Raw genomic sequence first — 230,686 nt, 5'->3', positions numbered from 1 at the left:
ACCGTTGCGTACAGTTACAACGCTGATCCCTGAAGCTCAGCCAGAACCTTCCCGCTGGGAGAAAATGCCGTTCTGGAAAAAAGCGCGTCCGTGGGCTGCGCAACTGACCCAGGTCGGTGTCGCTGCCTGTGTTTCACTGGCCGTGATCGTAGGCGTTCAGCACTATAACCAGCCAGAGGGCAGCGCCACGCAGACCTCTGACTCTCCGGTGTTCAATACGATGCCGATGATGGGCAAAGCGTCTCCGGTGAGCCTGGGGGTGCCGTCTGATGCATTCGACACCAACAGTTCTAATCAGCAGGTTCAGGACCAGCGCCGTCGCGTGAATGCCATGCTGCAGGATTACGAACTGCAACGTCGCCTGCACGCTGACCAGCTGCAGTTTGAAACCGACGCGCCAAAACAGGCGCAGGTTGATGTTCCCGGAAACCAATCATTAGGACAGCAGCAGCAGTAATGAAGCCGCATTGGTATGCTGTTAGCCTGCTGACAGGCAGCCTGTTGTGGTCATCTGCCGCCCCGGCGCAACCTTCTGCGTCAGGGGCGCTATTGCAGCAGATGGAGCAGGCAAGTCAGAATCTCAATTACGAATTCGCCTATATCAACGTCTCCCGCATCGGCATCGAATCGCTGCGTTATCGTCATGCTGTAATCGATAACCGGATATTCGCGCAGCTGTTGCAGATGGACGGGCCACGTCGGGAAGTGATCCAGCGCGGCAACGATATCAGTTACTTCGAACCCGGCCTCGATCCCTTTTCGCTCCCCGGCAATCACATTATCGATGCGTTGCCGTCGGTGATTTTTGCTGATTTCACCAAGCTCGCCACAGCCTATGATTTTATTACCGTAGGCCGCTCACGCATTGCCGATCAGATGTGTGATGTGTTGCGCATCGTTTCACGCGATGGCACCCGTTACAGCTATGTGGTCTGGCTGGATGTGGACACCAGGCTGCCGCTGCGCATCGACCTGCTCGATCGTGATGGCGAAACGCTGGAGCAGTTCCGCGTCATCAGTTTTGCGGTGGACGAAGGGGTGCGCAATCTGATGCAGGGGCTGGAGAAAGCCAATCTGCCTCCGTCGCTTTCCGTGCCGAAAGGGGATGCGGTCACGCTCACCTGGCAGCCGGGCTGGATACCTGCCGGTATGTCGCTGGTGTCGCAGAATCGCCGCACGCTACCCGGGCTGAATAAAAATATGGAATCGAAGCTCTACAGCGATGGCCTGTTTAGTTTCGCGATCAACGTGACGCCGGCCGATAAAACCAGCACAACGCAGACATTGCGCACTGGGCGTCGTACGGTCCAGACCGTTGTGCGCAATAATAACGAAATAGCGGTGATCGGCGAATTACCGCCCTCTACCGCCAAACGTATTGCGGACAGCATCGACCTGGGGTCACAAAAATGATGAGAGAATGGGCCACCGTGGTGGCATGGCAGGATGGCATCGCCACGCTGCACACCGAAGCTAAAACCTCCTGCAACAGCTGTCAGGCGCGTAAAGGCTGTGGCAGCCACATGCTGAATAAGCTCGGTCCGAAGAATGCTCACGTGATGCAAATCGCCAGCAGCAAGCCGCTGCAGCCGGGGCAGCGGATCGAACTCGGTATCAAAGAGAGCAGCCTGCTGGGTTCAGCGCTGCTGGTCTACATGACGCCGCTGTTTGGCCTGTTCCTGGTTGCCGGGATGTTTCAGGCGCTGTTCAGCAGCGATCTGGCCGCCGCCTGCGGTGCGCTGCTTGGCGGCATCGGCGGCTTTATTGTCGCCAAAGGTGTTTCAATGAAATTCGGCGATCGTGAAGCCTTTCAGCCGGTCATTCTGAACATCGCCTTGCCTCCCGATGCGCTGCGTGTTGAAAGCGAAGCGTAACGCACGTCCAGGCCGCGCATCCCGCGGCCTTTGTCTGTTCTGCCTCGCGCAGATATCTGTTTCGCTTCCACCACGTTCCATTCTTTTATGCGCGGCGTTAACAGTGTAATATGCGTCGTCATTAATGAGGCTGACAGGATTGTGGGTAAAGAGCGATCTTCCTGAATGTGTCTGTGCTCAGGTTTTCAACTGAATTTTAAGCGAAGATATCCCAATAAATGAAGCACATAAGAAATTTCTCCATCATCGCTCATATCGACCATGGCAAATCTACGCTCTCTGACCGCCTGATTCAGATTTGTGGCGGCCTTACCGCTCGTGAAATGGCTGCTCAGGTTCTTGACTCTATGGATCTGGAGCGTGAGCGTGGCATCACCATCAAAGCACAGAGCGTCACACTCGATTACCATGCGAAAGACGGCCAAACTTACCAGCTCAATTTCATCGACACTCCAGGCCACGTAGACTTCTCTTATGAAGTTTCCCGCTCACTGGCCGCCTGCGAAGGCGCGCTGCTGGTGGTGGATGCTGGTCAGGGTGTTGAAGCGCAGACACTGGCGAACTGCTACACCGCGATGGAGATGGATCTGGAAGTGGTGCCGGTTCTGAACAAAATTGACCTGCCCGCCGCCGATCCCGATCGCGCTGCGCAGGAAATTGAAGATATCGTCGGCATTGATGCGACTGACGCAGTACGTTGCTCAGCCAAAACCGGCGTCGGCGTTCCGGAAGTGCTGGAACGCTTAGTGCGCGACATTCCGCCCCCACAAGGCGATCCGGAAGGCCCGCTGCAGGCACTGATTATTGACTCCTGGTTCGATAACTACCTGGGTGTCGTTTCGCTGGTGCGTGTGAAAAACGGCACTATGCGTAAAGGCGACAAAATCAAAGTCCTGAGCACCGGCCAGGTTTATAACGCTGACCGACTGGGTATCTTTACTCCGAAACGGGTTGATCGTAATGAGCTGAACTGCGGTGAAGTAGGCTGGCTGGTCTGCGCCATTAAAGATATCCTCGGCGCACCCGTGGGCGATACGCTGACTACCGCACGTAACCCGGCAGACAAAGCGCTGCCAGGCTTTAAAAAAGTGAAGCCGCAGGTTTACGCCGGGCTGTTCCCTATCAGCTCTGACGACTATGAAGCGTTCCGTGATGCGCTCGGTAAGCTGAGCCTGAACGACGCCTCGCTGTTCTATGAGCCAGAAAGCTCAACGGCGCTGGGCTTTGGTTTCCGCTGCGGCTTCCTTGGTCTGTTGCACATGGAGATCATCCAGGAGCGTCTGGAGCGCGAATACGATCTCGATCTGATCACTACCGCACCGACGGTGGTGTATGAAGTCGTGACGACCAGCGGCGAAATCGTTCATGTTGACAGCCCATCCAAGCTGCCGCCACTGAACAATATCGAAGAGCTGCGTGAACCTATTGCCGAATGTCACATGCTGCTGCCGCAGGAGTATCTGGGCAACGTTATCACGCTCTGTATTGAGAAGCGTGGCGTGCAGACCAACATGGTTTACCACGGCAACCAGGTTGCGCTGACTTACGAAATTCCGATGGCTGAAGTGGTACTCGACTTCTTTGACCGTCTGAAATCAACCTCGCGCGGCTATGCCTCGCTGGATTACAACTTTAAACGTTTCCAGCCTTCAGACATGGTACGCGTTGACGTACTGATTAACTCTGAGCGTGTGGATGCGCTGGCGCTGATTACCCACCGCGACAATGCGCCTTATCGCGGCCGCGATCTGGTTGAGAAAATGAAAGAACTCATTCCGCGTCAGCAGTTTGATATTGCAATTCAGGCCGCCATCGGTAACCACATTATCGCGCGTTCAACGGTCAAACAGCTGCGTAAAAACGTTCTCGCCAAGTGTTATGGTGGTGACGTCAGCCGTAAGAAGAAACTGTTGCAGAAACAGAAAGATGGTAAGAAGCGAATGAAGCAGGTTGGTAACGTTGAGCTGCCACAGGAAGCGTTCCTCGCCATTCTGCATGTCGGTAAGGACAGCAAATAAGGATTTCCAATGGCTAATATGTTCGCCCTGATTCTGGCGATAGCGACGCTGATTACTGGCATCGTCTGGGTAATTGATCGTTTTAAATGGGCACCTGCGCGTCGTGCGAAACAGGCTGCGGCACAGGCCCAGACTGGTAACTCGCTCGACAGCAAAACGCTGGCGAAGGTCTCTTCACAGCCTGGCTGGGTTGAAACTACTGCATCGGTATTCCCGGTGCTCGCCGTGGTTTTCATCGTCCGTTCGTTTATCTACGAACCGTTCCAGATTCCCTCTGGCTCGATGATGCCGACACTGCTGATTGGTGACTTTATCCTGGTGGAGAAGTTCGCCTACGGCATTAAGGATCCGATTACCCAGACGACGCTGATCCCAACCGGCCAGCCGAAGCGTGGAGATATCGCGGTATTTAAATATCCGAAAGATCCGAGCCTGGACTACATTAAGCGTGTTATCGGCCTGCCGGGCGACAAAGTCATCTATGATCCTTACAGCAAAACGCTGACGGTAAAACCGACCTGCGCCGATGATAAAGCCTGTGACACCGCGCTGGCGGTGACCTACACCGACATTGCGCCAAGTAACTTTATTCAGACCTTTAGTGGCTTTGATGGTAACGAAACCGGCAACGGTTTTTATCAGGTACCGCAGGGCGATACCATGCGTGGTGGCCTGCGTCTGGCAACCCGCAAAGAGACAATCGGTAACGTGACGCATGACATTCTGCTGGTAAACGAAGCGCAGAGTCAGGCTGGCATGTATTATCAGCAGCCGGGTCAGCCGCAGTCGAGCTGGATCGTGCCGAAAGGGCAATACTTCATGATGGGCGACAACCGTGATAACAGCGCCGACAGCCGCTACTGGGGCTTTGTCCCGGAGCGTAATCTGGTCGGTAAAGCGGTCGCTATCTGGATGAGCTTTGAGAAACAAGAAGGCCAGTGGCCAACCGGCGTGCGATTCAGTCGCATCGGTGGTATCCACTAACATTATTGTCTGATTAACAGGCAAATCGGGTGGCCTCCTCAGGGAGGCCACTGCACACCAAACGGAACGTGTTGGATTACCAGCCCCGTTTGGTATGCAGAGTCACAGACGCAACAAAGAACTGGAATCGCATGAACCCCATCCTGATTAACAAGCTTCAGCGTAAACTGGGCTACACTTTTACTCATTCGGAACTGTTACAGCAGGCCCTGACTCACCGCAGCGCCAGCAGTAAGCACAACGAACGCCTGGAATTTCTTGGCGATTCTATTCTTAGCTATGTGATTGCTAATGCCCTTTATCACCGCTTCCCGCGGGTTGATGAAGGTGACATGAGCCGCATGCGCGCCACGCTGGTGCGGGGCAACACGCTGGCTGAAATGGCACGCGAATTTGATCTTGGCGAGTGCCTGCGCCTGGGACCCGGTGAGCTGAAAAGCGGCGGTTTCCGTCGTGAATCGATCCTGGCGGATACGGTGGAAGCGCTGATTGGCGGTATCTTCCTCGACAGCAGTATTGAGCGGGTAGAGCAGCTGATCCTCGACTGGTATCAGAGCCGTCTGGACGAAATCAGCCCTGGCGACAAACAAAAAGATCCGAAAACGCGCCTGCAGGAGTATCTGCAGGGACGTCATCTGCCGCTGCCAAGTTATCTGGTGGTACAGGTACGTGGCGAAGCCCACGATCAGGAATTCACCATTCACTGTCAGGTGAGTGGCATGGCCGAGCCGGTTGTCGGCGTCGGCTCCAGCCGTCGTAAAGCCGAGCAGGCAGCGGCTGAACAGGCACTGATAAAATTAGGTCTTGAATAGATCTGTCGGGATGACAGTACCGGAACCGGCACTGAACCATTAACCCGACATTCTATCCCGGCGTCAGATGACGCTGAATGACACATGACTCAAATAGCACTCTTTCGGCGCCGCATCAGGCGCTGAACAATTCAGGACTCGAATGAGCGAAAACGTTACTTATTGCGGCTTTGTCGCGATTGTTGGCCGACCAAACGTCGGTAAATCCACCTTACTGAACCAGTTACTGGGGCAGAAGGTGTCGATCACCTCGCGTAAGCCGCAAACCACGCGCCACCGCATCATGGGCATTCATACCGAAGGCGAATATCAGGCGATCTACGTCGATACCCCCGGTCTGCACATGGAAGAGAAGCGCGCCATTAACCGTCTGATGAACCGCGCAGCCAGCAGTTCCATTGGCGACGTAGAACTGGTGATCTTCGTGGTTGAAGGCACTCGCTGGACGCCCGATGATGAGATGGTGTTGGGCAAACTGCGTGACAACAAAGTGCCGGTGGTGCTGGCGATCAATAAGGTCGATAACATCCAGGATAAAAGCATTCTGCTGCCGCATCTGCAGTTCCTGAGCCAGCAGATGAACTTCCTTGATATCGTGCCTATCTCTGCTGAGAGCGGCAAAAACGTCGATACCATTGCGGCAATTACCCGCAAGCATCTGCCGCAGGCCGATCATCACTTCCCGGAAGATTACATCACGGACCGTTCACAGCGTTTCATGGCGTCAGAGATGATCCGTGAAAAACTGATGCGCTTCCTGGGTGCTGAACTGCCTTACTCCGTTACGGTTGAGATCGAGCGCTTCGTGACCAACGAGCGTGGTGGTTACGATATCCACGGTCTGATTCTGGTTGAGCGCGAAGGGCAGAAGAAGATGGTAATTGGCAACAAAGGCGCCAAAATCAAAGTCATCGGAACTGAAGCGCGCAGGGACATGGAAGAGATGTTCGAAGCGAAAGTGCATCTCGAACTGTGGGTGAAAGTGAAATCCGGCTGGGCAGATGACGAACGTGCGCTGCGCAGCCTGGGTTATACAGACGATCTCTGATTCAATGGAAGGCTGGCAACGCGCCTTTGTGCTGCATAGTCGTCCCTTCAGCGAAACCAGTCTGCTGCTCGATCTGTTCAGCGAAAGCGAAGGGCGGGTACGGGTACTGGCTAAGGGCGCACGTTCGCGGCGCTCGCACCTGAAAGGCGCGTTACAACCTTTTACCCCGCTGCTGGTTCGCTGGAGCGGACGCGGAGAAGTCAAAACCCTGCGCAATGCCGAAGCGGTGTCGCTGGCTTTACCGCTCAGCGGCATCACGCTCTACTGCGGTCTCTACGTCAATGAGCTGGTCTCGCGCGTATTGCAGCAGGAATCTCCTTTCCCGGAACTCTTCTTCGACTATCTCAATTGTCTTCAGGCATTAGCTTCAACGCATGGCAAGCCCGAACCGGCACTGCGACGTTTTGAACTGGCGCTGCTTGGTCACCTGGGGTATGGCGTCGATTTCCTGCACTGCGCCGGCAGCGGCGAGCCAGTCAGCGACAACATGACGTACAGCTATCGTGAAGAGCGTGGTTTTATTGCCAGTCTGGTAGTTAATCAGCGCAGCTTTACCGGGCGCGAGTTGCATGCCCTGTGCGAGCGTGAGTTTCCCGATGCCGACACCCTGCGCGCCGCAAAGCGGTTTACCCGTATTGCCCTGAAGCCCTATCTCGGTGGCAAGCCACTGAAAAGTCATGAGCTGTTCCGCCAGTTTATCCCTAAGAAAAAGCCTGAACAGGCAGAAGAATAGCGCTGGTCGTACCGCCTGTTTCACTTTGCGCGGTACACTCAACATCACGATGAAAAAGAAGTGAGGATGGTCATGGCTGAGTTGCTGTTAGGCGTCAATATCGATCACATTGCCACGGTGCGTAACGCCCGTGGGACAAACTATCCCGATCCGGTGCAGGCGGCGTTTATCGCCGAGCAGGCGGGCGCAGACGGCATTACCGTGCACCTGCGTGAAGATCGCCGTCACATCACTGACCGCGACGTGCGTATCCTGCGTGATACCATCCAGACGCGTATGAATCTGGAGATGGCGGTCACCGATGAGATGATCGGCATCGCCTGTGATATCCAGCCCCATTTCTGCTGCCTGGTGCCGGAAAAGCGTCAGGAAGTGACCACGGAAGGCGGGCTGGATGTGGCAGGGCAGCAGGAGAAGATGAACGCGGCCGTAAGACTGCTGAGTGACGCGGGCATTCTGGTTTCGCTGTTTATCGATGCCGATCACCGTCAGATTGAAGCGGCCGTCGCCAGCGGCGCACCTTACATCGAAATCCATACCGGCGCTTACGCCGAGGCACCAGAGGGACTGGCGCGTGACGCTGAACTGGCGCGTATCCGTCACGCCGCGACTTTTGCCGCCAGCCTGGGACTGAAGGTCAATGCTGGTCACGGTCTGACCTACCACAACGTGCTGCCGATTGCGGCGCTGCCGGAAATGCATGAGCTGAATATCGGCCATGCGATTATTGGCCGTGCGGTGATGAGTGGCCTGCCGGATGCGGTCAAAGAGATGAAACAGCTGCTGCGTGAAGCCCGCCGCTGATGGCTATTCTGGGACTGGGGACAGACATCGTTGAGATTGAACGCATCGCCGGCGTGATAGAGCGCTCCGGCGACCGGCTGGCACGGCGGGTGCTGAGTGAAGCGGAATGGCAGCAATATCAGGCGCACAAGCAGCCGGTGCGCTTTCTCTCTAAACGCTTTGCGGTAAAAGAGGCAGCAGCAAAAGCCTTTGGCACCGGCATTCGCGGTGGTCTGGCATTTAATCAGTTTGAAGTTTACAACGATGCGCTGGGGAAACCGGGATTACGCTTCTTTCAGCATGCCGCTGACGTGGCGGAGAGGCTGGGCATCAAACACGTTCACGTGACGCTGGCTGATGAGCGTCACTACGCCTGCGCCACGGTAATTATTGAAAGCTAGCCGTACAGCAGCACGAACTTCTCCCACAGTGCATCACGTGATTCGGTGTACTGTGGGTCAATGATGATGGTGTTGTCGATGGGGCATACCTGCTGACAGGTTGGCACCTCATAATGCCCGACGCATTCCGTGCAGCGGCTGACATCAATCTCATAGATCGCATCGCCCAGTGAAATAGCCTGGTTCGGGCACTCCGGTTCACACATATCGCAGTTAATGCATCTGGACGTAATCAACAGCGCCATTTTACCCACCTGATAACAACAGAAAAAGCGCGGGTATTATACGCGCTGCCGCTGATCAGACCAGCTTTTTCACCAGCGCTTCGCTATGGCGGATATGACTGGACGCGCGTTCCGGATCGTTTTGTACCAGCGCCATAAACAGCAGATCGGTCAGTGCCAGCTGCGCCGTTGTCGAGGAGATGGCCGCGCTGCGGGTACTCTGCTCTTCGGCCACCGTATAGAGACAGTAGCTGGCGCTCTGTTGCAGTGTATTCGGCGTAAAGCCGGTAAAGGCCACGACATCGGCGCCCACCTGAACCGCCTCCTGCGCGGCCAGATTGATCTCCCGTCGTTCACCAGTGTAAGAGATGGCGAGCAGTACATCGCCTGGCCCCATCGCCTGCACGCTGGCCAGCAGGGCGTGCATATCCTGCTCCGCCACCGCATTAATACCGATCTTCATCAGTTTCCAGGAGAAGTCCTTCGCCACCAGACCCGAAGCGCCGATGCCCACCAGTAAAATACGCCGGGCATTTTTCAGCAGCTGCAACACATCGTTGAGCTTCTCTTCGCTGTTGATATCCAGCGTGGCGCGGATCGCCGAGAGTTTCTCCGTCAGCAGCTTTTCACCCACCATTTTAAGGGGGTCGTCGCTGAGGATATGGTTATGCACGGTAATGGCATCTTTGTCCGCCAGTGATTCACTCAGGGCCAGCTTAAGCGCCGGAAAACCTTTGTATCCCAGTTTCTGAGCAAACTTCACCACGCTCGACTGGCTGACGCCAGACTCTTCCGCCAGCTTTTGCGAACTCAGGTGGCGCGCCCGATCGGGTTGCGACAGTAAAAAATCAGCCAGCCGACGCTCGTTCAATGCCAGACGTGGATAAAGCTGGCGAATGCGCAGCAATGAACTCATGCCCAATCCTCGTAATTCAGGGATAATCTGTGAAGAATAAACTATTCATCAGGCATTGTAGTCATCGGAATTAAAAATGACAGTCATCGCCGTACCGCCTGATGATGGCTACACTACTCTTTATCGTCTTAGAATCAGCCTGAAGGAGAGATTTTTGACCAGGGGAACACAACGTCGCGTCGTATTTTTTGATCTGGATGGCACTTTGCACCAGCAGGATATGTTCGGCACTTTTATGCGCTATCTGCTGCGTCGCCGTCCGCTTAATCTGCTGCTGGTGGTGCCATTACTGCCGGTGGTAGGTATCGGCTTGCTGTTTAAAGGTCGGGCGGCACGCTGGCCCATGAGCCTGCTGCTCTGGTCGATTACTTTTGGCCGTTCTGAGCGGACGCTGCTACGACTCGAAGCTGAATTTGCACAGTGGTTCCGCCTGCGCGTCAAAGCCTTTCCGGTGGTGCAGCAGCGCCTGACGGATTACCTCGGCAGTGACGATGCTGACGTCTGGCTCATTACCGGATCGCCACAATCGCTGGTGGAGCAGGTCTATTTCGACTCCGCGTTTTTGCCACGTGTGAAGCTGATTGCCAGTCAGATGCAGCGCGGCTGGGGCGGGCGGGTACTGGCAATGCGCTGCCTCGGCCATGAGAAAGTGGCACAGCTTGAAGAGAAAATCGGCACGCCGCTACAGCTCTACAGCGGCTATAGCGACAGTAAACAGGACAACCCACTGCTGTTTTTCTGTCAGCATCGCTGGCGCGTAACACCCGCTGGTGAGCTGCAACAGCTGGAATAAGTTTCTAAAGGATCGGTGAGACCGCTATAATGCGCCGCTTTTCTGTCGCCCGGAGTGGTCAGCATGAAACAACAAGATGAATACTGGATGCGCCATGCGCTTGACCTGGCGCGCCGGGCGTGGGAGCAGGGCGAAGTGCCGGTGGGTGCGGTGCTGGTTCAGAATGACCGGGTGATCGGTGAAGGCTGGAACCGGCCCATCGGCCAGCACGATCCGACGGCGCATGCAGAAATTATGGCGTTGCGGCAGGGCGGTAAAGTACTGGAAAATTATCGTCTGCTGGACACCACGCTCTACGTGACGCTGGAGCCGTGTGTGATGTGCGCCGGCGCCATGGTTCACAGCCGCATCAGCCGACTGGTCTACGGTGCGCACGATATCAAAAGTGGGGCGGCAGGATCGCTGCTCGATGTGCTGGGGCACCCCGGTATGAATCATCAGGTTGAATTACACAGCGGCGTGCTGGCTGATGAGTGTGCCGCTATGCTGAGCGACTTCTTCCGTATGCGTCGCGAGCAGAAAAAAGCGCTGCGTCAGGCACAACGTCAGGATTAATTCATCGCAATCTTCGGTTCGACCGCCGGATAGCCCTTCGCCAGTTCGGCCTGGGCTTCCGCCTGCTGCGCCAGGCGTTTTTCCTGCTCCTGCAAATAGCCCACCAGGCTTATCTGATACTTGCGGATATTTTCCACATAGTTATAGGCTTCATGCCCACGGGCATAGCCATAAGCCGTCTGCGTGTAGTAACGCTTCTGGCTCAGCATGGGCAGACGCAGCTTTACATCCGCCCAGCTGTCCGGATTACCGCCCTGACGGGCTGTGAGTTTACGGACATCCAGCATATGGGCATAGCCCATGTTATAGGCCGCCAGCGCAAACCAGATGCGCTCATCTTCCGGGATGGTCTGCGGCACCTTCGCCATCATATCCTGCAGATACTGACTGCCGCCGCGAATGCTCTGTTCGGGATCGGTACGGTCGCCCACATCCAGGCTCTCAGCGGTGTTTCGGGTCAGCATCATCATGCCACGCACGCCGGTAGGGGAGGTGGCCTGCGGGTTCCAGTGCGACTCCTGATAGGAGATCGCCGCCAGTAGTCGCCAGTCAATGCTGGTGGCGTACTTCTCAAACAGCGGTTTGATGTCGGGCAGCGTGTTGTCGATGGCGCGCAGGAAAGTGCGGGTATCGACATAATCAAAGGTGCCGACGTGGCCGAGATATTTCTCCTCCAGCCGCGCCATCGCCCCTTCTTCACCCATACCGTTAAAGAAGTCGAGCATCGCGGCATTCAGGCTGTCGTCTTCGCTGTGCCGCACATACCAGGTGACCGGCTCTTCATCAGTAACGTCAAACGCCACCGCCAGCTGCGGATAGATGCGCTGCAGCAGAGCGATGGTCACGGAGTCGCCAATCGTATAGTCGAGCTTGCCGTCTGCCACCGCTTCCAGCAGGGCTTTAGGACTTTGATCGGTGGAGATCGCCCAGTCCAGATCGGGGAACTGATTAGAACGCGCGTTCTTCAGCGTTGACAGATAAGCCGATCCTGACGCAACCGTCAGCCGCCCCTTTAAGTCACCGAGGTTTTTAGGGCGCGGCTTATCCACGCGATAGACCAGCTGCTGCGAAACGTTGTAGTAGCCTGGACCGGTCTGATAGCGGGTCAGGCGTTCGCTGTTATAGTTCAGACCCGCGGCCAGCAAATCGGCTTTGCCATCATCTAAATCGTCAAACAGATCGCTCAGGTTGGGACGTACTGTCACCTTGAGTTTGACGCCCAGATAATCGGCGAAGCGTTTTGCCAGCTCGTAATCCATACCGGCCGGAGATTGGTTCACTGTGTAGTAAGTCAACGGGGAATTGATGGTACTGACACGCAGTACTCCCCGTGATTTAATCTGTGATATCTGGTCCTGCCCACCCCCATACCAGGGAATGGATGGCCATAGCGCTAACGCTAACAGCACGGCAACCAGACCGATAAACAGATAATTAAATTTTAGGCGTTTCAAATAGTTATCTCTCGCTGGCTCTAAGGCCTCTGTCTTTTAAAGGCAGTATTTGTCTTCTTTGAACTCCCAGAGCGAGGGGCATTTTGCGCAACAAAATCACGCTGAGCAACTTTTATAGCAGCTTTTGCGCAAAATTCAGGCAAATCCGGGTCGCCAAAAATTGTGCGCAAACGGTTTCGTCGCGAGGTCGCTTTCTCTATAATACGCCCCGTTTTCCCTGTTGCGCCCAATGAAGCGTCGCCCGGCGCCCTGACGAGAGATTTATTAATGGAAATTCTGCGTGGTTCGCCCGCCCTGTCGGCATTTCGTGTAAACAAACTGCTGACCCGCTTTCAGGACGCTCATCTGCCGGTGAGTGATATTTACGCTGAGTACATCCATTTTGCTGATGTCAGCACGCCCTTAAGCGCAGACGAACAGAGCCGTCTGCAGCGCCTGCTGAAATATGGTCCCTCTCTCGCTGAACATGCCCCACAGGGTCGTCTGCTGCTGGTGACGCCTCGTCCCGGCACCATTTCGCCCTGGTCATCCAAAGCGACTGACATTGCCCACAACTGCGGCCTGCCGCAGGTACGTCGTCTGGAGCGCGGCCTGGCCTTTTATGTGCAGGCCCCACAACTGACGGAAGCGCAGTGGCAAACGCTGGGCACACTGCTGCACGATCGGATGATGGAAACGGTCTTCGGCGATCTGGCGCAGGCTGAACAGCTGTTCGCGCATCACACGCCACAGCCGGTGAAAAGTGTCGATCTGCTGGGTGAGGGCCGTCAGGCGCTGGTTCAGGCGAATATCTCCCTGGGTCTGGCGCTGGCCGACGATGAAATCGACTACCTGGTGGCGGCGTTTACCGCACTGGGCCGCAATCCCAATGACATTGAACTCTATATGTTTGCGCAGGCGAACTCTGAGCACTGTCGTCACAAGATCTTCAACGCCGACTGGATTATCGACGGCGAGAAACAGCCAAAGTCGCTGTTTAAGATGATCAAAAACACCATGGAGCAGACGCCGGACTACGTGCTCTCTGCTTATAAAGATAACGCCGCCGTGATGGAAGGCTCAGAGGTTGGCCGCTTCTTTGCTGACGCCGGAGAGAGCGAATACCGCTGGCATCAGGAAGCCGCACACATCCTGATGAAGGTGGAAACCCATAATCACCCAACGGCCATCTCGCCGTGGCCTGGTGCTGCGACCGGTTCCGGTGGTGAAATCCGTGATGAAGGCGCAACCGGAAGGGGTTCGAAGCCAAAAGCGGGCCTTGTCGGTTTCTCCGTTTCGAACCTGCGTATCCCAGGCTTTGAACAGCCGTGGGAAGAGGACTTCGGCAAACCGGCCCGCATCGTCAGCGCGCTGGAAATTATGACCGATGGCCCGCTGGGCGGCGCTGCATTTAACAATGAATTTGGTCGTCCGGCTCTGAATGGTTACTTCCGTACCTATGAAGAGCAGGTCACCAGCCACAACGGCACTGAGCTGCGTGGCTACCATAAGCCGATTATGCTGGCGGGCGGCATCGGGAATATCCGTGCCGATCACGTGCAGAAAGGTGAAATCACCGTAGGCGCGAAGCTGGTGGTGCTGGGCGGTCCGGCAATGAACATCGGCCTTGGCGGCGGCGCGGCGTCATCGATGGCCTCGGGCCAGTCTGATGCCGATCTCGACTTTGCCTCGGTACAGCGTGACAACCCGGAGATGGAGCGCCGTTGTCAGGAAGTGATTGACCGCTGCTGGCAGCTGGGCGATGAGAACCCGATTCTGTTTATCCACGACGTGGGCGCGGGCGGCCTCTCCAATGCGATGCCGGAGCTGGTCAGCGATGGCGGTCGTGGCGGCCGGTTTAACCTGCGTGACATCCTGAGTGATGAGCCAGGCATGAGTCCGCTTGAAGTGTGGTGTAACGAGTCACAGGAACGTTATGTGATGGCCGTCGCGCCCGATCAGCTGGCGCAGTTTGAGGCGATCTGCCAGCGCGAACGCGCACCGTTCGCGGTGATTGGTGAAGCCACCGAAGAGCTGCACCTGAGCCTGGAAGATAGTCATTTCGGTAATAAGCCGATCGACATGCCACTTGATGTCCTGCTGGGCAAAACGCCGAAGATGACGCGCGATGTGGTGACGCAGCAGACACAGGGCACTGCCCTGCAGCGTGACGGCATTACGCTGGTCGATGCGGTGAACCGCGTGCTGCATCTGCCTGCCGTGGCGGAAAAAACCTTCCTGATTACTATCGGTGACCGCAGCGTGACCGGCATGGTGGCGCGCGACCAGATGGTGGGACCGTGGCAGATCCCGGTTGCCAACTGTGCGGTGACGACCGCCAGCCTCGACAGCTATCACGGCGAAGCGTTTGCCCTGGGCGAACGTTCACCGGTTGCGCTGCTGGACTTCGCAGCGTCGGGTCGTCTGGCGGTCGGTGAAGCCCTGACCAACCTGGCAGCTACCCACATTGGTTCGCTGAAGCGTGTGAAGCTTTCCGCAAACTGGATGTCTGCCGCCGGTCATCCGGGTGAAGATGCCGGTTTATATGCGGCGGTGAAAGCGGTCGGCGAGGAGCTTTGCCCGGCGCTGGGGATCACCATCCCGGTCGGTAAAGATTCGATGTCGATGAAAACACGCTGGCAGGAAGGCAGCGAACAGCGCGAAATGACCTCACCGCTGTCGCTGGTGATTACCGCTTTTGCCCGCGTTGAAGATGTCCGCCGCACCGTCACGCCACAGCTGCAGGCCGATCAGGATAACCTGCTGCTGCTGATCGATCTGGGCAACGGCGCGAATACGCTGGGCGCAACCGCGCTGTCACAGGTTTATCGTCAGCTTGGCGACAAACCTGCCGACGTGCGCGATGCCGCTCAGCTGGCGGGCTTCTTCAATGCCATCCAGGCGCTGGTGGCTGAGCAGAAACTGCTGGCTTACCACGATCGCTCCGACGGTGGTCTGCTGGTGACGCTGGCCGAGATGGCCTTTGCCGGTCACTGCGGTGTTGACGTTGACATCGCCTCGCTGGGTAACGATGCACTGGCCGCCCTGTTTACCGAGGAGCTGGGCGCGGTGATTCAGATCAACGCCGCCGATCGCGCCGTGGTTGAGCAGATCCTGGCGGATCACGGCCTTGCCGGCTCGACACATCTGCTGGGCAGCGCGCAGCCGGGCGATCGCTTTGTGATCCGTTCTGGTGACAGCGCGGTCTACAGTGAAAGCCGCAACACGTTACGTACCTGGTGGGCGGAAACCACCTGGCAGATGCAGCGACTGCGCGACAACCCGGCGTGTGCCGATCAGGAACATGAAGCGAAGAAAAACGACAGCGATCCTGGCCTGAACGTTAATCTGACCTTTAATCCGCAGGAAGATGTTGCTGCCCCGATGATCGCCACGGGCGCACGTCCAAGGGTGGCGGTGCTGCGTGAGCAGGGTGTGAACTCCCATGTAGAGATGGCCGCTGCCTTTGATCGGGCAGGCTTCACCGCCATTGACGTTCACATGAGCGATCTGCTGGCCGGACGTCGCGGTCTGGAAGAGTTCCAGGCGCTGGTCGCCTGTGGCGGCTTCTCTTACGGCGATGTGCTGGGTGCCGGAGAGGGCTGGGCGAAATCGATTCTGTTTAATCCGCGCGTGCGTGACGAGTTCGAAACCTTCTTCCACCGTCCGCAAACCCTGGCACTGGGCGTCTGCAACGGTTGCCAGATGATGTCTAATCTGCGTGAACTGATCCCAGGCAGCGATCTCTGGCCACGCTTTGTGCGTAACCAGTCTGAGCGCTTTGAAGCGCGCTTCAGTCTGGTAGAAGTGGCCGCCAGTCCCTCGCTGTTGCTGGACGGCATGGCCGGTTCGCGTATGCCAATCGCCGTTTCGCACGGTGAAGGCTTTGTTGAAGTGCGTGATGCTTCGCATCTGGCGGCGCTGGAGTCGAAAGGGCTGGTGGCACTGCGCTTTGTCGATAACTTCGGCAAGGTGACAGAAACCTATCCGGCTAACCCGAATGGCTCACCAAACGGCATCACTGCCGTGACCAATGAAAGTGGTCGCGTCACTATCATGATGCCGCATCCGGAGCGGGTGTTCCGCACCGTCAGCAACTCCTGGCATCCGGCAGAGTGGGGCGAAGACAGCCCGTGGATGCGTATTTTCCGCAATGCGCGTAAACAGCTGGGTTAATTTAATCCGCTGAAAAGAGCAGGAGGCCAGTGTGCCTCCTGCTCTTTTTTGTGGCTCTGTTGGCAAATGGCGACAATGAGCAGGTCGCACTGTCTCTTTTTGGCGACATCTATCTCGTTGATTTTAAATGAACGCTTATCAGGCGCGATTTCATGTCGCTCTGCGGAGACAGTTTTCACTTACTGTAATCAGATTTTGCGCCACAGCTGTCCGGTAAGCTTATTCAATCTGCTGAAAAATATAATAATTTATTTTCTGGCATGGAACTTGCTATACTCATGCAGCTGCTCATTCACCTGTTTATGATTGCCCCGCTTAGCGGATAAGAGCTCATAAAGCCCGAATGACGCACCAAACGGAGCCTGCCGTCCAACTGACCGATAATCGCTTGCGTTATCAAACACCGGACGTAACGTTGAGTAAGGCTCCACCCATTTTTACGCGATGCATTACGCGTCGTGCCAGCGGCAGGCCATTGAGCCTGCCGTTTTCTTTTGTTCCCCTTTATTCCGCCGACACCTTTCTTCCGCTGACAGAGTCCGTTAGCATCCAGACAGCTAATCTTAAGGAAGCGGCTGCGTGAAAAAATGGCGTTTATTTCCCCGTTCTCTGCGTCAGCTGGTGCTGATGGCGTTTGTACTGGTGCTGCTGCCGTTGCTGGTACTGGCCTGGCAGGCGTGGGAAAGTCTCTCTGCATTAAGCGAACAGGCAGCGGATACCAACCGCAATACCTTCACCGACGTTCGCAGAAGTGAGGCGATGGCGCGAACGGCCGTTGAGCTGGAGCGCAGCTATCGCCAGTACTGCGTGCTGGATGATGCCTCGCTGGCGCGCCTTTATCAGACCCAGCACACCCGCTACAGCCAGATGCTGAGTTCGCACAGCGCCAGCCTGCCCGAGCTGCCCGCATTCCAGACTTTACAGGCGACGTTGCCGCTGCTGACACCGTTAAAATGCGATAACGGCAATCCGGTTACGCCTGCCGCAGAGGCGCTGGATCGCTTTTCTGCCACCAATGCGCAGATGGTGCAGGACACGCGCGAAGTGGTGTTTTCGCGCGGCCTTCAGCTGCAGCGTGAGATTGCCGATCGCGGCCAGTTTTTTGGCTGGCAGGCGCTGATTCTGTTCATTATCAGTCTGGCGTTGATGACGCTGTTTACCGGCATGATTATCGGGCCGGTCAAGCGCATTGAGCGGATGATCAACCGGCTTGGCGAAGGCCGGGAACTGGGTAACAGCGTGACATTTCGCGGCCCGCGCGAGTTACGCTCGCTGGGACAGCGCATCGTCTGGCTCAGCGAACGGCTTCAGTGGCTGGAATCGCAGCGCCATGAATTCCTGCGCCATCTTTCTCACGAACTGAAAACGCCGCTGGCCAGCCTGCGTGAAGGCACCGAACTGCTGGCGGACGAGGTAGCCGGGTCGCTGAACGCCGATCAAAAAGAGGTGGTCACTATCCTCGACGGCAGCAGCCGTCATCTGCAGCGGCTGATTGAACAGCTGCTTGATTACAACCGCAAACTGGCCGATGGCCCGATCCAGCTGGAACCGGTCAGCGTGGCGGAAATTGTGGCGGGGGTGATGAATGCACATGCACTCTCTGCCCGCGCCAAACTCATGCAGACGGTTGTCAATCTGGAGATCAGTCACTGCCTTGCCGAACCGATGTTACTGATGCGGGTCATCGATAATCTCTATTCGAACGCCGTGAACTACGGCAGCGAATCCGGTACCATCTGGCTGCGCAGTCAGCAGCAGGGCGATCGGGTCTGGATTGATGTCGCGAACAGCGGTACGCCGATCCCGCCGGAAGAGCAGGCAATGATATTCGAACCTTTTTTCCAGGGTAGCCAGCAGCGCAAAGGGCCGGTGAAAGGCAGCGGGCTGGGATTGAGTATTGCCAAAGATTGCCTGCGCCGGATGCATGGCGACCTGACGCTGGTCTCCTGCGAGCAGGCTGACGTCTGTTTTCGAATTGAACTGAACACCACAGCCGGGAATGTCTGACTGATGAAATATTTACCCGCTTTGCTGTTGAGCACACTGACCACGCTGCTGCTCAGCGGATGTACGACCTCCCCGGCCACCTCATCCCTGCCGTCAGGCCATCAGGTGGCAGAACCCGAGGTCAGCGTGGCTGATTACCTGGCGACCCGCTGCAGTGACCTGTGGACGATAGAGAATAGTGCGGCACTCAGTAATCCTCTCTACTGGATGCGGGCGATCGATTGCGCTGAACGCCTTTCCCCCGCCGAGGCCCGAGCCGAAGCCCACCGCTGGCCGGTTGAGAGCTGGTCGCGCGCTTTCAAGCAGGGTGTGCTGATGTCGAACGGCAACGTGACGCCAGTGGAGCGTCGTCGCTATGTTGAAACCCTGGATCGTTACAGCAGCGATTTCCCGCAGTCGGTGCGTCCGCTGATCCAGTTGTGGCGCAGTAATCAGGCCGCGCAGCTTGATCTGAGTGAAGCGCGCACCCGTTATGTCCATCTGCAACAGAGCAGCGATACCCAACTGGAGGCGATACGCCAGCAGATGGTTAAACAGCAGCAGCAACTCAGCGACACGCAGCATAAGCTGGAGCGACTTACTGACATTGAGCGTCAGCTTTCATCGCGGAAAGCCCCGGATGTTTCTGACAGCGGCCACGGCACTGCGCTGCCGCAGGATGAGGAGCAATAATGGTCAGACAAGCGGCAAAACTGCTGCTGGTGGATGACGATCCCAGCCTGCTGAAGCTGCTGGGCATGCGTCTTCGCAGCGAAGGTTACCAGGTCACTACCGCGGCCAGCGGCCCCGAAGCGTTGCGTCTGCTGCAGAAAGAAAAAATCGAGCTGGTGATCAGCGATCTGCGGATGGATGAGATGGATGGTCTGGCGCTGTTTGGCGAGATCCAGAAACGCCACACCGGTCTGCCAGTGATTATCCTGACGGCGCACGGCTCAATTCCGGACGCGGTTTCCGCCACGCAGCAGGGCGTCTTCAGCTTCCTGACCAAACCGGTGGACAAAGATGCGCTTTACAAAGCGATCGATGAAGCACTGGCTCAGCAGGCGCCAGTCAGCGATGACCGCTGGCGTGAAGCGATCGTTACCCGCAGCCCGCTGATGCTCAAGCTGCTGGAGCAGGCGCACATGGTGGCGCAGTCGGACGTCAGCGTGCTGATTAATGGTCAGAGCGGTACCGGTAAAGAGATGCTGGCCCAGGCGATTCACGCCGCCAGCCCGCGAAACGGCAAGCCCTTTGTCGCCATTAACTGTGGCGCACTGCCGGAGCAGTTACTGGAGTCAGAGCTGTTCGGGCATGCCAAAGGGGCCTTTACCGGCGCAGTCAGTGCCCGGGACGGTCTGTTTAAAACTGCAGGTGGTGGCACGCTGTTCCTGGATGAGATTGGCGACATGCCGCAGCCGCTTCAGGTCAAGTTACTGCGGGTATTGCAGGAGCGTAAGGTCAGGCCGCTGGGCAGCGATCATGATATTGAGATCGACGTGCGCATCATTTCAGCCACGCATCGCGATCTGCCCAAGGCGATGGAGAAAAAAGAGTTTCGCGAGGATCTCTTCTATCGTCTTAATGTGGTGAACCTGAAGATTCCGGCGTTGCATCAGCGCACTGAAGATATTCCGCTGCTGGCTAATCATCTGCTGCGTCAGGCGGCGGAACGGCATAAACCGCAGATCCGCAGTTTTTCCGTTGATGCGATGAAGCGGTTGATGGCGGCCAGCTGGCCGGGCAATGTGCGCCAGCTGGTTAACGTGATTGAGCAGTGTGTGGCGCTGAGCTCATCGCCGGTCATCAGCGATGCGCTGGTGGAGCAGGCGTTGAGCGGTGAGAACAGCGCTTTGCCGACCTTTGCAGAGGCGCGCAATCAGTTTGAGCTGAACTATCTGCGTAAGCTGTTGCAGATGACTAAAGGCAATGTGACCAATGCCGCACGTCTGGCTGGACGCAACCGCACGGAGTTCTATAAGCTGCTGTCTCGTCATGAGCTGGATGCCAGTGATTTCAAAGAGTAGCGGAAGCTGCGGAGTGATACCGGCAGGTTGCCTGCTCAGGCCCGAATCCAAATGGGTGCGGTCAGCATAATCTGACAGCGCTTGCGGCAACCTGAAGAATCCCGGATATTACCGCCCGACAGCGCCAGCAACATTTATACTTGATAAACCCTCTGACCATGGAGGGAGTGAAAAAGGGTCTGACATGAAAAAGATTGATGCGATTATCAAACCATTCAAACTCGATGATGTCCGTGAAGCCTTAGCGGAAGTCGGCATCACCGGGATGACCGTGAGTGAAGTGAAGGGTTTTGGCCGCCAGAAAGGGCACACCGAGCTTTACCGCGGCGCAGAGTATATGGTCGACTTTTTGCCTAAGGTGAAAATCGAGATGGTGGTGGGCGACGATATCGTTGATACCTGCGTCGAGACCATTATGCGCACTGCGCAGACCGGCAAAATCGGTGACGGTAAAATCTTTGTCTTCGACGTGGCGCGCGTAGTGCGCATCCGTACTGGCGAAGAGGATGAAGAGGCGATCTGATTGTCTCTTTATCAGCTCTTTATCAGCATAAAGAAGCCCGCGCTGCGGGCTTTTTTTATGCCTGGGGAGCCTGGGACGAATAGCTTTGAGATCGAGCCAGCTCTGAGAACACGGTCAGATCGGAAAGACGCAAAATCCGCCATCCATGGCTTGCTCGGCCCGCGCCGTCCCTGGCGCGGGACGCTTTCCTCTTCTGTCCGTGTTCCCTGAGCTTTGAGCTTATGCGTTGCTGTCAGATTTAGATCGGGTTTGCCAGTAATCTAAGCCCGCGCTGCGGGCTTTTTTTATTGCTCAATTACATCCCTTTATGCGGGCCAAAGAGTTCGTAATGGATGTGTGTGTCTGCCACGCTGGCATCGCGCAGTTGCGCCACTACATGCTGCATAAAGGGCAGCGGACCGCAGAGGTAGAAGTGGGTGTTGGGTGAGGCGAGACGTGCGGAGATCGCGGTGATATCCATCAGACCCTGCGCGTCATAGCGACCGGCATCTTCAGCCGCGGGATCGCGATACCAGACCTGACTGACGAAATCGGTGAGCTGCGCGCCCGTGGCACTCACTTCCGGACCAAATGCATGCTGTTTGCCGTTCTCTGCTGCGTGCAGCCAACTGACCGGCGCGCGATGCTGACGGGCCGCCAGTGCATGCAGCATCGCCAGCATCGGCGTCTGACCCACGCCCGCGGAAATCAGCGCCACCGGGGTTGCAGCATCGATCTCAAGGAAGAAGTCGCCATGTGGTGCAGCCAGCATCAGCTCATCACCCACCTTGCCATTCTGATGCAGCCAGCCGGAGACGGTGCCCTGCGCTTCACGTTTCACCGCAATCCGATAATCTTTGCCATTACTGAGGTGAGTAAGCGAGTACTGACGAATCTGGTGATGTTCGAAACTGGCGGGCTGCAGATGCACCGTCAGATACTGACCCGGTTTGAAGGCCGCTACCGGGCCGCCATCTGCCGGACTGAAGGTAAAGCTTTTAATCACCTCGCTCTGTTGCTCAATAGCACTGATGCGAAACGCACGAGTGCCGCGCCAGCCACCGGTTTGCTGCTCCGTCGCCTGATAAATCTCCTCTTCGCGATTAATGAACACATCCGCCAGTACGCCATAGGCCTGGCCCCAGGCTGCCAGCGCCTCTTCGCCTGGATTCAGCAGTTCTTTAATGGTTGCCAGCAGATTTTCACCGACGATGGCGTACTGTGCAGGCTGAATGTTCAGGCTGGTATGTTTCTGCGCAATCTTTTCCACCGCAGGCAGCAGCACGGCCAGGTTCTCCAGATTCGCGCCATAGGCGCAGATGGCGTTGAACAGCGCTTCACGCTGATCGCCATTGCGCTGGTTGTTCATATTGAAAACATTTTTGAGTTCAGGATGGTGCGACAGCATGCGGTCATAGAAGTGTGCGGTAAGCGCAGGACCACAGGCGGCGATGGCAGGCAGGGTCGATTTAACCGTGGCGATAGTGTGTGCATCAAGCATAAAAACGGCCTCTCATTTAAAGTTGTATTTAAAATGCATCTTATAGCCCTCTCGCCAGTGGTGTAAATAACCCGATAAATTTTCTGGTTGTCAGAGTGGCAACTTTTTGGTGCATCCTGAGAAACCGCCGTCACATCCTGAAGAAAAATCGTGGCGTCCGAACAGGGTAAAAAGGTGTAAAAAAGCCCTGCCACTAGCCAGCCAATCGTTTGCGTAAAAAGAGGAGGTTCACCCTACCTTCACCTGTTAAAACGGTTTACACTGTGGGCCTTCGCCCCTGAAGGGGGATAAATACCGTCAGAAAGTTAGCTGAGTCAGGAGATCCGGATGTTAAAGCGTGATATGAACATTGCCGATTACGATGCCGAGTTGTGGCAGGCGATGGAGCAGGAGACAGTGCGTCAGGAAGAGCACATTGAACTGATTGCTTCTGAAAACTACACCAGCCCGCGTGTTATGCAGGCACAAGGTTCTCAGCTCACCAATAAATACGCTGAAGGGTATCCGGGCAAACGCTACTACGGCGGCTGTGAGTACGTTGATATCGTTGAGCAGCTGGCCATCGATCGCGCAAAAGAACTGTTTGGTGCCGATTACGCTAACGTGCAGCCACACTCCGGTTCACAGGCTAACTTCGCGGTTTACACCGCGCTGCTGCAGCCGGGCGATACCATCCTGGGGATGAACCTGGCGCACGGTGGGCACCTGACTCACGGCTCACCGGTTAACCTGTCGGGCAAACTCTATAACGTCGTGGCTTACGGTATCGATGAGACCGGTAAAATTGACTACGACGAACTGGCTGAACTGGCGAAAACCCACAAGCCAAAAATGATCGTTGGCGGATTCTCAGCTTACTCCGGCGTTTGCGACTGGGCGAAAATGCGTGAAATCGCAGATAGCGTAGGTGCATGGCTGTTTGTGGACATGGCACACGTTGCCGGCCTGATTGCTGCAGACGTTTACCCAAGCCCTATCCCACATGCGCACATCGTGACCTCCACCACCCACAAAACCCTGGCGGGTCCGCGCGGTGGTATCATTCTGGCGAAAAACGGCGACGAAGATTTCTATAAGAAACTGAACTCTGCTGTCTTCCCTGGCGGTCAGGGCGGTCCTCTGATGCACGTTATCGCTGGTAAAGCGGTTGCGTTCAAAGAGGCGATGGAGCCGGAATTCAAAACTTACCAGCAGCAGGTGGCAAAAAACGCCAAAGCGATGGTTGAGGTGCTGATTGAGCGTGGCTATGACATCGTTTCTGGCGGCACGTATAACCATCTGTTCCTGATCGATCTGGTAAGCAAAAACCTGACCGGTAAAGAAGCGGATGCGGCGCTGGGCCGTGCCAACATCACAGTTAACAAAAACAGCGTGCCTGACGATCCGAAAAGCCCGTTTGTGACTTCCGGTATCCGTATCGGTACGCCAGCTGTTACCCGTCGTGGCTTCAACGAAGCGGACGTTCGTGAGCTGGCTGGCTGGATCGCAGATGTGCTGGATAACATCAATGACGAAGCGACCATTGAGCGCACCAAAAAGAAAGTGCTGGAAATCTGCAGCCGTCTGCCGGTCTACGCTTAATCGTTAACCTGTTGTGAGACAGCATAAAAAGGATGGCATCAGCCATCCTTTTTTATTGTTAAAAAACGAGTGCGTGTTAGCTGTGATACCGGAGTTGCTCAGGAAACGCGGTCAGATCGGAAAGTCGCTAAAGCCAATCCCTGGCCGCTCGGCCCGCGCGATTACGCACCTCATCCCTGAGGTGCGCCCGTAACCGGGCCAACGCGTTGCGTTGTTCAAAAACGCTCCCGGCGTTTTTGTCCATGGCGCGGGACGCTTTCCTCCTCTGACCGTGTTTCCTGCGCGTGAAATTCAGATGTAGCGGCAAGAGGCGCTCTGATTTGGATTGGTTAGTGTTCTGAAAGGATGGCATCAGCCATCCTTTTTTATTGCCTGTCCTGCGGCGCTCTGCCAGAGTAGCGCCCACTTATGCTGCCAGGCAGCACTCTTGCTGGAGGGAATATGGCAATCGGCTCCGCCAGATGGCTCGGATTGGGCTACTTCACTTACTTCTTCTGTTACGGCATCTATCTGCCATTCTGGGGCGTGTGGCTGAAAGGCACTGGTCTTGATGCTGAAAAGATTGGCCTGCTGCTCGGCTGTGGCATGGTGGCACGCTTTGTCGGCAGTCTGCTTATCGCTTCTCAGGTCAAAAATCCTTCACGGTTGATTACGGCGCTGCGTTTGCTGGCGCTGATGACCTGCCTGTTCGCTGCTGGTTTTTGGGTGGGTGAGCAGTGGATGTGGCTGCTGACGGTCATGATCGGCTTTAACCTCTTTTTCTCACCGTTGGTCCCGCTCAGCGATGCGCTGGCTGCTACCTGGACACAGCAGATTGGGCTGGCGTACGGGCCGGTCAGGCTGTGGGGATCGCTGGCCTTTGTGATCAGCTCGGCATTAACCGGCGTGCTGGTCAGTGCTTACTCTTCAAACGCCATTTTGCTGCTGCTTTCCGTCGGCGTCATCTCTATGCTGGCAGGTATGATGCTGACACCCGCCTCCCAGCCACAGGGTAATGAACGGCAGGGCGCGGCGGGCGGCGGCTGGCAGGTGTGGCGTGCATTGCTGCGTGAGAATGCAGTATGGCGATTTATGCTCTGCGTGACGCTGCTGCAGGGTGCGCACGCCGCCTATTACGGCTTCAGTGCTATCTGGTGGCAGGAGAGTGGCTATTCCGCCTCCACGGTGGGTTATCTCTGGTCGCTGGGCGTGGTGGCCGAGATCGTCGTGTTTGCCCTGAGCAACCGGTTGTTCAGGCGCTGGAGCGCACGCGATCTGCTGCTGCTTTCGGGCATTTGTGCGTTGATCCGCTGGAGTCTGATGGGGGCCACTACCGCGCTGCCGTTGCTGATTGTGGCGCAAATTCTTCACTGTGGCAGCTTCACCGTCTGTCATCTGGCGGCGATGCGCTTTATCGCGGCGCGTCAGGGAGCGGAAGTGATCCGTCTGCAGTCACTCTATTCCGCGCTGGCAATGGGGGGTGGCATTGCGATAATGACCATGATCTGCGGCGTGCTGTTCGCTCATCTGCAGGGGCATCTGTTCTGGGTGATGGCGCTGGTGGCACTGCCCGCGCTGTTTCTGCGTCCCGGCTACGACTCCAGTAAATAACGAATTCGCTGCTGATGGTGCAGCGTTAGCGGCAGTTCCGCATGCACCAGTGGCGGAGAGAAGAGCGGGAGCGAGGTAGGGTAGGGCGAAATGATGATGTCCACATCCCGCGGCGCGCCATCCCGCTGAAACTGTTTCACGTCCTGATAGGTAATATTGATCGGCAGCAGCGTGATCTCCCTGATCTGCTGCTCCACATCCTGCTCCAGATCGGTATCGTCACCCGTCAGAATCAGCACCTGCTTCTCCTGCAACGCATTCTCCTGCATCAGCCAGGCACCAAAAATAACGGTGATTAAGCTCACCTCTTCCGGGCTGAACGCAATCCCGTATTGCTGCTCAAACGCCTGTAGCGCCTGCTGAGTGGTGCGCAACAGGCGGGGATAAAGGCGGCTGACATCCAGCGCCACGCTGTTGTCGATGCCGATAGTGAAGTGGGTACGATCCAGCGCCTGTGCCAGATGAGGATAGAGCTGGTTAAGCAGCTCGTCGCGATCAGCAAAAGTGATGTCGGCACACCGTTCAAAGTCATTAATCAACTGCTGCGTGGCAGCCATTAACTGCTGCTCAGCAGGATGGGCAATCGCATCCACGACAGGCGTATGTATCTGGCTGAACAGCAGTGTCCAGAAGTCGGTTTCACTGACGGGCGGCGCAAGGTGGCAGCGTTTGCGCCAGTGGTGAATCACATCCTCGGCGGCCTGCCGCTCAGCCTTCTGCTGCAGCCAGTGACACTGCGCCTCACTGAACAGCACCGGCTGGCGCTGGCACAAGCCATACTTCATGAAAATCTGCAGAAAGAGCCGGTCGCGTTCGCTGAAATCGCGCTTCAGACGCAGGCTACAGTGCTGGATCAGCGCCTGTAAATTGGTCTCATCCCAGAGCGCTTTCTCAATCTTCATTACCTTCAGGCGCTGACGCAGGGGAGCGGCAAAATGCTCGCAGACGAAATCCTGCGATAAACGCAAACTGCGTCGCAGGTTGTGCAGCAGACAGAGGCGCCGATCCAACTCTCTGCCATGAAGACGAAAGCTGCCATCCACCATCTGATGCAATTCCAGCTGGTGATATCGCTGTATCTCAAGGCCCACATCCGCGATATCCTGTCGGGCAACCGCAGGATCGACGCCATTCAGCTGGCAGACTTTTTCAAGCGTAAGCACGGGTGTCGGCAGAAACAGCAGTAATAAAAGATGGCACTGACGCTGTGAGCGGGTGAAGAGTGGTGCCAAAGGGGTAGCAGAACTCATCAATCAGATTTCCAGCAGGCTATTTTGAGCTAAGAATAGTCAACCCCGTCAGCGCCTGCGCGGTTTACGCGGTTTATTTGCCGGAGGTTTAAGGCGGGTCACAAAATTTTGTTACTTATAGATTCTTTTCATCGGGAACGTTACTTTATAACATTATGAAACGCACACTCTTTGCCCTGTTGATGGTATTAAGTCCGGCTGTAATGGCACATCCTCACAGCTTCATCGATATGAAAACCGAACTGGTGGCGCAGGATGACACCTTTACCGGATTAAAGATGACCTGGACCATGGATGAGATTACCTCCGCCGATCTGCTTTATGACGCGGGCGAGGCGAAGCCAGGCAGCGTGGTGTGGAAGAAACTGGCGGCAGGCGTGATGGCGAACGTGCTGGGCCAGCACTATTTTTCTGAAATCTGGCACAACCAACAGCGGGTAAAGTTTTTGAATCTGCCAACCGAATACAATCTGTCACGTAACGGCCATAAAGCGGTGCTGGAATTTATTCTGCCGCTGGCGGAACCCCCGAAGCTGACCGGGCAGCGCTTTGAGATCCTGACTTTTGATCCCACCTATTTCGTCGATATGTTCTATGACAATCCCGGTGCGCTAACGCTGCCGCCGGCGCTGCAGGCGCGCTGCAAGTTCGCGCTGAATACGCCAAAGCCCAATGATTCGCTGAAGCAGTATGCGCTGTCGCTGGATAAAGCCGACGCGCCTGCAGAGGAGATGGATTTAGGCCGCCAGTTTGCGCAGACGGTGGTACTGACATGTCAGTGATCTCCACACCTTTACGGGCTTCCCGTCTCTGGCCACTGTGGCTGATGGCGGGCGTGCTCTTTAGTGGCGCGTTGCTGGTCTGGCTCTACTGGTCGCAGATTCTGCTGCAGAGCGTGTTGTGGCAGAAAGATCTGCATCGTCAGATGACTCAGCTGTTACAACAGGTTGCAGAGCAACCCCACCAGGCAGGCATTTCGCTGGTGATCTTCAGCCTGATGTATGGCGTACTGCACGCGCTGGGGCCGGGCCATGGCAAAGTGGTGATCGCGACCTTTCTGGCGACCCATCCCACCAGAGTGAAAACCAGTATCAGGCTGACGTTACTCGCCTCACTGCTACAGGGCTCGGTGGCGATTATCCTGGTAACAGTGATGCTGGTGCTGCTGAAAACCTCGTCGCGCCAGCTGCATCTCAGTAGTTTCTGGCTGGAGAAGGGCAGTTATCTGCTGGTGATCGGGCTGGGCGTGATGATTGGTTATCGGGCGCTGCGTTCGCTGTGGCGGGCATTGCGTCCACGTCCGGCACCGGTATTTCGCGCCTTCAAACCTCACCATCAGCATGATGATCAGTGTGGATGCGGCCACGCGCATCTACCGACACCGCAGCAGATGAGCGGCAACCTTAGCGTTAAAACCCAACTGCTGGTGGTGGTGTCGATGGGATTACGTCCCTGCTCTGGCGCGATTATGATGCTGCTGTTTGCCAAAGTGATTGGCGTCTATGGCTGGGGTATTCTCTCTGCTGCGGTGATGGCGCTGGGCACGGCACTGACCATTTCGGCGATTGGCCTGCTGGTCCAGCAGGCCCGCACCGTGGCGCAACGGCTTGCACAGCCTGGCGTTGCCGCAGGCATGACGCGACTGCTGCTCCCCGCGCTGGCCTTAGCCGGCAGCCTGATTTTAATCGTGGCGGGTATCGCATTATGGCAGTCAGCGCAGATGACGTTGGGTGGCGGAATTCGACCTTTCTGAGTAAAAGCACAGCGGGAATAAAATTTCCGCTGTGATCCTTTCTTCGTTAATTATCTCTGAATTCATCTCTTTATTTTTTTCTCTGGGTAGTTTAGTGGTGAAATGACTATTCCCTGTCTACGCTGATAATATCAAAACGGCATTCCGCCGTCGGGATGATAAAAGATCAAGACCGCTTTCTGTTTATTGCGAGGAGTATATTTCATGGCTGATACCCGTATTAATAACGGCTACACCGAAACGCTGGCGACCGGGCCTGCTGGATTGCCGTTAAAACGTATTTCCTGGAGCGCCGTATTTGCCGGTGTCATTTGTGCGTTAATCGTTCACATCATTCTGACGCTGCTGGGAACCGCCATTGGTGCCACCACCATTGATCCGATGAAAGAACAGAATCCACTCGACGGCCTGGGCACTGGCGCGCTGGTCTGGACTGCTATTGAAATGCTGGTCGCGATGGCAGCAGGTAGTTATGTTGCAGGCCGACTGGCTCAGCGCGAAGGCGCACTGCACGGGTTACTGATGTTTGGCCTTAGTACAATTTTCACTATTTACCTGGCTATTGCGCTGGCGACCAGTGTATTAGGCGGCGCGATGAATATTGTGGGCTCAGGCTTCCAGGCGCTGGGTAGTGGTATTTCCGCCGCTGCGCCATCCGTTACCCAAATGGCAAAAGATAAACTGCAGGAGAGTAATATTAATTTAGATAACCTGCAGAACGAACTGGAAACGACTTTACGTCAGACCGGTAAACCAGAATTACAGCCAGAGAACTTAAAGCAGGATGCAAATAACGAAGCGCAGAATGCTGAGAACCAGGCTGACAACACCGCAAACCATCCACAGACAGCGGATACTGACCTGGCTAACTGGTTAAAAGGGGTGATGGATCGTCATTCAGATACCCTGCAGGCAGCCGATCGTGACGCGCTGAAAAATATTATCAAAGCGCGCACCGGCAAAAGCGATCAGGAAGTGGATCAGATCGTGGCCAAAACTGAACAGAGCTATCAGCAGGCCGTTCAGAAGTATCAGGAACTGAAACAGCAGGCTGAACAGAAAGCGCGTGAAGCCGGTGAAAAAGCCGCTGCCGCAACTGCGAAAGCAAGCTGGTATGCCCTGATTCTGCTGATCATCGAAGCCGTGCTGGCAGGCGTGATGGGCATGGTAGGTCGTCGTACTCAGCCTCGTCAGGTGCTGTCACACGAACGTCGTTAATCATCACTGAGTAACAGGCAATAAAAAAGGCGGCTGAGAAGCCGCCTTTTTCTTTACTGTACCTTAGCACCAGAACTTAACGTTTTAACGCTTCGCTCAGCTCATCACGCATGTTCGACAGCATCGATTTCACCACACGTGGGTTGCCCGCGACCAGATTACCTGACAGCAGATAACCGTGGTTGCCGGTGAAGTCGGTCACCAGACCGCCCGCTTCACGGACCAGCAGTTCACCTGCCGCAAAATCCCACGGCTTCAGGCCAATCTCAAAATAGCCATCTACGCGACCGGCAGCCACATAGGCCAGATCCAGCGCAGCAGAACCGGTGCGGCGGAAGTCAGCACACTGGGTAAAGAGTTTGGTCATGATATTCATGTAAGCCGGCGCGTGCTGCTTCATTTTGAACGGGAAGCCGGTCGCCAGAACGGTGCCATCCAGATCGCGTGCCGTGCTGCCACGCAGACGATAGCCATTCAGCTGAGCGCCCTGACCGCGTGAAGAGGTGAAGAGTTCATTGCGCATTGGATCGTAAACGACGGCGACTTCAGTGCGGCCTTTAATGCGCACAGCGATAGAAACAGCAAAGTGGGGTAAACGTTTGATGAAGTTTGAGGTGCCATCCAGCGGATCGATAACCCATTGAACATCCTGATCTTCGCCCGCCAGTTCACCGCTTTCTTCGGTGATGATGGTATGTTTTGGGTAAGATTTACGAATAATTTCGATAATCAGGCGTTCTGCTTCGCGGTCAACATTCGTTACGAAGTCGTTGCTGCCTTTCTGGCTGGCTTCGACGGCGTCCGGGGTTTCATAATATTTGGCAATTAAATTTCCGGCCTTGCGCGCTGCGCGCACGGCAATGTTGAGCATTGGATGCATCGGTATCTCTCGCTGGATGTTAAAGAACGGGGAAAACGGCGCGGAGTATAGCAGCGTGTTCGGTAAATGTCCTGCTTTATGTTAATATTCTCTCTACTGATTTTACTGACCCGTTTCTGAGTATCCCTAATCATGTTGCAAAATATTCGTATCGTGCTGGTCGAGACTTCTCACACCGGTAACATGGGCTCCGTTGCGCGCGCCATGAAAACCATGGGCTTAACCAACCTCTATCTGGTTAACCCGCTGGTCAAGCCTGACTCACAGGCTATCTCACTCGCGGCCGGTGCCAGCGACGTTATCGGCGATGCAAAAATTGTCGACTCGCTGGATGAGGCCATTGCCGGATGCAGTCTGGTGGTCGGCACCAGCGCACGTTCCCGCTCGCTGCCGTGGCCGATGCTGGATGCGCGCGAATGCGGCGTGAAAAGCGTGGAAGAGGGCCAGCAGGCACCGGTGGCGCTGGTATTTGGACGTGAACGTGTCGGCCTGACCAATGACGAGTTGCAGAAGTGCCACTATCATGTCGCGATTCAGGCAAACCCGGAATACAGCTCGCTGAACCTGGCGATGGCCGTACAGATTATCGCCTATGAAGTGCGTATGGCATGGTTACAGGCGCAGGAGCAGGCCAGCCCGCCGCCGCAGTATGAAGAGTCACCTTATCCACTGGTGGATGACCTGGAGCGCTTCTATCAGCATATGGAACAGATGATGCTGAACAGCGGCTTTATCCGTGAAGCCACTCCTGGCCAGGTGATGAGCAAACTGCGCCGTCTTTACACCCGCGCCCGCCCGGAACGCGATGAGCTGAACATCCTGCGCGGCATGCTTTCGTCGTTTGAAAAGCGAAAAAATGATAAAAAAGAAGCAGATAATAGTTGAGTAAATTACCAGGTTAAATACCTGACTAATTTACCAGGTTAAATAGTTGACCAATTTACTCGGGAATGGCAGACTTCAGAGCATCTGTTGCTAATCCTCCGATAACCGGACGCTATTGAGGTCGTACGCTATGAGACTGACATCCAAAGGACGTTATGCCGTTACTGCAATGCTGGACGTTGCCCTTCACTCCCATGAAGGCCCGGTCCCGCTGGCTGATATTTCAGAGCGTCAGGGCATTTCGCTCTCCTATCTGGAGCAGTTATTCTCCCGATTGCGTAAAAATGAGCTGGTGTCCAGCGTACGTGGTCCGGGCGGCGGTTATCTGTTGGGTAAAGCGTCTAATACCATCTCTGTCGGTGAAGTGATCACCGCCGTTGATGAGTCTGTTGATGCCACCAAATGTCAGGGCAAAGAAGGCTGCCAGGGCGGCGAGCGTTGCCTGACTCACGTGCTGTGGCGCGATCTGAGCGTGCGCATCAGTGACTTCCTGAACAATATTACACTGGCTGAGCTGGTGAATAATCAGGAGATCCTGGATGTAGCCGATCGTCAGAATGCGATTGATAATCGTCGCTTCCAGAGTCCGCGCACGCAGGAAATTAACGTCAATCAACGCGCCTCGTAATCCCCGCTGTTGCGGCCCTTACTGCTAACGCGGTCAGGGCCGAATCTGCTATAAAGACGTATGATTTTTTATACGGAGCTGTAGCGCAATGAAATTACCGATTTACCTGGATTACGCCGCCACCACGCCGGCCGATCCGCGTGTGGCCAGCAAAATGATGCAGTTTCTGACGCTGGATGGCACGTTCGGTAATCCGGCCTCGCGATCGCACCGTTTTGGCTGGCAGTCTGAAGAAGCGGTTGATGTTGCGCGTAATCAGATCGCCGAACTGGTCAATGCCGATCCGCGTGAAATCATCTTTACCTCAGGCGCCACTGAATCCGATAACCTCGCGATTAAAGGCGCAGCTCACGCCCATCAGGCGCGCGGCAAACATATCATCACCAGCCAGACAGAACACAAAGCGGTGCTTGATAGCTGCCAGCAGCTTGAGCGCGAAGGCTTTGCTGTCACTTATCTCACCCCGGCGGCTAACGGCATTATTTCGCCTGACCAGCTGCGTGCGGCGCTGCGCGACGACACGATTTTAGTCACCCTGATGCACGTTAATAATGAAACCGGGGTGATTCAGGATATCGCCGCCTTTGGCGAACTCTGCCGCGAACGTGAGATTCTGTTTCATGTGGATGCGACCCAGAGCGTCGGCAAGCTGCCGATTGATCTCAGCCAGTTACCGGTTGATTTGATGTCCTTTTCTGCCCACAAACTCTATGGCCCGAAAGGCATCGGCGCACTCTATGTCCGGCGCAAACCGCGTGTGCAGATTGCTGCGCAGATCCACGGCGGCGGACATGAGCGCGGTATGCGATCCGGGACATTGCCGGTGCATCAGATTGTCGGCATGGGCGAGGCGTATCGTATCGCAGCAGAAGCGCGCGAAACCGAGATGGCGCGGCTGCAGACTCTGCGCGATCGCCTGTGGCAGGGCATCAGCACACTGCCAGACGTCACCCTCAATGGCGATCTGCATCAGAGCGCACCGAACATTCTTAACCTCAGTTTTGCTGACGTTGAGGGTGAATCACTGATCATGGCGCTGAAAGATCTGGCGCTCTCTTCCGGCTCGGCCTGCACCTCCGCCAGCCTGGAGCCTTCCTATGTATTGCGGGCGCTGGGCCTGAGTGAAGAGCTGGCGCACAGTTCGCTGCGCTTCTCGCTGGGACGCTTCACAACCGAGGAAGAGATCGACTACGCCATTGCCCTGGTGCAGAAATCAGTGACCCGTCTGCGGGCCTTAATGAAATCCTGATACCCGGTCATAGTCCGGAAATTGCGCCTATATTTGCACTTCGCTGGCAACACCTGACGGAATCTGTTATCAGGTCTCTCTGCGAATTATATTTAACATCTTATTAAAGCCGTTATAACAATCAGGCTGGATGAAACAGATAACGATTATGGAGCTTTTCGATGACCACACAACCCATGAATATTACGCTTAGCAGCCAGCCCGCCGATGCGCGCTGGGGCGAAAAAGCGATTCTCAGCAGCAACGACAGCGGCATGACACTGCATCTGACCGGCGCGGATGCGCTGAATAGCATTCAGCGTGCGGCGCATAAAATCGACAGCCAGGGGATCCGCCATGTGGCGCTGACCGGCGAAGGCTGGCACCTTGAGCAGTGCTGGGCATTCTGGCAGGGCTTCCGTGGTCCGAAAGGCCAGCGTCAGGTTGAGTGGCCGGCGCTGGGCGAACATGAGCAGGCGGAGTTTGATCGCCGTCTGAAAATTATCGACTGGGTTCGCAACGTTATTAACCTGCCTGCGGAAGATCTTGGGCCAGAACAGCTGGCACACAATGCAGTCGATCTGATCAGTGAAGTGGGCGGCAGCGCCGTCAGCTATCGCATCACCAAAGGCGACGATCTGCGGGTACAGGGGTATATGGGCCTGCACACCGTTGGACGCGGTTCAAATCGTCCGCCGGTATTTCTGGCGCTCGATTACAACCCGACTGGCGACGACGATGCCCCGGTCTACGCCTGTCTGGTCGGTAAAGGCATCACCTTTGATACCGGTGGCTACAGCCTGAAGCAGAGCAGCTTCATGGACTCAATGAAATCTGACATGGGCGGGGCGGCGACCGTCACCGGCGCGCTGGCCATGGCAATTTCGCGCGGTCTTAACAAGCGCGTCAAACTTTACCTCTGCTGTGCCGATAACATGGTCAGCAGCAACGCCTTTAAACTGGGCGACATCATTCGCTATCGCAACGGTAAATCGGTGGAAGTGATGAACACCGATGCAGAAGGGCGTCTGGTCCTGGCCGACGGTTTAATCGACGCCAGCGAGCAGAACCCGACGATGATCATCGATGCTGCCACGCTGACCGGTGCGGCTAAGACGGCGCTGGGTAACGATTACCATGCGCTGTTTACCTTTGATGATGTGATGGCACAGTCGCTGATGGGCAGCGCGGTGAGTGAGAACGAACCTTTCTGGCGTCTGCCGCTGGCCGAATTCCATCGCAGCCATCTGCCGTCTAACTTCGCCGATCTCAATAACATCGCCAGCCCGTCACATGCGGCGGGTGCCAGCAGCGCGGCAGCGTTCCTGTCACACTTCGTCAGTAACTATCAGCAGGGCTGGCTGCATATCGACTGCTCCGCGACCTATCGCAAAGGCGCAGTTGACCAGTGGGCGGCGGGTGCAACAGGTCTTGGCGTGCGTACCCTCGCCAATCTGTTACTGAAATAAGCCGATCTCAGCGGTGGCTGATGCCGCCGCTGTTCAGAGGAAAACTATGAACCGTCTTGAAGAGGTGCTGAAGCTGGCGGCCACTGAGCCAGCTCACAGGCCCGAATTTTTTCAGCTGCTGCTGGAATCTGATGCGTGGGTGCCAGGTGAAAGCACCACGCAACAGCTGGATGCCAGCACGCCCGTTGATCTGCAGCACTGGGAAAAAGAGGATGGCAGCAGCATCATTCCTTTTTTCACGTCAGAAGAGGCGATGAGTGAAGCGGTGAGCGGTGAGCAGTCCTGGCTGCGTCTGCCGGTACGGACGCTGTTTGAGATTACGCGCGGCGAGACGCTGTTTCTCAATCCCAAACTGCCTTCCGGTAAAGAGTTTACTGCGGCCGAGATCACCCATCTGCTGGCTGAAGAGGGCAGTGCGCTAAGCCAGCAAACCGTGCTGGAAGGCGGACAGTCACTCTTGCTGTCTGAGGTGGCTGAACCCCCTGCGCAGATGATCGACTCACTGACTCAGCTCTTCACTAAGCATAAGCAGGTGCGTCGCGCGTTTATCGCCAGTATCCGTGAGCGGGCTGACGAAGCGCCCAATCTGCTGATTGGCATTGAAGCGGACAGCAACATTGAGACGATCATTCAGGCGGCGGGCAGCGTGGCAACCGATACGCTGCCGGACGATGCGCCGGTTGATATCTGTGAGGTGACGCTGAACGATCGCGGCATCAGCCACTTTTTTACCGCCCATATCACGCCATTCTACGAGCGTCGCTGGGGCAGTTTCCTGCGCGACTTCAAGGGCAGTGAACGGATTATCTGAGACAACAAAATAAACAGGCGGCTCACGGGCCGCCTGTTTTTTATTTCGCGATAGGTAAGTCGTCGCGACTGCCCCATTCGCCCCAGGATCCGTCATACAGCGTGACATCCCGTGCGCCCAGCGCCGTCAGCGCCAGAATCACCACCACCGCCGTCACGCCTGAGCCACAGCTGGCGACCACCGGTTGGGTAATATCGACGCCTGCGTCGGCAAACAGCGTCTGAAGTTCCGCCTCCGGCTTGAGTTTTCCCTGTTCAACCAGGCTGTTCCACGGCACGTTCAGGCTGTTGGGAATATGGCCACGATGCAATCCGGGACGCGGCTCATCTACTTCGGCGTTAAAGCGATTGGCAGGACGCGCATCAATAATTTGTGCGCCACCTTCATGGCTGATCAGCAGTACGTCCGTCAGGCGTTTCACCCGGCTTTCATCCGCGTGGGCCTCAAACTCACCTTCCGGCAGATTTACGTCGCCGGTTGCCAGCGCAAAACCGGCTTCTTTCCAGCCCTGCAAGCCCCCGGCCAGAATCGACACCTGAGCCACACCAAAGGTTTTCAGCATCCACCAGGCGCGTGGGGCAGAAAAGAGATTACCTTCGTCATACACCACCAGGTGCTTATCACTGCTGACACCCAGTTCACGCATCGCGACGGCAAAACTTTCGGCGCGGGGCAGCATATGGGGGTAAGGGCTGGTGTGATCGGAAAGCGCTTCAATATCGAAGTAAGGGGCGTCGGGTAAATGACCCGCCAGATATTCGGCCAGGACATCGCGGACCGCTTCCATCCCGGGTGGCAACAAACGTGCATCCAGCACCTGAAGCCGCTCATCGTTGTAGTGCTCTTGTAACCAGTCGGCGGACACAAACAGTGGCGTCGTCATAACAACCTCATATCAGCAATCTGTCATACCAGTGTCAGGGAATGTGCGCACCATCTCAAGAGAAGCGTTGATTAAATGCGAGCATTGATATGAAATTGCGCGGCGTCATCAAACGACACTCCCTGCGTCCCGGTGAAGGAACTACCATGAAGAAACGCAATACCCGGCTGCTGCTCAGCATGCTGATCGGTGGCTCGCTGCTGTCAGCGACCCTGTTACCTGTTTTGCCTCTCCAGGCGGCAGAAGCACCCGCAACCGCCCAGGTCAGCAAACCGCTGACAATTATCGATCTCTCGGAACTGCAGATCGATGGTGCCGCTGCGCTGGTCTTAACCTTCAGTCAGCCGCTGGATGATAAACAGGATATCGCGCAAAAAGTCAGGCTGACCGACGATAAACAGGGCCGGGTGGATGGCGGCTGGGAGCTTTCTGCTAACCGCAAAACGTTGCGCTTCCGCCATCCCGAGCCGTCGCGTCACTTCACCGTCGCGGTGGATGCGGGACTGCGCGCAGCCAGCGGTGAGACGCTTGCCGCCGATTACAGCCAGAAAATCGCCACCCGTGATATCCAGCCGATGGTGGGCTTTGCCAGTCGCGGTTCACTGCTGCCGCTGCGTATCACCCAGGGACTGCCGGTGCTGGCGCTGAATGTTGACCAGGTCGATGTCGATTTCTTTCGGATAAAGAATGCCGGCCTGGCGGAATTTCTCTCGCAGTGGAATTACGGCAACAACCTCTCAAGCTGGCAGTCGCAGGAGCTGCTGAAAAGCAGCCAGCTGGTCTATAGCGGACGCTTCGAGCTCAACCCGGCGCGTAACACGCGTGAAAAACTGCAGCTGCCGATGCGTGACATTACCGCACTTCAGCAGCCGGGTGTCTATCTGGCGGTGATGAAGCAGGCCGGTACTTATCGCTACAGCCAGCCCGCCACGCTTTTCACCCTGAGCGATATTGGCCTGTCACTGCATCGCTTCCCGACCCGGTTTGAACTGTTCGCCCAGAGTCTGGCAGACGGTCAGCCACTTTCCGGAGTCAGCGTCAGGTTACTGGATGATAAGGGGCAGGTGCTGCAAAGCGGCACCAGTGACAGCACCGGTCATCTGAGCCTCAAGGCGGATGAAAAAGGCAAGCTCCTGCTGGCAATTCAGGGAGAGCAGACCTCAATGATCGACCTGGCGCGTCCGGCGCTGGATCTCGCTGAATTCCCGGTCGCCGGGCCGCAGGGCTACGACAAACAGCTGTTTGTTTTTGGTCCACGCGATATCTATCGTCCTGGCGAAACGGTCATCGTGAATGCGCTGCTTCGCGATGCCGACGGACACCCGTTGCCTGCGCAGCCGATCAAAGCAGAGCTGGTGCAGCCGGATGGCCAGGTGATGCGGACTTTTGTCTGGCAGCCTGAAGCAGGATTCTACCAGCAGCGACTGGCGCTGCCCGCGTCGGCCATGACCGGCGACTGGCTGCTGCGGCTCAATACCGGCGATAACCTTAAGCGCGAGTGGAAGTTTCACGTCGAAGATTTTCTGCCGGAGCGTATGGCGTTAACCCTGAAAAACGACCCTCAGCCACAGGCCGCTGATGCCAGTGTTGAGTTCGGTATTGAGGGGCGCTATCTCTATGGCGCCCCAGCATCAGGTAACACGCTACAGGGTCAACTCTATCTGCGACCAGCACGCGAGGCGGTGACAGCACTGCCAGGCTACCAGTTTGGTGACATTACCGAAGAGGGGTTAAAGCGCACGCTGGATGAGGTGGATCTCAAGCTCGACGCCAGCGGTAAAGCACAACTCACGGTAGAGAATCAGTGGGATCAGCTTCACTCCCCGCTCAATCTGATCCTGCAGGCCAGCCTGCTGGAGACCGGCGGCCGGCCGGTCACCCGTCGTGCCACCCAGGCCATCTGGCCCGCTGAAGCGCTGCCAGGTATCCGGCCGCTGTTTGGTAACAAGGCGGTTTATGACTACCGCAGTGACAGCTATCACGATGAGCCGACCGTGCCGGAACAGAGCCTGGCCGAATTCGACATTGTCTATGCCAACAGTCAGGGCAAAAAACTGGCGGCAGAGAAGCTGGATGTTCGCCTGATCCGTGAACGCCATGATTACTACTGGAGCTTCTCTGACAGCGAAGGCTGGCAGTCGCAGTATAGCGACAAGGATCTGCAGGAAGATGAACGCGTCATCTCTGTCCCGGCTGATGGCAGCACCAAAGTCAGCTTCCCGGTCGAGTGGGGCCACTACCGGCTCGAAGTGCAGGCGGGCGAGAAGATCGTCAGCAGCGTGCGGTTCCAGTCCGGTTATGACTGGCAGGATAATACCAACGGCACGGGTGCATTGCGCCCGGATCAGGTCAGACTGAAGCTGGACAAAGCCGCTTATCAGCCGGGCGATACCGTGCATCTGCAGGTTGAGTCACCGGCGGCCGGTAAAGGTTACCTGATGGTGGAGTCGAGCAGTGGCACGCTCTGGTGGCAGCCACTGACCGTACCTGAGGGCGGTACAACGGTGGATGTCCCTGTTGCTGAGAGCTGGCAGCGTCACGATCTCTACTTCAGCGCCATCGTGGTGCGTGACGGCGATAAGGTCAGTGGCGCAACGCCAAAACGCGCGGTAGGGCTGTTGCATCTGCCGATGGCGACGGAGGCGCGCCGCTTAAATCTGACGCTGGATGCGCCCGATAAAATCCGTCCTGAGCAACTTCTGACGGTTAAAGTTCACGCCAGTCGTGACGGCGGTCCGCTGCCAGAAAAAGTGAATGTGCTGCTGTCAGCGGTGGACAGCGGCGTACTGAGCGTGACGGATTATAAAACGCCCGATCCGTGGCAGGCTTTCTTTGGCCGTAAACGCTACAACGTCGATCAGTACGACGTCTTTGGTCAACTGATCGAAGGCGGTGGCCGGCTCGCGGCGCTGCGTTTTGGTGGTGATGGCGAGGATGAATCGATGACGCGCGGCGGCAAAAAGCCGGTGACGCACGTCAATATCGTGGCGCAGCAGTTACAGGCGGTGACGCTGGATAAACAGGGCAACGGGTCGATTACGCTGCCGATCCCGGCCTTTAACGGTGAACTGCGGCTGATGACCCAGGCCTGGAGCGATGACAGCTTCGGCGCGGCCGAACGCAAACTGGTTGTTGCGGCGCCGCTGATCAGCGAACTGGCCACCCCACGCTTTCTTGCCAGCGGCGATACAGCCTCACTGGCGCTGGATCTCACTAACCTGACCGATCTGCCGCAAACCCTGAAGGTGGATCTGAGCAGCAGTGGCTTAGTGGCTCTGGCCGGGGCTGCCAGCCAGAGCGTGACGCTGGCCAAAGGCGCACGTACCACACTTCAGATTCCGGTCACGGCGAAAACCGGCTTTGGTGATGGCGAGGTCGCCGTGCAGATTTCCGGTCTGAACCTGCCGGGCGAGCAGGTGAAGCCCGGCAAACAGCAGTGGAAAATCGGCGTCAGGCCACCTTATCCGGCCCGGACGCTGAATTTCGATGCCGTCATCAATCCCGATCAGCCCTGGCAGGTCGCGGCAGCCGCGTTTACCGGGCTGGATGCTCAGACCCTGAGTGGACAGCTGACGCTGAGCAATCGTCCGCCGCTCAATATCGCCAGCTATATCAGTGCGCTTTATGCCTATCCCTACGGCTGTCTGGAACAGACCACCAGCGGCCTCTGGCCGTCGCTCTACACCAGCCATGCTGAGCTGACCGCGATGGGGATAAAAACCAGCAGTGATGAGGCGCGCCGGGCCGCCGTTGACACCGGCATTGCCCGTCTGGCGGGCATGCAGCGGGCCAACGGTAGCTTTGGGCTGTGGGACAAACAGAGTGAGGAGGCGTTCTGGCTGACCCCTTACGTGACCGATTTCCTGCTTCGCGCCAGCGAGGCGGGCTATGCGCTACCGGATAACGTAGTTGAGCGCGCTAACGCACGGCTGCTGCGCTATCTGCAGGATCCCGCGCAGATCAGCGGCGGCGGCAGTGATAACAACGCCGCGCTGCAGTTCAGCGTGCAGGCTTACGCCGGACTGGTGCTGGCACGTCAGCAACGTGCGCCGCTGGGTGCGCTGCGCGCCTTGTATGAAAAGCGTGAAAAGGCCCGCTCCGGCCTGGCGCTGATGCAGCTTGGCGTGGCGCTGAAGCTGATGGGTGATGGGCAGCGTGCATCGCTTGCGATCATGCAGGGTGCCAGTCTGACGCGCTCAGATAAAGAGTGGTATGGCGACTATGGCAGCACGGTGCGCGATCAGGGGATGATGATAGCCCTGTTAGCAGAGAATAAGCTGCAGCCTGATTTGCAGAATAGTCTGCTGCTGTCGCTGTCAAAAGAGGTCAACGGCAAGCGCTGGTTCTCGACTCAGGAGAATAACGCGCTCTATTTAGCGGCGCATACGCTGCAGCGTTCGCAGGGCGGAAGCTGGCAGGCGCAGCTGTCGGGCAATGCACAGCCTCTGCAGGGTGATGCGCCACTGAATAAAGGGCTGGGGGCTGATGGACTGTTGCAAGGCTTAGCCATCAGTAATCCGGGCAGTGCGCCGCTGTATGGTCGTCTGGATGTCACCGGTTATCCGCTGGCCGCGCCACAGCCGGAGAGCAATGTGCTCGGGATAAAACGTGAATACTTTACGCTGGATGGCAAAGCCGCCGATCTCAGCAATCTGCGCAGTGGCGAGTTGCTGGTGGTGCGTCTGACCGTTTCGTCGACGCGCAGCATCACCGATGCGCTGGTGGTAGATCTGCTGCCTGCCGGTCTGGAACTGGAAAACCAGAACCTGGCAGACAGCAGCGCCAGCCTCGGCGACAGTGCGGATGCGCTGAAGGAGAGCATGGGCGACATGCAGCAGGCTGACATCAGACACATTGAGTTCCGTGACGATCGCTTTGTGGCGGCACTGGCGGTGGATACTTATCGTCCCGCGACGCTGGTCTACCTGGCGCGGGCGGTCACACCGGGTCGCTATCTGATGCCACCACCGCAGGTCGAGTCGATGTATGTGCCGGAGTGGCGCGCCACCGGCAGCACGCCGTCGCAGCTGCATATTCAGTAAGTGACGCGACGCGTGGTAAACGTCAGCAGCATCAAAAAGTGGTGGCTCGCGCTGCCGCTTTTTTTTCTGGCGCTGTGGCTGGCGACATGGGGGCTGGATCGGCTTTTCCCGCTGCCGCTTAAACAGGTGCAGCCTGCGCGGGTGATTGTTGCCAGCGACGGTACACCATTATGGCGCTTTGCTGACAGCAAGGGGATCTGGCGCTATCCGGTCACGCCAGAGGAGGTGGCTCCGGCCTATCTGCAGGCGCTGCTGACCTACGAAGATCGCTGGTTCTGGTATCACCCCGGCATCAATCCCCTGGCGCTGCTGCGCGCCGCCTGGCAGGATTTGCGCCATCAGAGCGTGATTTCCGGCGGCAGCACGCTGACCATGCAGGTGGCACGCCTTATCGACCCGCAACCCCGGACGCTGCGCGGCAAGATGATTCAGGCGTGGCGGGCGCTGCAGCTGGAGTGGCATCTTTCCAAACGTGACATCCTGACGCTCTATCTTAACCGTGCGCCCTTTGGCGGCACGCTGGAAGGGGTGGGCGCGGCAAGCTGGAGCTGGCTGGGAAAAGCCCCGTCACAGCTGACGCCGGGCGAGGCGGCGCTGCTGGCGGTTTTGCCGCAGGCACCCAGCCGTCTGCGGCCCGATCGCTGGCCGGAGCGGGCAGAAGCCGCACGCAACAAAGTGCTGGATCGGCTGGCGGAATACCGCATCTGGTCCCCTGAACAGGTGGCGGAAATCCGTCAGGAACCAGTGTGGCTGCCGCCGCGCCAGATGCCACAGATGGCGCCGCTGCTGGCCCGGCGGCTGCTGTCGATCAGCCACAGCGATAAGATTGTCTCTACGCTTGACCCCTCCCTGCAGCGCGAAATGGAAAGCCTGGCGCTGAATGTTAAAAATCAGCTTCCTCCACGCACCTCGCTGGCGATGCTGGTGGTGGATCACACCACCATGGCGGTTCGCGGCTACGTCGGCTCGGCTGACTTTACCGATGACAGCCGTTTTGGCCATGTAGATATGATCGCCAGCGTGCGTTCGCCAGGCTCGGTGTTAAAACCCTTTATTTACGGCATGGCGCTGGATGAGGGGCTGATTCATGCCGAATCACTGCTGCAGGATGTGCCGCGTCGCTTTGGTGATTACCGGCCAGGCAACTTCGATACCGGCTTTCACGGGCCGGTCAGCGCCAGTGACGCGCTGGTGCGGTCGCTGAATCTGCCTGCTGTGCAGCTTCTGGAGGCGCTGGGACCGAAAAACGTCGCAGCGCGCCTGCGCAATGTCGGTCTCAACTTACGATTCCCCCCCGGCGCTGAACCTAATCTTTCCCTGATTCTCGGCGGCACCGGAGCGCGCATGGATGAGATCGTGGCAGCCTACAGCGCCTTTGCCCGCCACGGTAACGCCGGCCAGCTGCGCTGGATGCCCGATCAACCCTTACAGCAGCGGCCGCTGCTTTCACCTGAGTCGGCGTGGATCATCCGGCGTATCCTGGCCGGGGAAGCGCAGCCCGCGGGCAATGGCAGCGTACCCGATGTGGTGCCACTGGCCTGGAAAACCGGCACCAGCTATGGCTACCGCGACGCCTGGTCGGTGGGTATCAATCCCCGTTATCTGATTGGCGTCTGGGTCGGAAGACCGGATGCCACGCCGGTTGCCGGGCAGTTTGGTTTTGCCTCTGCCGTGCCCGTCATGAATCAGATCAACAGCCTGCTGATGAGTCGCCTCGGCAGACGTGACGTTCCGGGCGATCCGCGCCCGGCCTCGGTGACGGTGGCGAGCATTTGCTGGCCTGGCGGTCAGCCGTTGCCCGCCGGAGACGAAAACTGTCGCCAGCGGCGGCAAAGCTGGGTCGCCGCCGACACGCTGCCGCCGACACTGCTGGCTCCCGGCCAGGAGAGCCTCAGTGGATTACGTCAGGGCTACTGGCAGAATGCGCAGGGACTGCGCGTCGCAGCTGATTGCCCCGGTGCCACCCGCCATGAACGGCTGGTCTGGCCGCTGCCGCTGGAAGCCTGGCTGCCGCCACAGGAGCGGCGGGCGCAACGCCTGCCTCCTGTTGATGCCCGGTGTCCGCCATTACAGCAGGGCAGCAGCGCGCCGCTAATCGTTACCGGCGTGATTGAGGGGCAAATCGTCAGACCGCTGCCGGGCAGGAGCACGCTGACGATGCCGGTCGCGGTGCAGGGAGGACAGGGCGCACAGCGCTGGTGGTTCCTGAATGGTGAGCCTCTGATGACGCAGAACGCCGCAGACAGCCTGTCGCTGCAGCTCGATCATCCGGGCGAGTATCAGCTGGTGGTGATGGATGAAGAGGGGCAACTTGTCTCGGTCACTTTCAGCCGGGGGTGACGCTTTTCTGGGCTAAATCATAAAGGTGGCGCGTCTGCTTCGACTCAGATCAAGAATTTTCAATAAATTAGGGATCTCTGATAGGCAATGCCGGACTCAGCCCCTATAATCGGCGCCGTTTCTTAACCGGGGCGGACGCCACCGGTTTCTTCAGAACGTCAAGACAGAGGTCATCATGGCAATCGAACGTACTTTTTCTATCATCAAGCCAAACGCCGTCGCTAAAAATGTGATTGGTGCTATCTACAGCCGTTTTGAAAGCGCTGGCTTCAAAATCGTTGGCGCAAAAATGCTGCAGCTGAGCAAAGAGCAGGCTGAAGGTTTTTACGCTGAGCACCAGGGCAAGCCATTCTTCGATGGTCTGGTTGAATTCATGACCTCTGGCCCGGTTGTTGTTTCCGTGCTGGAAGGTGAAAATGCGGTTCAGCGTCACCGTGACCTGATGGGTGCAACTAACCCGGCAAACGCACTGGCTGGCACACTGCGTGCTGACTACGCTGACAGCTTCACCGAAAACGCCACGCACGGTTCAGATTCTGCTGAATCCGCTGCCCGCGAAATCGCTTATTTCTTTGGCGAAAACGAAATCTGCCCACGTACCCGTTAATCGCCTGGCGATAAACGTTACAGCGGCTTTACAAAAATCTGCGTAGGGGAGGTCACTCCCGCCTGTTATCAGGCTGCAGATGTTGTACAATATTGCGCCTTCATTGATTCAGCTTAATGAAGGCGCAATTTTTTATCTATCCCTGAACAGCGCCATAACGTGTAACAACGAGGCCAGAGAATATTATGTCCGAACAGATTATGACGTCCGCGTCAGCATCCCCCATTGTCGTCTCCCCCAAAAGCCAGAAAATAAACCTGCTGGACCTCAACCGTCAGCAGATGCGCGAATTCTTCCTGTCGCTGGGCGAAAAGCCTTTCCGCGCCGATCAGGTCATGAAGTGGATTTATCACTACTGCTGCGATGACTTCGAGCAGATGACCGACATCAACAAAAAGCTGCGTAACCGGCTGATGGAGCTGACGGAGATCCGCGCGCCAGAAGTGGCAGAAGAGATGCGCTCTACCGACGGCACCATCAAATGGGCCATTCGCGTGGGCGACCAGCTGGTGGAAACGGTCTATATCCCGGAAGGAGACCGTGCCACGCTCTGTGTCTCTTCACAGGTGGGTTGTGCGCTGGAGTGTAAATTCTGTTCGACCGCACAGCAGGGCTTTAACCGTAACCTGCGGGTGTCAGAAATTATTGGTCAGGTGTGGCGTGCGGCGAAAATTGTCGGCGCAGCGAAAATCACCGGCCAGCGTCCTATTACCAACGTGGTGATGATGGGCATGGGCGAGCCGCTGCTCAACCTTAATAACGTGGTCCCGGCGATGGAGATCATGCTGGACGACTTCGGTTTTGGTCTGTCGAAGCGTCGCGTAACCCTCTCCACCTCGGGTGTGGTGCCTGCGCTGGACAAACTGGGTGATATGATTGACGTCGCGCTGGCGATTTCCCTGCATGCAGCGAATGACAAGCTGCGTGATGACATCGTGCCGATCAACAAAAAGTACAATATCGAAACTTTTCTGGCAGCGGTGAAACGCTATATTAGCAAATCCAACGCCAACCAGGGACGCGTGACCATTGAGTACGTGTTGCTGGATCACGTCAATGACAGCACAGATGATGCGCATGAACTTGCCGCACTACTGAAAGAAACACCGTGTAAAATCAACCTGATCCCGTGGAACCCCTTCCCGGGCGCGCCTTATGGCCGTAGCTCAAACAGCCGCATCGATCGTTTCTCCAAGGTCCTGATGGACTACGGTTTTACCACCATCGTGCGTAAAACCCGTGGCGACGATATTGATGCCGCCTGCGGTCAGTTAGCCGGCGAAGTCATCGACCGCACCAAGCGGACAATGCGCATCAAAATGGCGGGTGAAGCCATATCTGTGAAGCCTCTCTAGAAGGCTGACACAGAGCGTTTCCTGAAGCGATGACGCGTGGCAGGCTGCAGCCTGTCAACGTCAACCGGATGGAAACGATTATGCGTAACGGATTACCTGCTGTTTTACTGGCGCTGTTTGTTGTAAGCGGGTGTGTCAGCCAGCATCACGAACCCGGAGCAGAAGAGGTGCGTCTGCAATTAGGGATGCACTATCTGGCGGGTGGCGACTATGCCGCGGCTGAGCGAAACTTTCTGCGGGCACAGGCCGCCGCGCCAGAGGATTACCGGGTCTCGCTTGCGCTGGCACGACTGGCGCAGAAGCAGGGTAATCAGACAGCGGCGCAGGCCCGGTTTATACTGGCACAGCAGCAGGCCCCGGATAATGGTTTTGTTGCTAACAATTACGGTGCGTTTCTCTGCGCTTTAAGGCAGTATGGCGAAGCGCATCAACAGTTTAGTCGGGCACGCGCAGCACCGCAGTTTGATGCACGCAATGACGCGCTTGAACTGGCAGGGTTTTGTTATCTGCAGGCTGGCGATACTGCCGCTTCCCGCAGGACGCTACGCCAGGCCATTGAGGCTGACAGACGCAAAGCTGATTCGCTGCTGTCGGAAGCTGAAAAGCAGATGGCAGATAACCATCTGGCGAAGGTGCAGATTTTGCTAGATGTTTACCAGCAACAGCTGCCTGAAACGGCACGAAGTCTGGCGTTACACTTACGTTTCGCCGCGCTACAGGGAAATGCCGTTGACGTTTCACGTTATGGCGACCAGTTAGCGCGACGTTTTCCGCAATCGATACAGTACCAGCGTTATTTAGCTAATGAATACTGAAGCCACTCAAGAAAACTCTGCATTACATTCCACAGGTGAACGCCTGCGTCTGGCTCGTGAGCAGATGGGGCTGACGCAGCAGAACGTCGCTGAACGCCTGTGCCTGAAACTTTCTACCGTGCGTGATATCGAGGAAGACAAATCGCCTGCCGATCTGGCCTCCACGTTCCTGCGCGGATACATTCGCTCTTACGCGCGTCTGGTGCACATTCCTGAAGAGGAACTGCTGCCGATGATGGCGAAACAGACACCGATTCGGGCTTCAAAGATCGAGCCGATGCAAAGTTTCTCACTGGGCAAACGCCGCAAGAAACGCGACGGCTGGTTGATGATTTTCACCTGGCTGGTGGTGTTTGTGGTGGTGGGTCTGACCGGTGCATGGTGGTGGCAGAATCATAAAGCGTCGCAGGATGATCTGGTGCCGATGACCGATCAGAACAGCAGCAGCGGTGATAGCGGCCAGTCGATTCCGCTGGGTGAATCCAGCGGTGACAGCGCGGCACCTGCCGCGCCTGACGAAAGCAATACCACCAGTGACAACAGCGCAGCCAGTGCGCCAGCGAGTGCGGCTCCGGCCGCCAGCGCCAGCAATAGCGCGATCACCGCACAGCCAGATACCACCAGCAATGCCGTGGTTTCGCCGAGCCAGGCGCCCGTAGACAACTCAGCGGCTGCACCTGCGGCCACGAATACCAATACCAGCACGGCACCTCAGATGCCAGTAGGTGCAGCGGCGGTCAGTGAACCGGCTGCTGACCCTAATGCGGTGGTGATGACCTTTAACGCCGACTGCTGGCTGGAAGTGAGCGATGCCACCGGCAAAAAACTGTTCAGCGGCATTCAGCGCAGTGGTGGTAAACTCAGCCTCGCAGGAACGCCTCCGTATCGTCTGAAAATTGGCGCGCCTTCCGCTGTTCAGGTGCAATATCAGAATCAGCCCGTTGATTTAAGTCGTTTTATCCGTAATAACCAGGTTGCTCGCCTGACGTTGGGTGCGCAATAACAGCGTATCGCGTACCGGGCAATTGTGGAGAAGAAATATGCATAACGAAGCACCCATTATCCGTCGTAAATCCAAACGCATTTACGTCGGCAAGGTGCCGGTCGGTGACGGCGCACCCATCGCTGTCCAGTCGATGACCAACACCCGCACCACTGACGTGGAGGCGACGGTAAATCAGATCAAAGCCCTTGAGCGAGTCGGTGTCGACATCGTTCGTATCTCGGTGCCTACCATGGATGCCGCAGAAGCATTCAGACTGATCAAACAGCAGGTAAACGTCCCGCTGGTTGCAGATATTCATTTTGACTACCGCATCGCCCTGAAAGTCGCCGAGTATGGCGTCGACTGCCTGCGCATCAATCCCGGTAATATCGGGAACAATGAGCGCATCCGTATGGTGGTCGACTGCGCACGCGACAACAATATTCCGATTCGAATTGGCGTAAACGCCGGTTCGCTGGAAAAAGATCTGCAGGAAAAGTATGGCGAGCCGACGCCGCAGGCGTTGCTGGAATCTGCTATGCGCCATGTCGATCATCTCGACCGTCTTAACTTCGATCAATTCAAAGTCAGCGTCAAAGCCTCTGACGTCTTTCTCGCGGTTGAATCTTATCGTCTGCTGGCGAAACAGATTGAACAGCCACTGCATCTCGGTATCACCGAAGCGGGCGGCGCGCGGGCAGGCGCAGTGAAATCGGCAATTGGACTGGGTCTGCTGCTGTCAGAAGGGATCGGCGATACGCTGCGTATCTCGCTGGCCGCCGATCCGATTGAAGAAGTTAAAGTCGGTTTCGATATCCTGAAGTCACTGCGCATCCGTTCTCGTGGCATCAACTTCATCGCCTGTCCGACCTGCTCACGTCAGGAGTTCGACGTTATCGGCACGGTCAACGCGCTGGAGCAGCGTCTGGAAGACCTGATCACCCCGATGGATGTCTCCATTATCGGCTGCGTGGTCAACGGACCCGGCGAGGCGACCCTCTCTACGCTGGGCGTAACCGGCGGCAGCAAGAAGAGTGGTTTCTACGAGGATGGTGTGCGTCAGCGCGATCGCCTCGACAACAATGACATGATCGATCAGCTGGAAGCGCGTATCCGTGCTAAAGCGTCGATGCTGGATGCCAGTCGCCGTATTGATGTGCAGCATCTGGAAAAATAATGGCGTACGCGGTCTGCGTGCGTGACTTTTTTGACTGAACCTGTGCGGTTTCATCCTCATAAGGTATGATGCCGGACAGGTTTTTTTGCATTAAGAGATTCTAACGTGGCGAAGAATATTCAGGCGATTCGCGGGATGAACGACTACCTGCCTGCGGATACCGCCCTCTGGCAACGGATTGAAGGCGTTCTCAAGCAGACGCTGGCGAGCTACGGTTACAGCGAAATTCGCTTACCGCTGGTGGAGCAAACCCCACTGTTTAAACGCGCCATCGGTGAAGTCACCGACGTGGTTGAAAAAGAGATGTATACCTTCGAAGACCGCAACGGTGAAAGCCTGACGCTGCGTCCGGAAGGCACGGCAGGGTGCGTGCGGGCCGGTATTGAACACGGTTTACTCTACAACCAGGAGCAGCGCCTGTGGTATATGGGCCCGATGTTCCGCTATGAGCGTCCGCAGAAAGGCCGCTATCGTCAGTTCTACCAGATTGGCGTGGAAGTGTTTGGTCTGCAGGGGCCGGACATCGATGCTGAACTGATCATGCTGAACGCCCGCTGGTGGAAAGCTCTGGGTATCTCTGAGCACGTTCGTCTGGAACTCAACTCTATCGGTTCGCTGGAAGCACGCGCGCATTATCGCGACGCGCTGGTCGCCTTCCTTGAACAGCACAAAGAGGCGCTGGATGAGAATTGCAAACGCCGCATGTACACCAATCCGATGCGCGTTCTCGACACTAAAAATCCCGATATTCAGCAGTTACTGAATGATGCGCCACAGCTTGGCGAGTATCTGGATGACGAATCACGCGAACATTTCAGCGGCCTGTGTGCTTTGCTGGATGACGCCGGGATCCGCTACACCGTCAATCAGCGTCTGGTGCGCGGTCTTGATTATTACAATCGCACCGTGATTGAGTGGGTCACCGATAGCCTGGGTTCACAGGGCACGGTATGTGGTGGCGGTCGCTATGATGGCCTGGTTGAGCAGCTCGGTGGCCGCGCAACACCTGGCGTTGGCTTTGCCATGGGCATGGAGCGTCTGGTGCTGCTGGTTCAGGCGGTTAATCCTGAATTTGAACCGACGAGCAATGTGGATGTCTATGTTATCGCTTCAGGTCAGGGCGTGCAGTCTGCAGCAATGCAGCTGGCTGAGAAATTGCGTGATGAAGCGCCAGAACTGAGGCTGATGACCAACTTTGGTGGCGGCAACTTCAAGAAACAGTTTGCCCGTGCTGACAAGTGGGGCGCTCGCGTCGCACTGGTGTTAGGCGAGGACGAGGTCAAAGCCGGTCAGGTCGTGATTAAAGATCTGCGCCGTGGCGAGCAGCAAACGCTGGATCAGGCAGAGGCTGCTGCTGTCTTACGCTCGCTGTTACAGTAAGCGTGACACAGCACCAACCATAGAAAGGAGAGGGATTGCGTGGAAGTGTATAGCAATGAGAACGAGCAGACCGACGCGCTGCGCAACTTTTTTGCCAACAATGGCAAAGCGTTAGCTATTGGCGTGGTGATCGGCATTGCTGCGCTGGGCGGCTGGCGTTACTGGAGCAGTCATCAGGACGATACGGCGAAGACAGTATCAGCGCAGTATCAGCAGCTCACCAGCGCCATGCAGGCCGGCAAACCGGAGACGCTGGAAGCGGTAAACCGTTTTGCCAGTGAAAACAGCAACACCTACGGTGCGCTGGCTGCGATGGATCTGGCGAAGCAGTATGTTGACGCCGGTCAGCTTGATAAAGCCGCGACGCTGCTGCAAAACGGACTAAAAGATACCAAAGATGCCAATCTGCAGGCGGTAATTAACCTGCGCCTGGCACGCATTCAACTGCAACAGAATCAAGCGGATGCGGCGCTTAAAACCCTTGACGGTGTGAAGGGTGATGGCTGGACAGCCATTGTGGCCGATATTCGCGGCGAAGCGCTGCTGACCAAAGGCGACAAGCAGGGCGCGCGCGATGCCTGGAGTAAAGGGGTTGAATCTGACGCCTCTCCGGCATTGAAGCAAATGATGCAGATGAAGATGAATAACTTAAGCTAAGCCAGTCAAGAGAGAGCGCATGGAATTACGTAAATACCTGCTGCCGGGACTGATTTCAGTCACTTTGCTCAGCGGTTGTTCGCTGTTTAGCGGCGAAGAAGATGTAGTAAAAATGGCCCCGTTGCCGAAGGTGGAAAATCAGTTCACGCCACAGAAAGTGTGGAGCACCTCGGTAGGTGATGGCGTCGGTGATTTCTACTCAAATCTGCATCCTGCCTGGCAGGATAATACGGTTTATGCTGCCGACCGCTTTGGTATCGTCAAAGCGCTCGATGCCGCAGACGGTAAAGAAAAATGGAAAGTCGATCTCTCTGAGAAAACCGGCTTCTTCTCGAAAAATCGCTCAGCCATGTTATCAGGTGGCCTGACGGCTGATGGCGATCGGGTCTATGTGGGCAGCGAGCGCGGCCAGGTTTATGCCCTTAACAGCAGTGATGGCAGCCTGGCGTGGCAGACTAAAGTCGCCGGTGAAGCCCTCTCACGTCCGGTAGTCAGCGATGGTCTGGTGCTGGTTCATACCAGCAACGGCATGTTGCAGGGTCTGGATCAGAGCAGCGGCGCCGTGAAGTGGAGCGTCAACCTGGATATGCCAGCGTTGTCTCTGCGCGGTGAATCTGCTCCGGCTGTCGCTTTTGGTGGCGCGATTGTCGGTGGCGACAATGGTCGTGTCAGTGCCGTGGTGCTGAACCAGGGCCAACTGATCTGGCAGCAGCGTATTTCCCAGGTCAGCGGTGCTACTGAGATCGATCGTCTTAACGATGTCGATACCACACCGGTTATCGTCAATGGCGTGGTTTACGCGCTGGCGTACAACGGCAATCTGACAGCACTGGATCTGCGTTCCGGCCAGATTTTGTGGAAACGCGAAATTGGCGGTGTGAAAGATCTGATTGTTGATGCCGGCCGCATCTATCTGGTCGATCAGGACGATCGTGTGATTGCGCTGAATGCTGACGGCGGTGTCGCCATCTGGCGTCAAAGCGATCTGCTGCATCGCAACCTGACTTCGCCGGTGCTCTACAACGGCTATCTGGTTGTTGGCGACAGCGAAGGTTATCTGCACTGGCTGAACACCACGGATGGTCGTTTTGTTGCGCAGCAGGAACTGGATAGCTCCGGCTTCCAGACCGAGCCGGTGGTCGCCAGCGATAAGCTGCTGATCCAGTCGAAAGATGGTGAGGTTTATGCGATTACCCGTTAACGGGTAAACGTCTGGCAGGTGAAATCCTCCGTTCCGACGGCTCCTGATTTAATCAGGGGCCGTTTCGTTTTTAGTCAGGCATGGTATTCTTTGCGCCTTAAGCCTGAATCTGACGGCCAGAGCCGTTATAATCACGCCATTCGGGCGATTAATTATTTATTGAGGCATTTTGTTATGGTACCTGTGGTCGCGCTGGTTGGGCGTCCCAATGTGGGAAAATCTACGCTATTTAACCGCTTAACCCGCACACGTGATGCGCTGGTAGCGGATTTTCCTGGACTGACTCGCGATCGCAAATATGGTCGCGCCGAAGTGGAAGGGCGCGAATTTATTGTTATTGATACCGGTGGTATCGACGGCACCGAAGAGGGTGTTGAAACGCGGATGGCCGAGCAGTCACTGCTGGCGATTGAAGAAGCGGATGTCGTGCTGTTTATGGTCGATGCGCGTGCGGGCATGATGGCCGCCGATCAGCAAATCGCTAAGCATCTCCGTTCCCGCCAGAAAGCAACTTTTCTGGTGGCCAACAAAACTGACGGGATGGATCCTGATCAGGCGGTTGTGGACTTCTATTCACTGGGCTTGGGCGAGATTCACGCCATTGCGGCATCGCATGGTCGTGGTGTCAGCAGCCTGATAGAAGAGGCACTGCTGCCATGGATAGACAAAGTTGAGACGGTCGAGCTCACGGAAGAAGAAGAGAATCAGGCGTACTGGGCTGCGCTTGAAGCTGACGAGATTGCTGAGCAGGAAGCCGCAGAGGAAGAAGAAAACTTCGACCCGACGGGCCTGCCGATCAAACTGGCGATTGTTGGCCGTCCTAACGTAGGTAAGTCAACGCTTACCAACCGTATTCTCGGTGAAGACCGCGTGGTGGTCTACGATATGCCGGGCACCACCCGCGACAGCATCTATATTCCTATGGAGCGTGATGGACGTGAATACGTTCTGATCGACACGGCGGGCGTGCGTAAGCGTGCCAAAATCTCTGACACCGTAGAGAAATTCTCGGTGATCAAGACGCTGCAGGCGATTGAAGATGCCAACGTGGTGATGCTGGTGATTGATGCTCATGCCGGTATTTCCGATCAGGATCTGTCGCTGCTTGGCTTCATTCTCAACAGTGGTCGTTCGCTGGTGATTGTGGTCAACAAATGGGATGGCCTGTCGCAGGAAGTTCGTGATGAAGTGAAAGAGACGCTGGACTACCGTCTGGGCTTTATCGATTTCGCCCGCATCCACTTTATCTCTGCGCTGCACGGCAGCGGCGTCGGCAATCTGTTTGAGTCGATCACTGAAGCCTATGACTGTTCGACGAAGCGTGTAAACACCTCGCTGCTGACCCGTATCATGAATATGGCGGCAGACGATCACCAGCCACCGCTGGTGCGCAGTCGTCGCGTTAAGCTTAAATACGCGCACGCGGGGGGTTATAACCCACCTATCGTGGTAATCCACGGTAATCAGGTTAAGGATCTGCCCGATTCTTACAAACGCTACCTGATGAACTATTTCCGTAAATCACTCAACGTGATGGGAACGCCAATTCGTATTCAGTTCAAAGAGGGTGATAACCCTTATGAAGGCAAACGTAACCTGCTGACGCCAACGCAGCAGCGTAAACGTAAGCGTCTGCTGGCGCATATGAAAAAGAACAAGCGTTAAGAAAATGAGGGCCATCTGGCCCTCTTTTTTTTGCTCTGAATAAACCGGAGCAGGGAGAAAATAGTGACTATTATTTGCGAAAAATGTCAGCAACCGCTGTCGCTCAGCGATGGTGAATTTATCTGTATTACCTGCGGTACGCATTACCCCGCACAACCCTGCTGTCCGGAGTGTCATCAGCCGCTTGAGGTGCTCAAAGCCTGCGGCGCGGTGGACTACTTTTGCCGGAACGGGCATGGCCTCATCTCCCGCAAGCGCGTCCTTTTCCAGCCGCCAGATCACTGACGTCGCTTACAGCTACGTTTAAAACGTCTGAGAATTCAGAGCGACGACTGGCTCATTTTGTAGCAAAAATGCTATTGCGCCGTAACAAATGGGTTGTAGATGTTCACTCTGTAATGTACCAGGTGGTACAATCCTGCCGCGTCGTGGGGGGGCCAGCCCTATCCGTGTTCTTCCGGCCCATCGATCTCACGGACGCGGGTCTGTTTATATTCGATTTGAAACCGAGCGGTACTCTGCGCGGATTGATTTGACGCGCTTGAGTCCGGACGGCATCTGTCCGGGCGCTCTGTTTATTCAGGAGAGTAAGTATTATGGCTGAAACATCCTCCCGCTCCGGAAAGGGGCTGGGAATAGCATCCGTGCTGCTCGGACTGGTGCTGCTTGCCACCGGTCTGTTTTTTGCAATTGGCGGCGGCAAACTGGTTGCACTTGGTGGCAGCGGGTACTTTTTAATTGCGGGTATTGTCACTGTACTCTCCGCAATTCAGTTCTTCCGCCGCAAATCCTCAGCAGTGATTCTGTTCCTGCTGGTCTTTGTCGGCACCCTGATCTGGTCGCTGTTTGACGCGGGCCTGGAGTTCTGGCCGCTGGTATCACGCCTGATGGTGCCTGCCGGACTGATGCTGCTTGCCTTCCTGATCTGGCCTTCACTGCGTAAGCATGAAGGTAAGCACTCACTGGCAAAACCCTCTTATGCATTCTCTGCACTGCTGGCCGCAGGCATGGTTGTTACGCTGGTGCAGATGTTCCAGCCACATCCTACCGTTGCAGGCACGGGCGAAGAGCTGCCGCTGATCCCGGTAGATAAAGCGAAACAACAGAAAGACTGGGATAACTACGGTAATACACCGCAGGGCAGCCGCTTTGTGGCGCTGGATCAAATCACCCGCGACAACGTAAAAGATCTGCAGGTGGCCTGGACCTTCCGCACCGGTGATACTCCTGTCAGCCCGACCGGTAACGGCGCAGAAGATCAGCAGACACCGTTGCAGATTGGTAATACCCTTTATCTTTGCACGCCGCACAACAACGTCATCGCCGTTGAAGCCAACAGCGGTAAGCAGATCTGGAAACGTGAAATCAATGCCAAAGCGGAAGTCTGGCCACGCTGCCGTGGTCTGGCTTACTTTGACGCCACGAAACCGCTGCAGCAGCCAGATAAGCCGGGGTCTTCACCTGTGACTGCCGCAGTGTTGCCAGCCGGTGACAGCTGTCAGCGTCGTATTCTGATGAACACCATCGATGCGCGTCTGATTGCGATCAATGCTGACAACGGTGAGTTCTGTGAAAACTTTGGCGATCACGGCATCGTTGATCTCAAAGCGGGCATGGGCAAGGCACCGGATCCGCAATATCAGCTGACCTCAGCGCCAACCCTGGCTGGCACCACTGTGGTGGTCGGCGGTCGCGTAGCGGATAACGTGCAGACGGATATGCCGGGTGGCGTGTTGCGTGGCTTTGACGTTATCACCGGCCAGATGCGCTGGGCGTTTGACCCAGGCAATGTTGACCCGAATGCGATATTGATGCCGGGTAAAGATTATACCCGCAGTACGCCGAACTCATGGGCACCAATGTCTTACGACCCGGCAATGAACACCGTGTTCATTCCAATGGGCAGTTCGTCGGTTGACCTCTGGGGTGCGAACCGTACTGAACTGGATCACAAATATGGCGCATCGGTTCTGGCGCTGGATGCCACGACCGGCAAAGAGAAGTGGGTCTATCAGACCGTGCATAACGATCTGTGGGACTTTGACCTGCCGATGCAGCCAAGCCTGATCGACTTCCCGCAAAAAGATGGCACGACCACACCAGCGGTAGTGATTGGCGGCAAAACCGGCATGATCTTCGTACTTGACCGTATGACCGGCAAGCCGCTGACTAAAGTCGAAGAACTGCCGATGCCGCAGGGCCATATCCCGAACGAGCAGTATACCAAAACGCAGCCACACTCAACCGGGATGCCGCAGATTGGCAACCAGACGCTGAAAGAATCTGACATGTGGGGTGCCACGCCGTTTGATCAGCTGGCCTGCCGCATTGGCTTCAAATCCATGCGCTATGATGGCCTGTTCACCGTGCCGGACACCGACAAGTCTCTGAGCTTCCCGGGTTCGCTGGGCGGTATGAACTGGGGCAGCATGTCGGTCGATCCGAATAACCACCTGTTGTTCGTCAATGATATGCGTCTGGGTCTGTGGGTTCAGATGATCCCGGCTGATACCGGCAATATCGCGCGTGGCAGTAACGGCGGCGAAGCGATCAACACCGGTATGGGTGCTGTTCCGCTGAAAGGCACACCATATGCTGTGAATAAAAATCGCTTTATGTCACCGCTGGGTATTCCATGTCAGAAACCACCATTTGGTACGCTGTCGGCGATTGACATGAAAACGCAGAAAATCGTCTGGCAGGTGCCGGTCGGCACGGTGCAGGATACCGGACCATTCGGCATCAAGATGCGCGTGAAAATGCCGGTTGGCATGCCAACGCTCGGCGGTACGCTGGCCACGCAGGGCGGCCTGGTGTTCATCGCAGGTACGCAGGATTACTATCTGCGCGCCTTTGACTCTTCAACCGGGAAAGAGGTGTGGAAAGCACGTCTGCCGGTGGGCAGTCAGGGTGGCCCGATGAGCTACGTCTCACCGAAAGATGGAAAGCAGTACATCCTGATCTCGGCAGGTGGCGCACGTCAGTCACCGGACCGTGGTGATTATGTGATTGCTTACGCGCTGCCAGACAGCAAGTAACAACGCTTAAGAAAAAGGGCCGACATTGTCGGCCCTTTTTTTACGGAAAAGTCTTGCCTGGTTCGCTGTAAGACCGAGAATGCTCAGGTAACACGGTCAGATCGGAAAGTCGCAAAATCGTCATCCATGACTGCTCGGCCCGCGCCGTCCATGGCGCGGGACGCTTTCCTCCTCTGAACGTGTTACCTTCGCTTTAAGCTCATTTGTCGCTAACAGATGCACATCGGATTATCAGCAGTCTGAGGGCCGACATAATAGTCGGCCCTTTTTTGCTTATTTGCCGTCGCGCCACAGCGCCTGCAATTCAGGCGGCGCCACCTGTTCCGGAATCAGCAACACAATGGTGCCAACCTCGCGGCGGGTGGCATACTGAATCTGGATGCGAAAATAGCGCTGATCGCCACTGCCCACCTGCGCGGCTTTCTCCTCGGGTTCACCCAGCGGCATCGCCTGCTGCAGCGCATGGCAGACGCGCTCTTTTTCTGGCGGCGGCAGATCGCCCAGCATAAAACGTCGTTCGGCGCGTAGCCCCGGAATAAAGGCCAGGCCGCCTTCACGCGCGACGATAATGGTGGCGTCATCGGTGAGTTCGGGCAGGTCACTCATAACACGCCAACCTCCTTCCACGCTTGTTCAATGGCACTGCCGACCGATTCGTTGAACCGTTTTTTACCATGCTGAACGGTGAAGCGGGCAAAGGTCTTAAAGTCAGCATCCTGTGGCAGTTCGTCGTCACACACCGTGTCATACCAGGCATATCCCGCCTGTTCCCACGCATAACCACCCAGCGCTGTTGCTGCCAGATAAAAAGCACGGTTCGGGATGCCGGAATTGATATGAACTCCGCCATTATCTTCGCGTGTCTTAACGTAGTGATCCATGTGCGCCGGTTGCGGATCTTTGCCCAGCATCGGGTCATCATAGGCGGAACCAGGTTCAGACATTGAGCGCAGACCGCGCCCATTGATGCCGCTTGCCAGCAGGCCTTCGCCGATAATCCAGTCCGCCTCATCGGCACGCTGTTTTTTACTGAACTGTTTCACCAGCGAACCAAACACATCTGACAGCGACTCATTTAGCGCACCAGCCTGCTCGAAGTAGATCAACCCAGCTTCATTTTCCGTCACGCCATGCGCCAGTTCGTGCGCCACAACGTCAATCGCAATGGTGAAGCGATTAAAGATTTCGCCGTCACCATCACCAAATACCATTTGCTGACCATTCCAGAAGGCGTTCTGGTATTTGTCACCGTAGTGTACGGTACCGAGCAATTTCAGCCCCTGATTATCCAGCGAGTTACGCTGATAAGCCTGCCAGAAGAAGTCATAGGTTACGCCAAGATAGTTCCAGGCTTCCTCAGCCGCCACGTCGTCATTGCCGGGCTGGCCCTCCTGACGAATCAACTTACCTGGCAGGGTCTGCTGACTTTGCGCATCATAAATTTCACGATCCACATGGCCGCCTGCCGCGGTTTTTGCCACCGGCTGCTTTTGCCAGTGTTCCGCCATCAGGTGCTGGACGTGTGTCAGGGTGCGACGCGCCTGCTCCTGCTGGTGGCCGGAACCGTGCGCGATGATTTTGCGAAGGATATAGGGAGGAATAACGCAATAAGCCATCTGAAACTCCTTGGCATTAGGAATGTGCCAGAAAGTATAGACCCGTCAGGCAGGTTAGACCTCATTAGTGAGGCCAGTGTTAAGTGTAAAAGTGTGAGCTGACAGACAGAGTCAGGAAGCGATTTTGCGGCGGCGCTTTTTCTCAGGCAGTAGCTGCGTCACCTGGCTTTCAACCCAGCCATCATCAAGACGGGTGCGCATAAGGTCGCCGCTCTGGAGCTGTGCGGTTTTTTTCACTACCTGTCCGGCGGTGTCGGTGGTCACGCTAAAACCACGCGCCAGCGTCGCCAGCGGGCTGACGCCTTCCAGTTGCGCCACCAACTGACCAAAGTGCTGTTTGCTGGTGCTCAGCTGTTTTGTCATGCTCTGCTGCAGACGGTAGTGCCAGCTTTGCAGCTGTTTTTGCGCCTCGAACAGCCGCTGCTGAGGCTGCTGGGCGTTGAGCCGGTGCGACAGGCGGTCCTGCTGACGCGTGGCCTGACGCAGGCGGGTTTCCATCGCGTCACCCAGACGCTGCTGCAGGCGGAACAGGGCGGTCTGCTGACGGGCCAGACGCAGCTGCGGATGCTGCTGTTGCAGACGATGTTCAAGGCGGGAATAGAGCCGCTGCTGACGTGCCAGGTAGTAATCCATCGCCATCTCCAGCCGCTGTTGCTGTGACTGCAACTGACGCAGCAACTCCAGCTGGTTACGGCTGACAATTTCAGCCGCGGCGGAAGGGGTGGGTGCGCGTAAATCGGCGACGAAGTCGGCAATGGTGACGTCGGTTTCATGACCCACCGCGCTGACAATGGGAATGCGGCTGGCAAAGATAGCGCGCGCCACGCGTTCGTCGTTAAAACTCCACAAATCTTCCAGCGAACCGCCGCCGCGTCCGACAATTAATACGTCGCACTCGTTGCGCAGGTTGGCGATTTCAATTGCCCGGACGATAGCCGCTGGCGCATCGACGCCCTGAACCACGGTCGGGTAGATGACCACGGGCAGGGAGGGATCACGGCGATGCAGCACGCGTAACACATCGTGCAGCGCCGCGCCGGTGGAAGAGGTGATGACCCCAACCTGACGCGCCGGTTCCGGCAGCGGTTGCTTATGCTGCGGATCAAACAGTCCTTCGGTGGCCAGTTTTGCTTTCAGCAATTCAAACTGTTGCTGCAGCAAGCCTTCGCCCGCCGGATGCATACTTTCGGCAATCAGCTGATAGTCACCGCGTGGCTCATAGAGAGTGATGTTGGCGCGCACCAGCACCTGCTGACCATGCTGCGGACGGAAGGTGACACGTCGGTTGCTGTTGCGGAACATGGCACAACGAACCTGAGCGCCATCATCTTTCAGCGTGAAGTACCAGTGACCGGATGCCGGTTGCGTGAAGTTGGAGATCTCGGCGCTGATCCAGACCAGGCCCATCTCTTTCTCCAGCAGCTGACGCACTGTCGTATTGAGACGGCTGACGGTAAAAATATTGGCGATGGGTGGCAGAGACATGTGACGAAGATCAAATTCCAAATCAGCAGGTTAATTCATCGATACTACAGGGCTGCCAGTGCGGATCAAGAGTTTTTCGTAAATAATGCTGGAGGCAATCGATTACGGCCTGTATAATGCCGCGGCAATATTTTATCTATTCTCAATCACCCGAGGTGGAGTATTGCCATGTTAAGAATCGCTAAAGAAGCACTCACTTTTGACGACGTTCTGCTCGTTCCTGCACACTCCACCGTCCTGCCGAATACGGCCGATCTCAGCACTCAGCTGACCAAAAATATCCGTTTAAACATTCCTATGCTCTCCGCTGCCATGGACACCGTCACCGAATCAGGTCTGGCGATTGCGCTGGCACAGGAAGGCGGCCTTGGCTTCATCCATAAAAATATGTCAATCGAACGCCAGGCGGATGAAGTGCGCAAGGTGAAGAAACATGAAAGCGGCGTGGTGACTGAACCACAGACCGTCCTGCCAACCACCCCACTGGCTGATGTTAAAGCGCTGACCGAGCGCAACGGTTTCGCCGGTTATCCGGTAGTGAACCGCGACAACGAACTGGTGGGTATCATTACCGGTCGTGACGTGCGCTTTGTCACTGACCTTTCACAGCCTGTCTCTGCAGTCATGACCCCGAAAGATCGTCTGGTGACGGTGAAAGAGGGCGAAGCGCGCGATGTCGTGCTGCACAAAATGCATGAAAAGCGCGTTGAGAAAGCGCTGGTGGTGGATGACAGCTTCCATCTTCTGGGCATGATCACCGTTAAAGATTTCCAGAAAGCCGAACGTAAACCTAACGCCTGTAAAGATGCGCAGGGTCGTCTGCGTGTCGGTGCGGCAGTTGGCGCAGGTGCAGGTAACGAAGAGCGTATCGATGCGCTGGTTGCAGCGGGCGTTGACGTGCTGCTGATTGACTCTTCACACGGCCATTCTGAAGGCGTGCTGTCACGTATCCGTGAAACCCGTGCCAAATACCCGGACCTTGAAATAGTCGGCGGCAACGTAGCCACCGGTGCCGGCGCACTGGCGCTGGTTGCGGCAGGTGTCAGCGCCGTTAAAGTGGGTATCGGCCCGGGCTCTATCTGTACTACCCGTATCGTGACCGGCGTGGGCGTTCCGCAGATCACTGCTGTCTCTGACGCAGTGACCGCGCTGGAAGGCACCGGTATTCCGGTGATTGCCGATGGCGGTATCCGTTTCTCCGGTGACATCGCGAAAGCGATCGCTGCCGGTGCGTCCTGTGTCATGGTCGGTTCGATGCTGGCGGGGACCGAAGAGTCACCGGGCGAAATCGAACTTTATCAGGGCCGTTCGTTCAAATCTTATCGCGGTATGGGTTCACTGGGCGCGATGTCTAAAGGCTCTTCTGACCGCTACTTCCAGACCGATAACGCCGCTGACAAACTGGTACCGGAAGGTATCGAAGGTCGCGTGGCCTATAAAGGCCGTCTGAAAGAGATCGTGCATCAGCAGATGGGCGGCCTGCGCTCGTGCATGGGCCTGACCGGTTGCCCGACCATTGATGACCTGCGCACTAAGGCGGAGTTTGTCCGCATCAGCGGTGCCGGCATCAATGAGAGCCACGTGCATGATGTGACCATCACCAAAGAGTCACCGAACTACCGCATGGGTTCATAATCCCGATTTCCCGCCCGGCTTCAGCCGGGCGCTTTTATTGATTAAGTCACCGTTCTGGAAAACCCTCAATGACGACGGAAAATATCCATAAGCATCGCATTCTGATTCTCGATTTCGGCTCACAATATACTCAGCTTGTTGCACGTCGCGTGCGCGAGCTGGGCGTTTACTGTGAACTCTGGGCATGGGATGTCACCGAAGAGCAGATTCGCCAGTTCAATCCAAGCGGCATTATCCTTTCCGGTGGCCCGGAAAGCACCACCGAACTGAACAGCCCGCGTGCGCCTGAATATGTCTTCAGTGCTGGCGTGCCGGTGCTGGGTGTCTGCTACGGTATGCAGACGATGGCGATGCAGCTGGGCGGCACCGTTGCTGGCTCAACCGAGCGCGAGTTTGGTTATGCGCAGGTCGAAGTGACGACCCCAAGCGCCCTGGTTCGTGATATCGAAGATGCGATCAGCGCAGCCGGTAAACCGCTGCTGGATGTCTGGATGAGCCACGGTGACAAAGTCACGGCAATCCCGGCTGACTTCGTGACCGTTGCCAGCACAGAAACCTGTCCGTTCGCCATCATGGCTAACGAAGAGAAGCGTTTCTACGGCGTGCAGTTCCACCCGGAAGTGACCCATACCCGCCAGGGCCTGCGGATGCTTGAACGCTTCGTTATCGACATCTGTGAATGTGAAGCCCTGTGGACGCCAGCTAAAATCATTGAAGATGCGGTTGAACGCCTGCGTGTGCAGGTCGGCAACGACAAAGTGATCCTCGGCCTGTCAGGCGGTGTTGACTCCTCCGTGACGGCAATGCTGCTGCATCGCGCCATTGGCGACCGTCTGACCTGCGTGTTCGTGGATAACGGCCTGCTGCGCCTGAACGAAGCACAACAGGTTATGGATATGTTTGGCGACCATTTCGGTCTCAACATTATTCACGTTGAAGGCGAAGCGCGCTTCCTCGATGCGCTGGCGGGTGAGAATGAGCCGGAAGCGAAACGTAAAATTATCGGTCGCGTCTTTGTGGAAGTCTTCGATGAAGAAGCGCTGAAGCTGCAGGACGTTAAGTGGCTGGCACAGGGCACCATCTATCCGGATGTCATTGAGTCGGCGGCCTCTGCAACCGGTAAGGCGCACGTCATCAAATCGCATCACAACGTCGGTGGCCTGCCGAAAGAGATGAAGATGGGCCTGGTTGAGCCGCTGCGTGAGCTGTTCAAAGATGAAGTGCGTAAGATTGGTCTGGAGCTGGGCCTGCCTTACGACATGCTCTATCGCCATCCGTTCCCGGGCCCAGGTCTGGGCGTGCGCGTGCTGGGCGAAGTGAAGAAAGAGTATTGCGACCTGCTGCGCCGTGCCGATGCCATCTTCATCGAAGAGCTGCATAAAGCGGATCTCTACAACAAAGTCAGCCAGGCCTTCACCGTCTTCCTGCCGGTACGTTCAGTCGGCGTGATGGGCGATGGCCGTAAATATGACTGGGTTGTCTCGCTGCGTGCGGTGGAAACCATCGACTTTATGACCGCACACTGGGCGCACCTGCCGTATGAGTTCCTGGGTCGTGTCTCTAACCGCATCATCAATGAAGTCGACGGCATCTCCCGCGTGGTGTATGACATCAGCGGCAAGCCACCAGCGACGATTGAGTGGGAATAACCTGGCCTCAGCCAGTTAATCCCTGATAATTCTGAAGCCCGCTCTCCAGCGGGCTTTTTTATTGCTTTGACCGTGCGCAGACTCGCTGTTTTAACTTTTCAGCGCAACCCGCCTCGCCGCTGGCGTTTTATTGTTCATTTTGCCGGAAATTGCGCTATTCTCCTCTGCAGTAAAAGCTCATGTGCCAGAGTTGATGTTAGTGTCCCGCTTTTACCCGCCGCTTTCACCGATCATCCGTATCCCAAAGCCGCCGCTTACTGAAACCGCCTGCTGATCAGGCGTTTCGCGATTCTTACGTCACCAGGAATGTTGTCATGCTCTCACTTAAAGTGTTCAGCCTGTTTTTTGTTGCCGTACTGCTGCTATCGCTGGGAGCCAGCATTGCGCAGGCGACGCGTCACAGCGAAACCGCAGAGCCGGGCGGCTGGGCGACCGCCCGACGTGATTCGTCCGGGATAGCGCCCGACCCGCGCGCTTTATATAGCCTGGCTATTGTACAGGTCTATGCTGCGCCGACCTATGGCTGGAAAGGGGCGGTGGCGGTGCATCCGTGGATCATCTTCAAGCGCGCAGGTGAAACGCGCTTCACTCGCTACGAAGTGATTAGCTGGGGCAGCGGCGATAAAGTCCGGCGCAACACCAACCTGCCTGATGGCTACTGGTATGGCGCAAAACCGCGGCTGCTGGTGGAACATCGCGGACCGGAAGCAGAAGCGATGATCCCGCAGATTGAAGCCGCCATTAAATCCTATCCGTGGCCGACAACCTACCGCGCCTGGCCAGGACCGAACAGCAACACCTTCCTGGCGCATATTGGCCGCGAAGTACCCGCTTTAAGGCTTGATCTGCCCGCTAATGCGCTGGGTAAAGATTACCGGCCACTGTGGCGTCCGGTCGGGCTGCCGCCATCCGGGCGCGGCCTGCAGGTGTCGATTCTGGGCGTGGCGGGAGTGACGCTGGGTGCAGAAGAGGGATTTGAAGTAAATCTGCTGGGCCTGAATATGGGACTCGATTTCACACCGTTCCGGCTGCGTCTGCCGTTTATTGGCGGCCTGGGAAATGACAACCTTCAGCATGATAAGCCCTGACAGTCTGGCCCCGTCAGGGGCCGTTTCACCTCAGCACACGCCAAAGTCACCCTCTTCGTGATAGAGATTGACGCTTTCTGCTTTCACTTCGATCTCTTTTTTCGCTGCATCATCAACGCGTGCACACCATAAGGTGTCGCCTTCTACGCGCAGCACCTGCATTTTTGGGCCGCCGGTTTTCGACTGAACAAAATCCTCTGCTTTAAACATATTGCCTCCGTTGTTAATCGTTTCTGCTGCCAGATGACTTCTGGCGCTGATCGTTTTTTGTGTGACGTTTTCCAGTTTATACCCTGACTGTTTTACTGCGAGAAAAAGTCTGCGCATGCTGAGCCGCACTAAGATAATTTCATCAGGTTGTCAGTTGACAACTTATCAATTCAGCGTCAGGATAGGGAAAAACATGGCAAGGAAGCGGCATCCCAACAAAGAGATCGAAACAGCGTTACGTTACGCCGAATCCCATGGCTGGCTGGTCGTCACGGGAGGCTATCACGCCTGGGGCAAAATGTACTGTCCGAAAAATCTGTTGATGTGCCGATGTGGGGAGTTTTGTCTGACCTGTATCTGGAGCACACCAAAAAACGCACATCAGCATGCCCGTGCGCTGCGGCGCGTGGTCGACAACTGTCACTATCTGAAGTCCTGATGCAGCACAAGGAGAAGCATATGGAATATTGTTTCACATTACGGTTCAGCCTGCCGGAAGGGCACGCGCCGGTGGATGAACTGCTGGAAACTCTGGTAGCGGCAGGCTGTGATGATGCGCTAATCGGCCTGGGCATGCCGGGCAGAATTGCACTGGAGTTCACCCGCGAGTCTGACTCCGCAATGGATGTATTGAAACAGGCAGAAGAGGATGTGCTGCGTGCGATACCGGGTGCCACGCTGGTGGAAGCCGCACCCGATTTTGTGGGATTGACGGATGTGGCGGAGATCATCGGCATGACGCGTCAGAATATGCGTAAGCTGATGCTCAGCCACCGCCCGCCGTTTCCGCTGCCGGTGCATGACGGTAAAACCGCCATCTGGCACTTAGCGGATGTGCTGGAGTGGCTGAGTCAGCGTGGTAACTATACGCTGCCTGCGGCGACCCGAGAGCTGGCACAGGTAACGCGGCAGCGCAATCTTAACGGGTCGCTGCAACGTTACGGCCTGCAAGCCTGACGATTAGTGCGGCAGCAGGAAGATCGTCGCCAGCCCCAGGAAAATAAAGAAGCCGCCAGTGTCAGTAAGGGCGGTGATCAATACGCTGGAGCCGACGGCGGGATCGCGATTCATTTTAGTCATGACCAGCGGCACCAGCACGCCCATCAGCGCGGCCAGCAGCAGGTTAAGCGCCATGGCCAGCATCATAACGCCGCCCAGCGCCATATTGTCATACATCAGCCAGGTGATGCCGCCCATGATGCCGCCCCAGAACAGGCCATTGATCAGCGCCACGCCAAGTTCACGAACAATCAGAAACGAGAAGTTGCCCGGTTCAACCTGATGTAAGGCCAGCGCCCGCACAATCATGGTGATGGTCTGATTACCGGTATTGCCGCCGATACCTGCGACGATCGGCATAAGCGTCGCCAGGGCCACAATTTGCGAAATCGTCCCTTCAAACAGCCCGATAACCCGGGAGGCGACAAAGGCGGTACAAAGGTTAATCGCCAGCCAGGCCCAGCGTTTACGGACCGATTTTCGCACCGGCGCGAACACATCCTCTTCCTGACTGATACCCCCCATTTTACGAATGTTGCTTTCGTTTTCGGCATTCACCAGGTCGATGATGTCTTCAATGGTCACACGGCCAATCAGCTTGCCCTTCGCGTCGGTAACGGCGGCTGAAATGAGGTTATAACGTTCAAAGGCGCTGGCAGCGTCTTCGGCCTTATCGTTAAGCTGGAAGGTGGTAGGGCGCGCGTTCATCACGTCGCTCACCAGGGTTTTGGGTTTGTTAAGCAGGATGTCCGTCAGCAGCAGCTCGCCCAGCAGCTGATTATCTTTATTGGTGATAAAGAGTTTATCGGTACCGCCCGGCATGCTTTTGCGCTTGCGCAGAAAGCGTTGCACTGTTGCAAGCGTGACATCTTCACGCACCGTCAGGATATTGAAATCCATCACCCGGCCCACGCGGTCACGGTCAAGCTGCACCATATCGAGCATGCGGGCGCGCAGGGCGGGCTCCACAGTTGCCAGCAGGCGCCCGGTCAGGTCACGTGGCAGATAACGCGCCAGCCAGACCTGATCGTCGATATCCAGCGGCTGGATAGCACGCAGGATATCACGGTCGCTCATCTCTTCGGTGAGGCTGGCCCAGACCGTTTCAGACGCTTCAACCAGCACATGGCCGCGCCGCTCGTTCGGCACCAGCCGCCACAGCGCCTGACGTTCTTCTTCGGGCAGGGCTTCGAGAATATCCGCGAGGTCAGCGGCATGCAGTTGCAGGATGTCCTGTTCCAGCGCGTCACGCTGGGCCGCATTTTCACGTTGCTGTTCAGGATTGAGATCGCCGGATTTCTCCAGCAGGGCATCAACCAGATCGTGCTCGCTGAGCAGCAGCGTCAGAATGCGATGACGTATTTCACTTAAACGTTGAGAGTGAGAGGCAGACACATTGAATCCCTTAAGTCTGAAAGCACCAGCACGAAGTGTAGCGTTTCGCCTGAAAAAGGGATGCAAAAAAGAGTCCAGTTATCTGGATAACATTTACGTATCAGATGCGTTTCAGGCGAAAAGTCAGTATTCGTTAGCGCGTATCGCCTGATGTTATGGCAACCGGTTCAGGAATAGCTTTCTGTTGCTGATGATGCTCGAAAGCAGCAGGCAGGATAAAAATCAGGCGACTAAAAAGAATGATAAAACTAATCAGCAGCACAATGCGGGTCATGGTGCCGGTTTTTTGACGTCTTCGGGGAGAAATAGCGCTGTTCACGCGGGGTGGTTCCTGTAATGAGCCCATTATGGGCGACTGCAATATTTAGTCACAGTCGCCTGATGAAATCAATCGCTGTTGAAAAAAACAGCAGATAAAAATCAGCAACTCGCTTTTTGCGCCAGCAGTGTAGCAAAGCGACAGGTGATACGGTTGCCATGTTCATCTGTGCGATGCAACTGACCGGGGTGCTCGTTGTACTTCAGGATGTGCCAGTTACGGTAGTAGTGGCTAAGCTCACCTGACTTAAACGCAAAGGCGAAATCAGCCGGGCAGGGCATATCTTCCGTGTTCATCGCCGCCACAATCAGGTTAAAACCGTCTCTCACCGTACAGGCCTGCATGTCGGCAATCAGCTGTGGAATGGTTTGCGGCTGCAGGAACATCATCACCACGGTCGACAGCACAAAGTTGAAGCCGCCATTAAAGCGTGTGTTGTTCAGGTCGCGCTGCTCGGTATGAATGCCGCTGAGATTTTCCTGCGCAATAATCTCCTGCAGGCGCGCCAGGCTTTGCGGATTGTGATCCCACGCCGTGACGTCAAAACCGTGCTGATTCAGAAACAGCGTATTGCGTCCCACGCCACAGCCAAGGTCAAGCGCCTTGCCGACGTTAAGCTGGGGCAGCGCCGCAACCACTTCGGAGTGGGGCGGCGTCAGGCCATAGGTTTCGGCAAAATAGTTTTCGCCTGAAAGTGTTGCGGTTGGTTGTGTCATATTCATCAATTCAGTTAAATGTGGGCGCCAGGCGCCCAGGTTGTCAGACTTCTTCTTCGAGGATCAGTTTCCATCCCGTGACGTCGTTCCAGTAAACCTGCTCCCGTTCAAGATCGAGCTGAACCAGGTTGTTCTGCGTGAAATAGCCCGCCGGGAAGGTCAGCGTCCAGTGGCCGTCATCGCATTTCAGGGTTAACGCCTCCGGGCGCGTGGTGGCCTGCCGCTGATTATTCAGCAGAGTACCCAGGCGCAGCAGGAAAATCAGCGGCACAAACTGCTTTTTCTTGAACAGCGTCACGCGCGGCAGTTCATCAAGCTTTATCGCTTTACGATGGAATCTGACCAGCGCCGCCAGCAGCATTTGCTGATCCTGATTGAAGCCCGGCAGGTTAGTGTTTTGCAGGATATAAGCCGAATGACGTTGCAGGCCGCTGTGATTGATGGTCAGGCCCACTTCGTGCAGCATCGCCGCCCATTTCAGCAGTGCGGCCAGTTGCGGATTTGCCAGTTTCTGATTCTGCTCGCGCCACTGCAGATAAAGCTGCTCGGTGGTGTCCAGCACGCGTCGTGCCTGATCGCTGTCGATAGCGTAATGGTTCGCCAGACTCTGCGCGGTGCGGCTGCGAATATCCTGATGGCGGAAACGACCCTCCATCTCATAGAGCACGCCTTCACGCAGCGCACCGTCGGAGAGGCGTAACTCGCGAATCGCCAGCGCATCAAAGACGCCACAGAGAATCGCCAGCCCGGGTACAAATACCCCTTTGCGCTCTTCCGACAGACCCGGCAGGCTGAGTGCAGCGAAAGATTTGTGTTTCATCACCTCGTCATAGAGCTTTTCGAGGCGCTCAGGCGTAATCAGCTTCTCTTTTTCATCCATCGCCAGCAGCACTTCGCAGGCGGCTTTAATGGTGCCGGACGCGCCCAGCGCATATTGCCAGCCATGCAGACGATATTGCCACGCCAGCGTTTCCAGCTTCTGCGCGGCCGCTAAACGGGCGCGACGGAAGTTTTCACGGCTGATTTCACCTTTCGGGAAATAGAGCTGGGCGAAACTGACGCAACCCATGCGTCGGCTCTCAACCAGTTGCGGTTCAAAATCCTCGCCAATGACCAGCTCGGTGGAGCCGCCGCCGATATCGATTACCAGCTTGCGGCCTTTCTCCGGCTGGGTATGTTCAACGCCCATAAAGATCAGACGCGCTTCTTCATGGCCCGAAATCACCTCGATCGGATAGGGGATCACTTCGGCAGCGCGTTGCAGGAAGGTTTCAGCGTTGACCGCCTCGCGCAGCGTATGGGTACCGACAATCGTCACGTTGCTGGGACTGAACCCCTGCAAGCGCTCGGCGAACAGGGCCAGGCAGGCTAACCCCCGCTCCATCGCTTCCTCGCTGAGGTTGTGCCGGGCATCCAGCCCGTCAGCCAGATGGACGCGCTGCTTAAGGCGGCCCAGTACCTGCATCGCACCATCGACAACCCGCGCAATCACCATATGGAAACTGTTCGAGCCCAGGTCAATCGCCGCAAACTCCTGGGGTTTTGGCGTACTTTTATGAGAAATTGGCATAGGATTTATTCAGGTTGTTCCAGTTTCTTGATGTAATCATAGATGGCCAGCTGCGAGCGCACTTTACGACGATTGCCGCGCTGGACGTAATGGTTACTCAACTCTTTATCGACGATGCGGGCTTTCACCGTATCACTCAACTGAATAGCAATAATGTCGAGTATGCGCTGCCGGATGTGGGGATCGAGGATCGCCACTGCCACTTCGATGCGGTAATCAATGTTACGTGTCATCCAGTCAGCGGAGGAGAGGAACACCTTCTTATCGCCGCCATTCTCAAAAATATAGACGCGATCGTGTTCCAGATAACGGTCAACAATACTGATGACACGAATATTTTCACTGATCCCGGGCAAGTCAGGGATTAATGAGCACATTCCGCGCACCAGAAGATTGACCTTCACCCCTACGCTGGAGGCTGTATAAAGCCGATCAACCAGACCTTTGTCCACCAGATTGTTGATTTTCAGAGTAATGCCGCAGGGCTTATTCTGTTGCGCATTAGCAATTTCGGTGTCGATTAGCTCATACAGCATCCGGCGCGAGTTCTGCGGCGAAACCATCAGATGATCGAACGTCACGGGCCGATAGGGATTCTCAATAAAGTTGAACACCCGACGCACTTCATTGGTGATGCGCGCATCCGCGGTCAGCAACGAGTAGTCCGTATAGAGGCGCGCGGTTTTCTCGTTAAAGTTGCCGGTACCGATATGCGCGTAGCGCACAATCTCATCGCCTTCACGGCGTGAGATCAGGAACAGCTTGGCGTGGATCTTCAGGCCTGGTGCGGAGAAAATGACATGCACGCCCGCTTCGGTCAGGCGTTTCGCCCAGTAAATATTGGCTTCTTCATCAAAGCGCGCCTGCAGTTCCACCACCACCGTGACTTTTTTACCGTTATAGGCGGCATGGATCATCGCATCCATGATGCGGGAATGTTTAGCAACGCGGTAGATGTTGATTTTTATCGCCAGCACGCTGGGGTCGAACGACGCCTGACGCAGCAGCTCCAGCACATGCTCAAAGGTGTGGTACGGGTAGTAGAGCAGCACGTCGCGATTGCGAATCGCATCGAAGCCATTGCGGAAACCATCAAAGCCGATGTGGCGAATCTGCGGCAGCGGGCGGTTCACCAGGTTGTTTTTGCCGACGTTCGGGAAGCCGATAAAGTCTTTGAAGTTGTGGTAGCGGCCGCCTGGCAGGATGGAGTCAAGGTTAGAGATGGAAAGCTTGTGGCACAGCAGCGACACCATTGTGTCGGGCATATCGCGCTGGTAGACGAAACGCACCGGTTCCGCCGTCAGTCGCTGCTTCAGGCTGGAGGACATCAGTTCCAGCAGGCTCGACTCCATCTCTGTGACCAGGTCGTACTCGGCATCACGCGTCATTTTCATTGAATAGGCGTTGAGCGCGTCGTAATCGTAGAAGCCTTTAAAAATGTCATCCAGGCAGTAACGTAAGATATTATCCAGCAGGATCATCGGTTTACGGCGGCGTGGTGGCTCTGCCGGTAAATTGATGAAACGCGGGACTTTGTCGGACGGAATTTCCAGCAGCGCATACTGAATATTGTCACCGCGGATAATCTCTACCGCCAGATAGGTGTAGTCATCTTTAAGGAATTCGGTCAGATCCGTTTCATGGGTGATCAGAATCGGGGAGATATGCTGACGCAGTTCGTGCTTGAAGTAGTGGCGCAGCCATGCCTGCTGATTGGATGAGAGCTGACGTTCGTTGATCAGGAAGATCTGGTTACGTGCCATCTCCAGCAGCAGATCGTTATACAGCGCATCAAACTCCTGATCGGACTTCATCACCCGCTGCTGTATTTTCTTAAACAGATGACGTGGCGTACTGGCGGAACCCTGCTCTTCACCAATCAGAATGCGGCGTTTGAGGTCGGCGAAACGCACTTTATAGAATTCGTCGAGATTGTTGGAGTAGATACCCAGAAAGCGCATCCGCTCAATCAGTGGATTGCTTTTGTCTGCTGCTTCCTGCAAAACCCGTTCATTAAAGGATAACCAGCTTAATTCTTTTTCAATATAAAGCTTTACCTGACCCATTCTCACTCCATTTAGCGGTTGCAGGACTGAAGATCCAGTATCCACCCGCATTATGGCGAGAGTATGGCAGCGTTGTCCAACGCCAGCAGTTGTCTTATCAATCGGCTACGGGCAACATAGCGGCTTATTTTGGCCTGCTAGCGGAACCGCATGAGCGCAAACCACATTCCTGTCCAATTCAGCGATCGTAAGCGTCGTGCCGTTGACCGTCTGACACGGCGACTGGTCACCTGCTGTGGCGTGGCGATCCTGCTATTGATGCTGCTGCTCTTCTGCTGGCTGATTGGCGTGGTATTACCGCTGTTTAATGCGCCGGGCCTGCAGATTGCGGCCAGCCAGCAACTCTGGGATCGTGCGCCAGCCTTAGCGATTGGCAATCAGGGGAAGGTCGGCTGGCGCATCAGCGAGCGCGGTGCGGCGCGTTTTATTCCGCTGGATGGTCAGCCTGCGGAACCGGCACTGGCGCTGACTCCGCCGCCCGGGGAGATAGTGCGGAGTGCCGATGAGCAGACGCTACTGCTGAATATGCAGGGCGCGCTGACACTGATGCAGCCCATGGCCGACCAGCAGTGGCGTTTTCCGCTGGGCGACAAACCGTTTCATCTGCCCGATGGCGCAGTGACGAAGATGGCGCTGGCAACGCGCCATGCGGGTCAGTGGCGTATAGCCGCACTCACTGAGGCCGGACTCCGGGTGCTGACGCTCGGCACCGATCGTCAGGCCTCGGTTATCCCGCTGCCACAACACCAGCTGGATCTGCTGGCGCTCTCTCCGGCCGGCGATCTGCTCTACACCACCGAAGGCAATCTGCTGCGGGTCTGGCAACTTGATGATGACCGGGCACTATTGCGCGAAACACACACTCTGCCACAGCGGCCAAAAAGTCTGCATCTGCTGGTGGGCGGCAGAAGCCTGCTGATTCAGGATCGCAGCGGGGTCACGCAGTGGTTTGCTATCGCCAGCGAACAGGGGCCGCGCCTGCAGCGCATTCGTACATTTGCTGACAGCGACGGCGAGACCATTCTGGTGACGGAATCACAGCGCCGCGTGTTTGCGACACTCAGCAAACAGGGGCTGTTACGGTTGTTCGCCAGCAAGCAGAATGGCCCGATACTGCAGCGTCAGCTGGAACCTGGCATCGTGCACGCTCAGTTTTCGCCACGAGGCGACAGCCTGCTGATTGAACGGGCGGGAAGCTGGCAGACCCTGCGGCTTGATAATCCGTGGCCGGACGTCACCTGGCGCAATTTCTGGCAAAAAATCTGGTATGAAAATTATCCCGGACCGGACTGGATCTGGCAATCGACCGCGGCGGGTGACAATTATCAGGCTAAGTTCAGCCTGATGCCAATGGTGACAGGTACGCTGAAAGCGGCGAGTTTAGCGCTGCTGTTTGCCACACCGCTGGCGCTGGCCGCGGCGATGTACACCGCCTGGTTCATGGCACCCGGCCTGCGTCGCTGGGTTAAACCGGCGATTGAGATGATGGGGGCGCTGCCGAGCGTGGTCGTAGGGCTGATTGCCGGCATCTGGCTTGCGCCACATATTGGTCAGGCGCTGGTGGGTGTGCTGCTGCTGCCGCTGACGCTGGCAGGCACGCTGCTGCTGTGTGGCGTATTCAGCGCACGTTTACCGCCGCGCTGGCGTCAGCCGGGCCGTGAGGTGCTGATTCTGCTGCCGCTGTTGCTGCTGGTCACGCTACTGACGCTGTGGCTGCCCACGCTGTTGATACCGGATGCGGGCGACTGGCTGCCGCATTACGAACAGCGCAATCTGCTGGTGGCCGCGCTGGCAATGGGCTTTGCGCTGGTGCCGCTGATCTTTACCCTCTCTGAAGATGCGCTGTTCAGCGTGCCCGCAGCGTTAGGGCAGGGCTCGCTGGCATTGGGCGCGACGCCGTGGCAAACCCTGACCCGTGTCGTGCTGCCGGGTGCGTCCGCCGGTATTTTTGCCGCCCTGATGATTGGTCTGGGGCGTGCCGTAGGAGAAACCATGATTTTGCTGATGGCGACCGGCAACACGCCGCAAAATGAAGGTGGCTTGTTCAGCGGCCTGCGCGCGCTGTCCGCGAATATCGCCATTGAGATGCCGGAAGCGGCAGCGGGCAGTGCCCACTATCGCGTGCTGTTTCTCAGCGCCCTGATGCTGCTGCTGTTTACGCTGGTGATCAACACGGTTGCCGAGTTGATTCGTCAGCGACTGCGCCAGCGCTACAGCCAGCACGAGGAGCAGGCATGAAGGCGATGCGACAGAACGATCGCTGGCGCTGGCTAACCGCCGGTGCGGTCGCCGTCTGCCTGTTGGCGTTTACGCTGCTGATTGGGCTACTGGCGTGGCAGGGCGTGCGCGCTTTCTGGCCGCAGCGCGTCGATCTCTACACGTTTAGTCAGCCTGAAGGAGGCGAAACGCGCTTGCTGGGTGAAACACTGGAGCATCAGCGGCGCTTTCCGGCTCCGGCAGATGAGCAGGGCAACAGTGGCGGACAAGTAAATCGCTATCTGATTAAAACCGGTAATCGTGAATGGGACGCGCCTGATTTCCGGGTGGTCTACAGTCGTGCGGCGGCGAAGGTCAGCCAGCCCTCGGACATCATGGTGCTGCAACGCCGCAGCCACGGCCAGGCTTATGGCTGGTTTGTCGGCCTGCGTGAAGATAATGAAGAGTTAACCGCGCAGGATCCCGATGCACTACTGCATCAGCGGCTCGGACAGGTGCAGATGCTGGTGCGGCAGGCCAGCCAGATTCGCCGGGTCGACATGGCGCGCCTCAACAGCCAGCGTGAGCAGCTTGATGAGCAGGCGGCCACAAACCGTGCTGCCGGGCGCTTTGATCTGCAGGCCGAGTCAGAATATCAGGCCAATCAGGCCGCGTTGCAGCGCCGCTTTAATCAGCTGAGTGAGACACTGGCTTCGCTGCAACTGCAGAGTCAGCGCGACCTGTTAATCCTGCGGGATGTGCATGGCACCGAACATGCGATCCCGCTGACCGAAATCGTTGATAGCTGGAAGCCGAACGCAATGACGCTGACCGGCAAAACGTTGCATTTTCTGCATCAGCTGTGGCGTTTTGTCAGTGACTCACCCGCTGAAGGCGAGAGTGAATCCGGGGCGTTCCCGGCGATCTTTGGCACCGTGCTGATGGTGCTGCTGATGTCGGTGGTTGTGATGCCGCTGGGCGTCATCGCCGCCGTCTGGCTGCATGAATATGCCGGACGCAATGCGCTGACACGACTGGTCCGCATTGCGGTGGTCAATCTGGCAGGCGTCCCTTCAATCGTCTATGGCGTATTTGGTCTGGGCTTCTTTGTCTGGCTGGTGGGCGGCACGATAGACCAGCTCTTCTTCGCCAGCGCGTTGCCCAATCCCACCTTCGGGACACCGGGTTTGCTGTGGGCGTCGCTGACGCTGGCGTTACTGACGCTGCCGGTGGTGATTGTGGCGACCGAAGAGGGATTATCCCGCATTCCCAACAGTCTGAGGCAGGGTTCGCTGGCGCTGGGCGCGACTCAGGCGGAAACGCTGTGGAACGTGGTGCTGCCGATGGCGGTGCCCGCCATGCTGACCGGCCTGATTCTGGCGGTGGCGCGTGCCGCCGGTGAAACCGCGCCGCTGATGCTGGTTGGCGTGGTAAAAATGGTGCCGGAACTGCCCGTCGACGCGGTGTTTCCTTATCTGCATCTGGATCGCAAGTTTATGCATCTGGGCTTCCAGATTTACGATCTGGCGTTTCAGAGCCCGAATATTGAAGCTGACCGGCCGCTGGTGTTCGCCACCGCGCTGCTGCTGGTGCTGATTATTCTGTCGCTTAATCTGCTGGCGATGGGCCTGCGTCACCGTCTGCGTGAACGCTATCGCCTTATGACTCAATAACAGGCTATGACTATGACGTCCGACACGGATATCGCGCTGACCGTTAACCAGCTGTCGCTGTGGTATGGCGAGCGCCAGGCGCTGCAGGCTATTTCGCTGCAGGTGCCGAAAAACAAGATTACCGCGCTGATTGGCCCCTCCGGCTGCGGTAAATCGACCCTGCTGCGCTGTTTTAATCGCATGAATGATGTGATTGATCATTGCCGGGTCGAGGGTGAGGTGTTGCTGGGATCGCAGCCGATCCTGCGACCTGAGCAGGATCTCTCGGCGCTGCGCCGTCGGGTTGGCATGGTGTTTCAGCGCCCCAATCCGTTTCCAAAATCGATCTATGAAAATGTGGTTTACGGGCTGCGTTTACAGGGGGTACGCGATCGGCGGGTGCTGAACGAAGCCTGTGAACGAGCGCTACGCGCGGCGGCGCTGTGGAGTGAGGTCAAAGATCAGCTGTCACAGAATGCGCTGACGCTCTCGACCGGACAGCAGCAGCGGCTGGTGATTGCCCGCGCCATTGCGATTGAACCGGAAGTTCTGCTGCTGGATGAGCCGACCTCCGCGCTCGATCCCATCTCCACGCTGGTGATTGAAGAGCTGATGACCACGCTCAAGCAGCATTTCACGCTGGTGCTGGTGACGCACAACATGCAGCAGGCTTCTCGCGTGTCAGATTACACCGCCTTTATGCATCAGGGTGCGTTAGTGGAGTTTGATGAGACTGATCGTATCTTTACTGCGCCAAAACAGCGACGGACCGAAGATTACATTACGGGGCGTTACGGCTGAGGAAGGGGAAAAGCAGGCTTTCGTGAGGTGGGGATGAAGCACCGGCTCAGGAAGCCTGTACCCTTCGTAAAGATGCAAAAAACGCCATCCCTGGCGGCTCAACGGGGGCGCTTACGCACCTTATCCCTGAGGTATGCCCGTAGCCGGGCCAACGCTTTGCGTTGTTCAAAACGCTCCCGACGTTTTTGTCCCTGGCCCGCGATGCTTTACTACGGGTACAGGCTCCCATCACTTTGATTTTTTCAGCCGTCTGTGGGAAAACCCGCAACGGCTTCTGAAGCGTCAGTCGTTAGCATAACCCTGCGGCGGCAGCGGTTCGCCATCCAGCCAGGCCTTGCCGTCACGCATCGCCAGACGATCCTCCACAAACCAGCCGATTACCAGCGGATAGATGGCATGTTCCTGATGCTGCACCCGCTCCGTAATCTCCGCTTCACTGTCGCCAGGAAAGACCGGAACTTTGGCCTGCAGGATCACCGGACCGCCATCCAGCTCGTCCGTCACGAAATGCACGGAAGTGCCATGTTCGCTGTCGCCATTTTCCAGTGCCTGACGGTGCGTATGCAGGCCCGGATATTTCGGCAACAGGGAAGGGTGGATATTCAGCAGGCGATCGTGAAAATGGGCCACGAATGCGCTGCTGAGAATGCGCATATAACCTGCCAGTACAATCAGGTCTGGTGTGTAGGCTTCGATTTCAGCGATGAGCTGGCGATCGAAGGCTTCGCGGTCAGCGAAGTCGCTGGCGGCAAGCGCATGGGCAGGGATCCCTGCCTCCTGCGCCCGCGTCAGCCCATAAGCGGCGGCACGGTTGCTGAACACGGCAGCCACGCTGCCGTGAATCCGCCCGCTTGCACAGGCGTCAAGGATGGACTGAAGGTTACTTCCGTTGCCGGAAATCAGTACAACCAGCTTTTTCATCCGTTGATGACCACACGCTCTTCGGCATCAGACGCTTTAATCACGCCGAGCTTCCAGGCTTTCTCGCCCGCAGCCTGCATCAGCGCAATCGCGTTGTCTGCGTCTGCCGGACTCAGGGCGATGATCATGCCGACACCGCAGTTAAAGGTACGGTACATCTCGAAACGGCTGACGTTGCCCGCCTGCTGTAACCAGCTGAAGACAGCCGGCCACTGCCAGCTCTTCTCGTCGATTACGGCCTGCGTGTTGTCGGGCAGCACGCGCGGAATATTCTCCCAGAAGCCGCCGCCGGTCAGGTGTGCGATAGCGTGCACATCGACCTGCTCAATCAGGCTCAGAATATTCTTCACGTAGATGCGGGTTGGTTCCAGCAGATGATCGGCCAGCGGTTTGCCTTCCAGCTGTTCAGTCTGTGGATCGGTATTGCTGACTTCCAGAATCTTACGCACCAGCGAATAGCCGTTGGAGTGCGGGCCACTGGAGCCGAGTGCGATGAGTACGTCGCCATCCTGCACTTTGCTGCCATCAATGATCTCTGACTTTTCCACCACGCCAACACAGAAACCGGCCACATCGTAATCTTCGCCGTGATACATGCCTGGCATCTCAGCGGTTTCACCGCCGACCAGCGCACAACCCGACTGCAGGCAACCTTCGGCGATGCCGGTGATCACCGCAGAGGCGGTATCCACATCCAGTTTGCCGGTGGCGTAGTAGTCGAGGAAGAAGAGGGGCTCAGCGCCCTGTACCACCAGGTCGTTGACGCACATCGCGACCAGGTCAATACCAATGGCATCGTGGCGTTTGAGATCCATCGCCAGACGCAGCTTGGTACCAACGCCATCGGTGCCGGAGACCAGCACCGGCTCACGGTATTTTTGCGGCAGCGCGCAAAGCGCACCAAAACCGCCCAGTCCACCCATCACTTCCGGGCGACGCGTCTTTTTCACTACGCCTTTAATACGGTCAACCAGAGCGTTACCAGCATCAATATCAACACCGGCGTCTTTGTAACTGAGAGAGGTTTTGTCGGTCACTGCGAGGTCCCCACGCGAGTTGCGGTTGGTGGTTTAAAATAAAGCGCGGCAATTCTATCAGTGCAGGCAAACGTTTGCGAGTCCGGGATTGCGCATTGGGCGTTTTTCATTAATCCTCTATTTGTCCCGGTAAAACCCGCGGCTTTGCGCAAGAGCAGGTGGCGCGGAGCGCAAAAGGCGGTATAATCCCGCGATTTTTTTTAGCTCAACTCATTCCGGGAGAACACCAATGAAGATCGTGGAAGTCAGACACCCGCTGGTCAAACATAAACTGGGCTTGATGCGTGAGCATGATATCAGTACAAAGCGTTTTCGCGAGCTGGCGTCTGAAGTGGGCAGCCTGCTGACCTACGAAGCGACCGCCGATCTGGAAACAGAGCGCGTAACCATTGAGGGCTGGAACGGCCCGGTAGAGATCGATCAGATCAAAGGCAAAAAAATCACGGTGGTGCCGATTCTGCGTGCCGGCCTGGGCATGATGGAAGGGGTGCTGGAGCACGTTCCCAGCGCCCGTATCAGCGTGGTGGGTGTTTACCGTGATGAAGAGACACTGGAGCCGGTTCCCTATTTCCAGAAGCTGGTCTCTAACATCGAAGAGCGTCTGGCGCTGGTCGTCGATCCTATGCTGGCGACCGGCGGTTCCATGATCGCCACCATCGACCTGCTGAAGAAAGCGGGCTGCACCAGCATTAAAGTGCTGGTACTGGTTGCCGCACCAGAAGGGATTGCCGCGCTGGAGAAAGCGCATCCTGACGTTGAGCTTTATACCGCGTCAGTGGATCAGGGACTGAATGAGAAGGGTTACATCATTCCCGGGCTCGGCGATGCCGGGGACAAGATTTTCGGAACCAAATAAATCGCACAGCCGACCAGAGAGTCGGCTTTTTTTTGGCAAAAAAAAGATCCCCGAACGGGTTTGGTGTGGCTGCAAGGCTCACCGGCGTGCCTGCTGCTGTGCCAGCGGCGCGCGCCCAGGGGGATAAATAACACAAGGGGATAAATGATGACTCGTCGCGCCATTGGCGTCAGTGAACGACCGCCGTTACTGCAAACCATTCCACTCAGCCTGCAACACCTGTTCGCCATGTTTGGTGCCACGGTACTGGTACCGATTCTGTTCCACATCAACCCGGCGACGGTGCTGTTGTTTAACGGCGTTGGCACGCTGATCTACCTCTTTATCTGTAAAGGCAAAATTCCCGCTTACCTCGGTTCTAGTTTTGCCTTTATCTCGCCGGTGCTGCTGTTGCTGCCGCTGGGTTATGAGGTCGCGCTGGGCGGATTTATCCTCTGCGGCGTGCTGTTCTGTCTCGTGGCGCTGATTGTCAAACGCGCGGGCACCGGCTGGCTCGATGTGATGTTTCCCCCGGCAGCGATGGGCGCGATTGTCGCCGTCATCGGTCTGGAGCTGGCAGGGGTAGCCGCCAATATGGCTGGGCTGCTGCCGGCTGAAGGCAGTGCGCCCGATAGTACAACCGTGCTGATTTCGCTGGTCACGCTGGCAGTGACGGTATTCGGTTCCGTGCTGTTTCGTGGCTTCCTGGCGATCATCCCGATTCTGGTCGGGGTGGTGGCGGGTTATCTGCTCTCTGCATTTATGGGCATCGTTGACTGGAGCGGCGTGGTCAAAGCCCCCTGGTTTGCGCTGCCAACCTTCTATACGCCGCGCTTTGAGTGGGTGGCGATGCTGACGATCCTGCCCGCGGCGCTGGTAGTGATTGCCGAGCATATCGGTCATCTGGTGGTCACCGCCAACATCGTAAAGAAAGATCTGATTCGCGACCCTGGCCTGCATCGTTCGATGTTCGCCAACGGCTTATCAACGGTCATCTCCGGCTTCTTTGGCTCAACGCCTAACACTACCTACGGTGAAAACATCGGGGTGATGGCGATTACCCGCGTCTACAGTACCTGGGTTATTGGCGGCGCGGCGATTCTGGCGATCCTGCTCTCCTGTGTCGGCAAACTGGCGGCGGTGATCCAGGCGATCCCGGTACCGGTCATGGGCGGCGTGTCGCTGCTGCTGTATGGCGTGATTGGCGCATCCGGTATCCGGGTGTTGATCGAATCCAAAGTCGATTACAACAAGGCGCAAAATCTGATCCTGACCTCGGTGATCCTGATCATCGGCGTCAGCGGTGCGAAGGTGCATATTGGCGCTGCGGAGCTGAAAGGCATGGCGCTGGCGACGATCGTGGGGGTGGGATTAGCGCTGATCTTCCGTGTGATCTCGCTGTTGCGTCCGGAAGAAGTGGTGCTGGAGGCTGAAGAATCGCGCGAGCCGTGATCGCAGCAAGCCTGACAGGATCGGGGCAGGGACGCCCCATTCATCTCTTTCTGAAAACTGTGTTAGACTTCCCCCGATTTTTTGCTTGTTCTCTTGCTGAGGTGCTTCTGAACACGCCGGCACAATTGTCATTGCCACTCTATTTACCTGACGATGAAACCTTCTCCAGCTTCTGGCCGGGGGAAAACCCGTCGCTGATTGCCGCGCTGAAAGGTGCTCTCAACCAACAACATGGCAGCTATCTCTACTTCTGGTCACGCGAAGGCGGAGGGCGGAGCCATTTGCTGCACGCCGCGTGCGCCGAGATGTCAGCGCGCAGCGAAGCGGTCGGTTACGTTCCGCTGGATAAACGCACCTGGTTTGTACCGGAAGTACTGGAAGGGATGGAGCAGCTGTCACTGGTCTGCATCGATAACATCGAGTGCATTGCAGGTGAGCCTGAATGGGAAATGGCGATCTTCGATCTCTATAACCGTATTCTTGAAACCGGTAATACGCGCCTGTTTATTACCGGCGATCGTCCGCCACGCCAGCTCAATCTGCAATTGCCCGATCTCGCCTCACGGCTGGACTGGGGGCAGATCTATCGCCTGCAGCCTCTCTCCGACGAAGACAAATTACAGGCGCTGCAACTGCGCGCCGGGTTACGCGGATTTGAGCTGCCGGAAGATGTGGGACGCTTCCTGCTGAAACGTCTGGATCGTGAGATGCGCACCCTGTTTGATACGCTGGATCGGCTTGATCGTGCCTCGATCAGCGCCCAGCGTAAACTCACCATTCCATTTGTGAAAGAGACTCTCGGCCTTTAAAACAGGTCGAGCACCGCTTCGGGCGGACGTCCGATCCGCGCCTTGTCGCCATTGATCACTATCGGCCTTTCAATCAGCACCGGATGTTCCACCAGCGCATCCAGCAGCGCACTTTCGCTTTTGTCGCTGAGTGCCAGTTCGCTATAGATCGCCTCTTTAGTCCGCATCAACTGCTGTGCGCTCTGCATTCCCAGTTTTTTTAACAGGATTTGCAGCGTCTCGCGATCGGGCGGCGTGTGCAGATAGAGCACCACTTCTGGCTCTATCCCGCGGGCGTTCAGCAGCGCCAGCGTCTCGCGGCTCTTGCTGCAGCGCGGGTTGTGGTAAATCGTCACCATCTCAGACTCTCCTTTTAATCGCGGCGTGAATGCTCAGCCTTTCTGATATTGCTTAAAGCGCTGTTGTAACTGGCGCAGCTGATCGATACGGGCATCGTAGCGCGCCTGTTTCAGGCTGCCGAGCGGCACCTGTGCGCTGGCGCTGCCAAGCGCAGTGATCGCCTGATCGAGCTGGCCATTCAGCGCCAGACTCTCTGCCCGCGCCGATAACTCTTCATCGTTCAGCCCCTGCTGTGCAGACGCCTGGGCCAGTAAATCCCAGCCGTTGGGATCATCTTTATTGGCCCAGGTGTAGCGATTCAGAATGCGGCTGGCGTTGGCATACTGTTTCGCTTCAACGTAGGCATTGGCCAGGTTGAGCTGTACCACCGGGCTGTTTTTGGCGCCGGTGGCGGCGCTGAGCAGGGCGATCGCCTGCTGTGGCTGATTCAGGCCGATATCGATGTCCGACATGATGTCGAGGAACCAGACATTATTGGGTTTTTTCGCCAGCAGCGGCGTCATAATCCGCTTCGCATCGGCATAACTCTTCGCCTGCAAAAACTGTATGGCTTTGCCATATTGTGACGCCAGCTGCTCACGAGAATTGCCGCTGGCATACTGACTCAGCAGTTCGTCGGTAAGCTGATTACGCCCGGTAGAGTACATGCCCAGCGAACGGACCTTTGCCAGATAGAAATCTTCTGTAGATTGCACCACTACCGGCCGCATCTGGTTAGCGCGGTTGCGGGCATCCGCCAGACGGCTGTCGGGCAGGGGGTGCGTCAGCAGAATTTCAGGTGGCTTCGAGGAGAAGCGGCTCTGATCGGCCAGCTTCTGCAGAAAGTTCGGCATCGCCTGGGGATCAAACCCGGCGCGCTGCAGTACCTGAATCCCGATACGGTCGGCTTCCTGCTCATTACCCTGGGTAAAACTGATAATCCCCTGCTGAGTTCCCGCCAGTGTGCCGGTCAGTGCTGCCATGCCCGCCTGCGGATTGGCCATCGCCAGCAGAATAGAGCCCAGCGCACCGACCCATGTCAGCGGCGCATTGCGCTTCTGATCTTCCATTGCGCGCGCCAGATGGCGCTGGGTAACGTGTGAGATCTCATGCGCCATCACTGACGCCAGCTGGCTTTCATTTTCGGTATAGCGGAACAGCGCTGAGTGCAGCACCACGTGGCCTCCAAAAAAGGCAAAGGCATTGAGCTCATCGTTCTGAATCAGAAAGAAGTGGAACGGAGTTTTCACTGAGTCGGCGTGTGAAACCAGTCGCTGACCCAGCTGATTAATATACTGATTAAGCAGCGGATCGTTGATCAGCGGTGCACTGGCACGCAGCTGGCGCACATAAAAGTCGCCCATCTGCAGTTCCTGATTAATCGACAGCGTCGAACCGGCCGTAGTGCCAATATCGGGCAGTGAATCACTGACATCGGCGTAAGCAGGTGACAGAGTAGTGAAAATGAGCGTCGGAAGGAGCGCGGCGATCAGCGTTTTCTTTAACCGGTTCAACATGCCTTAATCCTGTAGAGAAGCCCTGAAAATGGACACGTGCACAGCGGGAATTTTCCATTTTTCGCAGATAACGACGGTTCATGACCATCTTAACCAGAGCATCTGAAGAATGAAATGTCGTTTTCTGGCAAGCGACCGGCGTGATTTGTGTAAGATCGCCCATTTTGACGAAAAAAATTGAACATCCTTCCAACGTAAACCGCAGCTAAACGAACAGAAACTGGCGGCGTATCGCCGGGTTTGTGAGCGTTTAAGTGACGCCTTATTCATTTATTCCCAATGCGCTTCGGCAGAATAAAGCAGAATCTGCTGCCACGCAGATTTAGCCAGTGAGCGTATTTTTTTAAAGTTATGTAAATTCACTCAAAAAAACTGACTATGGCATGAGTTTTTCCAGGTCTACTCTGAAAAAATAGTCCTCTCTGAGCCGCTAATCTCCTCTTCGCCATTGATAAATTAAATCGTAGCCCTCGCCTTTATCCTGCTTATTCCAGCTACGCCTGGCTGTTATTTATTTCTGTTAATGTCACAGGAAGCGAAAAGAGCTAAAAAAGTCAGGTCCATTCTGATTAAGACCTTTTTTGTCCGCATAATGAAACTTTTTGATTAATACGGAAGGTGAATAATTTCAGGGTTTATCAACCGCGCGCTGACCTGAATTTACACACGCGAGAATTATGCCTGCGCTGTGATATAGATAGCCGACCTGATTCTGTCCTGAATCTGCCAGAGATTATTTGCCGGAGAGAAGTGTTATGCGTTCAGTTGTTTCATACGCGTTAATCGCCATTATTGGCGGCGTCGTTGGCGCGGCTGTCACACAGGGTGGCGAGATTTATGACAAAGTGACACGCCATTTTGCATCCGAGCCTCAGGAAGCCCCAGGATTCTGGAGCACACCGGCGATTGAAGGTTACGGCAAAATTCATTATGAACCCGACGCCGCGTTTAAACCGGTGGCGGGCCTGAGCAATAAAATTGTTTTCCAGATTACCCGAAGCGATGGCGCGATGACCGCGCCCAATCTGGGACTAGAGCGTGTGGCGCGCGTGGTGAATTTATATATCGCCTCCGGCATTCCGGCCGATCAGCTGAAGTTTGTTGTTTCGGTCACCGGCGACGCGACCCCCGCCATGCTGGATAACGCCCATTTTAAAAAGTTTTATGGCATCGAAAATCCAAACCTGAAGCTGATTAATGAGCTGAATCAGGCGGGAGTGAAAGTCTCGGTCTGCGATCAGTCCGTGGCATTCCATCACTATCCCAATAACTGGATTGATAAATCTGTAGTCCATGCGCTTTCCAGTCCAACCACCGTATCAACCCTGCAAAACCAGGGATACGCGTGGCTGGCAATGTAATTAATGTTTTAAACGATCGGGAGAAGAGTTAATGCGTCCAGCAGCTTTAGTGGTGATGGCAGCCGTAGCGGGATTTATCGGCGGCAATGTTTTACAGTTGCCGGAATTATTCGATAAGGTCAGCGGAAAAATGGCGGATAATAAATCCGAACCTGCTGATTTCTGGAGTACGCCAGCGATTGAAGGCTACGGCAAAATACATTATGTCGATACGCCTGCATTTAAACCCGGCACGACAGCGGGCCTGAGTAATAAAATAGTATTCCAGATCAACCGCAGTGAAGGGGATATTCGTAAGCCGAATCTCGGTCTGGAGCGCGTAGCGCGCGTCACCAACCTCTATTATGCGGCAGGTGTGCCCCTCGACCAGCTGAAATTTGTGGTGTCAATTAACGGCGACGCGGTTTCATCAGCGCTGAATAATGACCAGTTCAGCAAAGCCTACGGCGTCGATAACCCGAACCTGAAGCTGATCAGCGAGCTGAAAAAAGCGGGCGTTCAGGTCACTATCTGCGATCAGTCAGTGGCGTTTCATCAGCTTGAGCGCAACTGGATCGACCCGATGGTCACTCACACCATCTCCAGCGGCACTACCGTTGCGACCCTGGAAAACAGCGGTTACGCCTTCCTGATGCTTTAATTCCCCCACAGCGGCGTCACTGCCGCTGTCATCTGCCCGTCAAATTGCTGTGATGCCCCTGTCATATAACGCTGCTGGTGTCGGCGCAATGAGATCGATCTCATCGACAATAAACGACCTTTTGCCTCTGGCATTGCGCATATGGAGCAGCAACGGTTTCGCCATCCAGAGGCACTTGAGGCGATCATTGCCCGCCATCCGCAGGTTGAGCGGGTGCTCTGTGGTCATCTGCATCGCAGCCTGCAGACCCGCTTTGCCGGAACCCTGTCCTGTGTCGCGCCAGGCGTGTCGCATCAGGTGGCTCTGGATCTGCATCGGGAGGGGCCGGCTCACTTTATTCTGGAGCCGCCTGGCTTTTTGCTCCATTGCTGGCAGCCTGTGCAGGGAATGGTCACGCATCAGTGCGCGATAGGCCACTTTTCGGGACCCTGGCCATTTTACGATAGTCAGGGGTTAATCGATTAGTGCCAGCTAAATCTGTATTAAGCGGGGTGATATTTGTCTTAATGCTGCTCAAAAATGCCGACACAGTGTAGACTTAAGCCCGGCTATCAGGGCTTCTGGCACACATTAAAAAAATAATCAGGCATTCACGACATGACACTCTTCTCCAGGGCGGCGACGCCATGCTAAAGCTCTTTCGGCCCAAGGCCGACTTGCGCAATCTGATCGCCCTGCTGGTGATTGTCAGCATTGTTATCACGCTCGCGAATACGCTCTACGCCACCTGGCGGGTGCAGCGCCAGGTGCTGATTGACACCACGCTTGAGGCTAACCGGGCCTATGCCGCCAAGCTGGCCTCAACCAGTGAAATCTTTTTTCAGCTGGCGCAGTCACAGTTGCACTACAGCGCCAATCAGCTAAGCCGTGACTTTAATAATGAAGGGCTGCTGAATAGCGAAGTCAATCGTCTGCGTGAGCAGACCACCAGTTTCAACTCGGTGGCCGTGGTGGATGAGCAGGGCGCGATCAAAGCGATCTCGCCCGAATCCCTGACGCTGAAAGGGATGCGTGTCACCAGTGATGCCTCCCGCGAAGCGCTGACGCTGCGGCAGCCGATCATCAGTAAACCGACCCTTTCTGCAGCCAATAATCTGCTGGTGTTTGTCTCCTGGCCAATCTGGAGTCCCGATGGCGACTATCTGGGCTACATCGGCGGCACAATCTATCTGAAGAAAAAAAGCATTCTGAATGCGTTACTGGGTGAACAATTCTACCGTGATGGCACCACGGTCTATGTGCTCGACAGTAATAATGAGGTGTTGTATCACCAGAATCGTCAGCTGATTGGTAAAGTTCTGCCCGCCATCGTCAGTCCGCGTGACGAGAAGACCAATGGCTCGCTGATGCTTGCGGGTGCAGGTGAGTCCACGCAGCTGGCGGGCTATGCCGTCGTGCCGACCACCGGCTGGACGGTGGTGGCGCTGAAGCCGATTAACGTCACGCTGAACCCGCTCTCAGGCCTGTTAATGAAAGTCCTGAAAAACTCGGTGCCGTTCGCGCTGCTGACCCTGCTGGTTGCGTTAGGGCTGGCACGGCTGATTGCCCGACCACTGTTCCAGCTGGCCCGCAAAGCCAGCCGGATGGATGCGCAGGGCGTATCAAAAGAGATTGGCGGCATCAGTGCCTGGTATTTTGAGGCGGCGCAGGTCAAGCGCGCGCTGCTCACCGGCATCGGACTGGTGCAGGACAAAATCGGTCGTCTGAGTTCGGAAGCCCAGACCGACCCCCTGACTCAGTTGCTGAATAGGCGTGGTCTTAATGCGGTACTGGAGTATTACCGTACGCTACGTCAGCCTTTCTCGGTGCTGGCGCTGGATATCGATCACTTTAAAAACGTCAACGATAGCTGGGGCCACGATGTGGGTGACCGGGTGATTCAGCAGGTCGCTAGCACGCTGCGTGCCAGCGCCCGTCAGTCTGACGTGGTGTGCCGCAACGGCGGAGAGGAGTTTCTGATGCTGCTGCCGGGAACGGCGCTGGATGAGGCGCAGATTATCGCCGAGCGCGTGCGACTGGGTATTGCAGAAGCCTGGCTCACCGACGTGGGACGCATTACCTTGTCTATCGGCGTCGCGGCCTGGAATGGTTCGCAGGATGCCGGGCTTGAAGGCAGTTTAAAACAGGCGGATGCGGCGCTCTATGAAGCGAAAAAAGCCGGGCGCAACTGCGTTATCGTGGCCGACGCGTAATCGCGTGAACTCAGAGTATTTCGCAACGGCAGGATAAAAACGGGCGGGGAAGAGGCCGCTAAGCAGGGCGCGGCGTTAAGGCTACCGCGCCCCTCAACATCAGGCTGACTTGACGTAATCCAGCACCATGTCGTGGTGATTCGAGGTCTTAAAGTTATCAAACACTTTTTCGATCCTGCCCTCAGCATCTATCAGGAAGCTGATGCGATGAATGCCGTCATAGGTTTTCCCCATAAACGTTTTTTCACCCCAGACGCCAAACGCCTGGCAGACTTCATGGTTTTCATCGGAGAGCAGGGTAAAGTTCAGCAGCTCTTTTTCGACAAACTTTGACAGTTTTTCCGGTTTGTCGGTGCTGATGCCCAGCACTTCCACGCCCGCTTTTTTCAACTCATCCATGTTGTCACGCAGACCGCACGCCTGCACGGTGCAGCCTGGCGTCATCGCTTTCGGGTAAAAGTACACCAGAACGCGCTGTCCCTGGAAGTCGGTCAGATTCACGTGTTCGCCGTCCTGATCGGGCAGGCTAAATGCGGGTGCAGTATCTCCGGCTTTCAGTGGATTCATCACATCTCTCCATTTTCTTATTCAGGCTGTGGGTAATACACCATCCGGTCAGAAACGGCCAGAGGGAAAATTACCATCAGGGGGTATTTCACCACATAGCCGGTCACCTTTCAGTGGCAGTAATGTGGAGAAATAACTCCGGTTAATTGACCAAAGCTTAGCGTACCGCGCTGACAGATTCGCTGCTGTCGGCATCTGACACACTGTAAAGACGCAGCGTTCCCTGAGCATTCAGCTCCTGACACAGGGTATTAAACGCCTGCTCAAACGGGGTGCCACTGGTTCGCGTCGGACTGTGAGCGGTCATTTGAATATAGAGCGTAGGTGGCAAATTGTGTTGCGCTGGCGTGATACGCGACACCAGTTCGGCCACATTCATCTGATGCTTATCGATAAGATCGGTAAAGCGTTCAATAATGTGCGGCGAATCAGCCACCTCAACCTGAATGAACGCGGTGTCGGGCATCGGCGGACGGAGCCGGGCATTGGTGCGCTTCATGACGATCAGCAGTTCCAGTTCTGCCCCTTTCAGTGGCAGGGTCGATTCAATCAGCGTGATTGCGTTCCAGCTGCCCGACAGCAACATGATAAAGGTGAACTCATCCCCAAGCATGGCAAGACGGCTATCTTCAATATTGCAACCGCAGCTGCTGACGTGTCGGGTAATGGTGTTGACGATACCCGGACGGTCAACACCGAGCGCGGTAATGACCAGATGATGGGGCTGAGATTGCGGCAAAATGGCTTTTCCTCTGCTTTCGCTAATAACCATAAGGTAAACATAAAAAAAACTGCTGACAAGCGCGGGAATGGCGTGGCTGGCTTGCTTTTCCCTAAGTGTAAAACGTACCATGAAGCACTTGTTTGTCGAGGGGATCGCCAATGTTTACGGGAAGTATTGTTGCACTCGTTACGCCAATGGATGACAGCGGTAATGTCTGCCGGTCGAGTCTGAAAAAACTGATTGATTATCACGTCGCCAGCGGCACCGCGGCGATCGTTTCCGTCGGCACCACAGGCGAATCTGCTACCCTGAGCCATGAAGAACATGGTGATGTGGTGATGCTGACCCTGGAGCTGGCCGATGGCCGTATTCCGGTGATTGCCGGAACCGGGGCAAACGCCACCGCTGAAGGCATCTCTCTGACTAAGCGTTTTGAAAATTCCGGCGTTGTGGGTTGCCTGACCGTGACCCCGTATTACAACCGTCCGACGCAGGAAGGGCTGTTCCAGCACTTTAAAGCGATTGCGAATAGCACCAGCCTGCCACAGATGCTGTATAACGTTCCCTCGCGTACCGGTTGTGACATGCTGCCGGAAACCGTTGCCCGCCTGGCCGAAATCAAAAATATTATCGGAATCAAAGAGGCAACCGGGAACTTATCGCGGGTTAGTCAGATCCAAGAGCTGGTTAATGAAGATTTCATTCTGGTGAGTGGCGATGACGCGACGGCGCTGGACTTTATGCAACTGGGCGGCAAAGGCGTTATTTCGGTGACGGCCAATGTGGCTGCGCGCGAAATGGTCGAACTGTGTCAACTCGCACAGCAGGGCAATTTCGTCGAGGCACGCCGCCTGAATCAGCGTCTGATGCATCTGCACCAGACGCTTTTCTGTGAACCCAATCCTATCCCGGTGAAATGGGCTGCGAAACAGCTAGGATTAATCGCTAACGACACGCTGCGTCTGCCAATGACGCCACTGACTGCAGCCGGCCAGCCGAAAGTGGAGCAGGCGCTGGTGAAAGCGGGTTTGCGATAATTTAGGGAGTTTGAATGAATTACTCAGTAAAGCGGTCAACAGTAGCCACAGTGGTGGGGCTTTCTACCCTGATGCTGTTGTCGGCCTGTTCAAGCGATCAGCGTTATAAGCGCCAGGTCAGCGGTGACGAATCTTATCTTGAAGCCAGTCAGTTAAATGAACTGAAAGCGCCTGCCGGAATGATCCTGCCGGTGCAGCGTGGTGATTTCGACGTGCCGCGCACCACCAGTCAGGCCCCCACCGGCAAGCAGCTCGACATCCGTCCGCCAGCCCAGCCGTTGGCGCTGATGAACGGCACCCGCGCACAGTTCAGCAACAATACCGGCGCGCTGATGCTTGATAACAGCCGGGGTTCAGTCTGGCCGCAGGTCGTCAACGTGGTGCAGTCATACAAATTCCCGATTGCTTCCCGTAATGACGCAGGCCAGCAGCTGACGACGGACTGGGTTCAGTGGAACCGTGCTGATGAAGATCAGCAGTATCGTGGCCGCTACCAGATCAGCGTACAGTCGCAGAGTTATCAGCAGCAGTTAACCGTTCGTCTGCTGGAGCTGCAGCAGGATGGTAAAACCATTACCTCGCCTGTGCAGATCCAGCGTTACACCGCGCAGATGCTGAATGATATCAGCACCGGTATGGACAAGATTGAAACGGCGAGTGAAAACGCGGCCTCGGGTCGGGTGAATGGCGCCATTGATGTGCAGAGCGGTGCAGATGATACCGGTCTGCCACTGCTGATCCTGCGTACGCCATATAACGTGGCATGGCAGCGTCTGCCTGATGCGATGAAACGCGTCGGGATGGAAGTGACCGACACGACCCGCTCAACCGGCAGCATGAAGGTGACCTACAAGTCACTGAGCAGCAGCGACTGGGATTCAGTCGGTGCGAAAGATCCGGAATTACCAAACGGTGATTACAAAGTGCAGGTCGGCGATCTCGACAACCGAACCAGTCTGCAGTTCATCGACCCGAAAGGGCATGTGCTGACCCAGTCGCAGAACGATGCGCTGGTGGCCGTGTTCCAGGCGGCGCTGAACAAATAAAGTTGCCCCAGGCCGGAGATTCTCCGGCCTTTTTATTTTGTTTTTGGCATAATAGCGCGCGGCGAAGTAAACGATTGCGTCAAGGCAATCGCCGCAGCGGCACTGGCCGCTGAACACCCGTTATTTCAAGTCTGGAGTGAACAAGATGCAAAAGCGAGCTGAGTTGTATCGCGGTAAAGCGAAAACCGTATACAGCACCGATAACCCGGATCTGCTGATACTCGAATTCCGCAACGATACGTCAGCAGGTGATGGCGCCCGAATCGAGCAATTTGATCGCAAGGGAATGGTTAACAACAAGTTTAACCACTTCATCATGACCAAATTGCAGGAAGCAGGTATCCCGACCCAGATGGAAGCGCTGCTGTCAGATACTGAAGCGCTGGTGAAGAAGCTGGAGATGGTGCCGGTAGAGTGCGTGGTACGTAACCGCGCCGCAGGCTCGCTGGTAAAACGTCTGGGCGTGGAAGAGGGCATTGTGCTCAATCCGCCGCTGTTTGATCTTTTCCTGAAAGATGATGCAAAGCATGACCCGATGGTCAATGAATCCTACTGCGAAACCTTTGGCTGGGTCAGCAAACAGAACCTGGCGCGGATGCAGGAGCTGACTTTTAAAGCCAACGAGGTGCTGAGCAAACTGTTCGACGATGCGGGTCTGATTCTGGTCGACTTCAAACTGGAGTTTGGTCTGTTTAACGGCGAAGTGACGCTGGGCGATGAGTTTTCGCCAGACGGTGCGCGCCTGTGGGACAAAGAGACGCTGGATAAAATGGATAAAGACCGTTTCCGTCAGAGCCTTGGCGGCGTGGTGGAAGCCTATGAAGCCGTTGCTCAGCGGCTGGGCGTGAAGCTCGACTAAGCCACACCGCACAGCAGAGAAAGGAGAGCCCCGGCTCTCCTTTTTTCATTTCAGGGTAAAGCTGGTGATTGCTGCCTCACACAACTAAAATCATGCCATCTGAAAAAATGACTGAGGGAACACAGCATGCGCTGGCAAGGGCGTCGCGAAAGCGACAATGTAGAGGACCGTCGCGATCAATCGTCCGGTTTAGGCGGCGGAGGCCGCCAGATTCGTCTGCCGCGCGGTAAAGGCGGTATTGTGCTGCTGATTGTCGTGGCCATCGCGGGTTATTACGGTTACGACCTGACCGCACTGCTGACAGGTGGCGATGTTGCACCGACCAGCCAGCAGCAACAGCGCAGCGTCAGCGCCAATGATGATGAGGCTGCGAAATTCACGAAGGTGATCCTGGCTACCACGGAAGACACCTGGGGCAAACTGTTCAAGCAGATGAACAAACAGTATGTGGCACCGAAGCTGGTGATGTATCGCGGCGCAACCCGCACCGGCTGTGGTACCGGACAGTCAGTCATGGGGCCGTTCTATTGTCCTGCCGATCAGACTGTCTACATCGACCTCTCTTTTTATGACGAGATGAAAACCAAACTCGGCGCGGACGGTGACTTCGCCCAGGGCTACGTTGTCGCGCATGAAGTGGGCCACCATGTCCAGAAACTACTGGGTATTGAACCCAAAGTGCGTGAGATGCAGCAGGGCGCGAGCCAGACGCAGGTCAATCAGCTCTCCGTCAAAATGGAACTGCAGGCAGACTGTTTTGCCGGTGTCTGGGGACACTATATGCAGCAGGAAAATATCCTTGAAGCGGGCGATCTGCAGGAAGCGCTGAATGCCGCCGAGGCAATTGGCGATGACCGCCTGCAGCAGAAAGGTCAGGGCCGCGTGGTGCCGGACAGCTTCACCCACGGCACGTCTGAGCAGCGCTACACCTGGTTCAAGCGCGGGTTTGATGGTGGCAATCCAGGACAGTGCAACACCTTCGCCAGCAACTGATGCGTCTGCAGCATCTTACGCAGCTTATGCAGCAGGCCGGTGTGCGTCGTCTGGCGGTGATCAGCGGCGACCCGGCCTGGTGTTTAGTACGGGCTGCGGCGTGGCGTGAAACGCTGACCGGCGACTGGCTGGAGTTGAGCCCGGAACCGCTGTTCTCTGCTTCAGATAACGGGCCAGGTCAGTATAAAACGCCAGTCCTGCACAAACAGCCTGCTGCGGTGCGCACGCTGCTTGGCCGTGAATTTCGTCATGCCCTGTTTGACGCCCGTCAGGGCTTTCATGCCGACGCTTTCGCTGCGCTGGCTGGCACGCTCACCGCCGGTAGCTGGCTGTTACTGCTGGTGCCGCCCTGGGAACAGTGGGCGCAGCAGCCTGACAGCGACAGCCTGCGCTGGGCAGATGTCGCTGAACCCATCGCCACTCCTTATTTTGTTCACCACCTGCAACAGCTGATATTAGCGGATGACCAGGTACTGCTGGAGCGGCAGCATCAGCCATGCCGGTTTCCGGCGCAGCCGGACTGGCCGCAGTGGCACTGTCAGGCACCGCAGCAGCAGCAGGCGATACTCGATCAGCTGAGGAGGCTGCCATCGGGGGTTGCCGTGCTGACCGCGCCGCGCGGACGCGGTAAATCGGCGCTGGCGGGTATGCTGGCACGATTGAACGGCCATTGTCTGGTGACGGCTCCGGCCAAAGCCTCAACGGAGGTGCTGAGCACCTTCGCCGCTGACACTTTTCACTTTATGGCACCCGATGCGCTGCTGGCGCTGGAGACACCGCCGCAGGCGGAATGGCTGATTGTGGATGAAGCAGCGGCGATCCCGGCACCGCTGCTGCAGGCGCTGGTCAGTCGATATCCCCGCGTATTGCTCACCACCACCGTTCAGGGCTACGAAGGAAGCGGGCGCGGGTTTATCCTTAAATTCTGCGCCGGGCTTCCTGATGTACACTATTTCACGCTTGATGAGCCGCTGCGCTGGTCGCGTTTCGATCCGCTGGAGCAGTGGCTGAACCAGGCGTTGCTGTTTGACGATGCCGCCACGCCCGCGCCCGATTCGCCTGTAACACCACATCGTGTTGAACGCCACGATTTCAGCGCGCTGGAGGCCGCGTATCGTCTGCTGACCAGTGCGCACTATCGTACCTCGCCGCTTGATTTGCGCCGCCTGCTGGACGCACCCGGTATGCAACTGTGGCAGGCCGGCGATGCGGCGGCGTTACAGGGCGCGCTCTGGCTGGTGGAGGAGGGCGGTCTTGAAGCTGCACTGGCACAGGCGGTCTGGGCGGGCACCCGGCGACCCCGCGGAAATCTGGTGGCGCAGTCGCTGGCAGCCCACGCCGGTCTGGCTGAGGCGGCGACATTGCGCTCGCTGCGCATCAGCCGTATTGCCGTGGCGGCAGAGCGACGTCGTCTGGGAACCGGACAGCAGCTGGTTGCGGCAGCGGCCAGTGCGGCCGCCGGATATGACTACCTCTCCGTCAGCTTCGGCTACACTGAATCTCTCTGGGCGTTCTGGCGCGCCTGTGGCTTTACCCTGGTGCGGATTGGCAGTCAGCGCGAAGCCAGCAGCGGCTGCTACGCGGCGATGGCCATGTTGCCCTGTACTGCTGCAGGTGGGGCATTGCAGCACCGCGCGGCAGAACAGCTGGCGCGTGACTGGCCGCTGTTGCGCCAGCATATCGCGCTGGAACTCCAGTTTGATCAGGTCCCTGACGACGGATTGACCGCACAGGATATCCATCTGGCGGCGGGTTTTGCCTGGGCGCAGCGGCCACTGGAAGCGAGCCTGCCGGTGTTGCAGCGTCTGGTGGAGGCCAGTTCAGCTTCTGTACCGCTGCTGTCCGCGGCGGTTGCAGCACCCAATGCCCTAAGCGAACTGGCACAGCAGGCGGGAGTGAGCGGGCGCAAAGCGCTGATAGCTAAGCTGCGTCAGCAGGCAGCAGCGGCCCTCCAGACACTGGGCATTGATGCGGCCTTGCTGCATCTGCCGTTGAAATAATTCGACCAGCTGGTTCAAATTATCCTCATATCATTTTGTGTCAGGCGGCGTAGAGTGAACACAGGAGGTCATCATGACACTGAAATATGTAATCGTTCAACAACCTGCCACTACAGCACAGCTGTTTCTGCTCTACCATGGCGTAGGTGATAACCCGGATTCAATGGGTGAAATTGGCAACTGGTTTGCCCGAACGTTTCCCGACGCGCTGGTGGTCTCCGTCGGCTCGCCTGGTGCGGGGCGTCAGTGGTTCGGCGAAGCCGACCTGCACGATCAGACCGTGCAGCAGCGGGTTGATGCGGCGATGCCGCAGTTTGTTGAGTCTGTGCGCCACTGGCAAAAAAAGAGTGGCGTGCGGCCGGAAGCGACAGCCTTAATTGGCTTTTCGCAGGGCGGCAGTATGGTGCTGGAAGGGGTCAAAGCTCATGCCGATCTGGCGAGCCGCGCGGTGGTATTTAACGGCCGGTTTATTACCCTGCCGGAGAAGGCCAGCACCCGCACTACCATTCATCTGATCCACGGTGATTATGATGAGCAGATCCCGCTGCACCATGCGCAGCAGGCGGAGCAGCGGCTGACCGCCTGCGGTGGCGACGTTACCCTGGATATTGTTGACGATCTGGCGCACGCCATCGATCACCGCAGCATGGAGCTGGCGCTGAATCATCTGCGCTATACAGTGCCGAAACGCTACTTTGATGAGGCGTTAAGCGGCGCAAAACCGGGTGATGATGATGTCATCGTAATGATGTAAAAAGCATCTGCTGAGCGGCAATGCCGATCGTTCAAGAGGACCTGAATGATCCTGCCAGTGAGAGATAATCCGGAGTCAGCCCCCTGACTCCGGATTTTTTATGTCTGAACACGATACAGATTTCGTTGTTGATGCTTTCTCTCCTGAGCCTGATGCTGTTTCCCGCTCGCATGACCCTGCGTGGATCTACCTATCCGTTCTGTTTCAAATCACGAAAGACTTAAGTGAACGGTATTATCCCTTAGCGGCTGCTTCTTTATTGGCTGCAATATGCGGCGAGGCGATGTAAGGCCAGGCACGTAATCATGCCTGCACGACCTTGAGGCCTTCAGCGGGTTCCCAGACATTCCACATTTCCCAAAACACGCCGGAAACGGCGTCCTTCAGCATTTCAGGGCGGAACTGTACTCCGCGATAGACATCGCCGATCTTCGCATCTATGCGCGCGTCGCGCTCATTCGTGCCCATGTTCATCGCGAAGAAGTCGCAGTGCCTGGACAGCCAGACGATGCGCCCGCAAGTGCAGGATGAGGGGTTGTGAAGGGGGGTTTTCGAATCGGAGAAGGTATCAATAGCGTTCATGGCTGGTTTACCTCTGAAGAGAGAAAAGGAATTCAGGCCAGCGGTCTACTGGCCTGTTTGTATCTGCGTTAACGTGCTGCGGGCAGTCTGATATCTTTCAGCATCGGGAAAGCCATTTTCATATGATCTTCGCTGACCACGAAGGCGTGAAGCTCGCCCTGATCATCACAGCCTTTCGCTATAACACCAGCTGGAGAAAACACCATATTCCAGGTTAGCGCCGGGTTAGCGGGATCACCCGCAAGGTACAGCGGCATGTCCGGGGTTTTCACTTTGACCAGCATCGTCGGCAGCGTGAGTTTCGCGGCGTCGCCGGTGAGGTTTTTAGCCAGCGTCATAGCAGCCAGCGTAGCAGGCTGGAGATACGGCATCAGTTTTCCCTGGATTTCGGCGCAATCGCCCAGCGCGTAAACGTCTTCGGCAGACGTTGCGAGCGTGTCGCTTACGACGATACCGCGCCGGACTTCGATACCCGCTTCGCGTGCCAGCGCTACAGCAGGACACAGGCCGATCGCGCATACGACCGCATCAAAGCTCTGCCGGTGTCCATCGCTGAACGTCGCTATCAGCGAATCGTGATGCCGGGAAATTTCGATAATCTCTTTTTTGAACATGAAGTTAACGCCGTTATCCATCAGTCGTCGCTGTAGCCGCGCGCTGATCTCGGGTGGCAGCAGCGAGGCGAGTAAGCCCGCACTGCGGTCTGTTACCGTCACATCTTTACCCGCGCGGTTAAAGTCCATCGTGATTTCTGTACCGATTAACCCACCGCCGATCAGCAGTACGCGCTTAGCGTTCGCGAGTTCGGCTTCGCAGCGTTTGTACTCCTGCTGACTGTTCAGCGTGTACAGGAGTTCGCTACCCGGTACGGGCGGCAGGGTGGCCTCCGCTCCCGTTGCCAGGACCAGTTTTGCGTAGCCGAAATCCCCAGCGGTCGTGCGGACGATGCGCGCCGATGTATCTATGTTTTCGACCCGCGTATGGGGATGCAGCACAACATTATTACTTTCCGCCCACGCGGCGGCACTCTGGCGCGTTAAATCGTCTGCACGTTGCCCGAGGCTGAAAACGTGACTGAGTTCCGGCTTGTTGTATTCGTCGCAGCTATCCGCCGCAATGAGCCGCACAGGCACGCTTTTATCCTGGTGGCGAATGTTCTTCACCAGCTGGCGAGCGGCGAAGCCCGAACCAATTATTACGATTTCAGATGCCATCGAGTTAGCCCTCGAACGGATCAAATACGTCTTTACCTAATGCACAGCCCGGGCAAAGGAAGTCATCCGGCACATCGTCCCATTTGGTGCCCGGCGCAACGTCCTGATCCGGCTCGCCGACAGCAGGATCGTAAACCCACTGGCACACGGTGCAGATCATCTTCTGCGAGACGTCTTCGCCCGCTTCCACGACGCCCACACCCTCCGCGTTTACGGGCGCGGCAGGCTCGATAGTGGCGGCGGTATTGACGACGGGCGCAGCCGCAGGGATAGGGGAAAGCGCCCATTCACGTGCAATTTTACGCCCGTGCTCGCGGCATTCTTCCAGCGCGGACAGGTTGGGACGCCATTTCGCTTTAAGCGCGATAGTCATATCAAAACCGGCATCCTGAAGACGGGTCGCAACCCGGTCAACCGCGCCACCTGTCCAGCCGTAGGAACCGAACGCCGACGCGCGCTTATTGCGGAACTTCAGCCCGGTGATCTCTTCCAGCATCCCCGCAACTTTCGGCATCATCACGTTATTCATGGTTGAGGAACCGACCAGAATGCCTTTTGAGCGGAAACAGGAAGTAATGATTTCGTTTTTGTCGTGTCTGGATACGTTGTAAACCTTCACGGCCACACGCGGATCGGTTTCGCGGATACCTTCGGCGATGGCATCTGCCATCATTCGCGTATTGTTGGACATGGCATCGTAGAAGAGGGTGATCCGGTCTTCCTGGTAATCCGCCGCCCATTTCAGATACAGCTCTACAATCTGCGTAGGGTTATCACGCCAGACCACACCGTGCGAGGTGGCGATCATGCTGACCGGGAGGTTGAAGCCCAGGATTTCATTAATTTTCGGCGTCACCAGACGGGCGAACGGCGTAAGGATGTTTGAAAAGTAGCGCTGGCACTGGTCGAAGAGTTCATGCTGATCCACTTCATCATTAAACAGATGTTCATCGCAGTAATGCTGACCGAACGCGTCGTTACTGAACAGCACGGCATCTTCGGTCATGTAGGTCATCATGCTATCAGGCCAGTGCAGCATAGGCGTTTCAACAAATATCAGCTTTTTACCGTTGCCGATATCCAGTGAATCACCGGTTTTCACGACGTTGAAATTCCATTCAGGGTGGTGATGATGGCCGTTGATGGAGTCCACGCCGTTCGCGGTACAGTAAATCGGGGTGTTGGGGATGAGCGCCAGCAGTTCAGCGAGCGCGCCGCTGTGATCTTCTTCTGCGTGGTTGATGATAATGGCATCAATCTTTTTCAGGTCGATTTCTTCCGCCAGGTTTTTCACAAAATCGCTGCGGAATTTCAGATCGACGGTATCGATCAGGATGTTCTTTTCTTCGCGGATCAGATAGCTGTTGTAGCTGGTGCCGCGTTGCATTTTATATTCCTTACCGTGGAAGTGTTCTACCTCCCAGTCGCGTTTACCTACCCAGAAAATATTATTCTTAACGTGGATATTCATGTATCGCCCCTTAGCGTTCGTAAAATTCTTTCTCAGTCATTGCAAGGAGCATGCCAGTTTTTAACTCATTGATTTAAAACTTATTTTTTATTTATGGTGTTAAATATACAATGTCTGTTAATTGTGCTTATTACACTTAAATGTTAAAATGACAATGGCAGTAGCACTAAAAAACCCACCGAAGCGGGTTTGTTTGTGCCAGTAGATTACCTGACCGCGGATAGATGGATGACCTGCCCGATGCCGCTGCCTTCCAGCTCTTCATTCGGATTCGCGAAGAAGTCGATATTAAAATAGGTGTCGTCGGTAAGTAGCTCAATGTGGTGCCAGTATTGCGGCGGACTGATGCCGAACTGTCCGGCATTAATGACTACTTCAGCCTCCGGCGTTTTCTCCGTCTCGCTGGCGAAGCCATAGTATTTAACCGCGCCGCGCATGACGGAGAGACGACCAAACACGCCTTTTTTGGTGTTGTGGTGATTGAGCAGCGCTTTCGGCACGCTCTCTTTATCCCAGAACGGGGTAGAGCGGGTATGAACAAAGTTTGCGGGGATGGTATGGGCCATTGTGGGCCTCCTGTCAGCAGATGATGCCGCCTTGTGTAAGCCATTTGCGGCGTTGTTCAGCGAGTTCTTTTTTCTCGGTGCTATGGCGAAAAACCGCCAGGCGTAAACGATGCTGCTGTTCAAACCGGAATTGCCGCGTCAGGTTCGCGTCTTCGCTGAGTTCGTAAAGAAGAATATTCATTTCGCGGATGATGTTGCGCGCCAGGGCGTTCTCTACCGCTTCGATCACTTCATCTGTGTGCGCCATAAAATCACCTGTGATTATGAAAAAGAGTTCAGCTGTTGCAGAAGCAGCGCACCGGCAACGATTAACTCAACCGGCGTGTAGGGGATATTGAGGTCCACCCAGGCTTTCCGTCCGTTGTACTCGGTTTCGAACTGAACACGATCAGCGGAAACCTGTTTGTAAGTAACGCCCAGGCCGCGTCGTGCTCCGCCAAATGCCGCCCAGCGAAGAGCATCGGCGGCGGCGTCCATCTGGCCGGGGGATAAAGCATGGGCAGATTGATATGTGTCTGACATGATTTTGCACCTTTGCGAGAGTATGTAACTAACAAGGCATAATCCGTGCCACTTTGCAGGCCGTTGATTTTAGTCATATCGTTCTTTTATCGTTGTGATTACAACAATTGCTGACATTGTGATTTAAACAATAATTGTGGAAATGACGACATGACAATTTCAGTTGAATCTTTAGCAGCGCTCGCCGTGGATATTCAGAACGGGCTAAGAGGGCGAGACCGCTTTACTCGCCTGATTAAATCGATTCACAGCGCGCTTAAGTGCGACGCAACCGCGCTGCTGCGGTATGAAAATCAGCAGTTCCGCCCGCTGGCCACCGCAGGGCTTGCGCCTGATGTGATGGGACGCCGTTTCAGCCTGGACGCGCACCCCCGCCTTGAGGCCATCGCGCGCGCGGGCGACGTAGTGCGCTTTCCCGCAGACAGCGATTTGCCCGATCCTTATGACGGGCTGATCTCGGATCAGAAAGAACTTCATGTACACGCGTGCGTCGGAATGCCACTCTTCTCCGGGCAGACGCTAATCGGCGCGCTGACTCTGGACGGCATGAATGCGACACAGTTCGATGAATACAGTGATGAAGAGCTGCGCTTGCTGGCAAGCCTTACGGGCGGAGCGTTGAATAATGCACTGCTGCTTGAACAGCTGGAAAAGCCCGCCGCCACATTTACGCCACCCGCGCGCCGGCCGGATGAAAATGAAGAGGTCGAAATAATTGGCGAGTCTGCGCCAATGCTGCACCTGAAAAAAGAAATCAGCATGGTAGCCCCGTCCGACCTTAGTGTGCTGATTATGGGCGAAACCGGTACGGGTAAAGAGCTGGTCGCACAGGCGCTTCATCGCCAGTCGGCGCGCGCGGCAAAACCGCTTATCTATCTGAACTGCGCAGCGCTGCCGGAGGCCGTAGCGGAAAGCGAGCTATTCGGACACGTTAAAGGTGCGTTCACGGGCGCTATCCATGACCGTCCCGGTAAGTTTGAACTTGCGGATAAAGGTACGCTGTTTCTTGATGAGATCGGCGAGCTGCCGCTATCGCTTCAGGCGAAGTTACTGCGCGTCCTGCAATACGGTGATCTTCAGCGCGTGGGCGAAGATAAGGCGCTTACCGTTGACGTGCGGATAATCGCCGCGACTAATCTGGATATGCGGCAGGCGGTTACTGAAGGGAAGTTCAGAGCAGATCTGTATCACCGGCTAAGCGTGTTTCCGCTCTTTGTTCCGGCGCTGCGTGAACGGGGCGATGATGTCGTGCTGCTTGCCGGATACTTCTGCGAAAAATGCCGCGTTAAGTTTAGCCTGCAAAGCGTAGCGCTTAGCCCTGCGGCCAGAGCATTGCTTGAAGCTGCTACCTGGCCGGGTAACGTGCGCGAGCTGGAGCACGCGATCCACCGGGCGGCAATCGTTGCCCAGGCGGATAACCGTTCCGGCGATGTGCTGCTGTTACCGCAGCATTTCAGCTTTGGCGGTGTGCAGGCGGTTAAGAGCGAACCATCTTCTGTGGCGGCGGCAGAAATCCCGGATATGAGTCTGCACAATGCGACCCGACAGTTTCAGCGCGAATACATCCAGCGGGTGTATGAGGCGAGCGGCAGGGTTTGGGCGGAGACAGCGCGGCGGCTAGAAGTCGATCCCGGCAACCTGCATCGCCAGGCGCAGAAACTCAGGCTGAAGTGATACTGCTGAAAAAGAAAACCCCCGCCGAAGCGGCTATGCCGATCGTTTAAGAGTACCTGACCGATCCTGCCAGTGAGAGACAACCCGGAATCAGTTCCCTGATTCCGGTTTTTTATGTCTGAACACGATAGGGATTTCATTGTTGATGCTTTCTCCACTGAGCGGTCATCGGCAAAGGTGCGCCAGGAAACATACCTGACCATCTGAGAGGAATCAGAGAAAAGGTGAGGGCTTTTATTCTGTCGGAAAAAAGAGAGCACCGAAGATATGATCGTTCGGTGCTGTATATCCCGCCGGAATGTCCGTTCTGTTTAAAGTCACGAAAGGCTTAAGTGAACGGCATTACCCGCACAGCAGGTTTTTTTCGTTTACTTCTTCTTCGGCCAGTTGTCGTCGTCATCCCATTTATCGTTGAAATCACGATGCGGCGGCAGGTCAGGTTTGTTATCCATAAATTTTTTATGATCGATGCGTTTCAGATCTTTATAAACGTTCATCAGCACGCCAACCATCAGCAGGATCACCAGGATCCACCAGTAATCTTTAATAAATTCCATTTGCTGCTCCTTAAAACCGCCGTCAGGCGATCAGTTGTTCCATGATGCGTTGGTACATCCGGCTCAGCATCTGCAGGTCGGAGGCTTTCACACACTCATTGATTTTATGAATGGTGGCATTTACTGGCCCCAGTTCCACCACCTGTGCACCCATCCGGGCAATAAAGCGGCCATCGGAAGTTCCGCCCGTGGTCAGCAGCTGCGGCTTAATTTCATTATAGTGCGCTACAGCTTTCACGACGGCATCAACCAGCTTGCCGCGCGTGGTCAGGAAGGGCTGCCCGGAGAGTTTCCACTCAAGGGTGTAACGCAGCTGGTGGCGATCCAGCAGCTCTGCGACCCGCTGGCGAATCATCTCATCGGTCAGTTCGGTGCTGAAGCGGAAGTTAAACTGCACAAACAGCTCGCCGGGGATCACATTGTTACTGCCGGTACCCGCCTGGACGTTGGCAATCTGCATGCTGGTGGCCGGGAAGAACTCATTCCCCTGATCCCACTCGGTTGCGACCAGCTCGTTCAGTGCCGGCATCGCCCGGTGAACAGGATTATCCGCCAGATGCGGATAGGCGACGTGGCCCTGCACACCATGCACCATCAGGTTAGCGGTGATCGAACCGCGTCGGCCATTTTTCACCACATCACCCACCACTTCCGTGCTGGAGGGCTCGCCGACCAGGCAATAGTCGAGCCGTTCGCGGCGCGCCATCAGCCGTTCAACCACTTTCACCGTGCCGTTGGCCCCGCTGGCCTCTTCATCAGAGGTAATCATAAAGGCGAGTCGCCCTCGGTGATTGGGGCGCACCGCAACAAAACGTTCGGCAGCGACCACCATTGCCGCCAGCGAGCCTTTCATGTCGGCCGCGCCACGGCCAAACAGCATGCCGTCGCGGATGGTGGGTTCAAATGGCGGATTAATCCAGCGGCTGGCATCGCCAGGCGGTACCACATCGGTGTGACCGGCAAACGCCAGCGTTTCACCTTCGCCACGGGTGGCCCAGAAATTCAGGGTGTCGTCGATGTTCATCGTTTCAATCTTAAAGCCAATGGCTTCAAGACGGGCGATCAGCAGAGCCTGACATCCGGCATCATCGGGGCTGAGAGAGGGGCGACGAATAAGCTGCTGCGTCAGCTCAATGACCGGGCAAAACATATTATGACTTCTCCTGGATAGCATTCTGATAGGTGGCTTCGCTGAAACCGGCGAGCAGGGAGCCATCCGGGGCGCGCAACAGCGGACGCTTAATCATGGCGGGATGCGCCAGCATCAGCATTTTGGCGCTGGTGGCATCGGTAACCACTTCACGCTCAGACTCGGGCAATTTACGCCAGGTCGTGCCGCGGGTGTTAAGCAGGGCCTGATAGCCTAGTGCATCGATAAATTCCTGCAGCAGGGAATCGCTCAGGCCATCGGCACGGTAGTCGTGAAAGTGATAATCAACGCCAGCGTCTGTTAAAAAGCGCCGGGCTTTTTTTATGGTGTCGCAATTTTTAATTCCGAACATCACCCACTGCGTGCTCATTGCCCGATCCTTATTGTCCTGTGAGAAGAAAGCTGAAAAAAGCAGCCAAAGCGTAAGTTTACCATAGTGTGATCCGTTGCGGCATCTGCACGGGCGCGGGAACCGGTCCAGATAACCCTTACGCCTTGCCTTCGTTTCTCATGGGGTAAACGCTATCAATTTCGCAGGCAATCATTACCCTGCTCATCATTGGGTCGTTAAGAATTTCGCCATGTTGATAAAATAGTCTACCGCTGGGCTTAAAATAAATTATCTTCAATCGCGTTAAGGGTTTGCTGAAGTGTGCGTCAGCTTCCAGAATCAGCAACATTCATGTTTTTATGACGCTTGCCGATAGATATAACAGGTGTAAACGTATTCACCTGTATAAAAAAAACGCGTAATATTGCCAGCACAATAAGAGAGGGCATTATGATTGACACTGAAATGGGAACCTGGAAAGAATTTATCGAAGCGATGTTACGCAACAAGTAACGCGCGAAGAAAAAAGCAGGTTAATCCCGCTTGCTGGAATTCTTACCACACACAGAAATAAGGCGGCCACTGGTATCAGTGACCGCTTTTTATTTGTCCCCGCTTCTTAGTCGTGCGGCTTCTCTTTGAGCGGGAAGCGACGGCGAACCAGCACAAAGAACAGTGGCACAAAAAAGATCGCCAGCAGCGTGGCGGAGATCATTCCGCCCATTACACCGGTTCCCACGGCATGCTGACTGCCGGAGCCCGCGCCGCTGCTGATCGCCATCGGCAGCACCCCAAAGATAAAGGCCAGCGAGGTCATCAGAATCGGCCGCAGACGCTGACGTGACGCCTCCAGCGTGGACTCCACCAGCTCGCGTCCACGGCTGTTAATCTCATTAGCAAACTCTACAATCAGGATGGCATTTTTGGCGGATAAACCCACCACCGTCAGCAGGCCAACCTGGAAATAGACATCATTCTCCAGCCCGCGCATCCAGGTGGCGATCAACGCCCCGACCACGCCCAGCGGCACCACCAGCATCACCGAGAACGGGATCGACCAGCTTTCATACAGCGCGGCCAGGCAGAGGAACACCACCAGCAGGGAAATGGCATAAAGTGCCGGTGCCTGCGAACCGGAGAGCCGCTCCTGATAAGAGGCACCGGTCCACTGGAACCCGACGCCCAGCGGCAGGGCGTTTACCAGCTTTTCCATCTCATCCATTGCCGTGCCGCTGCTCACGCCATTGGCCGCTTCGCCAACAATCTCCAGCGACGAATAGCCGTTGTAGCGTTCAAGGCGCGGCGATCCGGTCTCCCAGCGGCTGGTGGCAAAGGCGGAGAAGGGCACCATTTTGCCGCTGCTGTTGCGCACATACCATTTGTTGATGTCGTCCGGCAGCATGCGGAATTCGGCGGCGGCCTGCACATAGACCTTTTTCACCCGGCCACGATCCAGGAAGTCATTCACGTAGCTGGAGCCCCACGCAGTGGTCAGGGTGTCGTTGATGGTATCCAGCGACACGCCCAGCGCCTGCGCTTTACGTGCATCAACATCGATCTGCAGCTGCGGACTGTCATCCAGTCCATTGTGTCGTACCCGTGACAGCGCGTTGTCATTGCCCGCCATCTCCAGCAGTTTGTCACGCATCGCCATCAGTTGAGAATGACCGACGCCCGCGTGATCCTGCAGTTGCAGGTCGAAGCCGGAGCTGCTGCCCATGCCGGTGATGGCTGGCGGACTGCTGGCAATCACCCGACCCTCTTTAATCTTCTGAAATGCCTTCGTCGCGCGATCGATAATCGCGAACGAGGTGCGATCGGCACCGGGCCGCGCTTCCCAGTCTTTCAGCCGCACAAACAGACGCGCCACGTTTTGTCCATTGCCGCCCGGGCCGGCGCCGATGGTGGAGAAGACCGACAGCACGTTGGCCTTCTCCTCGGTGAGATAATAGTGTTCGACTTTGGCGACGACGCTGGCCGTTTGCGCAAGCGTCGCGCCTGCCGGAAGCTGAACCTGCGTCAGGAATACGCCGCGATCTTCCAGCGGCAGAAACGACGTCGGCAGACGCAGAAACAGAAAGGCCATCAGGGCGATGATGCCGAGATAGAGCAGCAGCCAGCGACCGCCCTTGCGCAGGATACCCGCGACCCCGCGCTCGTAGCGGTCAGCATTGCGATTAAAGTGACGATTGAACCAGCCGAAGAAGCCGCGACGCTCAGGCTGCTCGCCCTGCGCCACAGGTTTGAGCAGCGTGGCACAAAGCGCCGGTGTCAGGATCATCGCCACCAGTACCGACAGCACCATCGCCGACACAATGGTAATTGAGAACTGACGATAAATGGCACCGACGGTGCCGCCGAAAAACGCCATCGGCACAAACACCGCAGAGAGCACCAGCGCGATACCCACCAGCGCGCCCTGAATCTGGCCCATCGATTTTCGGGTGGCGGCACGCGGCGAGAGTCCCTCTTCATGCATGATACGTTCAACGTTTTCCACCACCACGATGGCATCATCTACCAGCAGCCCGATCGCCAGCACCATGGCAAACATGGTCAGGGTATTAATGCTGAACCCGCAGGCATAGAGCACGCTGAAGGTGCCGAACAGCACCACCGGCACTGCAATAGTCGGAATTAAGGTGGCGCGGAAGTTCTGCATAAACAGGTACATCACGCCAAACACCAGCACAATCGCCTCCAGCAGCGTCTTCACTACATCGGTGATTGACGCTTTAACGAACGGGGAGGTTTCATAGGCGATTTTTGCTTCCAGACCGTGCGGGAAGTAGTGGGACAGCTCCTCAATGCGCGCCCGCACCAGCTTATCGGTGTTCATCTCGTTGGCACCGGACGCAAGCTTCACCCCCAGGCCTGACGCGGGCTGGCCGTTGTAACGGCTCAGATAATCATACTTCTCTGCGCCCAGCGCCACGCTGGCGACATCGCCCAGCGTCACCACCGAACCATCGGGATTGTTCTTCAGGGTAATCGCCCGGAACTGCTCGGGAGTCTGCAGCATCGACTGGGCGTTAACCGTAGCGTTGAGCGCCTGTTTATCCACCGACGGCAGGCCACCCACCTGACCCACAGCAACCTGGGTGTTCTGCGACTGGATCGCACTGACCACATCTTCCGTGGTCAGCGAGTAGGCGATCAGTTTATTGGGATCGAGCCAGATACGCATCGCATATTGCGAGCCGTACGCATCAACCTGGCCGACGCCATCAATACGGCTTAGCGGATCCTGAATGTTACTGGCGACATAGTCTGAAATATCCTGCTTATCCATGCTGCCGTCGGTTGAAACGAATGCCACCATCAGAATATTACTGTCACCGGTTTTATTGACCGTCACACCCTGCGACTGCACTGCCTGCGGCAATTTGCGCAGCGCGGATTGCAGCTGGTTCTGTACCTGCTGACGGGCTTCATCGGGATTGGTCCCGGCGGTAAAGGTGAGGGTGATTTGCGCCTGGCCGGTGTTGCTGCTGTTGGAGGACATGTACATCAGATTATCGATGCCGGTCATGTTCTGCTCGATCACCTGGGTCACGGTGTTTTCCAGCGTCTGGGCTGATGCGCCCGGATAGTTGGCGGTAATACGCACATTAGGCGGCGCCAGATCGGGGTACTGTTCAATAGGCAGCGAAATAATCGAAAGCGTGCCACACAGGCACAGCAGAATCGCCAGAACCCAGGCAAAGATAGGGCGGTCGATAAAGAAATTCGACATTAAATCGACACTCCTCACTACTTTTATCGTTGGTCAGGCCCACCAGCAGCGGGCGTTCTGGCAGGAAACTCGGCGGGTCTTTGCCACGATTCTCCGCCGCCGTTTACTCTACGTGCGGCAGCGGGGGAAATCGTGGAGAAATTGAGGAGAAAATGTAAATTCGTTGGCTATTTGCGGCTTTCAAGCCACATCACCGTGGCGGCGACGCGTGAGCGGACATCCAGTTTGCGCAGCAGGTTACGAATATGCACTTTTACGGTCTCTTCAGAGATATGCAGAATAGCGGCAATCTCTTTATTCGACAGGCCACGCGCCACCTCCTGCAGCACATCCCTTTCGCGCTCGGTGAGCTGACGCAGAGGATCGGCACTGTGCTGGCGATTAGCCAGATAGCGGGTGACGCCCTCGCTGAAGACCTTTTCACCCCTCGATGCCTGCAGGATATGCGCCAGCAGGACCTCCGGCTCGCTGTCCTTAAGCAGATAACCATCAGCACCGGCATCCACCATGGCAAAAATATCGCTGCGGGCGTCAGAAACGGTCAGCACCAGAATGCGCGAGCTGATCCCTTCATGGCGCAATGCCTTCAGCGTATCCAGTCCGGACATGCCTTTCATATTCAGGTCGAGCAGAATGATGTCCGGTTCCTGATGGCGGGCCTCAGCCAGCGCTTCAGTGCCGTTGCTGGCTTCGGCGATCACCTCCAGCCGGGGATCGAGCGCCAGCAGCTGACGGACACCGCGGCGCATCAGCGGGTGGTCATCCACAATCATCAATGTTAATACGGGCTGTTGCATATTTTCTCCGTTTTATCGGTTTCAGACGGCGGCAGATCAGACTGTATTGTTCACGGACAACACCCTGTTCTGTATCGAATAGCTCGCGGTCGAATACCGATAGATTATTTTAATGAATTAAGACCCGCTCTGACCTGCTATTCCAGCGGGCGCGCCGGTTGCGGTGGAAAGCGCAACTCCACCCGTGTACCTCCTGGCTGAGCATGGAGGGTCAGATGGCCGCTCAGGCGCTGCGCGCGCTCCGCCATAATCGTCAGACCGTAATGGCCCGGCGGTTCGTCAGTGCTGTTCATTCCTACGCCATCGTCCGTAATCGTCAGTAAGTGCTCACCTTTTTCACTGTGCTGATAATCCACCCGGATAACCTGCGCACTGGCGTGACGAATCGCATTCAGCAGCGCCTCACGGACGATCTGCAACACATGCACCTGCTGTTGTGCTTCCAGACTCTGCAGGCCGGTCTGATAGTTAAAGTGTATCTCTGCGCTGCTCTTCTCCTGCAGCGAGGCGATCATCGCCTGCATCGCCGCCACCAGATCCGCCTGCTCAATGGTCAGACGGAAGGTGGTCAGCAGCTCACGCAGCTGGCGATAGGCCTCGGCCAGCGCCTGATCGAAGTCAGCGATAATGGTATGGGCGGCGCTATCGTCTTTATCAACGGCGCGGCGCAGCAGGGTCAGCTGAATGCGTAAAAACGAGAGCGACTGCGCCAGCGAGTCATGTAATTCCCGGGCAATGGTTGTGCGCTCTTCAATCAGCAGCATCTGTTGATACTGCTGCTGTGCCTGCCAGATCCAGATAGCCCGTCCCAGCATCGCCGCCAGGCTGCGCATCAGTTCATCCGGAGGCGAGGCGCCCGCTGTCTGCCAGCGCAGCTCACCAATCTGCTGCTCGCCCTGCTGTAACGGCAGACGTTGCCACTGACCGTCTGCCTGATCATCTCCGGCGCGAAACTGAAACTGGTCACTGTCGAGCCGGATCGCCGTCAGTTTCTCGCGCGTCAGTACATTGGTTAACACGGTTTCAAACAGTGCCGGATGCAGCGGGCTGGCGGTCAGCATTTGTGAGCTGTCATAGAGTAGCGACAGCGTGCGATTCGCCTGGGTTAAATCTTCCGTTTTGGCGCGCACTGTGCTTTCCAGCAACTGGTAGTGCGAATGCAGACGTGCCGCCATGCCGCTGAAGGCATGTGACAGCACCCGCAGTTCATTCTGCTGCTCAACGTGCAGCGGCGGAAAAGCAAAGTTGCCGCTCTCAACATAGCGACTGGCGGTGACCAGCGCATTAAGCGGGCGCACCACCTGCAGTCGGGTAAAGCGAATCGTCATCAGAGCCAGCGCCACAATCGCAATAACCCCCACCAGGCTGCTGGCGGCCACCAGATGCATTTTCAACTCGGTATAGCGTTGCAGACCCAGCACAAAGCGATCGATTTCACCGACGTAGATCGGCACCTGCTGCTGATAGGCCACGGTATCACCCTGTTGCAACTGCTGCTGCAGCGAGGGCCATGTGGCACGCAGCCGTTGATAGCGAACACTTACTTCACGGGGTACCCAGGGACGATCAAGTTTTTGCAGCACCGGGGCATCCAGCGTTTGCTGATAGCGCGCCAGATGATGAGCCAGGTTTTGCGGCTGACGGCTGGCATCCCAGGCCATACGATAGCTCTGCATGCGCAGTGAACCTGCCAGATTGATCGCCTCCGCATCGCGCTGGCTACTCAGGAGCGTGACTAATGCCAGACCGGTGGTGAGCAGCGACAGCAGGACAATGGCGCTGAGCGCCTGAGCGATGCTTTGAGTTATGGAACGTTTAACAATCACATGAATGGCCCTGTTGAGAGTGCGGGAATTATAAGAGCGCATTAACGTAACGCAAATGATCCATCCCCTGTTTATCGCACAGGACGTTACACATCGCACATAAAATGACCGCAACTGACAGTTCCCAGGACGTGCTGCTGTTCCACGCTTAAAAAAGGAACAGGTTTACATCGTCCCGATGTTGCTTTTCATTGCAGCGCTAATAATTCATCCAGTCATCAACTCAACCTCGATCACAGATCAAGGAGCATCCAATGAAAAAGCTGAATGCTGTCCTGGCGGGCGCATTACTGGCTTCCGCCTCATTTGCCACTTTCGCCGCCGCGCCGGTCGATCAGTCGCAGGCGCAGCGTATGCAGAGCATCGGTAGCGTTTCGGTCTCTGGCGTTCGCGGCTCACTGGACGATGCGAATCGCCAGCTGTCGCAAAAAGCGGAAGAGATGGGCGCCAGTCATTACCGCGTTATCGGGGTCGATAACCCAGGCGACTCCAGCCTGTGGAGCGGCACCGCAGAGATTTATCGCTAACCCAACCCTCCTGTTCCATCCCTGTAGCTTTTACCGGCCTGAAAATGGCCGGTTTTTTTGTTTTTGTGCATCAGGATGGATTCTTACAAATCAGCCTGTGCATCTGCCCGGTATATTTTGCTTCGTTCTTGCAGAACGGGTAGGATTCATCGCCGTAAATTCCCGCGCTGCCTGGCACTCACTCACGGGCAAACGCACAGAGGAAAATACCCCATTTCACAGGGCATTACGCCTGAAATGGGGATGCGACGACTGATGGTCAGGACAAACAGGAATGCTATGAAATCTAAAAACAAAACCCCAGGCGAGATGCGCGCTGCGAAACGACGCTGGCTCAACTCTCATGACGCCGGCTACCAGAAGGCGATGGGTAACCGTCACGTACAGATGATTGCGATCGGCGGTGCCATTGGTACCGGTTTGTTCCTGGGCGCAGGTGGCCGTTTGCAGGCTGCTGGCCCCGCCTTAGCCATCATCTATCTGGTGTGTGGCATCTTCTCCTTCTTTATTCTGCGCGCGCTGGGCGAACTGGTGTTACACCGTCCCAGCAGCGGCAGCTTCGTCTCCTATGCCCGAGAATTCCTGGGTGAAAAAGCCTCCTACGTGGCGGGCTGGATGTACTTCGTCAACTGGGCGATGACCGGCATCGTCGATATCACCGCCGTCGCGCTCTACATGCACTACTGGGGCGCGTTTGGTGATGTGCCACAATGGGTGTTCGCTCTGGGCGCGCTGGCTATTGTCGGCACCATGAACATGATCGGCGTAAAGTGGTTTGCCGAGATGGAGTTCTGGTTCGCGCTGGTGAAAGTACTGGCGATTGTGATCTTCCTGGTGGTGGGCGTGGTGTTCCTTGGCACCGGCAAACCGCTGGATGGCAACAGCACCGGCTTCCATCTGATCACCGATAACGGTGGCATGTTCCCGCACGGCTTACTGCCTGCGCTGGTGCTGATTCAGGGTGTAGTGTTTGCCTTTGCCTCTATCGAGCTGGTAGGTACGGCAGCCGGCGAATGTAAAGACCCGAAAACCATGCTGCCGAAAGCGATCAACAGCGTGATCTGGCGTATTGGCCTGTTCTACGTTGGCTCTGTGGTTCTGCTGGTGCTGCTGCTGCCGTGGAACGCCTATCAGGCGGGTCAGAGTCCGTTTGTTACCTTCTTCTCGAAGCTGGGCGTGCCTTACGTTGGCAGCATCATGAATATCGTAGTGCTGAGTGCGGCGCTCTCCAGCCTGAACTCGGGCCTCTACTCAACCGGGCGTATTCTGCGCTCCATGTCGATGGGTGGCTCTGCACCGAAATTCATGTCCAGGATGAACGGTCAGCAGGTGCCTTATGCCGGTATTCTGGTGACCATCGCCGTCTATGTGATTGGTGTGGTGCTTAACTACTATGTGCCTTCTCAGGTGTTTGAGATCGTCCTGAACGTCGCCTCGCTGGGTATTATCTCCTCCTGGGCCTTTATCGTGGTTTGTCAGCTGCGTCTGCGCAAAGCGATTAAAGAGGGCAAGGCGGATGATGTCAGCTTCAAGCTGCCAGGCGCGCCGTTTACCTCATGGCTGACGCTGCTGTTCCTGTTCAGCGTGCTGGTGCTGATGGCGTTTGACTACCCGAACGGGACTTACACCATCGCCTCCATTCCGCTGATCGCGTTATTGCTGGTGCTGGGATGGTTTGGCGTGCGTAAGCGTGTTCACGCCATAGCTGAGACCGAACAGGATCATCACGAAGAGGAGCCTCAGCCGACCCGACTGGCTGACGACACCTCACGCTGATAAGCTCTGCAGCAATCAGGCCAGCCTCCGGGCTGGCTTTTTTTGTCCGCCAACCGCCCCTGTCACACCGCGAATTAAGATAGTTTTCCCGCAAGCTTGCCCCTATGATGAAAGGCTCCCTTTATGCGGTAGCGGAGTGCTCATGTCGTTTAAGATCAACATCATCAAAGATAAGCTTCTGTCTGAAAACTGGTTTGTGCTGCGTAACTACACCTATGAGATCACCGATCGTCGTGGCGAGGTTATCCGCCATAAACGCGAAGTCTACGATCGTGGAAACGGGGCGACCATCCTGCTCTATAACCGTGAAAAGAATAGCGTGGTCCTGACGCGCCAGTTCCGTATCGCCACTTACGTCAACGGTAACGAAGGCGGCATGTTAATCGAAGCCTGCGCTGGCTTGCTGGACGACGACTCCCCGGAAGATTGCATTCGCAAAGAGGCGATTGAAGAGACCGGGTATGCGGTGGGCGAGGTAGAGAAACTCTATGCCTGCTATATGTCGCCGGGCGGCGTCACTGAATTGATCCACTTTTTCGCGGCAGAATATAATGAATCGCTGCGTGACAATGCGGGTGGCGGCGTTGAAGATGAGTCGATCGACGTGCTGGAACTGCCTTTCCCTGATGCGCTGGCGATGGTCGCCGATGGCCGCATTCGCGACGGCAAAACCGTCATGCTGTTGCAGCATGCACAGATTGCTGGCTGGCTGATACCATAAAAAATCATGCAGTTAGCCTGTTGCGGCGTGACAGGGTTGATCGTGGAAAGTGAAGCATTACCCACTTCACATGCATGCTTTTTAAGCAGTTGACTGCGCTTTTTGCACAGGTTCACAGAATGGGAACCCTGGCAGGCCTGTTGATGCGCTATCCTCTCCACTCTGGGTATTCGGGGATCGATTTACTTAATGTCGTATTGGATGAAATCGCTGTGGCTGTTGCCGTCTCTGTGGGTTGCCTGTGTTCAGGCGGAACCGTTGCAAAAGTCATTCAACGACTGGCAAATCACCTGCAACAATGAAGCCTTTTGCGTAGCGCGCAATATTCCGGGCGACAAAGGACTAGTGATGACGATTTCGCGGCATGCGGGCGTCAACGATCGCCCCTTGCTGCGAATCGACTACGGCAGTGCCTACAGTGGCGCGCTGCCGGGCGGTTCGCTTCAGGATAACCTGCTACTGGATCAGCGCCGTCTGAAACCCGACCTCAAACACTGGACGGTTGAACCGCACCATCTCGCCACCAGCAATGCCATCGCAATCAATGAGTTTCTTGATCTGGTGATGGAGGCGAAAGCCCTTCAGCTCACTTTTGATCCCAACGCGCTGATCTCACTGCGCGGTATGAAGGCCGCGCTGTTGCTGATGGATGACACTCAGGGCCGCGTTAACAGCATGAGCGCGTGGATCAAACGTGGCGATCGCGCCAGCTGGGATGTTCCGCCGCCGCCTGCGCTGCCGCCATTGCCGCCTGCTGTCGAGCCTCCCCCCGCATTAACGCGCGACGAGACCAGCGGATTAATTGATTACGGCACCTGGCGGGTCAATACCGACTCCTGTTCACTCGATCCGTTGCGCCGTGAAGTCAGCGTGGCGCCACTCACCGATCAGCGTGCGCTGCTGCTGGTGAGTTGTGAAATGGGGGCTTATAACGTGATCGATCTGGCGTTTGAAGTGACGCGCAACCAGCCCTACGTGGCGCGCGGCATCACTTTAACTCTGCCGTTTACCCCACCCGGTGCCAGCGATCGGCAGCTTGAGCTGATTAACGCCGAATATGATGCGGCCAGCGGCCAGCTCTATACCTTTGGTAAAGGACGTGGATTGGGTGACTGCGGCAGTGCCACACGCTGGCAGTTTGATGGCACGCGTTTTGTGTTAGCGGAGTATGCGGAAGAGTCGACCTGTGACGCCTGGCACAGCAGTGATGACTGGCCAACCCTGTGGGTCAGCCAGTCTGACGGTGGCGTACAGCAGCGTTAACGAATCGCCTGCACCATCATCGGTGAGCCAAGCTGATTGCCGACCAGTTCGGCCAGCATATTATTCACGCCGTCGCTCATTGGCGTAAAGCGGGTCAGCGGCGAGCGTGTCACCACCACAAATACTCCCACGTTATGCTGCGGCACCATCGCCATATAGGTGATGAAACCGCCGCCGCCGCCGGTTTTCTGAATAATGCCAGGGCGACCATTTTTCGGCCCCATAAAGACCCAGCCCATCCCCAGCGCATCCGCTTTGCCCGGCACATCCATGCCTTCTACTTTGCTCAGCTGATCGCGACGATAGATCAACGTTTGCAGTCGATCGATCTGCGGCGTGCGGTGGTTAACCGAAGAGTTAAGGAACTGCTGCATCCAGCGGCCCATATCATCCGGCGTTGAGTAAACGCCGCCGCTGCCAATCGCCGCCAGGGTGTTATTGCACGGACTGGCCCCTTTTTCCGCCACCATCAGGCGTCCACACTGCTCAGGTGACGGCGTAAACGTCGTGTCCTTCATGCCGAGCGGGCGGGTAATCAGCTGCTGAAACAGCGCCGGATAGGGTTTGCCGGTGGCACGCGACAGCGCATCACCCAGCAGATCGTAGCCCAGGTTGGAGTAGGCGGCACTGCTGCCCGGTGCCGCTTTAAGGTTCGCGCGCGACAGCCACGCCCAGCGTTCACCCCGGGTCGGCCAGACAAATACCGGACGCTGCGCTTTGCCGCCAGGCTGTTCGCGCGGCAGTCCGCTGGTGTGGGTCGAGAGGTTGATCAGGCGAATGGGCTGACCATTGTAGGTGGGCACGCGTGAACCCGGTGGCGCATATTTACTCAGGGGATCGTCAAGGCGAATCTGTCCGCGCTCAGCCAGTTTCACCATCACTTCACTGGTCATCAGCTTACTCAGCGAGGCGATGCGAATCAGCGAATCTTTCTGCGGACGGACATTGTTGCCAGGACGGGTTTCCCCAAAGCTGGCGAACACCCGCTGATTGCCATCAATCGCCACCAGTGCCATGCCGGTTGCACCGCTGCCGTAAAAGATATGTTCCGCATAGCGATCAACAATCTGAGAGGCCAGCAGCGGATCGGGCGCGACCTGCGCCATGCTTTTTAATGGAAGCAGTGAAACCATCAGGGCCAGTAAATAGGGTGTGCGCATGTTCAACGGAAGTGGCTTCGCTATAAAATCGGAGGAAATCTGCCTTCATTCATCGGGATGCATCAGGTCAGAACCGCATTATCCCGACAGAACGACAGCAGGAAAAGACGGACAGCCAGCGCACAGGCAGCATTAAGTATGACGGCTCTATAGTAATGAGTTTGCGCAGGGCGGGAAGAGGGGAATGGAGTTTTTTTTATGTAGCAGGCTATAAGTGGAAATGGCCCTTCCCGGTGAGCCGGGAAGGGCATAAGCATTAAACTGGCTTGAGTAATGCTTCAGCATGGCTGACGATATTCTCAACCGTGAAGCCAAACTCCGGGAACAGCTGACTGGCCGGGGCCGATTCACCAAAGGTGGTCATACCGACAATCGCACCGTCCAGACCGACATACTTGAACCAGTAGTCAGCAATACCCGCTTCTACCGCCACACGCGCCTTCACGCCGCTCGGCAGTACGGATTCGCGGTAAGCGGCATCCTGCGCATCAAACAGGTCAGTAGAAGGCAGTGAAACCACCCGCACCTTGTGACCGCCTGAAGTGAGCTTGTCCGCTGCACCCAGGGTGATCTCAATCTCTGAACCGGTTGCGATCAGAATCACTTCTGGTGTGCCGTCGCAATCTTTCAGCACATAGCCGCCGCGTTTGATGTTTTCGATCTGCTCCGGAGTACGTTCCGGCTGCAGCAGATTCTGACGAGAGAGGATCAGCGCAGTCGGGCCGTGATGACGTTCGACGGCGGCTTTCCACGCTACAGCGGTTTCGACCTGATCGCACGGACGCCATACGCTCATATTTGGTGTCAGACGCAGGCTGGCGATCTGCTCAACCGGCTGGTGCGTCGGACCATCTTCGCCCAGACCGATGGAGTCATGGGTGTAGACCAGAATCTGTCGTGCCTTCATCAGTGCAGCCATGCGCGCGGCGTTTCGCGCATATTCGACAAACATCAGGAAGGTTGCGGTGTAGGGAACAAAACCGCCATGGTGCGCGATACCGTTACCAATCGCCGTCATACCAAATTCACGTACGCCGTAGTGAATGTAGTTACCGGCCGGATCTTCTTTGATCGATTTAGAACCAGACCAGATGGTGAGGTTACTCGGTGCCAGGTCAGCAGACCCCCCCAGGAACTCCGGCAGCATTTTGCCGTAGGCTTCCAGCGAGTTTTGTGACGCTTTACGGCTGGCGATTTTCTGCGGGTTAGCCTGCAACTCCTGAATGAACCGGGTCGCTTCGGTTTCCCAGTTCGCGGGCATTTCGCCATTCATCCGGCGCTCATACTCTTTCGCCAGCTCAGGATGGGCTTCTTTATAAGCCGCAAATTTTGCATCCCAGGCTTTTTCGCGTTCAGCACCCGCCGCTTTGGCATCCCACTGCTGGTAGATTTCAGCCGGGATCTCAAACGCCGGATAGTTCCAGCCGAGCTGTTTGCGGGTCAGGGCAACTTCTGCCTCACCCAGCGCCGCGCCGTGCGACTCCTCTTTACCGGCTTTGTTCGGCGAACCGAAACCGATAATGGTGCGGCAGATAATCAGTGAAGGCTTATCGGTGACGCTCTGCGCTTCTTTGATCGCCTCACGAATGGCATCAGCGTCATGGCCGTCAATGTCGCCAATCACATGCCAGTTGTAGGACTCAAAGCGTTTGTGGGTGTCGTCAGTAAACCAGCCTTCGGTCTCGCCATCGATCGAGATGCCGTTATGGTCATAGAAGCCAATCAGTTTGCCGAGACCCAGAGTCCCCGCCAGTGAACAGACTTCGTGCGAGATGCCTTCCATCAGACAGCCATCGCCCATAAACACATAGGTGTGGTGATCGACAATCTCATGATCCGGACGGTTAAACTGCGCGGCCAGCGTGCGTTCTGCAATCGCTAAGCCCACGGCGTTAGCCAGTCCCTGACCCAGCGGGCCGGTGGTGGTTTCAACGCCAGGGGTGTAGCCGATTTCCGGGTGACCTGGCGTTTTAGAGTGCAGCTGACGGAAATTTTTCAGCTCTTCAATCGGCAGGTCATAACCGCTCAGGTGCAGCAGGCTATAAAGCAGCATTGAGCCGTGGCCGTTGGAGAGGATAAAGCGGTCGCGATCAAGCCAGGCGGGATTGGTCGGATTATGCTGGAGGAAGTCGCGCCACAACACTTCGGCGATATCGGCCATTCCCATTGGCGCACCGGGGTGGCCTGAGTTTGCCTTCTGTACCGCATCCATGCTCAGTGCACGAATCGCGTTTGCCAACTCTCTGCGTGAGGACATAAAGTTCTCCCTTGTTATGCATCAGGGCGGGAAAGTCCCGCCCGACTAAAATAAAGACTACAGGCGTGCGGCGAGCACATCTTCCAGCTTCTGCTGGTCAACCGCGAACTGGCGGATGCCGTCAGAGAGTTTTTCAACTGCCATCGGATCCTGATTATGTTCCCAGCGGAACTCCGCTTCAGAGAGCGGCGACGGCTGGTGGAAACCTTCAGTTGAAGGCTCCAGTTTGCGCTCAAGCGGCGCATCACTGTTCTGCAACTCTTCCAGCAGGTTAGGTGACAGGGTCAGGCGGTCGCAGCCTGCCAGCGCGATAATCTGCTCCACTTTACGGAAGCTGGCGCCCATGATGATGGTGCTGTAACGGTGCTTTTTGTAGTAATCGTAGATGCGACGCACGGATTTCACGCCCGGATCTTCATCCGCCACGTAGGGGTCCATGGGTTTGCGCGAGTTATACCAGTCGTAGATGCGGCCAACGAACGGGGAGATCAGGAACACGCCCGCTTCGGCACAGGCACGCGCCTGAGCAAAGGAGAAGAGCAGTGTCAGGTTGCACTGAATGCCGTTTTTCTCCAGCTCTTCCGCAGCGCGGATGCCTTCCCAGGTCGAGGCCAGCTTAATCAGTACGCGTGAGCGATCGATACCGTGCTCTTCATACATCCGAATCAGTTTTTCTGCTTTGGTCACACACATGCCACGATCGAAGGAGAGGCGCGCATCCACTTCGGTCGAAACACGGCCCGGTATGCTTTTCAGGATTTCCATACCAAGGTTGATCGCCACTTTGTCGCTGGCGTTAATAATCTGCGTCTCTTTGCTGCCGCCCTGTTTTTTGGCGTACTCAATCGCGTCATCCATCAGGTGCTTATACCCTTCGAGACCGGACGCTTTCAGAATGAGTGAGGGGTTGGTGGTGGCGTCTTCCGGATGGTAATTACGAATCGATTCGATATCACCACTGTCCGCCACCACGGTGGTGAACTGTTTTAGGGCTTCTAGCTGGTTCATCTCTAAACTCCTTGAAAAGAAAAATGAAAGCGAACAGGGGGCACCTCAGGCCTCGCAGCCGGTCTGTGGCATGTTCTGCTACCGGGAACGCGAACCCATAACATTGCAACAGAGAGTTTCTGATGAACATGCGGTTTCTCTGATTGTTGCGCTGCGAGGCGGTGCGAAGGAGCCGTCATGCGGTGTTAACCGTGGGGTGCGCCATATTCCACCCATAAGCATAGCAGTCAGGAGGAATGACGCAGGCCACACTGTAGCAATCTTTGCCCTGTAAAAAAGAAGAGGCCGATCAGGCGAGAGGTAAGCGCAGCGCGGGTTGAGACCCGCGCTGCAGCGGCAGAAACGATCAGACTGGCAGGTTCAGCCAGTTCTTTACCGGCAGGAAATCGCGATAGAGGGCGGCTTCAGGTGAGTCGGCATCGGGCTGATAATCATATTCCCAGCGCACCAGCGGGGGCATCGACATCAGGATCGACTCAGTGCGACCGCCGGTCTGCAGACCAAACAGCGTGCCGCGGTCCCACACCAGATTAAACTCCACATAGCGACCACGGCGGTAGAGCTGGAACTGGCGCTCACGATCGCCCCACGGGTGATCTTTACGGCGCGCCACAATCGGCCGATAGGCATCCATAAAGCCGCGGCCAACCGCCTGCATAAAGCTGAAGCTTTGCTCAAAGTCGGGCGTGTTGAGATCGTCAAAAAACAGGCCGCCAATGCCGCGCTGCTCATCACGATGCTTCAGGTAGAAATAGTCATCACACCACTTTTTATAGCGCGGATAGACATCCTCGCCAAAAGGCTGGCAGAGGTCAGCGGCGGTCTGGTGCCAGTGCAGCGCATCTTCTTCGAAGCCATAAAAAGGGGTCAGGTCAAATCCGCCACCAAACCACCAGACGGGATCGGCACCCGGTTTCTCGGCGATAAAAAAGCGCACGTTGGCGTGGCTGGTGGGCACATAGGGATTGTTCGGATGGATCACCAGTGACACGCCCATCGCTTCAAAGCTCCGGCCCGCCAGTTCCGGCCGGTGTGCTGTGGCGGATGCCGGCATCTGATCGCCATGCACGTGCGAGAAGTTGACGCCCGCCTGCTCAAACACCGCGCCGTTGCGAAGGACGCGGCTCTGACCGCCGCCGCCGCCGGGACGCTGCCAGCTATCTTCGGCAAACGCTGCGCCGCCATCTTCAGCCGCCAGCTGGTTACAAATCTCATCCTGCAATGCGAGCAGGAACGCTTTTACGCGGGAAATATCAGCCATCTTTTCGCTTACCGTAGGTTTAGTCTGACGCGATTATACGCAAAACCGCGCCGCTTGCATGAGTGCGGCGAGTCGCACGGCGTAAACCGGCGACACGTATCAGGCGTTGCGGCGATCAAACTCATCAAAGTAATTGACGATGCCACTGGCAATAGCCGAGGCAATTTTCTGGCGAAACGCGGTGGTGCCGAGCAGCTGCTCTTCACGCGGATTGGTAATAAAGGAAGTCTCAACCAGCACCGAGGGTATCGACGGTGACTTGAGTACCGCGAAGGCCGCCTGCTCGGTGTGCTGGCTGTGAAGATGATGCACAGGGCGGATCTGATCCAGTACATGTTTGCCCAGCGTCAGGCTGTTCTTAATAGTGTCCGTCTGCACCAGATCGAACAGGATCTGCTGCAGATAGTGATCCTGCTGCTGCGCTTTCACGCCACCCAGCTTGTCCGCATCGTTCTCACGCTGTGACAGATAACGCGCCATCGAGCTGCTGGCACCGCGATTAGAAAGCGCAAACACCGAGGCACCGCTTGCATCGGGACTGGTAAAACCGTCGGCATGAATCGACATAAAGAGATCTGCGCCGTGCTGGTGGGCGATCTCCACCCGCTGATAGAGCGGAATAAAGTGGTCGCTGTCGCGGGTCAGACGCACTTCTATGCGCGGATGGCTCTGTAGCTGACGCTGCACGTTACCGGCAATCTCCAGCACGATGTGTTTCTCTTCGGAACCCTCTTCGCCAACGGCACCAGAGTCGATGCCGCCGTGACCGGGGTCGATCATCACGATACGTTTCCCGTTCTTTGCGGGCGGGGCAGGGCGCGAGTGACGATTTGCACCAGTAAGTGCAGACTGCTCTTTAGCCTGAACCGCGCGCGGCGATAAAATGGCCAGAGCCAGCCCGGAAAGCAGTAACTGACGGCGATGAATCAAACGTTTAAGCAGGTGCATGTGCGGGTCCGGTAACAGGAATCTTGCCGGTGTTATAGCCTAAGGGGCTGCTGCCTGCGATCACAGAAGCATTTCAGGGCATTACTTTGTATTGCAGGTCGCGAACAGTAAATTTGCGCTTTTTTATTTGTCGCCCGTCATGGAGGGTTGCGTGCGGCAGAGAATGCGTGATAATCAGCAAATTGTGCTTATTTGCAGGTAAAGAAGATGGAAATCCGCGCCTTCCGCCAGGAAGATTTTGAAGAAGTGATCACCTTATGGGAACGTTGCGATTTGTTACGGCCATGGAACGATCCGGAGCTGGATATCGAACGCAAAATGAATCACGACCCCGATCTCTTTATGGTCGCTGAAGTGGGCGGCGTGGTCGTTGGCACACTGATGGGCGGCTATGATGGCCATCGCGGCGCGGCTTACTATCTGGCCGTGCATCCCGACTATCAGGGACGCGGCTTTGCGAATGCGCTGATGAACCGTCTGGAGAAGAAGCTTATCGCGCGCGGCTGTCCGAAATTGCATCTGATGATCCGTGAAGAGAATGATCAGGTGGTGGCGTTCTATGAGAAGCTTGATTATGAGCCGGTCGATGCGCTGCTGTTTGGTAAACGTCTGATCGAAGATCGTGAATACTAAGCCGTCACCGGGCTATCTGCCGGACGAGTATGACGCCAGAGGGCAGCTACGGCTGCCGTTTCTTTTTTGGCTGATCCTGTTACTCCAGGCGCGGACCTGGCTGCTGCTGGTGATGGCCGGTGCGTCACGGCAGCAGGGCAACGATCTGCTGGCGCTGTTCTATCCCGATCGTCAGGCGTTCTGGATCGGTCTTGCGCTGGGTTTACCGGCGCTGGCGGGCCTGCTGTTGACCGGGTATCGCACGCGCCTGCCGCGACTCTGGCAGCACTGGCGCAGCGTGCTGGCGCTGTCACTGCTGGTGAATCTGCTCTGGCAGGGAATGCAGTTTGTGCAGGGCGATCTGCTCACCTCACCGCTGCCATTGCTGCTGACGCTCTTTGACCTGCTGGCGCTGATCTGGCTGCAATCCAGCCGCCGCTGTCGCGACTGCTTTCTGCCCGAACATCATCTTCACTAAACTTTTTGTCGCTTTGCGACTCCAATCAGTTCCGCCTTTCCGGCATCGCATTTACAGGAGTTCTCATGAAAGCTGTTCGTTCCACGCTACTGATCGCCGCTGTTGTACTGAGCGGCTGTGCCAGTTCGGGTTCCGGCGCTGACAGCAGCCAGCAGGCAAGCTGGTGGAATCCGCTGACGTATCACTGGTCTTCGGCGCTGCCGTGGAACTGGTTCGGTTCCTCGCTGAGCGCGACTGAACAGGGTGTGGGCGGGTTAACTGCCTCGACCGCCATGAAAGAGGACGCGATTAATGCCGGACTCAACGGTGACTATAGCCTGCGTCAGGGCATGCGCAGCCAGAATGGTCAGGTAGTCTCTTTCTGGCAGGCGCTGGATGATGGCAACGTTAAGCTGGTGATTTACGGGCAGTCGCAGGTCGAACGTATTGAGGTCATGGACAGCGCAATCGCCAGCAGCGATGGAAGCAAAGTGGGCGATGCCTTCAGTAATAAGTTCAGCAAAGCCTTCGACAACTGCACCTTAGCCAGCGGCACCGATGCGCGTGACGTGGCGTGCCGTGCGCCTGGCAGTCAGCATCTGACCTATGTTTATCAGGGTGACTGGCATGGACCGGAGGGATTAATGCCCTCTGACGATACGCTGAAAAGCTGGAAAATCAGCAAGATTGTCTGGCAGCGTTAATCCCTCGTCTTCAGCGCGCCGCCCGTCAGGCGGCCGCTGAGCCTTCCAGACCCTTGCCGCCGCCCGTGGCACGGGATTTCTCCTCCCCATCGGCTTTTGCTGATTTCTGCATAAATACTGCCGTTGTCTTATGCTTTTTTCGACTTTGAAATCATCAAACGATATATAAAACCGTTACTGGTTTTCACTGAGTTATAAATAAACTGGTGCCTCAGCGGGTGAGATCCGCATCAAACTTTTTCAGGGTGCCAAATGACATTACAAGCGATGAAAAAAATCGTGAGCGGTATCGCGTTGTCGCTGAGCCTGGCCGGCGCAGCCAATGCCACTGAACTTCTTAATAGCTCTTACGATGTTTCGCGGGAGCTGTTTGTCGCCCTGAATGCTCCCTTCGTTAAACAGTGGGATGCCAGCCATCCCGGCGATCCCCTGACCATTAAGATGTCGCACGCCGGTTCATCGAAGCAGGCGCTGGCTATCCTGCAGGGACTGCGCGCGGATGTCGTCACGTACAATCAGGTTACGGATGTGCAGGTGCTGCACGATAAAGGCAACCTGATTGCCGCAGACTGGAAAAGCCGTCTGCCGAATAACAGCTCGCCTTTCTACTCCACCATGGCGTTTCTGGTGCGCAAAGGGAATCCAAAACAGATTCACGACTGGTCAGATTTGACCCGCAGTGATGTGAAGCTGATTTTCCCGAATCCGAAAACCTCCGGTAATGGCCGCTATACCTATCTGGCCGCCTGGGGCGCAGCGGATAAAGCGGACGGGGGCGATCAGGCCAAAACCCGTGCCTTTATGACGCAATTCCTGAAAAACGTTGAAGTGTTCGACACCGGCGGTCGCGGTGCGACCACGACCTTTGCTGAGCGTGGCCTGGGCGACGTATTAATTAGCTTTGAGTCCGAAGTGAATAACATCCGCAACCAGTACGGCAAAGATGAGTATGAAGTGGTGGTGCCGAAAACCAATATTCTGGCGGAGTTTCCGGTGGCATGGGTGGATAAAAACGTCGCCACCAATAAAACCGCTGATGCGGCCAGCGCTTATCTGAACTATCTCTACACGCCTGAAGCGCAGAATATTATTACTCACTACTACTATCGCGTGAACAATCCACAGCTGATGGCGGAGCAGAAAGATCGCTTCCCGCAGACCAGTCTGTTCCGGGTGGAAGAGGCGTTTGGCGGCTGGGATAAAGTAATGAAGACGCACTTCGTCAGCGGCGGTGAGCTCGATAAGTTATTAGCGGCGGGGCGCGGATAATGTTTGCAGCCAGCCAGAAACGTGTGTTGCCCGGCTTTGGTCTCAGCCTCGGCACCAGCCTGCTCTTTACCTGTCTGATCCTGCTGCTGCCTATCAGCGCAGTGATCATGCAGCTGTCACAGATGACGCTGCAACAGTACTGGGATGTGGTGACCAATCCGCAGCTGATTGCCGCCTATAAAGTCACGCTGCTCTCTGCAGGCGTCGCCTCGCTGTTTAATGCGGTGTTCGGCATGCTGATGGCATGGATCCTGACCCGTTACCGTTTTCCGGGCCGGACGCTGCTGGATGGCCTGATGGATCTGCCATTTGCCCTGCCTACGGCGGTGGCAGGTCTGACCCTGGCCGGACTCTTTTCGGTCAACGGCTGGTATGGACAGTGGTTTGCTCAGTTCGACATCAAAATCTCTTACACCTGGCTTGGTATCGCCATCGCCATGGCCTTTACCAGCATTCCGTTTGTGGTGCGTACCGTACAGCCGGTGCTGGAAGAGTTAGGTCCGGAGTATGAAGAGGCGGCCGAAACGCTGGGTGCCACGCCGTGGCAGAGCTTCCGACGCGTCGTGTTGCCGGAAGTGGCACCGGCGCTGCTCGCCGGAACGGCGCTCTCCTTTACCCGCAGCCTGGGTGAATTTGGTGCGGTGATCTTTATTGCCGGTAACATCGCCTGGAAAACGGAAGTCACCTCGCTGATGATTTTTGTCCGGCTGCAGGAGTTTGACTATCCGGCGGCCAGCGCCATCGCCTCGGTGATCCTGGCGGCATCGCTGATTCTGTTATTTGCGATTAACACATTACAGAGCCGCTTTGGCCGTCGTCTGGGAGGTCACTAATGGCTGAGGTTTCACAAATTAATCACGTTGCCCGTCAGCCAGTGAACTGGGGCAAGTGGCTGCTGATTGGCATCGGCGCGCTGATCTCGATTCTGCTGCTGGTGGTGCCGATGGCCTCCATCTTCTGGGAAGCGCTGAATCAGGGGCTGATTGTCGCTCTCAGCAATCTGGCGGATCCGGACATGCTGCACGCCATCTGGCTGACCGTAATGGTGGCGCTGATCACCGTACCGGTTAACCTGGTGTTCGGCACGCTGCTCGCCTGGCTGGTGACGCGCTTTACCTTTCCGGGGCGTCAGTTGCTGCTGACCCTGTTTGATATTCCTTTTGCCGTGTCACCGGTCGTGGCCGGTCTGATGTATCTGCTGTTCTGGGGGGTTAATGGCCCGGCAGGCGGCTGGCTGGATGCGCATAACATCCAGATTATGTTTGCCTGGCCTGGCATGGTGCTGGCGACGGTGTTTGTGACCTGTCCGTTTGTGGTGCGCGAACTGGTCCCGGTGATGCTGAGTCAGGGCAGTCACGAAGATGAAGCGGCGGTGTTGCTGGGCGCCTCTGGCTGGCAGATGTTCCGCCGCGTTACGCTGCCGAACATTCGCTGGGCGCTGCTGTATGGCATCGTGCTGACCAACGCCCGTGCGATTGGTGAATTTGGTGCGGTCTCGGTGGTATCGGGATCGATTCGCGGTGAGACCTACACGTTACCGCTTCAGGTTGAATTATTGCATCAGGACTACAACACCGTTGGCGCGTTTACCGCGGCCGCCCTGTTAACCCTGATGGCAATTGTGACGCTGTTTCTGAAAAGTATTGTGCAGTGGCGTTTAGAGCAACAGCACAAACGCCTGCAACAGGAGGGAAATCATGAGCATTGAGATTAACAAGATCAACAAATCCTTTGGTCGCACATCGGTGCTGAACGATATCTCTCTGGATATTGCCTCGGGTGAAATGGTGGCGCTGCTTGGCCCATCAGGCTCGGGTAAAACCACGCTGCTGCGCATCATTGCCGGGCTGGAGCATCAGAACAGCGGTCAAATCCGTTTTCATGGTAACGATGTCAGCCGCCTGCATGCGCGCGATCGCCAGGTCGGTTTTGTCTTCCAGCACTACGCGCTGTTCCGTCATATGACGGTATTCGACAACATCGCCTTTGGCCTGACCGTGCTGCCACGTCGTGAGCGTCCTTCCACGGCGGAGATCAAACAGCGTGTTACCCGCCTGCTGGAGATGGTGCAGCTGGCCCATCTGGCGAATCGCTTCCCGGCACAGCTGTCGGGCGGCCAGAAACAGCGTGTGGCGCTGGCGCGTGCGTTAGCGGTTGAACCACAAATTCTGCTGCTGGATGAACCCTTTGGCGCGCTGGATGCTCAGGTGCGTAAAGAGCTGCGCCGCTGGCTGCGTCAGCTGCATGAAGAGCTGAAATTTACCAGCGTGTTCGTGACTCACGACCAGGAAGAGGCGATGGAAGTGGCGGATCGCGTGGTGGTGATGAGCCAGGGCAACATTGAACAGGTCGGCACGCCAGATGATGTGTGGCGCGATCCGGCGACCCGTTTTGTGCTGGAATTCCTGGGTGAAGTGAACCGCTTTGATGGCGAGATTCAGGGATCGCAGTTCCACGTCGGCGCGCACCACTGGCCGCTGGGCTATACCTCGGCCCACCAGGGCGCGGTTGAGTTGTTCCTGCGTCCTTGGGAAATCGACGTGTCACGCCGTAGCAGCCTCGAAACCCCGCTGCCGGTACAGGTACTGGAAGTCAGTCCACGCGGACACTTCTGGCAGCTTGTTGTCCAGCCTACTGGCTGGCAGAGCGAGCCGGTCTCAGTGGTGTTTGAAGGTGAGCAGACAGCGCCGATTCGCGGCGAGCGTCTGTTTGTTGGCTTGCAGCAGGCGCGTCTCTATAAGGGCGATACGCCACTGCGCGCAGTTGCCTTTGCACAAAGCGCCTGATATTTTCTCATCAACACCGGGCGGGAGTGTCACTTCCGCCTTTTTTTCGCATCTGGTTTTGTAAGATGCCAGGAATTGCACCGTGACAACTCTCGAAAATACCATCGGCAATACCCCGCTGATTAAGTTGCAGCGCCTGACGCCCGCCAACGGCAGTGAGGTCTGGCTCAAACTGGAAGGCAATAATCCGGCCGGTTCGGTAAAAGATCGCGCAGCCTGGTCGATGATCAATCAGGCGGAGCTGCGTGGTGATATTGCACCCGGCGATCAGCTGATTGAAGCCACCAGCGGCAACACCGGGATTGCGCTGGCGATGATCGCGGCGATGAAAGGCTACCGACTTCGCCTGCTGATGCCCGACAACATGAGTCAGGAGCGGCAGGACGCGATGCGCGCTTACGGCGCAGAGTTAATACTGGTGCCACGTGAACAGGGCATGGAGGGTGCACGCGATCTGGCGCAGGCGATGGCGGCGCGCGGTGAAGGCCGGGTGCTGGATCAGTTCAATAATCCCGACAACCCGCTGGGCCACTATCAGACCACCGGCCCGGAGCTGTGGCAGCAGTCGAATCAGCGCATGACCCATTTTGTCTCCAGCATGGGCACCACCGGCACCATTACCGGTGTGGGACGTTATCTGAAAGAGCACAACACGGGCGTTCAGGTGATCGGTTTACAGCCGAGTGAAGGCAGCAGCATTCCGGGCATTCGTCGCTGGCCGCTGGCTTATCTGCCGGGGATCTACCGTCCCGATCTGGTGGATGATGTGATAGATATGACGCAAAAGGAAGCGGAAGAGACGATGCGGGCGCTGGCACGCCGCGAAGGCATTTTCTGTGGCGTTAGCTCAGGCGGCGCAGTGGCGGGTGCGCTGCGTATTGCGCAGGCTCATCCGGGCAGCGTGGTGGTAGCGATCGCCTGCGATCGCGGCGATCGTTATCTCTCTACCGGACTCTATCATCAGTAATCTCTGCTGATGCTGACACCAGGCCTGTGCGCGCATTTGCTGCCCACAGGCCTTTTTTTCAGCCAGGATTTCCCGTGCCAGATAGACTGAATCTGTAAGGATCGCGTAAATCAGGCTGCGCGAATGCCCGGCACAGGCCAAAATAGCGCCAATTCTGTCGAGAGATAACCATGAAAATTTTGCTTGTTGATGATGATGTTGAATTAGGCACGATGTTAAGTCAGTACCTGATCGGGGAAGGGTTTGACGCCCAGCTGGTTCTGACCGGCAGCGCCGGCGTGCAGGGCGCGTTATCGGGAGAGTTCACCGCCATGATTCTGGACATTATGCTGCCCGACATGAGCGGCATTGATGTGTTGCGTCAGGTGCGCCAGAACAGCCGGATACCGGTGATTATGCTGACCGCCAAAGGCGATAATATTGATCGCGTGATCGGTCTGGAGATGGGCGCGGATGACTATATGCCCAAGCCCTGCTATCCCCGCGAACTGGTGGCGCGGCTGCGCGCCGTATTGCGGCGTTTTGAAGAGCAGGCGCCACAGCCAGATGCCAGAGAGCCGCTGCGCTGGGGGGAGCTGATGCTTAATCCCGCCACCCGCATCAGCGAATGGCAGGGTAGAACCTTCGATCTCACGGCATCAGAATTTAATCTTTTGGATCTGCTGCTGCGTGCGCCGGACCGGGTGGTATCAAAAGATGAACTCTCCGAAAAGGGACTTGGTCGCCCGCGTGAAGCCTATGACCGCAGCGTCGATGTGCATATCAGTAACATTCGTCAGAAGCTCAGTGCCTTAACCGCTGACAGCATTAACATCGAAACCGTTCGCAGCATCGGTTACCGTATTCGATGAAGCAGAGTTACCGTGGACGCATGTTCTGGAAGATCTTTATCGGCTTCTGGATCGTTTTTGTCATCATGAGCCAGCTGATCTGGCTCGGCTTTACGCTCTCCGGTAAACGGCATGAACCGCCTGAACTCGTGGCTATTCGTCGTATTGTGGATCTGCAGATGACCTCCGCCGCGTCAGTGCTGGAGCGGGGCGGGCCTGATGCGCTGAATGCGATGCTGTCGGACTGGGATAACAGCGACCGGCAGTTCTTCCACGTCACCCAACAGACAAAACCGTCACAATCAGAAAATAGCGGCAACCTGGATATCAAAGGGCGCTTTCCTGAAGAGGTGGTGCGCTGGGTTCGCGGTGCGGATGGCAAAGCCTATCAGCTGCGCTACGACCTGGATGGCATGCGTAAAGACAGCACGCTGAACATGATGCCGCGCAAATTTCTGAATATTCCTGAACCGATGTTTGTCTTCGCCGGCTCGGTGGGGTTGCTGTTCAGTCTGCTGCTGGCCTGGAATCTGACGCGACCTATGCGTCAGCTGCGGGAAGGATTTTCCCGCGTGGCTGAGGGTGATTTAAGCGTGCGGCTGTTTCCGATCATGCGTAAGCGCCACGACGAGATCTCAAACGTCGCTGAAGCCTTTGACGCCATGGTCGAGCGGCTCGACACCCTGGTGCGCGCCCGTGAAGAACTGTTGCATGATATCTCACATGAACTTCGTTCACCGCTGGCCCGACTGCAACTGGCGACCGGGCTGGCCAGACAGACGCCAGAAAGTGTGAACAGTTCGCTTGATCGCATTGATGAAGAGGCGCGTCGGCTGGACAAGATGATCGGTGAACTGCTCACCCTGTCGCGGGCTGAGCATGAAAGCATCCCGGATGAACAATATTTTGATCTGACCGGCTTGCTGCAGGCGGTCATCACTGATGTCCGTTATGAAGCGCAGATCCCTGGCGTGCAGGTAGAGTTGCAGGTCGACGATCGGGCCGATTACACCGTGCGGGGCAATGCAGAGCTGATACGGCGCGGAGTCGAGAATGTGTTACGCAACGCGCTGCGCTTCTCTCTGCCAGGGCAGCGGATTGAGGTTCATCTGTGCGCAGAACAGCAGTGGCTGGCGATTCAGGTGCGCGATCAGGGGCCGGGTGTCGATGAGGAGAAACTCTCCAGCATCTTTGACCCGTTTGTGCGGGTTAATTCGCCGCTGATGGGCAAAGGCTATGGTCTGGGACTGGCTATCGTGCGAAAGGTAGTGCTGGCGCATCATGGTGAGGTCGAGGCCCGGAACCGGCCAGAAGGCGGACTGGAACTGACGCTGCGTCTGCCGCACTGGCAGCCCTGACACGGCGCGCAACAGAAACGATAACGGCACCCGTGGGTGCCGTTATGTTATGAACGAATGCTTACTTTCTGATGCGAATCACCGGCGTTTCGCCGACGGTGACCTGGCCTGACAGCTTAATCAATTCCTTGATTTCATCCATGTTGGAGATGACAACCGGTGTCAGGGTTGATTTCGCTTTCTCTTCCAGCAACGGCAGGTCGAACTCGATAACCACGTCGCCTTTTTTGACCTTCTGGCCTTCTTCAGCGATGCGTTTGAAGCCTTCACCTTTCAGTTCAACCGTATCGATACCGAAGTGAACGAACAGTTCAATGCCATTGTCTGATTCGATCGAAAAAGCGTGATTGGTTTCAAAAATCTTGCCGATAGTGCCATCAACAGGGGCAACCATTTTGTTGCCGCTGGGCTTGATCGCAATACCGTCGCCCACGATTTTTTCTGCAAACACCACATCTGGTACGTCTTCAATGTTCACGATTTCGCCTGACAGAGGCGCTACGATGTCAATTGTCCCAGCGCTATCCGTTTTTTCGCCAAAAAGTTTAGAAAACAAACCCATGATCTTCTCCTAAGCAGTAATTTGGGGCCAGCATCATGCAGATTAGCAGAGCGTTTTTTCTTTAATGAACTTGTTAACCAGGTTCATTAAGTCTTCCGCTGTCGGTTGAGCCAGTGCCTGCTCTGCCAATGCCTTCGCATCTTCAAAATTAGTATTACGAATGATTTTCTTGATGCCAGGGATAGAAATGGCACTCATGCTGAACTCGTCCAGCCCCATTCCCAGTAACAGTAGTGTAGCACGTTCATCACCTGCCAGCTCACCACACATGCCGGTCCATTTACCTTCAGCGTGAGATGCATCAATGACTTGCTTGATTAAGTTAAGCACAGACGGCGTCATTGGGTTGTACAGGTGCGAGATCAAATCATTACCACGATCGACCGCCAGAGTATACTGCGTCAGATCGTTTGTCCCAATACTGAAGAAGTCGACTTCCTTCGCCAGATGATGAGCAATCACGGCTGAAGCCGGGGTTTCCACCATGATGCCGACTTCGATGCTCTCATCAAAGGCTTTACCTTCTTCACGCAACTGCGCTTTCAGCAGCTCCAGTTCCGCTTTCAGGCTGCGTACTTCTTCAACCGAAATAATCATCGGGAACATGATGCGCAGTTTACCGAAAGAGGAGGCGCGCAGGATGGCACGCAGCTGCGCATGCAGAATCTCTTTGCGGTCCATGGCGATACGGATAGCGCGCCAGCCGAGGAACGGGTTCTCTTCTTTTGGCAGGTTCATGTAAGGCAGATCTTTATCGCCGCCGATGTCCATGGTACGCACGATAACCGCCTGTGAACCCATGGCTTCAGCGACGGCTTTGTACGCCTGGAACTGCTCTTCTTCGCTTGGCAGGGAGTCACGATCCATGAACAGGAATTCGGTGCGGTAGAGACCCACGCCTTCAGCGCCGTTACGCTCAGCACCAGCGATATCGCGCACGGTACCGATGTTGGCGCAGACTTCAACCTGATGACCATCCAGCGTGACGGCTGGCAGATCTTTCAGCTTGGCTAATTCATGTTTTTCCGACAGATACTGGTTCTGTACGGCTTTCAGCTCTTCCTGAATCGCTTCTGAAGGATTGACGTGAATCGCATTGTTAACGCCATCCAGAATCAGGAAATCGCCATTTTTAACCGTGACGGTCACATTGCCGGTACCGACAATGGCTGGGATCTCCAGCGAGCGCGCCATAATTGAGGTATGTGAGGTACGGCCACCCAGATCGGTGATAAAGCCCAGCACCTTCTTCAGGTTCAGCTGTGCAGTTTCTGACGGCGTTAAATCTTTTGCCACCAGGATGGATTCGTCCGGAATAGCGCTCAGGTCAACGATATGCAGACCGAGGATGTTTTGCAGCAGACGCTTACCGATGTCGCGTACGTCAGCTGCACGCTCTTTCAGATATTCGTCATCTAACTCCTCCAGTGCTTTCGCCTGGCCATCAATGACCGAGTAGGCAGCAGCATCGGCAGAAGCGTGATCTTTTTTGATCAGGTCGATGATTTCCTGCTCCAGCTCTTCATCTTCCAGCAACATAATGTGGCCTTCGAAGATCGCTGCTTTCTCTTCACCGAGGGTTTCACCCGCTTTGACGCGAATCGCTTCCAGTTGTAATGCCGCTTTGCTGCGGCCATCGAGGAAGCGCTGGACTTCCTGCTCAACCTGGTCATCAGAAATTTTCTTGCGGTTGATGACGATCTCGTCTTCTTTCAGCAGCAGTGCTTTGCCGAAAGCGATACCTGGTGATGCTAAAATGCCTGAAATCATAACGCTACCTTTTAATCACGATGGCTGATGGGACTCTGTGCGGTGCCATTGTCGCGGGACACGTACTCTACGAAAGCAATAACGCGGACAGGTTGTCCGCGATCAAGATGTTTGCACTCAATGGCGCAGAGGAGTCGATTGGCTGGCGAACTGAGCGGAGATTACTCCAGTTCAGCCATCAGTTTGACCAGATGCTCAACTGCTTTCTGCTCGTCTTCACCTTCCGCGGAAAGGGTCACAACCGTTCCCTGGGTCAAACCCAGTGTCTGCAGCTTGAACAGGCTTTTCGCGCTTGCTGATTTACCGTTAGAGGTCACGGTAATTTCTGACTGGAAAGCTTTGGCTTCTTTAACGAATTGCGCAGCTGGGCGAGTATGCAGACCGTTTGGTGCAGTAATGGTAACTTCTTGCTGGAACATTCTATTTCCCCAACGTTATCAGGATGAGTGTTATGAATCTAAAGTCTAGCCTGGAGCCTTTACTTTAGCCTGTGTAGGTGCGCGGGTATAGCTTCATGCTGACCAAAGACGCGCATGCGTCAAATCTACAGTCCGTTGCGTCTCAAAACCGATTCTACACGTCACCGGTTAATTATGCCGTGATTCGCCGTTTCACTGAATCTGTAAATCGATTCAGCTTGATCCACTTCAAACGCGGATTAATTTCAGGCATCGAAATAATTGGCAGTCTAAATACCAGAGCGGCGTCACTGAAATCAATCTGCGGGGTAATGAAAGTGAGATCTGCACCACAAAAAAGCACCCGATTGGGTGCTTTTTTCTCCATTTTCGGACTATCGGCCTCTGCTACTGCAGCTCTTTTTCAGTGAAGAGATCGGCAAACAAGGCGGTGCTCAGATAGCGTTCGCCGGAAGAGGGGAGGATCACCACAATATTTTTGTTGGCGAAGGCTTCATCTTCCTGCAGCTTCAGCGCCGCAGCAACGGCAGCACCGGATGAGATCCCGGCCAGAATACCTTCCTCTTCCATCAGCTGACGCGCCGTACTGATCGCTTCTTCGTTGGAGATGGCTACAACGCGGTCAACCAGATTCAGCTCAAGGTTCCCCGGAATAAAGCCTGCGCCGATACCCTGAATTTTATGTGGGCCGGGCTTGATCTCCTCGCCCGCCAGCGCCTGAGCAATCACTGGCGAATCGGTCGGTTCAACCGCGACGGTAATCAGATCTTTCTTGCCTTTGGTATTTTTGATGTAGCGGCTCACGCCGGTCAGCGTACCGCCGGTGCCGACACCGGCAATAAAGACATCCACTTCGCCGTCCGTGTCTTCCCAGATTTCCGGGCCGGTGGTCTTTTCATGGATTTCCGGGTTGGCCGGGTTGCTGAACTGCTGCAGCAGCACATATTTATCCGGATTGCTGGCAACAACCTCTTCAGCTTTGCTGATGGCACCTTTCATGCCTTTGCTGCCTTCGGTCAGTATCAGCGTCGCGCCCAGCGCCTTCAGCAGCTTACGGCGTTCCACTGACATGGTTTCTGGCATCGTCAGCGTTAATTTATAACCGCGCGCTGCGGCGACATAGGCCAGAGCAATACCGGTATTGCCGCTGGTCGGTTCAACCAGTTCAACACCCGGTTTCAGAATACCGCGTTTTTCTGCGTCCCAAATCATATTGGCACCGATACGGCATTTTACGCTGAAGCTCGGGTTACGGGATTCAACTTTCGCAAGGATGCGGCCGTTACCGATGCGGTTCAGTCGAACCAATGGCGTATGACCAATTGTCAAAGAGTTGTCTTCATAGATCTTACTCATAGCCTGCCCTTAACTGTATGAATTATTGGGAACCCTATGAGCATACCTGTTCTGCCTGGGGGCGGAAGGAAAGAAATCGCATATCTATATGTCGCCCGGCAATAAGCCCTGCTGAAAAGAGCATAAGGCGCACTGATCATTCTAGCGCACTTCACTGCGTGCCAGCTGTGGCCGGTAGCGATCGACCCACATGGCGGTGGCACCGCAGACGGCAACCGGCATGATCACGAGGTTCAGAACCGGAATCATGGTGAACAGACTGATTAGTGCGCCAAACTGCATATTGGCCGTTTTGTGCTGACGCAGGGCGTTGCGCATCTGCTGAAAAGGCACTTTATGGTTATCGAACGGGTAGTCGCAATACTGGATGGACAACATCCAGGCGCTGAACAGAAACCACAGCACCGGCGCAACGGTCTGGCCAAAGCCAGGAATAAAATAGAGCAGCAGCAGACCCAGCGCGCGGGGCAGGTAATAACCCAGTTTTTGCAACTCTCGCTTCATGATGCGTGGCACATCTTTAATCATCCCAGCCCAGCCGCTGTCCGGCAGGGGCTTGCCTGTCAGACGGCCTTCGAGCTGTTCTGCCAGCAGGCCGCAAAACGGGGCGGCAATCAGGTTAGCCAGTGTCGAGAAGAAGTAGCTAAACACCAGTACAATCGCAATTACCGACAGCGGCCATAACAGATAGCTCAGCCACTGCAGCCAGTCTGGAATATGGGCCATCAGGCGCGGGATCCAGTCACCGAGACGATAGAAAAGCCAGATAAATGCGCCACCCAGCATCACGATATTAATCAGCAGCGGCATCACCACGAAGCGGCGAATGCCAGGCAGACGCACCAGTTTCCAGCCCTGGCTAAAGTAGTGCATGCCGTTAAAATTTGAGACGGAATTCTCAAGGGCCATAGAGCCAGTTCTCCTGAAGGTGTTAAGGCGCGCCCACTATAACCTGGCTTTTTCTCCAGGCCAGGTGCCGTTTGGGTAAAAAAACAGCGAAAAAGCGTGGGTTGCCTATCTTATTTGTCAGAAAATAGTGCACAGACTTGCACTTGTGTAGCAGGGCAAATACAGTTAGGGGATAAAGTTTGCCGCGGTGGCAAGGTATTGGAACAACAGAGAATACAATGATGCAGGATTTGCGTCTGATATTAATCGTTGTTGGCGCGATCGCCATTATAGCGCTCCTTCTTCACGGGCTGTGGACCAGCCGTAAAGAGCGTTCGTCAGTGTTCCGCGATCGCCCGCACAAACGTCTAAAACAACGTGATGAAAATGATGAGCAGGACCTGATTGACGACGAAGATGATGGCGTCGGCGAGGTTCGCGTTCGTTCTGATCGCAACGTACATCAGGAACCGCGTTTCGATGAGATTCGCGAGCCACAGCCAGAAGCGCCGCGTAAGCCAGCGCCCGCTGAGCCTGTGCGTCAGCCTGCGCCACGACCCGCACCGCAACCTGAAACTGAAAGCGATCCGCTTTTTAACACGGCACCGCAGCCTGCGCCGCAGCCACGCCCTGAACCGGTTCGTCAGCAGCCCGCACCCACTTTTGTTGCGCCGCCTGTTCAGGCTGACCCGTTGCTGGATCTCGATCCGCTGGAATCTGTACAGCCCGCACCGCAGTACCAGGCAGAACCTGAGCCGCAGCCTGAAGTGACATCCGCGCCGGCACAGCCTGCTGCTAAAGCGCCAGCGGAAAAACCGAAAGAAGCGGTACTGGTGCTGCATGTTGCCGCCCATTCTGGCGGTGAACTGAATGGTGAGGCACTACTGCAGGGTATTCTCCAGGCGGGCTTCCAGTTTGGTGAAATGAACATTTTCCATCGTCATCTCAGTCCGGCTGGCAGCGGCCCGGTATTGTTCAGTCTGGCCAATATGGTTAAGCCGGGCTCGTTCAATCCTGATCTGATGACCGATTTCAGCACGCCTGGCATCTCTATCTTTATGATGGTGCCTTCCTATGGCGATGCGAATCAGAACTTCAAGCTGATGCTGCAGTCGGCACAGCGTATCGCTGATGATGTGGGCGGCGTGGTGCTGGACGATGAGCGTCGCATGATGACGCCACAGAAGCTGGAAACTTACAAAGCGCGTATCCGCGATGTGGTTGGCGTCTGAGACCTGCGCTAACCGCTATCTGAATTGTTAAAACAAACCCCCGCCTGTCGGGGGTTTTTTATCTGATGGGGCTTTATGAAATCCGTCCAGGATCACATCACCGAACTGCGCACCACGTTGCGCCATCATGAATATCTCTATCACGTTATGGATGCGCCGGAAGTGCCGGATGCTGAATACGATCGTCTGATGCGTGAGCTGCGTCAGCTGGAAGAAGAACATCCCGATCTCATTACGCCGGACTCGCCCACACAACGCGTGGGTGCCGCGCCGCTGACGGTCTTCGAGCAGGTACGCCATGAAGTCCCGATGTTGTCGCTGGATAATGCCTTTGATGAAGCCACGTTTATGGCCTTCAACAAGCGGGTACAGGATCGGCTGAAAAGTAGTGAAGACATAACCTACTGCTGCGAACTCAAGCTTGATGGCGCTGCGGTCAGCCTGATGTATGAAAATGGCTTGCTGGTTCAGGCGGCAACGCGCGGTGACGGCACCACCGGCGAGAACATTACCGCCAATGTCCGCACCATTCGCGCTATCCCGCTGCGGCTTAAAGGCGACAACATTCCGGCACGGCTGGAAGTGCGTGGCGAAATATTTATGACGCAGCGCGGCTTTGAAAAGCTGAATGAAGAAGCTCGCCGGACTGATGGCAAAGTCTTTGCTAATCCGCGCAATGCAGCAGCAGGCTCTCTGCGTCAGCTGGATCCGCGCATTACCGCCAAACGTCCGCTGACCTTCTTCTGCTACGGTTTTGGTTTGCTGGAAGGCGGTGAGATGCCGCACAGTCACATGGGGCGTCTGCAACAGTTTAAAGCCTGGGGCCTGCCGGTCAGTGACCGTATCAAGCTGGTGCACAACGCAGAAGAAGCCCTGGCTTTCTATCGTGATATCGAACAACAGCGTCCGAATCTGGGTTTTGATATTGATGGCGTCGTGATCAAAGTCGATTCACAGGAACTGCAGGAAAAGCTGGGCTTTGTGGCGCGCGCGCCGCGCTGGGCGATTGCCTTTAAATTCCCGGCACAGGAACAACTGACCTGGGTGCGGGACGTCGAATTTCAGGTTGGTCGCACCGGGGCTATCACACCGGTGGCTCGCCTGGAGCCGGTGCAGGTCGCCGGCGTGATCGTCAGCAATGCCACGCTGCATAACGCGGATGAAATCGAGCGGCTGGGATTACGCATCGGCGATCGGGTGGTCATTCGCCGCGCCGGTGATGTGATCCCGCAGGTGGTCAACGTGGTGATGGCCGAGCGACCTGAACAGACGCGTGAAGTCCTGTTTCCGGCACACTGTCCGGTCTGTGGTTCCGAGGTAGAACGGGTCGAAGGGGAATCGGTCACGCGCTGCACAGGCGGTTTAATCTGCGGTGCTCAGCGCAAAGAGGCGCTGAAGCATTTTGTCTCGCGCCGGGCGCTGGATGTTGATGGCATGGGCGATAAGATTATCGACCAGCTGGTAGAGAAAGAGTACGTCAACACACCAGCGGATCTGTTCCGTCTCACGGCGGGCAAACTGACCGGACTGGATCGCATGGGGCCGAAATCGGCGCAAAACGTTGTCGACGCGCTGGAGAAAGCGAAATCGACTACGCTGGCGCGTTTCCTCTATGCGCTGGGTATCCGTGAAGTGGGTGAAGCCACCGCTGCCAATCTGGCTAACCATTTTGGTGAGTTGCAGAAGGTCATGGATGCCGATCTTGAGGCGCTGATTGCGGTGCCGGATGTCGGCAAAGTCGTTGCGGCTCACGTGCGCAACTTCATGGAAGAGGAGAGCAACCGTGAGGTTATCCGCCAGCTGGTCGAAGATATCGGCATTCACTGGCCGCAGGTGGTGGTGGTAAGAGCCGAAGAGATCGACAGTCCGTTCGCCGGTAAAACGGTGGTGCTGACCGGCTCACTGTCGCAGATGAACCGCGATGATGCCAAAGCGCAGCTGATCGCGCTGGGTGCAAAAGTCAGCGGAAGCGTCTCGAAGAAAACCGATTTGCTGATTGCCGGTGAAGCGGCCGGTTCAAAACTGGCGAAAGCAGAAGAGCTTGGCATTGAAGTGATTGATGAAGCGGAAATGATCCGCCTGCTGGGAGCCTCAGATGGATGAACATCAGCTGGTAGCGATAGCCAATACGCCTATGCCGTTTGGTAAATATAAGGGGCGGATGCTGATCGATCTGCCTGAGCCTTATCTGCTGTGGTTTGCCCGCAGTGGGGACTTTCCGTCTGGTCTGCTGGGTGATCTCATGCAACTCACCCTGACAATAAAAATTGAGGGTCTGGAAGGGTTAGTTAAACCGCTTCAGACCCGCAAGTAACGCTGCCCGCACTGGCGGGCAGCCGATCTATTTCTGAGACTCCATCACCGAATCTTTAACCTGCACAGCCTGCTGCTTCTCATTGGTCTTCTTATAACGCCCGGCAATAAATGAGCAGACCATTAGCTGTACCTGATGGAAAATCATCAGCGGCAGCACAATAATCCCCACGGTACTGGCCGGGAACAGAATATTCGCCATCGGTACGCCATTCGCCAGACTCTTCTTCGAACCACAAAACAGCACCACAATCTCATCGGCGCGTTTAAAGCGGAACAGGCGCGAGGCCAGCAGGTTGATAATCAGCACGGCGGTCAGCAGAATAATTGAGCCTGCCACAATCCACAGCAGCGTAATTAACCCAACGCGATGCCAGATGCCATTAACCACCGCTTCACTGAAGGCGGAGTAGACCACCAGCAGAATGGAGGTCTGGTCAGTTTTGCCAATCAGGCTGCGATGCTTCTCAACCCAGCCACCGATCCAGCGCCGTGAGAGATGTCCCAGCACAAAAGGTACCATCAGTTGCAGCATAATTTTACCGATCTGCTCCAGTCCATCGCTGGGTGCGGCGCTGCTGTGAATATCCATCACCAGGTTCACCAGCAACGGCGAAATAAACACACCCAGCAGGCTAGATGCAGAGGCGCTGCATACCGCTGCCGCAACGTTACCGCCCGCCATGGAGGTAAACGCGATAGCGGATTGCACGGTCGCAGGCAGGATACAGAGGTAGATAAAGCCGGTATAAATTTCCGGGCCGACATTAACCGGATGCCACCAGACCAGCAGCAGACCCAGCGCCGGAAACAGCACAAAGGTGCTGAACATAATCCACAGATGTAACTGCCAGTGACTGCTGCCTGAGATGATCTTTTCACGCGACAGTTTGGCACCATGCATAAAGAACAGCAGCGCTATCGCTGCCGTCGCGAGATAGCTGAAGATATCAACGTAGATCCCTCTGGCTGGCAGGAAAGAGGCCAGCAGCACGGTGATGATGAGTTTAATCATCATCGGATCGAGTTTTAAAAATCCCATTGTTAAATTCCGGTAAATTTTTCAATAGCGCGATTGTGCGTGAAACCTGTTTAGAAATAAAATTGATTTATTGAATTAATCTATGAGCAGAATCGATGAATTATACCCTGCGTCAGCTACGAACCTTTATTGCGGTGGCACACTATGGCGGATTCAGCCAGGCGGGGCAGGCGATAGGTCTGAGTCAGTCGGCGGTCAGCCACAGTATTAAAGAGCTGGAAGCGGAAACCGGCGTGCGGTTGCTGGATCGAACCACCCGTGAGGTGATGCTGACTGAAGCGGGAAAACAGCTGGCGTCACGCATGGAGCGACTGCTGGAGGAGATTCATACCACGCTGCTGGATATCCGCAGTTTTGGCGAACAGCGCAGTGGTACCGTCAGAGTGGCAGCCAGCCAGACCATTTCCGCTCATCTGATGCCGCAATGTCTGGCCGCCAGCCAGCAGCACTTTCCTGATATCAAAGTGATACTGCACGATCGCGCCCAGCAGTGGGTGCTGCAAAGTGTGCGTAACGCCGAAGTCGATTTCGGGATTGTCATTGGGCCACTCAGCGACAGCGATTTTGACAGCATCGCGATTCTGGATGAGCCTTTCCTGCTGCTATGCCGTGATGATGATCCGCTGGCGCAGGTGGAAAGGGCAGAATGGTCAATGCTGGATGGCCGCACCATGGTGCTTCAGGACTATGCTTCCGGCAGTCGGGTCCTCATTGATGCGGCGATGCAGCAGCAGAATATCAGGGCTGAAGTCGTTCAGGAGATTGGTCATCCCGCTACGCTATTTCCGATGGTACAGGTGGGGATCGGCATCAGTATTCTGCCCGCGCTGGCGTTACCGTTGCCGGCTGATCGCGCATTAACGGTGCGGCGTCTCTATCCGGAAATCAATCGCAGCCTGACGCTGATCAAGCGTAAAAACCGCTCGCTGACGCCTGCTGCCGAAGCAATCTGGCAGGAGGTGCGCCAGCAGGCGACGCTGCTGGCGCAACAACGCGAGGCCAGGCCCGCATTTTAGATGTAGACATCAATTTTGTTGGTGTCGGTAGGGCGGTTAATCCCGTCCGCTTTGCTCTCACTGACAGGCGAGCTGTCACTCTTTGGCTGATCCTGCTCGGCCTGCTTCTGTTCCAGCTGAGCAATCTGTGCCTGCAGCATGGTGATTTGTGACTGATACATCTGCTGCATTTCAGACTTCTGTTCGTCAGTCAGTTCTTTGTTGTCCGCCAGCTCCTTGACCTGCGTTAAGACATTCTGAATCTGTTTATTTAGTGCCGCGACCTGCGAGGCAACGCTGCCGCCACCGCTGTCACCGCCACTGACTGCACTGCTTAAAATTCCGGAAATTGAAGACATCATTTTCTCCCTGTAAGTTGTCAGATACGTTATCGGCACGCTGTGAAACGACTTGAGAGCTGAAATTGTTAAGGTTGCGAAACGGCGGGATTTTATCTTTTACGTCACTGTCAGTGCAGCAGGAACAAAACAGGCACCAAAAAGGACTAACAGACAACAGATAAGTTTAAAGCGAGGGGAGCACAGGCTTGTAGCAAAGCATCGTGGGACAGGGACAAAAACGCAAAGTGTTCGCCCGTCTGCGGGCGCACCTCAGGGATGAGGTACGTAATCGCCCACGCTGAGCCTGCCATGGATGGCGTTTTTGCGTCTTTGCGAAAGGCCTGTGCTCCCTGAGCCAGCACACTTTTTAAAGCCTGAAGTCGCAGAAAAGGTCAGTTCAGCAGAAACGAAAAAAGCGCCATAAAGGCGCTTTTTTCTGAATTGGTGGGTCGTGCAGGATAGCCTCGGCCCGTCGTGGGCCTCGCCCTGCGGGTGATGCTGTCGCATCAGCCTGAATCGCTCCTGGCGATTCAGTCGAACCTGCAGCAGGTTCTCACCCTGCACGGTAAAGTCCGTGCCCCGGAAACGAAAAAAGCGCCATAAAGGCGCTTTTTTCTGAATTGGTGGGTCGTGCAGGATTCGAACCTGCGACCAATTGATTAAAAGTCAACTGCTCTACCAACTGAGCTAACGACCCGAAGTGGTGGGTGATGACGGGTTCGAACCGCCGACCCCCTCCTTGTAAGGGAGATGCTCTACCAACTGAGCTAATCACCCACTTCGTACTTCAATACTACTAACAGGCAAGATATGGTGGGTGATGACGGGTTCGAACCGCCGACCCCCTCCTTGTAAGGGAGATGCTCTACCAACTGAGCTAATCACCCATATCTTCATACCTGTTCACTGCGGGCCACGCTGTTAAGAGTGGTGGGTGATGACGGGTTCGAACCGCCGACCCCCTCCTTGTAAGGGAGATGCTCTACCAACTGAGCTAATCACCCCCGCTGTGTGGAGTCGCATTATAGGGATAGTTGATTTTGAGTCAACGCTTTTTAAAACATAAATGTGCGTTCGGTTTATTTTTAAACACCCTGTCGCGCTTTTAGTCAATGTGCTGGTTTTACTGGCAGAAAAGCCGCTTTTCCCGGACGGCAACCGCCGGGCATGCATTGAGGATTCACCGTCAGATGCTAGAATATGCCCACTGTTTTTCGCGTCTAACCTGTTTTTTGTCATCCAGACAGAGAACCCGCGCATCTAAGGCAATACTCAATGAAAATCAAAACACGCTTCGCGCCCAGCCCGACTGGCTATCTGCATGTAGGTGGCGCCCGTACCGCACTTTACTCCTGGCTCTTTGCCCGTCACAACCAGGGCGAGTTTGTGCTGCGCATTGAAGATACCGATCTGGAGCGCTCCACGCCGGAAGCTATTGAAGCCATCATGGATGGCATGAACTGGCTCAGCCTTGACTGGAATGAAGGCCCTTACTACCAGACAAAACGTTTTGATCGCTACAATGCGGTCATTGATGAAATGCTGGCAGCGGGCACAGCCTATAAATGCTACTGCTCAAAAGAGCGTCTGGAAGCCCTGCGTGAAGAGCAGATGGCTAACAACGAAAAGCCGCGTTATGACGGCCGCTGCCGTGACAGCCATGAACACCATGCAGACGATGAGCCATGCGTTGTGCGTTTCCGTAATCCGCAGGAAGGTTCGGTCATCTTTGACGACCAGATCCGTGGCCCGATTGAGTTCAGCAACCAGGAACTGGATGATCTGATTATCCGCCGTACCGATGGTTCGCCAACCTACAACTTCTGCGTTGTTGTGGATGACTGGGATATGGGCATCACCCATGTGATTCGCGGCGAAGACCATATCAACAATACGCCACGTCAGATCAATATCCTCAAAGCGATTGGTGCGCAGGTTCCGGTCTATGCCCACGTTTCAATGATCCTGGGCGATGATGGCAAAAAGCTTTCCAAACGTCATGGCGCAGTCGGGGTGATGCAGTATCGTGATGATGGCTACCTGCCAGAAGCGCTGCTCAACTACCTGGTTCGTCTGGGCTGGTCACATGGCGATCAGGAAATCTTCAGCGTGGCCGAAATGGTTGAGCTGTTTACCCTGGATGCGGTCAGTAAGTCTGCCAGTGCGTTCAACACTGAGAAATTGCAGTGGCTGAACCATCACTATATCAATACGCTGCCGCCAGAATATGTGGCGACACATCTGCAGTGGCATATTGAAGAGCAGAAAATTGATACCCGCACGGGCCCGGAACTGGCGAAGCTGGTTGGTCTTTTAGGCGAGCGCTGCAAAACGCTGAAAGAGATGGCTGCATCCTGCCGCTACTTTTATGAAGACTTTGCAGAGTTTGATGCCGATGCCGCGAAGAAACATCTTCATCCGGTAGCGCGTCAGCCGCTGGAAGTGGTGCGCGATAAGCTGGCCGCCATTAACGAGTGGACAGCTGAAAATGTGCATCAGGCTATTCAGAGCACCGCAGATGAGCTGGAAGTCGGGATGGGTAAAGTGGGCATGCCGCTGCGTGTGGCCGTGACCGGTGCCGGTCAGTCACCCGGACTGGATGTCACCGTGGAAGCGATAGGCCGCAGCCGCAGCGTTGCCCGTATTGAGCAGGCGCTGGCCTTTATCAGTGAGCGTGAAGCGCAGGCTTAATAAACAGAGCCGGAAGCTTAACGCTTCCGGTTTTTACTCTTCAGTAATATTCAGACGCTGCAGAATGCCTTTAATACCTATCCGTAATATCAGCGCTGAAAGCTGCGCCTGTTCAGCCTGACTCATTTGCGGAACCGCATTCACCAATAGTGCCGTCAATGAATCTGCCGAAACCGTGTACATAGCAGTAGGTTCCTGCAGGCTACGCGTCGAATGGATAAATGTTTCTACGCGATCATCAACATGGATCAATCGCGCCTTGCCGCCCTGAATGCCGGGTCTGGGCTGGGTGGTCCAGTTTTCGCGCTTAATCCATTTGTTCACTGTCTGTCTGCTCAGGCCGGTCTCTGAGGCAAGCTCTTCGGGCGTTAGCCATTCCTTTTTCACAATACCTTCCCTGATAAATACACCTTACTCTTCGCTGATGCCCAGTCGCTGCAAAACGCCTTTTATCCCTTCGCGTAAGATTAGTGCAGTGAATTGATCCTGCTCGTCCTGAGTCATTTGCTGAATGGAACTTATTAATAATGCAGGTAATGAATTGGACGGAGTGCCGTAAGTTGCCGTCGGCTCGTTAAGGTTACGGGTCGACTGAATAAAACTTTTTACGCGCTCATCAATGTGAATCAGTCGGGCTTTACCGCCTTGCACACCGGGCTTCGGCGTGGTCGTCCAGTTTTCCCGCTTGATCCATTTATTCACCGTTTGCCGACTGTAACCCGTCTCTGCAGCCAACTCTTCGGGGGTAAGCCATTCCTTTTTCACGATGCAGTCCCTGATTAATACATTAGCAGGACATATTACAGCAAAACGTAACGGGGGAAAGTAACTGAAGCTGAAATTGCCTTTTGTCTCTCGACAAAAGGCAAAACATCATTACTGAGGATTACTGGCGGGTTCAGCGGCAGGACGGAATGCAAGGAAATAGGCCAGACCAACGAACACGGCACCACCGACGGCATTACCTGAGAAGACGGCAACAAAGTTAGGGAAGTACTCTGCCCAGCTCATCTGACCGGCAAAAATGGCGGCCGGAATAATAAACATGTTGGCGACGACGTGCTGGAAGCCAATGGCCACAAATGCCATCACCGGGAACCACATGCCGAAGATCTTGCCGACCACATCTTTACTGGCAAAGGCCAGCCATACCGCCAGGCAAACCAGCCAGTTACAGCCGATGCCGGAAATAAAGGCGTGCAGAAAATCAGCGTGGACTTTTGCAGAAGCGATAGCCACAGTCTTCTTCAGGTAATCGCCCTCGGTCATACCCAGCATATGACCAAAGAACCAGGCGACAGCCACGCTGCCGATAAAGTTAGCCAGGGTAACCCAGAACCAGTTGCGCGCCACGCTCATAAAGCTGATGCGACGGGCGAACCAGGCCACCGGTAAGGTCATCATATTGCCGGTCAGCAGCTCACCACCCGCCAGTACGGTCATGATGATCCCCACCGGGAAGACCGCGGCACCCAGAAGGCCGCCAAAAGAGCCCCATTCAGCGGGCAGGGTGTTGATCACGTGAAGATCCAGCAGGAAGCCGGTCGCAATAAATGCGCCCGCCATAAAGCCGAGAATCAGAAGGATGCTGACAGGTGCACGGCTTTTAGCCACGCCTGACTGGATCGCCAGTTGTGCGATTTCTTTAGGTGTATGCAGCGACATAGTATCTCAGTAGTTTTTTTATGATTAATGGGACGATAACGCCTGGTGGACGCGTGGTACGCGGGAGAGGGTCCCGGCGACCACTTAATTAGCGGGCTAAGTTTTGCATGCGAAAAAGACGATGACAAGAAAATTCCTATAACATATTTAACCGTGAATTAACCTGACGTCAGGCTGAATAACAGTTAAAAAACGGTCCTGTGTGAACAGACACGATTTTCCCCTGCAGCATGCTGCTGAAACTTCGCAGGTTGCCGCCTTTTTCAGCGATCAAACAGAGAATGTCATTTTGCCGTTGACACCCCGGAGGGGGTTTCATATTATGCCGTCCGTCGCTTAACGCGACAGTTTTTCGGTTCGGGGCTATAGCTCAGCTGGGAGAGCGCCTGCATGGCATGCAGGAGGTCAGCGGTTCGATCCCGCTTAGCTCCACCAAACTTCCTCCCAGAAGTTTGGCACTGAAAAACGATTCCAGATGTGGGGGTATAGCTCAGCTGGGAGAGCGCTTGCATGGCATGCAAGAGGTCAGCGGTTCGATCCCGCTTATCTCCACCATTTTCTGACACGCCGTTGTCAAAATCCTTTCTGATTAATCTCTTATTCGCCAGTTGCTGCGGATCCCAACGCTATTGCTTTGCCATTCACGCTGCTGCGCACGCTTAAATACGTTATTACCGGCATGACCCGCCATAACATCCGATGCTGTTTGCGGGACGCTGTGCCGCCTGTCGTGCACGGTCTGAAGGCAGATGTGACATGTGCCATGAAAGAGTTAACGCGGGAAAGGGAATTCAGCGGGAAGCAGAGCAGGAAGAGAAGGGCGAGACCTGCTCGCCCTTTGATGCTTAGAATCGTGCTTAGAACGCCAGAACCAGACCGGCGATAGCGGCGGAAAGCACGCTGACCAGCGTAGAGCCGTACAGCAGCTTCAGACCAAAGCGGGAAACTACGTTGCCCTGTTCTTCGTTCAGACCTTTAATCGCACCGGCCACGATGCCGATAGAAGAGAAGTTGGCGAACGAGACCAGGAACACAGACAGAATACCTTCTGAATGTGGCGACAACTGACCCGCGATTTTCTGCAGATCCATCATGGCAACAAACTCATTCGACACCAGCTTGGTCGCCATAATACTGCCGACCTGCAACGCTTCGCCAGCAGGCACGCCCATCACCCAGGCAAACGGATAGAAGACAAAGCCGAGAACGCCCTGGAAGGAGATGCCGAAGATCAAATCAAACAGCGCATTCAGACCTGAAATCAGCGCGATAAAACCAATCAGCATGGCGGCAACGATAATCGCGACGCGGAAACCGGCCAGGATATATTCGCCCAGCATCTCAAAGAAGCTCTGGCCTTTGTGCAGATCCTGCAACTGCAAATCTTCTTCGTTCTCTACACGATAAGGGTTGATCAGCGACAGCACGATAAAGGTGCTGAACATGTTAAGCACCAGCGCGGCGACCACATACTTTGGCTGCAGCATGGTCATGTAGGCCCCGACGATCGACATCGATACGGTCGACATCGCGGTCGCGGCCATGGTGTACATGCGGCGCTGTGACATTTTGCCCAGGATATCTTTATAGGCGATGAAGTTTTCTGATTGTCCCAGTATCAGAGAACTCACGGCGTTGAAAGATTCCAGTTTTCCCATGCCATTCACTTTCGACAGTACGGTACCGATGCCGCGAATTACCCATGGCAGGATACGGAAATGCTGCAGAATACCGATCAATGCAGAGATAAAGACGATAGGGCACAATACGTTAAGGAAGAAGAAGGCCAGGCCTTTGTCGCTCATGTTGCCGAAGACGAAGTTGGTACCCTCTGCGGCATACTTCAGCAGATGGTCAAAGAAGCCCGCGAATCCTTTGACGAAACCGAGTCCCGCTTCTGAGTTGAGGAAGAACCAGGCGAGCACAATTTCAATCACCAGTAGCTGTATAATGTAGCGAATGCGAATACTTTTACGATCGTGACTGACCAGCAAGGCGAGTATCCCGACCACCACCAGTGCTAAAAGAAATTGCAAAATATGGGACATGGTTGCTCCAAATTTGAGGAGGGTTGTATTTTGTTGCGTATTCTATGTAACGCGTTACTTAAAAACGAGATCTGAACCACAATATAAGTATTCGCTATCGCTATATTTTCCAGAAAAGTTCCAGAGATCACGTCCTGTTTACAAATCCTTCACTCCAGATAACCACATAATTATTGTCTGAATTTTACACCGGGCGTAAAGTGACACTATCGCTCACATTTTTAGCAATCACATCCTTTACTGTAATGTATAGCAATGGCTATACTTTATAGCAGCATCTATTACACCGATAACAATAAACGAATTTCACTTGCACCTGCTAACCCCTAAGCTGCCGGGGCAGGCAAATGTTCAGACAGGGTACCGGATATGTTTGAAAGTCGTACCGCCGAGCGCGCCGCTCGCGGAGTCAGAAAAGTTAAACTCGCACTGCTCGGGCCCGCTTTTATCGCCGCTATCGGCTATATCGATCCGGGCAACTTTGCGACCAACATCCAGGCTGGCGCTGCTTACGGCTACAAATTGCTGTGGGTGGTGGTATGGGCCAACATTATGGCTATGCTGATTCAGCTGATGTCAGCCAAGCTGGGTATCGCTACCGGCAAAAACCTCGCTGAGCACATTCGCGATCGTTTTCCCCGGCCCGCCGTCTGGTTTTACTGGGTGCAGGCGGAAATTATCGCGATGGCCACTGACCTGGCGGAATTTATCGGTGCCGCGCTGGGGTTCAAACTGCTGCTCGGCATTTCATTGATGCAGGGCGCAGTGCTGACCGGCATCGCCACGTTCCTGATATTGATGTTACAGAGCCGGGGGCAAAAGCCGCTGGAGCTGGTGATTGGCGGACTGCTGCTGTTTGTGGCAGCGGCCTATATCGTCGAACTGTTCTTCTCCCAGCCCAATGTCAAAGAGCTGGTGATCGGCATGGCGCTGCCTGCGTTACCGACGTCGGATGCTGTATTCCTGGCGGCGGGTGTGCTGGGTGCGACCATTATGCCGCATGTCATTTATCTGCACTCGGCACTGACGCAGGGCAAAAGTGAGGACAGCAAAGGTCAGCGTTACTCCTCAACCAAACTGGATGTGGCGATTGCCATGACCATCGCCGGATTTGTTAACCTGGCAATGATGGCGACTGCCGCAGCGGCGTTTCACTTCAGCGGCCACAGTAAAATCGCTGAACTCGATCAAGCCTATCTGACGCTGCAACCGCTGTTAGGCCAGGCGGCGGCAATAGTGTTTGGTCTGAGCCTGGTGGCCGCCGGATTATCCTCAACGGTAGTCGGTACGCTGGCGGGGCAGGTGGTGATGCAGGGCTTTATCCACTTCCATATTCCCCTCTGGGTGCGCCGAACCGTCACCATGCTGCCCTCCTTTATTGTCATCTGGGCAGGCTGGGACCCGACAAGGGTTCTGGTAATGAGTCAGGTGCTGCTGAGTTTCGGTATTGCGCTGGCGTTGATTCCGCTGCTCTCCTTTACCGGCAACCGCGAGCTGATGGGCGATGATATGGTTAACTCGCGTCTGATGCAGAACACCGGACGACTGATCGTACTGCTGGTGATTGCGCTGAATCTTTACCTGCTGGTGGGTGAAGCGCTGGGGCTGTAACGGTTGTGGTAAACAAGAAAACGCCCGGTTCTGCCGGGCATTTTCTCGTTGGCAACGTCTGGCCAGGTTCGCTGTGATACCGAGCCAGCGCAGGAAACACGGTCAGATCGGAAAGACGCAAAATCCGTCATCCATGACATGCTCGGCCCGCGCCGTCCTGGCGCGGGACGCTTTCCTCTTCTGACCGTGTTCCCTGCGCGTTGAGTTTATGCGTTGCGGCCAGAATCACACTGATTGAAGTCTTTGTGTTGTCTGAAACGCCCGGTTCTGCCGGGCGTTTTTTATTAATGGCGATCGTGTCCGTGATGGTCTGGGCCGCGATGGTCAGGACCACGACGGTCATGATGATCCCAGCCACGATCACGATCGCGGCGATACTGATGTTCCCAGCGACGCTCGCGGTCGCGCTCATGCCAGCGGCGTTCGCGCTCCCACTGCTGCTGACGACGCCACTCTTCGTGTCGCCACCAGCGGCGTTCATTGTAAGAATAGCGGTCGTTCCACCAGCGCGGTTCACGCCAGCGACCACCATCCCAGTAATAGCCACGGCGATCGCGATCGCCAAGATTCAGAGTGACGCCGGGGGCCAGAGTAATAGAGGCACTGGAGGCCTGGGCTGTGTGGTGTGCCAGCGGCGACAACAGGGCCAGCAGGGCAGCAAAAATAAGGGCTCTTTTCATTTTCTTCTCCTCATCAACAGTCTGATGCTGTTGCGGCGCAGCGAGTATGCCTGCGTATTGCTGTTGTTACCGCATCATTGTGTCGGAAGATTGTGAGGAAATTGGGGAGAGAAAGGGGTTTGAGACTATTCTGGCGCAGAGACGCCCGGCCTCAGCCGGGCGCTAAAACCGTTACAGTAGCGCCGCGTCAATCGCAGCTAACTCGCTGTCGCTGAACTGACGGCGAGCGAGCATCGCCACCGCGTCATCGATCTGGGCCGTTTTACTGGCCCCAATCAGCACTGAAGTCACACGCTCATCGCGCAGCACCCATGCCAGCGCCATCTGCGCCAGCTTCTGTTCGCGCTGCTGCGCAATAGCATTAAGCTTGCGGACCTTCTCCATCTTCTCGTCCGTCAGCTGGTTCTCATTCAGGAACTTGCTGCCGCTGGCCGCGCGCGAATCTTCCGGGATGCCCTGCAGATAACGATCGGTGAGCACGCCGCCTGCCAGCGGAGAGAAGGCGATACAGCCGACACCCGCATCGCCCAGCGTCTGAATCAAGCCCTGCTCAGGTGTGCGTTCAAACATCGAATAGCGCGGCTGGTGAATCAGACAAGGGGTGCCGAGATCGCGCAGGATAGCTATCGCTTCGGCGGCGAGATCGGTCGGATAGTTAGAAAGGGCAGCGTAAAGCGCTTTGCCCTGGCGCACCACATGATCCAGCGCGCGCATCGTCTCTTCCAGCGGTGTGTCCGGATCGGGACGGTGATGATAGAAAATGTCCACATATTCCAGCCCCATTCGCTTCAGGCTCTGATCCAGACTGGCGACCAGATATTTACGCGAGCCCCAATCCCCATAAGGCCCCTGCCACATGGTATAGCCCGCTTTAGTGGAGATAATCAGTTCATCACGATGGGCACGAAAATCTTCCCGCAGAATACGCCCGAAGTTCTCTTCTGCTGAGCCAAGCGGGGGGCCGTAATTGTTGGCTAAGTCGAAGTGCGTGATGCCAAGGTCAAACGCATGACGCAGCAGCTCACGGCTGTTATCGACCCGGGTACTGTCACCAAAGTTATGCCACAGTCCCAGCGAAATGGCGGGCAGTTTGATGCCGCTGCGGCCGCTGCGGCGATATTCCATCTGTTGATAGCGATCGGGATGAGGGAAAAGGGACATTCAGCGCTCCTGGGTAAAAACGGGGATATGTGCCAAAAGTCTATCAGTGTATACGGTTACACTTAGTGACAGCGCGCTGCAATTCGCATTTTTACAGAATATTCCGCCAGCGTAACGTCGACTTTCCAGCCATTGCGGCTGGCGAAAATAGCGGTACTCCTCGCTAATTTCACCCGCTGTCAGATACTTAACCCGACTCTTCCCTGAAAGGAACACGCAATGTCCACGTTCACTGTTGGAGATTACCTGCTGACCCGTCTGCAGGAGATTGGTGTAAAGCATCTGTTTGGCGTGCCGGGCGACTATAACCTGCAATTTCTTGACCACGTCATTGCCCATCCGGCCATCAGCTGGGTAGGCTGCGCTAATGAGCTTAACGCAGCCTATGCGGCAGACGGTTATGCACGCTGCAACGGTGCGGGAGCGCTATTGACCACGTTTGGTGTGGGCGAGCTCAGCGCGATTAATGGCATTGCGGGCAGTTATGCCGAGTATCTGCCGGTGATCCATATCGTTGGCGCGCCTGCGACGCAGGCTCAGTTGCAGGGGGATTGTGTTCATCATTCGCTGGGCGATGGCGATTTCCAGCATTTTATTCGCATGGCCACAGAAGTCAGTGCGGCAACGGCACAGCTTACCGCCGACAACGCCACGGCTGAAATCGATCGGGTTATTATCAGTGCGCTGCAGGCTCGTCGTCCCGGCTATTTGTCGCTGGCTGTCGACGTGGCGGTCATGGAGGTGCAGCCACCCGCGCAACCCCTGAACAGTCATCAACTCTCTTCGCCCGCTGCGCGCCGCGCTTTCAGTGAAGCGGCAGAACGTTTGCTGGCACCGGCACAGCGGGTTTCGCTGCTGGCCGATTTTCTTGCGCTGCGCTGGCAGCAACAGTCCGCCCTGGCCGCGCTGCGTGAACAGCGTGCGATTCCCTGTGCCAGCCTGCTGATGGGCAAAGGGGTACTGGATGAACAGCAGCCGGGTTACGTCGGTACCTATGCCGGTGAGGCCAGCGCAGGGCAGGTGTGCGAACAGATTGAGCAGGTGGATGTGGCGATCTGCGTCGGGGTGCGATTCACCGACACCATTACTGCAGGCTTCACGCAGCAGTTTACCCCTGAGCGACTAATTGATCTGCAACCCTTCAGCGCCAGCGTGGGCGGTGAAAATTTTGCGCAGTTGTCGATGGCGGATGCGCTGAGCGAGCTGCTGCCGCTGTTTGAACGCTATGGCCGGCAGTGGCAGCCTGCCGCCACGCCGCCCGCCGCGCAATCTGCAGAACCGGCGGCAGTGATCAGTCAGCAGGCGTTCTGGCAGGCGATGCAGGCATTTCTGCAACCCGGTGACCTTATTCTGGCCGAGCAGGGGACTGCCGCCTTTGGCGCCGCTGCGTTAAGATTGCCCTCGCAGGCGCAACTGGTGGTTCAGCCATTATGGGGATCAATCGGCTATACTCTTCCGGCAGCGTTCGGCGCGCAGACCGCCGATCCTGATCGCCGGGTTATCCTGATCATCGGGGACGGTTCGGCGCAGCTGACAATTCAGGAACTGGGTTCGATGCTGCGCGACCAGCAGCGGCTGATACTCTTTTTGCTGAATAATGAAGGCTATACCGTCGAACGGGCGATTCATGGCGCAACACAACGTTACAATGATATTGCCCAGTGGAACTGGACGGCCCTACCGCACGCTCTTAGCCTGCAGGGCCAGGCGCAGAGCTGGCGTATCAGTGAAACGGTGCAGTTAGAGGACGTGATGGTGCGACTCTCAGAGCCGAAATGGCTCTCTCTGGTTGAAGTCGTCATGCAGAAAGAGGATTTGCCGCCACTGCTGCGAAAAGTCACCGCCTGCCTGAATCAACGCAACGGCGGCTAAGATTCAGATAGTTGCCGCTGTGCAGGGTGGACTATCGCGGTTAGGCTGTAGCACACCTGAGTAAGACGCTCACCAATCGCACCGGTGAGCGTTGTTGTTTTATGGGCAGAATTTTATAGTGTCCTCCAACTCTTAAGACCCCAAGCGGAGCAACAGAAGAATGACAACCTATGCCTTGGTCGGCGATGTCGGCGGTACTAACGCACGCCTCGCCCTGTGTGAGGTGGAAAGCGGCAGCATCACCCAGGCCAAAACATTCTCAACATCAGAATACGACAGCCTCGAAGCCGTCATCCGCCACTATCTTGATGAACAACAGCAGGACGTTAAAGATGGCTGTATTGCCATTGCCTGCCCGATTACCGATGACTGGGTTGAAATGACCAACCATGACTGGGCGTTTTCTACGCGCAAGCTCAAAGAGAACATCGGTTTTGAACACCTGGAAATCATTAACGACTTCACTGCGGTATCTATGGCGATCCCGATGCTGACTGCCGAAAACGTGATTCAGTTTGGCGGTGCAGAGCCGGTCAAAGATAAACCTATCGCGATTTATGGTGCCGGCACCGGATTAGGCGTCAGCCATCTGGTGCATGTGGACAAGCGCTGGGTCAGCCTGCCAGGTGAGGGCGGTCATGTTGATTTCGCTGCCAACAGCGAAGAAGAAGATCAGATCCTGGAAGTGCTGCGCGAAGAACTGGGCCATGTTTCAGCGGAACGTGTGCTGTCAGGTGCCGGTCTGGTTAACCTCTATCGTGCGATTGTTAAAGTGGATAATCGCGTGCCGGAAAATCTGAAGCCCAAAGATGTCAGCCAGCGTGCGCTGGATGACAGCTGTACCGACTGCCGTCGTGCGCTGTCAATGTTCTGCGTCATCATGGGCCGTTTCGGCGGCAACCTGGCGCTGAATCTCGGCACCTTTGGTGGTGTCTATATTGCCGGCGGCATCGTGCCACGCTTCCTGGAGTTCTTTAAGTCGTCGGGTTTCCGTGCGGCGTTTGAAGATAAAGGCCGCTTCCGCGACTATGTTGCCAGCATCCCGGTTTATATGATTACGCACGACCAGCCTGGCCTGCTGGGCGCGGGCGCGCATCTGCGCCAGACGCTGGGTCGCGAAATCTGATTCTGCTTTACCTCGCGCGCACTGCCATTCTGTGCGCGAGCGATTTTCCCGATCTGCCTGCTTCAGTGGGGCAGGATCGGGAAAACCCATCCGGACTTTTTGCCGCGACTCTCCTGCTTCGCTACACCCTTGCCTGAACCGGTCTTTAACCGTACTGGGCTACAGGCGCATCAGCTGTCGAAACTGCTTTACCTTACTGCGGCTGACCGGCACCTGAAACTCCAGATCGCGCAGCTTCAGCAGATAGGTGTTGTTAAACCACGGCTCGATTTCACGAATCTTGCTGAGGCTGACGCAGAAAGAGCGGTGGCAGCGGAAAAATTGCTGCTCCGGCAGGCGTGAACAGAACTCGGTAATATTCATCGACATTACGTAGGATTCGCGCCGGGTATACACAAACGTCAGCTTCTCATGCGCCTCAATGTAATAAATATCATTCACGTCAGTGACGATAATGCGCTCATCTTTGATCAGGTTGACCGTCTGCGGCGCGGGCGTGGCAGTGAGATGGCTGATCGCCTGCTGCGCCTGCGCTGTGGCTTCAAGCTTGTTCAGCATGGTGACAATTCGCGACTCCTGATAGGGCTTGAGAATGTAGTCAAACGCTTCCAGCTCAAACGCTTCCACCGCATGCTCTTTCCACGCGGTAATAAACACAATCAGTGGCTTATGGGCAAACTGATGGATATTCTGTGCCAGCAGCATGCCATCCAGTGAGGGGATGTTGATGTCGAGGAAAATCACATCAACCCGATGCTGTTGCAGGTACTTCAGCACGTCCAGACCATCGTCAAAACAGGCTTCAATCTCGATTTTGCTGTGATGCTGAATCATCCAGCTCAGCTCCTGCTGCGCCAGGAATTCATCTTCCACAATAATGGCTTTCATAACAGATTCTCCGCCAGGCGCTGGCCATTCTTACTCAGCGTAAAGGAAATCTCGGTGCCCGGCTGATGCCGCACGATATTCAATCCCTGACCCGACAAAAGTTTTACCCGATGATGCACATTGAGCAGGCCGATTTTATTACCGGGCATCTCATTGCGCGCCACCCGTGCTATCACTTCGTCACTGATGCCCTGGCCGGTATCCCGCACCGAGATCCGCACCTGATCGCCCAGATCCCGGACGCTCAGCGTCACCACGCCTTTGCCTTTACAGGGCTGGATGCCATGGACAATGGCATTCTCCACCAGAGGCTGGATCAGCAGACTCGGCAGCAGAAAATGGAGATCCTCATCGACGTCATAGATCATCGTCAGCTTATCGCCAAACCGGGCCTGCTCGATGGCGATGTAATCTTTCACCTGCCACAGCTCTTTACGGATGTCGATTAGCTCATCGTCGTTCAGTTCCAGGTTATAGCGCAGATAGCGTGACAGGTTGATCACCAGCTGGCGGGCGGTATCGGGATTGAGCCGGATAGAAGAGGAGATAGCATTCAGGGCGTTGAACAGGAAATGAGGATTTATTTTACTTTGCAGCGCGCGGAGTTCCGCTTTATTAGCCATCTCGCGCAGCTGCTCGGCACGCGACACTTCAAGCTGGGTTGAGATGATTTGTGACAGGCCAATCGCCATCTCCTTCAGCGAGCCGGTAATACGGTGTGCGCGCCGATAGTAGATTTTCAGCGTGCCGGTGACTTTGCCTTTCTCCCACAGCGGGATCACGATCATGGAGTGAATATCTTTGGTGCGGTGCGCTTCATCGTTGTTCTTAATGATAATTTTACCACTGGCGATCGACTGCGCCGTGGTGGGGCTGATGCCATCATCCCCATGTTTATAGTTGTGTTCGCCATAGCCGACGTAGGCCAGAATCTGTTTTTTATCGGTCATCGCCACTGCATCGGCTTTGATCTCCCGCCGGATAATGTCACAGATGTTGCGCAGCGAGTCGCTGTTCACCTGACGAAACAGCGGCAGAGTTTTATTGGCGATCTCCAGCGCCAGCTTGGCCTGGCGGGCGGCAATCGCCTCTTTCTCCCCCTCGACGCTCTGCACCAGCAGCACAATGATACCGATACTGGAGGCACCAAGGATCATCGGCAGGGCAATTTCCGACACAATCGCCAGTCCGAGTGAGGTGGGGCGCGCCCACACAACAATCAACACCATCGTCAGGGCTTCACAGAGCATGCCGCCGACGATTCCGGCACGCCAGCGGTGCTCTTTCAGTACCCGGCGATTAATACCGCCCGCGACGATACCGGCAATGATGCTGGTAATCAGGCAGGGCACGGAGGTTACGCCGTGAATATCGATCAGAAAACGGTGCAGACCGGCAATAACCCCGGTGGCGATACCGACCCACGGACCAAACAGTATGCCACCCGCCATCACGGCGATGACCCGCACATTCAGCAGTGAACCATCGACATCGACACCCGACCAGGTACTGAACAGCGCAAACAGGGAAAAGATGGCAGTTACCGCCACTTTCTCCGCACGGGTGTGTTCATCTTTTTGCAGCAGCTGACGAAACGGGTGAGTACGCGTCAGGAAGAACAGGCAGATCAGCATCAGGGCGGCGCGGTCAAATACTGCCAGTAACATCGTGAAGTGGGAGGACACAGGCGACTCGTCGGCAATGGAAAGTGCCTCTATGATAAAAAATGTGATCGCGAACCGCTAGCGTCCCGATCAATCACGGCGGGAGTGAGTGTTTCAGATCAATTTTTACGACATATCTGCAAAAAGAGGAAAGGTTGAGTGCATTAAAGGGGAACAGTTTTTCGCCCTGCCAGGGCTGGTCGCTAAGGTGCCGTTTTGCTATGTTGCGCGATGGGGTGCGCCAGTGACTGCTGGAAAACCGCACCCATCGGGAGCAGCAGATGCAACTTGTCACCGCCAGATTAACCCTGAGTAAATTACAGCCAGAAGACTGGCAACTGTTTCGTGCCGTCCATGAAGATCGCGACACCATGACCTGGGTGAGCGAAGTCCCCGATGAAGCGGATATCCGCCAGCGCTTCACCGAGCGTCTGGCCCCCTGGCAGGCGAGCAGTTTTCATATGCTCTGCCTGGTGGCGCGACGTCGTGACAGCGGAGAGCCGATTGGCCTGTTTGGCTGCAGCCCCGAATGGGAGCCATACCGTCAGGCGGAGGTGGGCTATATGCTACTGCATCGCCACTGCGGTCAGGGATATGGCAGCGAAGCCCTGGCGGCGCTGTGTCAGTTTTTGCTTGAGGCCGATTTCCACAAACTCAAAGCGATGGTGATTGAAGGTAACTGGGCGTCACGCCATATTCTGGAGAAAAACGGCTTTCAGCTGGAGGGCACGCTACGGGATAATTATCTGCTGAACGGCTGCTGGGTGAACGATTGGCTGCTGGGCCGGCTGAATCCGCAAAAATAAAAATATTTTCCGCCACCCTCGACAAATTGATCCTCGCCACGTTATGTTCGTAACGGGTCACCACAGTGACCCGCGTCGCTCGGACGGTCCGGGCGCTTACGTAATCCAGAGGACATCATGGCTGATAACAGCATACCCCGTCGTTTCTCACGTATCGAACGCTTACCCCCTTACGTTTTCAACATCACCGCTGAACTGAAGATGGCTGCGCGACGGCGCGGCGAAGATATCATCGACTTTTCGATGGGCAACCCGGATGGCCCGACTCCGCCGCACATCGTCGAAAAGTTATGCCAGGTGGCACAGCGTGACGATACCCACGGTTATTCCACCTCGCGCGGTATTCCGCGCCTGCGCCGGGCGATCTCGCGCTGGTACGCCGATCGCTATCAGGTTGAGATCGATCCTGAATCAGAGGCGATTGTCACCATCGGTTCCAAAGAAGGCCTGGCGCACCTGATGCTGGCGACGCTGGATCACGGTGATACCGTGCTGGTGCCCAATCCCAGCTATCCGATTCATATCTACGGTGCGGTAATTGCCGGGGCGCAGGTGCGCTCGGTGCCGCTGGTGGCGGGTGTCGACTTCTTCAATGAGCTGGAACGCGCCATCCGTGAGAGCTATCCCAAGCCAAAAATGATGATCCTCGGCTTCCCGTCCAACCCCACCGCACAGTGTGTGGAGCTCGACTTTTTCGAACGGGTGATTGCGCTGGCGAAGCAGTACAACGTGCTGGTGATCCACGATCTGGCCTATGCCGATATCGTCTACGATGGCTGGAAAGCGCCATCGATTATGCAGGTGCCGGGCGCGCGTGATGTCGCCGTGGAATTCTTTACCCTGTCAAAAAGCTACAACATGGCGGGCTGGCGCATCGGTTTCATGGTGGGCAACAAAGAGCTGGTCGCCGCGCTGGCGCGAATCAAAAGTTATCATGACTACGGCACCTTTACGCCACTGCAGGTGGCGGCGATTGCGGCGCTGGAAGGGGATCAACAGTGCGTGCGCGATATCGCAGAGCAGTACAAACGCCGCCGTGATGTGCTGGTCAAAGGATTGCATGAAGCGGGCTGGATGGTGGATAACCCGAAAGCCTCGATGTACGTCTGGGCAAAAATACCGGACCATTACGCACATCTGGGATCGCTGGAGTTCGCTAAGCAACTGTTGCAGGAGGCGAAAGTCTGTGTCTCGCCCGGTATCGGGTTTGGCGACTATGGTGACACGCACGTGCGTTTTGCGCTGATAGAGAACAGCGATCGTATTCGTCAGGCGGTACGGGGAATCAAAGCGATGTTTCGTGCCGATGGCATATTGCCAGGCAGCATGAAAATGGAAGAAGAGAGATAATAGCCAACAGGGGCGACTCAAGGGTCGCCCCGTGGCGGCACTGTCACGCCATTACTTCAGCAGCAGAACAAAGGTTCCGAACCAAAGTAACGCGAAAAAAGATATTCCCATCAAGGCATATTTCACAAAGCAACTCCTCTGAGCGGTTACGATGATGGCGATCCCAAACCAGTGCAACGCGAACAGATGTGGAAAAGAGATCGCCAATTACAATAATGGTCTGCTCTTTTCCGGGTTGATCTGAATAACTCAGAACAGGATCGAGCGCTAATTTACGCGTAATCTTCCCCAAATGAAATAGGTCCGTTCTGAGATATTGCTCACAATTTTACGGCACTTCGATTTCAGGGATCGCCGACATGCCTACACGTAATTGAGCCAGATGCTGTTGGTCGCCATCCAGCACAATTTTCACCGGCAGACGTTGAACGACTTTAGTGTAGTTGCCGGTGGCGTTATCGGGAGAGATCGCCGAAAAAGTTGCGCCGGTGGCCGGTGCGATGCTGTCCACATGACCGGTAAAGGTCTCGCCCGGCAGGGCGTCCACCCGGATCCGCACCCGCTGGCCGGGACGCACATCGCTTAACTGCGTCTCAAGATAGTTAGCGGTTATGTAGGTTTGCTGCAGTGGCACCACCGCCAGCAGACGCGTGCCGGCTGATACGTACGCGCCGGTCCGCACCGAGCGCTGACCCACCATGCCGTCAACAGGCGCAGTAATGCGGGTGTAGGAGAGATTCAGCCTGGCCTGATCGACGCTGGCCTTCGCCGCTGCAACGTCCGCTTCTGCTGAACGCACCGCCGCCTGTAGCACTCCCACCTGTTTTACTGCTGACGCCAGCGCGGCCTGACTCTGATGCACGGCTGCCAGCGCCGAGCGCTGGTTTGAGCTGGCTTTCTGCTGATCGTCGGCTGCCACGGTACCGCTTTTATAGAGACGGTTATAACGATCGGCGCTCTGACCGGCATACTGTGCAGAGGCTTCGCTGGCCGCGACGCTGGCTTTCTGCTGATCAATCACTGACTGCTGCTGCTCCAGCTGTGCCTGGCTGCTCAGCAGTTTCGCCTGGCTCACCTGCAGGTCAGCCTCCGCACTCTCCAGCGCCACACGATAGTCACGATCGTCCAGCGTCGCCAGCAGCTGACCCGCTTTGACATGCTGATTATCCTGCACCTGTACGTGGCTGATGTAGCCCGAGACTTTCGGTGCCACAAGGGTGTAGTCCGCATTGACGTAAGCGTCGTTGGTGCGGTGATCGTTGCCGGTTATCAGTGACCAGACCACAAAAGCGATGGCCAGTAACACCAGCAGCAACAGACTCAGCAGCAGGGTTCTTTTCATTTCGAAAGCACGCATATTCAGTTATTCCGGGAAGGGTTTTGAATCAAAGTTTGAGGCGGCCACACCCGTTTTGGCAGGATGGCGGTAAGCAGTAACAGGCAGGCGGCAAAGCCGGTCAGCATCAGCCAGCTGTCGCTCAGGCCAAGGATCGTGGCCTGATGCCTGACCAGAGTGGCGAATCCGCTGAGATTATCGGCGGCGCTGATGCTGCCATCCGGCAACAGCGGCAAGCTGCTGCTGGCCTGACTGGCTGTCGGCGCTGTCATCAGCCAGCTGCGACTGGATGCCTGATTAATCAGCACACTGGAGTGAAACTGCTCACGGTGCGAAAGGAAAACCTCAACCAGCGTAGAGGCAGCGATGCTGGAAAAGCCGCGCACCGTATTAAACATCGCCGAGGCAAACGGGCCTTCTGGTGGGGCCACAACGCTGGTGGCGCTCATCAGTATCGGCAGAATGATCATCGGTTGTCCGAACGCCTGCAGGATCTGCAGCAGCCAGAAATTCTGTCTTGCCCAGTCACTGGTGATCTGTGTGCCCAGCAGGCAGGAGGTCACCAGCAGGCCAACGCCCGCCGTCAGCATCCAGCGGCAGTCGATCCAGCGGATATTCAGCAGGGCCGCAATCAGCGGCGCGATCAGCAGTTGCGGCAAGCCTACTGCCAGCGCCAGCGGGGCAAACTCAAGGGTGCGAAAGCCGCTGACCTGAGCAAAATAGGCCGAAGGCAGCGCGGAGCCTGAAAGCCCAAGGATGAGTACGCAGGCCAGCCCCAGCAAGCCGTGCGCCAGATTTGGCCGTCGGAGCATCTGCAATTTAAACAGCGGCAGCGGGTGAAACCACTCATTAATCAGGAAAACCAGCAGCAGCGGCAGCGCGGTGAGCAACATACCGGTAATCAGTGGCGAGTTCAGCCAGTCGAGGCGCTCACCCTGGGTCAGCACCAGAATCAGCAGCGCAACACCACTGCAGCCGGTCACCATGCCGAACAGGTCGATCTGCTGAAAGCGTTCCGGGCGCAGCGGATCCTGGGGCAATCCCCATCCTGTCAGCAGCATAGCGATCAGCATCAACGGCACGACCTGCCAGAACACCATCATCCAGCTGACGTGATCGGTCCACAACGAGGCCAGCGAGGCCGCCATATTGGCGCCAAACGTCGCGGTCAGGGCATAGCCCGCCAGGCCAAAAAGTTTAAAGGGCGGAGGCAGAAAGCGCAGGGCGACCGTCATCAGCATTGGCGGTAAGGCGCCGCCAAACAGGCCCTGCAATACGCGCAGGCTGATAAACAGCGTCGGATCCCGCACCAGCGGCAGCAGAATGCCGGTCAGCATAAACCCCGCCGACACGCCTAGCGTAAAACGCCGTAGCGACAGGGTGACGGCAAACCAGGGCGCAATCATCATGGCGGCTACTTCTGCCGCCTGATAGCCAGAGATAATCCAGCTACCCTGATCGTAACTGATGCCGATCGCGGCACGGATATCGGCCAGCGCGATATCACTGACGCGATCGTTCAGCCCGGAGGTCAGGGCGGCGATAAGCACGCCGACTAATCCCAGTGCCAGTCGCAGTGTAAAAGGATGAGGGGCCGGCGCGGTGGCAGGCTTAGCGTTCATTGCAGGCGATCTCGTTATTATGATGCAGTGTACTGCGATGTGATACAGGTCGTAATATTACATCCCGGTATACTGTATTGCAATGTGGTACAGGCTGTAAAAAGTGCGGCATTCGCGCTACAGTAAGGCAGCTCAAACAGGACGACGCTATGGCACATCAACCCTCCAGCCGCGAGGATGAAAAAACGGGCGGTATACAGGTCATCGCCCGTGCGGCAAAAATTCTTAATGCGCTTGGCGAACAGCCCGGCGGCATGAGCCTCGGTGAGATCGCTCAGGCGGTAGAACTGCCGCGCTCAACGGTGCAGCGTATTGTTGCCGCGCTCGACAGTGCAGAGCTGGTGCGCAGCAGTGGGGCGGGCGGACTGCGTCTGGGGCCGGCGCTGTTAAAACTGATCTCCAGCGTACATACCGATGTGGTCGATCTGGTCAGTCCGCTGCTGGAAAAACTCTCTTCCGATACCAATGAAACCGTCTCGCTGGCGCGCGCCAGCGGCAGCCAGCTGGCGATTATTCACCACGTGGTGGCGTCGCGTGAGCTTCGGGTGGTTCCGCATATGGGACTCAATCTGCCGCTCTACAGCACCTCCGGGGGACGGGCGTTGCTGGCGCTGGAGTGTGAAAAAGATGTACGGACGATCGTCGGCGACGCCTGGCAGGAGTTAACCGATATGACGGTGAAAACGCTGCCTCAGTTGCTGCAACTTATCAGGGAAGTGCGCGAAACCGGTATCGCCGTGGATCGTGGTGAAACGCTGGAAGGTATCTCTACTATGGCGTTTGCGCTGGATACGCTGTTTGGTCGCTTTTCTGTCTCTTTGCTGGTGCCCTCTGCACGTTTTCTGCGACACGAAGCCCGTTTTCGTGACGAGATGCTGAAGTGTAAAGAGGCACTGGTGCGTGAAATCGGCAAAGTCGCCGCGATAGAAGGATAAGCATTCGATGAAAACCCTGCTGATGGCCATTGATCACTCTCCGGTAGCGGAAAAAGTGGTTGCCTTAACCATTGAAGAAGCGCTGGCGCATCGCGCCGAGGTGGTCGTGCTGTGCTGCGTCGATCCCGCTTACTCCTCCTGTAATCAGCCAATGGAAATCGATGCGGGTGAAGATCCGGCCGATTTTGTGGCAGCGCAGGATGAGCAGAATACGGCGGAAATGGTGGTGCGCCATGCACTGGCTCCGTTACTGCGCGCGGGCATTAATGCGCGGGGCATGATTCTGGCGGGTGATGCGGCAGAGACTATCGTTGCCCAGTCGCAACAGCTTAAGGCCAGCATGATTATTATGGGACGTCGCCATCTCTCCTCTTTGAATCGGCTGTTAAAAGGCTCGGTCAGCGCATCCGTTATTGAGCGCGCTCACTGTCCTGTGCTGATCGATGTGCGTAAGGATTAATCCCGCCGCATGAATGCTCTGCTTTTTATTACGCTGGCCGCGTTTGCGCTGCTGGCACTGATTGTAATTGTACTGATCAAAACCACCCGGCTGCGTTTGTGGCAGGGGCTGATCATCTTTCTGCTGCCCCTGATACTGGCGAACCTGCTCTGGTTCAGCTGGGTTGCGCCGCATCAGTTGCAGGCCAGTCAGCGTGAGCAGGCGGTAAATCAACTGGCAAAGATGCCCGGTTATCGGGTGCTGCAGACTCAGGAACCGGCGTTATGGCTGTTGCTGACCCAGGAGCTGACCCGGCGCATCCGTGCGGGGGAGCCAGCTGAGAAGGCGACGGGGGAGTTACGTGGCTGGCTGATTGAGGTGATTAATCAGCGGCTGATGCGCGGAACGGACGCGGCGGTCGTCAACTATATCAGCGTCTCGGTTGAAGAGATGCGGGCGCTGAACCAAATCGATCCGGGCCTCTGCTTCCGTTATCTCTATCCGCAGGTGAGTGGTGGCATCAATTTGCTGACCACGCTGCCGCCGTCGCTGAATCGCAAAGAGGCGGATGCCATGGAGCAGCTGCTGCTGAACAGTCCATTTCCGGATCAGCCACTGGATAAGACGCAGGCGCAGGATGATCTGCAAAAGATTGTCGCCCGGCTCTATCAGCAGTGGGGGGATAAGCTGCAGCAGCTGAATATGCCTGCCGACACGGCGGTTGATCGCTCATCGTTGTGTGCCATGTCGATTGACCTCTACAGTGCGATTCTGGCATTACCTGACAAGCGCGCCGCTAACCTGTTACGTAGAATGATTGCACTGACGGGCCAGTAAGCGGCAGCGGAGCAGCGGAATGGCGGGCGAAAAAAAGCCCGCTAAGCGCGGGCAGGGAAGAGAGGAACAGATTTTTATTTTTGGCATTTCTTGGTGTGGTGCAGTCTTCGTTTTGTCTGAATGCATCTTGTCACGCCGTGCATGATAGTGATAGCCGTTTAATCGTATTACATTAATCGGTAAAAGCTTCTCAAGTTTTGAACTTTCGCGCATTAATCCTATGGATGCGCGGCATGCTGCGTCATAAACTGCGCGGCAACGTGAGGATAACTAAATGAAAAAACTAATGACCAGCGCACTGGCGCTGATTTTGCTGAGTGGATGTACTGCCAGCAAACCCGGGGCATTTGAACGTGTAGATGAAGATCCAGGCTCAAATACCGTGCAGTACCGTTTTGACCCGGTAAAGGTCAATCGTGATGCAATGAATATTGATCTGGCGAATTACTGCCGTAATAAAGGCTTTGATAAAGTCGAGGCGCTGCCAGCGCAGGAGAGTCATATTCCGGGACTGCAGAAAGCGTGGTTCCAGTGTAATTATGCTGTGAAAAGCTAAATAAAACGGGCGGGATAATTATCCCGCCCTTAAAGTGTAATGCTTTTATTTTATGCTGTGTGACATCTTTGCCCGTTAGCGGCGATGGTGATCGCCATGATACCCACCGTGATAACCTCCATAATAGCCTCCATGATATCCGCCGCCACCCCCGCGGTGCCAGCCATTGTCGTGTCTGGGGCTGATGATACAACCACTTAATAAGGTCATCAGCGCAACCACCGAAGCGACTTTAATTAATCTCTTCATCGGAAGCTTCTCCTCTTTTCCAATGACTATGACACTACGCTGGAAAAGTGGAGTGAAGATGCAGCCTTTGTAGAGTTATTTAAGAAGATATGACGGAATATTTCAGAGTGCTGCGTTTTGCAGCGGAGAATAATAAAGAAATAAGAATGAACTGAATAGTAAATACTATCAAAGAGAATAGTCTCAAAATCAAGCGAAAATAATTCTCATTTGAAAGTTTTTACAACTACATTATTAGCATGTCAGTTCAATGGGAGAAAAACATGGCGCATGACGTTAAAAATATTCTGGCTTTACAGGCTGAACTGGGCGAATGCCCGCTCTGGTCAGTGGAAGAACAGGTGCTGTACTGTGTCGATATTCTGGCACCCGCCATTCACCGTTTTGATCCGGTCAGCGGTGAACTGCAAACCTTCCCGCAGGCGGAAGAGGTGGGATGTATCGGTCTGCGTGAGCAGGGTGGTCTGATAGCGGCATTGCGGGGCGGTGTCTGGCTGCTGGATGCGCAGGGTAAGCCAGAGAAAAAGATCGCAGAGAATCCCGGTGTGGCTGCGCAAAGCCGATTTAATGATGGCCGCGTCGATCCCTGGGGGAATTTCTGGTGCGGCAGCCTGTGGGAACCGCAGGACAAAAATGGCGGGCTGTTGTGCCGCGTGACGCCTGACCTGAAGCTGGAGGTCAAAGCGCGCGACATTAAAATATCCAACGGTCTGGCCTTTTCTCCCGACCGGCGCTGGATGTATCACAGTGACACGCCGAATGAAGCGCTCTATCGCTATCCATTAAATGCGCAGGGCGAACCGGGCGAACGCACTCTGTTCCGCCGTTTCGACGCGAAAGGGGGATTGCCGGATGGTGCCGCAGTGGATAGCGAAGGATTTTACTGGTCCGCACAGTTTGATGGCGGACGCGTAGTTCGCATCGATCCCCAGAGCAGCGAAATCGTCGATGAGATCCTGCTGCCGGTGAAGTGGCCAACCATGGTGGCCTTTGGTGGCGCCGATCTTAAAACGCTGTTTATTACCAGTTCACGGGAAGATCGCACTGAAGAGGAGCTGGCGCGCTATCCGCAGTCAGGCGATATCTTTGCGGTGAACGTCTCTGTGGCGGGCATGGCAGAGCCGCAATTTCGCGGCTAAACGTGAACGGGCCGCTCTGGCGCGGCCCGTCGTGATGGTTAATGACGTTGCAATACAGGTGTTGCTGTAACAGAACGCTGTGGTAAGCGGATGGTGAGTGACAGGAACAGGGAGATGACCAGCAGCGTCATAATCAGGCTGAAGGTGACGGTGAACCCGCCAAACAGCGAGGCGACCAGTGAGCCCAGCACGCTACCGATACCAAAGCCGAGATAGAGCAGACCATAGTTTTTTGTCAGGTTGTTGAGGCCGAAAAAGTCACTGACCAGCGACGGGAATACCGTGATGGTACCGCCAAAGCTGAAGGCTACACAGGCGAGTGACAGGAAGAAGGTGATCTCATTCATCCGGGTAAACAGCAGCACGCTCATCCCGATCAGCGACACGATTTGCGCCAGTGAAATCACCCGGATGCGCATCATTTTGTCAGACAGTATACCCAGCACCAGACGGCCACTCAGGTTGGCAATGGCAATCACCGTTACCGCACTGGCAGCAGTCTGCGTAGTCAGATGCACCAGCCCTTCGCCGATATCTTTGGCAACGCCTATCACATAGAGACCGCTCATGCAGGCTGTCAGAAACATCAGCGCCAGCATCCAGTACTGTGGCAGACGCACCGACTGTGCCAGCGTGTAATCCCGCGCATGTTGCTGACCATTCGTGCTGCTCCCGGTATCCTGAAGGGGGGCTTCACGCATCAGCAGTGCACCGAGGATAATCATCGACATCGCGAGCACGCCCCAGATCATAAAGGTCTGCTCCAGACCCACCGTCGCCAGCAGCGCCCCGCAGATAAATTTGAATCCCAGACTGCCAAGACCGTAAGCGCCAATCGCACAGGCAGAGATCATCCCTTTGCGCTCCGGAAACCACTTCACGCAGTTTGAGAGCGTCATCAGGTAACCTGCGCCATCGGCCAGACCCACCAGCAGCCCGGCGCTGAAATAGAGCATCATCAGATTATTAGCCTGCGCGGTAAGCCAGAAACCCAGCGCCATCAGCACACCCGCCCCGATAGTGACGCGGCGTACGCCAAAACGTTCCTGTAATTTACCGGCCAGCGAGGAGGCAATAGCCAGCCCCAGGCTCAGCAGACCAAACGAAAAAGCGACCTGACTGACCGTCGCATCCAGCTTCTGTGACAGCTGGCCGTTGAACAAACTCCATGTGTAGACTGACCCCAGTGCGAACTGAGTGATTACCGTTCCGAACAATGTAAGCCAGCGAGCACGCTGGTAAGAAGCCTGTTGAGTCTGGTTCATTATTTTTCTCTCCCGTCCGGGAATCTGGAAACTGCGGTCAGAATAAAGCAGTAATTCGCGCGCGTGAGCAGTAAAGGCATGAACGGAACGGATCGGGGAATGAAATGCCATTCAGGCGGTATGAATGGCATCGGGAAGGGTTGGCGACGTCGCGTCAAAAGTAAGCAAAGCGGCAACTTAATAAGTAAGCGTAATTAGCCGTAAGATAATGTTTCAATAAGATGATTCTGTGAGCAGGTTTCCAGATTATTTGCCAGGCTGAGAGTTCACTTATCAGGAGGAAATATGAAAGACCGGACATATGAATCCAACACCAGTGAGGATGAAGTTTGCTGCATCATCGGTCAGGCCGTGATTGAACTCAGTACAGAACAACAGCCTGTGACCAAATCGACGCTGGCATTAAAACTGCTGTCGATGGCCGATCGTGATAGTGACGATGAGCGTGTTCTGCTTTACTGGATTGCGCGTAAAGCGATCAATAAACCACAGAAACTGCTTCAGCAGCAGTGGGCTTAACGCCCATCCGGACGCGGGCCTCAGCCCGCCTCCGCGTCAGATGATTATCCGGCGACGAGTTGCCGGCCAACGGGCAAACATCACGATATTGCCAAATAAAATCATGACAAGGCCAGGGATGGCGCTGGCATGCCACTCATCTCCTTCGTAACGGGCAGAGAGTGCCAGCGACACCAGCGGAAACAGTACTGTAGTATAGGCAGCCCGACGGGCTCCGATACGTCCCACCAGTGTAAACAGGCCCCAAATCCGATCACCGATCCCACGATAGCAGATAGATTAATGCCCCAAACCACTGTGTATTCCATGTCGGCGGCAGCGAAACACCCTGCAGCAGCGAGACCAGTTCATGATGCACCGTCGTATGGATCGTGCAGGGATGTTGCTTGAGCAGCCCGAACTGACGCTGACCGATATTGCCCTTCAGTGTGGTTACCACTCTTCAGTCCACTTCAGCCATCGTTTCCGTCAGGTCTATGGCATGACGCCCTCAGCATGTCGTCGGGAAAATCGCTGAACTTCTTAACGGTAACAGGCACATTAGCAGTGATAAAAATCATTAACATAACTTATCATGAAAACCAACCTGTTTAGGTTGGTTCTCGTTTTCATTTTCTGACGCTAACCTGTAAAAAAAACCACTAACCGCACTTTTTAGCATTGGGTGATTTTTCTGCTCAATCCTGCAATGAACAAATCACTGAAACATTTGATAGTCCCAGTCATCATGCGCCTCACAGCAGGAAGCTTAAGAAAAGTCTTATGTATCAGATCAGTATCTGATTATGGCTGGTGATCTCGCTATGCTACATTTAGTTACATATTATCATTTCCTTTAGCTGACCCACCATTTCTAAACTCTCGCCATGGGTGTTTATCTGAAAAATGAATTTTGATTTACACTCTTTCATCGCGTCATATCGCCAGTAAATGGAATGTACTCGCTTCTGACCGCAGGTTCTGCTTTTCACGGAATGTTTAATAGCAGGAATGTTTATGGCAGGGTAAGCCGTTCTTAATATTTGACACTGGCTGTGGCGGTTTCTATCACTCCATAGAACAGGGACAGCCATGTCTAACTCTTCCTTTCAGTCCGAAATACCCAAGGCACGTATCAATTTAAAACTTGATTTGCATACGGGTGGGGCGAGCAAGAAAACCGAACTCCCCCTGAAATTACTGGTGGCGGGCGATTTCAGTAATGGTCAGGAGTCTGCTCCACTCTCTGAACGCAAAAAAGTTAATCTGAACAAAAATAACTTTGACTCAGTGCTTTCCGAATATTCCCCAAAAGTAAATCTGACCGTTAAAAACACGCTTGCCGGTGACGGTAGCGAAGACAATATCAATCTGACATTCCAGAGTATCAAGGATTTCACCCCTGAGCAGGTTTCCCGGCAGATCCCTCAGCTGAAGGCGATGCTTTCCATGCGCAATCTGCTTCGCGATTTAAAAGCTAACCTGCTGGACAATCAGGCTTTCCGGAAAGAGCTTGAAAAAATTCTGCTCGACCCGGCATTAAGCGCAGAACTCAGATCTGAGTTGTCTGCTCTGGCCCCTAAACAGCCATAACAATCAGGATGTTTTAACGGATTAATAAGGAAGATGGTGATGTCTGTAAAAAATGAGAATGCCGCGGTTGACGAGAGTGTGGTGCTGGAACGTCCGGCGGCGGGTGGGGTTTATGCGTCTCTGTTTAAAAAAATCAATCTGAACCCGGTCTCCGAACTCAGTGCACTGGACATCTGGCAGGATGCGCAGGCGATGTCGGATGCGACTGCGGATGAGCGTTTAACGGCCGGGATGCAGGTGTTTCTGGAATGCCTGACAAAAGCGGGCTCAAAAGTTGAAAAACTCGACAAAAACCTGATTGACCATCATATCGCTGAGCTGGACTACCAGATTAGTCGTCAGCTTGATGCTGTCATGCACCATGAGGACTTCCAGGCGGTAGAAAGTCTGTGGCGTGGGGTGAAATCACTTGTCGACAAAACAGATTTCCGCCAGAACGTGAAAGTTGAGCTGCTGGATATGTCCAAAGATGACCTGCGTCAGGACTTCGAAGACTGCCCGGAAATCATCCAGAGCGGACTGTATAAACATACCTATATTGATGAGTATGACACCCCTGGCGGTGAGCCGATTGCCGCGCTGATTTCTGCCTATGAATTTGATGCGTCTGCGCAGGATGTTGCTCTGCTGCGGAACATCTCTAAAGTGTCTGCCGCAGCACATATGCCGTTTATCGGCTCCGCCAGCCCGAAATTTTTCCTCAAGGATTCGATGGAAGACGTGGCGGCTATAAAAGATATCGGTAACTACTTTGACCGCGCTGAATACATCAAGTGGAAATCGTTCCGCGAGACAGATGATTCCCGTTATATCGGTCTGGTGATGCCGCGTGTCCTGGGCCGCCTGCCGTATGGTCCGGATACCGTGCCCGTGCGCAGCTTCAACTATGTTGAAGAAGTGAAAGGCCCGGATCACGACAAATACCTCTGGGCCAACGCATCCTTCGCCTTTGCATCCAACATGGTGCGCAGCTTTGTCAATAACGGCTGGTGTGTGCAAATCCGTGGCCCGCAGGCCGGTGGTGCCGTTCAGGACCTGCCTATCCACCTGTATGACCTCGGCACCGGCAACCAGGTGAAAATTCCGAGTGAGGTAATGATTCCGGAAACCCGCGAATTTGAATTCGCCAACCTCGGCTTCATCCCACTGTCGTACTACAAAAACCGCGACTACGCCTGCTTCTTCTCTGCGAACTCCACGCAGAAACCAGCGCTGTACGACACCGCGGATGCCACGGCCAACAGCCGTATCAACGCGCGTCTGCCGTACATCTTCCTGCTGTCGCGTATCGCCCACTACCTGAAGCTTATACAGCGGGAAAATATCGGGACCACCAAAGACCGTCGTCTGCTGGAGCTTGAGCTCAATACCTGGGTACGCAGTCTGGTCACCGAAATGACCGATCCGGGCGACGAGTTGCAGGCTTCTCACCCGCTGCGCGACGCGAAAGTGACGGTGGAGGATATTGAGGACAACCCGGGTTTCTTCCGCGTCCGACTGTTCGCTATTCCGCACTTCCAGGTGGAAGGGATGGACGTCAATCTGTCGCTGGTTTCCCAAATGCCGAAAGCCAAATCGTAAGGCGAGGGGAAATCAGGGATGAAAATTTACCGCCCGTTATGGAATGAAGGGGCGCTTCTGGCCCCTCAACAGTTTCAGCAGCAGTCTGAATGGGATGCATTTTCCCGGGCCGGTATTGCGGCCCGCGGAAATACCTTTCCCTGGGGCGTTGGTCGGGTTGAGCTGGATGACGCGATGCTGGCCTCCGGCCGAGTCCAGGCGCAGTTACTTCGTCTCTGGCTTCCGGATGACACGCTGGTTGATACCCGGTTCAGCGACCTGCCACCGGAGCCGCGTGAAATTGTGGCACCGGATTCTGCCAGCAATGCTCCAGTGACGGTGTATGTGGCGTTACCGGTGATGCAAGCCGGGATCGTGAATGTGCAGGCGGACGCGGTCCCGGCTGAGCGCCCGCTGCGTTATCGGGAAGCCTGGGAGACGATTGCCGATTGTTTCGGTCAGGAAGAAGAGTCGATGGCGGTGGCCCGCTTTAATCTGGCATTCCGTTTCGGACATGAAGACAACGCCGCCTGGGATACCTGCGCCATTGCCCGTCTGTTGCAGGACGGTCAGGGGGGCTGGCGTCAGGATCCTGACTTTATCTCGCCGATGGCGCTGTTCTCGGCAAGCCGTAATCTGTGTGAGCGCCTGGCACTGCTCAATCGTCAGCTGCGTTCCCGCCGCCAGCGTCTGATGTCCATGCGTCGTGAGAGCAACGACAGGATGGCTGATTTTGCGGTCGCTGATGTCTCGCTTTTCTGGCTGCTGAATGCCCTTAACTCGCATGCCCGGGTTCTCTCTGAGTATGAGCATTTACCTGACAGGCATCCTGAGCAGGTCTGGGTCGAGCTGGCACGTCTTGCCGGCAGTATGCTGACTTTCTCGCTTGAGCACGATCTGGATGCCATTCCGGGTTATGACCATCGCGCGCCGGAGAATACTTTCCCGCCACTCTTCGACCTTATCAGCGAACTGCTGGAAACCAGCCTGCCATCACGCGTGGTGGCCGTTCGTATGGAACGAATGGATCCGGAAACCTGGAAAGCGGTGCTGCACGATATTCGTCTGCGCGATGAAGCCGATTTCTATCTCTCCGTTCGGGCAAATCAGCCAGCCTGGCAGATTGCTGAACGCTTCGCCGAAGTCTGTATTGCTGGTGCCCCGGCAAGTGTCGGCGAAGTGTCCGGTCTGGCCGTCAAAGGTATTGGCCTCATTGCACTGAGTCGCGTGCCTGCTGCGCTGCCGGTGCGTCTGGAAAACCAGTACTTTGTGCTGGATATGGAATGTGATGCTGCTCGTGAAATGCTGGATCAGGGTGTCTGCGTCTTCTATGTCCCGTCCGTGCTCGGCGAACTTGAACTGGAACTGTTTGCGGTGCTGCGCTCATGATAAAGGACTTCGACATTGATGCCCTGTTGGCAGAAACCTGGCTCACCGTAGCGCAACTGCGTCACGGCGGGCAGGTAACGGACGGCCCGGCACTGTATGCCGCATGTAAAGCGCAGGTGGAGAGTGCGCGCGAGACGCTGGACAGGGCCGGGTTTGATGCAGAAAGTATCGATCACATTACCTACGCCCAGTGTGCCCTGCTGGATGAAAGCGTTCTGAACCGCAGGCCGGCGCTGAAAACCGCGGTAGCGGAGGCCAGTGGAACAAACGCCAGAGAAAGTCTTTCCACTGAAGAAACGTCCCGTGACGCGCTGAACATGACCACGCTGGACGCGGGGCAAAAAGCCTGGCGTTCAGCCCCGTTACAGGCGGTGTACTTTGGCTCACTGCGTGCTGGTGAGGCGCTGTATGACCGCATCGCGGAGATATTGCGACACCCCGCACCTGAGCCTGCCGTGCTGACCTGTTACCAGCGGGTGCTGGCACTCGGTTTCCAGGGGCAGTACCGGTTGTCCGGCGTGGGGCAGTCCCGTCGTGATGAGGTTATCGCAGCACTGAATGCGCGCGTGCCGCCGCTTGAAACCGGCACCTCCCTGGTGGTGAAGAAGACCGGACGACGTCGTTACAACCTGCTGCGTTCCGTCTGGTTCTGGATTGTACTGGCGGCGATCCTGACCGGTGCTGTGTGGCTGGGTGGTCATCTGTGGCTGCAGGACCTGTTGCACCAGCAACTACCGGAGCAGCCCTGATGCGTGGACAAACACTTGCCCAGGCTGCCCTGCCGGTATTGCTATGCCTTATCGCCGTGTTGTGGCTGGCCTGGGGATATGCCGCATGGACGGTCGCAGGTAAATCGGTCCTGGCGCTGTCCGTTCTGCTGGTTGCCGCTGTCCTTATCCATCGGCGTTACCGTCAACAATGTCCTGCACAGCAGGTCGATGAAGCCGGCCACTTTCCGCCGGAAAGCCATACCGGACCGGTGGTGCTGGTTTGTGGGGATGTGGATGATGCCATGTTTGCGGCAGGCCCGAGCCGGGGCACGGCACAGGGCTGGTATCTCCGGATAACGGAACTGACCGGACTTACGTCCTTTGCAGAGCATTTGGTGGCCCGCACCCCAACGATGGCAGGCCAGCTCGCCGTGATGTATCGCTGCTTGCCGGACCGGCATGAGGATGAGGCGTTGTTACGCGCCTCTCTGAAAGCGCTGCGCCTGCAGATGAAAAAGTTGCGGGAACTGACCGGCTATAGCGTGCCGATGATCCTGAATACCGAATTCAGCGGTCCGGAAACGCCCTGGATAGTGGTGCGGGACAATACGGCCCTTGTGTGTCCGGAAGATGAGCCTGCCATCATTCTTAGCGAATGGCAGCAGTCCTCGCAGACGGCTTTTATTCAGCCGTACCTGACTCAGGCAACATCGCTGATTCACTCCATGATGCTGGATCAACTGAGCAAAGCGGACAGGCTGTGTCCGGCGGTACGACCGTTTGCTGTCACCCTGCGTCTCGGGTCGGTATCCACCTCGACAGCCGCGCTGTGGCCACAATTATTGTTCCGTCAGACCCACATTGCACCTGCTGGTCGTGTCACGGCGTATGAGACGCGCTGGCATTTTGCCGATTCGGTACTCCCTCTGCTGGCCCCTTATACCACCCCGTTGCAGGGTGGAAAAACCGTGCGTCGGGTGGTGATGGTTCTGCTGTTATGTGCCCTGGGTGCCATTGCCCTGTCCGTGCGACACAACCAGTCGCTTATCCGTAAGGTCAGCGCCGACCTTCAGCGCTGGCAGGCCATCCCGATGAACCACTATGCCTCGAAAGCGCAGGCTCTGCTTACCCTGCAGCAGGATGCGTTGTTGCTGGAGCGCTGGCAGCGTCAGGGAGAACCCCATCGCTACGGACTCGGGCTGTATCCGGGCAACCGCCTGTGGCTGGCGGTGCAGCAGGCCATTGATACCTGGGTACCTCCACCGCCGCCACCAAAACCGAGGCCAAAGCCGGTCCCGAAAATTGTCCGTCTCGACAGTATGTCGCTGTTCGATTCCGGCAAATCCGTGCTGAAAACCGGCTCCACCAAAATGCTGGTTAATTCTCTGGTTGGCATTAAGGCCAGACCGGGCTGGCTGATTGTGGTCGCGGGTCACACGGATAACACCGGTAATGCACAACTGAACCAGACGCTGTCGCTCGAGCGAGCTGCAGCGGTACGCGACTGGATGCGTGACACCGGTGACGTGCCGGAAAGTTGTTTTGCGGTGCAGGGCTATGGCGAAAGCCGTCCGATCGCAACCAATGACACCCCGGAGGGCCGTGCGCTCAACCGCCGTGTCGAAATCAGTCTGGTACCGCAGGCGAACGCCTGTCAGATACCGGGCCACACCCAGGCGTCATCGCAGGATGATGACGTTTCTCAACATTAATGGAGTAAATCCGATGGCAATTCCTGTTTATCTCTGGCTGAAAGACGACGGCGGCGCGGACATCAAAGGGTCTGTGGACGTTCAGGATCGTGACGGCAGCATCGAAGTAGTGGCTCAGGAACATAACCTGTATATCCCGACCGACAACAACACCGGCAAGCTGACCGGTACTCGTATCCACACCCCATTCCTGTTCACCAAGGAAATCGACTCGTCCAGCCCGTACCTGTACAAGGCGGTGACCACCGGTCAGACCCTCAAGTCTGCGGAATTCAGGTGGTACAAAATCAACGATGCGGGCCAGGAAGTGGAGTACTTCAACACCAAACTTGAGAACGTGAAAGTGGTGAAAGTGAATCCTGAAATGTATGACATCAAGGACTCTTCCAAAGAGAAGCACAACCACCTTGAGCGCATTGAACTGCGTTACGAAAAAATCACCTGGACCTACAAAGACGGCAACATCATCCATTCCGATAGCTGGAACGAACGCGCCACCGCGTAAGTCACAAGCGGACAGTCCCCTCTGTCCGCTTTTTCATTTTTGCTGAGCGTCTGCCTGTGCGGGCGTTGAGCAAAAAACATCACATCCCGGAAACAGACCTTATGGGCCTCGGTAACGGCCAGGGGCGGTAGCGTGCCTGAACGGTCCTCAACAGTGAGCAAGCAAACATGGAAAACCCGGCAATCCTTCTTCGACGTCTGAACCCTTACTGCGCCCGCGCGATGGAAGGCGCAGCCTCGTTGTGTCAGACCCGCGCCCATGCAGAAATCCTGCCAGAGCACTGGCTGCTTAAACTGCTGGAGCAGGGCGAGGGAGACCTGACTGTACTGGCCCGTCGTTACGAGTGGGATATGGATATGCTTTGGCAGGATATGCTGAGCTGGCTGGATAATCTCCCTCGCTCTGTTCGCGCTCGACCGCAACTGTCAGACAGTATTCAGATCCTGATGCAGGAAGCCTGGCTGATTGCCTCCCTTAACAGCGAAGAGCAGATTCGCAGTGTGCATCTGCTGATGGCGCTGGTCGATAAGTCTAAACTGGTGCGATGCGATGGTCTTTGGCCGCTGCTGACGCTCGGGATGAGTCAGCTTTCCCGGCTGCGTCCGCTGCTTGATGCCCAGTCGGACGAACGCGCGGAACTGCAGCAGGAAGCGGAACTTGCGCAGAATCACGGTGGTGAGATGGAGTTTGTTGGCCGCCCGGTTGGTGCAGAGCTGAAAGAGGGTGAACTGAACCCGGCGCTACAGAACGCGCTGGATAAATTCACCCTTGATGTCACCGCCAAAGCCAAAGAGGGCAGGATTGACCCGGTGTTCGGCCGTGACACCGAAATCCGCCAGATGGTGGATATCCTCTCGCGCCGTCGTAAGAACAACCCGATTTTGGTCGGTGAACCGGGCGTCGGTAAAACGGCTCTGGTCGAAGGTCTGGCGCTGCGTATTGCCGAGGGCAACGTACCTGAATCCCTCAAACCGGTCATCCTGCGCACCCTTGACCTCGGTTTGTTGCAGGCGGGCGCAGGCGTGAAAGGAGAATTTGAACAGCGCCTGAAAAACGTCATCGATGCGGTTCAGCAGTCGCCGGTGCCGGTTCTGTTGTTTATCGATGAAGCGCATACCATTATCGGTGCCGGTAACCAGGCGGGTGGGTCAGATGCGGCCAACCTGCTAAAACCAGCGCTGGCTCGCGGCGAACTGCGCACCATTGCTGCGACAACCTGGTCCGAATACAAGCAGTACTTCGAGCGCGATGCCGCACTGGAGCGTCGATTCCAGCGAGTGTTGGTGGACGAGCCGGACGATGAGACGGCGTGTCTGATGCTGCGTGGTCTGAAATCCCGCTATGCCGAACACCATAACGTACACATCACCGATGATGCGGTGCGTGCTGCGGTCACGCTATCCCGTCGTTACCTGACAGGCCGCCAGCTGCCGGACAAGGCCGTTGACCTGCTGGATACCGCCGCTGCGCGCGTGCGCATGAGCCTCGACACCGTGCCGGAACAGCTGACCCGCATTCGCTCGCAGATTACCTCTCTTGAAATGGAGAAGCAGGCGCTGCTGGAAGACATCGCCGTCGGCAATCAGAGTCATGGTGAACGCCTGACCGCCATTGAGCAGGAAGAGAACGATCTCATCGTTGCACTTGATGAGCTTCAAACCCAGTACGGTCAGGAACTGAAACTCACCGGACAACTGCTGGAAAGCCGGCAGGACATCTCCCGTCGGAGCGAGACCCACAGGCTGCAACAGGAGCTGAAGGGCATGCAGCACAGCAACCCGTTGCTTTCCATTGATGTGGACGTGCGCACCGTTGCCACCGTGATTGCCGACTGGACCGGCGTGCCGCTGTCTTCCCTGATGAAGGACGAACAGACCGAGCTGCTGACCCTGGAAAATGAAATTGGCCAGCGAGTAGTAGGCCAGAATGTTCCTCTGACCGCCATCGCTCAGCGCCTGCGTGCGGCGAAGACGGGGCTGACGTCAGAGAACGGCCCACAGGGCGTGTTCCTGCTGGTAGGTCCGAGCGGCGTCGGTAAAACGGAAACCGCGCTGGCGCTGGCGGATGTGCTGTACGGCGGTGAAAAATCGCTGATTACCCTCAACCTGTCGGAGTACCAGGAGCCGCATACCGTTTCTCAGCTGAAAGGTTCACCGCCGGGTTATGTCGGCTACGGTCAGGGCGGGATACTCACCGAAGCGGTGCGCAAGCGCCCGTACAGCGTGGTGCTGCTGGATGAAGTGGAAAAGGCGCACCGTGACGTGATGAACCTGTTCTATCAGGTGTTTGACCGTGGCTTTATGCGCGACGGTGAAGGGCGTGAAATCGATTTCCGCAACACCGTCATCCTGATGACCTCCAACCTCGGCAGCGACCACATTATGCAGCTGCTGGATGAAAAGCCCGATGCCACCGAAGGCGACCTGCACGAACTGCTGCGCCCGATCCTGCGCGACCACTTCCAGCCCGCACTGCTGGCCCGTTTCCAGACCGTGATTTACCGTCCGCTGACAGAACCTGCCATGCGCACCATAGTGGAAATGAAGCTCGCACAGGTCAGTAAGCGCCTGAACCGTCACTACGGCCTGACCACGCAGATTGATGAGAGCCTGTATGACGCACTGACCGTCGCCTGTCTGCTGCCGGACACCGGCGCGCGTAATGTCGACAGTCTGCTCAATCAACAAATTCTGCTGGTGCTGAGTCAGCAGCTGTTGACCCATATGGCCGCGAAGCAAAAGCCACACAGCCTGACGCTCAACTGGGATGAAGAAGAAGGCATCGTGCTGGAGTTTGATGCCGTGCAGAAAACACAGCCGGAGGTGAACGATGAATGAAAGCTTAAGCAGCCTGGAACAAAAGGCGATGGATGAGGCCCTGGGCCTGTCACGCTACCGGATGGATGTCCATGACTGTTCACACTTTCTGGACGTGCTGCGCTTTAGCGCCAGTGAAACGCTGAGCCAGCCGTGGCACTACGATGTCACCTTCACCTGTGCGGCGAGCATTGCCAGCAATGACGTGATGCTGAAACCGGCTTCCTTTACCTTCCAGACTCCATTGTTTGATGACACACCCGCTGTGCCGGTGCGCACGATCTACGGCGTGGTGGATACGTTCCGTCGGATCTCCGTGTCAGGAGATGAAATCACCTACGCCCTGCGCATCGTACCGCGTATTGCCCTGATGCAGCATACCGAGCGCTGTGCGGTATATCTGAACCAGTCGGTGCTGGAAGTGGTGGAGCAAATTCTGCGTTCCCATGGGCTGGAAGGGGCGGATTTTGAATTCCGCCTGTCGCAGGCGTATCCGGTTCACGAGCTGATTACCCAGTGGCGTGAAACGGATCTAGCCTTTGTTCAGCGCCTGCTGGCAGAGGTGGGTATCTTCTGGCGTTTTGAAATGGATAGTCGCATTGAACAGGATGTGGTGATTTTCCAGGACAGCCAGATGCAGTATCAGTTTGGCGTGAAGATGCCCATTATTCCGCCATCACGCACCAGCGATAACGGTCAGGAAAGCGTCTGGGATATTCGGCCGACAGACCGCGTGGTCACCGGTGGTATGGTCACCCGCGATTATAACTACCGCGACGCGCTGACCCCACAGGACAGCTCCGTAAGCGTCCGCCAGGAAGGCGGGGCGACCACCGGTGAGGTGTATCACTACGCTGAGCCGTTCCTGAGTCAGGGGGATGCGGAAATTCCGGAGAGCGGTGCCTGGTATGCCCGCCTGCGTCATGAGCGCTACCTCAATGCTCAGCAGACAGTAATAGGGCGTGCCAGCAGCCCTGTTCTGGCCCCCGGCGAAGTGCTGGAGCCACAGGGCAGTATTCCAGAGTCGCTGAAAGACGGCATTGTGATCACTGGTGTTCAGACTTCGGGCGCGCGTGATAAAGGTTTTCAGTTGCACTTCACGGGGATCCCTTACAGTGAAAACGTCTGCTATCGTCCGGCACTGCGGAAACGCCCGGTCATCGCCGGTACATTACCGGCCCGGGTGGAAAGCGATGAGAAGCATGACACCTATGCCTATCTCGATAATCAGGGGCGGTATCGCGTTCGGCTCGATTTTGACCGCAACAGCACCGAACAGGGCTATGCCTATCTCTGGCTGCGCATGGCGAAACCTTATGCCGGGGATACCTATGGCTTCCACTCCCCGCTGCTCGACGGCACCGAAGTCTCGGTGATGTTCGACGGTGGTGACCCTGACCGCCCGTACATCGCCCATGCGCAGCACGATTCCGAACACCCTGACCACGTGACCCGTGATAACCACACCCGCAACATCTGGCGCACGGCCGGGGGTAACAAATTCCGCCTGGAAGACAAACGTCAGGAAGAGCATTTCAAGCTCGCGACGCCGTTTGGCAAGACGCAACTCAACGGCGGTCATGTTGTAGACAGTGAGCGTGAGCCCCGTGGTACCGGATTTGAACTGCGTACCGATGAATACGGGTCGCTGCGTGCCGGGCGGGGAATGTTCCTTACCGCGGATGCGCAGGCAAAAGGCGAGGGGGCCATGCTTGAAATGGCACCGGCGGTGAACCGGATCAAACAGGCTAACCGCGAGATGCAGGCACTGAACAATGCGGCCGAAGCAGCGAAAGCTCTGGTCAGTGATATTCAGGCACAAAGCAACCTGGTGACACAGTGCATTGCTGACTTACAGGCCGCAGTCCTGCTGGCGTCAGCTCCGCAGGGAATCGCCTTTACCTCAGGTGAGCACCTGCAGCTCACAAGTACGGAAAATACGATGCTGACGGCCGGTAAGAACATCGACATGGGGGCGACGAAAAACATCTCCATGAGTGCTGAGAATGAACTGGGGCTGTTCGCACACAAAGCGGGCGCGCAGATGATCGCCAACCTTGGTGATGTGGAAATGCATTCCCGTCACAACACACTGGACATGAGCGCGCAAAAAGCGCTGACCATCACCAGTACTGACGATGAAATCGTTATAAGCACACCAAAAACGCTGACCGTGAATGGTGGCGGCTCATACCTTAAGCTCAGCGACAGCGGTATCGAGCATGGCTCGAAAGGCGACCTGACCATGAAGGTGGGGGAATACCTGGTGCCTGGAAGTGGTGGTGATCTGCCTGTCTCTGCCCCGGATTTTGATAGCACCGAGATAGCCGAGATTAAACGCGTCATCAGCAAACCACTGAGCAACTGAGGGAACAGACATGCCGGTATTACCAAAATTCAGCTGGCCTGTGCCATCCAACAATCGCGGCAGCGACTTTGCCAGTCAGGATGATGTGATGTCACACCTGGAGGGTGAAGCGACCGGCTGGTTCATGCTGGGAAGTAACGGCATGTGGCACGGGGGAATTCACATAACGAGTACCACTACGCCATGGTGCGCGCTGAGCAGTAAGGCAGCTTCCGAACTGCTGGATTTTCCTGGTCCTTACAAAGGTGAGCAGAGCGTTCGCTGTATGGCGGACGGGGAAGTGGTGGCGTACCGGATTTGCCGTGATTACCTGACAGTGCCGTGGGAAACGGGCCCGCTGAATTTCTCCGGCTCCTTTGTTCTGGTACGGCACTACCTTCAGCCGGGAGTAAAGAAAGAAAGCGGCCTGCATTTTTATACGCTGTACATGCACCTGGCGCCTTACACAGCCTACGCGTCTAGTGAACACGAAACGCAGTGGATTGTGAATGATAAGCTGCCGGTCTTTCGCCGCGAGTGGGTTCCTGATGCCAACTCCGGGAACAGAAACACATATCGTATAACCACAATCCCGAAAGGTTCACAGATTGAATGGGATGCTTCAGATTCAGGCTGTAGCGCTACGGGGCCCAGGGCGCGCCGCTATGGCCTGGTCACGTTCAGAGGACTGTCCGACGAAGCGAAATTCAAAGGTACGAAAACCCGTCTGGAGGAAGGACAACAGTACTGGATCCTGACGGACAGAGATAATCTTGTCCCGTCATCAGGTGCGGCTGCGCGTCCGTCGTGGTGGGCGTGTCTGCTGCCGCCTTATGCGGAGCCGATGCAGTTTGATAAGGTCGTTTGCCCCACACCGTACCCGATAAGTGCCGGTGACAGCGTCGGGCACCTGGGATATTTTCAGGTACCCAAAGATGGCGGATATGATGTCCGCTATCAGGTACACATCGAATGCCTGAGTGCAGATGACAGTTTGCCGACTTTCCTGACGAATCCGGAGAAAGTCGGGATGAGTACGCCGCTGTACCTGAAGTGCCCGTCCGGCCTGCCGTTGTTCTCGAAAGATCTGAAGACAAAAGCCATGGTCAGCAACGGGAGAGTTTCGCAGGGCGAGGCGATCCTTAAGCTGGGTCAGGTGAAAACAGAAAAAGATGCACAGGAGCAGGACTACTGGTTTTTGCCCTATGCGAACGGCTACGTGCCAAAAAGTAACGCCTCAGTGGAAACGCTGTCGCAATACGATCTCGACAAGCTGGGGTTCACCACCACAGTGGACGAGGCGCCGGGCTTTGATCATCTTGATGGCACAACGCCACCTGCAGGCCTGGTTCGCACGCTTTATGATCGTCTCTTAAAGGCCTCCAGCAATGATACGCGCGTGAGTCACCGAGCTGTTCCCCATAACTATCAGCGGTTGTTAAACCGAATCGACAGTCGTGTCAGCCCATATTCATCCCAGGAGTATCTGAGCGCTATCCACAATCCGTCTTATCGTGATGTTAAGAATAAGATGATCGTGAAACACCCCAGCGAGTGGTATCACAAAAAGGATACGTCTATCTGGCAGTCGTTTTTGAACAAACTGACGAGTGATGCGCCAGAGTGGCGAGAATACTGTGAAGACTATCTTGATAAGATGGTGTGGATGCAGGATGCCAGTAAATTAAAACTGGATTCATCTTTTTGGCATATGCATCCGGTGGTTTTTCTTGGTGCTCTATTATCCAAAAACGAGATTATTACACTTGAAATGCTCTTAGCAAGTAACTTAGGTCAAAACAAAATCCAATGTGAGACAGTTCTACCTTACATAAATAAATATGCTAAGGCGTATGGTATGAGCGACTGCAAAGAAATAGCTCACTTCCTTTCACAAATAGGACACGAGAGTGGTTTTTCAATTACAGAGGAAAATTTGAATTACAGTGCCAAAGGAATGCGGAGAATATTTGGGTGCATTAAAGGCCCTTCGCAATATAATAACTCTACTGATGATTGTAATCTGGGTAGACTTAGAACTAAATTATGGTCAAACGAGTCAACGTATGCACACAATCCCGAAAATCTTGCCAACTACGTATATGCAAGTCGTATGGGCAACGATAATGAATTTTCTGGAGATGGGTACAAATATCGCGGTCGTGGTATGATTCAACTAACAGGGAAAGAAGGTTATAAGTATTTTACAACAAAACACAATGAAATGAGCCCAGACGATTCGAAGGATTTTGTATCCTCTCCAGGTTTAGTGATCTCGGAAATTGAGTACGGTGTAGAATCTGCCTTTTCATTTTGGCTAAGTAAAAAGCTTAATGTCAAAGCAAAAAACTCAACAGTATATGAAGTTACAGGTATAGTTAACGGTGGCCAGAATGGCTATGATGATCGGCTAGCGAGATTTAATGCAGTCGCACCATTGCTAGGGGTTAATAAGGAGTGAGCTGAATGAAAGTATTATCAGTATTTTTTTGTTTTTTGTTTTTTAGTGCTATTTCTATAGCTCAAGTAAATAACATGGTACAAGGACCATTTAAAGTAGATGAAGGGAAAAATATCTATTTTAAAAAAGAAAGCAATGAAGATTACCCTTTAGGTTTATATTTTGATGTGAATGGTCAATCTTTTAAGGTTGATACTTATGAAACAGATGGTTCTTCACCTAATATTGATTCTGTATTTCTTTATAAAATAAAGAGCGACGAAAATGTGATTGTTTTGGTGTCATGGCGTCAACAGCATTTAGCAGAGGGAATTAACGGTTACTTATATCAAGTTTTTGGCTATAAATATAATGGTTCACAGTTAATAGTTAATGAAGAAATTACAAAAGACTCAGAGTTGAATGGTCTTGATGGAGAGTTTAATGGGGAGGATAAGTCATTCAAATTTAAGAGTGCTGCATCTATAAAAAAATATTTAAAAGAAAAATATGGGAAGTAAAAGAATAGGTGTGATCCCAATAATTATCAGCGGTTGTTAAATCGGATCGACAGTCGTGTCAGCCCATATTCATCCCAGGAATATCTGAGCGCTATCCACAATCCGTCTTATCGCAATGTTAAGAATAAGATGGTAGTGAAGCACCCCAGTGAGTGGTATCACAAAAAAGAATCGTCTATCTGGCAGTCTTTTTTGAACAAACTGACGAGTGATGCGCCAGAGTGGCGAGAATACTGTGAAGACTATCTTGATAAGATGGTGTGGATGCAGGATGCCAGTAAATTAAAACTGGATTCATCTTTGTGGCATATGCATCCGGTGATGTTTTTGGGGGCATTTAACCGTGAGTCAAAAATTACAAAAGAGATGCTACGAAAAATCTGGACTGATTCTGCTAGAGTTCCTGATGTATTACTAAGTGCTGTAGCAGAAGAACTCAGTTCCAGTTTTGAACGATGCAGAATTAATACTAGCAATAGATTAAATCATTTTATGGCTCAAGTACTTCAAGAGGTTGGTCCTGGATTTAACCTTAACGAGAATTTTAACTATAGACCCAACGTACTTGTCGCAAAATTTGCATATTATGCTAATCATGTTGCTGAAGCAGAGGGCGATGGATATATTCCCGGGCGTCAGGCAGCAAACGCTGAAAACATCGCCAATAAAGCTTATGCCAAAAGGGTTAATAATGGTGACTATGCAAGTGGGGATGGTTGGAGATATCGTGGCCGTGGAATGAAACAATTGACGTTTAGAGGAAACTATAGATCGTTCACAAGATATCATGAGAGCAAATGGGGGCAAAGAGTTGATTTCGAAGCTGATCCTGATTTGTTGCTCAAAACTGTTTATGCCGTTCGATCCGCACTTTATTTTTGGGATTTTAATAATCTACCGACTCGAGCTGACCAGGGGGTTACGAAAGATGTATCTTATTCAATAACTAGGGTAGTTAATCAGTATGATGATCACTACGATGATCGGTTTGAAAATTTAAATAGATTATTATGTGACGGAGTCTTTAATGAAGTGTTTTAGCTCATTAATTTTTATTTTTATCTCTATGAATGTTTGTGCTGCGGACTTTTATTTAAAACCAGGTGCGGAAAATCTTGATGGTACTAAATATTACACACTGACGGCAAAAAACTCACATGAACAAAAAAATATTGATATTGCTTTGGAGGGAAATGCAAATATGGCAGCTATCAGAGACCGTTTGACATTTTCTTGTGAGTGGGGAACGGCTGAGGGTGTAAGTGTTGGAATGTCGTCACAAACAGGTGATGGTGTAATGACTATTTATTCTTATTATTTTTTTGATGAGAAATTATCTAATATTTTCGCCAAATCATATGCAGTAATGAATGCAAAAACACCTTACATGCCACTTTCACTTAATCACTCGGTTTGTGGGCATGAGGGGGAAGGTGTAAGAAAAGATAACCGTACGGGTAAAGATTATGTAGAGAATTATGAAGTTATTGCTGATGGTCCATTTGCTTTGAAAGATGTTCCGAATGTACATATAAAATACGTTACAGATAAGGGGCTAAACCTTGTTAAAGAAAGCGAGTTGGGTGATGCTATTGTTGATACTTATAAAAATAAAGGCAATCTTTCCCCTGTGAATTTATCTGTTTTTTTCATAGATCTTTCTTCTGAAATGAATATTGTAAACTTGATATCATGGGGCGGAGCTGATGCTCGTGATATGGTTTGCTATAAAGTCTATGCTTATACTTATGATAATAAAGGAAATGCATCGAAAAATATAGCTATAAATGATGATGTGAATTTATCCGGGTGTGAAGGGAAAGGGACTAAGTTCAACTACAAAAATGCTGCTTTGATTAAACAATATTTAAATAAAAAATTTAAAGAGTGAAGCTTTGAGGTAGTCATAATCCGTATTGATGAGATATTAAAAGCAGGGGGGCGGGGCTTAAAATGATGGCACTAAATAAAATGAGTTTGATAGCCTTGCTGAGTCTTTCAACTTTCAGTTTTTGCTAAATCAGCAGGAAGAGTGCCTACAACATACGATGCACTGACATTGCCTGAAGCTGCGAGGGATTTTTTATCTAAAGGTTACTCGAATGTTTCCATGAACCTTTTTGAATAATACTAAATATCTCTATCTGAGTAGTGAGAACGATGTCAATAAATGCTCGGTGGTTTTTTAAGGTGAATAATGTTCGTATAGAAAACACTCCGTCTGCGGGCGCGGATGGGAAACTATGTAATATAAATAAGGATGAAGGTCGCGTAATTAGCTCCAGAAGGGTTCAAGGCGTTTGGTACAATGATGTTTATCGGGTTTCCTCTGATGAGGAGTGGTCATTGATTTTTACAGATTATTGTGCTGAATGGCAGCAAGTAAAAATAATATACTATGAAAATGGCGTTAAAGATTATGAGGATTTAATGACTGGATATGATGATTATAAAAACAGAAAGCCGTCAAATGGTGAGGTCTCAGTTGATAAATCATTTTTACATTCCGTTCCTGATGAATCAAAAAAATTAAAGCATATCTAATTTGAGGGAATATCTTCTCACTTATTGATATGTCCGAGGATGGCTCTTTTTTTATAAAGTCAATTACAAGTCAACCGGCGGGAAGAGTAAAATATATTGGGTGAAATCTGATGATTTCGAACTTAAATAATCACGGGTTAAGGCGCGGTCGTTATTCTCTGCGCGAGGTTGTAAAAATTAATTGCTGAGTAAAAATTGGAGCGGAAATGCTAAAAATTATTCGTAAAGGCGACAAGACAACGCACGGAGGTTCAGTGTTAACTGGCTCCGCCACTATGAAATTTGGTGGCATTGGCGTTGCCCGTAAAGGGGATAAAGTCTCCTGCCCTGAACACGGGGAAACGACCATTGTTGAGGGTAACCCAAACTATCTGGATGAGGATGGTCTCCCGGTGGCTTTTGAAGGCCATAAATGCGGGTGCGGTTGTACGCTGATTAGCTCCTTTTCTGCGGCGAAGGTTGGCTGAATATGCCGATTTATCTGGATGAAGTCCCTGAAGATGAAGACAACATTCCGCGTCCGGTGACATTACGTTGGGTTGTTTTGCTGATTGTCATCCTGGTCGCGGGCGTGGCGTTGACGTCATGGCAATGGAATGGGGATCGGCGCGGGGTTTCATTCTGGTTAACCGCTCTGGGCTTACCCTTTATCCTTTGGGGGCTCTTGGTGGTCTTTCGTCATATTGGCTATCGACTGGAACTTAATGGTGAAGCGGGCTGGAATTATGAATGTGAAAGCCTGAAAGAAGAGGAGATCGCGCGCGGCCAGCGCTTTGCCTGGGTACTGGATACATATGTTCAGACCGCTGCCGGAAGGGGAACCGGTAGTCAGGTTGCTGCAATGGCACTTGCGACTCCGTTACTGAAAACCAGCATACCGCGTGGCGGTGGCCTTCCTGTCAGGCATGCCCGGATGACGGATTTTGATGCGTATCCGGATGCGGTAAAGAAGGCCATTGAGAAAATAGCCGTTCGCCTGAAGAACACACTGGAGCGGCTTCCTGACACACTTCCCTGCTGGCTGATGTTTGACAGTGACATAAGTCTGTCAGCTGAATATGAAACTGAACTTCTTGAACTCCTGACGCTGAAATCGGGAAGGGAGCTGCGTCAGCTATCCGCGAAGGGAATGAATGCACTGGAGTACTGGCTGGACAACCGCTGGAATAAGCCTTCGGCGTTAATTGTTCTGATTCTAGTGCTACGGCCGTTCCCGGCGGAAAATGATGCTGAAGCGATCACCTCACTGGTGCTGTGTAACCGTAAAAGCCATCAATTTACTGATGCAGTCCGGTTGCACCGCCCTCAGCAAAGCAACCCCGACACACTGACCCGAGATATGGCCCATTCACTGCGCTGGGCAAAATTACCCCCGAACGGAATCAGGACGATATGGATCAGTGGCGAAGCTGTTACCGACAAGCCGGGGCTAAACAAGTCCTGTGAAGACAACATGCTTACACTCAGCCTGACAGACGATATCAAGAGCATCGATGCAACACTGGGGTATACCGGTGTCGCATCACCCTGGATAGCGGTCACTCTGGCGACGGCAGTTGTTCAGGAGGAGGGGCCGCAGTTAATTGCCGCTCAGCCGGATCCGGTGAGTGATGATATTTGGCTTACGGCTATTACGACAGAAGAACGATAAAAGGACCTTATCAGGGAATGAGCAGCGCAAAAAAAGAAAAGGCAAAAACAAAAAACAAATCCCTCCTGGGGCCCGCTGTCCTGGCGATGATTTTTGTCTCTGTGATCATTGTCTTCGCTCTGACAACGGGCGGTAATTTCATTGCTGCCAGTCTGGGGCTCGGTCCATACCCTGTTGAACGGATTGTGACGATCTGCGCGATTGTCAGCGTCGTGTTGCTGGCCCTGATTTGGGGACTGGAAAAGATTTTTTTCTATTCAGGCAGGAAGGGAGCACGCCGGACATGGGGGCGCAATAAACACAATACCAATAACGCCCCTGAAGATAACGCCGCAAACACCTTCGTTGATGAAAAAGAACGCGCTGAGAACAGTTTCAGTGCCGGGCCTCTGATTGATCACCTGCGTCTGCGCTACCGCCGTCGCTGGGAAGCTAAAGTGCGCCTGCTACTGGTACAGGGTACCGACAGCGATATCGAAAAAGTGGTGCCGTGTCTTAAGCGCGATCACTGGCAGGAAAGTAACGGGATTGTGCTTATTTACGGCGGTCTTGCGGAAAGCGTGCCGGATGATGAGTTCCTGTCCGTCCTGAAAGCGGTGCGACCACATCGTCCGCTGGATGGCGTGGTGCAGGTGATGAACGCGGCTGCACTGCCCGATACGGCGAAGCAGGACACACTAGTGCGTGTGCGCCAGAAGACCGATACATTGCTGGACTGGCAACAGCCGGTCTGGCTGTTGCTTGTCCGGGAAGGCAACTGGGCCCATGACGGGGAAGGTGTGCCCCCAACCGGCGCGTTATTTGGTTCTGGCGCAACAACGGAAGAGACCCGCGAGACACTCACCACTCTGTCTTCCGAATTGCAGACGCCCGGCATAGCAGCGCTGCTTGAGAATTCACAGCACCACTGGCTGCTGAGCCTGTCAAAAGCCCTGCGCGGCTCGTTACGACGCTCTCTGGTGCCGTTGCTGACCACGCTGATGTCAGGGCCGGCCCCGTATCGTCTGCGCGGAGTGATGTTCAGCCCGGCGTTGCCGGGAACCGAAACAGTACCGCATGCGCGCCTGTCACCGGCAGTCTGGCTGGAACTTGAGAATGACAGCCTGCAGGTGCATGCCCGTAAAATCGGCTTCCACTGGCAAAAGGTGCTGCGCCTGGTGCTGCTGGGAGTGGTTCTGCTCTGGGGGGCGGGCACACTGCTGTCGCTTTCCGTTAACCGCGCCCAAATCTGGCTGGCGCAGAATACCGCCCGTGTTGCCGCTGACACAAAACAGCCTTTGCCTGAACGTCTGCGTAACCAGCTGGCGCTGCAACAGACTATTGCCCGCCTGCAGAACCGCGAAGTACACGGTGCGCCGTGGTACACACGCTTTGGCCTGAACCAGGACAGCGACACGCTGAAGATGCTCTGGCCACTGTATGCCCGAAACAACCAGCAACTGATGCGCGACGCACTGGCCGATGAACTTCATCGTCAGTTAAATGCTTTTGTACAACTGCCACCGGCAAGCGATGCACGTACCTCTGCCACCCAGAAGACTTACAGTCTGCTCAAAGGTTACCTGATGCTGGGTCGCCCCGATAAAGCGGACGCGAACTGGCTTGCCGCTAACATGCTGAAGGCCTGGCCGCACCGCAACGGCGTGCCTGACAACGTGTGGCAGACCCAGGCGCCGAAGCTGCTCGGCTTCTGGGCGCAGAACTTACCGGAACACCCGGAGTGGAAAATCTCTCCTGACCGCGAACTGGTGGGCACAGTACGTCAGATCCTGCTCAAACAGATTGGTCAGCGTAATGCCGAATCCGGTCTGTATCAGGAAATGCTCGGGCGCATTGCCCGAAACTGGCCGGATTTAACCCTGGCGGATATGACCGGCGATACGGATGCGTCAACCCTGTTCTCCTCGGAAGAAGTGGTGCCGGGGATGTTCACCCGTCAGGCGTGGGAAGAGCAGGTTGAAGACGCGATTGATGAAGTAGTGAAGACCCGCCGCGATGAAATCGACTGGGTGCTCACTGATAAAACCCATCAGCCAGGCAGTGATGTGTCACCGGAAGCGCTTAAAGAGCGCCTGACAGAACGCTATTTCACCGATTTTGGTAACGCCTGGCTCAATATGGCCAACAGCACTCAGTGGCACGAAGCTGCGTCGCTTTCGGAGGCTATTGCACAGCTGAATCTGCTGGCGGATGTACGTCAGTCACCTCTGGTGGCGCTCATGAATACGCTTGCCTGGCAGGGACAGACCGGTGCCAAAGGGGTGGCCCTTGCTGATTCCCTGGTGGATTCGGCAAAAAAACTGGTGGGACGTAAGAAGAAGGCAAAACAGTTTATTGAGCAGGCACAGGGACCAAAAGGGCCGCTGGACGGCGTGTTTGGTCCGCTTACGGGCCTGATGGCCGGCAAGGACGGTACCGGCTCGAACGGTAACCTTAGCTTCCAGTCCTGGCTTGCCCGTGTGACCCAGGTGCGTCTCAAGCTACAGCAGGTGACCAGCGCCCCTGATCCGCAGGCGATGGCGCAGATGCTGGCTCAGACAGTCTTCCAGGGAAAAGCCATCGATCTGACCGACACCCGTGACTATGGCTCTCTGGTGGCAGCAAGCCTCGGTCAGGAGTGGAATGGCTTCGGGCAGGCGCTGTTTGTGCAGCCGCTCGACCTGGCCTGGCGTCAGGTGCTGGCCCCGGCGGCAGGCAGCCTGAATGCCCGCTGGCAGAGCACTATTGTCTCGCAGTGGAATACCGCCTTTGCCGGACGCTATCCATTTAAGGCCACCGGCAGCGATGCCTCACTGCCACTGCTCACTCAGTTCCTGCGAAGCGATTCCGGGCGTATCGCTACATTTATCAAAACCAACCTCGGCGGCATGCTGCATCAGGACGGCAGCCACTGGGTGGTGGATCCGGCTGCCAGTCAGGGAATGAGCATCAGTCCGGCGTTTCTTGCCGCCATCAACAAGCTTGCCGATATCTCCGATATCGTCTTTGCCCAGGGCGATGCCGGCGTGCATTTCGAACTGATGGTCCGACCGTCACGCGATGTGGCCCGCATCCAGCTGACGCTCGATGGTCAGAAACTGGATTACTTCAACCAGATGGAAAGCTGGCAGAGCTTCACCTGGCCGGGCAATACGTATTACCCCGGTGTGGATCTGAGCTGGCGCTCAGTCAATACAGAAATGCGCCTGTATGCCAGTAATCAGGGAAACTGGGGCTTTATCCGTCTGCTGGATAAGGCGCTTATCACACCGCTCGACAGCAGCCGGACACAACTGGTGTGGATCACTCCGGACGGCAATCCGCTGAAATTCATCATGCGCAGTGAGCTCGGTGACGGGCCACTGGCACTGCTCAAACTGCAGGGCTTCAGCCTGCCGCAGACTATTTTTTCCGTGGGCGCGACTGATAGCTCACTCACCCTTTCCGGAGACGAATAAATGGCGACAGCAGAAACGCTCCTGACCCTGTGTCTTCCGAATGCGGGCCAGCGTACCACATTGCTCGCTAAGAGCCGGGAAAGCCTCTCTCTGTGGTCGCCGTGGCTGACACCACTCCCGACTGGTAATGGGGCCGGGGATGACCCGACCTATGAGGATGATTTCCAGCTGATGCGTGAGGAAATCAACAAACTCTCCGGTACCGATACCGATACGCTTTGCCGCCTTGCGGAAAGTATTCTGACCCACCAGGCCCGTGATATCCGTGTGGTCACCTGGTATGTCTTTGCCCGTCTGCAGCGCGATGGCGATACCGGGCTGACGGATGGCATCATGCTGCTGGCAGCCATGCTGAAGCAGGCGGGGCAGCACTGTCACCCACAGCGCAGCACCGCAAGACTGGCCGCACTCGACTGGTTGAACAGTGAGAAAGTGCTCGATACATTCTCGCGCTGGCCGGACGTGATGCGTGAGGAGACAGCCAGAACAGCAGCCGCGCTGTGTTTGCTGGAAACGGCCCTGGAACAGCTGCCGGAGGCGGAACGCCCTGACTTTGCCGGTTTGCTGCGCAGGCTGGAAACCCGCCTGGCTGGTAGCGGCGGGCTGGATACACCGGTGGCTTCATCAGGACCGGACGGCTCAGGTGAAAGCACCCACTGCACACCGACGTCAGGCACTGCTGTACCCGAAACCGTGGCTGTCAAATCGGAAGTGGAACTGGTCCGTCAGCTGCGGGTGCTGTCCGGCTGGGTGGTTGAGCAGCCGCAGGGCTGGCTTGCCGCTCACAGGATGATGAAGGCCGCCCGCTGGGACCTGGTGACGCAGCTGCCGACGCTGGATGCGAGCGGCAGGACGCGTTTGCTGTCTCCGAAGGCTGACTACCGCGCTCAGCTTAAACGTCTGTACCTGCAGCAGAGCTGGACTGAACTGGTTGAGCAGGTGGATGTGATGTTCTCTGAGGGCGGTAACCGATTCTGGCTCGATTTGCAGTGGTATCTGTGGCAGGGGCTGAGCCGGGCTGGTGGGCCGTGGGAGCACTGGGCGGAGTACATACTCAGCGACCTGAGGCTGTTACTGAAACGCCTGCCAGGCCTGGAGACGCTTGCCTGGAACGATGGCACGCCGCTGGCCGATGAGGTGACACTGAACTGGATAGCCGAAAAGGTCAACGATGACATGCCCGGGTTTGCAGATGCGCCTGCGGTGGCAAATGGAGGCCAGACGGATGACATATTTGCGCTGGAAGCGGAAGCGATGGAAAAAGGTGACCGCGATGGCCCGGAGGCAGCGCTGACCTGGCTTCAGAATCGTCCGGACATGGCCTCACCCCGGAGCCGCTGGTTAATTCGTTTACTCATGGCGCGGGTGGCAGAGCAGTACGGCCGCAACGAGCTTGCCCTGCACCTGCTCGGTGAACTCACCGCCAGTGCACCGCAGCTGACCCTCAGTGACTGGGAGCCTGGATTGTTGTTTGACGTGCTTGCCCGCCGTCTTCGGCTGTTGCGCCTGAAAGCCGGGCGCAGCGAAAGTGACAAAGCCCGACTCACCCCGGTAATGGATACACTTTTGGCAGGGCTGATTGCGCTCGATCCGGCGCGTGCGATGGTGCTGTGTGGGTAATTTCTGCATTTACTGGTCATTGTACTGATGACGTCTCTTTTCTTTTTAATGATTTCTACACTCAGGATCGCCCTGCATGGATGATTTAACCCTGCGATATTACGAAGCCGAGATGCGTTACCTGCGCGAAGCCGGTAAAGAATTTGCCCGTGCTCACCCGGACCGGGCTGCCATGCTCAATCTGGACAAAACCGGGGCGCACGACCCTTATGTGGAGCGTTTGTTTGAGGGTTTTGCCTTCCTGATGGGCCGTCTGCGTGAAAAGCTCGATGATGACCTGCCGGAACTGACCGAAGGGCTGGTCAGTCTGCTGTGGCCGCATTACATGCGCACCATACCGTCGCTCTCCGTTGTGGCGTTCACACCGGACTGGCGTCAGCTGCGTAAAATGGAAGTGCTGGAAAACGGCTTCTCCGTGCTGTCACGCCCGGTCGGTCCCGATAATACGGTCTGTCAGTATCGCACCACCCGTGACGTATCGCTGCAGCCGCTGCATTTGAGTGAGGCGCGCCTGCAGACTGAACCCGATGGACGTGCCGCCATTCGTCTGCGCTTTGAGTGCCCGGACAAGGTGGACTGGTCGAAAGCCGGGATCGATAAGGTGGCCATTTACCTTGATGCTGACAGCCCGGTTGCGTCTGCCCTGCATCTGGCGCTGACCCGTCGGGTGCACGCGATGTATATCCGCCATGCTGAAACTCGCACCGAGCGGGTGCGTTTTGAGGGCTGGTGTAAAGCGATGGGTTTTGATGACAATGACCGCCTGTGGCCGAAAGGCGACTCGGCATTCAGTGGCTACCAGCTGCTGCTAGAGTATTTCAGCTTCCGTGAGAAGTTTATGTTCTTGGAGCTCAGAGGCCTGGAGCTGGCAGGCCTGAGTCAGAAAACCACCTGGTTTGAGACCGATATCGTGCTCGATGGCGGCTGGCCGACAGACATGCCGTTTGAGACCGATAATTTCCGCCTGCACTGTGCGCCGGTCATTAACCTGTTCTCACTGGAAGCGGATCCGCTGACGCCTGACCCGCTGCAGAACGAATACCTGCTGCGCCCGATGCGCGTGCAGGACGGGCATACGGAAATCTACAGTGTGGATTCCATTCACGGCGCGGTGAAGAATGGCAAACATCCCTACGTACCGTTCACCAGCTTCCGCCACCGCGGCGGTATGATGCGCCATGACGCGCCGGAGCGTTACTTCCATACCCGCGTGAAGCGCGGACCCTCGGGCCTGTATGACACGTGGCTTATCCTTGGCGGTAAATCCTTCGAACTGGAGCAGCTGTCGCAGGCCCCGGAATCGCTCTCAATCCGTATTACCGGTACTAACGGACAGCTGCCGCGCCGGTCACTCGAGAGCACGCTGCTGGACAGAGTGGTGAAGGCGGGCAAGGTGCCGGTTCGTGTCATGAACGTGAAGGTACCGACCCTGCCGCTCTATCCACCGGCAAATGACCGCTTCCACTGGCGGGTGATGAGCCACCTGGGCTCCAGTTTCCTCAGCATGATGGATAACCCGGAAGTGCTGCGCGGCACCCTGGCACTGTACGACTGGACCGATGATGAGATGAACCGCCGTCGCCTGGAGGCGATTGTGGCGGTGAAGCACACCCTCATCCGCCGCTTTGAGAAGGGTTTTATGCTGCGCGGGGTGGACATTGAAATCACCCTCAATGCCGATAATTTTGCCGGAGAGGGCGATGTCACCCTGTTCGGAGAAATGCTGCACCGCTTCTTTGCTCTCTATGCTGATGTCCACCTCTTTAATCAGCTCACACTGGTACTGCAACCCACAGGGAAACGACTGCGATGGAAAGAGAATCACAGCCAGCACATTCCGGGCTGACGGAGCGGCTTGCCGACGACATCTGGCGGGTTAATTTCTACCGCTTCTGTCAGTTGCTGGAGCAGGAAAATCCGGATGCGCCGAAGCTCGGCAGTACCGAAAAACTCTCTGCCGACCCGGTGCGTTTTCGCCCGTGGCCGGGCATGGGTTTCCCGGTCAGCGAGCTGAAGACGGTCGAAACCGATGAAGACCACCCGGACCTGTCGCCAACTGTGCGCACCACCTTCCTCGGAATGTACGGTGTGGACTCCCCGCTACCGACGGCGTACCTCGATGATATTGCGCAGCGTCGGGAAGGATATGAAGCCACCACCGCGTTTCTCGATATCTTCAGCCACCGTATCCACACTCAGTACTACCGTATCTGGCGCAAATACGCTTATCCGGCAACCTTCAAAGCCGGCGGCGTGGATGACACTTCTCAGTGCCTGCTGGGACTGGTCGGTCTTGGCATCCCGGGTACGGCGGAGCAGATTGCCACGCCGGTCTCCCGCTTCCTGGCGCTACTGGGGACCATGCGGCTGCCAACCCGAAACGCCGAAGGCATCCGCCAGCTCTTGAGCCTGCTGGCCCCGGAAACCCGTGCCACGGTTATCGGCCCGGACCCGGTGAAAGTCCCCGTGGAGAACCGCAGTGGACTCGGCAAAGCCAACCGCGTGTCGCTGTCACAGCGTGCCACGCTCGGCAGGACCGGCAAAGAGGCCTGTAGCCGTATCCTGCTGATGCTGGCGACCGACAACCCGGACGAGGCGCAGGGCTGGCTGCCCGGTGGCCAGATACACACCGACCTGATAGTTCTGCTGCGGGTGTACATGGGTTATCGCTCCGATGTACGCCTTCGCCTCACAGTGCCGGTGACCTGTCTGCCTGAACCCCGTCTGGGCAAAACACACCGGGTACAACTAAGTCGTACAGGCGTGCTGGGCCTGAAGCGGGACTGTCCCGCGACCCGCACGCACCTGACCGTGAGCCTTGGCACCTATGAGGGGCTCACCTGTAAGACTCTGCGGCCGACAGAGCCCAGTGGCTATCGTTTCGACTGATATTCCTAAATACAACACATTCAACATGCCTCTGTTTCTGAACGCTGAAAAGGACTTCCTGAATGACTTTCGCTTCCCTGTCGCGCAGTGCCGCACTGATGCTGCTCTGTTCCCTGTTGACCGCATGTGGCCTGACTCAGGCCGTGTCGGATGGCACGGTCAGCGCTACCAAAGCCATCTTCTACAAAAAAATAAAGGTGCTGCATCTCGATTTTGAGCCCCGTGCGGCCATCAACGCCGATGAAAGCCAGACGCCGCTGGCCACCATGGTGCAGGTTTACCAGCTCCGGGACCGCCAGAAGGTGGACGCCGCCGACTACCAGAAACTGCTGCGCGATGCGGACACCACGCTGAAAGAAGACATAGTGGGCAGCAAGTCGCTGCTGGTAATGCCCAAAGGCAGCGTGACCCTCAATATCCCGATGAATGAGGAGGCGAAATTCGTGGCGGTGGTGGGGCTGTTTAATCGCCCGGATATCCGTAACAACACCTGGAAACTGGTGCTGAGCCGCGACGACCTCGACCCGGACAAGCCGCGCACCATCCAGCTCAACAGCACCGGGCTGACCCTGGTCCCGGTGAAGGAGTAAGTACATGGACATAACCCTGGATAACTGGCTGGCGCTGTTTGACGGGCAGACCCGCTATCGTCTTGAGATTAACGACAGCATCCTGAAGACGGATGTGCTGAACTTCCACGGGCGCGAAGCGCTGAATGCTCCGTTCGAATGGCGGATTGAGTTCACCACACCACAGAAAGGCATTACCCGACAGGATACGATGCTGAAGTATGCCACGCTCAGTATGCTCTCTGGCCGTGTGGTACAGGGCATCATCACCGGCTTTGAGATTCTCAAAGAGACTGTGGACCAGATGCATTTAGCCGTGACGCTCTCTTCGCGCCTGGCACTGCTCAGCCACACCCGCCGCTGTGCGGTCTGGCAGAATGTTTCGGTGCCGGAACTGGTGGAGCAGATCCTGCGCAGCCACGGGCTGGAAGGGGAGGATTTTGAGTTCCGCCTGGAACGGACCTATCCTGTACGGGAACTGATTACCCAGTGGCGGGAGACCGACCTGCAATTTATCCAGCGCATCCTCGCTGAAGACGGTATCTGGTTCCGCACCGGGGTCAACACCACCACCGGGCTGGATACGGTGACCCTGGCTGACAGCCAGCTGCACTATGAGTTTAATGTACAGCTTCCGTATCGCGAGCCGTCGGCGCTGTATGACGGCGCGATCGAAGCAGTATGGGATGCGCGGGTCTTGCACCACACGGTCACAGGCAGTGTGGCCACCCGGGATTACAACTACCGCACGGCCGGCACGCCGATGGATGCGACCGTCAGTGTCAGAAGTGAAGCGGCCACCACCGGTGAACACTACCGCTACCTGGTCCCGTACCGTGAAGTGGGGGATGACACTACCTCGGAGCCGGAAACCGAAAGCGGAGCCTTTTACACCCACATTCAGCATGAACACGCCCTCAACAACGCGATTCGCCTGCACCTGTTCAGTAATGCCAGTCACCTGACGCCGGGGATGGTGCTGGAGACCGGCGACAGTGACGTGCCGGAGCTGAAAGAAGGCATGGTCATCACGCTCGCCACCTTCCGCGCGGCCCGTGACTCCCGTCTGCATGTCTCGGTGTGGGGAATGCCCTACAGTGAGCAGTTCTGCTTCAGACCAGAACCGGTACCGCGGCCGCTGATTGCCGGGACACTGACGGCCCGCGTCGAGAGCGATGAGAAAAATGCGCCCTATGCGCATCTCGATGAAACGGGCCGCTACCGGGTGAAGCTGGACTTCAGCCGTGAAGACGCAGAGCCCGGTTACAGCTTCCTGTGGATACGTCAGGCGAAACTGTATGCCGGTGAAACGTATGGCTGGCACACGCCGCTCATCGACGGCACGGAAGTGGGGATTGCCTTTGATGGCGGCGACCCCGACCGGCCGTACATCGCCCATGCCTTTCATGATTCCGAACATCCGGATGTGGTCACCCGGGATAACCGCACCCAGAACATCCTTCGTACCGCAGGTCAGAACGAACTGCGGATGGAAGACCAGCGCCAGAATGAGCATATCGCACTCAGCACGCCGTTCGGGGCCACGGCACTGACCCAGGGCCACATCGTGGACGCGGAGAACGCGCTACGGGGTACCGGCTTTGAGCTGCGCACCGATGAGTTCGGGGTTATCCGTGTGGCAAAAGGGCTGCTGGTGACGGCGACGGGTCAGACTAAAGCTGAAGGCGATGTGCTGAGCATGGAAGAAGCTCTGCGAGAAATTGATATGGGCCGTCAACGGCTGGGCCTGCTGGCGGATGCAGAGCGACAAGCGCTGGCGCTGGAAGCGGATGTGGCCAGTCAGATAGCCATGTTTAATGAACGCCTGAAGCCACTGAACGAGGTGGTTCACTTCACCGCCCCTGAAGGGATGGTGTTTACCAGCGGTGAACACCTGCAACTGACCGCTACCAACAATATCGCCATCAATGCTGGTGGGGTTATCAGTACCGGTTCGCTGGGCAATACAGCAATGCTGGCAGGACAGACCCTCGGATTGTTTGCACAGAGCGGTAAGCTAAGCCTGATTTCCGACCAGGGACCTGTACAGGTGCAGGCACAGAACGGCGCCCTGCACCTGAGTGCAGCGCAGAAACTCAGCATTAGCAGCATGAGCGACATCCTGTTTGCCGGTAAAAAGAGGGTGACACTGATTGGCGGGGGCAGCTACGTCAGGATTGAGGCGGGAGGGATTGAGTACGGTACGCCGCACACCTACACCCGTAATATCAAGCGTACGCAGAAGCTGCGCCCGGTTAATAAACCTGTTGAGATGCCTGGGCTATTCCCGCCGATTGAAAACAAAATTTGTATTCCGTGTCTGCTTAAAGCTATTCAGGCCAATGATGCGATAGTGCAGGGAGCATAACAATGGACAGTACAGAACTCATTACAACGTTATCCTGCAGTCCAGACGAGAATATCTGCCTTCTGTTTGAAGCGGGTGCGCAGCCGCAAGCCGATTTTCTGGCTTTTAAAGAGCAGTATAAAGACAGGCTGCATTCTTTGTATGTCCATCCTCAATTGACTGAGTTTCAGAACTATGGTCCCTGGTTGTTGGAAATTGAGAGTGCAGAGCAGCTACCTGGATGGCTGTCGACAGTACCGGGATGTGCTGCTGTTATTGTTTCCACACGCTTTCCGTCTTTGCTGGCACTGCAGCTATCCCACGGTTGCACCATTGTGCAGCCTGATGGGTCCACAGAGTTGACGCGCTTTTATGCCAGCCATGTCATGAAAATGCTGGCGCAGCGTGCTGGCTGTGACTGGCATGCGTTTCTGTTCAATGACATCACGCAGTGGTGGTTCCCCGGAGAAAGGCAGTGGCAGGCGCTTACCATAAAACCCTCTGAAGTAGATAAGCCCACTAAACATATTATCAGGCTTGATAAAGCGACCTGGCAGCAGATTACGGATAAAGCCGAAGTGGCCAGTATTCTAAAAGAATGGCAAAAAATGCCGACCAGCAAAGCATTCCCACCATGTGCTCAGCGACTGATGGTCGTAAAGGCTCTGAATAAAGCTGAACGCGTAGGATTAAGCCGCATCGAAGATCGGGGGCTTTATGCACTTTGTTACCTGAACGGGAGAAAAGATATATTGGAATCAGAGATGTTAAGGGAACAATTATCCAATGTTATTCAGGGAGCTAAATCACTCTCAGATATAGTGATAAATATCTCCTCAGAAAATTAAATATAAGGAATGAGAAGTATGGATATCGAACGGAAGCAAACAGTTACTGATAAAAAATCGTTCTCAATAAAGAGAGTGTAACCGCGAGCCTGAGTGGATGATTGGTGCTTATCGCATTTCACTTGATTATCATGGCTAAAGTATATGGGGTTTCATTATTGGTTCTTTTTTTCGCTCCGAACTATATTTTCGACTCCGGCACACATCAGAAAAACTGTTTTTAATATTGTCCTGTATTGTTAGTGTAGTTTCCATTCTGATAATCATTTTAGCGCTTATTGCGTTTTTTAGAAAGAAATCTATTTTCATGAGTTGCTACAGATTTTTTGTTTATTCAATTGTATTAGATTCGATTGTGGGCTGTGCCAGTTTGTTGTGGTTTCACGCTTTAGGCTATGATTCCAGCTACGGATACTATGGAGATGGTATTTTTCTCAAGAAAATAATAGTGGCATTTATTCATCCTATTTTTCTGATGTGCGTATGCATACCTTATCTGGAGAAATCAAAAAGGGTAAGGGAATATTTATACGTTATTTTTTTTATTCGGATTCAGGAGGCCGTAAATGACTTTCTTTAATGCTTTGGAGGTAATGGATAAAGCCATTAATAAAGGTTATGCCCGCTGGGGAAAATGGATCTGGGGCAGTTTGTTGGCAGTGGTTCTGACATACGGTGGCTGGTTAATCTGGGCATCCATCTGGGGGCCACCGACTGGAGGAGTAACGCTAATTATCCACAGTGAAATTGACAGACCCATTTTGGGATTCAGTGTTAACGGAGTGGCGGGACCAAATGCGTCTGCATATAAAAAAAATCCTTTCTCAGGTGGCGGTGGTGCAGCTACTTGTTGCGGTAATATCAGTGGGAAAAGAGCAGAAATAATATGGACATTAAGCACCACGCGGGCGCAGTACGATGCGGGACTTCGCAAAGAAACTCGCCGTGTTGAAATGCCTTTACCAGAACGAAAGTGGGGAGAAAATGATTTGCATGTTCACTTTTTGCCCGGGGATAAGGTTTTACTGGGCTGGAGCGATAATGCCTGGTCGCCTTATGAAAAAGGTCCTGATACTCCAGGTAAGACTGCAAAGCAGAGGCAAAATTGATGGATATCGAAAGTATTGTTGCGGCTGCCAGTCGTGCGCAGCAAGCTGATGATGCCGGGCTGGGAAACTATTCACGTGTTTGGCATGTAGGTTTCTTTTTTGATGGGATCCATCGAAATATTCTGCAAGATGCATCGGAGCAACGTCTCACTAATGTAGCTAAACTCTTCAGGGTATTCCCTGGTCCTCAGGAAAACATGCCTGATGTGAGTTATGATAAATTTTATCTATCAGGTCTCGGTACACCATTCAATGAAGAACTGATTGAGAAACTGCATACCATTATGGACAGTGCACAAGGATCTGCACTGGGTGATTTGAAAGATCAACCGAAAGAAATGGTGAAAGATGCTGGCTTGGATTATTTGAAAGGTGGTAACTGGTGGGAGGTTTTAAAGGACTCAGGGAAAAAACTGATAAATCCTTCGGAATGGAAATCGCTGGTGGGCGATGTGGCTAAAAACGCCACAAAGAAATCAGGTATCGAGGCAACCCCTTGGTTGCGTGATAATTCCGCTATTGCAGATATGTTAGTCACCGCTGTCGATACGCGAATAAATTCGGCTAAATTACGCTTTAAGCGGGTTTTTGAACAAGCCAAAACCAATAGCCCTGTACCGATCAAACTAATCTCTATTTCACTCTTTGGATACGATGTCGGAGCAACTCTTGCACGTAAATTTATTGATACGCTGCGTGATGATATTTGTCAGAAGCAGGGTGATAAACATAGATACCAGGGTATCCCAGTAGAGATTGTTTTTACAGGCTTGTTTGATTGTGCCCGTCATACTCCCGCAAGCAATAATAATGGCGTGGATTGGTTTATTTCTACTTTTGGTGGGCCAGTAAAAGGCATTAGCGTGCTGATGGGCGATAAGTCTGTTGATCAGGAATCCGCATTGCCGGATATGGTTAAAAGTGCACTGCATCTGGTCGCAGCCCATGAAAACCGACCATGGCGTAGCGTCTATTGTCTTGGTGGAAGTAATAATAAACATAAGGAAGCGCTGTTACCCGGTTGCGCGGAGGATGTAGGGGGAGGTCTGAAGCCAAATGAACAAAAACCGAGTGCAGAACTTTGTCGAGTTGCCCTTCACCGGATGTACCGGACCGCGACGATGGCTGGTGTTCCATTTCCAGATTTACAAACACTAGATCAGACGGATACTGATGTTGCTGCCTATTTCATCATGCAGGATAAGGTTAAGAACAAGTCTGTCGCTCAATGGACAAAGCTGTATCAGCAAGCAGTTCCTTTTAACGCCGTCAGTATCGGAGCGCAGAACCGTCATCTGGACAGCTATATTGAGTGGCTTGGGCGACAATACTATCAATACCGCTGTGAGTGCATGAAGTATGAAAAACAACGCGGCGATATTTTAGTCTCTGCTGGTGCTTCTGTCGGGCTGTTGGGAATATCATCTCAGGCAGAAGAAACTTCAAGGCACTACCAGAATGAACTTGATGTGTTGCATAAAAATTGGGGATGGCTGGACGATGTCCATGACGCCGCAATAAGAATGAAGAACAGTATGGAGAATGATCCCAATGATAAGCGTATCCAAATCGTGCCTGATATTTATAGGCCTGCATTGAGGCGTGCGAGACGTTTTCTCGATTATGCGCATGCAGCTTATCTTGGTCAGCCTCAACCTTTCCCAGAAGATAACGCGCCCTCAGATATGTATGCCTGGTTTATTCATAACAGACAAGCAACGGGAAAAGATGTTGGCATCTCCCAGGATTTTCTGGTTATTCGTTCACTGGAAAAGCCTGAAGTTTAATCATCTGGTATCTGGTTCCGGACAGGTGTGAACACTCCCGCAATCTGGCACCTTACCGCGATGCCGGAGATGACACTACCTCTGAGCCGGAGACTGAGAGTCGGGTCTTTTACGCCCACATTCAGCATGAGCACGCCCTCAATATTGCCATCCGCCTGCATCTGTTCAGCAATGCCAGTCACCTGACGCCGGGGATGGTGCCGGAAACCGGCGACAGTGAGGTACCGGAGCTCAAAGAAGGGACGGTCATCACGCTTGTCACCTTCCGCGCGGTCCGCGACACCCGCCTGCATGTCTCGGTATTGGGCATGCCTTACAGCGAGCAATTCTGTTATCGCCCTGAGCCCACACCGCGCCTGTGTATCGCCGGGACACTGACGGCCCGCGTGGAGAGCAATGAACAGAATGCGCCGTACGCGCATCTCGATGAAACGGGCCGCTACCGGGTGAAGCTGGACTTCAGCCGTAAAGACGCAGAGCCCGGTTACAGCTACCTGTGGATACGCCAGGCAAAACCGTATGCCGGTGAAACGTATGGCTGACACACGCCGCTCATCGACGGCACGGAAGTGGGGATTGCATTTGATGGCGGCGGCGATTTGCTGTGTGGAAGAGTTGGAATGAAAACGGAGAATTCGTCACCTATTCCATTCCTCCCGGCCAGCCGCTGAAAGTCTGGGAAGGCCGGGCGGGTACGCAGATAAATGAAAATACCCCAGAGTTCACACTGGAAGGTGGAGCGCAGATAGTGCTTGATCCGTCACAACTAAAAATAGTACACCGGGCCACGGCAGAATACGGGCTGGGGCTACGGTGATGCCGCGAATGACCCGGCTTATCCCTATCGTGCCTTCCCAAACTGAAAAACACCCATAACTGGTATGAACCAAAGGATTAAAAATAATGGCTGTTCAGCATCCTCAGGAATGTTATCTGCTGGAGAAGTTTATTCCGCCTGAACATTACGCTGCAACCCGCGATGCAATTATTGCCTACATTAACGCTCATGAAGCCGCTTTTGCCCGTTATCTGCGGGAAATGCCGTTAAATAACCGTAAACTTCCGCACTGGCAACAGACTGATATGGTGTGGGGAAACAGGGTACTACCCAACATTCGTCCAATGAAAGAACGGTATATGCGGGCGTATGCTCTACGCATCCATAATGATATCCAGGCATTTAACATCGGTCATGCCATGAGCAATATTGGTAAGGGCATTACAGAATGCTGGGATGGCTGGATGACGAAACAAGAAGTCGAAACGATATCTGAACTTCAAGGAATTGCATCCAAATTAGATCAACAACAATCAACCACAATTTGTGGCGGTTGGGAAGAAGGGCGTCTGACTTATCGCGCTAAAAGTATTATCAGCGCTAACCCATTGCCTGCTGAGATCTCTCGCTATGAACTTGACCATTCAATTCGTATAGAAGCAGACGAAAAACCAGTCCAAACGGGTATATATTTACCAGACATAGATTTTGCTCCAGCCTGTTTTATCCCAGCTAGCTATGATCTTCCTCCAGAGGCAAACATGGGGATTGAACGAAGTGATTATGTTGGAATCGATGGAAAGCCTGATTATAGCTGGAAAGAGTCTGAGTGGGCCAAAACAGGCTGGACGCTGATCCGTCGTGTTGAAGGTAAATATATCGATGTGCCGCCAGGTGGTTTTTTTCCGGAGGGGAAACCGGGAGAACTTTATAACTGGCCGCTGCGTGAAATTGAACTCTCGCATGAAGAAAGGGAACGTATTACCTGCTGGAGCGGCGCTTTTGCACCACTCGATGGCCGCTGGGCAACTATCGTTAACGGCACAACGCAATATATTCGAATCCACACCGGGCAGATTATACCGAAGTTTGAAGAAAAGCATGGCCAGAAGCATCCGGCCCGTTGGTCGCTACTGGAAAGAGATGATGGCGGCAACGTGTTTGCAATCACTCTGATTGAGAGGAGTTGAGCATGTCGCGCAATTCGCCCTCATTATGCGAGATGCTTTACGGTAATTTTGTCGGTGATCTCGACCTTCAGCAGGTTAGTGAAGAGAATCAGGTCATCCTGTCCGTGCTAGACAATATGCAGCGTATCCTCAACAGCCGTGCGGGAACGCTGGCGCATCTGCCGGACTATGGTTTGCCCGATATGACGAAAATACTGCAGGGCATGCCGGGTACCGCCCATGAGCTGATGGGCACCCTGTCTGCTGTCCTGCTCAAATATGAGCCGCGTCTGAAAAAAATTACTGTCGTCCTGCTGGAGCAGAACGTCCCCGGCGAGTTGCGTTATGCCACTGATGCTGAGCTTAAGGGGATTGGCCTCGTACGCTACGGTACAGAGTTTATGCCAGAAGGGCGGGTTCTTCTGCGACACCTGAAGCAACAGCAGTATCTCGACACGACAACTCGTCTGTAAGGCCAGGTAACACAATGTCAGTAAAATCACAGTTTCTCAAAAAACTGCAGGCCAGACAGCTCGCTCCGGCCTCGCCTGTCGGTAAGTGTCAGGCTGATATTGCAGAATTTCGTCTACGAATGGCGCAGCTTCAGGAGCAGATGGACGCGTGGATGTTGGATACCGGCCTTCAGGCGGAAATATTAACTGTTTCTGTTACCGATCTGCTGGTTGAGGGTGGGGCTTTTGATATTCCCGGCATCATTCTGCGTTACGACAACCGGTCTGTAAAATTTGTGCCGGCGTTCCTTTATGCTCAGGGCGTAACAGGATGCGTGGAAGTGACCCTTCATGCAGAAGACAGTGTGACGTCTGTGGGGCGCCTTTTCATGCGGGCAGGTCATTTCAGTGACTGGTCCTTTACTCCGCCGGGTGCATTATCCTGTCCCGGACAGAGTTTTGATGAAAGCACCTTTTTTAGTCTGATTCTGGCGCTTCTGCCATAACTGCCGGTATTGCAGTACCTGTTTCTCTGAATATGCCGAAAGCGAAGCCGCATAAGCGTTAATCCTCCATATTTCCGAACGCGTCAAAATGGACAACTGGTCATGAATGACATCCCCCCACGTAAAATCAAAACCGGTGGTGACCCGCGCACCTTGCCGGATTATGCCATCCTGCGCGATGAACTGAATAAGCTGACACATCCGGCTCGCCCGGATATGAACTGGCAACATGTGGAAAAACGCTGTCTCTCACTGTTTGAACAAAATGGTGTGGAGCTTCAGACGGCGGCCTGGTACACGCTGGCCCGTACGCAACTGGCTGGTTTATTCGGGCTCAATGAAGGACTGGCGATAATCGAGTCATTGATAAGCTATCAGTGGGGCGCACTCTGGCCGCAGCCTGTCCATGCCCGCATCAAAATCCTCAGCAGTCTGAGTCAGCGTTTACAACAACTGATTCGCTCGCTCCCGCTAAATCACAGCGACCTCAGCCAGCTGTATCGGGCGGAGCAACTACTTACCGCTCTGGGGGGAGTGCTGCAGGACCTGGAGCTTAAGCATCTGAGCCAACTCGATACGTTACGTATCCTGATGCACAACAGTGCTGCCAGGCTGGAAAACAGCGATGGCATAACCAGCACCGGGCCGAACATTCCGCCAGGTATCAGGTTGCCTGCTACCGCGATGAATTGTGCGGCAACCTCCACGAGAGACCTTGCTGGTAGTCCGCCTGAAGATACGCCAGCAAGCGTAGTGAAGTGGGTGTATGCGGCGCTACCGGAACACCAGGCAAATGCAGAAGCAGTGGCGGCTATGCCCGATGTGGTCAAAAAATGGAAATCCTTCGTCGCCGGGATGTGTACCATGCTGGTGATAAGCACAGTCACACTATGGATCTGGCAGTTTCTTCACCGGCCAGTCCCGTTGCAGACTCAGCTTGCAGCCTCACTGGCTCCATTGCCTGCACCTTTCACGCCTGAACAACTAAATAAGTTGCGTCAGCAAGCTCTGTTACCAGAGGTTTTAATAACACAAACACAGCAGCAGCTTGCCCGGCTGGATAAATTGCCTCCTGACTGGAATATTGACTACAGTCGACAGTTGCTGGAACAGGTTCGGGTACTTTGGCCGGAGCAGGCTAAGCCACTAATCCAGCAGTGGCAGCAACAGCTTAATGCTGCCGCATTGCCAACAGAACAGCTGAATGGCTGGTCTCAGGGAATGGCGACACTACAAAAACTGAGTGACAGGCTGAACGAACTGGATGGGCAGAAAGGAAAATACATGACGGTCAGTGAGCTGAAGTCAGTCGTTTTTTCCGCTCTTCAGTCCTTTAATCAATCCATACCGGCTGAAGAGCAGCTAAGGGTATTGTCACAAAATCCAGCAGGCGAACCTTTGCCTGCAGCTGCCAGAGCTCAGCTGGAGATGCATCTGAAGCAACTGATTACCCGTTATGCAGAAATAAAACAGGATGTTTTAAAATAAAAAAGATATTCGAAGCACAGGCATCCAGCCAATAATCCAGACCTGGCAGGTAATAATCATAACTCATTCACTGGTGTTCATTGATTTGTCTGAAGAACATAGCCAGGGCCGTCAAATGATGATTAATTCTGAGAGGAAAAAGGGCGAAGGGGATAGCCGTCAGTAATGGCTTGTTGTTGATTATCAGGAGTTTTAATTGATATGTCAGGGTTAAGTACAGGGCAGGCCTGGTGTCCCCTGCAGGAATCGAACTTACAGTTAAGTGACTTATTTTAAGCGAAAAATATGATTTAGAATCATTTGTACCAACAAAGATACCAACAAAAGCTTCTTTCCTCAAAACAGCTTTATAACGTTGATTGAACAGTGTTGATTATACTCTTTTCATGGAGAAATCGTGAAGGAGTTAGCTTTGAAAAACTGGTCAACAGAAGATACCAAAGCAGTCAAATCCTGGCTGAACATTTCTAGCTATAGAAAGTTCGAAGAGACCACGCTTAACTGTCTCTATCATGAGCTGTGGGCAAGGGCCTTGCTCTTTAAACCCTGGCCCACAGAAGAAGAAAAGATCGGCCTCGGTGGGTATATGAGACAGATCTTCAATGGGAAGCCTTTCCTCTTCGATCCCGAGCAGCTTAACTACATGCAAGATGATCAAACTCTTCAAAGCCCACCGCATATCTTCATCACAGACATAAGCCGACTTGCTCAACTTAGTGTAACGGGTCTCCGGGTCAATCTGTTCTCCTGGGAGCAAGGTAGTGACGAGTACTGCGTAAACCTTCCCCACCATGAAGCCTATGTATCTACGGTTATGTCAGCGGTATGTGAGAGAACCGTCCTTTTAGAAATAGACCTTGCCAGTGGTACAGACGATGAGATTGCAGAGTCTATCAAGTCAGCTCTTCCGCAATGGAGACGCGTGAAGGGGATTGAAGCTGACGAGTCAGGGGCTGTGCGCTTCGGCTACGGCACAATCAAGAAGATTATCTCTTATCGTCTCATCGCAATGCTCGATGTTCTTTTATGGGCAAAGATGTATGACCTGCGCGTTTCAGACGAGCGGCTTTCCAGACTGCTGTACACAGACGAAGACGATGAGGCAGTTATCCGTCTTAACTACCATATCAAAGACGCTGATAGACCACTGGCTATGAAAGCAGCAACCATTGATTTCGTTCGCCAATTCAACTTCTTCATAAATCGAAACCCCCACCTTAAAAATATGAGAGTTTCAGACGTCATGAAACTCTCGGATTCCAACTGACCCAGCCTCCAGTGGCTCCGTTGTCACGAGCCACACTTACCCTCCTAATCTTACACCTAGTAATGTAGCTCTCATCGAAACAGAAGAGAGAGCGTCAGCATGAACATTTCAAATATAAAACTCATTCGCTTAAGTGCGGTAATAAATAAAACAGGTTATAGCAAGTCATGGATTTATAAGCTTATTAAGAACAAGCAGTTTCCTCAACCTATCAAGATTGGCTCTCGTGCGGTGGCGTTTATTGAGGGGGAGATTGATGAATGGATTGAGGTGTTAATTTCTAAATCACGAAACGAAACCATTTAAGAGGAATTTAATATGAAGCTAAACGATTTTATTAGTACTAATAAATATTTTAAGTCTATGAAAAAACAATCATTTGATAAAAAATTCGATCATGATGCAGTTACAGCCATGTGTAATGATGAATTTTCTAAAAGCATTGCTTTCTGGTTGGGAGAATATCTCTCAGGAAATATAAAGGGTGCAGTATCTACTATTTTTGAATTTGAGTTTAAATTACAGTACGCAGTCTTTTCAATATGGATGACTTTGTTTAAGCAGAAAGAAGATGTTGAGAATCTGGCCAAAATGATCCTTTTGTTTAAATCTGAACATGAATTCAAGGATTTTAAATTGTGAAATTATTTTAAATAAATCGTATTTTTAGAGGGTTAATTTAGCAGTGATAGGAATGGGGCCATGTATCATATGCATGGCCCTTCAAATAAATGAATTACAACCTATCTTGCTTTTTTATAGTTTCTGATAGTGGTTCAATCTTCGAACCTAATCCTTTCTGTTCATTTTTAATTCTTTGAGTTAAATGTTCGCTTCTAAGATCGGCAACACGTGATTGAATAGACTGGAAGTTTTCGAATTTTGGTTCTCGGTCGAGAATAGATTTCTGACCAAAGCCATAGCTGATGAGTTGAGATATTGAATGTTTATCATCAAGATTATTATCGATTTTGTAGTCTAATAAATATTGGAAGAAATCAATGAATTCCCTTGCTGATAACTCCAATAGGTAGCGTTCGTAGAACTCGAAGGAAGATGATTCATGTAGTTCATGCAAGATTTCATTTTCATTTGCAGGAAAGTATATCCACATAATTTCAAGGTTGTTTTTAATATCGATCATAGACTCTCCTTAGTTTTTATTTCTATATAAGCATTTTTTAAAATTAAAGCAACTATTGACTAATTAAAAAGTTGTGTTATTTAAAGTGAATGCTGTGAAAGTTGTCGATAAAAATGGAAAGAATTAAGCGTCAAAATAATATAAAATTTGCAAAATTCTTTACGGTAATAATGCGAAGTCAGTTATATCAAGCTGCGCAGAGTGTTTTTAAGATATCAGGTAAATAGAATGAGCCTAATATATAACTTATTAACATTTGGAAAGAATATTTAGTGCCATCCTTTATTGACAGTTATTAAGCGGTATATTAATAGAATATTTTTGCAAAATTATTGTAGGTCATTGTTTTTGAATATTTAACCTATACCTGTTTTGCAAAGAATCTAACTGAAAAATAAGGAGAGTTTATGGAAAGATTTGGCATTAAAACGTTTAAAATGAAAAATGGTGAACGCTATTGCATTATAAAAAACAAGAAAACAGGTATTCCGGTATTTTATCCATGTCTATTTATTACAACACAATTGAGAAACAGTAATGAATCGATAAAAACAATTGAGACTCAGGCTGGGTGTATCGCACTTTTTTATCGGTTTCTTTTTTTACGCAACATAGACATTGAAGAGCGAATTCAAACAGCCAGATTTCTAGATAATAATGAAATTGATCTTCTGCGGGATTTTGTCGGGAAGAGGATGAGAACTGCTAAAGTGATTAATATCAAAGAACATTATCCTGGAGTATGCAGTGCGACAAAGTACATACGGCTTACGACAATAGCAAAATATCTCGAATGGTTGTGTCAGCTAACTATCAAAAATATAGACGATGGCTACAGGAAAGTTTCCTACTTTGTGAAAAAAATAAAAGCCAGAAGGCCGAAGATAAAATACAGGAATTCAGAAGGCAATGTCTATAAAACAATTGAAGAAGAAGACCTGGTAATCCTTCTTTCAGTTATTGATCCTCAATGTGAATTCAATCCATTCGACAAAAAAGTTCGCCTAAGAAATCAGCTTATAGTCATGATATTACATTCGCTAGGAATAAGATGTGGCGAGTTATTGAACCTGAGAGTAGAAGATATTGATTTTGCGGCGCAAATGCTTTTCATAAGAAGGAGGGCTGACAGTATTGAGGACACAAGAGTCAATCAGCCTCTCGTAAAAACGCTTGAAAGAAATTTACCCATGTCTGACGAACTTACCAGACTTCTCCATTCTTATATTACAGGGGAAAGAAAAGCCAACATCAAAAAGAAAAAGCATGGATACCTTTTTATTACGCACAAAGAAGGAGAGACACGCGGCGATCCTTTGTCTGTTCCTTCATACCATAAGATAATTTACAGACTCAGAGGCATTGACTCAGGTTTAAGCCAGTTGACTGGGCATAAGTTCAGACATACCTGGAACTATTTATTTTCGAAACTGATGGATGAAAGTACCGAGTATGTGAGTGAAGAGATGCAAGAGAAAATGCGTTCCAACCATATGGGTTGGGAGCCGGGTTCTGGAACAGCACAAACCTACAACAGACGGTTTATCGTTTCAAAATCAGAGGAAGCAGCCCTGGCAGTTCAGAAAGTTATTTTCCAAAAGCGCAGTGGGGTGTCTTATGAATAAATTAAATTTTCTGGACGCGCATCGAGATATCTTTCATGCAAAAAATGAAAGTTACACATTTGGATTGGATGATGAATTCTGGGAGTTAAGTAGAAATATAAAACTGAATGTGGGTGAGATCACTAAAAGGTTGTCAGGTAACCTCAGGTTCGGCTATGTGAATACACTGAAATATTTCGCAGAAGAAATCAGCCCCGGTTCTGTTAAGCAAATTAACAGGGTTTTCATGAAATTCATTTCGTTTATGAGTTTTGATTCAATTGACGAAGCTGTAATGCTAACAACAAAATCAAGTGATAAGTTCTCGAATCAGGATCTCATTTGCCTCAGGATCCTAATCAAAAAATGGTATGAACTAGGTTTTGAGGGGATTACCAAAAATTGTGTAGACCTCGTTGATAACTGGACGATAAAAGACAACAAAAAGGGGGAAGTTGTTAAAAGACGAGACCCTTATCAGGGCCCTTTGACAGACATGGAATTTGATAACTTTTACGATGCTGTCTCACGTGCATACCAGAAGGGTACGATATCCTATTCTGATCTGGCAATGGCCTTAATTACCATTCATACGGGAAGAAGAAGTTTACAAATTACACAGATAAAAACTAAAGACATCATAAACGAAAGAGCTATAAACGAATGCTATATAAATATCCCCAGAATAAAGCAAGGTGAAAAGTATAGAGCCTCATTCAGGCGATTCAGGATCACACATGAACTATTCGATATATTTAAAAAGCAGGCACGTATTGTCTCTGAGGCTTTTAGCAAGCAGCTCGGCAGAAAACTCTCTGAGAAAGAAATGTTTGAATTACCATTGTTTGTCTGTCAGGAAAGGCTTGAAGCGATTGTTGATTGCGAGAATTTACATGAGATTCTTTCTTCAGACAGACTTCATGCTTATGCAATAAAGTGTACTCAAACGCTCAAAAAAATAGCTACAACAGAGAACGTGATCTCGGAAAGGACGGGTGAAGTAATAAATATGAATGCCAGGCGGTTTCGCTATACTTTGGGTACCCGGCTTGCAAGAGAGGGGTATGGTGAAGTCGTCATAGGTGAATTACTTGATCATTCTACTTTAATGTATACAGGCGTTTATGTTCAGTCAGGTCCAGATAGTTTGAATAAAATCGAAGATGCCGTTTCAGCTGAGCTTGGCTACTACTCAAAGCTGTTTCAGGGAGTGCTGATTAACAATAGTGAGGATAAATATCCCGGTGGCAGTATCAGAAATAATACTGGTGAAAAAACAGGACAATGCGCCAGTTGTAAATCCTGCACTGCATGTGTGCCCATCCCCTGTTACACCTGCATGCATTTCAGACCTTTTGTTGAAGGGCCACATGAAAAACTACTCGAATATTTACTCGATGAGCGTAACAGGATTCAGTGCATAGTGGCTGATCCTATGACTACACAAATACTGGACAGAACAATTATTGCAGTATCAGAAGTGATAAATAAGTGCAAAGAATTTAAATCAAACCCGGAGGTGTTAAATGGATAATATCAAAAATGATAAAGTTAAAATACTCGAAACGCGCAGGGAAAAATATTGCGCGCAGAAAATAGATGATTTTATAAGCTACTGTCGGTTCACTCTTAACAAAAACGACCTTGTGAGCTGGGAGGAGATTAACTGGTCTAAAATTTTCCTTTTCACAAAAAAACCTGTTAAAGGTGTTAAAAAAAATTCAGTTATTGCAAATCAACCATTAGACATGAATTTTATTGAGTTCGCTAAAAGCTATGTTCTTTTCCAGTACATGAATGGGGGCAAGAAAATCAATCAGCGTCTGAATATCGTTTTCAGAACACTTGAGGCAGCCCTCTTGCAGGTCAATGGCCGAAGTCATGTTCAATACCTTAACCTCACAGTTCTGGACCAGTGCGTTGTCACCTTAAAAAGCACATACACCAAAGCAGTAGCGCACGCCTGCGGCAAAGTACTGGAAGGACTAGTTTCATTTCTCAGAGAAAAAGAATTCTTGATCACGCAGTCACTGCTCTGGAAGAGCCCGCTTAAAGCGCCGGAAGCAAGCCACAGGCTCACTAAAACTGCACAAGAGGCTCGTGAGGCAAAGTTACCTGACGAAGAGTCATTGAATGCTATCGCTGAAATCTTCGCACTTCCAGACGATCAGCTTTCAGAAATGGACGTGTTCATAAGCTCTGTCTTTGCGTTGCTTATGTGTGCGCCTTCCAGAGTAACTGAAATCCTGACGCTCCCTGCGGATTGTGAAATCCGTGAGGCGGACAGGGAAGGAAAGCTGAGGTATGGGCTGAGATTCTATTCTGAAAAAGGCTTTGGTGGAAATGTGAAATGGATACCTGAAGTCATGGTCCCGGTTGCTGAGATAGCTATCAGGAGGCTGAGAACTCTTTCAGAAAACGCCCGGACATATGCCAGAGAGATTGAGATTTCTGGTGAGGGCCGTGAGCTTTACCCAGACTTCCCCTGGTACGATAAAGAAAAGAACATTCGATACAGCAACGCACTATGTCTTCTGCTCCGGTATCAGCTCAGTGCAAGTTTAACGACGCAAAGATCTCTTTTCAGACCAACCGCCAATCTGGTCAGCGCCAATCTGGGAAGCACTGAGTATCGCAGGACGCACTCCATTTCTACGATTTTTGACAGGCACGGCTACAAAGGGTCAAAGGGGAATAACCTTTCACTCAGAAGTCATCAGGCAAGACACTTACTTAATACGATTGCACAACGTGGTGGGCTTGGAGATTTTGAACTAGCCAAGTGGTCAGGACGAGTGAGGGAGACACAAAACAGGACCTATAACCACGTCAGCCAGGAAGAGAAGGTCCAGGAGTCAGTTAAGCGTGGTGTGCAGAATATTGGCATTAAACCAGAAAACACCACCCCAAGAGCTATAGCAAACCCTTCATGGCGTATTGATGTCAAAGATACAGGCCACGCAGCCATTCACGTGACAGAGTTTGGCTACTGCACTCATGACTACGTAATCTCTCCGTGTACGAAGTTCAGGGACTGTATCAATTGCAGCAATCATGTGTGCGTGAAAGGGGACAAAGCCTCGCTAGGCAGGCTGGAAGCTACTGCGGCCTACACAGAGCAACTTCTTGAAAAGGCAAAGGTTGATATGGAAGAGGAATACGGGGCTGACAAGTGGGCGGCCTATCACGAAAAAACTCAAGCAAGACTTCTGGATTTGATAGCGTTACTCAAAAGCAAAAATCTTGAGGACGGGGCGCTGGTAAGACTGGAGGGTGATGATTTTACACATATGAAAAATCTCACAGGCGCGAGCAGAAATGAACTGATTGGAAATGAAAGGATAAATCATAATTAAAAACACAATAGCAGGTTGGGACATTGAGAAGTCAGGTAAGCTTTCATGGGAATATCTTTGTGACAGGCTTGAACCTCTGATTGGTAAGCGACCAACCCGTCAGTCACTGGGGCTTCACAAAGATATTGTCATGGCTTTCAATATTAAGAAGGAAAATATTAAGTCTGGAAACAATGAAGAAAAACGGCCAGCTAATTTAAAAATGGCCTCACAGCGTATCAGTAATCTCGAATTCAAAAATAAAGTATTGGCAGAAGAGCTAAGGAGTCTGGAAGAGAGGTTTGTTGTATGGCAGTTTAATGCTATAAATCACGGAATCAGTTTTGAACAACTTAATAATGGATTGCCCAGGATAGACAGGGAAACGAATGCTGATTAAATATTTAGTTGCGCAGATATTGCGCAATTTAAATTATATGTTATCTTGTATATACAACCAAGGAGTGGTTGATCAATTTTGCAAGGACGCAATCTATGAAAAATACAGACGCTCTTTCAAGGGAAGAAAAATTACTTTTGCTTTTGCAAATGTTTATTGAGAGATTAAAAAAATCAGGTTTTGCTCCGGACAAGATAATTAGATATATCTGGCTATTCTGTGTCGGCTACTACATTAAGTACTACCTTCCACAATCTAAAACAGATCTCGCTGATCGTTTTACTATCATATCTATGCTATCAAACGCTCTAAAATCAAGTTCTCCAAGAATCATTCAGCACCTTGGCTATGAACATGAGATTACGTTTTTCTTTCGCTTTATGATTCATTATGCCATTGATAATGAAGAAGAGGCGGAAAATATTTATCGTGAGGAAAGGGTAAAATATGAGAAAGCTGTACTCCTGAATCAGGTTGTTGCTGCCAGAAGAAAGAGAAAAAAAAGGAGAATTTAAAGACAAGGGTATTAAAAATTAATACCCTAGGATGTTTAAAATTATCAGTTTTTTATTAAATTCCAATTATTCTAATGTTATTTGTTTGATTGTTAGCTTTTGCCCAATGAGATAATTCAGAAAGGATTTGTGCGCTAAAGTCAGAGTCTGGTTGATGTCCAACAGGATCGTGGTCTTCTCCCTGAAAAAGCGATGAAATTAATTTTTGTACTTTAAGTTTTAAAATTTCATCTGCAGAAATTCGGGTGAAAGCGGAATAAGGCTTATCTTTTCCAAGCTCAGCCCCTCCTAAGAAACGTTCAAAATCAGGTATGCTCCAGCGATGATAGACGGTATGACCATGGTTTCTGCATTTAACTATCTCTTCTCGAATTACACTATTAATAGTCCACATTCCATTGTTAGAACCATCTTTGCGATAAGGCCAATCGATATCATGAATAATGCCAAAGTTAGTTTTGAAATGGCGAAGCATTTTTATTAATGGAATTAAGACGGCTTTACCACGAGCTCTTATGATACTTACTTTCCCAGACATTTCGTGCTGTGTTTTTACAATAGCTGAAATGAAAGCTGCATGTTCAGTATCTCCCTCAACTATAATAGGATAACTACCAAAGAAAATTTCAGCAAACCCAATATCTGTCAATTGTAAAGCTTGAAGGTTATCTTTTTCAGTTGTTGAGAAATCTGCTTCATCTGCTATATATAATCGTGGAGACAATGACTTTCCATCTGCCGAACGCTGCATACGTGCAATGGTAGTATGATCTTCTAATGGATTAATAAAATAAGGAGAATGTGTAGTTATTAATACTTGCCAGTCAGGATGTTTACCGAGAGCATAAAGGTGTGCCTGAGCAGCTCTTGCAGCCATTGGATGTAACGCATTTTCAGGTTCGTCCATTAAAAGTATATACCCAGGTAATGCGGGGTCCTCAGCGTCCTCAGGAATAGTATCGCCATTATTTATAGCTTCAATTTGCTGATTAAGTAGTTTTACAGTTTCGCTTTCTGAATTTTTTTTAAGTTCTTTTTTTAGCTGTTCTTTTAAAGGTTTGAGAAGAGCATCACGTTTCTCTGTTTGACGGCTAATTTCATTGTGTACTTGTAACATTGCCCAAAATAATGCTCTCCTTGCTCCAGTGCCTTGTTGCCCGATTCGAGATTTTCCAGCAGCTTCCTCAACGAGTAATCCTGAACCTTGTTTGAGTAAGTTTTCAATTTTAAGCTCTGGAGGTGTCATTTCGACATGAAGTTGTACCCCTAGACCAGGAAAAATATTTTGAAAACCATGCTGTATTTGTTGAGATATATGAGACAATCTTTGCTTATGCGGACCAGCTAGTGCATTTACAGTAGCAGCTAAAGCAGCTTTATCTTTTGATATTTGTGAGTCGCAGTCACTCTCTAATGTTTTAAGCTCTTTAACAAGAGGACTCAAAGCTAACGTTAGCAAAATATCTTCTGTTGTTACAGCATCGTCTAATGATTTAATCCGCATAGGCCTTGGAAGTCGGGACTTAAATACATTATCAGCACCACCAGCTTTACCATCAGCCGCCCAGTCATTTAATTGAGGATCCCATGTTTTCCTGGTAGATTTACCATCCTCGTCCCAGAACCATGAACTCCTGACTATTCTTTTATCATCGTCGACTATTTTCCACTTCTCATCTACGTTGCCCATCCCTTCAGGAATATGAACATCAAGTATAACTTCGGATATTTGATCTCCTTTAGACCAATTACACCTGTCACTATTTATATTAAATATATTAGGGTTAAATGCAAGTTCATAAGCTCTCAGTATTGTTGTTTTACCAGAGTTATTTGGCCCAACAAGACAGAGAATATCGTCGAGTTTAACACTAACACCCTCTGGCCCAATACAGCCTATGTTCTTGACGGTGATATTTAATAGCTTAGATCTCATTTCTTCTATCCTTTGAAGTTGATTAATCATTTCGGAAAATATAAAGATGTCAATATATATGGAAGAAACATTATGTGACAATTTTTTATATAAAACTGTGACGGAAGTAAAGTAACTTTTTTTAAAAGTGCAATTAAGTTGCAGACCTCTGGTGTTATTAGAAGGTTGGACTGAGGTCACAGTGAAGTGAATAAATCGAGAATGTTTAAAAACTGGTTGGGTAACAGTATTGGTTAGTTGTATTGTTAATTTTGTTTATTTTTGGCTAATCTGCTATTCGTTTGCTTTTGTTAGTTATTTGTTCTTCATTCCGGTTATCTCAGCTTCAGTGGGTAGTTTGTGATGTTAAGTAATCACCAATTCAAGGATGATGATAAAAAATGGCAAATTTTTGAAAAAAAGAGTTAATCTATAAACCTTTAACATTAGTTGAGGATGAAGCATGGATGTCATTCCTAACGATATACAGTCAAGGCTACAACTAATCATCTCGAAAGCGGCAGTGCTCTTACCATCTGACGTAGGTCAACAGCTTCTTGCTATGGTCACCCCCTCAGCATTAGCAACTATGGCGGGGGTAATCGTGGTTTGGGCTGGTGCGCACTTTTTTGGAATTGGAGAAATCGCTGATTTAGTGCTTCTCATTGTAGGTTGGGTAGCAGTAGGGGGCGTAGCGGTTGAAGCGGCTAAGAAGTTGTTTGATTTTGCAACGAAGACTAACGCAGCTCGTAGCGAAGGAGATCTTGACGTTGCTGCTAAGGATTTAGCAGATGCGATCACTCTGATAGGCGTTAATACTGTCCTCGCACTTCTTTTAAAGAAGAAGCCTGGTGATACATTTAAAACTCCTTTCAGGGGAGTAAAAATGCCTAGATACAGCAGCGATATTGGAAGGAAAATGAACCTACCTCGTAATGGAGGCTGGCGTTATACTCCTAAGATAAAAATTACAAAGCATAGTGACGTCGTTCAGGGGCGCACAAAACCCTGGGGGGACGTAGAAGTAGGACGCAACTACTATCCTGGTGCAATGTCGAAAGATGACGCATATCTGCAGATGCTTTCAACTCTTTATCATGAACAGGTACACATGGCGATTGCGCCTAAGTTCTATTTATTAAGAGAACTTAGGGTTTTCATGAGACAAAGCGCATATAATAAATCTTATATATTACGATACCTGGAAGAGTCACTTGCTGAAACTATTGGCTTGTTAAGAGCAAGAGGGATGAGTAGGGAATATATCATTGAAGGCTTTAAATTCCCTCTTGGAAATACTTATGAAATCACCTATACAATATTGCGGCATGAAACCGCAGGTATTCTTTTGGGGCCAGTAGTGGTTGGAGGGTTGATGTATAATGTTTGGTATGGAGTTCAGCAATGATATCGGAAAATAAAGCTGTTGAGATTGCCAAAGAATATGCAAGGGAAACCGGTCATGGTTGGGACGAACGTTTTCATGAGGCTGTGAGATCGTCTTTTGATGGTAAATCTGTTTGGGTTATTTCAACCTCAGATTTGAAATTTTCTGAAGATCTTCCATGGATGATGGAAAGTATGCCTAATCCAATTAAATATTATATAGATGCCTCCAGTGGTGAATGTATTGCAGTAGGGGGAAGAGGTAGTGCGATTCTTCGATTGAATAAATGAAAATGTCCATTAATGACTTTATAAAACATGACAGTGTTTTCTCAAAAATTTAAATGCTTTGTATGCAGGTTTCAAAGGAATAAAGTTATACAGAATCGTGAAGCCTGCTAACAGCGTTATCGAATAAGATATAAGGTTTTCTTGTGTACCACTGCGAATGGTATAGATGAGTCCTGCGAAAAGGATTGCTATTAATATCATTGCAACTATGAACCTTTTCTTTAACTGTGAAAGGAGCCAGGGATAAGGATAACCTTCTTTCTCAGCATGCTGACGTATCACAGAGACTTCTTTTGGAGTAAATCCCTCTTTTACAAGCATTTCTTCGATTTGCATTTTGTTCATAATGAGTGTCATTCATTTGTCTTACGATAGGCTGATTGTAACTCATTACCCAAGTCCTATACAAACCGGGCAGGCCCCTGAAAGGCTTCTGTTTTTTTAGAATGGTTCCCTGGTGCTGACACTTGCTCATAAAATATGTGCTTTGAAATTTCGTTGAAAATGAGCTTGTTAATTATTGGATTCAATTAAGGTGATACTTTCCAGTTTCCATCACTCTTCGTAAATTTGAATTCAGCTACGGTTTGCTTTTCGCCCATGAAGGGTAGTGTTATATCGGTATTTACTTTGCAGAGGTATGTACCTTTGGCCTCTGATTCCTTACAGGAAACCTTCTCAGCTTTATTCAGAGTCGTGAGCATGTCTTTGCTGTTCTCACCGAACCGCTGTCTGGCTTGCTGGTTTGTGTGCTCAATGTTGTCCTGCATAGCTTTCTGGATTTCGGAAGAGGAGGGTTCGCTATCGCAGCCAGTGAGCAAAACTGACAAAGACAAGACTGCAACTGTTGAAAGTTTATTCATTTCTTAATCCCTTATTTGATATTGATAATTAATGTGTTGCTGTGGTTTTGTTGAGTGTCTGGTCAAAAATTTCACACCACCGCTTTAACTGCATTTCTGTATCGCGGATCCCTTGTTCATGGTGGAACCGGCCTTTACGGGGATGAAATTTTATCTGCCACTCCGGGCATTCAATGTCTCTCACCTGGATAAAGAATCCAGAGTTCTCGAAGTTTTTAAGGCGGGTAAGGTTGTTGTGACCCTTCGCTCCCGCCATACCAACTAAATCAAAAGCTACGATTTCACCTCCAACGGCTAAGTGATATCGCCAGCCTTTGAAGTCACTGAACCTGTAAGCTTTCTTGCGCTTACCAGCTTCCAGGGTCAGCAACTCGCGATTCGTATCAATGGTCATTTTGCTGTCCTGGAACTCATGGCTCCACAATCCGTTGTCATTAACGTTCTGCAGGTCAATAGTGGAGGCGTTTGCCCTTTTATGCGTGTATGACACATATGCCGTAAGGAGTAAGAAGAAGGCAGGTAATGTCCACATGAACAGGAACCCTGCAGTGTCTTTTGGATTTGAATCAGTCAGAATCCAGAAAATCACTACAACAACAATCCAGAACCTAATCGAACGAAAGAACGATGGTTTACGCACTTTCTGTCCGCTCAAAGCCGCTGTATCCATTTTATGCACCTTTAATTTAAAGTCGCTCATAACTAGCTGATTGGTAACTGCTTTTACGACGCATTTTTGAACGAGTTCAAAACTTAAGCAAATCACTTGTACCGATCGATGATCTCCTTTTGATAGTTAATGGCTATCATATATAGTTTATCGATCTGTGAAAACGATCAATTATTTGTGCAAATAAGAACTTAGGTTGAAAAATTGCGTTGAGACAGGAGGTTATCGAAAGGGTACTGCGGTACGTTCAGCCACTATTTTGCTGCTGCCTGGTAGGTCAGATAACTCAGGCTCAGCTGAGAGGACTCTATGAATTGTCGAAAATGAGGATTTTTGGTGGAGAAACGTCTTACCTGCCTTTTTGAGCAGGTTTGTGAAAGCGGCCAGGTAAGGAATGCTCATCAGCCATTTCAATACCCTTGTCATGAAAAAGTCAGCGCTTCTGGTTTGCTCACTTGGCATACGCGTAGTGTTAAGGAGTGTTTGCGCTTCAGTTCCTTGTTCATGTGTTTGAGAATGTGTAATTGCCTCGGCCTCTACCTCTAAAGCAGCCGGTGAGGAGAGCGCAGGCTCTCCTAAGGTCACCTGAATAACTGATTCACTCGTCTCGTTACTTTCCATAGCAGAGGCTTTTAAAGCAAACAGTAGGGGATTGTCACGTTCGGGTTTGTAGCGAAGCTTCTCTTGCAGTGTTGCCCACGAATACCCTTTACCGAGTTGCGAAGCTTTGAAAGCTATACCTGAGTATTCGAAGGAGAAACCATTCATACGACCCGTGGAGGAAATGTTTGGTAAGGGCGTTATGCCGTGCTCGCGAAGTGCTTCAACGAAGCTCTGAATGTCATTGTGAGTACTGAGGAGTGTATCTATTGTGTTCTGCAGGAACGTCTTGGACGTTGGCTGACCTTCGCGTTTCTCTTTCTGTTCCTCGTTGCGAGACAGCTTCTTGCGCATTCTGGTAGGGGAAGAGCTATGCGAAGGAGAGGGGCCTTTAGTTCTTGTCAGGCAATAATCTTTTTCAAGTTCATGGATTAGACGTGTACTGATCAAGTTTTCATTCCTTCCCAGATAAAGCTTTCCACCAATGAGGTCTACTCTGCTGGCAATGATATGAATGTGCTGACCTGCTTCGTCGTCATGTATGACATAGCAGCGCAGGTGCGTCTCACTGAACCCCATTTGATTCATATAGTCGTCAGCAAATGAAACCCATTGCTTTGTCGTGAGTGATTCACCGATGGGTAGGCGGAGCGAGTTGTGCCACACCGGTTTTGCCACGTCTGTGCGTAATGAAGCCGAAGCAGTGAACTCAGCTATCAACTCAGCTGCTGAGTCTCCCAGCATGTTCCCCCCTATGACCACCGGGTCAGTTTTATGGTGCGTTCCATGCTTTAAAGCGTATAGAACAACTCCGGCGAAGCTCTTACCGCGTTTGATCTTCTGCATGCCCTTCATCAGAGGGGATACTCCATAGATCAGCGGTAAGGAGGTGAGAGCGAAGTTCAGTGATCTGTCGCTTAACGGCGAACAGTTCAGTCTTGGTAAGTGGGTTACATGACTGCTTTGCGTTCAGGTGGTTAACAATGTCATTGAGCCTGTGATTTATCTCGCCAAACATTTTCCATGCTGCTCTGTTGATCTCAGGAACAACAACAGGTTGGTTTTTCATGAAGCACATGCGAAGCCATTCGCCTTTGGCGTATTGCTTACGTTCATGATCTAAAGTATTTAGCTCTGAGTTATTAAGTCTGACGCTGACGCAATGAATACGTAGATTCTCTGCGAGGGGAGGGGGATAAATATTATTCATAGGAACTCCTTTCCTCAATATAAGCACTTTCCTTGTGCTAAAAATAAAATACCCCAAAAGTATAATATGTCAAGAGTTTAAAAATTAGGGTAAAAGTCGAAGTAAATTAAGGGAATGTTAAAAATTTTCAAAGCGCAATGTAAGATTTAAAACGATAAATAAGGAGATATAAATTCTTTAACTTCATGCTCACATAAGCCTAAATTAACGGGGATTGCGTTTTGGGTTAAAATATCGATTCCCTTGCCATCATTTTTGTTATGAGGATCAATTATAGAAACATATACATGTCCAACTTTTCTATTGACTATTTCCCATGCACAAGATGGAGTGCGACCAATAAATGAACATGGTTCCAAGGTAACATACATTTCACAATCCTCAAGAGAACCGGATAACTTTGACATTGCATCAATTTCAGCATGATTTGAGCCTGGCTGTCTTGTATAACCAGTAGCGATGACATGGCCATTTCGAACGATTACACATCCGACAGGTGGATTAGGTAAGCAAGAAGGTAAAGCATTTTGTGATAAACTCAGTGCCAGCAACATATATTTTTGATCTTTCATACAAACCTCATAATAGTTTAGAACTAATATATTTTAAAATCGCTTCTATTATAGATAAAGGGAATGATTCCGACTAATATTAATGATGAACCAAATAATAATGCCGAACTTTCACCATACATCGATGATAAAATACCTGCTAGTGGCAAAGTAATTGTTATCGAAAGCTTGAAAAGAGCACTTGTTAGACCAGTTACTTGTCCTAACGTTTCTTTAGATACAACTCTTTGGCGTAATGTCCAGACGGCAATCACTAAACTTGAGGTAAAAAAACCCTCTAAACATGATGAAAGGATAATCGAAAATAAGTTTTTAGAAATTAACGGTAAAACTCCAGCTAAAAATATGGCCAAAGAACAAAAAATAGAAAAATTAGAAAGACTGTATCGAGGAAGCAATTTCACTGTGTATAGGCCAGCTAGTATTGCTGAACACGCAGATGGAATCATTATAAAAGGAGAAAGTATGTTACTTGTAATGTTGTGTTTACTTATAAAAATAATTAAATAAAGTGTGTAGATTGCCAAAAAAGCATTGCTTGCCATAATTAATAAGCAAAGGTGTAATAGTTGCTTGTTGGACTTTAAAATCCCCCATGTTTTAAAAATGGAGTTATCATTAGAATTGGAAGGCTTGTTATTTTCAATTTGTCTAAGACCAAAAAAATAAGCAATGGCAGAAACAAAAAAAAGAAACGTGGTAAGATAAAAACCAAATTGAGGTTTTCCAAAATAAAGTAAGAGTGAACATATACCAGGAGAAACAAGTGTGACTGTGTTTTCAATAACTACAAAAAAACCATTAGCTTTATTTAAAGACGAGTCTTGAATCAACATAGGCATGACAGATGAGCGAATATTGATAAGGAAATATGAAAAAATAGAAAGAAAAATCATATAAAATATCAATGAATTATAATTGAAGTTTTTAAAAGTTAACGCAAAAAAACCGCTAACTAAAGCTATTGTCAATGCTATTGATGCACCCAAAATTCTTTTGTTGAATATATCAGTAAGCTTGCCGATATAATATCCAAACAAAACAGGTCCAATAAAACCCGCAGAGCGAGATATAGATGAATTAATTTCACCGCCACCGCTATAAAAAACAACTAATGGTATAAATATTAGCAATAGCTGTAGGCAAAAAATTTCAGCAGTGAATGAAAAAAAGATCAGAAATATATTAACTTTCCTCATGTACGCCTCAAGGTTGTAAAGATTGGTTAAAAGCTTCAAGCCACAAATAACAAGTTTCTTCATCATTTTTTTCGCAAGATAACTCACCCAACGAACTAAATAAAGGGTGATAAATAGATAGAGCCCTACAAACAGAATAATATTTGTAAGCATCTTTTGATGAAGAAATAAAAACATTTAGTAAATCGAAATCTATTTTTTCTATATGGTTGTTTTTAAGTGCACAAGCCGTATCAATTAAAAGCCTAATTCTTTTTTCACCACCTAAAACTCCATTGTATAAACGCACAAGGTTAAAATATAAAGTTGCGGTTATGTTTAGTCTGTCACAACCCATTTCAGGCCAGTGCTCTCTATTGCTTTCCAAAATATTAATATCATTTGGGTCAGAATAATAGTGATGAATCTCGATGGCTGTTAAAAATAAACATTCATTATTTCTAAGTAGATAAGGGAGGTAAGCATCTTCTATTGTGATGGGGATTGAATCGGATAATTCAACATGGCCTACATGTGTAAGAGTATAATCCTTATTTGCCCAAAACTGTTCTTTAGTTTTATCTATAGATTCATCATCAGCTAAAAATAAGGAATTTTCATCGTAAGCATATTCAAAAAATTTTGATTTGTTCGCTTTTGCTTCAAAGACCTTTACTGTATTGTGAGGAATATAAATGTCTATATCACTTCTCAAACCCTGAGAATATAAATCAGCCAACGTACTGTAACGGGAAAAACCTTGCAGAAAAATAGCCTTAGCTTCACATAATGAAACCGATAAAAGCGACCTTACAGTTTCCAGTTGCTTTAAATAAGTGTCATCATAAAAGCGGCTCATTTCTGAAAAAGAATCAAGTGTGTTAAATGCAATGCCTTCAATTCTATGCGATATAAAAAAAGGAAGTGAATCTAGTATTTGAGTATCACTCAGTTTTTTAAATTTTAGCTTTTCACCTTTTTCTATTGAATTAAAAATTTCCAAAATTACATCATTCATATTATTCATTTTTATCTTCTCTTTTGCTTGAAAATCTTCTATAAGAACCAGGTCTTTGTGTGTTACGACGATCTGAAGTTTCAATCATTCTCTGTATGTATTGATCTGGCAAACCATCTTCAAAATCTGTAACCGAAAGGCTATTACTTCTTTCTAAATCTTTTCGTGGAAGCATTATGACTTGCAAAAATGGTTGATCTTTTTTAAAGCTAATGGGAATGTCTGTTTTAAGAATTTCTATATTTGTAAATAATGGACCTGCCCACCAATCATTTTCAACAACACCTTCAATAACTTTATACGAAGCTGAATGGTTTCTATTAATAGGTGATCTTATCCAGAGGTTATAACCTGGTAAAGTATCTACAAAATAGCCAGTCCAAAGTTGTAAGACGGCACGTTCAGGAAAAGCCTCCAAAAATACAGGTGCTGAAGTTTTTAGTTCTTCAGGAATGTTTTTTTTCCAAATATCAATGAAGTCAGGGAGGAAAATTTTATCAAGTATTATCCACTCATCCATACCTTCTAACTGCACGTACGTAGTAACACCATCAAATAGTATATTAAAATCAATTGGAGGATAAATCAAATAACCCATTGAGTTTGCAACTAAAAATGGAGTGCAAAATTGATGTGCACGACTAGATATTTCTCCGCTCAATGATACACTCGCTTTAACCGGCAATGGTGCTTCTTGCCAAATTCGGTAAAATCTTATTCTATCCATTAATTTTTCACTTAATGCTGACGTTATAAGAAGTTATGTTAGAAAGTGGGCATTAATGCCCACTTGTTAATCTATATCTTATTAAGCTTTTGCAGCAGATGATCCGCCACCAAATCCACGGACTTTAACGCCTTTACTTGTTACTGCACGATAGTTACTTGAAACGATAACTTTCATAATAAATCCTCATTTAGAATTTAGATGGTTTTTTAAAGCCATTAATGAATGGCCGTTTGATATTCGCATTTATCTTCTATTCCATACAATATTAAAAAAAATGCAAATGTCATAAGTGTGATGAGGTTCACAAAAACAAAACTGCAAAAGAAAGAGGGTGTCTTGACATTTCTTAATCCGTTGATTCTTCGATAGATAACTGAATAAGTGTAATTTTAAGTTAAAAGTGTAAATAATAAAATTAAAGTATGTTATTGATTTTTTTGATTTTGTTTAAAAAATGTGGCGTTTATCGTTAAATCCCTGATGATGAATTAACCAATTGTATGAGAAAAAGATTGTAAATCTGAAAAAAAGCGAACCGGTAAAATTTGCTGCTTAAAGCGGATTCAAGAACAGATAAAAATCTTTTATATATTAAAAAATTATATTTTATAAGAAAAAGGTTGTCATGCGTTTAAAGGAGAATTGAACAATAAACATACAGAAAAAACCTAGGATTATAATTAGAAAGGGAATAATAAAAATTTATTTGGTTGACTTGATAACGAGGGTTATCTATTTTCGTTTTTTTAATTAATAAAAATTTATGGATTTTTGTATATGGTAGATTTAAAGCATTCAAAAAATTTAAGTGCTAAAAGATTAGGTGTAACTGTCGGCGATGGATGTCAAACCGTAGAGCACTTTGAGAGATGCATTGAGTATGGTGTTAGCTTGGTAAGATTTAACTTAGCAAATAATACTATTTTAAATTCCTTAGATTATATTTATCAAAACTTAATGACGGCAATTAATAAGTATGCGAATCCATCAAGTGTAGAAGTTTTATTTGACATACCATATCCAAGATCCAAGGTCAGATACAATACGTTTGAAGGATTACAATATGACGTTAAAAAAGACACAATTTTAAAATTGGTTAACTCAACTGAGAAAATGCTCAACTCCCGATGCTTATATGTCGAAAGTAAAGTTTTTGAAGTTGTCTCTGCCGGAGATACTTTATGTATAGGTGATGGCGAGTTGACTTTAAATGTAGAAAGAGTTGAGAGAGATTTTATTGAAGTAAAAGCTAATAATGATTGGTTTGTTTCAGACTCCAAATCACTACTGATTTTCGGTAAAGAGATATTACAGATTTCTGAAGAAAATGAAAATATAAAATCGATAGCTAAAAGATATAATGGAAAAAAAATAAGCATCGCTCTTTCATTTGTTGAACATGAGTCGGATATTTTAAAAGCAAAAGAAATAGGATTTGAAAATTTCAAAAGCTTTTATGCGAAAGTTGAAACGCAAAAGGGAGTGGATAATATAGACGATATTACTAGAGCCTTTGACGCAGTTATTGTGGCGCGTGGTGATTTGGCACTTTACGCAGGAATTGAAGAACTCGGAGAAAATCAGAATAAGATAATTGAAGCTTCGAACAAGAAAAATAAACCAGTTTTTGTAGCTACAGAAATTTTCTCAAGCTTGAAATATCGAGATATACCAACTCGGGCTGAAATAAGCGATGTATATAACTTATCTTTAAATATAATTTCGGGTGGTTTCCTTATGACCAAAGAGTCATCAATGAACGATGCATTACAAAAGACACTTGAAATAACTAGAAAATTAAAAATATAGAATTTAAGCTTTGAAATAGTGCTAAAGTAAAAAGGATGTATAAATGGTAACTATAAGAAATGTTTGCAGTTTACCAATCAGAGACTGCGAGAAGGCAGGTAAATTAGTAAGCTTTAATAATTTACCTGATGGAAAAGAGCATGTGGCTTTGATATTAGGTGAGTTTAGTCATGAAAAAATACCGCTGGTAAGGATACATTCTGAATGCCTTACAGGAGATGTCTTTCATTCACTAAAATGCGATTGCGGTAATCAACTTGATGAGGCAGTTGAAAAAATAAATAAACATGGTGGTGTTATTTTTTACTTGAGGCAAGAAGGTAGAGGTATAGGTTTGTATAACAAAATCGATGCTTACAGGCTTCAGGAGAACGGTTTCGATACATTTGAGGCAAATCTTCATTTGGGTTTTGATAAAGACAGCAGAAGGTATGATGTCGTCGCAGATATGCTTAAGGCTTTAGATATTAGAGAAATATTATTACTTACAAATAATAATGATAAGCGGGAGGCATTGTTACGAAATGGTATTTTCGTCAAGGAAATACTAAATACCAAAGCATTTGTTAATGCGCACAATAAAAACTATCTCCAGTCTAAAGTAGCTATCACAGGGCATAATATTACAATTTGAGGTATAAAATGATTACTCACAAATCACCAATTAGTTGCGTAAGTAGTTTATATAAGAAATACATAATTACGGCTGGCTATGACAACCAAGTAATCCTATGGGATATAAAAAATGGAAAGTCTGTAAGTCGTGGATTTCATGATCACTTAGCTAATCAATGTGAATTTAGCCCTTGCGGAAAATATGCTGTTTCAACAAGTAGTGATTATAGTAGTAGAATTTGGCATGTGCCCAGTATGAAATTAGCTGCAGTCTTATTTGGGCACACCGATGATGTTGAAGGGGTTGCATTTCACCCGTACAAGCAATTAATAGCAACATGCTCAAGGGATAAAACTATATGTATATTCGATTATAATGGTTCACTACTGAGTAGACTACAAGGTCACACAGCTGATGTCATATCTATAACATGGGAGAAGAATGATGATGTTGTGATAAGTTCCAGTGATGATGGCACTATAAAAAAATGGGATGTCGAGACAGGGGCTATACTAAGGAATATAGACTTAGGCGGGGCAGAAACTGATACAGTTGTAGTACTAGATAATGGAGTGATACTAGCAGGCAATGATAATGGTGAAATAATAATCATTGAAGAAGGTTCAATTAAACCGATAAAAGCTCACGAGGCAGGTATTAAACGTTTAGTTTATGACAGGAAGACTGATGTAGTTATTAGTCTTAGCTACGATAGGAGAGTAAATATATGGATGTTATCTAATGCCAATTTGGAGCTAATAGTAAGTAGTTCTCTGCCGGAAACTGTTTGGCCACGCTCCTGTACGGTGTACGATGAAGGAAAAATTGCCTTTTCAACCTTTGGCGACCGATATGCTACTTTTGATTATAAATTAAATAATTGGGAATTTAACAAAGTAGAGAATACTTTTGGCCTTAACGCATCATATTCTGTAGGAGATATTATTTACAGAGTAGGCGATTCTGGAATTGTTAGTGATAGTTTAGGAGAAAAATATGCTTTAGGGAGTTTGTGTAACTTTATTATAGAGTATGAAGGACTTATCGTTACTGGAGGCCAGACTGGTGTGATTTTTGATGCATTGAATAAGCTAAGTGTGTATCAACACCGCTCTCCCCTTAACTGTGCAGCTATTTTCGAAACGAATGAGGGAAAACGTCTGATTGTAGGTAGTTATACTGGTGAGGGAATAATATTATCGAAAGACATCAACGGTTTTTTGAAATTTGAAAACACTGTAAAATTACATGATAATGCAATTAAGGGATTAGCTGCATTTGGAAAGGAGGTTTTTTCAGTATGTGCTGATACTTCAGTAACATTCTATAATGCTGAAAAAAAAGAAATAGTAAAATCTATTAAAAATGCGCATGATAAAATTGCGAATGGTTGCGCCTATGATGGTAGGGGGGGGTTCGTTAGTATTAGCAGGGATCTTAATCTCTATATATGGACTGATATGACAGCTGAAAAGATTAGAACTCCTAGTGAGAACTCAATAAAGTGTATTTCAGTATCTTTTTGTTCAAATTATATATGTATTGGGAATTATACAGGTTGGGTAGGGGTATACGATAGAACCGAAAGAAAATGGATTTTATGGTGCCGTGAAAGTGCATCAGGAATATCTTCACTACATTATAATAAGTATTTAGGATTTGTAGCAACATCTTATGATGGTTCAATTAATTACATTTCAATCTGATTATGTCTATATTTAGGAGTAAATATGTGGCCGCCTCCAGTCGATAAAGAAAAGAATGCAGAATGGTGGAGTAATTATTGGAATCAGAACTTTACAAAAGGTTTTGGTGAACCATCAATGTCCTTAATAAATTCCATCCCCGTGCCTAAACATAATGCTAAGGCAATCGATATAGCAAGTGGAAATGGGCGATATGCATTTGTGCTTGAAAAAATGGGGTATAAAACCACAGCGATTGAATTATCAGCCAGTGGAGCTGAAAGAATTAAAAATAAAGCTAGAGTGCTTTCTTCAAATATGGAGGTTATACAAGCAGATTTTATTGAGCGGCATGAAGAGATAAATAATTTCGATATCACATTCTGTAGTGGTCTTCTTGAGGAAATTCCAGTGAATTACCATAAAGCAGTAATAACTGGATTGTCTAATTGGACAATAAAGGGTGGTATATCAATTAATAGATACTGTTTGGAAATTGAAGGGAGAGGTGTACTTGTAATGGATGACACAATATTAAAACTTTATGAATCAGACCGTTGGGAAATTATTGAATTTACAGAGAATAAAAATCTTAAAATGTCTAAAGGCGGCTTCAATCTTCGTCATGGCACAATTGTAGCTAGAAAAAAATAATATGGGGGTTTGTAAATGATTTCTACATATGTAAAGTCAATTGGTGAAATAGCAATTAGAGTTAAAAACATGGATCGTATGGTTGATTTCTATGTTGAGTTATTAGGGTTCGAGCTTCGTAGGCGTTTTGAAAATGACGTTGCTGCCATAAAGTTAGCAGATGGATATCACAATCAAATTCATACTTTAACTCTTTTCAATGAAAATTTGCCTGGTAACTTCAAGAAATATAATTGGCCTGGATTGGATAATAAATTTACAAACCTTCATCATTTTGCTTTAACTATTGTTGCTGATGATTATGATGAATTTATACATTTGCTTAATGAGAAAAATATTCCATATGATACTGCAACCCACCGATGGACAGGTTGGAAAGGTATTTATTTACAAGATCCTGAATTAAATATCTTAGAGTTTGTTTGCTATGATGAACGGTTTGATGAAGGGAAAACAGGAGCTTATGATTTCAATAAACTTCATGGTTCAACAACAGGTAAAGAATTTTTATAGAGGTAAAAACTTAAATGAGTCAGCTAATATCTGAGTTTGATCTAATTTCTAATATGTCTTGGTGGAAAGAAAAATCAGATTATGAATCTGCAGTATTGCTATTAAAAAAAACATCACAATATACTCACATCAGTAAATTGTTTGAGAATTTAGTTAATAGTGAAGAACTCATTTCTCTATGTGAGAAACTTGTAAGTTTGGATAAGTTAGTTCTCTATAATAATGCTAATAATAAAACAAGATTGAGACTTCATGCTTTTAAGGAAGGAAGATATGAATTACTACATAACCATAAATGGCCTTTTATTAGCATTGTGTTAAAAGGCAGTCTAGAACATAAAATATCAAGAGAGCTAAACACAGATTTTGCTTCATTTATATGCTCACATAAAGCTGGAGATGTATATTTTTTATCACCATATTTATATCATACGTTAGAGGCTGCTAAAGACACTATTACTTTAGTACTCAGAGGACCTGATTTACTCGAAAGATCAGAATGGCTGGATATTAATAGAAATGAGTTTTGGGAACATGTTGGTGGTAAAAATGACAGTAACATGAAAAACTTAAAT

The 230,686-nt window shown here is 53.4% G+C and carries 207 protein-coding genes, 6 tRNA genes, 1 other RNA gene and 3 pseudogenes (2 of these 217 running past the window's edge); 141 read left to right on the top strand and 76 right to left on the bottom strand.

Annotated features, from left to right (window positions below; translation table 11 throughout):
* The 10 genes from rseA to acpS form a co-directional block, all read left to right on the top strand.
* Positions 1–457, top strand: the 3' portion of a protein-coding gene (rseA, locus tag AC0T7J_RS07080) for an anti-sigma-E factor RseA (RefSeq protein WP_473793085.1). 197 nt of this gene lie to the left of the window's left edge; only the last 457 of its 654 coding nucleotides appear in the window; its start codon lies beyond the left edge, outside the window; it ends in the stop codon at positions 455–457.
* On the top strand, positions 457–1,413 hold the full coding sequence (gene rseB, locus AC0T7J_RS07075; protein ID WP_473793084.1) for a sigma-E factor regulatory protein RseB: 957 nt from the start codon (positions 457–459) through the stop codon (positions 1,411–1,413). Before rseA ends, rseB begins: the two co-directional genes overlap by 1 nt.
* Positions 1,410–1,874 carry a SoxR-reducing system protein RseC gene (rseC, locus tag AC0T7J_RS07070; RefSeq protein WP_473793082.1) on the top strand — a complete coding sequence of 155 codons (465 nt, stop codon included), beginning with the start codon at positions 1,410–1,412 and terminating at the stop codon, positions 1,872–1,874. Before rseB ends, rseC begins: the two co-directional genes overlap by 4 nt.
* A gap of 218 nt (positions 1,875–2,092) precedes the next feature.
* The gene (gene lepA, locus AC0T7J_RS07065) at positions 2,093–3,892 is read left to right on the top strand and encodes a translation elongation factor 4 (protein ID WP_473793080.1); all 1,800 of its coding nucleotides are present in this window, start codon (positions 2,093–2,095) and stop codon (positions 3,890–3,892) included.
* 9 nt (positions 3,893–3,901) lie between these two features.
* A complete protein-coding gene (gene lepB / locus AC0T7J_RS07060) occupies positions 3,902–4,876 on the top strand; it encodes a signal peptidase I (protein WP_473793078.1) in 975 nt (324 codons plus the stop codon).
* Between the two features lie 131 nt (positions 4,877–5,007).
* Positions 5,008–5,688, top strand: a complete 681-nt coding sequence (gene rnc / locus AC0T7J_RS07055) for a ribonuclease III (protein WP_167430204.1) — start codon at positions 5,008–5,010, stop codon at positions 5,686–5,688.
* A 142-nt stretch (positions 5,689–5,830) separates the two neighbouring features.
* Complete coding sequence (era, locus tag AC0T7J_RS07050) at positions 5,831–6,736, top strand: GTPase Era (protein ID WP_010257653.1); 906 nt, start codon at positions 5,831–5,833, stop codon at positions 6,734–6,736.
* 4 nt (positions 6,737–6,740) lie between these two features.
* Entirely contained in the window at positions 6,741–7,469 is a 729-nt protein-coding gene (recO, locus tag AC0T7J_RS07045) for a DNA repair protein RecO (RefSeq protein ID WP_473793200.1), read from the top strand.
* Positions 7,470–7,541: 72 nt separating this feature from the next.
* Positions 7,542–8,273 (top strand): pyridoxine 5'-phosphate synthase, encoded by a 732-nt coding sequence (gene pdxJ, locus AC0T7J_RS07040; RefSeq protein WP_010257647.1) that lies wholly within the window; start codon positions 7,542–7,544, stop codon positions 8,271–8,273.
* Entirely contained in the window at positions 8,273–8,653 is a 381-nt protein-coding gene (gene acpS, locus AC0T7J_RS07035) for a holo-ACP synthase (RefSeq protein ID WP_473793075.1), read from the top strand. Before pdxJ ends, acpS begins: the two co-directional genes overlap by 1 nt.
* Here acpS and AC0T7J_RS07030 read toward each other — a convergent pair.
* On the bottom strand, positions 8,650–8,898 hold the full coding sequence (locus AC0T7J_RS07030; protein ID WP_473793073.1) for a YfhL family 4Fe-4S dicluster ferredoxin: 249 nt from the start codon (positions 8,896–8,898) through the stop codon (positions 8,650–8,652). The two genes, acpS and AC0T7J_RS07030, sit on opposite strands and share 4 nt — an antisense overlap.
* 55 nt (positions 8,899–8,953) lie before the next feature.
* Entirely contained in the window at positions 8,954–9,793 is an 840-nt protein-coding gene (locus AC0T7J_RS07025; protein ID WP_010257643.1) for a MurR/RpiR family transcriptional regulator, read from the bottom strand.
* A gap of 154 nt (positions 9,794–9,947) precedes the next feature.
* Here AC0T7J_RS07025 and yfhb point away from each other — a divergent pair, with 154 nt between their 5' ends.
* Positions 9,948–10,586: a phosphatidylglycerophosphatase C gene (gene yfhb / locus AC0T7J_RS07020; RefSeq protein ID WP_473793072.1), complete on the top strand. Its 639-nt coding sequence runs from the start codon at positions 9,948–9,950 to the stop codon at positions 10,584–10,586.
* Between the two features lie 63 nt (positions 10,587–10,649).
* Positions 10,650–11,141, top strand: coding sequence for a tRNA adenosine(34) deaminase TadA (gene tadA, locus AC0T7J_RS07015; RefSeq protein ID WP_473793070.1), 492 nt, complete (start codon positions 10,650–10,652; stop codon positions 11,139–11,141).
* Here tadA and mltF read toward each other — a convergent pair.
* Entirely contained in the window at positions 11,138–12,595 is a 1,458-nt protein-coding gene (gene mltF / locus AC0T7J_RS07010; protein WP_473793068.1) for a membrane-bound lytic murein transglycosylase MltF, read from the bottom strand. The two genes, tadA and mltF, sit on opposite strands and share 4 nt — an antisense overlap.
* A 267-nt stretch (positions 12,596–12,862) precedes the next feature.
* Between mltF and purL the strand changes: the two genes are divergently transcribed.
* From purL to glnB, 5 genes are all read left to right on the top strand, one after another.
* A complete protein-coding gene (purL, locus tag AC0T7J_RS07005; RefSeq protein WP_473793067.1) occupies positions 12,863–16,750 on the top strand; it encodes a phosphoribosylformylglycinamidine synthase in 3,888 nt (1,295 codons plus the stop codon).
* A 579-nt stretch (positions 16,751–17,329) separates the two neighbouring features.
* Positions 17,330–18,757: a sensor histidine kinase gene (locus tag AC0T7J_RS07000; protein ID WP_473793065.1), complete on the top strand. Its 1,428-nt coding sequence runs from the start codon at positions 17,330–17,332 to the stop codon at positions 18,755–18,757.
* 3 nt (positions 18,758–18,760) lie between these two features.
* On the top strand, positions 18,761–19,429 hold the full coding sequence (qseG, locus tag AC0T7J_RS06995) for a two-component system QseEF-associated lipoprotein QseG (protein WP_473793063.1): 669 nt from the start codon (positions 18,761–18,763) through the stop codon (positions 19,427–19,429).
* Positions 19,429–20,763, top strand: coding sequence for a two-component system response regulator GlrR (gene glrR, locus AC0T7J_RS06990; protein ID WP_061063753.1), 1,335 nt, complete (start codon positions 19,429–19,431; stop codon positions 20,761–20,763). The genes qseG and glrR overlap by 1 nt, the downstream gene beginning before the upstream one ends.
* 184 nt (positions 20,764–20,947) lie before the next feature.
* Positions 20,948–21,286, top strand: coding sequence for a nitrogen regulatory protein P-II (glnB, locus tag AC0T7J_RS06985; RefSeq protein ID WP_003848647.1), 339 nt, complete (start codon positions 20,948–20,950; stop codon positions 21,284–21,286).
* 295 nt (positions 21,287–21,581) lie between these two features.
* On the opposite strand, the gene hmpA is transcribed toward glnB, so the two are convergent.
* The gene (gene hmpA / locus AC0T7J_RS06980) at positions 21,582–22,766 is read right to left on the bottom strand and encodes an NO-inducible flavohemoprotein (protein WP_473793060.1); all 1,185 of its coding nucleotides are present in this window, start codon (positions 22,764–22,766) and stop codon (positions 21,582–21,584) included.
* Between the two features lie 327 nt (positions 22,767–23,093).
* On the opposite strand from hmpA, the gene glyA reads away from it, so the two are divergent.
* The gene (glyA, locus tag AC0T7J_RS06975; protein WP_473793058.1) at positions 23,094–24,347 is read left to right on the top strand and encodes a serine hydroxymethyltransferase; all 1,254 of its coding nucleotides are present in this window, start codon (positions 23,094–23,096) and stop codon (positions 24,345–24,347) included.
* Between the two features lie 441 nt (positions 24,348–24,788).
* Positions 24,789–25,937 (top strand): 3-phenylpropionate MFS transporter, encoded by a 1,149-nt coding sequence (locus AC0T7J_RS06970; RefSeq protein ID WP_473793056.1) that lies wholly within the window; start codon positions 24,789–24,791, stop codon positions 25,935–25,937.
* Here AC0T7J_RS06970 and csiE read toward each other — a convergent pair.
* A complete protein-coding gene (csiE, locus tag AC0T7J_RS06965; RefSeq protein WP_031592496.1) occupies positions 25,919–27,187 on the bottom strand; it encodes a stationary phase inducible protein CsiE in 1,269 nt (422 codons plus the stop codon). The genes AC0T7J_RS06970 and csiE overlap by 19 nt on opposite strands.
* Before the next feature lie 155 nt (positions 27,188–27,342).
* Here csiE and AC0T7J_RS06960 point away from each other — a divergent pair, with 155 nt between their 5' ends.
* The 3 genes from AC0T7J_RS06960 to AC0T7J_RS06950 all read left to right on the top strand — a co-directional run bounded on the left by AC0T7J_RS06960 (position 27,343) and on the right by AC0T7J_RS06950 (position 30,158).
* Complete coding sequence (locus AC0T7J_RS06960; protein ID WP_473793053.1) at positions 27,343–27,969, top strand: DUF1007 family protein; 627 nt, start codon at positions 27,343–27,345, stop codon at positions 27,967–27,969.
* The gene (locus AC0T7J_RS06955; protein WP_473793052.1) at positions 27,960–28,940 is read left to right on the top strand and encodes a nickel/cobalt transporter; all 981 of its coding nucleotides are present in this window, start codon (positions 27,960–27,962) and stop codon (positions 28,938–28,940) included. The genes AC0T7J_RS06960 and AC0T7J_RS06955 overlap by 10 nt, the downstream gene beginning before the upstream one ends.
* Before the next feature lie 204 nt (positions 28,941–29,144).
* Entirely contained in the window at positions 29,145–30,158 is a 1,014-nt protein-coding gene (locus AC0T7J_RS06950) for a TIGR04086 family membrane protein (protein WP_473793051.1), read from the top strand.
* A 76-nt stretch (positions 30,159–30,234) separates the two neighbouring features.
* Here the strand turns inward: AC0T7J_RS06950 and suhB are convergent, their stop codons facing one another.
* Positions 30,235–31,038, bottom strand: coding sequence for an inositol-1-monophosphatase (suhB, locus tag AC0T7J_RS06945; protein ID WP_008926709.1), 804 nt, complete (start codon positions 31,036–31,038; stop codon positions 30,235–30,237).
* A 132-nt stretch (positions 31,039–31,170) separates the two neighbouring features.
* Here suhB and trmJ point away from each other — a divergent pair, with 132 nt between their 5' ends.
* The 5 genes from trmJ to sseB all read left to right on the top strand — a co-directional run bounded on the left by trmJ (position 31,171) and on the right by sseB (position 36,059).
* Complete coding sequence (trmJ, locus tag AC0T7J_RS06940; RefSeq protein ID WP_473793049.1) at positions 31,171–31,923, top strand: tRNA (cytosine(32)/uridine(32)-2'-O)-methyltransferase TrmJ; 753 nt, start codon at positions 31,171–31,173, stop codon at positions 31,921–31,923.
* A gap of 130 nt (positions 31,924–32,053) precedes the next feature.
* Positions 32,054–32,551 carry a Fe-S cluster assembly transcriptional regulator IscR gene (gene iscR / locus AC0T7J_RS06935; protein WP_010257591.1) on the top strand — a complete coding sequence of 166 codons (498 nt, stop codon included), beginning with the start codon at positions 32,054–32,056 and terminating at the stop codon, positions 32,549–32,551.
* 88 nt (positions 32,552–32,639) lie between these two features.
* On the top strand, positions 32,640–33,800 hold the full coding sequence (locus AC0T7J_RS06930; RefSeq protein WP_473793047.1) for an IscS subfamily cysteine desulfurase: 1,161 nt from the start codon (positions 32,640–32,642) through the stop codon (positions 33,798–33,800).
* A gap of 161 nt (positions 33,801–33,961) precedes the next feature.
* On the top strand, positions 33,962–35,248 hold the full coding sequence (pepB, locus tag AC0T7J_RS06925) for an aminopeptidase PepB (RefSeq protein ID WP_039389617.1): 1,287 nt from the start codon (positions 33,962–33,964) through the stop codon (positions 35,246–35,248).
* Positions 35,249–35,294: 46 nt separating this feature from the next.
* Positions 35,295–36,059 (top strand): enhanced serine sensitivity protein SseB, encoded by a 765-nt coding sequence (gene sseB, locus AC0T7J_RS06920; protein WP_137230166.1) that lies wholly within the window; start codon positions 35,295–35,297, stop codon positions 36,057–36,059.
* A gap of 40 nt (positions 36,060–36,099) precedes the next feature.
* Here the strand turns inward: sseB and sseA are convergent, their stop codons facing one another.
* Positions 36,100–36,942 (bottom strand): 3-mercaptopyruvate sulfurtransferase, encoded by an 843-nt coding sequence (sseA, locus tag AC0T7J_RS06915; RefSeq protein WP_473793044.1) that lies wholly within the window; start codon positions 36,940–36,942, stop codon positions 36,100–36,102.
* Between the two features lie 146 nt (positions 36,943–37,088).
* Here sseA and AC0T7J_RS06910 point away from each other — a divergent pair, with 146 nt between their 5' ends.
* The 13 genes from AC0T7J_RS06910 (at position 37,089) to AC0T7J_RS06850 (ending at position 57,204) form a co-directional block, all read left to right on the top strand.
* A complete protein-coding gene (locus tag AC0T7J_RS06910; RefSeq protein ID WP_473793042.1) occupies positions 37,089–41,984 on the top strand; it encodes an alpha-2-macroglobulin family protein in 4,896 nt (1,631 codons plus the stop codon).
* Positions 41,985–44,324 (top strand): peptidoglycan glycosyltransferase PbpC, encoded by a 2,340-nt coding sequence (gene pbpC / locus AC0T7J_RS06905; protein ID WP_473793040.1) that lies wholly within the window; start codon positions 41,985–41,987, stop codon positions 44,322–44,324.
* Positions 44,325–44,499: 175 nt separating this feature from the next.
* On the top strand, positions 44,500–44,931 hold the full coding sequence (gene ndk, locus AC0T7J_RS06900) for a nucleoside-diphosphate kinase (RefSeq protein WP_473793039.1): 432 nt from the start codon (positions 44,500–44,502) through the stop codon (positions 44,929–44,931).
* Positions 44,932–45,116: 185 nt separating this feature from the next.
* The gene (gene rlmN, locus AC0T7J_RS06895; protein ID WP_473793037.1) at positions 45,117–46,286 is read left to right on the top strand and encodes a dual-specificity RNA methyltransferase RlmN; all 1,170 of its coding nucleotides are present in this window, start codon (positions 45,117–45,119) and stop codon (positions 46,284–46,286) included.
* A gap of 80 nt (positions 46,287–46,366) precedes the next feature.
* On the top strand, positions 46,367–47,101 hold the full coding sequence (pilW, locus tag AC0T7J_RS06890) for a type IV pilus biogenesis/stability protein PilW (RefSeq protein ID WP_473793035.1): 735 nt from the start codon (positions 46,367–46,369) through the stop codon (positions 47,099–47,101).
* Complete coding sequence (rodZ, locus tag AC0T7J_RS06885; RefSeq protein WP_473793034.1) at positions 47,091–48,104, top strand: cytoskeleton protein RodZ; 1,014 nt, start codon at positions 47,091–47,093, stop codon at positions 48,102–48,104. The genes pilW and rodZ overlap by 11 nt, the downstream gene beginning before the upstream one ends.
* Positions 48,105–48,141: 37 nt before the next feature.
* Positions 48,142–49,263, top strand: a complete 1,122-nt coding sequence (gene ispG, locus AC0T7J_RS06880) for a flavodoxin-dependent (E)-4-hydroxy-3-methylbut-2-enyl-diphosphate synthase (RefSeq protein ID WP_473793032.1) — start codon at positions 48,142–48,144, stop codon at positions 49,261–49,263.
* Positions 49,264–49,368: 105 nt separating this feature from the next.
* Positions 49,369–50,643: a histidine--tRNA ligase gene (hisS, locus tag AC0T7J_RS06875; protein WP_473793031.1), complete on the top strand. Its 1,275-nt coding sequence runs from the start codon at positions 49,369–49,371 to the stop codon at positions 50,641–50,643.
* Positions 50,644–50,682: 39 nt separating this feature from the next.
* Entirely contained in the window at positions 50,683–51,300 is a 618-nt protein-coding gene (locus AC0T7J_RS06870; protein ID WP_010257542.1) for a YfgM family protein, read from the top strand.
* A 19-nt stretch (positions 51,301–51,319) separates the two neighbouring features.
* Positions 51,320–52,501: an outer membrane protein assembly factor BamB gene (gene bamB, locus AC0T7J_RS06865; protein ID WP_031594239.1), complete on the top strand. Its 1,182-nt coding sequence runs from the start codon at positions 51,320–51,322 to the stop codon at positions 52,499–52,501.
* A gap of 174 nt (positions 52,502–52,675) precedes the next feature.
* Entirely contained in the window at positions 52,676–54,166 is a 1,491-nt protein-coding gene (der, locus tag AC0T7J_RS06860) for a ribosome biogenesis GTPase Der (RefSeq protein ID WP_473793028.1), read from the top strand.
* 63 nt (positions 54,167–54,229) lie between these two features.
* Positions 54,230–54,451, top strand: a complete 222-nt coding sequence (locus AC0T7J_RS06855) for a YfgJ family double zinc ribbon protein (protein ID WP_207091611.1) — start codon at positions 54,230–54,232, stop codon at positions 54,449–54,451.
* Positions 54,452–54,762: 311 nt separating this feature from the next.
* Complete coding sequence (locus tag AC0T7J_RS06850; protein ID WP_473793026.1) at positions 54,763–57,204, top strand: glucose/quinate/shikimate family membrane-bound PQQ-dependent dehydrogenase; 2,442 nt, start codon at positions 54,763–54,765, stop codon at positions 57,202–57,204.
* 273 nt (positions 57,205–57,477) lie between these two features.
* On the opposite strand, the gene AC0T7J_RS06845 is transcribed toward AC0T7J_RS06850, so the two are convergent.
* The 3 genes from AC0T7J_RS06845 to xseA all read right to left on the bottom strand — a co-directional run bounded on the left by AC0T7J_RS06845 (position 57,478) and on the right by xseA (position 60,305).
* Positions 57,478–57,810, bottom strand: coding sequence for a protealysin inhibitor emfourin (locus AC0T7J_RS06845; protein ID WP_473793025.1), 333 nt, complete (start codon positions 57,808–57,810; stop codon positions 57,478–57,480).
* Positions 57,807–58,820, bottom strand: coding sequence for a M4 family metallopeptidase (locus tag AC0T7J_RS06840; RefSeq protein WP_010257519.1), 1,014 nt, complete (start codon positions 58,818–58,820; stop codon positions 57,807–57,809). The genes AC0T7J_RS06845 and AC0T7J_RS06840 overlap by 4 nt, the downstream gene beginning before the upstream one ends.
* A gap of 111 nt (positions 58,821–58,931) precedes the next feature.
* Complete coding sequence (gene xseA, locus AC0T7J_RS06835) at positions 58,932–60,305, bottom strand: exodeoxyribonuclease VII large subunit (protein ID WP_473793022.1); 1,374 nt, start codon at positions 60,303–60,305, stop codon at positions 58,932–58,934.
* A 168-nt stretch (positions 60,306–60,473) separates the two neighbouring features.
* Here xseA and guaB point away from each other — a divergent pair, with 168 nt between their 5' ends.
* From guaB to AC0T7J_RS06820, 3 genes are all read left to right on the top strand, one after another.
* Entirely contained in the window at positions 60,474–61,940 is a 1,467-nt protein-coding gene (guaB, locus tag AC0T7J_RS06830; RefSeq protein WP_039390792.1) for an IMP dehydrogenase, read from the top strand.
* Between the two features lie 68 nt (positions 61,941–62,008).
* Entirely contained in the window at positions 62,009–63,589 is a 1,581-nt protein-coding gene (gene guaA / locus AC0T7J_RS06825; RefSeq protein ID WP_022624130.1) for a glutamine-hydrolyzing GMP synthase, read from the top strand.
* Positions 63,590–63,903: 314 nt separating this feature from the next.
* Positions 63,904–64,677, top strand: coding sequence for a DUF3750 domain-containing protein (locus tag AC0T7J_RS06820; RefSeq protein WP_473793020.1), 774 nt, complete (start codon positions 63,904–63,906; stop codon positions 64,675–64,677).
* Positions 64,678–64,707: 30 nt separating this feature from the next.
* Here the strand turns inward: AC0T7J_RS06820 and AC0T7J_RS06815 are convergent, their stop codons facing one another.
* Positions 64,708–64,887 (bottom strand): hypothetical protein, encoded by a 180-nt coding sequence (locus AC0T7J_RS06815; protein WP_022624131.1) that lies wholly within the window; start codon positions 64,885–64,887, stop codon positions 64,708–64,710.
* 193 nt (positions 64,888–65,080) lie between these two features.
* Between AC0T7J_RS06815 and AC0T7J_RS06810 the strand changes: the two genes are divergently transcribed.
* Together AC0T7J_RS06810 and AC0T7J_RS06805 are read left to right on the top strand one after the other, a co-directional pair.
* Entirely contained in the window at positions 65,081–65,326 is a 246-nt protein-coding gene (locus tag AC0T7J_RS06810) for a hypothetical protein (RefSeq protein WP_473793017.1), read from the top strand.
* A gap of 20 nt (positions 65,327–65,346) precedes the next feature.
* Positions 65,347–65,844 carry a helix-turn-helix transcriptional regulator gene (locus tag AC0T7J_RS06805; protein ID WP_473793015.1) on the top strand — a complete coding sequence of 166 codons (498 nt, stop codon included), beginning with the start codon at positions 65,347–65,349 and terminating at the stop codon, positions 65,842–65,844.
* Between the two features lie 3 nt (positions 65,845–65,847).
* Here the strand turns inward: AC0T7J_RS06805 and mgtE are convergent, their stop codons facing one another.
* The 5 genes from mgtE to ppk1 form a co-directional block, all read right to left on the bottom strand.
* Entirely contained in the window at positions 65,848–67,281 is a 1,434-nt protein-coding gene (gene mgtE, locus AC0T7J_RS06800) for a magnesium transporter (RefSeq protein WP_010671330.1), read from the bottom strand.
* 133 nt (positions 67,282–67,414) lie between these two features.
* Complete coding sequence (locus AC0T7J_RS06795; RefSeq protein ID WP_010671331.1) at positions 67,415–67,600, bottom strand: YfgG family protein; 186 nt, start codon at positions 67,598–67,600, stop codon at positions 67,415–67,417.
* Between the two features lie 101 nt (positions 67,601–67,701).
* Complete coding sequence (tehB, locus tag AC0T7J_RS06790; protein ID WP_473793013.1) at positions 67,702–68,316, bottom strand: tellurite resistance methyltransferase TehB; 615 nt, start codon at positions 68,314–68,316, stop codon at positions 67,702–67,704.
* Between the two features lie 43 nt (positions 68,317–68,359).
* Positions 68,360–69,886 carry an exopolyphosphatase gene (ppx, locus tag AC0T7J_RS06785; protein ID WP_010260078.1) on the bottom strand — a complete coding sequence of 509 codons (1,527 nt, stop codon included), beginning with the start codon at positions 69,884–69,886 and terminating at the stop codon, positions 68,360–68,362.
* A 5-nt stretch (positions 69,887–69,891) separates the two neighbouring features.
* Positions 69,892–71,952: a polyphosphate kinase 1 gene (gene ppk1, locus AC0T7J_RS06780; RefSeq protein WP_473793010.1), complete on the bottom strand. Its 2,061-nt coding sequence runs from the start codon at positions 71,950–71,952 to the stop codon at positions 69,892–69,894.
* Positions 71,953–72,102: 150 nt separating this feature from the next.
* Between ppk1 and AC0T7J_RS06775 the strand changes: the two genes are divergently transcribed.
* From AC0T7J_RS06775 to pstB, 3 genes are read left to right on the top strand one after another with little or no spacing between them, the layout of a single operon-like run.
* Positions 72,103–74,190, top strand: a complete 2,088-nt coding sequence (locus AC0T7J_RS06775; protein WP_473793008.1) for an ABC transporter permease subunit — start codon at positions 72,103–72,105, stop codon at positions 74,188–74,190.
* Positions 74,187–75,821, top strand: coding sequence for a phosphate ABC transporter permease PstA (gene pstA, locus AC0T7J_RS06770; protein WP_473793006.1), 1,635 nt, complete (start codon positions 74,187–74,189; stop codon positions 75,819–75,821). The genes AC0T7J_RS06775 and pstA overlap by 4 nt, the downstream gene beginning before the upstream one ends.
* Before the next feature lie 12 nt (positions 75,822–75,833).
* Positions 75,834–76,601 (top strand): phosphate ABC transporter ATP-binding protein PstB, encoded by a 768-nt coding sequence (gene pstB / locus AC0T7J_RS06765; protein ID WP_010260068.1) that lies wholly within the window; start codon positions 75,834–75,836, stop codon positions 76,599–76,601.
* Positions 76,602–76,883: 282 nt separating this feature from the next.
* On the opposite strand, the gene purN is transcribed toward pstB, so the two are convergent.
* Positions 76,884–77,522 carry a phosphoribosylglycinamide formyltransferase gene (gene purN, locus AC0T7J_RS06760; RefSeq protein WP_473793004.1) on the bottom strand — a complete coding sequence of 213 codons (639 nt, stop codon included), beginning with the start codon at positions 77,520–77,522 and terminating at the stop codon, positions 76,884–76,886.
* Complete coding sequence (purM, locus tag AC0T7J_RS06755) at positions 77,519–78,559, bottom strand: phosphoribosylformylglycinamidine cyclo-ligase (RefSeq protein ID WP_473793002.1); 1,041 nt, start codon at positions 78,557–78,559, stop codon at positions 77,519–77,521. Before purM ends, purN begins: the two co-directional genes overlap by 4 nt.
* A gap of 229 nt (positions 78,560–78,788) precedes the next feature.
* Between purM and upp the strand changes: the two genes are divergently transcribed.
* The 3 genes from upp to hda all read left to right on the top strand — a co-directional run bounded on the left by upp (position 78,789) and on the right by hda (position 81,655).
* Complete coding sequence (gene upp, locus AC0T7J_RS06750; RefSeq protein ID WP_009088774.1) at positions 78,789–79,415, top strand: uracil phosphoribosyltransferase; 627 nt, start codon at positions 78,789–78,791, stop codon at positions 79,413–79,415.
* A 147-nt stretch (positions 79,416–79,562) separates the two neighbouring features.
* Positions 79,563–80,846 (top strand): uracil permease, encoded by a 1,284-nt coding sequence (gene uraA / locus AC0T7J_RS06745; RefSeq protein WP_010671338.1) that lies wholly within the window; start codon positions 79,563–79,565, stop codon positions 80,844–80,846.
* 107 nt (positions 80,847–80,953) lie between these two features.
* Positions 80,954–81,655, top strand: coding sequence for a DnaA inactivator Hda (gene hda / locus AC0T7J_RS06740; protein WP_195719715.1), 702 nt, complete (start codon positions 80,954–80,956; stop codon positions 81,653–81,655).
* On the opposite strand, the gene arsC is transcribed toward hda, so the two are convergent.
* Together arsC and bepA are read right to left on the bottom strand one after the other, a co-directional pair.
* Entirely contained in the window at positions 81,652–81,993 is a 342-nt protein-coding gene (arsC, locus tag AC0T7J_RS06735) for an arsenate reductase (glutaredoxin) (RefSeq protein ID WP_473792999.1), read from the bottom strand. The genes hda and arsC overlap by 4 nt on opposite strands.
* 33 nt (positions 81,994–82,026) lie before the next feature.
* Positions 82,027–83,490 carry a beta-barrel assembly-enhancing protease gene (gene bepA, locus AC0T7J_RS06730; protein ID WP_473792997.1) on the bottom strand — a complete coding sequence of 488 codons (1,464 nt, stop codon included), beginning with the start codon at positions 83,488–83,490 and terminating at the stop codon, positions 82,027–82,029.
* Positions 83,491–84,245: 755 nt separating this feature from the next.
* Here bepA and AC0T7J_RS06725 point away from each other — a divergent pair.
* The 4 genes and pseudogenes from AC0T7J_RS06725 to AC0T7J_RS06710 all read left to right on the top strand — a co-directional run bounded on the left by AC0T7J_RS06725 (position 84,246) and on the right by AC0T7J_RS06710 (position 87,683).
* On the top strand, positions 84,246–84,851 hold the full coding sequence (locus tag AC0T7J_RS06725; RefSeq protein ID WP_473792995.1) for a DsrE family protein: 606 nt from the start codon (positions 84,246–84,248) through the stop codon (positions 84,849–84,851).
* 31 nt (positions 84,852–84,882) lie between these two features.
* Positions 84,883–85,491, top strand: a complete 609-nt coding sequence (locus AC0T7J_RS06720) for a DsrE family protein (protein WP_010671341.1) — start codon at positions 84,883–84,885, stop codon at positions 85,489–85,491.
* A gap of 117 nt (positions 85,492–85,608) precedes the next feature.
* Positions 85,609–85,956: pseudogene (locus tag AC0T7J_RS06715) on the top strand (metallophosphoesterase family protein); the annotation flags it as partial.
* A 161-nt stretch (positions 85,957–86,117) separates the two neighbouring features.
* Positions 86,118–87,683, top strand: coding sequence for a sensor domain-containing diguanylate cyclase (locus AC0T7J_RS06710; RefSeq protein ID WP_473792993.1), 1,566 nt, complete (start codon positions 86,118–86,120; stop codon positions 87,681–87,683).
* Positions 87,684–87,782: 99 nt separating this feature from the next.
* Here AC0T7J_RS06710 and bcp read toward each other — a convergent pair whose 3' ends face one another.
* A complete protein-coding gene (bcp, locus tag AC0T7J_RS06705; RefSeq protein WP_010260016.1) occupies positions 87,783–88,250 on the bottom strand; it encodes a thioredoxin-dependent thiol peroxidase in 468 nt (155 codons plus the stop codon).
* Positions 88,251–88,407: 157 nt separating this feature from the next.
* Positions 88,408–88,989 (bottom strand): glycine cleavage system transcriptional repressor, encoded by a 582-nt coding sequence (locus AC0T7J_RS06700; protein ID WP_010260011.1) that lies wholly within the window; start codon positions 88,987–88,989, stop codon positions 88,408–88,410.
* A gap of 143 nt (positions 88,990–89,132) precedes the next feature.
* Here AC0T7J_RS06700 and dapA point away from each other — a divergent pair, with 143 nt between their 5' ends.
* From dapA to AC0T7J_RS06665, 7 genes are all read left to right on the top strand, one after another.
* Positions 89,133–90,011: a 4-hydroxy-tetrahydrodipicolinate synthase gene (dapA, locus tag AC0T7J_RS06695; RefSeq protein WP_010260008.1), complete on the top strand. Its 879-nt coding sequence runs from the start codon at positions 89,133–89,135 to the stop codon at positions 90,009–90,011.
* 14 nt (positions 90,012–90,025) lie between these two features.
* Positions 90,026–91,057 (top strand): outer membrane protein assembly factor BamC, encoded by a 1,032-nt coding sequence (bamC, locus tag AC0T7J_RS06690; protein WP_473792990.1) that lies wholly within the window; start codon positions 90,026–90,028, stop codon positions 91,055–91,057.
* Positions 91,058–91,202: 145 nt separating this feature from the next.
* Positions 91,203–91,916 carry a phosphoribosylaminoimidazolesuccinocarboxamide synthase gene (gene purC / locus AC0T7J_RS06685; RefSeq protein WP_010260002.1) on the top strand — a complete coding sequence of 238 codons (714 nt, stop codon included), beginning with the start codon at positions 91,203–91,205 and terminating at the stop codon, positions 91,914–91,916.
* A 126-nt stretch (positions 91,917–92,042) separates the two neighbouring features.
* Entirely contained in the window at positions 92,043–92,909 is an 867-nt protein-coding gene (gene ypfJ / locus AC0T7J_RS06680; RefSeq protein ID WP_473792988.1) for a KPN_02809 family neutral zinc metallopeptidase, read from the top strand.
* A complete protein-coding gene (locus tag AC0T7J_RS06675; RefSeq protein WP_473793198.1) occupies positions 92,909–94,909 on the top strand; it encodes a tRNA(Met) cytidine acetyltransferase TmcA in 2,001 nt (666 codons plus the stop codon). Before ypfJ ends, AC0T7J_RS06675 begins: the two co-directional genes overlap by 1 nt.
* Before the next feature lie 73 nt (positions 94,910–94,982).
* The gene (gene ypfH / locus AC0T7J_RS06670) at positions 94,983–95,663 is read left to right on the top strand and encodes an esterase (RefSeq protein ID WP_473792986.1); all 681 of its coding nucleotides are present in this window, start codon (positions 94,983–94,985) and stop codon (positions 95,661–95,663) included.
* A gap of 100 nt (positions 95,664–95,763) precedes the next feature.
* Positions 95,764–95,952: a hypothetical protein gene (locus AC0T7J_RS06665; protein WP_473792984.1), complete on the top strand. Its 189-nt coding sequence runs from the start codon at positions 95,764–95,766 to the stop codon at positions 95,950–95,952.
* A gap of 14 nt (positions 95,953–95,966) precedes the next feature.
* On the opposite strand, the gene AC0T7J_RS06660 is transcribed toward AC0T7J_RS06665, so the two are convergent.
* The 6 genes from AC0T7J_RS06660 to AC0T7J_RS06635 all read right to left on the bottom strand — a co-directional run bounded on the left by AC0T7J_RS06660 (position 95,967) and on the right by AC0T7J_RS06635 (position 100,018).
* On the bottom strand, positions 95,967–96,245 hold the full coding sequence (locus AC0T7J_RS06660; RefSeq protein ID WP_473792982.1) for a hypothetical protein: 279 nt from the start codon (positions 96,243–96,245) through the stop codon (positions 95,967–95,969).
* Positions 96,246–96,313: 68 nt separating this feature from the next.
* Positions 96,314–97,459, bottom strand: coding sequence for an NADH:flavorubredoxin reductase NorW (gene norW, locus AC0T7J_RS06655; RefSeq protein ID WP_473792980.1), 1,146 nt, complete (start codon positions 97,457–97,459; stop codon positions 96,314–96,316).
* A gap of 4 nt (positions 97,460–97,463) precedes the next feature.
* Entirely contained in the window at positions 97,464–98,930 is a 1,467-nt protein-coding gene (gene norV, locus AC0T7J_RS06650; RefSeq protein ID WP_473792978.1) for an anaerobic nitric oxide reductase flavorubredoxin, read from the bottom strand.
* Positions 98,931–99,136: 206 nt separating this feature from the next.
* A complete protein-coding gene (locus AC0T7J_RS06645; RefSeq protein WP_064703353.1) occupies positions 99,137–99,496 on the bottom strand; it encodes a TehB family protein in 360 nt (119 codons plus the stop codon).
* A 13-nt stretch (positions 99,497–99,509) separates the two neighbouring features.
* Positions 99,510–99,743 carry a DUF2526 family protein gene (locus AC0T7J_RS06640; protein ID WP_064703354.1) on the bottom strand — a complete coding sequence of 78 codons (234 nt, stop codon included), beginning with the start codon at positions 99,741–99,743 and terminating at the stop codon, positions 99,510–99,512.
* Between the two features lie 14 nt (positions 99,744–99,757).
* The gene (locus AC0T7J_RS06635) at positions 99,758–100,018 is read right to left on the bottom strand and encodes a hypothetical protein (RefSeq protein WP_473792977.1); all 261 of its coding nucleotides are present in this window, start codon (positions 100,016–100,018) and stop codon (positions 99,758–99,760) included.
* 150 nt (positions 100,019–100,168) lie between these two features.
* On the opposite strand from AC0T7J_RS06635, the gene norR reads away from it, so the two are divergent.
* The gene (norR, locus tag AC0T7J_RS06630) at positions 100,169–101,692 is read left to right on the top strand and encodes a nitric oxide reductase transcriptional regulator NorR (RefSeq protein ID WP_473792975.1); all 1,524 of its coding nucleotides are present in this window, start codon (positions 100,169–100,171) and stop codon (positions 101,690–101,692) included.
* A 368-nt stretch (positions 101,693–102,060) separates the two neighbouring features.
* Here norR and AC0T7J_RS06625 read toward each other — a convergent pair whose 3' ends face one another.
* The 6 genes from AC0T7J_RS06625 to narQ form a co-directional block, all read right to left on the bottom strand.
* Complete coding sequence (locus AC0T7J_RS06625) at positions 102,061–102,249, bottom strand: YpfN family protein (protein WP_003848800.1); 189 nt, start codon at positions 102,247–102,249, stop codon at positions 102,061–102,063.
* A 22-nt stretch (positions 102,250–102,271) separates the two neighbouring features.
* A complete protein-coding gene (gene dapE, locus AC0T7J_RS06620; protein ID WP_064703357.1) occupies positions 102,272–103,399 on the bottom strand; it encodes a succinyl-diaminopimelate desuccinylase in 1,128 nt (375 codons plus the stop codon).
* Between the two features lies 1 nt (position 103,400).
* Positions 103,401–103,769: an ArsC family reductase gene (locus tag AC0T7J_RS06615; RefSeq protein ID WP_473792973.1), complete on the bottom strand. Its 369-nt coding sequence runs from the start codon at positions 103,767–103,769 to the stop codon at positions 103,401–103,403.
* A 580-nt stretch (positions 103,770–104,349) separates the two neighbouring features.
* Positions 104,350–107,466, bottom strand: coding sequence for a multidrug efflux RND transporter permease AcrD (acrD, locus tag AC0T7J_RS06610; RefSeq protein WP_473792971.1), 3,117 nt, complete (start codon positions 107,464–107,466; stop codon positions 104,350–104,352).
* Positions 107,467–107,633: 167 nt separating this feature from the next.
* Complete coding sequence (narL, locus tag AC0T7J_RS06605; RefSeq protein WP_473792969.1) at positions 107,634–108,263, bottom strand: two-component system response regulator NarL; 630 nt, start codon at positions 108,261–108,263, stop codon at positions 107,634–107,636.
* Positions 108,264–108,400: 137 nt separating this feature from the next.
* Positions 108,401–110,089, bottom strand: coding sequence for a nitrate/nitrite two-component system sensor histidine kinase NarQ (gene narQ / locus AC0T7J_RS06600; RefSeq protein ID WP_473792967.1), 1,689 nt, complete (start codon positions 110,087–110,089; stop codon positions 108,401–108,403).
* Positions 110,090–110,343: 254 nt separating this feature from the next.
* On the opposite strand from narQ, the gene AC0T7J_RS06595 reads away from it, so the two are divergent.
* The 4 genes from AC0T7J_RS06595 (at position 110,344) to AC0T7J_RS06580 (ending at position 114,376) form a co-directional block, all read left to right on the top strand.
* Entirely contained in the window at positions 110,344–110,616 is a 273-nt protein-coding gene (locus tag AC0T7J_RS06595; RefSeq protein ID WP_473792965.1) for a YdgH/BhsA/McbA family protein, read from the top strand.
* Positions 110,617–110,895: 279 nt separating this feature from the next.
* Entirely contained in the window at positions 110,896–112,392 is a 1,497-nt protein-coding gene (gene ansP, locus AC0T7J_RS06590) for an L-asparagine permease (RefSeq protein WP_473792963.1), read from the top strand.
* Between the two features lie 142 nt (positions 112,393–112,534).
* On the top strand, positions 112,535–113,113 hold the full coding sequence (gene nudK, locus AC0T7J_RS06585; protein WP_010259968.1) for a GDP-mannose pyrophosphatase NudK: 579 nt from the start codon (positions 112,535–112,537) through the stop codon (positions 113,111–113,113).
* A gap of 189 nt (positions 113,114–113,302) precedes the next feature.
* Positions 113,303–114,376, top strand: a complete 1,074-nt coding sequence (locus tag AC0T7J_RS06580; protein ID WP_473792961.1) for a DUF1176 domain-containing protein — start codon at positions 113,303–113,305, stop codon at positions 114,374–114,376.
* On the opposite strand, the gene ampH is transcribed toward AC0T7J_RS06580, so the two are convergent.
* The 5 genes from ampH to amiA form a co-directional block, all read right to left on the bottom strand.
* Positions 114,373–115,536 carry a D-alanyl-D-alanine-carboxypeptidase/endopeptidase AmpH gene (gene ampH / locus AC0T7J_RS06575; RefSeq protein ID WP_010259962.1) on the bottom strand — a complete coding sequence of 388 codons (1,164 nt, stop codon included), beginning with the start codon at positions 115,534–115,536 and terminating at the stop codon, positions 114,373–114,375. The two genes, AC0T7J_RS06580 and ampH, sit on opposite strands and share 4 nt — an antisense overlap.
* Positions 115,537–115,792: 256 nt before the next feature.
* Positions 115,793–117,793, bottom strand: coding sequence for a transketolase (gene tkt, locus AC0T7J_RS06570; protein ID WP_010259958.1), 2,001 nt, complete (start codon positions 117,791–117,793; stop codon positions 115,793–115,795).
* A 57-nt stretch (positions 117,794–117,850) separates the two neighbouring features.
* Positions 117,851–118,801: a transaldolase gene (tal, locus tag AC0T7J_RS06565; protein ID WP_010259954.1), complete on the bottom strand. Its 951-nt coding sequence runs from the start codon at positions 118,799–118,801 to the stop codon at positions 117,851–117,853.
* 346 nt (positions 118,802–119,147) lie between these two features.
* Positions 119,148–120,062 (bottom strand): oxygen-dependent coproporphyrinogen oxidase, encoded by a 915-nt coding sequence (hemF, locus tag AC0T7J_RS06560; protein WP_010671360.1) that lies wholly within the window; start codon positions 120,060–120,062, stop codon positions 119,148–119,150.
* Positions 120,063–120,161: 99 nt separating this feature from the next.
* On the bottom strand, positions 120,162–121,010 hold the full coding sequence (gene amiA, locus AC0T7J_RS06555) for an N-acetylmuramoyl-L-alanine amidase AmiA (protein WP_010259947.1): 849 nt from the start codon (positions 121,008–121,010) through the stop codon (positions 120,162–120,164).
* 207 nt (positions 121,011–121,217) lie between these two features.
* Between amiA and AC0T7J_RS06550 the strand changes: the two genes are divergently transcribed.
* The 10 genes from AC0T7J_RS06550 to AC0T7J_RS06505 all read left to right on the top strand — a co-directional run bounded on the left by AC0T7J_RS06550 (position 121,218) and on the right by AC0T7J_RS06505 (position 129,993).
* Positions 121,218–121,643 (top strand): GNAT family acetyltransferase, encoded by a 426-nt coding sequence (locus AC0T7J_RS06550; RefSeq protein WP_473792958.1) that lies wholly within the window; start codon positions 121,218–121,220, stop codon positions 121,641–121,643.
* Positions 121,633–122,100 (top strand): DUF2919 family protein, encoded by a 468-nt coding sequence (locus AC0T7J_RS06545; RefSeq protein ID WP_010259942.1) that lies wholly within the window; start codon positions 121,633–121,635, stop codon positions 122,098–122,100. Before AC0T7J_RS06550 ends, AC0T7J_RS06545 begins: the two co-directional genes overlap by 11 nt.
* Before the next feature lie 65 nt (positions 122,101–122,165).
* Positions 122,166–122,783 (top strand): RpoE-regulated lipoprotein, encoded by a 618-nt coding sequence (locus tag AC0T7J_RS06540; protein ID WP_473792956.1) that lies wholly within the window; start codon positions 122,166–122,168, stop codon positions 122,781–122,783.
* A 252-nt stretch (positions 122,784–123,035) separates the two neighbouring features.
* A complete protein-coding gene (locus tag AC0T7J_RS06535; protein WP_473792954.1) occupies positions 123,036–124,052 on the top strand; it encodes a sulfate ABC transporter substrate-binding protein in 1,017 nt (338 codons plus the stop codon).
* Positions 124,052–124,885, top strand: a complete 834-nt coding sequence (cysT, locus tag AC0T7J_RS06530) for a sulfate/thiosulfate ABC transporter permease CysT (protein ID WP_473792952.1) — start codon at positions 124,052–124,054, stop codon at positions 124,883–124,885. The genes AC0T7J_RS06535 and cysT overlap by 1 nt, the downstream gene beginning before the upstream one ends.
* Positions 124,885–125,760, top strand: coding sequence for a sulfate/thiosulfate ABC transporter permease CysW (gene cysW / locus AC0T7J_RS06525; RefSeq protein WP_473792950.1), 876 nt, complete (start codon positions 124,885–124,887; stop codon positions 125,758–125,760). Before cysT ends, cysW begins: the two co-directional genes overlap by 1 nt.
* Positions 125,750–126,838, top strand: coding sequence for a sulfate/thiosulfate ABC transporter ATP-binding protein CysA (cysA, locus tag AC0T7J_RS06520; RefSeq protein ID WP_473792948.1), 1,089 nt, complete (start codon positions 125,750–125,752; stop codon positions 126,836–126,838). The genes cysW and cysA overlap by 11 nt, the downstream gene beginning before the upstream one ends.
* A gap of 82 nt (positions 126,839–126,920) precedes the next feature.
* Positions 126,921–127,805 (top strand): cysteine synthase CysM, encoded by an 885-nt coding sequence (gene cysM, locus AC0T7J_RS06515; protein WP_473792946.1) that lies wholly within the window; start codon positions 126,921–126,923, stop codon positions 127,803–127,805.
* A gap of 170 nt (positions 127,806–127,975) precedes the next feature.
* Positions 127,976–128,656 (top strand): response regulator transcription factor, encoded by a 681-nt coding sequence (locus AC0T7J_RS06510; RefSeq protein WP_473792944.1) that lies wholly within the window; start codon positions 127,976–127,978, stop codon positions 128,654–128,656.
* A complete protein-coding gene (locus tag AC0T7J_RS06505; protein WP_473792942.1) occupies positions 128,653–129,993 on the top strand; it encodes an ATP-binding protein in 1,341 nt (446 codons plus the stop codon). Before AC0T7J_RS06510 ends, AC0T7J_RS06505 begins: the two co-directional genes overlap by 4 nt.
* 61 nt (positions 129,994–130,054) lie before the next feature.
* Here the strand turns inward: AC0T7J_RS06505 and crr are convergent, their stop codons facing one another.
* The 5 genes from crr to cysZ form a co-directional block, all read right to left on the bottom strand.
* On the bottom strand, positions 130,055–130,555 hold the full coding sequence (gene crr, locus AC0T7J_RS06500; protein ID WP_008926530.1) for a PTS glucose transporter subunit IIA: 501 nt from the start codon (positions 130,553–130,555) through the stop codon (positions 130,055–130,057).
* A gap of 42 nt (positions 130,556–130,597) precedes the next feature.
* Positions 130,598–132,325 carry a phosphoenolpyruvate-protein phosphotransferase PtsI gene (gene ptsI / locus AC0T7J_RS06495; RefSeq protein ID WP_003848857.1) on the bottom strand — a complete coding sequence of 576 codons (1,728 nt, stop codon included), beginning with the start codon at positions 132,323–132,325 and terminating at the stop codon, positions 130,598–130,600.
* Between the two features lie 161 nt (positions 132,326–132,486).
* Positions 132,487–132,744, bottom strand: a complete 258-nt coding sequence (gene ptsH / locus AC0T7J_RS06490) for a phosphocarrier protein Hpr (protein ID WP_003848868.1) — start codon at positions 132,742–132,744, stop codon at positions 132,487–132,489.
* A gap of 387 nt (positions 132,745–133,131) precedes the next feature.
* Positions 133,132–134,100 (bottom strand): cysteine synthase A, encoded by a 969-nt coding sequence (cysK, locus tag AC0T7J_RS06485; protein ID WP_473792939.1) that lies wholly within the window; start codon positions 134,098–134,100, stop codon positions 133,132–133,134.
* A gap of 141 nt (positions 134,101–134,241) precedes the next feature.
* Entirely contained in the window at positions 134,242–135,009 is a 768-nt protein-coding gene (gene cysZ, locus AC0T7J_RS06480; RefSeq protein WP_039390849.1) for a sulfate transporter CysZ, read from the bottom strand.
* Positions 135,010–135,227: 218 nt separating this feature from the next.
* Between cysZ and zipA the strand changes: the two genes are divergently transcribed.
* The 3 genes from zipA to AC0T7J_RS06465 all read left to right on the top strand — a co-directional run bounded on the left by zipA (position 135,228) and on the right by AC0T7J_RS06465 (position 138,534).
* Positions 135,228–136,220, top strand: a complete 993-nt coding sequence (zipA, locus tag AC0T7J_RS06475; RefSeq protein ID WP_473792937.1) for a cell division protein ZipA — start codon at positions 135,228–135,230, stop codon at positions 136,218–136,220.
* Between the two features lie 75 nt (positions 136,221–136,295).
* On the top strand, positions 136,296–138,323 hold the full coding sequence (gene ligA / locus AC0T7J_RS06470; protein WP_473792935.1) for an NAD-dependent DNA ligase LigA: 2,028 nt from the start codon (positions 136,296–136,298) through the stop codon (positions 138,321–138,323).
* A complete protein-coding gene (locus tag AC0T7J_RS06465; RefSeq protein ID WP_003848878.1) occupies positions 138,316–138,534 on the top strand; it encodes a DUF3820 family protein in 219 nt (72 codons plus the stop codon). The genes ligA and AC0T7J_RS06465 overlap by 8 nt, the downstream gene beginning before the upstream one ends.
* 27 nt (positions 138,535–138,561) lie before the next feature.
* Here AC0T7J_RS06465 and AC0T7J_RS06460 read toward each other — a convergent pair whose 3' ends face one another.
* Complete coding sequence (locus AC0T7J_RS06460) at positions 138,562–139,575, bottom strand: bile acid:sodium symporter family protein (protein ID WP_473792933.1); 1,014 nt, start codon at positions 139,573–139,575, stop codon at positions 138,562–138,564.
* Positions 139,576–139,670: 95 nt separating this feature from the next.
* Between AC0T7J_RS06460 and AC0T7J_RS06455 the strand changes: the two genes are divergently transcribed.
* Entirely contained in the window at positions 139,671–140,591 is a 921-nt protein-coding gene (locus AC0T7J_RS06455) for a LysR family transcriptional regulator (RefSeq protein ID WP_010259882.1), read from the top strand.
* Here AC0T7J_RS06455 and AC0T7J_RS06450 read toward each other — a convergent pair.
* From AC0T7J_RS06450 to AC0T7J_RS06425, 6 genes are all read right to left on the bottom strand, one after another.
* Positions 140,588–140,929 (bottom strand): FlxA-like family protein, encoded by a 342-nt coding sequence (locus AC0T7J_RS06450; RefSeq protein WP_069026538.1) that lies wholly within the window; start codon positions 140,927–140,929, stop codon positions 140,588–140,590. The genes AC0T7J_RS06455 and AC0T7J_RS06450 overlap by 4 nt on opposite strands.
* A 424-nt stretch (positions 140,930–141,353) precedes the next feature.
* Positions 141,354–141,489: non-coding RNA, RtT sRNA (locus AC0T7J_RS06445), on the bottom strand.
* Between the two features lie 43 nt (positions 141,490–141,532).
* Positions 141,533–141,608, bottom strand: a tRNA-Lys gene (locus tag AC0T7J_RS06440).
* Between the two features lie 4 nt (positions 141,609–141,612).
* Positions 141,613–141,688, bottom strand: a tRNA-Val gene (locus AC0T7J_RS06435).
* Between the two features lie 34 nt (positions 141,689–141,722).
* Positions 141,723–141,798: transfer RNA gene (locus AC0T7J_RS06430), tRNA-Val, on the bottom strand.
* 41 nt (positions 141,799–141,839) lie between these two features.
* A tRNA-Val gene (locus AC0T7J_RS06425) sits at positions 141,840–141,915 on the bottom strand.
* A gap of 271 nt (positions 141,916–142,186) precedes the next feature.
* Between AC0T7J_RS06425 and gltX the strand changes: the two genes are divergently transcribed.
* Entirely contained in the window at positions 142,187–143,602 is a 1,416-nt protein-coding gene (gene gltX / locus AC0T7J_RS06420; protein WP_473792931.1) for a glutamate--tRNA ligase, read from the top strand.
* 33 nt (positions 143,603–143,635) lie between these two features.
* On the opposite strand, the gene AC0T7J_RS06415 is transcribed toward gltX, so the two are convergent.
* The 3 genes from AC0T7J_RS06415 to AC0T7J_RS06405 all read right to left on the bottom strand — a co-directional run bounded on the left by AC0T7J_RS06415 (position 143,636) and on the right by AC0T7J_RS06405 (position 145,267).
* A complete protein-coding gene (locus AC0T7J_RS06415; RefSeq protein WP_473792930.1) occupies positions 143,636–143,989 on the bottom strand; it encodes a YfeC-like transcriptional regulator in 354 nt (117 codons plus the stop codon).
* Positions 143,990–144,013: 24 nt separating this feature from the next.
* Positions 144,014–144,367, bottom strand: coding sequence for a YfeC-like transcriptional regulator (locus AC0T7J_RS06410; protein ID WP_473792928.1), 354 nt, complete (start codon positions 144,365–144,367; stop codon positions 144,014–144,016).
* Between the two features lie 111 nt (positions 144,368–144,478).
* On the bottom strand, positions 144,479–145,267 hold the full coding sequence (locus AC0T7J_RS06405) for a formate/nitrite transporter family protein (protein ID WP_473792926.1): 789 nt from the start codon (positions 145,265–145,267) through the stop codon (positions 144,479–144,481).
* Positions 145,268–145,626: 359 nt separating this feature from the next.
* Between AC0T7J_RS06405 and AC0T7J_RS06400 the strand changes: the two genes are divergently transcribed.
* Both AC0T7J_RS06400 and AC0T7J_RS06395 read left to right on the top strand, forming a co-directional pair.
* Positions 145,627–145,702 (top strand) — tRNA-Ala (locus tag AC0T7J_RS06400).
* Positions 145,703–145,746: 44 nt separating this feature from the next.
* A tRNA-Ala gene (locus AC0T7J_RS06395) sits at positions 145,747–145,822 on the top strand.
* Between the two features lie 302 nt (positions 145,823–146,124).
* Here the strand turns inward: AC0T7J_RS06395 and AC0T7J_RS06390 are convergent.
* Positions 146,125–147,315: a NupC/NupG family nucleoside CNT transporter gene (locus AC0T7J_RS06390; RefSeq protein ID WP_010257844.1), complete on the bottom strand. Its 1,191-nt coding sequence runs from the start codon at positions 147,313–147,315 to the stop codon at positions 146,125–146,127.
* A gap of 369 nt (positions 147,316–147,684) precedes the next feature.
* Between AC0T7J_RS06390 and AC0T7J_RS06385 the strand changes: the two genes are divergently transcribed.
* Entirely contained in the window at positions 147,685–148,926 is a 1,242-nt protein-coding gene (locus AC0T7J_RS06385) for an Nramp family divalent metal transporter (RefSeq protein WP_473792924.1), read from the top strand.
* 284 nt (positions 148,927–149,210) lie between these two features.
* Here AC0T7J_RS06385 and AC0T7J_RS06380 read toward each other — a convergent pair whose 3' ends face one another.
* Positions 149,211–149,606 carry a DUF2502 domain-containing protein gene (locus AC0T7J_RS06380; protein WP_010257849.1) on the bottom strand — a complete coding sequence of 132 codons (396 nt, stop codon included), beginning with the start codon at positions 149,604–149,606 and terminating at the stop codon, positions 149,211–149,213.
* 171 nt (positions 149,607–149,777) lie between these two features.
* Positions 149,778–150,767, bottom strand: coding sequence for an L-glyceraldehyde 3-phosphate reductase (mgrA, locus tag AC0T7J_RS06375; protein ID WP_473792922.1), 990 nt, complete (start codon positions 150,765–150,767; stop codon positions 149,778–149,780).
* 219 nt (positions 150,768–150,986) lie between these two features.
* On the opposite strand from mgrA, the gene ipdC reads away from it, so the two are divergent.
* Together ipdC and glk are read left to right on the top strand one after the other, a co-directional pair.
* Positions 150,987–152,639, top strand: a complete 1,653-nt coding sequence (gene ipdC / locus AC0T7J_RS06370; RefSeq protein WP_473792921.1) for an indolepyruvate decarboxylase — start codon at positions 150,987–150,989, stop codon at positions 152,637–152,639.
* Between the two features lie 160 nt (positions 152,640–152,799).
* A complete protein-coding gene (gene glk / locus AC0T7J_RS06365; protein WP_473792919.1) occupies positions 152,800–153,765 on the top strand; it encodes a glucokinase in 966 nt (321 codons plus the stop codon).
* Positions 153,766–153,924: 159 nt separating this feature from the next.
* Here glk and AC0T7J_RS06360 read toward each other — a convergent pair whose 3' ends face one another.
* Together AC0T7J_RS06360 and AC0T7J_RS06355 are read right to left on the bottom strand one after the other, a co-directional pair.
* Positions 153,925–154,653, bottom strand: coding sequence for a LytR/AlgR family response regulator transcription factor (locus AC0T7J_RS06360; protein ID WP_473792917.1), 729 nt, complete (start codon positions 154,651–154,653; stop codon positions 153,925–153,927).
* The gene (locus AC0T7J_RS06355) at positions 154,650–156,320 is read right to left on the bottom strand and encodes a LytS/YhcK type 5TM receptor domain-containing protein (RefSeq protein ID WP_473793195.1); all 1,671 of its coding nucleotides are present in this window, start codon (positions 156,318–156,320) and stop codon (positions 154,650–154,652) included. The genes AC0T7J_RS06360 and AC0T7J_RS06355 overlap by 4 nt, the downstream gene beginning before the upstream one ends.
* A gap of 278 nt (positions 156,321–156,598) precedes the next feature.
* Here AC0T7J_RS06355 and AC0T7J_RS06350 point away from each other — a divergent pair, with 278 nt between their 5' ends.
* Together AC0T7J_RS06350 and alaC are read left to right on the top strand one after the other, a co-directional pair.
* Positions 156,599–157,123, top strand: a complete 525-nt coding sequence (locus AC0T7J_RS06350) for a GNAT family N-acetyltransferase (RefSeq protein WP_473792915.1) — start codon at positions 156,599–156,601, stop codon at positions 157,121–157,123.
* Between the two features lie 117 nt (positions 157,124–157,240).
* The gene (alaC, locus tag AC0T7J_RS06345; protein ID WP_473792913.1) at positions 157,241–158,473 is read left to right on the top strand and encodes an alanine transaminase; all 1,233 of its coding nucleotides are present in this window, start codon (positions 157,241–157,243) and stop codon (positions 158,471–158,473) included.
* A gap of 51 nt (positions 158,474–158,524) precedes the next feature.
* Here alaC and ypdK read toward each other — a convergent pair whose 3' ends face one another.
* The 3 genes from ypdK to AC0T7J_RS06330 all read right to left on the bottom strand — a co-directional run bounded on the left by ypdK (position 158,525) and on the right by AC0T7J_RS06330 (position 161,431).
* Complete coding sequence (gene ypdK, locus AC0T7J_RS06340; protein WP_099257831.1) at positions 158,525–158,599, bottom strand: membrane protein YpdK; 75 nt, start codon at positions 158,597–158,599, stop codon at positions 158,525–158,527.
* 202 nt (positions 158,600–158,801) lie between these two features.
* Positions 158,802–159,830: an HlyD family secretion protein gene (locus AC0T7J_RS06335; protein WP_473792911.1), complete on the bottom strand. Its 1,029-nt coding sequence runs from the start codon at positions 159,828–159,830 to the stop codon at positions 158,802–158,804.
* 2 nt (positions 159,831–159,832) lie between these two features.
* A complete protein-coding gene (locus tag AC0T7J_RS06330) occupies positions 159,833–161,431 on the bottom strand; it encodes an MFS transporter (RefSeq protein ID WP_473792910.1) in 1,599 nt (532 codons plus the stop codon).
* Between the two features lie 149 nt (positions 161,432–161,580).
* Between AC0T7J_RS06330 and AC0T7J_RS06325 the strand changes: the two genes are divergently transcribed.
* The 4 genes from AC0T7J_RS06325 (at position 161,581) to AC0T7J_RS06310 (ending at position 164,198) form a co-directional block, all read left to right on the top strand.
* Positions 161,581–162,366, top strand: coding sequence for an IclR family transcriptional regulator (locus AC0T7J_RS06325; protein ID WP_010257875.1), 786 nt, complete (start codon positions 161,581–161,583; stop codon positions 162,364–162,366).
* Between the two features lie 7 nt (positions 162,367–162,373).
* On the top strand, positions 162,374–162,826 hold the full coding sequence (locus AC0T7J_RS06320; protein WP_473792907.1) for a universal stress protein: 453 nt from the start codon (positions 162,374–162,376) through the stop codon (positions 162,824–162,826).
* A 9-nt stretch (positions 162,827–162,835) separates the two neighbouring features.
* Positions 162,836–163,642: a hypothetical protein gene (locus tag AC0T7J_RS06315; RefSeq protein ID WP_473792905.1), complete on the top strand. Its 807-nt coding sequence runs from the start codon at positions 162,836–162,838 to the stop codon at positions 163,640–163,642.
* Positions 163,643–163,916: 274 nt separating this feature from the next.
* Complete coding sequence (locus AC0T7J_RS06310; protein WP_473792903.1) at positions 163,917–164,198, top strand: hypothetical protein; 282 nt, start codon at positions 163,917–163,919, stop codon at positions 164,196–164,198.
* 75 nt (positions 164,199–164,273) lie between these two features.
* On the opposite strand, the gene AC0T7J_RS06305 is transcribed toward AC0T7J_RS06310, so the two are convergent.
* On the bottom strand, positions 164,274–164,447 hold the full coding sequence (locus AC0T7J_RS06305) for a hypothetical protein (protein WP_473792901.1): 174 nt from the start codon (positions 164,445–164,447) through the stop codon (positions 164,274–164,276).
* Positions 164,448–164,710: 263 nt separating this feature from the next.
* On the opposite strand from AC0T7J_RS06305, the gene AC0T7J_RS06300 reads away from it, so the two are divergent.
* Positions 164,711–165,586, top strand: coding sequence for an SMP-30/gluconolactonase/LRE family protein (locus AC0T7J_RS06300; RefSeq protein WP_473792899.1), 876 nt, complete (start codon positions 164,711–164,713; stop codon positions 165,584–165,586).
* A 38-nt stretch (positions 165,587–165,624) separates the two neighbouring features.
* Here the strand turns inward: AC0T7J_RS06300 and AC0T7J_RS06295 are convergent, their stop codons facing one another.
* Positions 165,625–166,851 (bottom strand): L-lactate MFS transporter, encoded by a 1,227-nt coding sequence (locus AC0T7J_RS06295; protein WP_473792897.1) that lies wholly within the window; start codon positions 166,849–166,851, stop codon positions 165,625–165,627.
* A gap of 285 nt (positions 166,852–167,136) precedes the next feature.
* Between AC0T7J_RS06295 and AC0T7J_RS06290 the strand changes: the two genes are divergently transcribed.
* The gene (locus tag AC0T7J_RS06290; RefSeq protein WP_473792895.1) at positions 167,137–167,370 is read left to right on the top strand and encodes a hypothetical protein; all 234 of its coding nucleotides are present in this window, start codon (positions 167,137–167,139) and stop codon (positions 167,368–167,370) included.
* A gap of 36 nt (positions 167,371–167,406) precedes the next feature.
* Here AC0T7J_RS06290 and AC0T7J_RS06285 read toward each other — a convergent pair.
* Positions 167,407–167,716 (bottom strand): annotated as a pseudogene (locus tag AC0T7J_RS06285) (EamA family transporter); the annotation flags it as partial.
* Between the two features lie 3 nt (positions 167,717–167,719).
* On the opposite strand from AC0T7J_RS06285, the gene AC0T7J_RS06280 reads away from it, so the two are divergent.
* The 33 genes and pseudogenes from AC0T7J_RS06280 to AC0T7J_RS06120 all read left to right on the top strand — a co-directional run bounded on the left by AC0T7J_RS06280 (position 167,720) and on the right by AC0T7J_RS06120 (position 208,045).
* Positions 167,720–167,887 carry a helix-turn-helix domain-containing protein gene (locus AC0T7J_RS06280; RefSeq protein WP_473792893.1) on the top strand — a complete coding sequence of 56 codons (168 nt, stop codon included), beginning with the start codon at positions 167,720–167,722 and terminating at the stop codon, positions 167,885–167,887.
* A 554-nt stretch (positions 167,888–168,441) separates the two neighbouring features.
* A complete protein-coding gene (tssB, locus tag AC0T7J_RS06275; protein WP_115387295.1) occupies positions 168,442–168,942 on the top strand; it encodes a type VI secretion system contractile sheath small subunit in 501 nt (166 codons plus the stop codon).
* Between the two features lie 33 nt (positions 168,943–168,975).
* Entirely contained in the window at positions 168,976–170,523 is a 1,548-nt protein-coding gene (gene tssC / locus AC0T7J_RS06270) for a type VI secretion system contractile sheath large subunit (RefSeq protein ID WP_473792891.1), read from the top strand.
* Positions 170,524–170,541: 18 nt separating this feature from the next.
* Positions 170,542–171,891: a type VI secretion system baseplate subunit TssK gene (gene tssK / locus AC0T7J_RS06265; RefSeq protein WP_473792889.1), complete on the top strand. Its 1,350-nt coding sequence runs from the start codon at positions 170,542–170,544 to the stop codon at positions 171,889–171,891.
* A complete protein-coding gene (gene tssL, locus AC0T7J_RS06260) occupies positions 171,888–172,640 on the top strand; it encodes a type VI secretion system protein TssL, short form (protein WP_473792887.1) in 753 nt (250 codons plus the stop codon). Before tssK ends, tssL begins: the two co-directional genes overlap by 4 nt.
* Positions 172,640–174,313, top strand: a complete 1,674-nt coding sequence (locus AC0T7J_RS06255) for an OmpA family protein (RefSeq protein WP_473792885.1) — start codon at positions 172,640–172,642, stop codon at positions 174,311–174,313. Before tssL ends, AC0T7J_RS06255 begins: the two co-directional genes overlap by 1 nt.
* A gap of 13 nt (positions 174,314–174,326) precedes the next feature.
* The gene (locus AC0T7J_RS06250; RefSeq protein WP_473792883.1) at positions 174,327–174,818 is read left to right on the top strand and encodes an Hcp family type VI secretion system effector; all 492 of its coding nucleotides are present in this window, start codon (positions 174,327–174,329) and stop codon (positions 174,816–174,818) included.
* A 167-nt stretch (positions 174,819–174,985) separates the two neighbouring features.
* On the top strand, positions 174,986–177,655 hold the full coding sequence (tssH, locus tag AC0T7J_RS06245) for a type VI secretion system ATPase TssH (protein ID WP_473792881.1): 2,670 nt from the start codon (positions 174,986–174,988) through the stop codon (positions 177,653–177,655).
* Positions 177,648–180,002: a type VI secretion system Vgr family protein gene (locus AC0T7J_RS06240; RefSeq protein WP_473792879.1), complete on the top strand. Its 2,355-nt coding sequence runs from the start codon at positions 177,648–177,650 to the stop codon at positions 180,000–180,002. The genes tssH and AC0T7J_RS06240 overlap by 8 nt, the downstream gene beginning before the upstream one ends.
* A gap of 10 nt (positions 180,003–180,012) precedes the next feature.
* Positions 180,013–182,442, top strand: a complete 2,430-nt coding sequence (locus AC0T7J_RS06235; RefSeq protein WP_473792878.1) for a glycoside hydrolase family 19 protein — start codon at positions 180,013–180,015, stop codon at positions 182,440–182,442.
* Between the two features lie 5 nt (positions 182,443–182,447).
* Entirely contained in the window at positions 182,448–182,942 is a 495-nt protein-coding gene (locus tag AC0T7J_RS06230) for a hypothetical protein (protein WP_473792876.1), read from the top strand.
* Between the two features lie 192 nt (positions 182,943–183,134).
* A complete protein-coding gene (locus AC0T7J_RS06225; RefSeq protein WP_473792874.1) occupies positions 183,135–183,983 on the top strand; it encodes a glycoside hydrolase family 19 protein in 849 nt (282 codons plus the stop codon).
* On the top strand, positions 183,970–184,833 hold the full coding sequence (locus tag AC0T7J_RS06220; protein ID WP_473792872.1) for a hypothetical protein: 864 nt from the start codon (positions 183,970–183,972) through the stop codon (positions 184,831–184,833). The genes AC0T7J_RS06225 and AC0T7J_RS06220 overlap by 14 nt, the downstream gene beginning before the upstream one ends.
* Before the next feature lie 299 nt (positions 184,834–185,132).
* The gene (locus tag AC0T7J_RS06215) at positions 185,133–185,486 is read left to right on the top strand and encodes a hypothetical protein (protein ID WP_473792870.1); all 354 of its coding nucleotides are present in this window, start codon (positions 185,133–185,135) and stop codon (positions 185,484–185,486) included.
* Positions 185,487–185,692: 206 nt separating this feature from the next.
* The gene (locus AC0T7J_RS06210; RefSeq protein WP_473792868.1) at positions 185,693–185,953 is read left to right on the top strand and encodes a PAAR domain-containing protein; all 261 of its coding nucleotides are present in this window, start codon (positions 185,693–185,695) and stop codon (positions 185,951–185,953) included.
* Positions 185,954–185,955: 2 nt separating this feature from the next.
* Positions 185,956–187,137: a hypothetical protein gene (locus tag AC0T7J_RS06205; protein WP_473792866.1), complete on the top strand. Its 1,182-nt coding sequence runs from the start codon at positions 185,956–185,958 to the stop codon at positions 187,135–187,137.
* Between the two features lie 17 nt (positions 187,138–187,154).
* The gene (locus AC0T7J_RS06200; protein WP_473792864.1) at positions 187,155–190,574 is read left to right on the top strand and encodes an ImcF-related family protein; all 3,420 of its coding nucleotides are present in this window, start codon (positions 187,155–187,157) and stop codon (positions 190,572–190,574) included.
* Complete coding sequence (gene tssA, locus AC0T7J_RS06195) at positions 190,575–192,194, top strand: type VI secretion system protein TssA (RefSeq protein ID WP_473792863.1); 1,620 nt, start codon at positions 190,575–190,577, stop codon at positions 192,192–192,194. It begins immediately after the preceding gene.
* 76 nt (positions 192,195–192,270) lie between these two features.
* Positions 192,271–194,040, top strand: coding sequence for a type VI secretion system baseplate subunit TssF (gene tssF, locus AC0T7J_RS06190; protein WP_473792861.1), 1,770 nt, complete (start codon positions 192,271–192,273; stop codon positions 194,038–194,040).
* The gene (gene tssG / locus AC0T7J_RS06185) at positions 194,004–195,083 is read left to right on the top strand and encodes a type VI secretion system baseplate subunit TssG (protein WP_473792860.1); all 1,080 of its coding nucleotides are present in this window, start codon (positions 194,004–194,006) and stop codon (positions 195,081–195,083) included. Before tssF ends, tssG begins: the two co-directional genes overlap by 37 nt.
* 62 nt (positions 195,084–195,145) lie before the next feature.
* Positions 195,146–195,673 (top strand): type VI secretion system lipoprotein TssJ, encoded by a 528-nt coding sequence (gene tssJ, locus AC0T7J_RS06180; protein WP_473792858.1) that lies wholly within the window; start codon positions 195,146–195,148, stop codon positions 195,671–195,673.
* A 4-nt stretch (positions 195,674–195,677) separates the two neighbouring features.
* Positions 195,678–198,020, top strand: coding sequence for a type VI secretion system Vgr family protein (locus tag AC0T7J_RS06175; protein ID WP_473792856.1), 2,343 nt, complete (start codon positions 195,678–195,680; stop codon positions 198,018–198,020).
* Positions 198,021–198,022: 2 nt separating this feature from the next.
* Positions 198,023–198,847, top strand: a complete 825-nt coding sequence (locus AC0T7J_RS06170) for a DUF4123 domain-containing protein (RefSeq protein WP_473792854.1) — start codon at positions 198,023–198,025, stop codon at positions 198,845–198,847.
* Between the two features lie 566 nt (positions 198,848–199,413).
* A complete protein-coding gene (locus tag AC0T7J_RS06165) occupies positions 199,414–199,956 on the top strand; it encodes a DUF3304 domain-containing protein (RefSeq protein ID WP_473792852.1) in 543 nt (180 codons plus the stop codon).
* A complete protein-coding gene (locus AC0T7J_RS06160) occupies positions 199,956–201,743 on the top strand; it encodes a DUF2235 domain-containing protein (protein WP_473792851.1) in 1,788 nt (595 codons plus the stop codon). The genes AC0T7J_RS06165 and AC0T7J_RS06160 overlap by 1 nt, the downstream gene beginning before the upstream one ends.
* A gap of 29 nt (positions 201,744–201,772) precedes the next feature.
* A pseudogene (locus AC0T7J_RS06155) lies at positions 201,773–202,282 on the top strand (type VI secretion system Vgr family protein); the annotation flags it as partial.
* 364 nt (positions 202,283–202,646) lie between these two features.
* On the top strand, positions 202,647–203,711 hold the full coding sequence (locus AC0T7J_RS06150; RefSeq protein ID WP_473792849.1) for a type VI secretion protein ImpA: 1,065 nt from the start codon (positions 202,647–202,649) through the stop codon (positions 203,709–203,711).
* 2 nt (positions 203,712–203,713) lie between these two features.
* On the top strand, positions 203,714–204,163 hold the full coding sequence (gene tssE / locus AC0T7J_RS06145; RefSeq protein ID WP_473792847.1) for a type VI secretion system baseplate subunit TssE: 450 nt from the start codon (positions 203,714–203,716) through the stop codon (positions 204,161–204,163).
* A 14-nt stretch (positions 204,164–204,177) separates the two neighbouring features.
* Positions 204,178–204,648, top strand: a complete 471-nt coding sequence (locus tag AC0T7J_RS06140) for a hypothetical protein (protein ID WP_473792845.1) — start codon at positions 204,178–204,180, stop codon at positions 204,646–204,648.
* 102 nt (positions 204,649–204,750) lie between these two features.
* Positions 204,751–206,136: a VasL domain-containing protein gene (locus AC0T7J_RS06135; protein WP_473792843.1), complete on the top strand. Its 1,386-nt coding sequence runs from the start codon at positions 204,751–204,753 to the stop codon at positions 206,134–206,136.
* A 412-nt stretch (positions 206,137–206,548) separates the two neighbouring features.
* Positions 206,549–207,403 carry a DUF6387 family protein gene (locus tag AC0T7J_RS06130; RefSeq protein ID WP_473793193.1) on the top strand — a complete coding sequence of 285 codons (855 nt, stop codon included), beginning with the start codon at positions 206,549–206,551 and terminating at the stop codon, positions 207,401–207,403.
* A gap of 99 nt (positions 207,404–207,502) precedes the next feature.
* Positions 207,503–207,709 (top strand): helix-turn-helix transcriptional regulator, encoded by a 207-nt coding sequence (locus AC0T7J_RS06125; protein WP_324700697.1) that lies wholly within the window; start codon positions 207,503–207,505, stop codon positions 207,707–207,709.
* Between the two features lie 12 nt (positions 207,710–207,721).
* Complete coding sequence (locus tag AC0T7J_RS06120; RefSeq protein WP_375150306.1) at positions 207,722–208,045, top strand: hypothetical protein; 324 nt, start codon at positions 207,722–207,724, stop codon at positions 208,043–208,045.
* Between the two features lie 94 nt (positions 208,046–208,139).
* On the opposite strand, the gene AC0T7J_RS06115 is transcribed toward AC0T7J_RS06120, so the two are convergent.
* Positions 208,140–208,547 (bottom strand): hypothetical protein, encoded by a 408-nt coding sequence (locus AC0T7J_RS06115; RefSeq protein WP_473792841.1) that lies wholly within the window; start codon positions 208,545–208,547, stop codon positions 208,140–208,142.
* Positions 208,548–208,954: 407 nt separating this feature from the next.
* Here AC0T7J_RS06115 and AC0T7J_RS06110 point away from each other — a divergent pair, with 407 nt between their 5' ends.
* The 5 genes from AC0T7J_RS06110 (at position 208,955) to AC0T7J_RS06090 (ending at position 214,401) form a co-directional block, all read left to right on the top strand.
* Positions 208,955–210,172, top strand: a complete 1,218-nt coding sequence (locus tag AC0T7J_RS06110) for a tyrosine-type recombinase/integrase (RefSeq protein ID WP_473792839.1) — start codon at positions 208,955–208,957, stop codon at positions 210,170–210,172.
* Entirely contained in the window at positions 210,165–211,685 is a 1,521-nt protein-coding gene (locus AC0T7J_RS06105; protein ID WP_473792838.1) for a site-specific integrase, read from the top strand. The genes AC0T7J_RS06110 and AC0T7J_RS06105 overlap by 8 nt, the downstream gene beginning before the upstream one ends.
* Positions 211,678–213,507 (top strand): hypothetical protein, encoded by a 1,830-nt coding sequence (locus AC0T7J_RS06100; protein ID WP_473792836.1) that lies wholly within the window; start codon positions 211,678–211,680, stop codon positions 213,505–213,507. Before AC0T7J_RS06105 ends, AC0T7J_RS06100 begins: the two co-directional genes overlap by 8 nt.
* A gap of 130 nt (positions 213,508–213,637) precedes the next feature.
* Positions 213,638–213,886 (top strand): hypothetical protein, encoded by a 249-nt coding sequence (locus AC0T7J_RS06095; RefSeq protein WP_473792835.1) that lies wholly within the window; start codon positions 213,638–213,640, stop codon positions 213,884–213,886.
* A gap of 95 nt (positions 213,887–213,981) precedes the next feature.
* Positions 213,982–214,401, top strand: coding sequence for a hypothetical protein (locus AC0T7J_RS06090; RefSeq protein ID WP_473792833.1), 420 nt, complete (start codon positions 213,982–213,984; stop codon positions 214,399–214,401).
* Between the two features lie 55 nt (positions 214,402–214,456).
* Here AC0T7J_RS06090 and AC0T7J_RS06085 read toward each other — a convergent pair whose 3' ends face one another.
* Positions 214,457–216,337, bottom strand: a complete 1,881-nt coding sequence (locus tag AC0T7J_RS06085) for an ATP-dependent nuclease (protein WP_473792831.1) — start codon at positions 216,335–216,337, stop codon at positions 214,457–214,459.
* Between the two features lie 442 nt (positions 216,338–216,779).
* Here AC0T7J_RS06085 and AC0T7J_RS06080 point away from each other — a divergent pair, with 442 nt between their 5' ends.
* Together AC0T7J_RS06080 and AC0T7J_RS06075 are read left to right on the top strand one after the other, a co-directional pair.
* A complete protein-coding gene (locus AC0T7J_RS06080) occupies positions 216,780–217,724 on the top strand; it encodes a hypothetical protein (protein WP_473792829.1) in 945 nt (314 codons plus the stop codon).
* A complete protein-coding gene (locus AC0T7J_RS06075) occupies positions 217,721–217,993 on the top strand; it encodes a PepSY domain-containing protein (protein ID WP_109650906.1) in 273 nt (90 codons plus the stop codon). Before AC0T7J_RS06080 ends, AC0T7J_RS06075 begins: the two co-directional genes overlap by 4 nt.
* An 18-nt stretch (positions 217,994–218,011) precedes the next feature.
* Here AC0T7J_RS06075 and AC0T7J_RS06070 read toward each other — a convergent pair whose 3' ends face one another.
* The 9 genes from AC0T7J_RS06070 to AC0T7J_RS06030 form a co-directional block, all read right to left on the bottom strand.
* Positions 218,012–218,329 carry a hypothetical protein gene (locus AC0T7J_RS06070; RefSeq protein WP_473792827.1) on the bottom strand — a complete coding sequence of 106 codons (318 nt, stop codon included), beginning with the start codon at positions 218,327–218,329 and terminating at the stop codon, positions 218,012–218,014.
* A 194-nt stretch (positions 218,330–218,523) separates the two neighbouring features.
* A complete protein-coding gene (locus AC0T7J_RS06065; protein WP_133248891.1) occupies positions 218,524–218,856 on the bottom strand; it encodes a hypothetical protein in 333 nt (110 codons plus the stop codon).
* Between the two features lie 28 nt (positions 218,857–218,884).
* Positions 218,885–219,556, bottom strand: coding sequence for a DUF4755 domain-containing protein (locus AC0T7J_RS06060; protein WP_473792825.1), 672 nt, complete (start codon positions 219,554–219,556; stop codon positions 218,885–218,887).
* A gap of 192 nt (positions 219,557–219,748) precedes the next feature.
* Complete coding sequence (locus AC0T7J_RS06055; RefSeq protein WP_473792824.1) at positions 219,749–220,981, bottom strand: relaxase/mobilization nuclease domain-containing protein; 1,233 nt, start codon at positions 220,979–220,981, stop codon at positions 219,749–219,751.
* Complete coding sequence (locus AC0T7J_RS06050; protein WP_473792823.1) at positions 220,950–221,336, bottom strand: hypothetical protein; 387 nt, start codon at positions 221,334–221,336, stop codon at positions 220,950–220,952. The genes AC0T7J_RS06055 and AC0T7J_RS06050 overlap by 32 nt, the downstream gene beginning before the upstream one ends.
* A 146-nt stretch (positions 221,337–221,482) precedes the next feature.
* Positions 221,483–221,908 carry a bifunctional diaminohydroxyphosphoribosylaminopyrimidine deaminase/5-amino-6-(5-phosphoribosylamino)uracil reductase RibD gene (locus AC0T7J_RS06045; protein WP_473792822.1) on the bottom strand — a complete coding sequence of 142 codons (426 nt, stop codon included), beginning with the start codon at positions 221,906–221,908 and terminating at the stop codon, positions 221,483–221,485.
* A 23-nt stretch (positions 221,909–221,931) separates the two neighbouring features.
* The gene (locus AC0T7J_RS06040) at positions 221,932–223,173 is read right to left on the bottom strand and encodes an MFS transporter (protein ID WP_473792820.1); all 1,242 of its coding nucleotides are present in this window, start codon (positions 223,171–223,173) and stop codon (positions 221,932–221,934) included.
* Positions 223,115–224,113, bottom strand: coding sequence for a hypothetical protein (locus tag AC0T7J_RS06035; RefSeq protein ID WP_473792818.1), 999 nt, complete (start codon positions 224,111–224,113; stop codon positions 223,115–223,117). The genes AC0T7J_RS06040 and AC0T7J_RS06035 overlap by 59 nt, the downstream gene beginning before the upstream one ends.
* Positions 224,106–224,831: a DUF6065 family protein gene (locus AC0T7J_RS06030; RefSeq protein ID WP_473792817.1), complete on the bottom strand. Its 726-nt coding sequence runs from the start codon at positions 224,829–224,831 to the stop codon at positions 224,106–224,108. Before AC0T7J_RS06030 ends, AC0T7J_RS06035 begins: the two co-directional genes overlap by 8 nt.
* Before the next feature lie 780 nt (positions 224,832–225,611).
* Between AC0T7J_RS06030 and AC0T7J_RS06025 the strand changes: the two genes are divergently transcribed.
* The 6 genes in view from AC0T7J_RS06025 to AC0T7J_RS06000 are tightly spaced (at most 43 nt apart) and all read left to right on the top strand, a layout consistent with a single transcriptional unit that may run on beyond the window.
* Entirely contained in the window at positions 225,612–226,643 is a 1,032-nt protein-coding gene (locus AC0T7J_RS06025) for a pyruvate kinase (RefSeq protein WP_473792815.1), read from the top strand.
* A 43-nt stretch (positions 226,644–226,686) separates the two neighbouring features.
* A complete protein-coding gene (locus tag AC0T7J_RS06020; protein WP_473792813.1) occupies positions 226,687–227,277 on the top strand; it encodes a GTP cyclohydrolase II in 591 nt (196 codons plus the stop codon).
* 8 nt (positions 227,278–227,285) lie between these two features.
* Positions 227,286–228,965 (top strand): WD40 repeat domain-containing protein, encoded by a 1,680-nt coding sequence (locus AC0T7J_RS06015; protein ID WP_473792811.1) that lies wholly within the window; start codon positions 227,286–227,288, stop codon positions 228,963–228,965.
* A gap of 24 nt (positions 228,966–228,989) precedes the next feature.
* Entirely contained in the window at positions 228,990–229,598 is a 609-nt protein-coding gene (locus AC0T7J_RS06010; RefSeq protein WP_473792810.1) for a class I SAM-dependent methyltransferase, read from the top strand.
* A 15-nt stretch (positions 229,599–229,613) separates the two neighbouring features.
* Positions 229,614–230,111, top strand: a complete 498-nt coding sequence (locus tag AC0T7J_RS06005; protein WP_473792808.1) for a VOC family protein — start codon at positions 229,614–229,616, stop codon at positions 230,109–230,111.
* A gap of 14 nt (positions 230,112–230,125) precedes the next feature.
* Positions 230,126–230,686, top strand: the 5' portion of a protein-coding gene (locus AC0T7J_RS06000) for a hypothetical protein (protein ID WP_473792807.1). It continues 63 nt past the right edge of the window; 561 of the gene's 624 nt are visible here — the first part of the coding sequence; its start codon is at positions 230,126–230,128; its stop codon lies beyond the right edge, outside the window.

It is taken from the genome of Pantoea sp. E956-1 (assembly GCF_982223955.1).
Note: the sequence above shows the minus strand (reverse complement) of the source record. Positions and strands in the feature narration are given on the sequence as shown.

Bases quoted from the DNA above. Each gene is read 5' to 3' on its own strand.
- csiE (WP_031592496.1), bottom strand. From the start codon at position 27,187: ATGAGTTCTGCTACCCCTTTGGCACCACTCTTCACCCGCTCACAGCGT.
- upp (WP_009088774.1), top strand. From the start codon at position 78,789: ATGAAGATCGTGGAAGTCAGACACCCGCTGGTCAAACATAAACTGGGC.
- arsC (WP_473792999.1), bottom strand. From the start codon at position 81,993: ATGGTGACGATTTACCACAACCCGCGCTGCAGCAAGAGCCGCGAGACG.
- glk (WP_473792919.1), top strand. From the start codon at position 152,800: ATGACAACCTATGCCTTGGTCGGCGATGTCGGCGGTACTAACGCACGC.
- AC0T7J_RS06295 (WP_473792897.1), bottom strand. From the start codon at position 166,851: ATGAACCAGACTCAACAGGCTTCTTACCAGCGTGCTCGCTGGCTTACA.
- ndk (WP_473793039.1), top strand. From the start codon at position 44,500: ATGGCAATCGAACGTACTTTTTCTATCATCAAGCCAAACGCCGTCGCT.
- AC0T7J_RS06100 (WP_473792836.1), top strand. From the start codon at position 211,678: ATGGATAATATCAAAAATGATAAAGTTAAAATACTCGAAACGCGCAGG.
- zipA (WP_473792937.1), top strand. From the start codon at position 135,228: ATGATGCAGGATTTGCGTCTGATATTAATCGTTGTTGGCGCGATCGCC.
- glnB (WP_003848647.1), top strand. From the start codon at position 20,948: ATGAAAAAGATTGATGCGATTATCAAACCATTCAAACTCGATGATGTC.
- AC0T7J_RS06710 (WP_473792993.1), top strand. From the start codon at position 86,118: ATGCTAAAGCTCTTTCGGCCCAAGGCCGACTTGCGCAATCTGATCGCC.
- tssJ (WP_473792858.1), top strand. From the start codon at position 195,146: ATGACTTTCGCTTCCCTGTCGCGCAGTGCCGCACTGATGCTGCTCTGT.
- cysT (WP_473792952.1), top strand. From the start codon at position 124,052: ATGTTTGCAGCCAGCCAGAAACGTGTGTTGCCCGGCTTTGGTCTCAGC.
- AC0T7J_RS06775 (WP_473793008.1), top strand. From the start codon at position 72,103: ATGAGCGCAAACCACATTCCTGTCCAATTCAGCGATCGTAAGCGTCGT.
- AC0T7J_RS06850 (WP_473793026.1), top strand. From the start codon at position 54,763: ATGGCTGAAACATCCTCCCGCTCCGGAAAGGGGCTGGGAATAGCATCC.
- AC0T7J_RS06150 (WP_473792849.1), top strand. From the start codon at position 202,647: ATGGCTGTTCAGCATCCTCAGGAATGTTATCTGCTGGAGAAGTTTATT.
- norR (WP_473792975.1), top strand. From the start codon at position 100,169: ATGACAATTTCAGTTGAATCTTTAGCAGCGCTCGCCGTGGATATTCAG.
- AC0T7J_RS06235 (WP_473792878.1), top strand. From the start codon at position 180,013: ATGCCGGTATTACCAAAATTCAGCTGGCCTGTGCCATCCAACAATCGC.
- AC0T7J_RS06640 (WP_064703354.1), bottom strand. From the start codon at position 99,743: ATGGCGCACACAGATGAAGTGATCGAAGCGGTAGAGAACGCCCTGGCG.
- AC0T7J_RS06200 (WP_473792864.1), top strand. From the start codon at position 187,155: ATGAGCAGCGCAAAAAAAGAAAAGGCAAAAACAAAAAACAAATCCCTC.
- rseB (WP_473793084.1), top strand. From the start codon at position 457: ATGAAGCCGCATTGGTATGCTGTTAGCCTGCTGACAGGCAGCCTGTTG.
- dapE (WP_064703357.1), bottom strand. From the start codon at position 103,399: ATGTTTTGCCCGGTCATTGAGCTGACGCAGCAGCTTATTCGTCGCCCC.
- AC0T7J_RS06930 (WP_473793047.1), top strand. From the start codon at position 32,640: ATGAAATTACCGATTTACCTGGATTACGCCGCCACCACGCCGGCCGAT.
- amiA (WP_010259947.1), bottom strand. From the start codon at position 121,010: ATGCACCTGCTTAAACGTTTGATTCATCGCCGTCAGTTACTGCTTTCC.
- AC0T7J_RS06845 (WP_473793025.1), bottom strand. From the start codon at position 57,810: ATGAGTGACCTGCCCGAACTCACCGATGACGCCACCATTATCGTCGCG.
- recO (WP_473793200.1), top strand. From the start codon at position 6,741: ATGGAAGGCTGGCAACGCGCCTTTGTGCTGCATAGTCGTCCCTTCAGC.
- AC0T7J_RS06360 (WP_473792917.1), bottom strand. From the start codon at position 154,653: ATGAAAGCCATTATTGTGGAAGATGAATTCCTGGCGCAGCAGGAGCTG.
- AC0T7J_RS06050 (WP_473792823.1), bottom strand. From the start codon at position 221,336: ATGAATAATATTTATCCCCCTCCCCTCGCAGAGAATCTACGTATTCAT.
- AC0T7J_RS06840 (WP_010257519.1), bottom strand. From the start codon at position 58,820: ATGGCTTATTGCGTTATTCCTCCCTATATCCTTCGCAAAATCATCGCG.
- AC0T7J_RS06075 (WP_109650906.1), top strand. From the start codon at position 217,721: ATGATATCGGAAAATAAAGCTGTTGAGATTGCCAAAGAATATGCAAGG.
- AC0T7J_RS06660 (WP_473792982.1), bottom strand. From the start codon at position 96,245: ATGAACGCTATTGATACCTTCTCCGATTCGAAAACCCCCCTTCACAAC.
- AC0T7J_RS06815 (WP_022624131.1), bottom strand. From the start codon at position 64,887: ATGTTTAAAGCAGAGGATTTTGTTCAGTCGAAAACCGGCGGCCCAAAA.
- ptsI (WP_003848857.1), bottom strand. From the start codon at position 132,325: ATGATTTCAGGCATTTTAGCATCACCAGGTATCGCTTTCGGCAAAGCA.
- AC0T7J_RS06105 (WP_473792838.1), top strand. From the start codon at position 210,165: ATGAATAAATTAAATTTTCTGGACGCGCATCGAGATATCTTTCATGCA.
- AC0T7J_RS06255 (WP_473792885.1), top strand. From the start codon at position 172,640: ATGCGTGGACAAACACTTGCCCAGGCTGCCCTGCCGGTATTGCTATGC.
- AC0T7J_RS06005 (WP_473792808.1), top strand. From the start codon at position 229,614: ATGATTTCTACATATGTAAAGTCAATTGGTGAAATAGCAATTAGAGTT.
- AC0T7J_RS06465 (WP_003848878.1), top strand. From the start codon at position 138,316: ATGGATGAACATCAGCTGGTAGCGATAGCCAATACGCCTATGCCGTTT.
- mgrA (WP_473792922.1), bottom strand. From the start codon at position 150,767: ATGTCCCTTTTCCCTCATCCCGATCGCTATCAACAGATGGAATATCGC.
- AC0T7J_RS06060 (WP_473792825.1), bottom strand. From the start codon at position 219,556: ATGAGCGACTTTAAATTAAAGGTGCATAAAATGGATACAGCGGCTTTG.
- AC0T7J_RS06805 (WP_473793015.1), top strand. From the start codon at position 65,347: ATGGAATATTGTTTCACATTACGGTTCAGCCTGCCGGAAGGGCACGCG.
- cysZ (WP_039390849.1), bottom strand. From the start codon at position 135,009: ATGGCCCTTGAGAATTCCGTCTCAAATTTTAACGGCATGCACTACTTT.
- AC0T7J_RS06625 (WP_003848800.1), bottom strand. From the start codon at position 102,249: ATGGAATTTATTAAAGATTACTGGTGGATCCTGGTGATCCTGCTGATG.
- AC0T7J_RS06135 (WP_473792843.1), top strand. From the start codon at position 204,751: ATGAATGACATCCCCCCACGTAAAATCAAAACCGGTGGTGACCCGCGC.
- AC0T7J_RS06820 (WP_473793020.1), top strand. From the start codon at position 63,904: ATGCTCTCACTTAAAGTGTTCAGCCTGTTTTTTGTTGCCGTACTGCTG.
- AC0T7J_RS06810 (WP_473793017.1), top strand. From the start codon at position 65,081: ATGGCAAGGAAGCGGCATCCCAACAAAGAGATCGAAACAGCGTTACGT.
- tadA (WP_473793070.1), top strand. From the start codon at position 10,650: ATGAAACAACAAGATGAATACTGGATGCGCCATGCGCTTGACCTGGCG.
- qseG (WP_473793063.1), top strand. From the start codon at position 18,761: ATGAAATATTTACCCGCTTTGCTGTTGAGCACACTGACCACGCTGCTG.
- AC0T7J_RS06535 (WP_473792954.1), top strand. From the start codon at position 123,036: ATGACATTACAAGCGATGAAAAAAATCGTGAGCGGTATCGCGTTGTCG.
- AC0T7J_RS07030 (WP_473793073.1), bottom strand. From the start codon at position 8,898: ATGGCGCTGTTGATTACGTCCAGATGCATTAACTGCGATATGTGTGAA.
- AC0T7J_RS06015 (WP_473792811.1), top strand. From the start codon at position 227,286: ATGATTACTCACAAATCACCAATTAGTTGCGTAAGTAGTTTATATAAG.
- trmJ (WP_473793049.1), top strand. From the start codon at position 31,171: ATGTTGCAAAATATTCGTATCGTGCTGGTCGAGACTTCTCACACCGGT.
- hmpA (WP_473793060.1), bottom strand. From the start codon at position 22,766: ATGCTTGATGCACACACTATCGCCACGGTTAAATCGACCCTGCCTGCC.
- AC0T7J_RS06460 (WP_473792933.1), bottom strand. From the start codon at position 139,575: ATGGGATTTTTAAAACTCGATCCGATGATGATTAAACTCATCATCACC.
- AC0T7J_RS06240 (WP_473792879.1), top strand. From the start codon at position 177,648: ATGAATGAAAGCTTAAGCAGCCTGGAACAAAAGGCGATGGATGAGGCC.
- uraA (WP_010671338.1), top strand. From the start codon at position 79,563: ATGACTCGTCGCGCCATTGGCGTCAGTGAACGACCGCCGTTACTGCAA.
- cysK (WP_473792939.1), bottom strand. From the start codon at position 134,100: ATGAGTAAGATCTATGAAGACAACTCTTTGACAATTGGTCATACGCCA.
- acrD (WP_473792971.1), bottom strand. From the start codon at position 107,466: ATGTCGAATTTCTTTATCGACCGCCCTATCTTTGCCTGGGTTCTGGCG.
- glrR (WP_061063753.1), top strand. From the start codon at position 19,429: ATGGTCAGACAAGCGGCAAAACTGCTGCTGGTGGATGACGATCCCAGC.
- pilW (WP_473793035.1), top strand. From the start codon at position 46,367: ATGCGTAACGGATTACCTGCTGTTTTACTGGCGCTGTTTGTTGTAAGC.
- xseA (WP_473793022.1), bottom strand. From the start codon at position 60,305: ATGTCTCTGCCACCCATCGCCAATATTTTTACCGTCAGCCGTCTCAAT.
- AC0T7J_RS06380 (WP_010257849.1), bottom strand. From the start codon at position 149,606: ATGAAAAGAGCCCTTATTTTTGCTGCCCTGCTGGCCCTGTTGTCGCCG.
- der (WP_473793028.1), top strand. From the start codon at position 52,676: ATGGTACCTGTGGTCGCGCTGGTTGGGCGTCCCAATGTGGGAAAATCT.
- tssK (WP_473792889.1), top strand. From the start codon at position 170,542: ATGAAAATTTACCGCCCGTTATGGAATGAAGGGGCGCTTCTGGCCCCT.
- AC0T7J_RS06120 (WP_375150306.1), top strand. From the start codon at position 207,722: ATGAAGCTAAACGATTTTATTAGTACTAATAAATATTTTAAGTCTATG.
- tssB (WP_115387295.1), top strand. From the start codon at position 168,442: ATGTCTAACTCTTCCTTTCAGTCCGAAATACCCAAGGCACGTATCAAT.
- hemF (WP_010671360.1), bottom strand. From the start codon at position 120,062: ATGGCTGATATTTCCCGCGTAAAAGCGTTCCTGCTCGCATTGCAGGAT.
- AC0T7J_RS06020 (WP_473792813.1), top strand. From the start codon at position 226,687: ATGGTAACTATAAGAAATGTTTGCAGTTTACCAATCAGAGACTGCGAG.
- AC0T7J_RS06505 (WP_473792942.1), top strand. From the start codon at position 128,653: ATGAAGCAGAGTTACCGTGGACGCATGTTCTGGAAGATCTTTATCGGC.
- AC0T7J_RS06170 (WP_473792854.1), top strand. From the start codon at position 198,023: ATGGACAGTACAGAACTCATTACAACGTTATCCTGCAGTCCAGACGAG.
- AC0T7J_RS06635 (WP_473792977.1), bottom strand. From the start codon at position 100,018: ATGTCAGACACATATCAATCTGCCCATGCTTTATCCCCCGGCCAGATG.
- dapA (WP_010260008.1), top strand. From the start codon at position 89,133: ATGTTTACGGGAAGTATTGTTGCACTCGTTACGCCAATGGATGACAGC.
- AC0T7J_RS06065 (WP_133248891.1), bottom strand. From the start codon at position 218,856: ATGAATAAACTTTCAACAGTTGCAGTCTTGTCTTTGTCAGTTTTGCTC.
- tssH (WP_473792881.1), top strand. From the start codon at position 174,986: ATGGAAAACCCGGCAATCCTTCTTCGACGTCTGAACCCTTACTGCGCC.
- pstB (WP_010260068.1), top strand. From the start codon at position 75,834: ATGACGTCCGACACGGATATCGCGCTGACCGTTAACCAGCTGTCGCTG.
- AC0T7J_RS06230 (WP_473792876.1), top strand. From the start codon at position 182,448: ATGAAAGTATTATCAGTATTTTTTTGTTTTTTGTTTTTTAGTGCTATT.
- AC0T7J_RS06010 (WP_473792810.1), top strand. From the start codon at position 228,990: ATGTGGCCGCCTCCAGTCGATAAAGAAAAGAATGCAGAATGGTGGAGT.
- AC0T7J_RS06220 (WP_473792872.1), top strand. From the start codon at position 183,970: ATGAAGTGTTTTAGCTCATTAATTTTTATTTTTATCTCTATGAATGTT.
- lepB (WP_473793078.1), top strand. From the start codon at position 3,902: ATGGCTAATATGTTCGCCCTGATTCTGGCGATAGCGACGCTGATTACT.
- guaA (WP_022624130.1), top strand. From the start codon at position 62,009: ATGACGACGGAAAATATCCATAAGCATCGCATTCTGATTCTCGATTTC.
- AC0T7J_RS06355 (WP_473793195.1), bottom strand. From the start codon at position 156,320: ATGTTACTGGCAGTATTTGACCGCGCCGCCCTGATGCTGATCTGCCTG.
- rnc (WP_167430204.1), top strand. From the start codon at position 5,008: ATGAACCCCATCCTGATTAACAAGCTTCAGCGTAAACTGGGCTACACT.
- AC0T7J_RS06095 (WP_473792835.1), top strand. From the start codon at position 213,638: ATGGCTTTCAATATTAAGAAGGAAAATATTAAGTCTGGAAACAATGAA.
- ptsH (WP_003848868.1), bottom strand. From the start codon at position 132,744: ATGTTCCAGCAAGAAGTTACCATTACTGCACCAAACGGTCTGCATACT.
- AC0T7J_RS06310 (WP_473792903.1), top strand. From the start codon at position 163,917: ATGAAAAAACTAATGACCAGCGCACTGGCGCTGATTTTGCTGAGTGGA.
- AC0T7J_RS06320 (WP_473792907.1), top strand. From the start codon at position 162,374: ATGAAAACCCTGCTGATGGCCATTGATCACTCTCCGGTAGCGGAAAAA.
- rlmN (WP_473793037.1), top strand. From the start codon at position 45,117: ATGTCCGAACAGATTATGACGTCCGCGTCAGCATCCCCCATTGTCGTC.
- ipdC (WP_473792921.1), top strand. From the start codon at position 150,987: ATGTCCACGTTCACTGTTGGAGATTACCTGCTGACCCGTCTGCAGGAG.
- suhB (WP_008926709.1), bottom strand. From the start codon at position 31,038: ATGCATCCAATGCTCAACATTGCCGTGCGCGCAGCGCGCAAGGCCGGA.
- purC (WP_010260002.1), top strand. From the start codon at position 91,203: ATGCAAAAGCGAGCTGAGTTGTATCGCGGTAAAGCGAAAACCGTATAC.
- AC0T7J_RS06250 (WP_473792883.1), top strand. From the start codon at position 174,327: ATGGCAATTCCTGTTTATCTCTGGCTGAAAGACGACGGCGGCGCGGAC.
- rodZ (WP_473793034.1), top strand. From the start codon at position 47,091: ATGAATACTGAAGCCACTCAAGAAAACTCTGCATTACATTCCACAGGT.
- AC0T7J_RS06510 (WP_473792944.1), top strand. From the start codon at position 127,976: ATGAAAATTTTGCTTGTTGATGATGATGTTGAATTAGGCACGATGTTA.
- crr (WP_008926530.1), bottom strand. From the start codon at position 130,555: ATGGGTTTGTTTTCTAAACTTTTTGGCGAAAAAACGGATAGCGCTGGG.
- AC0T7J_RS06330 (WP_473792910.1), bottom strand. From the start codon at position 161,431: ATGAACGCTAAGCCTGCCACCGCGCCGGCCCCTCATCCTTTTACACTG.
- tssA (WP_473792863.1), top strand. From the start codon at position 190,575: ATGGCGACAGCAGAAACGCTCCTGACCCTGTGTCTTCCGAATGCGGGC.
- AC0T7J_RS06045 (WP_473792822.1), bottom strand. From the start codon at position 221,908: ATGAAAGATCAAAAATATATGTTGCTGGCACTGAGTTTATCACAAAAT.
- nudK (WP_010259968.1), top strand. From the start codon at position 112,535: ATGTCGTTTAAGATCAACATCATCAAAGATAAGCTTCTGTCTGAAAAC.
- lepA (WP_473793080.1), top strand. From the start codon at position 2,093: ATGAAGCACATAAGAAATTTCTCCATCATCGCTCATATCGACCATGGC.
- AC0T7J_RS06950 (WP_473793051.1), top strand. From the start codon at position 29,145: ATGGCTGATACCCGTATTAATAACGGCTACACCGAAACGCTGGCGACC.
- AC0T7J_RS06450 (WP_069026538.1), bottom strand. From the start codon at position 140,929: ATGTCTTCAATTTCCGGAATTTTAAGCAGTGCAGTCAGTGGCGGTGAC.
- AC0T7J_RS06140 (WP_473792845.1), top strand. From the start codon at position 204,178: ATGTCAGTAAAATCACAGTTTCTCAAAAAACTGCAGGCCAGACAGCTC.
- AC0T7J_RS06335 (WP_473792911.1), bottom strand. From the start codon at position 159,830: ATGCGTGCTTTCGAAATGAAAAGAACCCTGCTGCTGAGTCTGTTGCTG.
- gltX (WP_473792931.1), top strand. From the start codon at position 142,187: ATGAAAATCAAAACACGCTTCGCGCCCAGCCCGACTGGCTATCTGCAT.
- cysA (WP_473792948.1), top strand. From the start codon at position 125,750: ATGAGCATTGAGATTAACAAGATCAACAAATCCTTTGGTCGCACATCG.
- bcp (WP_010260016.1), bottom strand. From the start codon at position 88,250: ATGAATCCACTGAAAGCCGGAGATACTGCACCCGCATTTAGCCTGCCC.
- AC0T7J_RS06455 (WP_010259882.1), top strand. From the start codon at position 139,671: ATGAATTATACCCTGCGTCAGCTACGAACCTTTATTGCGGTGGCACAC.
- ypfJ (WP_473792988.1), top strand. From the start codon at position 92,043: ATGCGCTGGCAAGGGCGTCGCGAAAGCGACAATGTAGAGGACCGTCGC.
- AC0T7J_RS06960 (WP_473793053.1), top strand. From the start codon at position 27,343: ATGAAACGCACACTCTTTGCCCTGTTGATGGTATTAAGTCCGGCTGTA.
- pdxJ (WP_010257647.1), top strand. From the start codon at position 7,542: ATGGCTGAGTTGCTGTTAGGCGTCAATATCGATCACATTGCCACGGTG.
- tssE (WP_473792847.1), top strand. From the start codon at position 203,714: ATGTCGCGCAATTCGCCCTCATTATGCGAGATGCTTTACGGTAATTTT.
- AC0T7J_RS06165 (WP_473792852.1), top strand. From the start codon at position 199,414: ATGACTTTCTTTAATGCTTTGGAGGTAATGGATAAAGCCATTAATAAA.
- acpS (WP_473793075.1), top strand. From the start codon at position 8,273: ATGGCTATTCTGGGACTGGGGACAGACATCGTTGAGATTGAACGCATC.
- norW (WP_473792980.1), bottom strand. From the start codon at position 97,459: ATGGCATCTGAAATCGTAATAATTGGTTCGGGCTTCGCCGCTCGCCAG.
- pstA (WP_473793006.1), top strand. From the start codon at position 74,187: ATGAAGGCGATGCGACAGAACGATCGCTGGCGCTGGCTAACCGCCGGT.
- AC0T7J_RS06055 (WP_473792824.1), bottom strand. From the start codon at position 220,981: ATGAAGGGCATGCAGAAGATCAAACGCGGTAAGAGCTTCGCCGGAGTT.
- alaC (WP_473792913.1), top strand. From the start codon at position 157,241: ATGGCTGATAACAGCATACCCCGTCGTTTCTCACGTATCGAACGCTTA.
- tal (WP_010259954.1), bottom strand. From the start codon at position 118,801: ATGAACCAGCTAGAAGCCCTAAAACAGTTCACCACCGTGGTGGCGGAC.
- ansP (WP_473792963.1), top strand. From the start codon at position 110,896: ATGAAATCTAAAAACAAAACCCCAGGCGAGATGCGCGCTGCGAAACGA.
- AC0T7J_RS06085 (WP_473792831.1), bottom strand. From the start codon at position 216,337: ATGAGATCTAAGCTATTAAATATCACCGTCAAGAACATAGGCTGTATT.
- bamB (WP_031594239.1), top strand. From the start codon at position 51,320: ATGGAATTACGTAAATACCTGCTGCCGGGACTGATTTCAGTCACTTTG.
- sseB (WP_137230166.1), top strand. From the start codon at position 35,295: ATGAACCGTCTTGAAGAGGTGCTGAAGCTGGCGGCCACTGAGCCAGCT.
- AC0T7J_RS06405 (WP_473792926.1), bottom strand. From the start codon at position 145,267: ATGTCGCTGCATACACCTAAAGAAATCGCACAACTGGCGATCCAGTCA.
- AC0T7J_RS06290 (WP_473792895.1), top strand. From the start codon at position 167,137: ATGAAAGACCGGACATATGAATCCAACACCAGTGAGGATGAAGTTTGC.
- AC0T7J_RS06205 (WP_473792866.1), top strand. From the start codon at position 185,956: ATGCCGATTTATCTGGATGAAGTCCCTGAAGATGAAGACAACATTCCG.
- era (WP_010257653.1), top strand. From the start codon at position 5,831: ATGAGCGAAAACGTTACTTATTGCGGCTTTGTCGCGATTGTTGGCCGA.
- AC0T7J_RS06550 (WP_473792958.1), top strand. From the start codon at position 121,218: ATGGAAATCCGCGCCTTCCGCCAGGAAGATTTTGAAGAAGTGATCACC.
- AC0T7J_RS06035 (WP_473792818.1), bottom strand. From the start codon at position 224,113: ATGAATAATATGAATGATGTAATTTTGGAAATTTTTAATTCAATAGAA.
- AC0T7J_RS06385 (WP_473792924.1), top strand. From the start codon at position 147,685: ATGTTTGAAAGTCGTACCGCCGAGCGCGCCGCTCGCGGAGTCAGAAAA.
- tssC (WP_473792891.1), top strand. From the start codon at position 168,976: ATGGTGATGTCTGTAAAAAATGAGAATGCCGCGGTTGACGAGAGTGTG.
- AC0T7J_RS06615 (WP_473792973.1), bottom strand. From the start codon at position 103,769: ATGAGCACGCAGTGGGTGATGTTCGGAATTAAAAATTGCGACACCATA.
- AC0T7J_RS06070 (WP_473792827.1), bottom strand. From the start codon at position 218,329: ATGCAAATCGAAGAAATGCTTGTAAAAGAGGGATTTACTCCAAAAGAA.
- AC0T7J_RS06090 (WP_473792833.1), top strand. From the start codon at position 213,982: ATGAAAAATACAGACGCTCTTTCAAGGGAAGAAAAATTACTTTTGCTT.
- narL (WP_473792969.1), bottom strand. From the start codon at position 108,263: ATGCAACAGCCCGTATTAACATTGATGATTGTGGATGACCACCCGCTG.
- AC0T7J_RS06540 (WP_473792956.1), top strand. From the start codon at position 122,166: ATGAAAGCTGTTCGTTCCACGCTACTGATCGCCGCTGTTGTACTGAGC.
- norV (WP_473792978.1), bottom strand. From the start codon at position 98,930: ATGAATATCCACGTTAAGAATAATATTTTCTGGGTAGGTAAACGCGAC.
- bamC (WP_473792990.1), top strand. From the start codon at position 90,026: ATGAATTACTCAGTAAAGCGGTCAACAGTAGCCACAGTGGTGGGGCTT.
- AC0T7J_RS06325 (WP_010257875.1), top strand. From the start codon at position 161,581: ATGGCACATCAACCCTCCAGCCGCGAGGATGAAAAAACGGGCGGTATA.
- AC0T7J_RS06305 (WP_473792901.1), bottom strand. From the start codon at position 164,447: ATGAAGAGATTAATTAAAGTCGCTTCGGTGGTTGCGCTGATGACCTTA.
- AC0T7J_RS06720 (WP_010671341.1), top strand. From the start codon at position 84,883: ATGCGTCCAGCAGCTTTAGTGGTGATGGCAGCCGTAGCGGGATTTATC.
- AC0T7J_RS06030 (WP_473792817.1), bottom strand. From the start codon at position 224,831: ATGGATAGAATAAGATTTTACCGAATTTGGCAAGAAGCACCATTGCCG.
- sseA (WP_473793044.1), bottom strand. From the start codon at position 36,942: ATGACGACGCCACTGTTTGTGTCCGCCGACTGGTTACAAGAGCACTAC.
- tehB (WP_473793013.1), bottom strand. From the start codon at position 68,316: ATGACACAACCAACCGCAACACTTTCAGGCGAAAACTATTTTGCCGAA.
- pepB (WP_039389617.1), top strand. From the start codon at position 33,962: ATGACCACACAACCCATGAATATTACGCTTAGCAGCCAGCCCGCCGAT.
- AC0T7J_RS06175 (WP_473792856.1), top strand. From the start codon at position 195,678: ATGGACATAACCCTGGATAACTGGCTGGCGCTGTTTGACGGGCAGACC.
- purL (WP_473793067.1), top strand. From the start codon at position 12,863: ATGGAAATTCTGCGTGGTTCGCCCGCCCTGTCGGCATTTCGTGTAAAC.
- glyA (WP_473793058.1), top strand. From the start codon at position 23,094: ATGTTAAAGCGTGATATGAACATTGCCGATTACGATGCCGAGTTGTGG.
- ampH (WP_010259962.1), bottom strand. From the start codon at position 115,536: ATGCGCACACCCTATTTACTGGCCCTGATGGTTTCACTGCTTCCATTA.
- AC0T7J_RS06665 (WP_473792984.1), top strand. From the start codon at position 95,764: ATGTCTGAACACGATACAGATTTCGTTGTTGATGCTTTCTCTCCTGAG.
- tssG (WP_473792860.1), top strand. From the start codon at position 194,004: ATGGAAAGAGAATCACAGCCAGCACATTCCGGGCTGACGGAGCGGCTT.
- AC0T7J_RS06315 (WP_473792905.1), top strand. From the start codon at position 162,836: ATGAATGCTCTGCTTTTTATTACGCTGGCCGCGTTTGCGCTGCTGGCA.
- AC0T7J_RS06350 (WP_473792915.1), top strand. From the start codon at position 156,599: ATGCAACTTGTCACCGCCAGATTAACCCTGAGTAAATTACAGCCAGAA.
- AC0T7J_RS06580 (WP_473792961.1), top strand. From the start codon at position 113,303: ATGTCGTATTGGATGAAATCGCTGTGGCTGTTGCCGTCTCTGTGGGTT.
- AC0T7J_RS06675 (WP_473793198.1), top strand. From the start codon at position 92,909: ATGCGTCTGCAGCATCTTACGCAGCTTATGCAGCAGGCCGGTGTGCGT.
- ppk1 (WP_473793010.1), bottom strand. From the start codon at position 71,952: ATGGGTCAGGTAAAGCTTTATATTGAAAAAGAATTAAGCTGGTTATCC.
- AC0T7J_RS06645 (WP_064703353.1), bottom strand. From the start codon at position 99,496: ATGGCCCATACCATCCCCGCAAACTTTGTTCATACCCGCTCTACCCCG.
- AC0T7J_RS06110 (WP_473792839.1), top strand. From the start codon at position 208,955: ATGGAAAGATTTGGCATTAAAACGTTTAAAATGAAAAATGGTGAACGC.
- bepA (WP_473792997.1), bottom strand. From the start codon at position 83,490: ATGTTGAACCGGTTAAAGAAAACGCTGATCGCCGCGCTCCTTCCGACG.
- tkt (WP_010259958.1), bottom strand. From the start codon at position 117,793: ATGTCCTCACGCAGAGAGTTGGCAAACGCGATTCGTGCACTGAGCATG.
- AC0T7J_RS06725 (WP_473792995.1), top strand. From the start codon at position 84,246: ATGCGTTCAGTTGTTTCATACGCGTTAATCGCCATTATTGGCGGCGTC.
- AC0T7J_RS06025 (WP_473792815.1), top strand. From the start codon at position 225,612: ATGGTAGATTTAAAGCATTCAAAAAATTTAAGTGCTAAAAGATTAGGT.
- AC0T7J_RS06280 (WP_473792893.1), top strand. From the start codon at position 167,720: ATGATGCACCGTCGTATGGATCGTGCAGGGATGTTGCTTGAGCAGCCC.
- AC0T7J_RS06040 (WP_473792820.1), bottom strand. From the start codon at position 223,173: ATGATGAAGAAACTTGTTATTTGTGGCTTGAAGCTTTTAACCAATCTT.
- ispG (WP_473793032.1), top strand. From the start codon at position 48,142: ATGCATAACGAAGCACCCATTATCCGTCGTAAATCCAAACGCATTTAC.
- guaB (WP_039390792.1), top strand. From the start codon at position 60,474: ATGTTAAGAATCGCTAAAGAAGCACTCACTTTTGACGACGTTCTGCTC.
- purN (WP_473793004.1), bottom strand. From the start codon at position 77,522: ATGAAAAAGCTGGTTGTACTGATTTCCGGCAACGGAAGTAACCTTCAG.
- AC0T7J_RS06300 (WP_473792899.1), top strand. From the start codon at position 164,711: ATGGCGCATGACGTTAAAAATATTCTGGCTTTACAGGCTGAACTGGGC.
- rseC (WP_473793082.1), top strand. From the start codon at position 1,410: ATGATGAGAGAATGGGCCACCGTGGTGGCATGGCAGGATGGCATCGCC.
- cysW (WP_473792950.1), top strand. From the start codon at position 124,885: ATGGCTGAGGTTTCACAAATTAATCACGTTGCCCGTCAGCCAGTGAAC.
- AC0T7J_RS06080 (WP_473792829.1), top strand. From the start codon at position 216,780: ATGGATGTCATTCCTAACGATATACAGTCAAGGCTACAACTAATCATC.
- ligA (WP_473792935.1), top strand. From the start codon at position 136,296: ATGAAATCCGTCCAGGATCACATCACCGAACTGCGCACCACGTTGCGC.
- AC0T7J_RS06115 (WP_473792841.1), bottom strand. From the start codon at position 208,547: ATGATCGATATTAAAAACAACCTTGAAATTATGTGGATATACTTTCCT.
- AC0T7J_RS06955 (WP_473793052.1), top strand. From the start codon at position 27,960: ATGTCAGTGATCTCCACACCTTTACGGGCTTCCCGTCTCTGGCCACTG.
- ypfH (WP_473792986.1), top strand. From the start codon at position 94,983: ATGACACTGAAATATGTAATCGTTCAACAACCTGCCACTACAGCACAG.
- AC0T7J_RS06910 (WP_473793042.1), top strand. From the start codon at position 37,089: ATGAAGAAACGCAATACCCGGCTGCTGCTCAGCATGCTGATCGGTGGC.
- AC0T7J_RS06160 (WP_473792851.1), top strand. From the start codon at position 199,956: ATGGATATCGAAAGTATTGTTGCGGCTGCCAGTCGTGCGCAGCAAGCT.
- AC0T7J_RS06595 (WP_473792965.1), top strand. From the start codon at position 110,344: ATGAAAAAGCTGAATGCTGTCCTGGCGGGCGCATTACTGGCTTCCGCC.
- tssL (WP_473792887.1), top strand. From the start codon at position 171,888: ATGATAAAGGACTTCGACATTGATGCCCTGTTGGCAGAAACCTGGCTC.
- tssF (WP_473792861.1), top strand. From the start codon at position 192,271: ATGGATGATTTAACCCTGCGATATTACGAAGCCGAGATGCGTTACCTG.
- AC0T7J_RS06390 (WP_010257844.1), bottom strand. From the start codon at position 147,315: ATGTCCCATATTTTGCAATTTCTTTTAGCACTGGTGGTGGTCGGGATA.
- AC0T7J_RS07025 (WP_010257643.1), bottom strand. From the start codon at position 9,793: ATGAGTTCATTGCTGCGCATTCGCCAGCTTTATCCACGTCTGGCATTG.
- AC0T7J_RS06970 (WP_473793056.1), top strand. From the start codon at position 24,789: ATGGCAATCGGCTCCGCCAGATGGCTCGGATTGGGCTACTTCACTTAC.
- iscR (WP_010257591.1), top strand. From the start codon at position 32,054: ATGAGACTGACATCCAAAGGACGTTATGCCGTTACTGCAATGCTGGAC.
- ppx (WP_010260078.1), bottom strand. From the start codon at position 69,886: ATGCCAATTTCTCATAAAAGTACGCCAAAACCCCAGGAGTTTGCGGCG.
- AC0T7J_RS06125 (WP_324700697.1), top strand. From the start codon at position 207,503: ATGAACATTTCAAATATAAAACTCATTCGCTTAAGTGCGGTAATAAAT.
- AC0T7J_RS06210 (WP_473792868.1), top strand. From the start codon at position 185,693: ATGCTAAAAATTATTCGTAAAGGCGACAAGACAACGCACGGAGGTTCA.